188 protein-coding genes and 3 pseudogenes (2 of these 191 cut by a window edge) are annotated in these 230,686 nt (G+C 68.9%); 93 read left to right on the top strand and 98 right to left on the bottom strand.

Annotated elements, in window-relative coordinates; translation table 11 throughout:
* Both G7043_RS38075 and G7043_RS38070 read right to left on the bottom strand, forming a co-directional pair.
* Positions 1 to 1,875, bottom strand: partial view of a glycoside hydrolase family 48 protein gene (locus G7043_RS38075; protein ID WP_166053524.1) — the 5' portion only. It extends 1,002 nt beyond the left edge of the window; 1,875 of the gene's 2,877 nt are visible here — the first part of the coding sequence; the start codon lies at positions 1,873 to 1,875; the stop codon falls past the left edge of the window.
* A gap of 256 nt (positions 1,876 to 2,131) precedes the next feature.
* Positions 2,132 to 3,031, bottom strand: coding sequence for a pectate lyase family protein (locus tag G7043_RS38070; protein ID WP_313888275.1), 900 nt, complete (start codon positions 3,029 to 3,031; stop codon positions 2,132 to 2,134).
* 203 nt (positions 3,032 to 3,234) lie between these two features.
* Here G7043_RS38070 and G7043_RS38065 point away from each other — a divergent pair, with 203 nt between their 5' ends.
* A complete protein-coding gene (locus tag G7043_RS38065; protein ID WP_242643110.1) occupies positions 3,235 to 3,999 on the top strand; it encodes a pectate lyase in 765 nt (254 codons plus the stop codon).
* A gap of 48 nt (positions 4,000 to 4,047) precedes the next feature.
* On the opposite strand, the gene G7043_RS38060 is transcribed toward G7043_RS38065, so the two are convergent.
* Genes G7043_RS38060 through G7043_RS48855 form a run of 5 tightly spaced genes read right to left on the bottom strand, consistent with a single transcriptional unit; the run spans position 4,048 to position 10,402 of the window.
* Entirely contained in the window at positions 4,048 to 5,193 is a 1,146-nt protein-coding gene (locus G7043_RS38060; RefSeq protein ID WP_313888274.1) for an enolase C-terminal domain-like protein, read from the bottom strand.
* Positions 5,190 to 6,461, bottom strand: a complete 1,272-nt coding sequence (locus G7043_RS38055; protein ID WP_166053521.1) for an ABC transporter substrate-binding protein — start codon at positions 6,459 to 6,461, stop codon at positions 5,190 to 5,192. Before G7043_RS38055 ends, G7043_RS38060 begins: the two co-directional genes overlap by 4 nt.
* A 7-nt stretch (positions 6,462 to 6,468) precedes the next feature.
* Positions 6,469 to 7,350: a carbohydrate ABC transporter permease gene (locus tag G7043_RS38050; RefSeq protein WP_166053520.1), complete on the bottom strand. Its 882-nt coding sequence runs from the start codon at positions 7,348 to 7,350 to the stop codon at positions 6,469 to 6,471.
* Positions 7,347 to 8,222, bottom strand: coding sequence for a carbohydrate ABC transporter permease (locus tag G7043_RS38045; RefSeq protein WP_313888273.1), 876 nt, complete (start codon positions 8,220 to 8,222; stop codon positions 7,347 to 7,349). The genes G7043_RS38050 and G7043_RS38045 overlap by 4 nt, the downstream gene beginning before the upstream one ends.
* Entirely contained in the window at positions 8,219 to 10,402 is a 2,184-nt protein-coding gene (locus tag G7043_RS48855) for a pectinesterase family protein (protein WP_242643109.1), read from the bottom strand. The genes G7043_RS38045 and G7043_RS48855 overlap by 4 nt, the downstream gene beginning before the upstream one ends.
* Positions 10,403 to 10,780: 378 nt before the next feature.
* Here G7043_RS48855 and G7043_RS38030 point away from each other — a divergent pair, with 378 nt between their 5' ends.
* From G7043_RS38030 to G7043_RS38005, 6 genes are read left to right on the top strand one after another with little or no spacing between them, the layout of a single operon-like run.
* Positions 10,781 to 11,668, top strand: coding sequence for a cellulose binding domain-containing protein (locus G7043_RS38030; RefSeq protein WP_166053519.1), 888 nt, complete (start codon positions 10,781 to 10,783; stop codon positions 11,666 to 11,668).
* A 41-nt stretch (positions 11,669 to 11,709) separates the two neighbouring features.
* A complete protein-coding gene (locus tag G7043_RS38025) occupies positions 11,710 to 12,708 on the top strand; it encodes a TerC family protein (RefSeq protein ID WP_166053518.1) in 999 nt (332 codons plus the stop codon).
* Between the two features lie 60 nt (positions 12,709 to 12,768).
* On the top strand, positions 12,769 to 14,196 hold the full coding sequence (locus tag G7043_RS38020) for a hypothetical protein (protein WP_166053517.1): 1,428 nt from the start codon (positions 12,769 to 12,771) through the stop codon (positions 14,194 to 14,196).
* Positions 14,193 to 14,792 (top strand): VOC family protein, encoded by a 600-nt coding sequence (locus G7043_RS38015; RefSeq protein WP_166053516.1) that lies wholly within the window; start codon positions 14,193 to 14,195, stop codon positions 14,790 to 14,792. Before G7043_RS38020 ends, G7043_RS38015 begins: the two co-directional genes overlap by 4 nt.
* 43 nt (positions 14,793 to 14,835) lie before the next feature.
* Positions 14,836 to 15,414, top strand: coding sequence for a TetR/AcrR family transcriptional regulator (locus G7043_RS38010; RefSeq protein WP_166053515.1), 579 nt, complete (start codon positions 14,836 to 14,838; stop codon positions 15,412 to 15,414).
* Positions 15,411 to 16,988 (top strand): CocE/NonD family hydrolase, encoded by a 1,578-nt coding sequence (locus G7043_RS38005; RefSeq protein WP_166053514.1) that lies wholly within the window; start codon positions 15,411 to 15,413, stop codon positions 16,986 to 16,988. Before G7043_RS38010 ends, G7043_RS38005 begins: the two co-directional genes overlap by 4 nt.
* 2 nt (positions 16,989 to 16,990) lie before the next feature.
* On the opposite strand, the gene G7043_RS38000 is transcribed toward G7043_RS38005, so the two are convergent.
* Entirely contained in the window at positions 16,991 to 18,079 is a 1,089-nt protein-coding gene (locus G7043_RS38000; RefSeq protein ID WP_166053513.1) for a serine/threonine-protein kinase, read from the bottom strand.
* A 142-nt stretch (positions 18,080 to 18,221) separates the two neighbouring features.
* Here G7043_RS38000 and G7043_RS37995 point away from each other — a divergent pair, with 142 nt between their 5' ends.
* Complete coding sequence (locus G7043_RS37995) at positions 18,222 to 18,635, top strand: hypothetical protein (protein ID WP_166053512.1); 414 nt, start codon at positions 18,222 to 18,224, stop codon at positions 18,633 to 18,635.
* 8 nt (positions 18,636 to 18,643) lie between these two features.
* Here G7043_RS37995 and G7043_RS37990 read toward each other — a convergent pair whose 3' ends face one another.
* Positions 18,644 to 19,651 (bottom strand): LacI family DNA-binding transcriptional regulator, encoded by a 1,008-nt coding sequence (locus G7043_RS37990; RefSeq protein ID WP_313888272.1) that lies wholly within the window; start codon positions 19,649 to 19,651, stop codon positions 18,644 to 18,646.
* A 125-nt stretch (positions 19,652 to 19,776) separates the two neighbouring features.
* Here G7043_RS37990 and G7043_RS37985 point away from each other — a divergent pair, with 125 nt between their 5' ends.
* From G7043_RS37985 to G7043_RS37950, 8 genes are read left to right on the top strand one after another with little or no spacing between them, the layout of a single operon-like run.
* Positions 19,777 to 21,276: a sugar ABC transporter ATP-binding protein gene (locus G7043_RS37985; RefSeq protein ID WP_313888271.1), complete on the top strand. Its 1,500-nt coding sequence runs from the start codon at positions 19,777 to 19,779 to the stop codon at positions 21,274 to 21,276.
* Positions 21,273 to 22,307, top strand: coding sequence for an ABC transporter permease (locus tag G7043_RS37980; RefSeq protein WP_166053510.1), 1,035 nt, complete (start codon positions 21,273 to 21,275; stop codon positions 22,305 to 22,307). The genes G7043_RS37985 and G7043_RS37980 overlap by 4 nt, the downstream gene beginning before the upstream one ends.
* Entirely contained in the window at positions 22,300 to 23,259 is a 960-nt protein-coding gene (locus tag G7043_RS37975; RefSeq protein WP_166053509.1) for an ABC transporter permease, read from the top strand. Before G7043_RS37980 ends, G7043_RS37975 begins: the two co-directional genes overlap by 8 nt.
* Entirely contained in the window at positions 23,256 to 24,320 is a 1,065-nt protein-coding gene (gene rhaS, locus G7043_RS37970; protein ID WP_166053508.1) for a rhamnose ABC transporter substrate-binding protein, read from the top strand. The genes G7043_RS37975 and rhaS overlap by 4 nt, the downstream gene beginning before the upstream one ends.
* 1 nt (position 24,321) lies before the next feature.
* Complete coding sequence (locus tag G7043_RS37965; protein ID WP_166053507.1) at positions 24,322 to 24,633, top strand: L-rhamnose mutarotase; 312 nt, start codon at positions 24,322 to 24,324, stop codon at positions 24,631 to 24,633.
* A gap of 16 nt (positions 24,634 to 24,649) precedes the next feature.
* Entirely contained in the window at positions 24,650 to 25,804 is a 1,155-nt protein-coding gene (rhaI, locus tag G7043_RS37960) for an L-rhamnose isomerase (protein ID WP_166053506.1), read from the top strand.
* A 2-nt stretch (positions 25,805 to 25,806) separates the two neighbouring features.
* Positions 25,807 to 27,831 (top strand): bifunctional aldolase/short-chain dehydrogenase, encoded by a 2,025-nt coding sequence (locus G7043_RS37955; RefSeq protein WP_207312244.1) that lies wholly within the window; start codon positions 25,807 to 25,809, stop codon positions 27,829 to 27,831.
* The gene (locus G7043_RS37950; RefSeq protein WP_166053504.1) at positions 27,828 to 29,159 is read left to right on the top strand and encodes a rhamnulokinase; all 1,332 of its coding nucleotides are present in this window, start codon (positions 27,828 to 27,830) and stop codon (positions 29,157 to 29,159) included. Before G7043_RS37955 ends, G7043_RS37950 begins: the two co-directional genes overlap by 4 nt.
* Positions 29,160 to 29,179: 20 nt before the next feature.
* On the opposite strand, the gene G7043_RS37945 is transcribed toward G7043_RS37950, so the two are convergent.
* From G7043_RS37945 to G7043_RS37930, 4 genes are read right to left on the bottom strand one after another with little or no spacing between them, the layout of a single operon-like run.
* Positions 29,180 to 30,829, bottom strand: coding sequence for an amylo-alpha-1,6-glucosidase (locus G7043_RS37945; protein ID WP_166053503.1), 1,650 nt, complete (start codon positions 30,827 to 30,829; stop codon positions 29,180 to 29,182).
* Positions 30,830 to 30,841: 12 nt separating this feature from the next.
* The gene (locus G7043_RS37940; RefSeq protein ID WP_166053502.1) at positions 30,842 to 31,645 is read right to left on the bottom strand and encodes a carbohydrate ABC transporter permease; all 804 of its coding nucleotides are present in this window, start codon (positions 31,643 to 31,645) and stop codon (positions 30,842 to 30,844) included.
* Positions 31,642 to 32,520 (bottom strand): carbohydrate ABC transporter permease, encoded by an 879-nt coding sequence (locus G7043_RS37935; protein WP_166053501.1) that lies wholly within the window; start codon positions 32,518 to 32,520, stop codon positions 31,642 to 31,644. The genes G7043_RS37940 and G7043_RS37935 overlap by 4 nt, the downstream gene beginning before the upstream one ends.
* Before the next feature lie 6 nt (positions 32,521 to 32,526).
* Positions 32,527 to 33,744: a sugar ABC transporter substrate-binding protein gene (locus tag G7043_RS37930; protein ID WP_166053500.1), complete on the bottom strand. Its 1,218-nt coding sequence runs from the start codon at positions 33,742 to 33,744 to the stop codon at positions 32,527 to 32,529.
* A gap of 85 nt (positions 33,745 to 33,829) precedes the next feature.
* Here G7043_RS37930 and G7043_RS37925 point away from each other — a divergent pair, with 85 nt between their 5' ends.
* From G7043_RS37925 to G7043_RS37915, 3 genes are all read left to right on the top strand, one after another.
* On the top strand, positions 33,830 to 34,927 hold the full coding sequence (locus G7043_RS37925) for a LacI family DNA-binding transcriptional regulator (RefSeq protein ID WP_390829089.1): 1,098 nt from the start codon (positions 33,830 to 33,832) through the stop codon (positions 34,925 to 34,927).
* A gap of 118 nt (positions 34,928 to 35,045) precedes the next feature.
* Positions 35,046 to 37,691: a hypothetical protein gene (locus tag G7043_RS37920; protein ID WP_207312243.1), complete on the top strand. Its 2,646-nt coding sequence runs from the start codon at positions 35,046 to 35,048 to the stop codon at positions 37,689 to 37,691.
* Positions 37,692 to 37,789: 98 nt separating this feature from the next.
* Positions 37,790 to 39,019, top strand: coding sequence for an SGNH/GDSL hydrolase family protein (locus G7043_RS37915; protein WP_166053498.1), 1,230 nt, complete (start codon positions 37,790 to 37,792; stop codon positions 39,017 to 39,019).
* Here the strand turns inward: G7043_RS37915 and G7043_RS37910 are convergent.
* From G7043_RS37910 to G7043_RS37895, 4 genes are all read right to left on the bottom strand, one after another.
* Positions 39,003 to 42,080 carry a family 78 glycoside hydrolase catalytic domain gene (locus G7043_RS37910; RefSeq protein WP_166053497.1) on the bottom strand — a complete coding sequence of 1,026 codons (3,078 nt, stop codon included), beginning with the start codon at positions 42,078 to 42,080 and terminating at the stop codon, positions 39,003 to 39,005. The two genes, G7043_RS37915 and G7043_RS37910, sit on opposite strands and share 17 nt — an antisense overlap.
* Before the next feature lie 235 nt (positions 42,081 to 42,315).
* On the bottom strand, positions 42,316 to 42,564 hold the full coding sequence (locus tag G7043_RS37905; RefSeq protein WP_166053269.1) for a hypothetical protein: 249 nt from the start codon (positions 42,562 to 42,564) through the stop codon (positions 42,316 to 42,318).
* Complete coding sequence (locus G7043_RS37900) at positions 42,554 to 43,105, bottom strand: RNA polymerase sigma factor (protein WP_166053495.1); 552 nt, start codon at positions 43,103 to 43,105, stop codon at positions 42,554 to 42,556. The genes G7043_RS37905 and G7043_RS37900 overlap by 11 nt, the downstream gene beginning before the upstream one ends.
* Positions 43,093 to 44,574 carry a sodium:solute symporter family protein gene (locus G7043_RS37895; RefSeq protein ID WP_166053494.1) on the bottom strand — a complete coding sequence of 494 codons (1,482 nt, stop codon included), beginning with the start codon at positions 44,572 to 44,574 and terminating at the stop codon, positions 43,093 to 43,095. Before G7043_RS37895 ends, G7043_RS37900 begins: the two co-directional genes overlap by 13 nt.
* 89 nt (positions 44,575 to 44,663) lie before the next feature.
* Between G7043_RS37895 and G7043_RS37890 the strand changes: the two genes are divergently transcribed.
* From G7043_RS37890 to G7043_RS37880, 3 genes are all read left to right on the top strand, one after another.
* Entirely contained in the window at positions 44,664 to 44,912 is a 249-nt protein-coding gene (locus G7043_RS37890) for a DUF3311 domain-containing protein (protein ID WP_313888270.1), read from the top strand.
* Complete coding sequence (locus G7043_RS37885) at positions 44,909 to 45,238, top strand: hypothetical protein (protein WP_166053493.1); 330 nt, start codon at positions 44,909 to 44,911, stop codon at positions 45,236 to 45,238. The genes G7043_RS37890 and G7043_RS37885 overlap by 4 nt, the downstream gene beginning before the upstream one ends.
* Before the next feature lie 89 nt (positions 45,239 to 45,327).
* Positions 45,328 to 47,430, top strand: a complete 2,103-nt coding sequence (locus G7043_RS37880; RefSeq protein WP_166053492.1) for a carbon starvation CstA family protein — start codon at positions 45,328 to 45,330, stop codon at positions 47,428 to 47,430.
* A gap of 64 nt (positions 47,431 to 47,494) precedes the next feature.
* Here the strand turns inward: G7043_RS37880 and G7043_RS37875 are convergent, their stop codons facing one another.
* The 6 genes from G7043_RS37875 to G7043_RS37850 form a co-directional block, all read right to left on the bottom strand.
* The gene (locus G7043_RS37875) at positions 47,495 to 49,411 is read right to left on the bottom strand and encodes a DUF1996 domain-containing protein (protein WP_166053491.1); all 1,917 of its coding nucleotides are present in this window, start codon (positions 49,409 to 49,411) and stop codon (positions 47,495 to 47,497) included.
* Positions 49,412 to 49,623: 212 nt separating this feature from the next.
* Entirely contained in the window at positions 49,624 to 50,202 is a 579-nt protein-coding gene (locus G7043_RS37870; protein WP_166053490.1) for an NUDIX hydrolase, read from the bottom strand.
* A 58-nt stretch (positions 50,203 to 50,260) separates the two neighbouring features.
* Entirely contained in the window at positions 50,261 to 52,525 is a 2,265-nt protein-coding gene (locus G7043_RS37865; protein WP_166053489.1) for a cellulase family glycosylhydrolase, read from the bottom strand.
* A gap of 175 nt (positions 52,526 to 52,700) precedes the next feature.
* The gene (locus G7043_RS37860; RefSeq protein WP_166053488.1) at positions 52,701 to 53,714 is read right to left on the bottom strand and encodes a glycoside hydrolase family 5 protein; all 1,014 of its coding nucleotides are present in this window, start codon (positions 53,712 to 53,714) and stop codon (positions 52,701 to 52,703) included.
* 169 nt (positions 53,715 to 53,883) lie between these two features.
* Complete coding sequence (locus G7043_RS37855) at positions 53,884 to 56,499, bottom strand: immunoglobulin-like domain-containing protein (RefSeq protein ID WP_166053487.1); 2,616 nt, start codon at positions 56,497 to 56,499, stop codon at positions 53,884 to 53,886.
* Between the two features lie 181 nt (positions 56,500 to 56,680).
* Positions 56,681 to 57,919, bottom strand: coding sequence for an ABC transporter substrate-binding protein (locus G7043_RS37850; RefSeq protein ID WP_166053486.1), 1,239 nt, complete (start codon positions 57,917 to 57,919; stop codon positions 56,681 to 56,683).
* Positions 57,920 to 58,436: 517 nt separating this feature from the next.
* Between G7043_RS37850 and G7043_RS37845 the strand changes: the two genes are divergently transcribed.
* Positions 58,437 to 59,744, top strand: a complete 1,308-nt coding sequence (locus tag G7043_RS37845) for a jacalin-like lectin (RefSeq protein ID WP_166053485.1) — start codon at positions 58,437 to 58,439, stop codon at positions 59,742 to 59,744.
* 85 nt (positions 59,745 to 59,829) lie between these two features.
* On the opposite strand, the gene G7043_RS37840 is transcribed toward G7043_RS37845, so the two are convergent.
* Positions 59,830 to 62,574: a beta-L-arabinofuranosidase domain-containing protein gene (locus tag G7043_RS37840; RefSeq protein ID WP_166053484.1), complete on the bottom strand. Its 2,745-nt coding sequence runs from the start codon at positions 62,572 to 62,574 to the stop codon at positions 59,830 to 59,832.
* A 104-nt stretch (positions 62,575 to 62,678) separates the two neighbouring features.
* On the opposite strand from G7043_RS37840, the gene G7043_RS37835 reads away from it, so the two are divergent.
* The 4 genes from G7043_RS37835 (at position 62,679) to G7043_RS37820 (ending at position 65,641) form a co-directional block, all read left to right on the top strand.
* On the top strand, positions 62,679 to 63,446 hold the full coding sequence (locus tag G7043_RS37835; RefSeq protein ID WP_390829057.1) for an IclR family transcriptional regulator: 768 nt from the start codon (positions 62,679 to 62,681) through the stop codon (positions 63,444 to 63,446).
* An 88-nt stretch (positions 63,447 to 63,534) separates the two neighbouring features.
* Entirely contained in the window at positions 63,535 to 64,569 is a 1,035-nt protein-coding gene (locus G7043_RS37830; protein ID WP_166053483.1) for an aromatic ring-hydroxylating dioxygenase subunit alpha, read from the top strand.
* A complete protein-coding gene (locus tag G7043_RS48850) occupies positions 64,566 to 64,724 on the top strand; it encodes a hypothetical protein (RefSeq protein WP_086664072.1) in 159 nt (52 codons plus the stop codon). The genes G7043_RS37830 and G7043_RS48850 overlap by 4 nt, the downstream gene beginning before the upstream one ends.
* A complete protein-coding gene (locus tag G7043_RS37820) occupies positions 64,721 to 65,641 on the top strand; it encodes a PDR/VanB family oxidoreductase (RefSeq protein WP_166053482.1) in 921 nt (306 codons plus the stop codon). Before G7043_RS48850 ends, G7043_RS37820 begins: the two co-directional genes overlap by 4 nt.
* Before the next feature lie 4 nt (positions 65,642 to 65,645).
* On the opposite strand, the gene G7043_RS37815 is transcribed toward G7043_RS37820, so the two are convergent.
* Positions 65,646 to 67,160 (bottom strand): discoidin domain-containing protein, encoded by a 1,515-nt coding sequence (locus G7043_RS37815; protein ID WP_166053481.1) that lies wholly within the window; start codon positions 67,158 to 67,160, stop codon positions 65,646 to 65,648.
* Positions 67,161 to 67,367: 207 nt separating this feature from the next.
* Here G7043_RS37815 and G7043_RS37810 point away from each other — a divergent pair, with 207 nt between their 5' ends.
* Together G7043_RS37810 and G7043_RS37805 are read left to right on the top strand one after the other, a co-directional pair.
* Entirely contained in the window at positions 67,368 to 68,807 is a 1,440-nt protein-coding gene (locus G7043_RS37810; protein WP_166053480.1) for a family 43 glycosylhydrolase, read from the top strand.
* 10 nt (positions 68,808 to 68,817) lie between these two features.
* The gene (locus tag G7043_RS37805) at positions 68,818 to 70,260 is read left to right on the top strand and encodes a family 43 glycosylhydrolase (protein ID WP_166053479.1); all 1,443 of its coding nucleotides are present in this window, start codon (positions 68,818 to 68,820) and stop codon (positions 70,258 to 70,260) included.
* Here the strand turns inward: G7043_RS37805 and G7043_RS37800 are convergent.
* From G7043_RS37800 to G7043_RS37770, 7 genes are all read right to left on the bottom strand, one after another.
* Complete coding sequence (locus G7043_RS37800; RefSeq protein ID WP_166053478.1) at positions 70,240 to 72,399, bottom strand: glycosyl hydrolase family 95 catalytic domain-containing protein; 2,160 nt, start codon at positions 72,397 to 72,399, stop codon at positions 70,240 to 70,242. The two genes, G7043_RS37805 and G7043_RS37800, sit on opposite strands and share 21 nt — an antisense overlap.
* Positions 72,396 to 74,354, bottom strand: a complete 1,959-nt coding sequence (locus G7043_RS37795; RefSeq protein WP_166053477.1) for a beta-galactosidase — start codon at positions 74,352 to 74,354, stop codon at positions 72,396 to 72,398. The genes G7043_RS37800 and G7043_RS37795 overlap by 4 nt, the downstream gene beginning before the upstream one ends.
* Before the next feature lie 3 nt (positions 74,355 to 74,357).
* Positions 74,358 to 75,269 (bottom strand): carbohydrate ABC transporter permease, encoded by a 912-nt coding sequence (locus tag G7043_RS37790; RefSeq protein WP_166053476.1) that lies wholly within the window; start codon positions 75,267 to 75,269, stop codon positions 74,358 to 74,360.
* A complete protein-coding gene (locus tag G7043_RS37785) occupies positions 75,266 to 76,240 on the bottom strand; it encodes an ABC transporter permease (RefSeq protein WP_166053475.1) in 975 nt (324 codons plus the stop codon). The genes G7043_RS37790 and G7043_RS37785 overlap by 4 nt, the downstream gene beginning before the upstream one ends.
* Positions 76,227 to 77,891 (bottom strand): extracellular solute-binding protein, encoded by a 1,665-nt coding sequence (locus G7043_RS37780; RefSeq protein WP_313888269.1) that lies wholly within the window; start codon positions 77,889 to 77,891, stop codon positions 76,227 to 76,229. The genes G7043_RS37785 and G7043_RS37780 overlap by 14 nt, the downstream gene beginning before the upstream one ends.
* A 109-nt stretch (positions 77,892 to 78,000) precedes the next feature.
* Positions 78,001 to 79,008: a LacI family DNA-binding transcriptional regulator gene (locus G7043_RS37775; RefSeq protein WP_086664063.1), complete on the bottom strand. Its 1,008-nt coding sequence runs from the start codon at positions 79,006 to 79,008 to the stop codon at positions 78,001 to 78,003.
* Positions 79,009 to 79,073: 65 nt separating this feature from the next.
* Entirely contained in the window at positions 79,074 to 81,899 is a 2,826-nt protein-coding gene (locus G7043_RS37770) for a glycoside hydrolase family 3 C-terminal domain-containing protein (RefSeq protein WP_207312241.1), read from the bottom strand.
* A gap of 236 nt (positions 81,900 to 82,135) precedes the next feature.
* Here G7043_RS37770 and G7043_RS37765 point away from each other — a divergent pair, with 236 nt between their 5' ends.
* Genes G7043_RS37765 through G7043_RS37755 form a run of 3 tightly spaced genes read left to right on the top strand, consistent with a single transcriptional unit; the run spans position 82,136 to position 86,356 of the window.
* The gene (locus G7043_RS37765; protein ID WP_166053474.1) at positions 82,136 to 84,385 is read left to right on the top strand and encodes a rhamnogalacturonan lyase; all 2,250 of its coding nucleotides are present in this window, start codon (positions 82,136 to 82,138) and stop codon (positions 84,383 to 84,385) included.
* Positions 84,382 to 85,377, top strand: a complete 996-nt coding sequence (locus tag G7043_RS37760; protein ID WP_166053473.1) for an SGNH/GDSL hydrolase family protein — start codon at positions 84,382 to 84,384, stop codon at positions 85,375 to 85,377. Before G7043_RS37765 ends, G7043_RS37760 begins: the two co-directional genes overlap by 4 nt.
* Before the next feature lie 13 nt (positions 85,378 to 85,390).
* Positions 85,391 to 86,356, top strand: coding sequence for an acetylxylan esterase (locus tag G7043_RS37755; protein WP_166053472.1), 966 nt, complete (start codon positions 85,391 to 85,393; stop codon positions 86,354 to 86,356).
* A gap of 93 nt (positions 86,357 to 86,449) precedes the next feature.
* Here the strand turns inward: G7043_RS37755 and G7043_RS37750 are convergent, their stop codons facing one another.
* The 3 genes from G7043_RS37750 to G7043_RS37740 all read right to left on the bottom strand — a co-directional run bounded on the left by G7043_RS37750 (position 86,450) and on the right by G7043_RS37740 (position 90,285).
* On the bottom strand, positions 86,450 to 87,604 hold the full coding sequence (locus G7043_RS37750) for a right-handed parallel beta-helix repeat-containing protein (protein ID WP_166053471.1): 1,155 nt from the start codon (positions 87,602 to 87,604) through the stop codon (positions 86,450 to 86,452).
* Between the two features lie 218 nt (positions 87,605 to 87,822).
* Positions 87,823 to 89,586 (bottom strand): rhamnogalacturonan lyase, encoded by a 1,764-nt coding sequence (locus G7043_RS37745; RefSeq protein WP_166053470.1) that lies wholly within the window; start codon positions 89,584 to 89,586, stop codon positions 87,823 to 87,825.
* Between the two features lie 6 nt (positions 89,587 to 89,592).
* Positions 89,593 to 90,285, bottom strand: coding sequence for a glycoside hydrolase family 12 protein (locus tag G7043_RS37740; RefSeq protein ID WP_166053469.1), 693 nt, complete (start codon positions 90,283 to 90,285; stop codon positions 89,593 to 89,595).
* A 166-nt stretch (positions 90,286 to 90,451) separates the two neighbouring features.
* On the opposite strand from G7043_RS37740, the gene G7043_RS37735 reads away from it, so the two are divergent.
* On the top strand, positions 90,452 to 91,471 hold the full coding sequence (locus G7043_RS37735) for a LacI family DNA-binding transcriptional regulator (RefSeq protein ID WP_166053468.1): 1,020 nt from the start codon (positions 90,452 to 90,454) through the stop codon (positions 91,469 to 91,471).
* Here the strand turns inward: G7043_RS37735 and G7043_RS37730 are convergent.
* From G7043_RS37730 to G7043_RS37685, 10 genes are all read right to left on the bottom strand, one after another.
* Positions 91,443 to 94,118 carry a cellulose binding domain-containing protein gene (locus G7043_RS37730; protein WP_166053467.1) on the bottom strand — a complete coding sequence of 892 codons (2,676 nt, stop codon included), beginning with the start codon at positions 94,116 to 94,118 and terminating at the stop codon, positions 91,443 to 91,445. The two genes, G7043_RS37735 and G7043_RS37730, sit on opposite strands and share 29 nt — an antisense overlap.
* Positions 94,119 to 94,233: 115 nt before the next feature.
* On the bottom strand, positions 94,234 to 97,095 hold the full coding sequence (locus tag G7043_RS37725) for an Ig-like domain-containing protein (protein ID WP_166053466.1): 2,862 nt from the start codon (positions 97,093 to 97,095) through the stop codon (positions 94,234 to 94,236).
* A gap of 19 nt (positions 97,096 to 97,114) precedes the next feature.
* On the bottom strand, positions 97,115 to 99,925 hold the full coding sequence (locus G7043_RS37720; protein WP_166053465.1) for a discoidin domain-containing protein: 2,811 nt from the start codon (positions 99,923 to 99,925) through the stop codon (positions 97,115 to 97,117).
* Complete coding sequence (locus G7043_RS37715) at positions 99,904 to 101,325, bottom strand: glycoside hydrolase family 43 protein (protein WP_166053464.1); 1,422 nt, start codon at positions 101,323 to 101,325, stop codon at positions 99,904 to 99,906. The genes G7043_RS37720 and G7043_RS37715 overlap by 22 nt, the downstream gene beginning before the upstream one ends.
* Before the next feature lie 11 nt (positions 101,326 to 101,336).
* The gene (locus G7043_RS37710) at positions 101,337 to 103,766 is read right to left on the bottom strand and encodes a glycoside hydrolase family 127 protein (protein ID WP_166053463.1); all 2,430 of its coding nucleotides are present in this window, start codon (positions 103,764 to 103,766) and stop codon (positions 101,337 to 101,339) included.
* A complete protein-coding gene (locus G7043_RS37705) occupies positions 103,766 to 104,590 on the bottom strand; it encodes a hypothetical protein (RefSeq protein ID WP_166053461.1) in 825 nt (274 codons plus the stop codon). The genes G7043_RS37710 and G7043_RS37705 overlap by 1 nt, the downstream gene beginning before the upstream one ends.
* 10 nt (positions 104,591 to 104,600) lie before the next feature.
* On the bottom strand, positions 104,601 to 105,386 hold the full coding sequence (locus G7043_RS37700) for a carbohydrate ABC transporter permease (protein ID WP_166053460.1): 786 nt from the start codon (positions 105,384 to 105,386) through the stop codon (positions 104,601 to 104,603).
* Entirely contained in the window at positions 105,383 to 106,204 is an 822-nt protein-coding gene (locus G7043_RS37695; RefSeq protein ID WP_313888268.1) for a carbohydrate ABC transporter permease, read from the bottom strand. The genes G7043_RS37700 and G7043_RS37695 overlap by 4 nt, the downstream gene beginning before the upstream one ends.
* 3 nt (positions 106,205 to 106,207) lie before the next feature.
* Positions 106,208 to 107,443, bottom strand: coding sequence for an ABC transporter substrate-binding protein (locus G7043_RS37690; protein ID WP_166053568.1), 1,236 nt, complete (start codon positions 107,441 to 107,443; stop codon positions 106,208 to 106,210).
* Positions 107,444 to 107,474: 31 nt separating this feature from the next.
* Complete coding sequence (locus G7043_RS37685) at positions 107,475 to 109,349, bottom strand: glycoside hydrolase family 127 protein (protein WP_166053569.1); 1,875 nt, start codon at positions 109,347 to 109,349, stop codon at positions 107,475 to 107,477.
* 144 nt (positions 109,350 to 109,493) lie between these two features.
* Between G7043_RS37685 and G7043_RS37680 the strand changes: the two genes are divergently transcribed.
* Positions 109,494 to 110,465 carry a LacI family DNA-binding transcriptional regulator gene (locus G7043_RS37680; protein WP_313888267.1) on the top strand — a complete coding sequence of 324 codons (972 nt, stop codon included), beginning with the start codon at positions 109,494 to 109,496 and terminating at the stop codon, positions 110,463 to 110,465.
* Between the two features lie 3 nt (positions 110,466 to 110,468).
* Here G7043_RS37680 and G7043_RS37675 read toward each other — a convergent pair whose 3' ends face one another.
* The 3 genes from G7043_RS37675 to G7043_RS37665 form a co-directional block, all read right to left on the bottom strand.
* A complete protein-coding gene (locus tag G7043_RS37675; protein ID WP_242643106.1) occupies positions 110,469 to 111,167 on the bottom strand; it encodes a hypothetical protein in 699 nt (232 codons plus the stop codon).
* Between the two features lie 77 nt (positions 111,168 to 111,244).
* The gene (locus G7043_RS37670; protein WP_207312240.1) at positions 111,245 to 111,826 is read right to left on the bottom strand and encodes a hypothetical protein; all 582 of its coding nucleotides are present in this window, start codon (positions 111,824 to 111,826) and stop codon (positions 111,245 to 111,247) included.
* A 17-nt stretch (positions 111,827 to 111,843) separates the two neighbouring features.
* The gene (locus tag G7043_RS37665; RefSeq protein ID WP_166053458.1) at positions 111,844 to 113,244 is read right to left on the bottom strand and encodes a BNR repeat-containing protein; all 1,401 of its coding nucleotides are present in this window, start codon (positions 113,242 to 113,244) and stop codon (positions 111,844 to 111,846) included.
* A 210-nt stretch (positions 113,245 to 113,454) separates the two neighbouring features.
* Here G7043_RS37665 and G7043_RS37660 point away from each other — a divergent pair, with 210 nt between their 5' ends.
* From G7043_RS37660 to G7043_RS37635, 6 genes are all read left to right on the top strand, one after another.
* Positions 113,455 to 117,120: a glycoside hydrolase family 2 TIM barrel-domain containing protein gene (locus tag G7043_RS37660; protein ID WP_242643105.1), complete on the top strand. Its 3,666-nt coding sequence runs from the start codon at positions 113,455 to 113,457 to the stop codon at positions 117,118 to 117,120.
* A 290-nt stretch (positions 117,121 to 117,410) separates the two neighbouring features.
* Positions 117,411 to 118,934, top strand: coding sequence for an amino acid adenylation domain-containing protein (locus G7043_RS37655; protein WP_313888266.1), 1,524 nt, complete (start codon positions 117,411 to 117,413; stop codon positions 118,932 to 118,934).
* Positions 118,931 to 120,157: a hypothetical protein gene (locus tag G7043_RS37650; RefSeq protein ID WP_166053455.1), complete on the top strand. Its 1,227-nt coding sequence runs from the start codon at positions 118,931 to 118,933 to the stop codon at positions 120,155 to 120,157. The genes G7043_RS37655 and G7043_RS37650 overlap by 4 nt, the downstream gene beginning before the upstream one ends.
* Before the next feature lie 10 nt (positions 120,158 to 120,167).
* The gene (locus G7043_RS37645) at positions 120,168 to 120,941 is read left to right on the top strand and encodes an enoyl-CoA hydratase/isomerase family protein (protein ID WP_166053454.1); all 774 of its coding nucleotides are present in this window, start codon (positions 120,168 to 120,170) and stop codon (positions 120,939 to 120,941) included.
* A 30-nt stretch (positions 120,942 to 120,971) separates the two neighbouring features.
* The gene (locus G7043_RS37640) at positions 120,972 to 121,460 is read left to right on the top strand and encodes a sigma-70 family RNA polymerase sigma factor (RefSeq protein WP_313888265.1); all 489 of its coding nucleotides are present in this window, start codon (positions 120,972 to 120,974) and stop codon (positions 121,458 to 121,460) included.
* Positions 121,460 to 121,771: an anti-sigma factor family protein gene (locus G7043_RS37635; RefSeq protein WP_278185986.1), complete on the top strand. Its 312-nt coding sequence runs from the start codon at positions 121,460 to 121,462 to the stop codon at positions 121,769 to 121,771. Before G7043_RS37640 ends, G7043_RS37635 begins: the two co-directional genes overlap by 1 nt.
* Positions 121,772 to 121,799: 28 nt before the next feature.
* Here G7043_RS37635 and G7043_RS37630 read toward each other — a convergent pair whose 3' ends face one another.
* Entirely contained in the window at positions 121,800 to 122,342 is a 543-nt protein-coding gene (locus tag G7043_RS37630) for a hypothetical protein (RefSeq protein ID WP_166053452.1), read from the bottom strand.
* A 115-nt stretch (positions 122,343 to 122,457) separates the two neighbouring features.
* Here G7043_RS37630 and G7043_RS37625 point away from each other — a divergent pair, with 115 nt between their 5' ends.
* Positions 122,458 to 123,051, top strand: a complete 594-nt coding sequence (locus tag G7043_RS37625) for a TetR/AcrR family transcriptional regulator (RefSeq protein WP_166053451.1) — start codon at positions 122,458 to 122,460, stop codon at positions 123,049 to 123,051.
* Here G7043_RS37625 and G7043_RS37620 read toward each other — a convergent pair whose 3' ends face one another.
* The 7 genes from G7043_RS37620 to G7043_RS37590 all read right to left on the bottom strand — a co-directional run bounded on the left by G7043_RS37620 (position 123,052) and on the right by G7043_RS37590 (position 129,450).
* A complete protein-coding gene (locus G7043_RS37620; protein ID WP_166053450.1) occupies positions 123,052 to 123,654 on the bottom strand; it encodes a response regulator transcription factor in 603 nt (200 codons plus the stop codon).
* Positions 123,651 to 124,715, bottom strand: a complete 1,065-nt coding sequence (locus tag G7043_RS37615) for a sensor histidine kinase (protein WP_166053449.1) — start codon at positions 124,713 to 124,715, stop codon at positions 123,651 to 123,653. Before G7043_RS37615 ends, G7043_RS37620 begins: the two co-directional genes overlap by 4 nt.
* A complete protein-coding gene (locus tag G7043_RS37610) occupies positions 124,712 to 125,443 on the bottom strand; it encodes an ABC transporter permease (protein ID WP_166053448.1) in 732 nt (243 codons plus the stop codon). Before G7043_RS37610 ends, G7043_RS37615 begins: the two co-directional genes overlap by 4 nt.
* On the bottom strand, positions 125,440 to 126,330 hold the full coding sequence (locus G7043_RS37605) for an ABC transporter ATP-binding protein (protein WP_166053447.1): 891 nt from the start codon (positions 126,328 to 126,330) through the stop codon (positions 125,440 to 125,442). Before G7043_RS37605 ends, G7043_RS37610 begins: the two co-directional genes overlap by 4 nt.
* Positions 126,331 to 126,400: 70 nt before the next feature.
* Entirely contained in the window at positions 126,401 to 127,168 is a 768-nt protein-coding gene (locus G7043_RS37600) for an amino acid ABC transporter ATP-binding protein (protein ID WP_166053446.1), read from the bottom strand.
* On the bottom strand, positions 127,165 to 128,634 hold the full coding sequence (locus G7043_RS37595; RefSeq protein ID WP_166053445.1) for an ABC transporter substrate-binding protein/permease: 1,470 nt from the start codon (positions 128,632 to 128,634) through the stop codon (positions 127,165 to 127,167). Before G7043_RS37595 ends, G7043_RS37600 begins: the two co-directional genes overlap by 4 nt.
* A gap of 63 nt (positions 128,635 to 128,697) precedes the next feature.
* On the bottom strand, positions 128,698 to 129,450 hold the full coding sequence (locus G7043_RS37590) for a class I SAM-dependent methyltransferase (protein ID WP_166053444.1): 753 nt from the start codon (positions 129,448 to 129,450) through the stop codon (positions 128,698 to 128,700).
* Positions 129,451 to 129,552: 102 nt separating this feature from the next.
* Here G7043_RS37590 and G7043_RS37585 point away from each other — a divergent pair, with 102 nt between their 5' ends.
* Together G7043_RS37585 and G7043_RS37580 are read left to right on the top strand one after the other, a co-directional pair.
* Positions 129,553 to 130,131 carry an NADPH-dependent F420 reductase gene (locus tag G7043_RS37585; protein ID WP_166053443.1) on the top strand — a complete coding sequence of 193 codons (579 nt, stop codon included), beginning with the start codon at positions 129,553 to 129,555 and terminating at the stop codon, positions 130,129 to 130,131.
* Entirely contained in the window at positions 130,128 to 131,147 is a 1,020-nt protein-coding gene (locus G7043_RS37580; RefSeq protein ID WP_166053442.1) for an LLM class flavin-dependent oxidoreductase, read from the top strand. The genes G7043_RS37585 and G7043_RS37580 overlap by 4 nt, the downstream gene beginning before the upstream one ends.
* Here G7043_RS37580 and G7043_RS37575 read toward each other — a convergent pair.
* Positions 131,144 to 131,281, bottom strand: a complete 138-nt coding sequence (locus G7043_RS37575; protein WP_166053441.1) for a hypothetical protein — start codon at positions 131,279 to 131,281, stop codon at positions 131,144 to 131,146. The two genes, G7043_RS37580 and G7043_RS37575, sit on opposite strands and share 4 nt — an antisense overlap.
* A gap of 80 nt (positions 131,282 to 131,361) precedes the next feature.
* On the opposite strand from G7043_RS37575, the gene G7043_RS37570 reads away from it, so the two are divergent.
* From G7043_RS37570 to G7043_RS37550, 5 genes are all read left to right on the top strand, one after another.
* On the top strand, positions 131,362 to 132,057 hold the full coding sequence (locus G7043_RS37570) for a response regulator transcription factor (protein ID WP_166053440.1): 696 nt from the start codon (positions 131,362 to 131,364) through the stop codon (positions 132,055 to 132,057).
* Positions 132,047 to 133,744, top strand: coding sequence for a HAMP domain-containing sensor histidine kinase (locus tag G7043_RS37565; protein ID WP_166053439.1), 1,698 nt, complete (start codon positions 132,047 to 132,049; stop codon positions 133,742 to 133,744). Before G7043_RS37570 ends, G7043_RS37565 begins: the two co-directional genes overlap by 11 nt.
* Before the next feature lie 34 nt (positions 133,745 to 133,778).
* Positions 133,779 to 134,567, top strand: coding sequence for a glycoside hydrolase family 20 zincin-like fold domain-containing protein (locus tag G7043_RS37560; protein ID WP_313888264.1), 789 nt, complete (start codon positions 133,779 to 133,781; stop codon positions 134,565 to 134,567).
* 265 nt (positions 134,568 to 134,832) lie between these two features.
* Positions 134,833 to 135,480, top strand: a complete 648-nt coding sequence (locus G7043_RS37555) for a response regulator transcription factor (RefSeq protein ID WP_166053565.1) — start codon at positions 134,833 to 134,835, stop codon at positions 135,478 to 135,480.
* A complete protein-coding gene (locus tag G7043_RS37550; protein ID WP_313888263.1) occupies positions 135,477 to 136,727 on the top strand; it encodes a sensor histidine kinase in 1,251 nt (416 codons plus the stop codon). Before G7043_RS37555 ends, G7043_RS37550 begins: the two co-directional genes overlap by 4 nt.
* Here the strand turns inward: G7043_RS37550 and G7043_RS37545 are convergent, their stop codons facing one another.
* The gene (locus G7043_RS37545; protein WP_313888262.1) at positions 136,728 to 138,224 is read right to left on the bottom strand and encodes an aromatic amino acid ammonia-lyase; all 1,497 of its coding nucleotides are present in this window, start codon (positions 138,222 to 138,224) and stop codon (positions 136,728 to 136,730) included. It abuts the gene before it with no gap.
* Between the two features lie 63 nt (positions 138,225 to 138,287).
* Here G7043_RS37545 and G7043_RS37540 point away from each other — a divergent pair, with 63 nt between their 5' ends.
* From G7043_RS37540 to G7043_RS37495, 10 genes are all read left to right on the top strand, one after another.
* Positions 138,288 to 139,832, top strand: a complete 1,545-nt coding sequence (locus tag G7043_RS37540) for an NAD(P)-binding domain-containing protein (protein WP_166053437.1) — start codon at positions 138,288 to 138,290, stop codon at positions 139,830 to 139,832.
* Complete coding sequence (locus G7043_RS37535) at positions 139,819 to 141,186, top strand: class I adenylate-forming enzyme family protein (protein WP_207312239.1); 1,368 nt, start codon at positions 139,819 to 139,821, stop codon at positions 141,184 to 141,186. Before G7043_RS37540 ends, G7043_RS37535 begins: the two co-directional genes overlap by 14 nt.
* A gap of 11 nt (positions 141,187 to 141,197) precedes the next feature.
* Complete coding sequence (locus G7043_RS37530; protein WP_166053436.1) at positions 141,198 to 142,742, top strand: NAD(P)-binding domain-containing protein; 1,545 nt, start codon at positions 141,198 to 141,200, stop codon at positions 142,740 to 142,742.
* Complete coding sequence (locus tag G7043_RS37525) at positions 142,739 to 143,731, top strand: alpha-hydroxy acid oxidase (protein ID WP_166053435.1); 993 nt, start codon at positions 142,739 to 142,741, stop codon at positions 143,729 to 143,731. The genes G7043_RS37530 and G7043_RS37525 overlap by 4 nt, the downstream gene beginning before the upstream one ends.
* The gene (locus tag G7043_RS37520) at positions 143,728 to 145,026 is read left to right on the top strand and encodes a cytochrome P450 (protein WP_313888261.1); all 1,299 of its coding nucleotides are present in this window, start codon (positions 143,728 to 143,730) and stop codon (positions 145,024 to 145,026) included. Before G7043_RS37525 ends, G7043_RS37520 begins: the two co-directional genes overlap by 4 nt.
* Before the next feature lie 16 nt (positions 145,027 to 145,042).
* Positions 145,043 to 146,317: a cation:proton antiporter gene (locus tag G7043_RS37515; RefSeq protein ID WP_166053433.1), complete on the top strand. Its 1,275-nt coding sequence runs from the start codon at positions 145,043 to 145,045 to the stop codon at positions 146,315 to 146,317.
* A gap of 19 nt (positions 146,318 to 146,336) precedes the next feature.
* Positions 146,337 to 147,773, top strand: a complete 1,437-nt coding sequence (locus tag G7043_RS37510) for a phenylacetate--CoA ligase family protein (protein ID WP_166053432.1) — start codon at positions 146,337 to 146,339, stop codon at positions 147,771 to 147,773.
* A 94-nt stretch (positions 147,774 to 147,867) separates the two neighbouring features.
* Complete coding sequence (locus tag G7043_RS37505) at positions 147,868 to 148,326, top strand: peptidase inhibitor family I36 protein (protein WP_166053431.1); 459 nt, start codon at positions 147,868 to 147,870, stop codon at positions 148,324 to 148,326.
* Positions 148,327 to 148,413: 87 nt separating this feature from the next.
* Positions 148,414 to 148,863: a peptidase inhibitor family I36 protein gene (locus G7043_RS37500; protein ID WP_207312238.1), complete on the top strand. Its 450-nt coding sequence runs from the start codon at positions 148,414 to 148,416 to the stop codon at positions 148,861 to 148,863.
* Between the two features lie 196 nt (positions 148,864 to 149,059).
* Positions 149,060 to 149,962 (top strand): ArsR/SmtB family transcription factor, encoded by a 903-nt coding sequence (locus tag G7043_RS37495; protein ID WP_207312237.1) that lies wholly within the window; start codon positions 149,060 to 149,062, stop codon positions 149,960 to 149,962.
* Here G7043_RS37495 and lnt read toward each other — a convergent pair.
* From lnt to G7043_RS37470, 5 genes are all read right to left on the bottom strand, one after another.
* Positions 149,936 to 151,411 carry an apolipoprotein N-acyltransferase gene (gene lnt / locus G7043_RS37490; protein ID WP_166053429.1) on the bottom strand — a complete coding sequence of 492 codons (1,476 nt, stop codon included), beginning with the start codon at positions 151,409 to 151,411 and terminating at the stop codon, positions 149,936 to 149,938. The genes G7043_RS37495 and lnt overlap by 27 nt on opposite strands.
* Positions 151,395 to 152,804 carry a polyprenol phosphomannose-dependent alpha 1,6 mannosyltransferase MptB gene (mptB, locus tag G7043_RS37485; protein ID WP_166053560.1) on the bottom strand — a complete coding sequence of 470 codons (1,410 nt, stop codon included), beginning with the start codon at positions 152,802 to 152,804 and terminating at the stop codon, positions 151,395 to 151,397. The genes lnt and mptB overlap by 17 nt, the downstream gene beginning before the upstream one ends.
* A 103-nt stretch (positions 152,805 to 152,907) precedes the next feature.
* Complete coding sequence (locus G7043_RS37480) at positions 152,908 to 154,482, bottom strand: sigma-70 family RNA polymerase sigma factor (RefSeq protein WP_166053428.1); 1,575 nt, start codon at positions 154,480 to 154,482, stop codon at positions 152,908 to 152,910.
* Positions 154,483 to 154,574: 92 nt separating this feature from the next.
* Positions 154,575 to 155,345, bottom strand: a complete 771-nt coding sequence (locus G7043_RS37475) for an SDR family NAD(P)-dependent oxidoreductase (protein WP_166053427.1) — start codon at positions 155,343 to 155,345, stop codon at positions 154,575 to 154,577.
* Positions 155,346 to 155,391: 46 nt separating this feature from the next.
* Positions 155,392 to 155,973, bottom strand: coding sequence for a TetR/AcrR family transcriptional regulator (locus G7043_RS37470; protein ID WP_166053426.1), 582 nt, complete (start codon positions 155,971 to 155,973; stop codon positions 155,392 to 155,394).
* Between the two features lie 54 nt (positions 155,974 to 156,027).
* On the opposite strand from G7043_RS37470, the gene G7043_RS37465 reads away from it, so the two are divergent.
* Both G7043_RS37465 and G7043_RS37460 read left to right on the top strand, forming a co-directional pair.
* Positions 156,028 to 157,050 carry an alpha/beta hydrolase-fold protein gene (locus tag G7043_RS37465; RefSeq protein WP_166053425.1) on the top strand — a complete coding sequence of 341 codons (1,023 nt, stop codon included), beginning with the start codon at positions 156,028 to 156,030 and terminating at the stop codon, positions 157,048 to 157,050.
* Positions 157,047 to 157,523 (top strand): GNAT family N-acetyltransferase, encoded by a 477-nt coding sequence (locus tag G7043_RS37460; RefSeq protein ID WP_166053424.1) that lies wholly within the window; start codon positions 157,047 to 157,049, stop codon positions 157,521 to 157,523. The genes G7043_RS37465 and G7043_RS37460 overlap by 4 nt, the downstream gene beginning before the upstream one ends.
* On the opposite strand, the gene G7043_RS37455 is transcribed toward G7043_RS37460, so the two are convergent.
* Positions 157,516 to 158,355 carry a helix-turn-helix transcriptional regulator gene (locus G7043_RS37455; protein ID WP_166053423.1) on the bottom strand — a complete coding sequence of 280 codons (840 nt, stop codon included), beginning with the start codon at positions 158,353 to 158,355 and terminating at the stop codon, positions 157,516 to 157,518. The two genes, G7043_RS37460 and G7043_RS37455, sit on opposite strands and share 8 nt — an antisense overlap.
* A 100-nt stretch (positions 158,356 to 158,455) precedes the next feature.
* Here G7043_RS37455 and G7043_RS37450 point away from each other — a divergent pair, with 100 nt between their 5' ends.
* Positions 158,456 to 159,217: an SDR family oxidoreductase gene (locus G7043_RS37450; protein ID WP_166053422.1), complete on the top strand. Its 762-nt coding sequence runs from the start codon at positions 158,456 to 158,458 to the stop codon at positions 159,215 to 159,217.
* A 68-nt stretch (positions 159,218 to 159,285) separates the two neighbouring features.
* Positions 159,286 to 159,663, top strand: coding sequence for a DUF2231 domain-containing protein (locus G7043_RS37445; RefSeq protein WP_166053421.1), 378 nt, complete (start codon positions 159,286 to 159,288; stop codon positions 159,661 to 159,663).
* On the opposite strand, the gene G7043_RS37440 is transcribed toward G7043_RS37445, so the two are convergent.
* Positions 159,645 to 160,271, bottom strand: a complete 627-nt coding sequence (locus G7043_RS37440) for a hypothetical protein (RefSeq protein WP_166053420.1) — start codon at positions 160,269 to 160,271, stop codon at positions 159,645 to 159,647. The genes G7043_RS37445 and G7043_RS37440 overlap by 19 nt on opposite strands.
* 77 nt (positions 160,272 to 160,348) lie before the next feature.
* Between G7043_RS37440 and G7043_RS37435 the strand changes: the two genes are divergently transcribed.
* The 5 genes and pseudogenes from G7043_RS37435 (at position 160,349) to G7043_RS48845 (ending at position 164,933) form a co-directional block, all read left to right on the top strand.
* Positions 160,349 to 160,705: a 5-carboxymethyl-2-hydroxymuconate Delta-isomerase gene (locus G7043_RS37435; protein WP_166053419.1), complete on the top strand. Its 357-nt coding sequence runs from the start codon at positions 160,349 to 160,351 to the stop codon at positions 160,703 to 160,705.
* Between the two features lie 47 nt (positions 160,706 to 160,752).
* Complete coding sequence (locus tag G7043_RS37430; RefSeq protein ID WP_166053418.1) at positions 160,753 to 162,015, top strand: amidohydrolase family protein; 1,263 nt, start codon at positions 160,753 to 160,755, stop codon at positions 162,013 to 162,015.
* A 21-nt stretch (positions 162,016 to 162,036) separates the two neighbouring features.
* The gene (locus G7043_RS37425) at positions 162,037 to 162,579 is read left to right on the top strand and encodes an SMI1/KNR4 family protein (RefSeq protein WP_166053417.1); all 543 of its coding nucleotides are present in this window, start codon (positions 162,037 to 162,039) and stop codon (positions 162,577 to 162,579) included.
* A 140-nt stretch (positions 162,580 to 162,719) separates the two neighbouring features.
* Positions 162,720 to 164,519 (top strand): annotated as a pseudogene (locus G7043_RS37420) (glycoside hydrolase family 3 protein); the annotation flags it as partial.
* Positions 164,520 to 164,543: 24 nt separating this feature from the next.
* Positions 164,544 to 164,933 carry a carbohydrate-binding protein gene (locus tag G7043_RS48845; RefSeq protein ID WP_242643136.1) on the top strand — a complete coding sequence of 130 codons (390 nt, stop codon included), beginning with the start codon at positions 164,544 to 164,546 and terminating at the stop codon, positions 164,931 to 164,933.
* Positions 164,934 to 164,982: 49 nt separating this feature from the next.
* On the opposite strand, the gene G7043_RS37415 is transcribed toward G7043_RS48845, so the two are convergent.
* The gene (locus G7043_RS37415; protein ID WP_166053415.1) at positions 164,983 to 166,224 is read right to left on the bottom strand and encodes an MFS transporter; all 1,242 of its coding nucleotides are present in this window, start codon (positions 166,222 to 166,224) and stop codon (positions 164,983 to 164,985) included.
* A gap of 147 nt (positions 166,225 to 166,371) precedes the next feature.
* Between G7043_RS37415 and G7043_RS37410 the strand changes: the two genes are divergently transcribed.
* Together G7043_RS37410 and G7043_RS37405 are read left to right on the top strand one after the other, a co-directional pair.
* A complete protein-coding gene (locus tag G7043_RS37410) occupies positions 166,372 to 169,467 on the top strand; it encodes a M14 family metallopeptidase (RefSeq protein ID WP_166053414.1) in 3,096 nt (1,031 codons plus the stop codon).
* Positions 169,468 to 169,533: 66 nt separating this feature from the next.
* On the top strand, positions 169,534 to 169,686 hold the full coding sequence (locus G7043_RS37405) for a hypothetical protein (protein WP_166053413.1): 153 nt from the start codon (positions 169,534 to 169,536) through the stop codon (positions 169,684 to 169,686).
* Here the strand turns inward: G7043_RS37405 and G7043_RS37400 are convergent.
* From G7043_RS37400 to G7043_RS37385, 4 genes are all read right to left on the bottom strand, one after another.
* Positions 169,617 to 170,804, bottom strand: coding sequence for a glycosyltransferase 87 family protein (locus G7043_RS37400; RefSeq protein WP_166053412.1), 1,188 nt, complete (start codon positions 170,802 to 170,804; stop codon positions 169,617 to 169,619). The genes G7043_RS37405 and G7043_RS37400 overlap by 70 nt on opposite strands.
* A gap of 139 nt (positions 170,805 to 170,943) precedes the next feature.
* Positions 170,944 to 171,570 carry a response regulator gene (locus tag G7043_RS37395; RefSeq protein ID WP_166053411.1) on the bottom strand — a complete coding sequence of 209 codons (627 nt, stop codon included), beginning with the start codon at positions 171,568 to 171,570 and terminating at the stop codon, positions 170,944 to 170,946.
* Complete coding sequence (locus G7043_RS50140; RefSeq protein ID WP_166053410.1) at positions 171,567 to 172,589, bottom strand: sensor histidine kinase; 1,023 nt, start codon at positions 172,587 to 172,589, stop codon at positions 171,567 to 171,569. Before G7043_RS50140 ends, G7043_RS37395 begins: the two co-directional genes overlap by 4 nt.
* A gap of 69 nt (positions 172,590 to 172,658) precedes the next feature.
* Positions 172,659 to 173,888, bottom strand: coding sequence for an aspartate aminotransferase family protein (locus G7043_RS37385; RefSeq protein WP_166053409.1), 1,230 nt, complete (start codon positions 173,886 to 173,888; stop codon positions 172,659 to 172,661).
* A gap of 77 nt (positions 173,889 to 173,965) precedes the next feature.
* Here G7043_RS37385 and G7043_RS37380 point away from each other — a divergent pair, with 77 nt between their 5' ends.
* The 4 genes from G7043_RS37380 (at position 173,966) to G7043_RS37365 (ending at position 179,750) form a co-directional block, all read left to right on the top strand.
* Positions 173,966 to 174,835, top strand: coding sequence for a LysR substrate-binding domain-containing protein (locus G7043_RS37380; RefSeq protein ID WP_166053408.1), 870 nt, complete (start codon positions 173,966 to 173,968; stop codon positions 174,833 to 174,835).
* A 2-nt stretch (positions 174,836 to 174,837) separates the two neighbouring features.
* Positions 174,838 to 175,827 (top strand): LacI family DNA-binding transcriptional regulator, encoded by a 990-nt coding sequence (locus G7043_RS37375; protein WP_166053407.1) that lies wholly within the window; start codon positions 174,838 to 174,840, stop codon positions 175,825 to 175,827.
* 108 nt (positions 175,828 to 175,935) lie between these two features.
* Positions 175,936 to 178,674 (top strand): glycoside hydrolase family 2 TIM barrel-domain containing protein, encoded by a 2,739-nt coding sequence (locus G7043_RS37370; RefSeq protein WP_166053406.1) that lies wholly within the window; start codon positions 175,936 to 175,938, stop codon positions 178,672 to 178,674.
* 71 nt (positions 178,675 to 178,745) lie between these two features.
* Complete coding sequence (locus G7043_RS37365; protein ID WP_313888260.1) at positions 178,746 to 179,750, top strand: LLM class flavin-dependent oxidoreductase; 1,005 nt, start codon at positions 178,746 to 178,748, stop codon at positions 179,748 to 179,750.
* A gap of 93 nt (positions 179,751 to 179,843) precedes the next feature.
* Here the strand turns inward: G7043_RS37365 and G7043_RS37360 are convergent, their stop codons facing one another.
* The gene (locus tag G7043_RS37360; protein WP_166053405.1) at positions 179,844 to 180,743 is read right to left on the bottom strand and encodes a S1 family peptidase; all 900 of its coding nucleotides are present in this window, start codon (positions 180,741 to 180,743) and stop codon (positions 179,844 to 179,846) included.
* A 217-nt stretch (positions 180,744 to 180,960) separates the two neighbouring features.
* Between G7043_RS37360 and G7043_RS37355 the strand changes: the two genes are divergently transcribed.
* Positions 180,961 to 181,494, top strand: coding sequence for a hypothetical protein (locus G7043_RS37355; RefSeq protein ID WP_166053404.1), 534 nt, complete (start codon positions 180,961 to 180,963; stop codon positions 181,492 to 181,494).
* 111 nt (positions 181,495 to 181,605) lie between these two features.
* Here the strand turns inward: G7043_RS37355 and G7043_RS37350 are convergent, their stop codons facing one another.
* Genes G7043_RS37350 through G7043_RS37340 form a run of 3 tightly spaced genes read right to left on the bottom strand, consistent with a single transcriptional unit; the run spans position 181,606 to position 184,324 of the window.
* A complete protein-coding gene (locus G7043_RS37350; protein WP_207312235.1) occupies positions 181,606 to 182,262 on the bottom strand; it encodes a response regulator transcription factor in 657 nt (218 codons plus the stop codon).
* Positions 182,259 to 183,800: a sensor histidine kinase gene (locus G7043_RS37345; protein WP_166053402.1), complete on the bottom strand. Its 1,542-nt coding sequence runs from the start codon at positions 183,798 to 183,800 to the stop codon at positions 182,259 to 182,261. The genes G7043_RS37350 and G7043_RS37345 overlap by 4 nt, the downstream gene beginning before the upstream one ends.
* Positions 183,801 to 183,832: 32 nt before the next feature.
* Positions 183,833 to 184,324, bottom strand: coding sequence for an LppU/SCO3897 family protein (locus G7043_RS37340; protein ID WP_166053401.1), 492 nt, complete (start codon positions 184,322 to 184,324; stop codon positions 183,833 to 183,835).
* Positions 184,325 to 184,530: 206 nt separating this feature from the next.
* Between G7043_RS37340 and G7043_RS37335 the strand changes: the two genes are divergently transcribed.
* A complete protein-coding gene (locus tag G7043_RS37335) occupies positions 184,531 to 185,775 on the top strand; it encodes a cation:proton antiporter domain-containing protein (protein WP_166053400.1) in 1,245 nt (414 codons plus the stop codon).
* Here G7043_RS37335 and G7043_RS37330 read toward each other — a convergent pair.
* Together G7043_RS37330 and G7043_RS37325 are read right to left on the bottom strand one after the other, a co-directional pair.
* Positions 185,772 to 186,203, bottom strand: coding sequence for a GNAT family N-acetyltransferase (locus tag G7043_RS37330; RefSeq protein ID WP_313888259.1), 432 nt, complete (start codon positions 186,201 to 186,203; stop codon positions 185,772 to 185,774). The genes G7043_RS37335 and G7043_RS37330 overlap by 4 nt on opposite strands.
* Positions 186,204 to 186,300: 97 nt before the next feature.
* Positions 186,301 to 188,568: a proprotein convertase P-domain-containing protein gene (locus tag G7043_RS37325; protein WP_207312234.1), complete on the bottom strand. Its 2,268-nt coding sequence runs from the start codon at positions 188,566 to 188,568 to the stop codon at positions 186,301 to 186,303.
* Between the two features lie 137 nt (positions 188,569 to 188,705).
* Here G7043_RS37325 and G7043_RS37320 point away from each other — a divergent pair, with 137 nt between their 5' ends.
* Positions 188,706 to 189,410, top strand: coding sequence for an arsenate reductase/protein-tyrosine-phosphatase family protein (locus tag G7043_RS37320; protein WP_166053398.1), 705 nt, complete (start codon positions 188,706 to 188,708; stop codon positions 189,408 to 189,410).
* Positions 189,407 to 189,778, top strand: a complete 372-nt coding sequence (locus G7043_RS37315) for a VOC family protein (RefSeq protein WP_166053397.1) — start codon at positions 189,407 to 189,409, stop codon at positions 189,776 to 189,778. The genes G7043_RS37320 and G7043_RS37315 overlap by 4 nt, the downstream gene beginning before the upstream one ends.
* A gap of 14 nt (positions 189,779 to 189,792) precedes the next feature.
* On the opposite strand, the gene G7043_RS37310 is transcribed toward G7043_RS37315, so the two are convergent.
* Positions 189,793 to 191,109 carry an MFS transporter gene (locus tag G7043_RS37310; protein WP_166053396.1) on the bottom strand — a complete coding sequence of 439 codons (1,317 nt, stop codon included), beginning with the start codon at positions 191,107 to 191,109 and terminating at the stop codon, positions 189,793 to 189,795.
* 140 nt (positions 191,110 to 191,249) lie between these two features.
* Here G7043_RS37310 and G7043_RS37305 point away from each other — a divergent pair, with 140 nt between their 5' ends.
* The 3 genes from G7043_RS37305 to G7043_RS37295 are packed head-to-tail and all read left to right on the top strand — an operon-like array spanning position 191,250 to position 192,605.
* The gene (locus G7043_RS37305; protein WP_166053395.1) at positions 191,250 to 191,630 is read left to right on the top strand and encodes a hypothetical protein; all 381 of its coding nucleotides are present in this window, start codon (positions 191,250 to 191,252) and stop codon (positions 191,628 to 191,630) included.
* The gene (locus tag G7043_RS37300) at positions 191,623 to 192,003 is read left to right on the top strand and encodes a hypothetical protein (protein ID WP_166053394.1); all 381 of its coding nucleotides are present in this window, start codon (positions 191,623 to 191,625) and stop codon (positions 192,001 to 192,003) included. Before G7043_RS37305 ends, G7043_RS37300 begins: the two co-directional genes overlap by 8 nt.
* Positions 192,000 to 192,605 (top strand): class I SAM-dependent methyltransferase, encoded by a 606-nt coding sequence (locus G7043_RS37295; RefSeq protein ID WP_166053393.1) that lies wholly within the window; start codon positions 192,000 to 192,002, stop codon positions 192,603 to 192,605. Before G7043_RS37300 ends, G7043_RS37295 begins: the two co-directional genes overlap by 4 nt.
* On the opposite strand, the gene G7043_RS37290 is transcribed toward G7043_RS37295, so the two are convergent.
* From G7043_RS37290 to G7043_RS37260, 7 genes are read right to left on the bottom strand one after another with little or no spacing between them, the layout of a single operon-like run.
* A complete protein-coding gene (locus G7043_RS37290) occupies positions 192,562 to 193,188 on the bottom strand; it encodes a cation transporter (RefSeq protein ID WP_166053391.1) in 627 nt (208 codons plus the stop codon). The two genes, G7043_RS37295 and G7043_RS37290, sit on opposite strands and share 44 nt — an antisense overlap.
* A complete protein-coding gene (cmtR, locus tag G7043_RS37285) occupies positions 193,181 to 193,498 on the bottom strand; it encodes a Cd(II)/Pb(II)-sensing metalloregulatory transcriptional regulator CmtR (RefSeq protein WP_166053390.1) in 318 nt (105 codons plus the stop codon). The genes G7043_RS37290 and cmtR overlap by 8 nt, the downstream gene beginning before the upstream one ends.
* A gap of 45 nt (positions 193,499 to 193,543) precedes the next feature.
* Positions 193,544 to 194,392 carry a formyltetrahydrofolate deformylase gene (purU, locus tag G7043_RS37280; protein ID WP_166053389.1) on the bottom strand — a complete coding sequence of 283 codons (849 nt, stop codon included), beginning with the start codon at positions 194,390 to 194,392 and terminating at the stop codon, positions 193,544 to 193,546.
* A complete protein-coding gene (locus tag G7043_RS37275) occupies positions 194,392 to 194,979 on the bottom strand; it encodes a sarcosine oxidase subunit gamma (RefSeq protein ID WP_166053388.1) in 588 nt (195 codons plus the stop codon). Before G7043_RS37275 ends, purU begins: the two co-directional genes overlap by 1 nt.
* Positions 194,969 to 197,785: a 2Fe-2S iron-sulfur cluster-binding protein gene (locus G7043_RS37270; RefSeq protein ID WP_166053387.1), complete on the bottom strand. Its 2,817-nt coding sequence runs from the start codon at positions 197,783 to 197,785 to the stop codon at positions 194,969 to 194,971. Before G7043_RS37270 ends, G7043_RS37275 begins: the two co-directional genes overlap by 11 nt.
* The gene (locus tag G7043_RS37265) at positions 197,782 to 198,063 is read right to left on the bottom strand and encodes a sarcosine oxidase subunit delta (RefSeq protein WP_086661971.1); all 282 of its coding nucleotides are present in this window, start codon (positions 198,061 to 198,063) and stop codon (positions 197,782 to 197,784) included. The genes G7043_RS37270 and G7043_RS37265 overlap by 4 nt, the downstream gene beginning before the upstream one ends.
* A gap of 11 nt (positions 198,064 to 198,074) precedes the next feature.
* A complete protein-coding gene (locus G7043_RS37260) occupies positions 198,075 to 199,304 on the bottom strand; it encodes a sarcosine oxidase subunit beta family protein (RefSeq protein ID WP_166053386.1) in 1,230 nt (409 codons plus the stop codon).
* 68 nt (positions 199,305 to 199,372) lie between these two features.
* On the opposite strand from G7043_RS37260, the gene G7043_RS37255 reads away from it, so the two are divergent.
* A complete protein-coding gene (locus tag G7043_RS37255; protein ID WP_166053385.1) occupies positions 199,373 to 200,032 on the top strand; it encodes a GntR family transcriptional regulator in 660 nt (219 codons plus the stop codon).
* Between the two features lie 5 nt (positions 200,033 to 200,037).
* Here the strand turns inward: G7043_RS37255 and G7043_RS37250 are convergent.
* The 9 genes and pseudogenes from G7043_RS37250 to G7043_RS37210 form a co-directional block, all read right to left on the bottom strand.
* Positions 200,038 to 202,303 (bottom strand): annotated as a pseudogene (locus G7043_RS37250) (FdhF/YdeP family oxidoreductase).
* A complete protein-coding gene (locus tag G7043_RS37245) occupies positions 202,303 to 204,009 on the bottom strand; it encodes a BCCT family transporter (protein WP_166053384.1) in 1,707 nt (568 codons plus the stop codon). Before G7043_RS37245 ends, G7043_RS37250 begins: the two are co-directional and overlap by 1 nt.
* A gap of 5 nt (positions 204,010 to 204,014) precedes the next feature.
* Positions 204,015 to 205,145, bottom strand: a complete 1,131-nt coding sequence (locus G7043_RS37240; RefSeq protein WP_166053383.1) for an aromatic ring-hydroxylating oxygenase subunit alpha — start codon at positions 205,143 to 205,145, stop codon at positions 204,015 to 204,017.
* A gap of 25 nt (positions 205,146 to 205,170) precedes the next feature.
* Positions 205,171 to 205,464, bottom strand: a complete 294-nt coding sequence (locus G7043_RS37235; RefSeq protein ID WP_166053382.1) for a hypothetical protein — start codon at positions 205,462 to 205,464, stop codon at positions 205,171 to 205,173.
* On the bottom strand, positions 205,461 to 207,911 hold the full coding sequence (locus tag G7043_RS37230; RefSeq protein ID WP_166053381.1) for a GcvT family protein: 2,451 nt from the start codon (positions 207,909 to 207,911) through the stop codon (positions 205,461 to 205,463). The genes G7043_RS37235 and G7043_RS37230 overlap by 4 nt, the downstream gene beginning before the upstream one ends.
* A 35-nt stretch (positions 207,912 to 207,946) precedes the next feature.
* Positions 207,947 to 208,552 carry an MBL fold metallo-hydrolase gene (locus tag G7043_RS37225; protein WP_166053380.1) on the bottom strand — a complete coding sequence of 202 codons (606 nt, stop codon included), beginning with the start codon at positions 208,550 to 208,552 and terminating at the stop codon, positions 207,947 to 207,949.
* The gene (locus G7043_RS37220) at positions 208,549 to 209,634 is read right to left on the bottom strand and encodes an S-(hydroxymethyl)mycothiol dehydrogenase (RefSeq protein WP_166053379.1); all 1,086 of its coding nucleotides are present in this window, start codon (positions 209,632 to 209,634) and stop codon (positions 208,549 to 208,551) included. Before G7043_RS37220 ends, G7043_RS37225 begins: the two co-directional genes overlap by 4 nt.
* 14 nt (positions 209,635 to 209,648) lie before the next feature.
* A complete protein-coding gene (gene glyA, locus G7043_RS37215; RefSeq protein ID WP_278185974.1) occupies positions 209,649 to 210,926 on the bottom strand; it encodes a serine hydroxymethyltransferase in 1,278 nt (425 codons plus the stop codon).
* A 212-nt stretch (positions 210,927 to 211,138) separates the two neighbouring features.
* Positions 211,139 to 211,918, bottom strand: coding sequence for an IclR family transcriptional regulator (locus tag G7043_RS37210; RefSeq protein WP_207312233.1), 780 nt, complete (start codon positions 211,916 to 211,918; stop codon positions 211,139 to 211,141).
* 132 nt (positions 211,919 to 212,050) lie between these two features.
* Between G7043_RS37210 and G7043_RS37205 the strand changes: the two genes are divergently transcribed.
* Complete coding sequence (locus G7043_RS37205; RefSeq protein ID WP_166053378.1) at positions 212,051 to 212,368, top strand: bifunctional 3-phenylpropionate/cinnamic acid dioxygenase ferredoxin subunit; 318 nt, start codon at positions 212,051 to 212,053, stop codon at positions 212,366 to 212,368.
* Entirely contained in the window at positions 212,365 to 213,513 is a 1,149-nt protein-coding gene (locus tag G7043_RS37200) for an NAD(P)/FAD-dependent oxidoreductase (RefSeq protein ID WP_166053377.1), read from the top strand. Before G7043_RS37205 ends, G7043_RS37200 begins: the two co-directional genes overlap by 4 nt.
* Here G7043_RS37200 and G7043_RS37195 read toward each other — a convergent pair.
* A complete protein-coding gene (locus tag G7043_RS37195) occupies positions 213,503 to 214,282 on the bottom strand; it encodes an SDR family oxidoreductase (protein ID WP_166053376.1) in 780 nt (259 codons plus the stop codon). The genes G7043_RS37200 and G7043_RS37195 overlap by 11 nt on opposite strands.
* Before the next feature lie 62 nt (positions 214,283 to 214,344).
* Here G7043_RS37195 and G7043_RS37190 point away from each other — a divergent pair, with 62 nt between their 5' ends.
* The 5 genes and pseudogenes from G7043_RS37190 (at position 214,345) to G7043_RS37170 (ending at position 218,129) form a co-directional block, all read left to right on the top strand.
* Positions 214,345 to 215,592 carry an MFS transporter gene (locus tag G7043_RS37190; protein ID WP_166053375.1) on the top strand — a complete coding sequence of 416 codons (1,248 nt, stop codon included), beginning with the start codon at positions 214,345 to 214,347 and terminating at the stop codon, positions 215,590 to 215,592.
* A gap of 5 nt (positions 215,593 to 215,597) precedes the next feature.
* The gene (locus tag G7043_RS37185) at positions 215,598 to 216,209 is read left to right on the top strand and encodes a TetR/AcrR family transcriptional regulator (RefSeq protein WP_166053374.1); all 612 of its coding nucleotides are present in this window, start codon (positions 215,598 to 215,600) and stop codon (positions 216,207 to 216,209) included.
* A gap of 251 nt (positions 216,210 to 216,460) precedes the next feature.
* Positions 216,461 to 216,658 (top strand): annotated as a pseudogene (locus G7043_RS47805) (response regulator transcription factor); the annotation flags it as partial.
* A 47-nt stretch (positions 216,659 to 216,705) separates the two neighbouring features.
* A complete protein-coding gene (locus G7043_RS37175; protein WP_166053373.1) occupies positions 216,706 to 217,278 on the top strand; it encodes a TetR/AcrR family transcriptional regulator in 573 nt (190 codons plus the stop codon).
* Entirely contained in the window at positions 217,275 to 218,129 is an 855-nt protein-coding gene (locus G7043_RS37170) for an SDR family NAD(P)-dependent oxidoreductase (protein ID WP_313888258.1), read from the top strand. The genes G7043_RS37175 and G7043_RS37170 overlap by 4 nt, the downstream gene beginning before the upstream one ends.
* A gap of 1 nt (position 218,130) precedes the next feature.
* Here the strand turns inward: G7043_RS37170 and G7043_RS37165 are convergent, their stop codons facing one another.
* Positions 218,131 to 219,261 carry an HNH endonuclease signature motif containing protein gene (locus G7043_RS37165; RefSeq protein WP_166053371.1) on the bottom strand — a complete coding sequence of 377 codons (1,131 nt, stop codon included), beginning with the start codon at positions 219,259 to 219,261 and terminating at the stop codon, positions 218,131 to 218,133.
* Positions 219,262 to 219,542: 281 nt separating this feature from the next.
* The gene (locus G7043_RS37160) at positions 219,543 to 221,069 is read right to left on the bottom strand and encodes a glycosyltransferase family 39 protein (protein ID WP_242643103.1); all 1,527 of its coding nucleotides are present in this window, start codon (positions 221,067 to 221,069) and stop codon (positions 219,543 to 219,545) included.
* 104 nt (positions 221,070 to 221,173) lie between these two features.
* On the opposite strand from G7043_RS37160, the gene G7043_RS37155 reads away from it, so the two are divergent.
* The 5 genes from G7043_RS37155 to G7043_RS37135 are packed head-to-tail and all read left to right on the top strand — an operon-like array spanning position 221,174 to position 225,506.
* Positions 221,174 to 222,145 (top strand): serine hydrolase domain-containing protein, encoded by a 972-nt coding sequence (locus G7043_RS37155; protein ID WP_207312232.1) that lies wholly within the window; start codon positions 221,174 to 221,176, stop codon positions 222,143 to 222,145.
* Between the two features lie 35 nt (positions 222,146 to 222,180).
* Entirely contained in the window at positions 222,181 to 223,371 is a 1,191-nt protein-coding gene (dinB, locus tag G7043_RS37150) for a DNA polymerase IV (protein WP_166053370.1), read from the top strand.
* A 4-nt stretch (positions 223,372 to 223,375) separates the two neighbouring features.
* Positions 223,376 to 223,921, top strand: coding sequence for an alpha/beta fold hydrolase (locus tag G7043_RS37145; RefSeq protein ID WP_207312231.1), 546 nt, complete (start codon positions 223,376 to 223,378; stop codon positions 223,919 to 223,921).
* A 29-nt stretch (positions 223,922 to 223,950) separates the two neighbouring features.
* Positions 223,951 to 225,030: an NAD(P)H-dependent amine dehydrogenase family protein gene (locus G7043_RS37140; RefSeq protein WP_166053369.1), complete on the top strand. Its 1,080-nt coding sequence runs from the start codon at positions 223,951 to 223,953 to the stop codon at positions 225,028 to 225,030.
* The gene (locus G7043_RS37135) at positions 225,027 to 225,506 is read left to right on the top strand and encodes a carboxymuconolactone decarboxylase family protein (RefSeq protein WP_166053368.1); all 480 of its coding nucleotides are present in this window, start codon (positions 225,027 to 225,029) and stop codon (positions 225,504 to 225,506) included. The genes G7043_RS37140 and G7043_RS37135 overlap by 4 nt, the downstream gene beginning before the upstream one ends.
* 19 nt (positions 225,507 to 225,525) lie before the next feature.
* On the opposite strand, the gene G7043_RS37130 is transcribed toward G7043_RS37135, so the two are convergent.
* Both G7043_RS37130 and fxsT read right to left on the bottom strand, forming a co-directional pair.
* On the bottom strand, positions 225,526 to 227,064 hold the full coding sequence (locus tag G7043_RS37130) for a GMC oxidoreductase (protein WP_449279977.1): 1,539 nt from the start codon (positions 227,062 to 227,064) through the stop codon (positions 225,526 to 225,528).
* Between the two features lie 358 nt (positions 227,065 to 227,422).
* On the bottom strand, positions 227,423 to 230,686 hold the 3' portion of the coding sequence (fxsT, locus tag G7043_RS37125; protein ID WP_166053366.1) for an FxSxx-COOH system tetratricopeptide repeat protein. It continues 999 nt past the right edge of the window; 3,264 of the gene's 4,263 nt are visible here — the last part of the coding sequence; its start codon lies off the right edge, out of view — the gene reads right to left on this strand; it ends in the stop codon at positions 227,423 to 227,425.

The following is a 230,686-nucleotide window of genomic DNA, read 5'->3' as shown; positions in this document are numbered from 1 at the left end:
GTAGTACCAGGACATCAGGTAGTGCGCGCTGCTCTTGCCCGTGCCGCCGGGGCACGAGCTCGGGCTCGTGCAGTTGCCGATGCGCTTGAAGTACTTGTCGAACATGGCGTACCGCAGGTAGTCGCCCATCTTGGCTGCCTTGCCGATCTCGCTGGAGATCTGCCCCACGTTGCCCTGCGCCGTCGCCCACTGCTGGGCCAGCAGCGCCACCTGCACCACGCGGGCGTCCGCGTCCGGGGCGTTGGTGTACTTCCACTGCTTGGCGTAGGAGGCGTCCTTGGTGAACAGGTCGAGGAACCCGTTGGGGCCACCGTGCTTGAACGTGTCGCACGACGGCTGCGGGATCGTCTCCCACACCGACTCCGACGAACCGCGCTGGTAGGTGTTGATGTACGACGGTGCCGTGGTGCCGTCGCCGCAGCGGCCGAAGCCGTAGGTGTTGTCGACGTCGAGCAGCCAGTGCATGCCGTAGATGTCATCCGTGCCGTACGCGGACTTCAGCTCGGCCGCGATCGGGTCGGAGCCCACCGGGACGTTCGCGTCCAGCACCGCCGGATAGCCGTCCATCCGCGGGTGCTCCGGCGCGTAGGTCGCGGGCTTCGACGCGTTGTACTTGTCGTTGGTGGGCTGGTCGGCCTTGGCCGGGATGATGAACTTCTCCATCGACGCCCACGCGGACTTGAACGGTGCCCAGTCGCCGGTGTGGCGGCCGTAGCTCGCCTCCAGCCACAGGTAGTAGCTGAACGCCTCGGACGTGGTCTGGTGACCGTGGTCCGGCGCCTCGACCATCAGCGTCTCGACCGAGTGGTACGGCACCAGCAGACCGCCGAAGTTGCGGAAGTAGCCGCTGGCCGGGTCCTTGATCTTGGCGTACTGGTCGAGGAACGCCTTGCTGAAGTCCGAGGTGGACGCCGAGATCTCCCGGACCGCGACCGAGGCAGGGGTGTGTCCGGTCGCGCTCGCGGTGAACGTGGCCGTCGCGAGGTCGCCGCCGTTGTTCGCCGACGTGACCGTGACGGTCTGTTTGGCCGCGCTGCTGAAGGTCAGCGAGGTAGGAGTCACCGTGAGATCGGCGCTGCCGCTGCGGCCGATCGTCACGGTGACGGGCTGGGACGGTGCCGTCGCCAGCGAGACCTCGAAGGTGGCGGTCTGGCCCTGCCGGACCGTCAGCGTGCTCGGCGTGGCCAGCACCGCCGGTCCCGCGAGCACCTTGACCCCCGCCGGCGCGGACGTCGTGACGGCGCCGCGGTTGTCGGTCGCCCTCGCGGTGATGCTGTGGTCACCGGCCGGTGCCGTGGTCCAGCTGCCGCTGAACGGGGCCGAGGTGTCCGTCGCGATCAGCTGGTCGCCCGCGTAGAAGTCGACCTTCGCGATGGTGCCGTCGGAGTCCTGCGCGGTCGCCCCCAGCGGGATCGTCGCGGGCAGGGTGTAGGTGCCGCCCGTGGCAGGCGCGGTCAGCGCCACGGACGGCGGCTGGTTGGGGCCGGTGCACGCCACGCCGTTGACCGCGAAGTCGGTCGGTGGCCGGTTCGCCGAGCCCTTGCTGCCGTTGAAGCCGACCTGCGCGGTGCCACCCGTCTGGATCGTGCGCGCCCAGTCCGGGTTGGTCACGCTCACCACCGCACCGGTCTGGCTGAAGTTGCCGTTCCAGCCCTGCGTCACCTTTTGGCCGTCGGGGAACGTCCAGGTGAGGTTCCAGCCGTTCAGCACGTCACCGTCATTGCGGATCGTCGCCGTGGCGCCGAAACCGTTGTTCCACTCGTTGGTGACCTCGTAGGTGACGGTGCAGGCGACCGCCAGGGGTGCCGCCACTGCGGGCACCCCACCGATCATCATCACCGCCGCAGCCGTCAATGCCGTTGTTCGCCGAGTCATGCCGCCGCCCTCTCGACACCTGGGAGCGCTCCCAGATTTCACGGCACTGTAACCTGGGTCACGTGGTCCAACTGGAGGCACAGAACGTAGTCGTTCCACCACTCAGAGCTGAGGACTAGGCCGCGAAGGGCAGCGACCGTACGCCCGCTCGTCCTTCTTGCCACCCTCTTGCTGCTCCCTTCGAGTGGAATCCTGGGAACGCTCCCAGATACGGGATGGGGGCGCTCCACGCCACTGGGAGCGCCCCCTGGTCTCGTCAGCCGCGACCTGCACCGGCACCTGCCGTGACCACGCTTTTCACGCTGCTCGCGCCGTCCAGCGGGTAGGAGTACGGGATGCTCTTGACCGAGCCGCCCTGCTGCCCCGAACCGGAGTTCACGAAGTGGTTGTTGCGTGCCACCAGTGCGCCGGCGGGCGAACTGCCCTCACCGCGGTGGAACGTGTCCGAGGTGTTCTCGAAGTAGTTGCCCTCGACCAGGACACCGGCTTCCATCGTGGAGGCGACGCCGTACGAGGTGACGCCGCCGTAGTAGTTGTTGTAGACGTGCACCGGGTTGCCGAACCGCACCCGCGGGTGCCGCTGGTTGGTGCCCGCGAACCAGTTGTGGTGGTAGGTCACCCGCAGCTTGCCCCGGTCCTCGGACCCGTTGTCGTCGCTGTGACCCAGCAGCATCGTCTTGTCGTGGCTGGAGAACTTGTTCCACGACACCGTGACGTAGTCGGACGCCCGCTTGACGTCGACGGCACCGTCGTTGCCACTCGAGAAGCTGTTGTGGTCGACCCACACGCGGGTGGAGTACTGGACGTTGATCGCGTCGTCACCCCAGCTGCGGAAGTTGAGGTTGCGCACGATCACGTTCGAGGCGTTGGCGATGTTCAGGCCCTGCCCGGTGATCGTCGCGGACGAGCCGACGCCCTCGATGGTCTTGTTCGAGGCGACCTTCGTCATGCTCGACAGCGAGATCGTGCCGGAGACCCGGATCACCGCCGCGCCCGAAGCCTTCGCGGCCGCGACGAACGCGGACGCCGTGGTGACGGTGACCGGTGACGCGTTGCCACCACCCGTCGTTCCGCCACCCTGAGTGGCCCAGCCGACGAGCCCGAACGGTGCGGCCGCGGCTTGCGGAACAGAAACGGCACCAGCTACCAGTGCCACTGCGGAAATCAATGCTGCACGTTTTGGAATCATTCCAAGCCTTCCAAGTTGTGTAGCGGCGGTGCATCGAAGGTAGCGACTTCCGAACAAACAGGTCAACCAATTCGACGATATTCGAATCGAACCATCGACTATAGTTGACAGAAAAGAAGTCCGCCCTACCATCAAATTACCGCCGCGCATCGCCTGCATGCGGAGCGCACATGAAGAAACTGGCAACAACGGTGTTGGCCGTGGCTTTGGCCGCGTTTCTCGTACCCCAGGCCCAGGCCGCGGGCAGCACCTTCCCGACACCGACCGGTCCCAAACCGGTCGGCGCCACCATCAAGGTGACCTCCGGTACCTACGACGGTGGCATGAAGCGGTTCTACGGCACCGGCAACCTCGGTTCCGGCGGCCAGAACGAGGGCCAGGACCCGATCTTCCAGCTCGCCAACGGCACGACGCTGAAGAACGTCGTGCTCGGTGCTCCGGCCGCGGACGGCGTCCACTGCCTCGGCACCTGCACGCTCACCAACGTGTGGTGGGAGGACGTCGGCGAGGACGCGGCCACGTTCAAGGGCACGTCGTCATCGCAGACCATGACCATCAGCGGTGGTGGCGCGCGCAAGGCGTCGGACAAGGTGTTCCAGCACAACGGACCGGGCACGATGATCATCCGCAACTTCCAGGTGGACGACTTCGGCAAGCTCTACCGGTCCTGCGGCAACTGCAAGACCCAGCACAAGCGCAACGTCGTCCTGGAGAACATCACCGCGTTCTCCCCCGGCAAGTCCCTGGTGGGCATCAACACCAACTACGGGGACACCGCGCGACTGTCGAAAATCACGATCGTCGGCGACAGCAGCAAGAAGATCGTCGCCTGCGAAAAGTACAAGGGCGTCACGAGCGGTGAGCCGTCGAAGATCGGCAGCGGCCCGGACAGCACGAACTGCCTGTACAAAACATCGGACATCACCTACCGCTAGCAGAAAAGCTGATGAAAAGGCCCCGGGACAGCGGTCCGGGGCCTTTTCTCACCAGGTTTCGACCGTGTGCGAACCCAGGTGGTCGAAATTCCAGTCGTCACCGATTCCTGGCCGGACCGAGAACGCGACGTTCCCGTTCTCGTCGAGCGCGTCGGCGATGGAGTTCCGGTGCGGCGGCACCCGGTCGAAGTCGACGTGCGGGTGCAGCAGACCCCGTTCGTACCACCGGCCCGCGTCGGTCGCGCCGAGCACCGTCAGGCTGGCGGAGCCGTTGCCGTGGATCTCGCAGTCCATGTTGAACGACTCCGCGAGGTGCACGGTCTTGAGCACCGGCGTGATCCCACCGGCTCCGACCGGCCCGGCGCGCAGGACGTCGCACGCGCCGGCGGTGATCCACTCGGCACGGGTCAGGTGCTTGCCCCACGCCACCTCCGGCCCGATCACGGGGATCGCCAGCTGTTCGGCGAGCCACCGGTAGGAGCTGATCGAGGCCTCCTCCATCGGTTCCTCGAACCAGTAGAAGTCCAGTTCCTCCAGCGCTTTGCCGAGTCGAAGCGCTTCGGTCCTGGAATACCAGTGGCTCGCGTCCAGCATCAGTTCCACGTCCGGCCCGACGGCCTCCCGCACCGCCTGGCAGGCCTCGATGTCGCGCGACACGCTCGGCGCGCCCGGTACCGGCGGCATCCAGGTGTGCAGCTTGATCGCCCGATAGCCGATCGACACGAGGTGCTTGGCGAAGTCCGCGTAGTCACCCGGTGTCGCGAGGCCGTCGGTGTCCCCGCACATCGTGCTGCCGTAGGCCGGGATCCGGTCGCGGGCACCGCCGGCGAGCTTCCACGCGGGCAGCCCGGCCTTGCGCGCGACGAGATCCCACAACGCCGTGTCGACGAACCCGAGCGCACGGTCGGTGAACCCGCCACCAGAACCGCGTTGCCGGCGACCGAGCAGGCGCCACAGCCGTTCGCGGTCCCACGGGTCCTGCCCGAGCAGCACCGGCCGCACGTGCTTGTCCAGCACCGCGGGCCGGAGGTGGTCTGCCTGGATCTGGCAGTACCCGGTGGCACCGTCGGTGTCGGTGATCTCCAGCAACGCCTCGGTCACCTCGTGCTCGGGCGCGGGATGCCGGTGGCCCTCGGGGTCCACGGCCGTGCACGCGCTCGTGGTGAACGTGCGCACGGCCACCCGTTCGATCACTTCCGCTTCTCCCATTCCTGCTGGGCGGTCGTGAGCTTGCCCGCGAGCTGGTCGAGGAACTCCTGCGCGGACATCTGGCCGAGCAACACCTTCTGGTAGAGCGGCTCGGTGTCGGTCTTGGTGATCGACGAGTACTCCGGCAGGTAGACCGGCGCGGGCACGAGCACCGTGGCCGGGTCCTCCAGCACGCCGAGCGCCATCTTCACGGCCGCGTTCTTCTGGATCCACTCGGCGCTGCGGACGTCGGTGTTGGCGGGGATCTGGCCGACCTTCTCGTTCCAGTACCCGTTGCTCTCGGCCGAGGTCAGGAACTCGACGAACTTCCAGGCCGCGTCCGGGTTCTTGCTGCCCTTGAACACCGCGAACCCGTCGGTCGGGTTCGGCACGACGGTCCGCTTGCCGGACGGGCCCTTCGGCAACGGCATGGCGCTGACCTTCTGGGCGCCGAGAGCCTTCATGACGTCGGCGGTGGAGCCCAGGTTGTGGTGCATCATCGCCACCGTGCCGCCGGTGAACTGGGCGACCATCTGCGTGTAGCTGTTGTTGACGTCCGCTTCGGGCGTGGACTTCTTGTAGATCCCCGCGATCTTGCTGACCAGCTCGGCGTTGCGCGGGTCCGCGACCGTGCTCTTGCCGCCGTCGTAGAACTTGTCGACGCCCGAGTAGGAGTAGGCCTCGGCGAGCAGCTGGAAGATCGAGCCGGCACCACCGCGGATCGTGAACCCGTACTTGTTGTCAGCGGGTTTGGTCAGCTTCGCGGCCGCGTCGATCAACTGGTCCCAGGTTTCCGGGGCGGCGATCTTCTGCTCGGCGAACAGGTCCGAGCGGTACCAGATGACGTCGAGGTTGCCGGACGCGGGCGCGGCGTAGAGCTTGCCGTCCATCGCGGTCTGCCGCACCGTCTCCAGCAGGCCGGGCAGCAGCTTGCCCTTCAGCGGACCCGACTCCACCCGTTCGTCCAGCGGCTCCAGCGCGTCCTGCCCCACCAGGTGCGCGAGGTAGGAGGTGGTGACGCCGCCGACGTCCGGCGTCGACCCGCCCGCGATGGCCGTGTCGTACTTCTGCTGCACGGACGAGCTCGGGATGCCGACGTACTCGACCTTGATGTTCGGGTTCGCCGCCTCGAACCGCTTGATCAGCTCCTCGTAGATGGGCGTGCGGCCGGGGCCGCCGTTGTTGTCCCAGAACGTGATCGTCGCGGGACCGTCCTGTCCCCCGGCGGAGCAGGCGCTCAGCACGAGTGCCAGCGCGACCAGCAGTCTCCTCATGTCTCCCTCATCCCTTGACCGCGCCGGCGCTGAGTCCCTGCACCAGGAACCGTTGCACCACGGCGAAAACCAGCACGACCGGTACCGCGGCGACGACTCCGCCCGCCGCGAGCGCCCCGAAGTCGGTGTTGAACTCGCCCAGCGCGTAGCTCAACCCGACCGGCAAAGTGAACTTGTCCTGCCTGCTCGCGAACATCAGCGCGAAGAGGAAGTTGTTCCAGGCCCCGATGAACGCGAACGAGCCGACGGCCACGAGCGCGGGCCGCAGCTGGGGCAGCGTCACCGCGAAGAACGCCCGCAGCCGCGAACACCCGTCGACCATCGCGGCCTCTTCGAGCTCCACCGGCACGTTGCGCACGAACCCGCTCATCAGGATCAGCGCCAGCGGCAGCTGGAACGCGGTGTCCGCGATGATCAGGCCCGTGAGGCTGTTCAGCAGCCCGGCGCTCTTGAAGATCACGAACAGCGGGATCAGCATCATCGCGCCGGGGATGAACTGCGTGCACAGCAACGCCAGCAGGAACACCCGCTGGCCGCGGAACTTGAAGCGCGCCAGCGCGTAGCCGCCCATGAGCGCGAACACGGTGACGACGACGAGCGTGCCGACGCCGATGATCAGGCTGTTCTGGAAGAACAACCCGAAGCCGATGCCGTTCCACACCGTGTCGAAGTGCTCGAACGTGATCGGCCACGGCACGAGCGCGGTCTCCCCCGTCGGCCGGAACGCGAAAACCAGCATCCAGTAGAACGGGATCAGCGTGAACAGCAGGTAGAGCACCAACGGCAGGTGCAGGCGGAAGTACCGCGATGGGTCACGGTGCTTCTTGCGCCGCGGTGGCGCCGGTGGTGGCGGCGAGACCGTGGCCGGGCGGGTGAGGGTCTGGGTCATGCCCGGCTCCCGAACTTGGACAGCCTCAGGTAGAGGATCGAGAAGAACAGCAGGATCGCGAAGCCGGCCATCGTCAGCGCCGAGCCGTAACCGAAGTCGTGCGAGTCCACGGCTTTGCGCGCCACGTACAGCGGCAGGGTCGTGGTCTGGTTCGCCGGTCCGCCGCCGGTCAGCGTGTAGATCAGGTCGACGTTGTTGAACTCCCACACCGCACGCAGCAGCGTCGACAGCACGATCGCGTCGCGCAGGTGCGGCAGGGTGACGCTGATGAACCGGCGCCACCGTCCGGCGCCGTCGACCGACGCGGCCTCGTACAGGTCGTTGGGGATGGTCTGCAGGTCGGCCAGCAGCAAGATCGCGAAGAACGGCACGCCGCGCCACAGCTCGGTGACCACGGTGGCCGGGAAGACCGTCGCCGGGTCGCCGAGCACCGACGTGCCCGGATCACCGATGCCCCACTGCGCGAGCTGCTGGAAGATGCCCGTGGACGGGTTGTAGAGCAGGATCCAGATGCCGGTGGTGAGCACACCGGACACCGCCCACGGCGAGAACACGAGCGACCGCGCCATGGCCCGGCCGACGAACGTCTCGTTGACGATCAGTGCGAGGCACAGGCCCAGCACGAGCTGCAGGCCGACCTCGACGACGACCCACTTCGCGCTGAACATGAGGCTCTGCCAGAACAACGGGTCGTCGAACAGCATCCGGCGGAAGTTCTCGAACCCGATGAAGCCGTTCTTCCACGGCTGGGTGACGGTGTGCTGGCGCAGGCTGAACCACCCGACCGAGGCGATCGGGTAGACCAGGAACACCGCCATCAGAACCAGCGTCGGGGCGATGAGCGCGTACGGCGCCCACGTGCGAGTCCTCACGCGGGGTTCCACCCGTCCAGGTAGGCGCTCTTGGTGTACTGCTTCGCCTGCTCCGCGGTCAGCTGCGGCCGGTCCGCGCCGGTGCCCGCGCCCGGTCCGGTGTTGCGGTACTCCGCGAACCTGGCGCCACGCCACGGAAAGCCGGACATGTCGGTCCACGGCGCCGCCTTGATCGCGGCGGGCAGCTTGGTGTTCCTGATGACCACCTGCGCGATCGCCTCCGGGTCACCGCCGGGGTGCCAGGGCCTGCCCAGGAAGTACGTCCCGGCCGGTGCGTCGCTGCGGACCTCCGAGTTCACGATCAGGAACCCGTGCGGGTTGGCGCGCTGGGTGCTGGCGGCGGTCAGGTAGCCGTTCGGGTCGCTGCCGCGGGTGAGCGCGGTGATCGTGGCCCGGTCGAAGACCGCGGTGGCGCGGCCGAACATGAAGTCGACGTCACCGGTGATCGCGCAGTCCCGGTAGTACTGGCGGGAACGCGTCGTCACGTTCGGCGAGTCGGCGTACAGGGTGTCCTGGTGGCCTTCGAAGTGCACGCGGTCGAAGAACATCCGGTCGCCGGTGGCCTTCACCGCGACGGCCTGGGTGTTCGTGATCTCCGGGTGCTGCTTGCGGTCGAACGAGTTGCGGAACGTGAGGTCGCGCGCCTTGAAGTCGTCCGCGGCGATGGTCGCGGTGGCGCTGCCGGACGTGCCGTAGGTGGTGCCGTCGGGTTTCTTGGTGCCGTTGGCGTTGTCGAAGTCGATCACGACGTCCTGCGCGCGTCCGGTGGCACCGCGCAGGGTCAGCCCCTTCTTGCTCGCCGGGATCTTGACGACCTCGCGGTACACGCCCTTCGGCAGCGTGATGACGGCACCGGCGGGGGCGGCGTCGATCGCGGACTGCACGGTCGGGAAGCCGTGGCCCACCACGAGGTGATGCCCTGCCGGTGGCGCGCCCGCTTTCAGGTGCTTGACCCGGTGGGCGGGTTCGAGACCGCGGTTGAGCGTGGGCGTCCAGCCGGCGTCCGTGCCGAGCCGCTTGTCCGGGAACGCGGTGTTGAACGCGTCGACCAGGCTGAGCGGCTTGCCCTCGACGAGGTTGCCGGTGTCGGTGATCGCCGTGCCGCCCCAGTTGTAGACGACCTTCTCCGGCGCGATGCCGCGGATGTAGTTGTTCTGGGCGTAGATCTGCGACTGCACGCCGACGCCCCAGCTGTAGACCTGCGCGCCCTCGTACAGGTTGTTGTAGACGTGCACCTGGCCGAACCGGACCCGCGGCGCCCGTTCCTGGGTGTTGCGGAAGACGTTGTGGTGCACCGAGACCCGCAGCTTGCCGGGGTCGGTCGTCGAGGTGTTGGACCCGCCGATCAGCATGGTCTTGCCGTGGTCGACGAAGACGTTGCGCGACACGGTGACCAGGTCGGAGGCCGCGGTGATGTCGAGCTGGCCGTCGTGCACCTGGTAGGGCCGGTTGAAGTAGAGCGGCTGGGTGCTGTCGACGTTCGGCTGGTCGGTGAACGTGTTGTGGTCGATCCACACGTTCTCGGACTTCTGCAACGACACCGAGTCCCAGAGCGAGTTCCAGTTGCCGGGCGGGGCGCCGGGGCTGTTGTCGGTCGGGTCCCAGGCGGGGAAGCAGTCGCTGGTGTCGCGGAAGGTCAGGTTGCGCACGATCACGTTGCGCGCGCCGTGGATGCGCAGGCTGCCTCCGGTGATCCCGGCACCGGGGGTGGCTCCGATGATCGTCGTGTCCGAGCCGACCTCGAAACCGATCACCGCCAGCTGGTTGCGAGTGGAGGCCGCCCGTGCGTCTTCGAGGGGTCCTTGCGGCTTGCGGTCACGCCCCCAGACGGCGGGGTCGTAGGCGGCGAGGTACGCGGGCAGCGTGTAGCCCTCGGCCGCGTAGTCCGTGCAGCTCAACGGCTTTCCGTCGGGGCCGGTGTTCGCGTTGATCACGCCCTTGACCCGGATGATCCGCGGGGCGGGCGCGGCCAGCGCGGCGACGAACTCGGCGCGGGTGCGCACGGTGTGCACGTGATCGGCCGGGGCGGCGGAGCCACCGGTCGTCCCCGGACCACTCGAGGCCCACCCGTCACCGGCGGGCAGCACCTGCCTCGCGGGGTCGTGGCCGGCGTGCGCGGGCGCGCCCACCAGCCCTGTGCAGGCACACGCCAGCACAAGCGCACGTACGAACAATCGCATGGCGCAATACCCTTCGAATGGTTGTTCATATTCGTGAACACCGTCCACGAGCGTGAACCGGATATTACGAACGCGTGCGCCGGGCGTCAACGAAATGAATTTGTTCGACAATTCGACGTGGAATTCGACACCAATTCGACTCGAACGGATCGAATTGTGCGTCGTATCCGCCATGTGGCGACGAGGTGACGCGTGTATCACGATCCAACCGGCTGTCGAACGGCGTTTCGACGGCCTGGCCTGGCGGTTCGATGCGGTTCGACAGTCTGATCATCGAACAAGACTCATCAGTCTCGTATTGACCGGGCCCGCCATCTGGTCTAGCTTTCCCGGCCATTGCCCAGCTCCACTCGTACCACCGCAGTACCGGGGGAAAGAATGAGACCCAGATCGTCCGTTCTGACGATTGCCTCGACATTCCTGCTCATCGGATGCACCGGTTCGCCCACACCGATCGCGTCCGGTCCGCCGTCTGGCGGTCACCACCTCGTCGCGCCGCCGACGCTGACCAACACGCTGACCGTCCAGGGGGTGGAGGACGGCCGCACCGTCCTGCTCTCCGACGGCACGCGCATCCGGATGGCCGGGCTCGCCGCGCCGGAGGAGTGCTGGGCGGGCGCCGCCACCGCGTTCGCCAAGGCGTTCCTGCTGGACAAGCAGGTCAAGGTCGATCCGGGCGACCCGGCCGTCGTCGACGAGGCACCGCTGTGGCTCGACGACGGCACCGAGTACGCGCTGTTCGCGGTCAGCCAGGGGGTGCTGCGCGGCGACTCGCCGCACGATCCCGCCTTCGTCGACGCCGAGAGCGCCGCCACCAAGGCGGGGCTCGGCCTGTGGGGCGCGCCCTGCAAGGGTCAGGCCAAGCCGCCCACGACGCCGCCACCGGCACCCGTTGTCGTCACGATGCCCTCGCCCGTGCCGACGACCACCACCGTTCCTCTCGTGTTCGGTTGTGCCGTGAACTACCGCGTCACCTACCGTTGGAACGGTGGCTTCAACGCCGACGTCACGATCACCAACACGGGCACGGCGCCGATCTCCGGGTGGACGCTGCGCTGGAAGTTCACCCGAGACCAGGTGATGACCGACATCTGGAACGCGACGGGCCGGCAGAGTGGCCAGGAGGTGACCGCCACCAACGTCTCCTACACGGCGAACATCGCCCCCGGAGCCACGCAGGTGGTCGGCTTCACCGCCGCCCACCGGATGGACAACCCGGCACCGACCGGGTTCTCCCTGAACGATCATCCATGCCCGGTCCGGTAACGTCCTTTTAAGACGGACAGGAATTCCCGGAGGAGGGCTCCGTGCTGGAGATCAGCGGACTGACGTGGGCGGTCACGATCGGATTGATCGTGGCGCTGCTGGCGGTCGACCTCGTGCTCGCCGCCTGGCGACCGCACCGGATCGGCTTCCGGGAAGCCAGTCTGTGGTCGGTGTTCTACATCCTCGTCGCCATCGGGTTCGGCGTGTGGTTCGCCAGCGCGCACGGCGGCCAGTTCGGCACGGAGTACTTCGCCGGGTACATCGTCGAGAAGAGCCTCTCGGTCGACAACCTGTTCGTGTTCGTGATCATCATGACCACGTTCCTGGTGCCCGAGGAGCACCAGCACAAGGTGCTGACCTTCGGCATCGTGCTCGCGCTGATCATGCGCGCGATCTTCATCGCCGTCGGCGCGACGCTGCTGTCGTTGTTCTCGTTCATGTTCCTGCTGTTCGGCCTGCTGCTGATCTACACCGCCGTGCAGTTGTTCCGGCACCGCAACGAGGACCCCGACGTCGAGAACAACATCGTGGTCACGACCGCGCGCAAGCTCCTGCCGGTCACGGACGACTACGTCGGCGGCAAGATCTTCACGCGGATCGACGGCAAGCGGATGGCCACTCCCCTGTTCGTCGTGCTGGTCGCCATCGGCGGCGTCGACCTGCTGTTCGCGCTCGACTCGATCCCCGCGGTGTTCGGCGTGACCGAGGAGCCCTACATCGTGTTCACCGCGAACGCGTTCGCGCTGCTCGGCCTGCGCGCGTTGTTCTTCCTCGTCAAGGGCCTGCTCGACCGGCTGGTCTACCTGTCGGCCGGCCTCGCGGTCATCCTGGCGTTCATCGGCGTCAAGCTGATCCTGCACTGGGCGCACGTCGACATCTCCGCGAGCGTGCCCGAGGTGCCGACGCCGCTCAGCCTGGGCGTGATCATCGGCATCCTGGTGATCGTCACCGTCGCCAGCCTCATCAAGACCCGCAACGACCCGACGGCGAAGGCGCACCCCGGTTCGCTGCGCGGTCACAAGGAGGACGAAAAGTCCTGATCCACGTCGGCGGTTGTGGGACGCTGCCCGCACGCGAACCGCTGATCTCGGAGGTGCACCTTGGGTGCCGGCACGTACGGAGACGCCGCTTACCGCTTCCTCGTTCCCGACGCGCCGCAGCACCAGCGCACCGACCGGGACCGGTTCCCGGCGATCGACTCCACCCGCGCCGCCACGCTGAACGTGTTCCGGGCCAGGCCCGGCGTGCAGCGCCCCAGCCTGATCTCCTCGTGGTCGGGAACGATCGACAGCTTGCTGCTCTCGTTCCCGTCCTACGGGGTGCGCACGCCGGAGCTGACGGCGGGTTATCGCTCGGTGATCGACGCCATGCGCGCCGGGACACGGTTCGTGGTGGTGCACCACGAGAGTGATCGGCAGACCGTCGAGGGGTGGTTCGGCGGTCATCCGGCCGGGAACGTGTCGTACGTGCCGATGCCCGACTACGTCGACTTCACCGACTGGGCCGAGGACGGCTATCTGGCGCTGGTGGACGCCGCCGACGGCACGGAGAGCCCGACGTACCTGATGGAACCGTGGTCGTTCCCCCGGTCGGGCGACTCGCTGATCGCGGACACCGTCGAGGAACACACCTCGGTGCGGGCGAGCCAGGCCCCGCTGGTGTTCCAGGGCGGGAACTGCCTCATCGGCGACGACTTCTGGCTGCTCGGCACGGACTACTTCCTCGACACCCTGGAGCTCATCCGCAGCGGTGAGCTGCCGGTCAGCGTGCCGGAGGGCCGGACGGAGACCGAGTTCGTGCGGGAGCTGTTCGGCAGGTACGTCGACAGCGCGCGTGACCTCCAGCTCGTCGGCACGAGAAGGCCGTTGGGCCTCAAGAGGTACTACGCGACCGTGGAGGGCGGCGAGTACCTGCTCGACCTGCCCGGTGGCGGCACCGGCGACCTCCAGCCGATCTTCCACATCGACATGTTCGTGACGCTGGCCGGTCCGGGCGACGACGGCCGGTTCCGCGTGCTCGTGGGCAGCCCGCGGCTCGCCGACGAGGCGCTGGGGACCAAGTCGCCGTTCGCCCTGCAGACCGCGTACGACGAGATCGCGGCCGAGTTCGACCGGCGCGGGTTCGCCGTCGAACGCAACCCGCTCGTGCACCGGCCCCAGATCACCCAGCAGCTCACGCTGGCGGCGCTGCGCGACTTCGCCGGCACCCCGGACGGCGCCGAGCTGCGCGAGGTGGTCGCCGAGTTCACGACGGCGGGCGCGCAACCCGAGTCCGCCATCCAGGTCCGGTCGTGGCACCACATCACCTGGAACAACTGCCTGGTGGAGAACAGCTCCAGCGGCCGCACCGTCTACCTGCCCACGTTCGGCCACGGTCCGGAAGCCGATCTCGCGGTGATCGACGACTCGATGGAACAGCTGTGGACGGACCTCGGGTTCTCGGTGGTCCGCCTCGCCGACTTCAACGCCTTCGCCAGCCGTCTCGGTGTCGTCCACTGCATCAAGAAGTACCTGGGACGCGGCGCGTGATCGATCACCTGGTCTACGCCGCGCCGGAGCTGGACGCGGCGGTGGACGCGTTCGAGGAACGGTTCGGCGTGCGGGCCGCGGGCGGTGGTCAGCACGTCGGTCTCGGCACGCACAACAGGTTGCTGGCGCTCGGGCCCCGGACCTACCTGGAGATCATCGCCCCGGATCCCGGCCAGCCGGAACCGGCCGCGCCCCGTCCGTTCGGAGTGGACGGTGTGACGGAGCCGCGCCTGGTCGGCTGGGCGATCGCGCACGACGACATCGAGCAGGCACGGGCCGCGGCCGTCGCGCAGGGCTTCGATCCCGGTGAGGTGCTCGACGGACAGCGGCGGACCGCCTCGGGCGAGGTGGTGCGGTGGCGGCTGACCAGCAACGCCCTGGTCGGGGGCGTCGTGCCGTTCCTGATCAGCTGGGGTGACACACCGTCTCCGGCGCTGTCCGCGCCGGCCGGTCTCGTCCTGGAGTCGTTGCACGTCGAGCACCCTGATCCCGCACTGATCACCTCGCGCCTGCGCGCACTCGGCACCGACGTCGAAGTGCGGCTCGCCCCGGAGCCCGCCCTCGTGGCCTCCATCTCCGGCCGCGACCTCAGATAAGTAACACTTGACTACTTAGTAACACTTGTGCACGATCCGCGGTATGGATCTGCACGAGGGTGAGGTTCCGCGTGATCCACGGGTGCGCCGCACCCGTGCCGCCGTCTTGCGGGCAGCGTTCGACCTGGTCTCCGAACGCGGCACGACGGCGGTCACGATCTCCGAGATCGCCGAGGCCGCGGACGTCAGCCGCCGAGTCGTCTACCAGCACTTCGGCGACCTCGACACGGTGCTGCTGGAGGCGGGGCTCGACCTCGCGCGCCGTGAGTTGCTGGAGTGCCCGGCCGAACCTCAGGAGCCGGCGGACGCGCGGGCGGGGGCTCTCGCCGTGACCCGGCACTTCGCCGAGCACCGGGTGTTCTACCGCGCCCTGCTGACCGGTTCCTGCGCGTACGCCCTGGACCGCGGGCTGATCAGCCTGCTCATGCCGGCCAACCGGCAGGCCATCGAGCACCTGTACGGCGAGCGGCTCTCCCGTCAGGCCATCGACGACCTCGCCGCCTTCATCACCGGCGGCGCGGGGTCGTTCGTCACGGCCTGGGTGGTCGAGGGCGCACCCGATCCCGAGGCGTTCACCGACCGCCTGATGGCCCTGATGTCCCTGTTGATGGAGGCCCGATGATCAGCCACCTGATCGAGCGCATGATGAAGCTGCCCCCGCCGGTGACCCGCAACGTCGTGGTGCAGAAGGGTCTGCGGGTGCCGATGCCGGACGGCGTCGAGCTGCTGGCGGACCGGTGGATGCCGCGGTCCGGTGGCGACGGGCTGCCGACCGCGTTGATCCGCAGTCCGTACGGCCGGGGGATGTTCGGCCAGATGTTCGCCAGGCCGCTGGCCGAGCGCGGGTACCAGGTGGTGATGCAGAGCGTGCGCGGCGGGTTCGGGTCCGGTGGCACGTTCGACCCGATGCGCCAGGAACGCGCGGACGGCCTCGCGACCCTCGACTGGCTGGTGTCGCAGCCGTGGAGCGACGCGATCGTGCTGTACGGGCTGAGCTATCTGGGGCACGTGCAGTGGGCGGTCGCCGACCAACTGCCGCCGCAGGTCAAGGCGATGATCCCGATCGTCACCGAGTCCGCGCTGACGCTCGAGTTCCTGCGTTCCGACGGCATGTCGCTGGAGACGCCGTTCGGCTGGGGTGTGCTGGTCGGCACCCAGGAACAGCCGCTCGCGATGCTGCGCAAGCCGTTCCAGGACAAGAAGACCGCTCGGGCGTTGCACACGCTGCCGTTGGTGGAGGCGGACGTCGCCGCGTTCGGTCAGCGGTCCGACTACATCCAGGACATCCTCGCCCACGACGCCGGTTCCGCGCGCTGGGAAGGGTTCGACCACAGCGATCGGGTCGCCGACGTCACCGTGCCGGTCAGCTCGATCGGCGGCTGGTACGACATCTTCCTGCCCGGCCAGCTCCGCGACTTCAAGGTGCTGCAGGACAAAGGACGGTCTGCGCGGCTGACCGTCGGCCCGTGGACCCACACGAACTTCGACGGCACCCCCGTCGAGGAGGCCATCAGTTTCGGGCTCGCCCACGCCAACGGCGTCGAGCCCCCGCACCGCGCGCCGGTCCGGCTGTACGTGATGGGTCAGGAGGCCTGGCGCGACTTCCCGTCGTGGCCGCCGCCGGACTACTCCCCTCGGCGTTTCCACCTCAGCGCCTCGGGAACGCTGACGCCCGATGCGCCCGAGTCCTCAGTGGACACCTACCGCTACGACCCGGCCGATCCGACGCCGGCGGTGGGCGGGGTGCGCCTGTCCGGGACGGCGGGCCGTGTCGACAACGCCGCGCTCGAGGCCAGGGCCGACGTGCTCACCTACAGCACGCCCGTGCTCGACCAGGACGTCGAGGTGGTCGGTGAGGTCAGCGCGGAGATCTGGTTCTCCTCCAGCCTGCCGCACGCGGACGTGTTCGTCCGGCTCTGCGATGTCGACCCCGAAGGCCGGTCGTGGAACGTCTGCGACGGGCTGGTGAGCCTGACCGGCGCGGACGAACCGCAGTGCGCAGCCGTGACGTTGTGGCCGACGGCCTACCGCTTCAAGCGCGGGCATCGCATCCGCGTGCAGGTCTCCAGCGGCGCCTTCCCGCGCTACGCCCGCAACCCCGGCACCGGCGAATCACGCGCCACCGCGACGAAGCTGCTCGCCGCCGACCAGACCGTCCACTACGGACAGTCCGCCATCATCCTGCCCGTGCACTGAGCTCAGGTTCCGTTCTTCCCCTTGCCCTTGCCGGACTTCCCCTTGTTCTTCTTCTCGACCTGAACAGGGGGTTGTCCGGCAACCGGGGGCTGGGTCTGCACGACCGGCGCCGGGGTCCACTCGGCGGTGCGCTGCTGGGTCGACGTGGGCACAGCGGGCGCCGTGGTGGCCGGGGGCGCGGACTCCGCCGGGGTGACGTGGTCGCGGTGCGCCACGAGCCCGGTGCCGACCGCGGCGAGCAGCACTGCTGCCGAGGCGACCAGTCCGTAGGACCGGCGTGGACGCGGTGCGACGAGAGTCGGCGGGTCCGCCGCGAGCAACGCCCTGGCGCACTCGCTCGCGGTCGGACGGCGCGCGACGGACAGCGAGGTCATCAGGATCAGCAGCCGCTTGAGGTCGGACGGCAGACCGTCCGGCACCTCGGGCGCCCGGTGCAGGCGGGCGACCGCCGCCTCGATCTCCGCACCCTCGTACTCGCGGTGTCCGGTCAGGCACTCCAGCAACACGAGCCCGAGCGCGTACACGTCCACCGCCGGGGTGATCTCCGCGCCACGCACCTGTTCCGGCGCCAGGTAGGCGGCCGTGCCGACGACCTGGTCCGCCCGCGTCAGGCGGGCGCTGTCCGTCAGCCGGGCAAGGCCGAAGTCGGCCAGCCGGGGCACGTCGTCCTCGCCCAGCAGGATGTTGGACGGCTTGACGTCGCGGTGGACGAACCCGTGCGCGTGGACGTGGGCCAGCGCGTCGGCCAGTGCCGCGCCCAGCCGGCGCACGTCCTCGACGCCCATCGGCCCGTCAGCGAGACGTCCGCGCAGCGTGCGGCCCTCGACCAGCTCCAGCACCATGTACGGGGTCTCGCCGTCCGGGTCCGCGTCGTACACCGCCACCAGCCCCGGATGCGACAACCCCGCGAGCGTGCGGATCTCGTTGTCGAACCGCTGCGCGTCCGCCGGGTCGTGGCCGGGCTGGAACAGCTTGATCGCGACATCCCGCGCGAGCAGGGTGTCCCGGCCCCGGCGGACCTCGGCCATGCCACCTGAGCCCAGCAGTTCACCCACCCGGTACCGGTTGGCGAGGAGACGTGTGTCCGGCATGGTCCGGGGTGCCCGCCGGACGGGTGATCCAACCGTCGGTCGCCAGAATTCGTCCCATCATTTGGCCCCTCGCCCGGTTGATCACCTCGTGGCTAATGTCGGCGTGCGGCCGCAACCGCCAACAACAACGAGGTGGAGAATCATGCGTGCTATTTCTGCGTTCGTGCTGACCGCTGCCGCGATAGTGGCCACCGCATTACCCGCGGCGGCGACCCCGCCGGTCGAGGCCGCGGTGGCCATTCAGCCGCAGGGGCGGCTGGAGGCGCGTGGCGCCGCGGTGACCGTGCCGATGCGGGTGATGTGCCAAAACGGCGCGACCGGGTCGCTGTGGGTGCAGGTCACCCAGAACGTCCGCGGTGAGCTCGCGATCGGCGACAAATACACGTCGAGCGTTCCGTGCACCGGCGAATTCCACAAGCTCGACGTGACCGTCGTGTCCCGCACGAAAGCATTCCGGCAGGGCGTCGCATTCACGTCCGCCACGTTGAACGTCTATCTTCCGCCGGACAGTTCGAACATGGTCGAAGAAGACCGGGAAATGATGCTCGTTCGTTAGCGGCGCGGCTATCGCTGCGTCCGGGTGGACGCGCGGACCACGAGCTCCGGCTGGAACTTCACGTGCCGGTGCTCGTGGTCCGGGTCGTTCTCCGACAGCAGCAGCTGGGCGGCCGTGCGCCCCAGCTGCTCGCGCGGCTGGCGCACCGAGGTCAGCGGCACGGCGGCGGCCGCCGCGTACTCGATGTCGTCGTAGCCCACCACGGCGAGGTCGTCCGGCACCTTCAAGCCCTGCTGCGTCATCGACTGCAGCAGGCCGAGCGCGAGCAGGTCGTTGGCGCAGAACGCCGCCGTGGGGCGGCGTGACGCGGGCAGGCCCACCAGCCGCTCCCCCGCGCCCCGGCCTTCCGCCACCTGCAGGCCCTTCGTCTCCAGAAACGTGAGCGCGTCGTCCGGCAGACCCGCGTTCGCCAGCGCGCGCAGCGCTCCCTCGCGGCGGTCGCGCACCTGCTGTATCGACAACGGGCCGCCGATCATCGCGATGCGGGTGTGGCCGCTCTCGATCAGATGGGTCATCGCGAGCTCGCCGCCGAGCACGTCGTCCACGGCCACCGAGCAGCGCGTGCCGTCCAGCGCCTCGCGGTCGACCAGCACCACCGGGGTGCCGCGTTCGGCGATCTGCGCGCACTCGTCGTCGACCGGGGTGATCAGGATGCCCTCGACGCGCTGCTCGTGCAGCAGTTCCAGGTACTCGCGCTCGCGGCCGTCGTCGGAGGCGCTGTTGCACAGGAACAGCGCGAAGCCCGCCTCCCGTGCCGCGTCCTCGACGCCGCGTGCCACGTCGGTGAAGAACGGGTTCGCCGCGTCGAGCACGACGTAGGCGAGCACTCGACTGCGTCCCGCCCTGAGCTGACGGGCGGACTCGTTGCGCACGAAGCCGAGTTCCTCGATCGCGGCCAGCACCCGCTGACGCGTCGCGGGGGCGACGACGTCCGGGCGGTTCAGCACGTTCGAGACGGTCGCGTTCGACACGCCGGCGTGCTGCGCGACGTCGCGGATGCCCACTGACGGCCTCACAGGCGGCTCCTTTGTTGAAACGTGACAACGAATCGTACCCCGGACATCTTGACATGTGGCCGCAACGCACCCAGAGTGCACGTAACTCAGCCGTTAAAACGTTTCAACATCGAGGAGACGGAACTGTGGACCGACCTCCCGTGGTGGCCCTGGACGAGGTGAGCAAGTCCTTCGGCGCCGTCCGGGCGTTGTCCGGGGTGTCCCTGCGGTTGCTGCCCGGCGAGGCCCACGCGCTGCTCGGCGAGAACGGCGCGGGCAAGTCGACGCTGATCAAGACCCTGGCCGGGGTGCACCGTCCGGACGCGGGGCAGGTGCTGGTCGACGGGTCGGCGCAGCGCTTCACCAGCCCCGCGGACGCGTTGGCCGCGGGCATCGCGATCATCTACCAGGAGCCGACGCTGTTCGGCGACCTGTCGGTGGCGGAGAACGTGTTCATGGGCCGCCAGCCGCTCGGGCTCGGCCGGCGCATCGACGTCGCCACGATGCACGCCCGCACCTCCGAGCTGTTCTCCCGCCTGGGTGTCCGGCTCGACCCGGCCCGTCCGGCGCGCGGACTGTCCATTGCGGACCAGCAGCTCGTGGAGATCGCCAAGGCGCTGTCGTTCGACGCCCGCGTGATCGTCATGGACGAGCCGACCGCGGCGTTGTCCGCGCACGAGGTGCAGCGGCTCTTCGGTGTGGTGCAGGCGTTGCGCGAACAGGACGCCGCCGTGCTGTTCGTCTCGCACCGCCTCGACGAGGTCTTCGAGCTGTGCCAGCGGGCCACGGTGCTGCGCGACGGCGAGTTCGTCTGGTCCGGAGAGCTGTCCACCGAAACGCCGGACTCCTTGGTGCGCCGGATGGTCGGCCGCGAGCTGTCGCAGCTGTTCCCCAAGCAGGACACGACCGCGGGCGAGGTGCTGCTCTCCGTGCAGCGGCTGACCCGCGAAGGCGTGTTCACCGACGTGTCGTTCGACGTCCACGCGGGCGAGATCGTGGCGCTGTCCGGACTCGTCGGCGCCGGCCGCAGCGAGGTCGCGCGGGCGGTGTTCGGCATCGACCGGCCCGACGGCGGTGCCGTGGTCGTGCGCGGCCGGAAGCTGAAGTACGGCTCCCCCACCGCCGCGATGGCCGCGGGCATCGGGTTCGTGCCCGAGGACCGCCGCCAGCAGGGGCTGGTGATGGACGCGTCGATCGAACGCAACACCGCGCTCGCCTCGCTGGGCCGGTTGTCGACGTTCGGGTTGCTGCGGCGGCGCAGTGAACGTGCGCTCGCCCAGGACTGGGCGGTCAAGCTGCGGCTCAAGTTCGCGAAGCTGAGCGACCCCGTCGGCGTGTTGTCCGGCGGCAACCAGCAGAAGGTCGTGCTGGCCAAGTGGCTGGCGCGGGGGCCCTCCGTGCTGATCGTCGACGAACCGACGCGCGGGATCGACGTCGGCACGAAAGCCGAGGTGCACCGGTTGTTGTCGGAACTCGCCGGCCAGGGCGTGGCGGTGCTGATGATCTCGTCGGAACTGCCGGAGGTGCTCGGCATGGCCGACCGCGTGCTCGTGATGCACGAGGGCCGGTTGGTCGAGGAGCTGTCGCGGGCCGACGCGACCGAGGAACGGGTCGCGCTCGCGGCCGCCGGGCAGGTGACCCGATGACCGCGACAGCCGTCGCCCCCGCCCGCCGCACCGCGGCCCGACGCCTCAGCAACAAGGTCGGCCGCGTCCGCGAGCTCGGCATCGTCGTGGCCCTCGCCCTGGTGGTTATCCCGACCGCGATCGTGAACCCGAGGTTCATCCAGCCGCAGAGTCTGCGCGACCTCCTCCTCAACGCCTCGATCGTCGCCCTGCTGGCCGTCGGTCAGACCCTCGTCGTGGTGACGAGAAACGTCGACCTGTCCGTGGGTTCGGTCCTCGGCCTGTCCGCGTTCCTCACCGCACAGCAGTTCGCCGACCACCCCGGCACCCCGCTCATCGCCGGCATCGGCTTCGGCGTCGTGGTCGGGCTGGCGTGCGGCCTGCTCAACGGCCTGCTGGTGGCGCTCGGCAACGTGCCCAGCCTCGTGGTCACCCTCGGCACCCTGTACGTGTTCCGCGGCATCGACTACGCGCTGGCCCAGGGCAAGCAGGTCAACGCCGCGAACCTCCCGGACGCGCTGCTGAACCTGGGCAGCAGCCGCGTTCTCGGCATCCCGATCCTCGTGCTGATCACGATCGCGGTCATCGCGGTGGCGGCGGTCTACCTGCGCTCCTACCGCTCCGGCCGCGAGCTGTACGCGATCGGCTCCAACCCGGAAGCCGCGACCCTCGCGGGCATCCCGGTCGCCAAGCGCACGCTCACCACGTTCGTCCTTTCCGGACTGGTCGCCGGCCTCGCCGGTGCGCTGTGGGTGGCGCGCTACGGCACGGTCGACGCGGCGGCGGGCACCGGCCTCGAACTGCAGGTCGTCGCCGCGGTGGTCGTCGGCGGTGTGGCGATCTTCGGTGGTTCCGGCACCGTGGCCGGTGCCGCACTCGGCGCGTTGTTGCTGGGCACGATCACCAGTTGCCTGGTGGTGCTGCAGATCCCCGCGTTCTGGCAGCAGGCGATCTCCGGCGCGTTGCTGCTCAGCGCCATCACCGTCGACCGGCTCCTGGCGCTGCGGCTCGCGAAGGCCCTGCGCAAGACCGAAGGGACCAGCCATGCGTAACCTCCTGCGGTGGGAGACCGCGCTGGTGTTCCTGCTGATCGTCGTGGCCCTGACCGGCCAGGTCAGCACGGACGGCTCGTTCCTGTCCGGCGGCAACCTCTTCTACCTCGGCCTCGACATCGGCGAGATCGCGTTGATCGCGCTCCCGCTCACGCTGGTGATCGTCGCGGGCGAGATCGACCTGAGCGTCGCCTCGGTGCTCGGCCTGTCCAGCGCGTTGATCGGCTGGCTGTGGAACGCGGGCTGGTCGCTCGAGATGATCCTGCCGACCGTCATCGTGGTGGGCGCGCTCTGCGGAGCGTTCAACGGACTGCTCGTGACCAGGCTCGGCCTGCCCAGCCTCGCGGTCACCATCGGCACGCTCGCGCTCTACCGCGGTCTCGCGCTGGTGGTGCTGGGCGACACGGCGGTCGCGGACTTCCCGGCGAGCTACACGTCGTTCGGGACGACCCCGGTGCCCGGCACCAACATCCCGTACCCGATCGTGCTGGCCGCGATCCTCGCCGTCCTGTTCGGCGTCGCGCTGCACGCGAGCTCGTTCGGCCGCTCGGTGTTCGCGATCGGTGCCAACGAAGAGGGTGCGCGGTTCTCCGGCATCAGGGTCAAGCGGATCAAGCTGTCCCTCTTCGTGCTCGCCGGCGCGGTGGCCGCGATCGCGGGCATCGTCTACACGTTCCGCTTCTCCAGCGCCCGCGCGGACAACGGCGTCGGGCTCGAACTGGCCGTCGTCGCCGCCGTCCTGCTCGGCGGTGTGTCCATCTTCGGCGGCAAGGGATCGCTCTTCGGCGTGCTCGCGGGCGTGCTGTTGCTGGGCGGTCTGCGCAACCTGCTGATCCTGCAAGACACCTCCACCGAGGTGCTCACCATCGTCACCGGCCTCCTGCTGCTGGTGAGCGTTCTCGCTCCCTCGATCACCCGACGCGTTGGAACACTACGAAAGGCCGCCTCATGAACACACGTCTAGTGCTCGCCCTGGTGGTGTCCGGGGCCGTCGCGCTCACCGGTTGTGGTGGTGGCACCACGAAGGACAGCGCGGGCCAGCAGACCGGCGGCGCGACCAACGCCGCCAAGGCGGACCCGAACGCGCCGCTGAAGGAAGGCCTCAAGATCACCTTCCTGCCCAAGCAGGTCAACAACCCGTACTTCACGGTGGCGCAGAAGGGTGCCGAGCAGGCCGGCACGGCGATCAAGGCCGAGGTCAAGGCGACCGGGCCGTCCGACGCCGCCGCCTCGTCGCAGGTCACCTACATCAACACCGCCGCGCAGCAGAAGCAGGACGCGCTGGTGATCGCCGCCAACGATGCCAACGCCGTCGCGCCCGCGCTGAAGTCGGCTCGTGGTCAGGGTCTGAAGGTCGTCTCGTTCGACTCCGACGCCGCGCCGGACGCCCGCGACGTCTTCATCAACCAGGCCAACCCGAACGAGATCGCCACCGGCCAGGTGAAGCTGATCTCCGAGGCGATCGGTGGCAGCGGTGAGATCGCGATCCTGTCCGCGACCCCCAACGCCACCAACCAGAACGCGTGGATCGAGGTCATGAAGACCGAGCTCGCGAAGCCGGAGTACGCGGGCCTCAAGCTCGTCGAGACCGCGTACGGCAACGACGACGACCAGACGTCGTTCCAGAAGACCCAGGGTCTGCTGCAGGCGCACCCGAACCTCAAGGGCATCATCTCGCCGACCACCGTCGGCATCGCGGCGGCCGCCCGCTACCTCAGCTCGTCGGAGTACAAGGGCAAGGTCCAGCTGACCGGTCTGGGCACGCCGAACCAGATGCGCAAGTTCGTCCAGGACGGCACCGTGAAGTCGTTCGCGCTGTGGGACCCGAGCAAGCTCGGCTACCTCGCCACCTACACCGCCGCCGCGCTCGCGTCCGGGCAGATCACCGGTGCGGAGGGCGAGAAGTACAAGGCCGGTGACCTCGGTGACTACACGATCGGTGCCAAGGGCGAGGTCGTCCTCGGCCCGCCGACTGTGTTCACCAAGGACAACATCGACAAGTTCGACTTCTGACATGCGCGTCTGCTTCACCTTGCGGGTCCGCCCGGATCGTCTCGACGAGTACCGGGCGCGACACCGCGAGGTGTGGCCGGAGATGCGGGCTGCCCTCAACGAGGCGGGTTGGCGCAACTACTCACTCTTCCTCGCTGAGGACGGCCTGCTCATCGGTTACCTGGAATGCGACGACTTCGACGCGGCGCTCGCGGAGATGGCACGCACCGAGGTGAACGCGCGCTGGCAGGCCGAGATGGCCGAGTTCTTCGTCGGTGACGGCAACGCCGACGAGCGGATGCGGCCCCTCGACGAGGTCTTCCACCTCGATTGAGTTTTGGGGAGAACACATGAGCGTGAAGGACGCGTTGCGCGAGCAGCGGATCGAGACGCCGTCGTGGGCGTACGGCAACTCGGGCACCAGGTTCAAGGTGTTCGCGCAGCAGGGAGTTCCGCGCACGCCGTACGAGAAGATCGACGACGCGGCGGTGGTGCACCGGCTCACCGGCGTCGCGCCGACGGTCGCGTTGCACATCCCGTGGGACAAGGTCGACGACTACGGCAAGCTGGCCTCGTACGCGCGTGACCGCGGGGTCGCGCTCGGCGCCATCAACTCGAACGTGTTCCAGGACGACGACTACAAGCTCGGCAGCGTGTGCCACCCGGACGCCGCCGTGCGGCGCAAGGCGATCGGTCACCTGCTCGAGTGCGTCGACATCATGGACCAGACGGGGTCGCGGGACCTGAAGCTCTGGTTCGCCGACGGACTCAACTACCCGGGGCAGGACAACATCCGCGCCCGTCAGGACCGGCTCGCCGAAGCCTTGCGGGAGACTTGCGAACGGCTCGGCGCCGACCAGCGGATGTTGCTGGAGTACAAGTTCTTCGAGCCGGCGTTCTACACGACCGACGTGCCGGACTGGGGCACCGCGTACGCGCACTGCCTGCAGCTCGGCGAGAAGGCCCAGGTCGTGATCGACACCGGGCACCACGCACCGGGCACGAACATCGAGTTCATCGTGTCGTTCCTGTTGCGGGCGAACAAGCTCGGCGCGTTCGACTTCAACTCGCGCTTCTACGCCGACGACGACCTGATGGTGGGCGCGGCGGACCCGTTCCAGCTGTTCCGGATCATGCACGAGATCGTGCTCGCCGACGCGCTGACGCCGGCGGCGGGGATCGCGTTCATGCTCGACCAGTGCCACAACCTGGAGCCGAAGATCCCGGCGATCATCCGCTCGGTGCTCAACGTCCAGGAGGCCACCGCGAAGGCGCTGCTGGTCGACCACGAGGCACTCGCCCAGGCGCAGCAGGAAGGTGACGTGCTCGGTGCGAACGCCGTGTTGATGGACGCCTACAACACCGACGTCCGCCCGTTGCTGCGGGAGCTCCGCGAGGAGATGGGACTCGATCCCGACCCGATGGCCGCGTACCGCCGGTCCGGGTACGCCGAGCAGATCGTCCGTGAACGAGTCGGTGGCGACGCCGCCGGATGGGGTGCCTGAGCATGAGCCACGTCGAAGCGCTGCTGGGACGGAGCAACCGGCTCGGCGCCGATCCGCGCAACACCAACTACGCGGGCGGCAACACCTCCGCCAAGGGCGAGGAGCTCGACCCCGTCACCGGGCAGCCGGTGGAACTGATGTGGGTCAAGGGATCCGGCGGTGACCTGGGCACGCTCACCGAGGCCGGGCTCGCGGTGCTGCGGCTGGACCGGTTGCGCGCGCTCACGTCGGTCTACCCCGGGGTCGAGCGGGAAGACGAGATGGTCGCCGCGTTCGACTTCTGCCTGCACGGCAAGGGAGGCGCGGCACCGTCCATCGACACGGCCATGCACGGTCTCGTCGACGCGGCGCACGTCGACCACCTGCACCCGGACGCGGGCATCGCGTTCGCCACCGCCGCGGACGGCGAGGCACTGGTGAAGGCCTGCTTCGGCGACCGCGTGGCGTGGGTGCCGTGGCGGCGGCCCGGATTCCAGCTGGGACTGGACATCGCCGCCATCAAGAGGGACAACCCGCAGGCCATCGGCGTGATCCTGGGCGGGCACGGCATCACCGCGTGGGGTGCGACGAGCGAGGAGTGCGAGGCCAACTCCCTCGACATCATCAACACCGCGCAGCGCTACCTCGACGAGCACGGCCGCGCCGAGCCGTTCGGCCCGGTGGTGCACGAGCCGCTGTCCCCGGAGGAACGCCGGCAGAAGGCCGCCGCACTCGCGCCGGTGATCCGAGGGCTCGCCTCCACGGACTCCCCGCAGGTCGGCCACTTCACCGACAGCGACGTCGTGCTGGACTTCCTGTCCCGCGAACGGCATCCCGAACTGGCCGCGCTCGGCACGTCGTGCCCCGACCACTTCCTGCGCACCAAGGTCCGGCCGCTGGTGGTCGACCTGCCGCCCACCGCGCCGGTCGAGGACGTCGTGGCCCGGCTGGAACACCTGCACGACGCCTACCGCGAGGACTACAAGGGCTACTACGAGCGGCACGCCGAGCCCGACAGCCCGGCGATGCGCGGCGCGGACCCGGCCATCGTGCTGGTGCCGGGCGTCGGCATGTTCAGTTTCGGCAAGAACAAGCAGACCGCGCGCGTGGCCGGCGAGTTCTACGTCAACGCCATCAACGTGATGCGCGGCGCCGAGTCGGTCTCCCGGTACGCGCCCATCGAGGAGCGCGAGAAGTTCCGCATCGAGTACTGGGCGCTCGAAGAGGCCAAGCTGCAGCGGATGCCGAAGCCCAAGGCGCTCGCCACCCGCGTCGCCCTGGTCACCGGTGGTGGCTCGGGCATCGGCAAGGCGATCGCGCGGCGGCTGGCCGCCGAGGGTGCCTGCGTGGTCGTCGCCGACCGCGACGCCGACGCCGCACGTGACGTCGCGGAAGGCATCGGCTCCGCGGACGTCGCGGTGCCGGTGACCGTCGACGTCACCGACGCGGCGGGCATCGCCCGCGCGTTCGGCGAGGCCGCGCTCGCGTTCGGCGGGGTGGACCTGGTGGTCAACAACGCCGGTCTGTCGATCTCCAAGCCGCTCGCCGACACCACCGAGGCGGACTGGGACCTGCAGCACGACGTGATGGCCAAGGGCTCGTTCCTGGTGTCGCAGCAGGCGGCGAAGGTCATGCGCGCGCAGGGGATGGGCGGCGACATCGTCTACATCTCCAGCAAGAACTCGGTCTTCGCGGGCCCCAACAACGTGGCGTACGGGTCGGCCAAGGCCGACCAGGCCCACCAGGTCCGGTTGCTGGCCGCCGAACTCGGTGAGGACGGCATCCGCGTCAACGGCATCAACCCGGACGGCGTGGTCCGCGGCTCCGGCATCTTCGCCGGCGGCTGGGGTGCCCAGCGCGCGGCCGTGTACGGCGTGCCGGAGGAGAAGCTCGGCGAGTTCTACGCCCAGCGCACCCTGCTCAAGCGCGAGGTGCTGCCCGAGCACGTGGCCGCGGCGGTGTTCGTGCTGACGGCGGGCGACCTGTCCCTGACGACAGGCCTGCACGTGCCCGTGGACGCCGGTGTCGCCGCGGCGTTCCTGCGATGACGGCAACGGTCGCCGCCGTCGACCTCGGCGCGTCCAGCGGCCGCGTGCTGCTGGGCCGCGTCGGTGACGGCAAGCTGCACACCGAGGAGGTGCACCGGTTCCCCAACGGACCGGTGCGCCTGCTCGGCACGCTGCACTGGGACGTCCTGGCGCTGTACCGCGAGGTCCTCACCGGACTGCGGCTCGCCGCCGAACTGGACCCGACCGGTCTCGACAGCATCGGCATCGACAGCTGGGCGGTCGACTACGGCCTGCTCGACGCGCGCGGTGCGTTGCTGGGCAACCCGGTGCACTACCGCGACTCCCGCACCGAAGGCAGCACGCCCGCGGAGGGGTTGTACGAGCTCAACGGGCTGCAGTTCCAGCCGTTCAACACGATGTTCCAGCTGATGGCCGAACCGTTGCTGGCGCACGCTGCGCAGCTCCTGCTCATTCCGGACCTGCTGTCCTACTGGCTGACCGGCGAACGTGGTGCCGAGTACACCAACGCCACCACGACCGGCCTGATCGACGTCCGAAGTGGACAGTGGTCGGCCGAGCTGACCCGCGGCCTGCCGCCTGGCCTGCTGCCGGACCTGCGGCACCCCGGTGATCGCGCGGGCACGTACGAGGGCGTCCCGGTCACCGCGGTCGGCTCGCACGACACCGCGTCCGCGGTCGTCGCCGTGCCGGCCTCGAACGACCGGTTCGCCTACATCTCGTGCGGCACCTGGTCGTTGGTGGGCGTGGAGCTGGAGGCGCCGGTCCTCAGCCCGGAGAGCAAGGCCGCCAACTTCACCAACGAGGGCGGCGTGGACGGCACGATCCGCTACCTCCGCAACGTGATGGGCCTGTGGCTGCTGCAGGAGTCGCTGCGGACCTGGGACACCGGCCTGGAGGCGTTGCTGCGTGAGGCCGAGCACGCGAAGGGCTCGGTGTTCGACCCCAACGACCCGGTGTTCCTCCCGCCTGGTGACATGCCGGCGCGGATCCAGCAGTGGTGCCGGGAGCACGGTGAACGGGTGCCGGAGACCAGGCCCGAGATCGTCCGATCCATTCTGGACAGTCTAGCGCTGGCACACCGCGACGCCGTCGCGGACGCGCAGCGGTTGTCCGGCAAGGACGTCGAGGTCGTGCACGTCGTCGGCGGTGGCTCGCACAACGAGCTGCTGTGCCAGCTCACCGCGGACGCGTGCGGACTGCCGGTGGTGGCCGGGCCCGCCGAGGCGACCGCGCTGGGCAACGTCCTGGTGCAGGCGCGTGCCGTGGGCGCGGTCCACGGCCCGCTCGCCGACCTCAGGACGGTGGTGCGGGAGTCCCAGCCGCTGCGGCGGTATCTCCCCCGCTGACACTGGCGTCGGCGTTTCGCTCACGTCCCCTTCGAGTCACTGAGCAGGAGGTAGGCGGCGGCCGTCCAGGTGTAGGCGCGGTCGCGCAGGCCCTGCCCGGTGAGCGCGTCGAAGTTCTCGGCGAACCCGGACTTCTCGCACGTCGCCCGGAACCGCGCGCTCACCTCGTCGGCCAGCTCCACCGCGCCACCCCGGCGCAGGCCGTCCTCGATCAGCACCGTGGCCGGGGCCCACACCGGGCCCCGCCAGTAGCCGTCCGCCTCGTAGTAGGCCGAGCCGGGCAGTTCCGTGGCCGGTCCGACCGACGTCAGGTGCTCGGCGATGCCCGCACAGAGCCGGTCGAAGATCTCCCGCGGCAGGTGCTCCCCCAGCACGACGGGCATGAGGTCGAGCAGGCTCGCGGTGGACCGGAGCTCCCCCGACACCACTCCCCTGCTGACGAACCTGCTGCCGTCCCACAACTCCTCCAGCAGCGCCGCCAGCATCGCGTCGGCTCGTTCCGCCCAAGGAGTGTCGTCACCCACCTCGGCGCCGAGCACGGCCAGTTCCTTCATCTGCAGCACGAGGAACGCCGCGAGGTCGGCCGACTCGACGAGTCGTTCCTCCCGGAACACCGTCGAGTTGTCCCAGCCGCTGTCGTTGCCGTGCTCGTAGTACGGCAACGGCCTGCCCGGCGCCCGCCGGTGGTCGAGCCAGAACGACGTCCACTCGGACAGCTGCCGGTGGGCCAGTGCCGGGTCGGGCAGGCCGCCGGGCAGCCGTTCGCGCAGGCGGCTGAGGGTCCAGCCGTGCACGGGCGGCTTCACGAAGTTGCGCAGCACCTCGGAATGGGTGATCGAGTCCGGTAGCGCTCCCTGCGCGTCCTGATGGTCGAACACCACCTGGAACTGGTGCCACGCCAGCTCCGGCGCACCGGGCGCGAGGGCCAGCGCGTTGAAGCAGTGGTCCCAGCTCCACACCTTGTTCATCCAGTGCTTCGACATCAGCACCGCCGGTCGCAGGACGAACCCGGCCGGTGCCACGGTGGCCGACCAGATCACGTAGCCGGCGAGTTCACCGGCAGGAGCGCCCGGCGGGGCCACCGCCTCGGCGAACCGGCCGAACTCGGCCCGCGCGGCACTCACTTCGTCGGCGAACGTGCTGCCGCTGCTGAACGGCTCCTTCGCCGTGGTGAGCTCCTCGATCACCAGCTCCCACGGCTCCTCCCCCAGGACCACCGCCCGGTCCGCGGTCGCGAGGTCCTCCGCGCCGAGGAGCTCCGGCTGTCCGGAAAGGACGGTCACGCGGAAGCGGTGCCCGGTCTCGTACGAGGTGAACACCGCCCCGCCGGAGGGATCGGTGAAGAAGTACGTGCCGGTGAACGGGGTCAGCGTCCGTTCGGCGGCGGCGACGCGCATCCCCAGGCCGTTGCCGGAGATCCGGAGCGTACCGGGTGAGGAGAACACGGCCTGGATCCGCGACTCGCCGCTGCGCCACGTGAGCACCGCCGGATCGGCGATGACCTCGGCGGGCCGCGAGGGCACCAGGGACAGCACGGCGTGCATGCCGTTGCGGTGCGAGACCACGTGCACGTCCTGCACGTACCTGGCCAGTCCCACCACCGGCGAGAGGCCGAACCACGCGCCGGAACGGCTGAACGGGATCTCCCGCACGGAGAACTCGGTGGACACAGGGGTTTCCTTTCAGTCCTTGACGGCACCGGAGGTGACACCAGCGGCGACATAGCGCTGGGCCACCACGATGAGCACCGTCGCGGGCACGGACGCGACCACGGCGGTGGCCATGATCGAGTTCCACTCCTGGTTGTTGTTGCCGATGTAGCGGTAGATGCCGAGGGTGAGCGGCTGCAGCCGGCCGCCGGAGTCGAGGGTTGCCGCGAAGAGGAAGTCCGACCACGCCCACAGGAACGAGAACAGCGCGGCGGTGATCATGCCGTTGCGACTGGCGGGCAACACGATCGAGACGAACGACCGCCACGGCCCGGCACCGTCGATCCTGGCCGCCTGCAGCACTTCGTCGGGCACGGACGCCATGAACGAGGTGAGGATCAGCGTGGCGAACGGCACCGCGATGGTCGAGTCCGCGAGAACCAGTCCCCACACGGTGTTCGTGATGCCGAGCTTGACGTAGATGCCGTAGAAGCCCAGCGCCATGATGATGCCCGGGATCATCTGCGCGACCAGCAGCACGAAGCTGAGCGTCTGCCGGCCGGCGGGACGGAGCTTGGCGAGCGAGTACGCGGCGGGTGCCGCCAGCGCCAGGGTCAGCACGACGGTCCCCGCCGCGACGAGCAGGCTGGTGCCGAGGTACGGGATCTGTTCGCGCAGCACCCGCGCATACCCCTCGGTGGTGGGGTTGACCGGGAACAGGCTGGGCGACTTGCGCATGTCGCTCATCGGGGTGAGCGACACGTTGATCATCCAGTAGACCGGGAACAGCATCAGCGCGGTGAGCAGCACGCCGACCGGGGTGCGCCAGGACGTCATGACAGCTCCTGCCTGCGTTGCATCCGGATGTAGAGCAGTCCGGCGACCACGGCGATCAGGATCAGCACGTTGCCGACCGCGGCACTGGGCCCGAAGCGCGGCAGCATGTTGCCGAACCCCAGTTCGTAGGACCAGGTCGCGAGCGTCGTGGACGAGCCGCTCGGCCCGCCCTTCGTCATGATCCAGATGACGTCGAACACCTTCAGCGTGTAGACCAGCCCGAGCAGCAACGTGATGGCCGAGACCGGGCGCAGCAACGGGAACGTGACGTGCCAGAACGTCTGCCAGCCGCTCGCGCCGTCCAAAGAGGACGCCTCGTAGACCTCGCGCGGGATGTTCTGCAGCCCGCTGTAGAGCACGACGAGGTTGAACGGGATGCCGATCCAGATGTTCGCGATCGTCACCGACACCAGCGACCACTGCGGCGAGGTCAGCCAGTTGACCGGGTCCAGGCCCACGACCTTCAGCGCCGTGTTGACCAGGCCTGACTCGCTGTTGAGCAGCCACGCCCAGGTCGACGCCGAGACGATCAGCGGCAGCAGCCACGGCACCAGGAACAGCGCTCGCAGCGTCGCCGACAACCGGAAGCCGCGGGCGAAGAACAGTGCCGCCGCCAGTCCGATCGTGTACTGGAAGAACAGCGAGACCAGGGTGAACAGGACCGTGTTCACCAACGCCGTGCGGAAGGTCGGGTCGCCGAACACGGTCGCGTAGTTGGCGAACCCGACCAGCGGCGCACCGCCGTGGACGAACGAGCGCACGGTGTACCCGCGAATGCTCAGGTCGACGTTGGTGAACAGCGGATAGGCGTAGCACACCGCCAGGTACGCCACGAGCGGGAGCAGGAACGCCCAGCCGGCCAGCCTCGAACGCACCGGCACCTACTTCGCCGACGCCTGGGCGTCCCGCAGCGCCGCCTCCGGCGCCTTGGCACCGGTGAGCGCGGCCTGCACGGCACCCCACAGCGGCTGCGAGATCTTCGGGTACTTCGTGCCGAGGTTGTCGCCGGTGCGTCCCTTGGCGTTCTTGACGGCCTCGACCCACACGGCCAGTTCCGGGTTTGCCGCAACCTGTTGCTGCTGCACGGAAGGCACCGCCGAGATGTAGGTCAGCGCGGTGTCCGACGCCAGCACCTTGTCCGGCGCGGTGAGACAGGACGCGATGCGGCCGGCCTTCTTCTCGGTGTCGGGGTTGTTCTGTGCGGGGACGGTGACGAACTCACCACCGGTCGGCGCGGGCGCGGTTCCACCGGTGCGGCCGGGGATCGGGATGACGCCGTACTCGAAGCCGGCCTTCTTCGCGTTGGCCAGCTGCCAGGTGCCGTTCTCGGCGAACGCGTACTCGCCGGTGGCGAACTCCTGCCAGCTGGTCGTCTGGGTGTTGCCGACGACCGAGTTCGGCGCGTAACCGTTGTCCAGCCAGGACTTCCACAGTTCGAGTGCCGCCTTCCCGGACGGCAGGTCGGTGAGCGACCCGTTCGCGCCCCAGAACCACGGCAGGAACTGGAAGGTGCCCTCCTCGGTGCCGATGGCGGAGAAGGTGATGCCCTTCTTGCCGGCGGCCTTCACCTTGGCCAGCGCCGCGTTCAGCGAGTCCCAGTCCTTGACGGCGGCCGGGTCGACGCCCGCGGCGGTCAGCACGGCCTTGTTGTAGTAGAGGGCCAGGGTGTTCGCGCCGATCGGCGTGCCGTAGTTCTGGCCGTTCAGGGCCCCGGCGGCGGCGAGGTTCGGCGAGACCTGCGAGGCGTCGAGGCCCACGTCCTGGTTCGTCTTGAGCACGCCCGCCTCGGCCAGGGTGGACACGACCGGGTTGTCGAGCACCAGCACGTGCGGTGCGGTGCCCTGCTGCGCGGCGAGCAGGACCTTGCTGGTCAGGTCGGTGGTGTCGTAGGCCTGGCGCTGGATCTTCACGCCGGCCTCCGTCCCGCACTTGTCGATCGTCTTCGCCCACTCGGACTCGGCGGCGAACTGGGGGTACGGGTCCCAGACGGAGAAGGTGTCCGGCGTCGCGGTGGTGCTCGGCGTGGACGAACACGCCGCCACGAACGCGACCAGGCCGAACGCGGCCAGCAGTCTGGTGGGCTTACGGGCGGGGAACATGGGGGGTCCTTCCTGGCGGCTGCGCTGACGGCAATAGGTCGAACCGGTTCGACTTCTGGAAGTGGGCGTCAACGTAATCGCCGCGATGGTGTCTTGCAAGAGGGAAAGTTCTACGATGAGGCGTAGTCGAACCGGTTCCCAGGAAGTGGGCCGGAGACGGGAAGCGCGCATGAACATCGGAGAGATCGCCAAGCGGGCCGGGGTGTCCCGGAGCACCGTGTCGTACGCGCTGAGCGGGAAACGGCCGGTGTCCACGGCGACCGCCCAGCGGATCAACGACGTCATCGCCGAGCTCGGCTACCGGCCCAACGCCAGCGCCCGCGCGCTCGCCGAAGGACGTACCCGCACGTTGGGGCTGGTGATACCGCCCGCGAGCGCCCGGCTCACCGACGTCCAGCTGGCGTTCGTCGCGAGCGTCGTGGAGTCGGCCGCCGCCCACGACCACGACGTGTTGCTGTCCCCCAGCGGCGGCGACCACGACCGGTCGTTCGAGCGGATCGTCACCGGCCGCCGCGTCGACGGCGTGATCCTGATGGAGATCCTCCTGCAGGACCCCAGGGTCGACCGGCTGACCAGCGCCGAACTGCCGTTCGTGACGATCGGTCACGTCGAGGACCCGGCCGCGTCGTGGTGGGTCGACGTCGACTACGCCGGGCTGATCACCCGCTGCGTCCGGCACCTCGCCGACCTCGGCCACTCCGACGTCGTGCTGATCAACCGGTCCGACGAGCTGGTCGCCGCGGGTTATGGCCCCGCTCTGCGCGCCACGACGGCGTTCGCCGAGACCGCCGAGGAGTGCGGCGTCAAGGCGCACACCGTGTGCTGCGCCGACGATCCCGCGGCCGGCGTCGCGTGCTTCGAGGAGATCAGGACCCGCTGGCCGGAGGTCACGGCGGCCGTGACGATCAACGAGGCGGCGCTGCCCGGCGTGCAACGCGCCCTGCACCGGGCCGGACTCGACGTACCTCGCGACTTCTCGCTGACCGGCGTCATCGCCGACCGGCTCGCGGACGACTTCCACCCGCCGCTGACCGCCGCCGACGTGCCCGCCGGTGACATGGCCCGGCTGGCCGTCGACCTGCTGCTGGAGCAGATCGGCGACCCGTCCGCGACGCCGCGGCACAGCATGCTCGCACCGCCGATCACGCTGCGTTCGAGCACCGGCGCGCGTCGCAGGGGTTGAGAGCTCGAACCGGTTCGATAGGTCAATTCCTTGCGTTTGCTGCGCGTCAGCGCGTAGCTTCTCGACCTGATCGAACCGGTTCGAGTCTCCGTGTCCCCCTGTTTCGTTCGGAGTCCCCATGGTTCAACGAGGAACTGTGCTCGCGCTCGCCGCGACACTCGTCTCGGCCACCCTGCTCCCCATGACCACGAGTGCCGCTGCCACCAGCACGCTCACCGTCGATCTCGCCGCGAGCACCGGCGCGTTCCACGGCGGAGCGGCGGGTTCGCTCTACGGCGTGTACGGCCCCGGCGTGCCGAGCAACGCGGCACTCGCCGGGTTCTACCCGAAGACGCTCGCCACCAAGGCCCAGGACGGCCCCCAGCACCCCGGCGCGGACGCGCTCGAGGTGGCCGGTCCGTGGGTGGCCGCGGGCGGCGGTGACGTCTACATCTACATGACGGACATCTACCGGGGCTTTCCCTACCAGCGCGCGCAGGGCCAGGCCGGCCGGGACGACTTCCGTGCCAAGGTCGGGTCGCAGGTGAGTCAGGTGCTCAGCTCCGGCAACCGTGATCACATCGTCTACGTGCCCTTCAACGAACCGGAAGGCAACTGGTACGGCACCGGCCAGTACAGCTACAACAACATCAGCTGGCTGAACGACCCGAAGTACTTCTTCGAGGAGTACAAGCAGATCCACGACCTCATCAAGAGCATGGACCCGAAGGCCCGCATCGCCGGGCCGAACACCTCGCTGCTCTACGACCAGGTCAAGGGCTTCCTGCAGTACTGCAAGGCGAACAACTGCCTGCCCGAGGTGATGACCTGGCACGAGCTGTCGTCACCGGACGTCGTGCGCAAGAGCGTGGCGAAGTACCGCGGCTGGGAACGCGAGCTCGGCATCTCCGCGCTGCCGATCAACATCGACGAGTACGCCTACCGCTACCACCTCTCCGTACCCGGCCAGATGATCCAGTGGATGTCCGCGATCGAGGAGTCCAAAGTAGACGCCGACCTGGCGTACTGGAACATCGACGGCAACCTCAACGACTCGACCGTCGAGGCCAACAAGGGCAACGGCCAGTGGTGGCTGTTCAACGCCTACGGCCAGATGACCGGTGACACGGTGCGCGTCACCCCGCCCTCACCGGGCCAGCAGTACACGTTGCAGGGCATCGCATCGCTCGACAAGGACAAGCGCCAGTCCCGCGTCATCTTCGGCGGCGCGAACGGCGCGGCCGACGTCAAGTTCACCAACGTGGACCGGAAGGTGTTCGGCAGCACGGTGCACGCCAGCGTCCGCGAGATCCCGTGGACCGGCCAGGTCGGCGACTCCCCCGAACCGCGCCCGTTGCTGGACACCAGGCTCGCGGTCGCGTCCGACGGCAGCGTGGTGCTCCCGTTCACCGACCTCAAGGAGATGTCGGCGTACCAGGTGATCATCAGCCCGGGCGCGAGTGGCAGCACGACGGCCGTTTCCGTGCCGTGGAGCCGCACCTACGAGGCCGAGAACGCCCGGCACACCGGTACCGGCTGGAGCCTCAACGGCCCGGAAGGCAGCCCGCGGAACGTCAGCAAGTTCGCGACCTCCGGCAACTACAACGTCGGCGGCCTGCGCACCGGCTCGAACGTCGTGCTGTCGTTCGACATCGACGTGCCGAGCACCGGCGTCTACGACCTGAGCGTCTTCTCCAGCACGCACAACAAGTACGCCAGCGTGGTGCAGCAGGGTCCGACCAACGTCTTCATGCGGATCGACGGCGAACGGCCGCAGGAGCTGCGTCTGCCGGTGTCGTACGAGTGGGTGGTGTGGGACCACACCGACACGCGCGTTCAACTGGCCGCGGGCAAGCACACCATCACGCTCGCCGCGTCCGACCCGCAGCTCGGCGCCACCCGTGGTGACGCGATCATCGACAAGATCGACGTCACCGCGGTCGACGCGAACACCGACGGACGGTCGGTCTACGAGGCCGAGTACGCGGACCTCGCCAAGGCCAAGGCCCAGTACAACGTCCAGAGCGCGTCCGGCCCCGGCGTCGCCAGGATCGGCTCGGGACAGTCGGCGACGTTCTGGGTCCACTCCGACCGCGACGGCTACTCGACCGTGTCCTTCGACCACACCGGCGGCGGTCTCGCGTCGGTGCAGCTGAACGGGCGCAACGTCGACGGACTTCTCGTCGGTGCGCAAAACGGAACCCAGTCCGTGCCGCTGTTCCTGTCAGCCGGCATCAACCAGCTGAAGGTCACCAGCACCGTGGGCGGTCTTCGACTCGACCGCGTGCGCACCTCTCCCGCGTTGCAGCCGGCGCCGGTGAAGGTCGAGGCGGAGAGCGGCACCCTGACCGGTGCGGCCCGGGTCAGCACCGACTTCTCGTTCGCCTCCGGCGGCGTGGTGACGGCTGTCGGTGACGGTCCCGCCAACTCGCTGACGCTCAAGGTCAACGCCACCCGGCCGGGTCAGCACGTGCTCGTGATCCGGTACGCCAACGCGCAGGAGTCCATTCCCACCCACTACAACCCCGACCCGGTCGCGCGGCACGCGGACCTCTCGATCAACGGGATGCCTCCGCGCCGTGTCGACTTCCCCACCACGTTCCACGCGAACCAGTTCCGCGACCTGGCCGTGCCGGTGCAGCTGAACGCCGGGGTCAACACGATCAAGTTCACCTCGAAGGAACTGCCGAACTGGGACGGAAGGACGTACAACGAGTACGGCCAACGCTCGAAGTTCGCCCCCGAAATCGATTTCGTGACGGTCTCACCACTGTCCGCGCGGTAGAAGTTTCGGAAATCGATTCGAAACCGTGAGTGATTGACGCTCATTCGCACGCCCTTCTAGGTTGATCTTTCGGTTCCTTCACCGAAAGGGCGTGGAAGATGCGCAGGCGCTCGTTCTTCGGTCTGGCCGCCACCGGCGTGCTCACCCCCGCCGTCGCGCAAGCCCGACCAACGGCGCGAACCGGCTGGGTGAACACCTGGACGTCCATGCCCCAGCTGACCGAACCGAACAACATGCCGCCTCCGCCCTTCACCCAGGACGGTCTGGTGCTGGCCGATGCCACGCTGCGCCAGACCGTCCGGGTCACGACCGGCGGGCGGCGGCTACGGTTGCGCTTCTCCAACGCGTTCGGCGGCGCCGTGCTGCCGATCACCGCGGTCACCATCGCGCTCCCCCAAGGCGGCCGTGCGGGCGTCAGCGCGATCCAACCGGCCACGCTGCGACGGGTCACGTTCAACGGACGGTCCTCAGTGGACGTTCCGGTCGGCGCGCTCGTCCTGTCCGACCCGCTGGACTTCGCCCTGTCGCCGGGCACGAACGTCACCGTGACCGTTTACCTGGCCCGCGGGCAGGCGTCCAACCAGATCACCTCGCACCCCGGCTCCCGCACCACGTCCCACCTGCTGGCGGGCAACCACGCCGACGCCGCGGACCTGCCCGGCGCCACGCCCACCGACCACTGGTACTTCCTCAGCGGCATCGAGGTGTGGTCGAGCGCGCCGGCTCTCGTCGTGATCGGTGACTCGCTGAGCGACGGCCGGGGTTCCACCACCAACGGCAACAACCGCTGGCCCGACCAGCTGGCCGACCGGTTGCGGGGCCGTGTCGCCGTGCTGAACCAGGCCGCGGGCGGCAACCGCGTGCTGAACGACGGCCTGGGGCCCAGCGTGCTGGCCCGCCTGGACCGCGACCTGCTGGCGCAGAGCGGCGTCCGGTGGCTGATTCTGCTCGAAGGCGTCAACGACATCGGCACGGCGGCCACGACCGAGGCCGCCCAGAAACAGGTGGCGGACGACCTGATCGCGGCCTACCAGCAGATCGTCGAACGGGCCCACGCCCACGACATCCAGGTCTACGGCGGGACGATCCTCCCGTTCGGCGGCAGCTTCTACGACGAGGGTTTCCGCGAGGAGGCCCGGCAGACCGTGAACCGCTGGATCCGCACCAGCCGTCGCTTCGACGCCGTCATCGACTTCGACGCCGCCGTCCGCGACCCGGCAACCCCGCGGCAACTGTTGCCGGTCGCGGACGTCGGCGACCACCTGCACCTCAACCCCACCGGCTACCGCATGCTCGCCGAGGCGGTTCCGCTCAAGCTCTTCCGTTGAACGTCCACCGCCCGTGCGGCACCGACTTCACCCCTGATCCGGGCACGTGCACCTGGGCGGTGGACCCCACCGGCACGTCGACGGTCAGCCGCAGCACGCCGTCCACTTTGGCCCAGGCCACGCCGATGCGCCCGCGCACGCTCTCGAACTCCAGCCGTGCCCAGGACACGGTGGTGGCGTTGGGCTTGACCGTGAACGTCCGGTAGCCCGCGTCACCCGGCACCAGTCCGGCGACGTGCTCGTACAACCACTGCGCGACAGTGCCTTTGAAGTAGTGGTTGCGCGAACGGGTGCCGGTGTCCCACATCTCCCACATGGTGTCGGCGCCGTTGGAGAACCAGTGGCCCCAGCTCGGGTACGACCGCTCGGCAGCCATGGCGTGCGCGACGGCGCCGTGTCCGTTGTCGCTCAACGCCTTCAGCAGCACGCTCGCGCCGAGACAGCCGACGTTGACGTGGTTGCCGTTGGCTTGCACCTCTCTTGCCAACCTGTCCGCCACGGCTTGAACGGATCCGGCGGGCACTATGCCGAACGCCAGCGGGACGGCGTTGGACGTCTGCCGGTAACCGTCGTCCTTGGCCGTGCGGTAGTAGCCGCTCGGATCGAGGAACGTCTTGTTGAACGCTGCCAACAGGTTCGCGGCGACCTCGCGATAGCGCGGAACCGGTTTGCCGATCACGTCACCGAGTTCGGCGGTGTGCAGCAGTGCGCGGTAGAGGTAGGCGGTCGCGGTGAGCCGGGTGTCCTCGGGCGGAATCCCACCGGAGTCGGGCGGCAGGAAGTCGCCGAGCGCGGTCACCGCCAGACCGTCGCGCAGCCTGGCGATCTCCCAGTCCAGATAGCGGGTGAGCACCGGCCAGTGCTGCGCGGGCAGGCGGTCATCGCCGTAGATCCGGTACATCTCCCGCAGCACGAACGGGTACACGGTCGTCCACTCCGGCGCGGGCGCGAGTTCGCGGTAGCCCCAGCCACCGCTCGGCACGATCACCGGGAGCTGGCCTGCCTGGTCCTGGCTGTCCGCGAGGTCGCCGAGCCACTTGGTGAAGAACTTGGCCATGCCGAACTCGGCGAGCATCGACGGCGCGCCGACCTGCGCGTCGCCCGTCCAGCCGTTCTTCTCGTAGGTCGGGGTGTCGGTGGGGATGCCGTGCAGGTTGTTCAGGACGGTCCGGCGCATCGCCGCGTCGTACTGCTCGAACAGGGGCTCCGAGCAACGGAAAGTGCTGGTCTGAGGCACGTCCGAATGCACGACCCGGCCGACCAGTCGTGGTGCCGCGGTCAGGCCGGTGACCTCGACGTAGCGGAAACCCTTGTAGGAGAACTTCGGTTCCCACGTGCCGTTGCCGCCCGCGCTGATGTACTCGTCGAGCTGGATGCGGCCACCGGTGACGTGCCCGTTCTCCATCTTCACGGTGCCGTCGGAGTTCAGCGTTTCGCCGTGTTTGAGGCGTACCAAGGTGCCGGCGGGCGCGTTCACCGTGAGCTGTGTCCACCCCGACATCGTGCGGCCCATGTCGGCGACGAACACGCCGGGCTTCGGTGAGGTGACGACCGGCGTGACCGACTCGACCACCCGGATCGGTTCGTGCTCCTGGGCTTTCAGCGTGCCCTTCGGAGCCGGCCGGACCGGCGCGGTCTGCCACAACGAGTCGTCGAAGCCCGGTTTCGTCCAGTCGCGCGGCGCGAGCCGGGCGTCGTACGTCTCGCCGGTGTAGAGCGAGTTCGACACCGTGGGGCCGTCGGTCAGCCGCCACGACTCGTCGGAGTTGATCGTGGTGCGTGTGCCGTCCGGGTGGTCGATCTCCAGCTGTGCCAGCAGTTTCGGCTCGTCGTGCCACGGCGGCTGCTCCCAGCGCCACACGTTCGGCGTCTTCATGCCGTAGAAGCCGCGGCCGAGCGTCACCCCGACCGCGTTGCGGCCGCTGCGAACCAGCCCGGTCACGTCGTGCGTGGCGTACAGCACGGTGTTGTCGTAGTCAGTGAAACCGGGATCGAGCACGCGGTCGCCGACGCGCCGGCCGTTGACCTCGGTCTCGTGGTAGGCCAGCCCGCTGACGTAGAGCCGGGCTCGCTTGACCGGTTTGCGGATCGTGAACTCCTTGCGCAGCAAGGGTGCGGGCTGCTCGCGGACCGTCACGTTCGATCCCCACGGCCCCTGCCCGTAGGGGTCCAGCACGGTCGCGGCCGTCCACGACGAGTCGTCGAAGCCCGGCGTCTGCCAGCCGGGTTGCTCGGTCTCGACCACCTTCCAGCCCGGCCCGGTGACGATCTCCCGCTGGCCGTCAGGCAGGTCGACGAGCAGCCGCAACAGCAGTCCCGCCGGTCCCGCTGACCGGTTCGTGGCCCGTGCAGCCAGCACGATCCGCCTGCCCACCAGACGCGTGACGTCAGCGCGTTGCCCGACTTTCCAGACGTCGATCTCCTGCGGCACGTGCAACGCCTCGGTTCCGTTGACGTACAAGGTGAAGTCGTCGTCCGCGGTCGCGACGAGCCGGGCGCGCACCGCGTCCGCCGGCAGGTCGACCGTCGTGCGGAACCACCGGCTCTCCGGCGGCGTCGTGGCCGACCAGATCCAGGAGGCCCCGGCGAAACCGATCGACGTCTCCGGTGCGCCGATCCACCGCGCCTGCCACGGCGTGCCGAGCAGGGCGGTCTCCCACCAGCTGTTCGTGCTCCAGTCCGACAACCGGCCCGCGCCGTCCCACACCCGGACCCGCCAGTGGTAACGCGTGCGCGGCCGCAACTCCTTGCCACCGAACGGAATTCCCGTGGTGCGATCGGACTTCACCCGGCCCGACTGCCACACGTCCGCGCGTCCGGGCGCGGTGCCGACTTCCACCTGGTAGGCCGTCTGCCGTGCACCGGTGCCACCCGCCGCGAGCACCCAACCCAGCCGTGGTGCCGTGACGTCGGTGCCCAGCAACGTCTCCGCGTACTCGACCGTGGTGCGCACCACCCGCAACCCGCTCGCCCGATCCTCCGTTGCCCCTGCCACCCCTACCGGCAGCGCCGTCGCTGACAGTCCGACCGCCGATGTCTTCAGGAACACCCGTCGCCGCACGTCGTCTCCACCTTCGTCGCTGGATGAAACGTTTCAATTCCCGAGGCGACAGCCAGCGTTGTGGGCACACCAAGTCACGTCAAGACACACGACACAAGCCTGTCCACAACCGGACAGTCAGTTGAAACGCTTCAATCCCCGCTCGCCCCGTACCCCGAGAGCTGGCCATGAACGGCGCTTTCGTGGACCTGAGGTCCACGAAAGCGCCGTTCATGGCCAGGGTTAGCCGGTGGGGTCAGCGCGCGTGGGTCGGATCGGTGAAGATGATGTGCTGGTCCGGGCTGGCGTCGTTGAGCGCCCAGAGCGCGATCCCGTTGGTCGCGAGGACGACCGCGGTGGCGAGTGCCGCGACGATCAGCCGGCGGCGGCGTTCCTTGCGGCGCCACCGGGACCGCACCTCGCGGTAGGCGCCGGGCGACGCCGTCACCGTGAAGGCGACGTCGCGGAGGGCTTCTTCCAGCCGTTGCTCGCTGCTAGCCGTCATCCTGCCCCTCCAGCGTCTTGCCCAGTTTCGCCATGCCACGCGCGGTGTGCGCCTTGACCGCGCCGGCGCTGATGCCCATCGCCTCGGCGATCTCCGCCTCCTTCAGCCCCAGCCAGTATCGCAGCACCAGCGCCTCGCGCTGCCGCTCCGGCAGGTCGCGCAACGCCGCCACCAACGCGCGCTGGTCGTCGCGCACCATGGCCTGGGACTCGGCGGACGCCACGTCCTCACGCACCCACTCGACGTGCTTGCGCACGACCTGCAGGTGCCGGACGCGCATCCGGACCCGGTTCACGATGACCGCACGCAAATAGGGTAGCGCTGCCTGCTCCGATCGCAGCCGCTTCCAGCCGCGGTGCAGCTCACAGAACGCGTCCGCCACCACGTCCTCGGCGTCGGACTCCGCCCCGAGCAGGGTGGCGAGCCGCACCAGCTCCAGGTGATGCCGGTGGAACAGGGCGGCCAGCGCGGCCTCCCGGTCGGCGTCCCGGGCGGCGAGCGCCTCGACGGTGTCCGGCCGGTCGTCGCTCACCGCCGCCACACCGCGCTCACCCCGAACGCGACCACCAGGTTCGCCGCGAGGGCGATCACCGCCGCGTAGACCTGGAGCCCGCCGACGACCACCACGGCCGAGAACCCGCCGGAGGTCACCAGCAGGGTGCCCGTCAGCATCCCGACGGCCCAGCCAGCCAGCATGCCCGCGGGCGACAGCCTCCGCGTCAGAGCGCCGAGCACCACCGCGGGGAACGTCTGCAGCACCCACACCCCGCCGAGCAGCTGCAGGTTGATCGTGTCCTGCGCGGCCAGCAACAACGCGAACCCCAACGCGCCGAACTTGACCAGCAACGACACGAACCGCGCGATCGAGGTCTGCTGCTTGGGGGTCGTGTTCGGGTTCACGTACTCCACGTAGACGTTGCGGGTGAACAACATCGCCGCGGCGACCGACATGATCGACGCGGGGACGAGCGCGCCGATCGCCAGCGCGCCGAAGACCGCGCCCGCGGCCCAGCCCGGCATGAGCTGCGTGATCATCGTCGGTACGGCCAGCTCGGCCCTGCCCTCCGCCACGACCACGCCCAGCGCGTGCGCGGCCACCCCGAGCAACGCGAACAGCCCGAGCAACGCCGTCCACCCCAGCAGTGCCACGGAGTTGCGGCGCAGCACCTGCTCACCGCGCGCGGCGAACGCCGCGGTCAGCACGTGCGGGTACATCAGCAACGCCAGCGCGGACCCGACCGCGAGGGTCACGTACGCGGTCGACAGGCCGGGATCGAGGTGGGTGGTGACCACCCCGCCGTCGACGCCCGCCGACACGAGGTCCGGCGGACCGGTCGACCGCCGCTCCGCCTCGGCGAACAACCGGTCGGGCGGCCCCAGCAGCGCCATGATCACGACGATCGCCGCGAACACCAGCACGCCCTTGAGGAAACCGATCACCGCCGCCGCGCGCAGTCCGTTGCGGTACGTGGCCACCGCGAGCACGGCGAACACCGCGCCGAGGATCACGTCACCGATCACGCCTGCCGGGTAGACGCCGAGGACGGTCAGCACCGTGCGGATCCCCAGCAGCTGCAGGGCCACGTACGGCATGGTCACGAGGATCCCCGTCAACGCCACGGCGAGCGCCAGGCCGGGCGAGTCGTACCGCACCCGCACCACGTCCGCGATCGTGACCGCGCCGACGTCGCGGGCCTCCCGCCACAGCTTGGGCAGCAACCAGAACGCCAGCGGGTACACGATGATCGTGTACGGCAGCGCGAAGAACCCGATCGCGCCCTCGGCGTAGACCACACCCGGCACGGCGACGAACGTGTACGCCGTGTAGATCGTCCCGCCCATCAGGAACCAGGTGGTGACGGTGCCGAACCGGCGTCCCGCCACCGCCCAGTCCGCCGGCGTCGGCAGCACGTCGGCGCGGTAGAACCGGCGCGCGGCCACCGCCACCGCGGAGGTCAGCACCAGCACGGCCGCGAACGTCAGCAGCGCGGGCACGTCGACTCCGGTCACGACTCGTCCTCCTCGTCGGGCACCGGCGCAACATACGCGACGAAAAAAGTCTGCGTCTGTGTAAACCGAACGCGTCACTCGCGCAACTCATGGGAAACACACGCTCAGGAGGAGGTGCGCCGGTGCGGTCGCGGAGCTCTTCGAGGCCTGCCCTCATGGTGGCCCTGCTGGTGCTGCCCTGTCTCACAGCCATGGCGGTGCCCCTGTACGCACGGGCCGAACCTCGCCTGGCCGGCGTGCCCTTCTTCTACTGGTACCAGTTCGGCTGCCTGCTGGTGACCGTGCTGTGCCTGTCCGTGGCGCTGCGGCTGCGCCCGAGCCCACCGGAGGAGTCGTGACGTTCCTGCTGGACGTGTTGGCGCGCAACGCACTCCGACCGCACGAGGTGGTCGTGGTCGACTGGCACGTCACCGGTCTGTGCTGTGCCGACTCCGGTGAGTTCTCGGTGCGGGCCATGCCCCGCGGCCGGCTGCACCGGGGTCTGCGAGCGGTCGACGCGACACCGCACGGCGCCGTGTACGCCCATCCCACCGCCTGGGCCCACCTGGCCGCTCGCGACGTCACGGTGAGCTGCCGCCGCATCGGACCGGTGCGCTGGTTCACCACCGACCTGCCACCGGACGCGGGCCTGCGGGCCTGCATGGGGCGCCTGCCACCGAACTGAGCTGAGACCCACACCCGCCGAACCTGCCGCCGAAACCTCGGGCGGCCGGGCGGTTCCGCGCACCCTTTTCAACGCTGACAAGGAGATCCATGAACAAGACCAGGTTGCGATCAGTCCTGGTGTGGACGGTCGTCGCCGTCGTGGGAGCGGTCGCCTGGGCGGTGCTCGCGCTGTCCAGGGGCGAGAACGTGTCCGCGGTGTGGCTGGTGGCCGCGGCACTCGGCTCGTACGCGATCGCCTACCGCTTCTACGCCCGCTTCATCGCCAAGCGGGTGCTGAAGGTGGACGACACCCGCGCCACCCCGGCGGAACGGCTCGACGACGGCGTGGACTTCCAGCCCACCGACCGCCGTGTCCTCTTCGGACACCACTTCGCCGCGATCGCGGGCGCGGGCCCGCTGGTCGGTCCGGTGCTGGCCGCGCAGATGGGTTATCTGCCCGGCACGATCTGGATCATCGTCGGCGTGATCTTCGCCGGCGCGGTGCAGGACATGGTCACCCTGTTCTTCTCGATGCGGCGTGACGGCAAGAGCCTCGGCCAGATGGCCCGCGACGAGATCGGCCCGATCGGCGGCGCCGCGGCACTGGTGGGCGTCTTCGCCATCATGATCATTCTGCTGGCCGTGCTGGCGCTGGTCGTGGTCAACGCGCTGGCGAAGTCGCCGTGGGGCACGTTCTCGATCGCCATGACCATCCCCATCGCGCTGTTCATGGGTTTCTACCTGCGGATCTTCCGGCCCGGCCGGGTGACCGAGACGAGCGTCATCGGCGTCGTCCTGCTGATCGCCGCGATCGTCGCGGGTGGCTGGGTGCAGACCTCCAGCTGGGCCGGGTTCTTCACCCTCGAACCGAAGACGCTCGTGCTGTGGCTGGTGGGCTACGGGTTCGTCGCGTCCGTGCTGCCGGTGTGGATGCTGCTCGCGCCACGCGACTACCTGTCCACGTTCATGAAGATCGGCACCATCGTGCTGCTCGCGGTGGGCGTCCTCGTCACCGCGCCCGTGCTGCGCACCGAGGCGTTCACGGAGTTCGCCTTCAGCGGCACCGGACCGGTGTTCGCCGGGTCGCTCTTCCCATTCGTGTTCATCACGATCGCGTGCGGCGCGCTGTCCGGCTTCCACTCCCTGATCGCGTCGGGCACCACGCCGAAGCTGATCCAGAAGGAGTCGCAGGTCCGGCTCATCGGCTACGGCGCGATGCTCGCGGAGTCCTTCGTCGCGGTGATGGCGCTGATCGCCGCCTGCATGCTGGATCCCGGCATCTACTTCGCGATGAACGCCCCCGCCGGTGTCGTGGGCACGACCGTGCAGTCGGCGTCGGAGGCCGTGACCCAGCTCGGCTTCACGATCACCCCGGCCGAGCTCCAGGCCGCGGCGGCCGCAGTGCAGGAGAGCACACTCGTTGCCCGCACCGGTGGCGCGCCGACGTTCGCCGTGGGCATGTCCGAGATCTTCTCGGAGTTCCTCGGCGGTGACGCGATGAAGGCGTTCTGGTACCACTTCGCGATCATGTTCGAGGCGCTGTTCATCCTCACCACGGTGGACGCGGGCACCAGGGTCGGCCGGTTCATGCTGCAGGACGGCCTCGGCAACGTGTGGAAGCCGTTCGCGCGGGTGTCCTGGCGGCCGGGGCTCTGGATCTGCAGCGCCGCCGTGGTGCTCGCGTGGGGCTACTTCCTCTACGCCGGCGTCAGCGACCCGCTGGGCGGGATCAACCAGCTGTTCCCGTTGTTCGGCATCGCGAACCAGCTGCTCGCCGCCATCGCGCTCACCGTCTGCACCACCCTGCTGATCAAGAGCGGGCGGGTCAAGTGGGCCTGGGTCACCGGGATTCCGCTCGCCTGGGACGTGGCGGTGACGCTGACGGCCAGCTGGCAGAAGGTGTTCAGCGCCGACCCGAAGCTCGGCTTCTTCGCGCAACGGGAGAAGTACGCCGACGCGCTCGCGCAGGACAAGCTCCTCGCCCCGGCCAAGAACACCGACCAGATGGAGGCGATCATCACGAACTCCACTGTGGACGGTGTGCTGGCCGCGGTGTTCGCGCTGCTGGTGATCGTCGTGATCCTCGACGCGATGCGGGTGTGGCGCAAGGCCCTGCGCGGCCCCACACCACCGACCACCGAGACGCCGTACGTGGCGTCGACCCTGCCCGAGCAACCGAAGCTGACGGACCTGGTCGCGCCGCGCGTGTGAGCGAGGAAGGGACCCTTCATCCACGTGAGGTGGATGAAGGGTCCCTTCATCGTCTAAACGAGGGTCAGGAGCACTTGCGCCCGTCGTTCACGCACTTCACGATCTGCGCCATCGTCGCCTCGGAGTTGACGTTGACGTAGTCGTTGTGGTCGGAGAACGGGTTGTGGTTCTCCTCCGGGAAGGCGTCGAGCTGGTACTGGCCCTTCTCCTGCACGTCCCGCGGGATGTTGTAGGAGATGCTGATCCGCAGCTGCGGGATGGCCTTGGTGCCGCTCGGGCACTTGCCCGAGTTCTTGTCCGCGAACTTGACGTGGTCGCGGTGGTTGGCGCTGTCGGTGTTCTTGCCGTCCCAGCAGCTGGCGAAGTCGTGCACACGCATGACCTTGCTGCCGTTCGGGCAGATCACGTACTTGTCCGACAGCCGGTCCTCGAACCCGCTGCAGGTCCACGTGGCGCGGGCGTTGGCCGGGCCGCGGCTGGTCGGCTTCGCGTCACCGACGATCATCTTCAGGAACTTCGGCATGGCGGTGACCTTGCTGGCCGCGTTGCCGCGGTACTCGATCTTCACCTGGGCCGGCCGTTCGATCTTGCCGTTGTTGCCGACGAGCTCCAGGTTCGGCCCGGAGGGAACGGCCAGCGCGGCGTCGCCGCCACCGTTGTTGTTCCCACCGTTGTTGTTGCCGCCACCGTTGTTGTTGCCGTTGTTGTTACCGCCGTTGTTGTTACCGCCGTTGTTGTTACCGCCGTTGTTGTTGCCGCCGTTGTTCCCGCCGCCGTTGTCGTTGCTGAGCTTGCAAGGCGCCAGGCGCTCCAGGCCCTGCGGCTTCTGGGCGTTGCGGCCGATCGCGATGGCCATCCGGTCGATCGTGGCGACTCGCTTGTCCTTCAACGGACCCAGGATGGCGTTGTTGATGAAGTTCGGACCACCCTGTCCCTTGGTGGTCACGATCCGCTGGTTCGCCTCCGCGATCTGCTTGTCCAGCAGCGCGAGGTTGCGGTCCACCTCGGCGATCGCCTGGTCCGGCACGGCACCCAGCTCGCCGCGCACCGAGGGGCACTTCACGGTCGGCGTCGCGTCATCGCCGTTTCCGCCCGGCTGGCCCGCGAACTTCTGCGGAGCCTGACCGTGACCGGCGTGCTCGCCGTGTTCCTGCGAGCCGCCCTGCTGGCCGCTGAACTTGCGCGGGGCCTGGCCGTTGCCGCCGTGTCCGGCGCCGAAGAACAGCTCGCAGTCGGCGAGCGAGGTCAGGTTCGGCTTGGTCCCGTTGCGGCCGATCGCGATGGCCATCCGGTCGATCGTGGCCACCCGCTTGTCGCGCAACGGGTTGAGGATCGCGTTGTTGACGAAGTTCGGGTCACCGGGGTTCTCGTTGCGAGCCACCCGGTCGTTGGCTTCCTTGAGCTGCTTGTCCAGCAGTTCGAGGTTGCGGTCCACCTCGCCGCGCGCCTGCTGCGGCACGGCGGGCAGCCGGTCCTTGACCGACGGGCAGGCGATGTGGGGTGCGCCCGCCTCCTTGACCTTGTCCGGGTTCGACCCGGACGAGTTCACGTTCGCCTTCGGGTTGATCCGCACGACCGGCCAGAAGTAGGACGACTGGTCACCGTTCTTGCAGGTGGTTTCCGAGTCGGCCAGGCTGTCGTCGGTCGAGTCGGCGCTGATCGACAGGTTGCCGACGAAGTCGTGGACGTGCTGAGCACCGTGCGGCAGCCCCGGCTGGGCGACCGGGTTGTCGGCGCTGAACTTGCCGTTCTCGTTCGTGCCGCAGTCAACCGTGAAGACGCCCTTGGCGCCGTTCTGCTGCACCTGCGGGTTGACGACGTTCTTGGCGACCTGCTCGATGCGCACGAACGCACCGACCGGGGCGGGATCACCGTCCTTGGCCGCCAGTGCCACGGTGGCGGTACCCGCGGCCACCACGGCCACCGCCGACAACGACGCGATCAGGCGGAACTTCCGTCTGTCGGCTTCGCGGTGTGTCATACGTCCTCCTCGTTCACGCCGTGCATGATCGGGAGTACGTACGGGAAGGCATTTCGGCTCAACCGGGATCGCCGCGTCCTGTCTCGACAGGACCTTCCAGCCCAATTGGGACAGAAAGCGCTTACCGATCGACGGGCGAGAAAAGTCACCCCAACAGCATCAGGTGGTGACGTCAGGTGACCGCCAACGCTGTCATCCGGCCCGTTTCGGCGTCAGTGCGACCGGTCCTCGATCAGGTCGAGGAAGACCGGCGCCAGCAGATCGCGGGAAGTCGCCGCGCGTGCCTCGGCGAGGGTGACCAGGCGGGAGTGCTGTTCGTAGCCGTCGGTGTCGGTCCACGCGACGTCGGGTCCGCCGTCTCGGTGCGTCGCGGAGCCGTGGAAGACGATCTGGAGCAGGTCTGGGTAGGGGTAGGCGTAGTCAGGACGCCGCGGGGCGAGGTGCTCGAGGTGCAGCCATCCCAGCGGGCGCACGGTGTGGCGGTCGAGCAGCCAGCCGGTCTCCTCGTGCACTTCCCGGACCGCCGTGTCCAGATAGGACTCGCCAGGCTCTCGCCGGCCACCGGGCAGCGGATGGACGCCGTCGACGTTTTCGCACAAGACGACCAGTTCGCCGACCCGCACCACGCACCTCACCGAGGTGACGAGCTCCTCGGGCAGGTCGGCCGGGGACGGGTAGGCGCTGACCCGCAGTGGCATCGCGCCACCGGCCCAGGTCACCTCGCGGGTGGTGAGGGGTTCGTGGCCGGCCAGCAGCCCGGCCAGTCGTGGATGACGCGCATCCCCCGTCATGGTCGTCATCGAACCAGACACCGGTGCGGACGCGCTGACGTCCGCACCGGTGATCGGTTCAGGAGGTGGTGCAGGTGCTTCCGTTGAGGGTGAACGAGGCCGGCGCCGGGTTGGAGCCGCTGTAGGTGCCGTTGAACCCGATGCTGGTCGACCCGTTCGGTGCCAGCGTGCGGTTCCAGCTCAGGTTCGTGGCCGTGACGTTGCCCCCGGACTGGGCCCACGTGGCGCCCCAGCCGGGCAGCGTGACCTTCTGGCCGTTCGCGTAGCTGAAGGCCAGGGTCCAGCCGTCGATCGCGCTCGTGCCTGTGTTCGTGATGGTCACGCTCGCGGTGAACCCGCTACCACCGCCCCAGCTCGGCGCGGAGTAGCCGACCTTGCACGTGCCGGAGCCGCCACCCGCGCTGGTCGTCACCGACACGATGCCGGAGACCGCCGAGACGTTGCCCGCCGCGTCCTTGGCCCGCACCTGGTACCGGTAGGTCGTGGACGGGCTCAGGCCGCTGTCGGCGTAGCTCGCCGACGGCGTCGAACCGGTCAGCGTGAACGAACCGCTGCCCACCGCGCGGTAGACGTCGTAACCGGTGACGCCGACGTTGTCGGTCGAAGCGCTCCAGTTCAACGTGAGGCCCGTCGCCGTCACACCGGAAGCACTGGGCGTTCCCGGCGTGGTCGGCGGCTGGGTGTCGCCACCACCTCCGCCGCCGAAGATGGTGGCTTCCTTCGACGTCTGCCGGACTCCGTTGGCACCGTTGAGGAACCGCTCGCCCCACGGGGTGAGGCTCGCCGGGTTGAACGAGTTGGTCATGTCGAGGTAGGCGACGTCACTGCTGTTGCCGCTCCACGACCAGCCGATGTACCCGAGGCCGCGGGCCTGTGCCTGCGCCATGATCGTGTTCTCGTCCGGGTCGCCGTCGCTGTGGTTGAGCCCGAACTCCCCCACCACCAACGGCAGGCCCGCGGTCCGGAAGGCGTCGAAGTACGCGTTGATCTCGGCCGCGGTGTCGTAGACGCCGTACATGTGGATGGAGAACACCGTGTTGCGCTGAGGATCGGCGTTGAACACCGCAGCCGCGTTGTCGCGCATGATGTTCTGCCAGTCCTGGCCCCACATCGGCGCGTCCGCCATGATCAGGTGCTGCAGACCCGCGCCGCGCAGCCGGCTGATGGCACTGCTGGTGGCACTCGCCCAGGTGGCGCTGACCGACGCGTTGTTGCCGAACGGCTCGTTGCCCAGGTTGATGATGACGTAGTTCTCCTGGCCCTTCAGGGCATTGGCCACGCCGACCCAGTACGTCGCCGCCTGGTCCAGGGACGCGGCGCCGCTCTGTTCGCCGTAACCCGTGGTGTCGTGGACTTCCAGCACGCAGATCATCTTGTTCTGCTTGCACAACGAGATGACGTTCGTGACCTCCGCGGCGGGCGTCGGTCCCCACCGCTGGCCACTGCCCAGCACGACGCGAACCGTGTTGGTGCCGAAGGACTTCATGTCCGCGAAGGCCCTGTTCTGGGTCGGGTACCAGACGTAGGCGTGGTTCACGCCGCGCATCACGAACGGGGTGCCGTTGGCCTCGACGACCCGCGTGCCCTCGACGTGCAGACCGGTGGTCGGCGTGCTGCCGCCACCCAGCGCCGCGACCACGGCCGGGTACCAGCGGGCCTCGATCTTCTGGATGCCGGTGGTCGTGTTGGGGTGCACGCCGTCGGTGGTGTCGGCCGAGGTGCTGAACCCGGTCCACTGGTCGACCACGGTGATCGGTGAGGCCGCCGTGCTGTTCGCCTGTGCCCAGCCGGGGATCGCGGCGTTCAGGTCGACCACCCGCTGCCCGCAGGCCGAGCAGTTGGACGGGTTCATCGGGATGATCTGGGCCACGATCAGCTTGATCGCGGGGTTGCTCGCCCTCATCTGGCCGAGCATCGTGGTGTAGGCGTTGAGGATCGTGGCGGCCGGGATGTTGCTCCAGACGTCGTTGGTGCCGAGGTGCATCAGCACGACGTCCGGGCGCGCCGACGACAGCCAGCCGGGCAGCTGGTTGTCCCGCACGATGTTCGTCGCCAGGATGCCGCCGTGGCCCTCGTTCTCACCGTCGTAGGTGAACCCGCAGCCGGGCGCCGGCAGGGAGCCCACGAAGTCGGTGTCGGTGTGCCCGGTGTCCTGGAGGTGTTTCCAGAGCAACGCCCGCCAGCAGCCGGGAGAGCCGGTGATGGAGTCACCGAGGGCCATGATCCGGGTGGGCGCCGCCGCGCTCGCCGGTACCGGCGCGACGACCGCGCAGGCCGCGAGGAGCAGACCGGCCACCACCGCTCGGAGAAATCGCCAGGTCAAAACGACCTCCTGAGATGGACTGACAGGGGAAGTCCGATTTCTGGGAGCGCTCCCAGAAATCGGACTCTAACCAGCTCGAAATCCGGTGTCACACCGCCGACTGGCCCACCGGCACAACCTGTCCGGTCCGGACAAGCCCATGACATCGGCTTGTCCGGTGGACATCAACCGGGGCTCAGCCGTAGATCGTTGCCTGCTTCGAGGTCTGCCGGACCCCGTTGGCACCGTTGAGGAACCGCTGACCCCACGAGGTCAGCCGCGAGGGGTTGAACGAGGAGACCATGTCGAGGTAGGCGACATCGCTGCCGTTCCCGCTCCACGACCACCCGAGGTACCCGAGACCGCGGGCCTGGGCCTGCGCCATGATCGTGTTCTCGTCCGGGTCACCGTCGCTGTGCCGGTCGCCGAACTCGCCCACCACCAACGGCAGCCCTGCCGAACGGAAGGCGTCGAAGTACGCGTTGACCTTCGCCGCGGTGTTGTAGACGCCGTACATGTGCACGGAGAACACCGTGTTGCGCTGCGGGTCGGCGTTGAGCACCGCACCGGCGTTGTTGCGCATGATGTTCTGCCAGTCCTGGCCCCACATCGGCGCGTCCGCCATCAACAGGTGCTGCAGTCCGGCGCCACGCAGCTTGCCGATCGCACTGCTCGTCGAACTGGCCCACCGCGAGCTCACCGAGGCGTTGTTGCCGAACGGCTCGTTGCCCAGGTTGATGACGACGTAGTTCTCCTGGCCCTTCAGGACGTTCGCGATGCCGACCCAGTAGTTCGCCGCCTGGTCCAGGGTCGCGGCGCCGCTCTGGTCCCCGTACCCGGTGGTGTCGTGGACCTCCAGCACGCAGATCAGCTTGTTCTGCTTGCACAGCCCGATGATCCGCGAGACCTCGGAGGCAGGTGTGGCACTCCACCGCTGCCCACTGCCCAGCACGACCCGGATCGTGTTCGCGCCGAACGACTTGATGTTCGCCCACGAACTCGTCTGAGTCTGATACCAGGCGTACGCGTGGTTCACGCCTCGCATGACGAACGTCGAACCGTTCGCCTCGACGATCCGCGTGCCGTTCACGCGCAGGCCGACGGCCGCCGCCTCGGTGGGCGCGGCCGCGGCTACCACCGGAGCCGCGACCACGGCGGTGGCCAGCAGGAGCAGGCCGGCCATCAGCGCGCGGAGATATCGCCAAGTCATAGGAGCACTCCTGTAGACAACGTTGTCAGCCGTTCACGGATCCAGGACCCGTGAACGTGCACAGTCAGGAATTGCGGCGACAGATCCCAAATGGAACAGCACATCGGAGATCGAATCAAGGCTTGCCGCCGCAATCCCTGGGAACGTGCACAGGGAAACTGGGACCGTTTCAGCGCCGGCCGCGCTGCAGCGCGGCGACCTCCGGCACGGTCAAAGCCCGGTTCCACATCGTCAACCTGCGCATCTTGCCGTGGAAGCGCGCACCGGCGGAGTTCGTCGTCATGATGCCGATGAGGTCGTCCAACTTCCCGGTCACACCGCCCACGTTCGCGAATTCGACGGTGTTGTCGAACAATCGAGCGCTGCCATTCGACAACGTGCACGTCACGGTGTGCCAATTTCCACTCGGCAAACCCCTCACCGGGTCCTCGAGCCACATCTGCACGGACACGGTGAGCTGGTTGAGCCCCGTCTTCAGGCCGTCCGGCAGGTCCAGCCCGCCATCCTTCCCGCCGAAGACCAGTCCGGACGGCGACCGGGTGACGTCACCGCGGATCGTTGCCGCACGGCCGTTTCCGGACAGATCAGCGACGACCGAGCCCGAACCGCCGGTCAGGTCGTAGTCGGCCAGCACGCCCTTCTTGTTGGCACGCGGCGGTGGCGGGCCCTGCCGCAGCCGTTCCAGCTCGGCCTTCGACACCGGCAGCACCGTGCCGTGACGTGGTTTCGCGGGCAGCTGGTAGTCCGCCGGGATCGACCAGTTCGGGTTCGCCAGCGAGTCGGTGACGAACGGGAGGTAACCGCGGCGCGGTGTCTCGTCCACGAACACGTAGAACTTGCTGCCGTCGTTGGACTTGAACGCCGTCGGCCCCTCCACCCAGCTGGTGCCGAGCCGGGTGCGGATGCAGTCGTCGACCAGCTCCCAGTTGCGCGGCTCGGTGCCCGGCAGGTCCACCGCGCGCAGGTCCTTCGAGCGCTCCAGCACGAGGTCCCGCGGGCACGAGCCGATCACCTGCTCGTCGGTGGCGAGGCGGTAGTAGTAGTCGCCTTCCTTGAGCACGGTGGAGTCGATCACGCCTCGGCCGGGGTCGTTCCAGACCTGCGGCGGGGTGAAGGTGCGGAAGTCGCGGGTGGTCGAGTACATCATCCGCGGATACGTCGAGCCGGTGTGGTTCGTGTCGCCGGCCGAGTACACATTGGACGCCCAGTAGACGACGTACGCGCCGATCAACGGATCGTAGGTGGCTTCCGGTGCCCAGGTCATCCCGGCCGTGGCGTCCGACACCGGCACGTGGCGCTGGTCCGACCACGTCACGAGGTCCGTCGACTCCCAGATCTCCAGGTACCTGCTGCCGTGCCGCATCGCCGCGTCCCAGCCGCGGCCGTCGTTGATCTGCAGGTCGGTCGCGACGAGGAAGAACCTGTCCCCCTCTGGACTGCGGACGACGAACGGGTCGCGCACGCCGGTCTCGCCGTGCTTCGACCTCAGCACCGGCCGGCCGCCGTTGAGCTCGTCCCAGTGCAACGGGTCGTTGCCCCGGCTCACCGCGAAGTGCACCTGTTCGGTGTCCTGAGTGGACTCACCGGTGAAGTAGGCGAACAGGTATCCCTCCATGGCCGCCTTCTTCGGCAGCGGGAGGACGGTGAGCGTGAAGTAGCGGGTGCCGGTGGTGTAGCCCTTCGTCGCCCGCACCGAGAGACGAGCGGTGCGCGGCCGCGATCCGTGTGGTGGGCGGGTCACCTCGCCGGTGGCGGTCACCACGCGGGGATCGCTGCTCTGCCAGGTGAACGTGACGTCGTGGGCGCCCTTCACGGGCAGCGTGACGTTGCCCCGGATCGCGTCCTCGTCGTGGATCACGACGTCCTTCAACGCGTTGTCGACCTTCTGCCGGTCGGTGATGTCCTCCAGCACGGTCGCGGTGAAGTCGCGCTTGGCGGTGTATCCGGCGTAGGAGGCGGTCGCGGTGAGCGTCACCGTCGCGTGGCCGGACCGAGGCTCGGGCCGGGTGACCACGCCGCCGGGCGTCACCACCGAAGGCCTGCTCGACGCCCACGAGATCGCCGAACCGCCCGGTGACTTCGCGGGCAGCGCGAGGTCACCGGTCACGGCCGAGACGTCCCCGAGATCGAGCGCCGCGACGTCGGCGGCGGGGCGTTCCGACGCGGTCGTCTTCGCGAGCTCACGCGCTTCGCCGGGGCTCAGCACCCGCCCGTAGAGCCGGAAGTCGCGGAGATCACCCTTGAGGTACCGGCCGGGCTGGTCGGCCGAGCGGCCGAGGTAGTGGTCGACGGCGTCGCCGATCGAGGCGGGAACGGTGGTCACGCCGGTCTTCCTGGCGACCGGGACGCCGTCGACGTAGAGGGTCGCGGCGCCGTTGCCGAACGTGCAGGTGATCGTGCGGCGGCTTCCCGCCGTGAGGTTCCGTCCACTGTCGACGGTCTGCTCGACCGGCCAGTTGCCGAGGCCCCAGAGGAAGTACGGGACGGACTGGTCCGCCGCGAGCGCGACCTGGACCGAGACGGTGAGGTCGGTGAGTCCGCGGGTCACGTCGCCGGGCAACCGGACGTGGCCGTTCACGCCACCGAGACGCAGCCCTTCCGCGCCCAGCCAGGTGGTGTCGCCGGCGATCGTGCCGTCACGGCCGAACCCGGAGGTGTCGGGTACCGCGGCGCCGGAGGACCGGGTCAGGTCGTAGTGCACGACCAGGCCGTCGTCGAGCGTCGCCGCGGAGCTGGTCGTGGAGACCGCGAGCCCTGCCGCGGTGACGGCGACGGCGACGAGCACCGACGTGAAAGTGAGATGACGAAAGGACATGCCGACCTTTCCCGACGGGCCCGTGAGGGGGCCCGGAACAGGGTTGAAAAGGGGAGCACGCGGATCGTCCCGGAAGTGAGGCCAACATAGCTGGCACTCGATAGATCGTCAATGAAAGACGGAGGGCGGGAGAGCCCCGCCCTCCGTGCGGTCATTTGCCCAGGTTCTCCAGCGAGCGTTGGGCGGCGGCCAGGCCGTCCTTGGGGGTGACGACCCCGTCGCAGATCTCGCCGATGATCGTCCCGAACGCCTTCTGCATGTCGCCCCACTGCGGCGTCATCGGTGGCGTGAAGGCGAACTCCGCGGACTGCTTGAACGCGGACATGTCGACGTCGGAGATCGCCCACGCCGGCCGCAGGAAGTCCTCGCTGTCCTGCACCTCGCGGTTGGCCGGGGCGTCCTGACCGTTGGTGGCGATGGGTTTCTGCCCCTCGGCACTGGTCAGGAAGTCGAGCACGTCGAACGCCAGCTCGGGGCGCTTGCTCGACTTCGTGATCGCGAGGCCGCTCTGGAACGCGATCGTCGCCTGCTTGGTGTTCTTGAACAGCGGCGAGATCCCCCACCGCACCTGCGGCGCCTCCTTGAGCGCGGCGATGTTCCAGAACCCCGTCATGATCATCGCGGCGTTGCCCTGGGCGAAGAGCTGGTCGGGACTGGAGACCTTCAACGCCTCGTAGTCCTTCTTGGACGGAGCGACGTGGTGCTTGTGCACCAGGTCGGCGTAGAACTGCATCGCCTTGACGTTCTCCGGCGAGTTGATCACCGGCTTGCCCGCGTCGTCGAGGATCCTGCCGCCGTTCTGCAGCATGAACGCCATCCACCACGGCCACCAGTCGCCGGCGGCGAAACCGTAGCGCATGGTCTTCTCGCCGTCCTTGACCGTCAGCTTCTGGGCGGCGGCCAGGAAGTCCGGCCACTTCCAGTCGGCGGTCGGGTACGCGACGCCGTCCTTGTCGAAGAGATCCTTGTTGTAGTACAGGACCATGGGGCCGGTGCGATCCGGCAACGCCCACGTCTTGCCCTCGCGGTCGTAGGAGTGCGCGGCCCGTTCGCCGAATCTCGCGACCAGGTCCAGCTTCTTCGACTCGGCGAAGGTGTTCAGCGGCAGCAACTGGTTCTTGCTGCTGTAGGTGTGCACGGACTCGTTGACCTCGATGATGTCGGGCGGGTTGCCCTCCGCCATCATCTTCTGGATCGTCGAGCCGTAGTCACCGGCGATGTGGAGCAGTTTGACGTTCACCCCGCTGACGCGCTCGCTCGCAAGGTCGACGCGCTGCTGGTAGGTCTTGGCGTCCTGGTCGCCACCCCACACCGCGACGGTCACCTCGGGTTCCGGCGTCGGTCGTGGTGCGCCTTCCGCGGTGCACGCGGACGCGGTCACACTCGCCACGACTGCGAACACTGCTGCGGACACGGCTCTGAACGGGCGATGTAGCCCCATGAAATGGATTCCCCTCGGAAGTTCAGTCGTGCAGGTGGGTTTCGAGCGCGTACTCCTCGATGACCGGCGGTGGGCACGACGTGCCCCACTCCCCCGCACTTGTCGGTCGCAGCGCGAACCGACCCGCCGTCGGTGAAGATGCCCAGACGTGCGCGACCTGTTCCTGGTACTGCGCTCCCGATCGGGCACAGTACGTGATCTCCATTCGGTTTTGAAGAGGTTCTTTCAACGGCCGGCAGAAGTGTGATCAGGACGCCCACCAGGATGTTTGCGCCGTCAACCATGATCCGGACCCCGCGGAGCACGGCGACGCTGAGTGACAACGTCGGTCAACCGGTCCTACCCAGTCGATTCGACGTCGAATTCGACAACGGTTCGTCAACGGCGGCTATGTGAGCGCTCACAAGTCCTGGATCATCAGGCCGCGTTCCCGTGTTGCGAACGCTCCAACCCTGCAAGGAGCAACATGCGACGATCAACCCTGCTCGCCGTCCCGGTGGTGCTGGCGGCGCTCGTGACGCCCACGGGCACCACGGCCGCGGCGGCCACCGGCGGCAGCTTTCAGGTGCTGACCTACAACGTGGCCGGCCTGCCGGAAGGGCTGTCGTCCGGCGACCCCGCCGTGAACACCCCGTTGATCAGCCCCCGGCTCGCGCCCTACGACGTGGTCAACGTCCAGGAGGACTTCAACTACCACGCGGCCCTGTACGCGGGCGACAACCACGCGTTCCGCACGCCCACGAGCGGCGGGGTGCCGTTCGGCAGCGGCCTGAACACGTTGTCCCACCTGTCCTACAGCGACCTCAGCCGCACGAAGTGGTCGAAGTGCAACGGCACGGACTGCCTGACGCCCAAGGGGTTCAGCTACAAGAGGGTCAGGCTGGCCGACGGGGTGTCGATCGACGTCTACAACCTGCACCCCAACGCCGGAACCGAGACCGCCGACCTCGCCTCGCGCCGGGCGAACATCACCCAGCTGTCGCAGTTCATCGCGGCGAACTCCGCGGGCAACGCGGTCATCGTCATGGGCGACACCAACACCCGCTACACCCGTGCCGACGACAACATCCGCGAACTGGTGAACGCCAACGGCCTGACCGACGCGTGGGTGCAGCTGGAACGCGGTGGGCAGGCACCGGCCGCGGGCGCTCCGGCGCTGGTGTGCGACCCGGCGGCGCTCACCGACCAGTGCGAGGTGGTCGACAAGATCCTCTACCGGGGCAACCGGCAGATCACGCTGACCGCCCGCGACTACCGCAACGACAACGCGGCGTTCGTGGACGCGCAAGGAAAGCCGCTGTCGGACCACTACCCGATCGCCACGCGGTTCGACTGGACGGTGAGCGACGGCATCCGGCTCACCGCCGAGCTCGGCGGCCCGCACGGCACCCCGTTCACCGACCTCGCGGCGGTCGACCTGGGAGCGGTGCGCTCGCTCACCCTGCGCGGTGGCAGCAGGCTGGACCAGATCGCGATCACGCTTGCCAACGGCACGACGTTCAGCCACGGCGGCAACGGCGGGACGGCCACGACCCTGACGCTCGAACCGGGCGAGCACCTGGTGTCCGCGAAGTTCAGCCAGGGCAAGTACAACGACCGCACGCGAGTGTTCTCGGCCGCGTTCACCACGAACCGCGGGCGCACGGTCTCGGCGGGCCAGCCGACCGGTGACACGCTCACCGCCACCGCCCCCGCGGGCTGGCGGATCGCCGGGTTCACCGGCCGGTCGGGCGACGAGGTCGACCGGCTCGGCGCGATCTTCGTCCCGGCCTAGCCGATCCGTCCGCTCTGGACGTTGATGAGGGGAGCTTTCCCAAACCGGAGGTTTGGGAAAGCTCCCCTCATCAACGTCTCCGGGGTCAGCGGATGGGGGCGTTGCGGGCGGTGCGGATCACGCGGTCGTGGTCGGCGACGGACATCAGGCCCTCGGCCACCCAGCGGCGTGCCACGGCGGTGACGCGGTCCAGGAACACGGTTTTGGACGAGAACGGCGCGGCGACCCACACCTCGTCGAGGAACGTGGACCCGTCCGCGCGCGCCGGGTTCGCGACGCCGGAGTCCACGCCGGCGAACACGACTTTCGGCTCTGTCCGGCGGAAGTACGAGTGGAAGGCGTGCTCGGTGCCCTCGAAGAACGGCGCCAGCTCGACCTCGCCGAGCCGGTAGTGCAGCGGGCTGCCCGCGATCGGCTGGAGGTTGCCCGCCAGGTCACCGGACAGCGCCGCACGGCCGAGCAGTCCGATCTCCAGGAACTCACGGCGCGCGTCCCGTGCCACCAGGTGGATCGGGCCGTACATCAGTGACTGCACCGAAGGCTGGTCCGGCGTCCGTTCCGCGCGCAACGCGAACGGCATGCGCACGCGCACAACGTCACCGTCGCGCCACGATCGGGACAACGTCACGTAGGTGCCGGGCAGGGCGTTCAGCCGCTGCCGCTCGCCGTTGACCGTGACGGTGAACTCCCCCGCCCACGCCGGCACCCGCAGCGCCAGCTCGAACCGCGCCCGGCCCCGGATGCGCAGCGTGGTGCCCTGCTCGACCGGGAACCCGGTGGACTGCGTGATGGTCACGCCCTTCCACTTCAGCACCGTCGGGCTGTAGAGGTTCACGTACAGCCGCGAGTCGTCGGCCGTGCGCAGGTACACCGAGTCCTGGTACTTCGTGGCGCTTTCCATGCCCGTGCCCTCACAGCAGGTCGTGCCCTGCTTGGGCGTGAAGTCCCGCACGTCACCCGGCGTCAGGCCGATGAAGTACGTCATCAACGGCAGTTCGGCGTCGGCACGGTCCTGTTTGGACCCGAGGATCTGGTTGTAGAGCGCGCGTTCGTAGTAGTCGAAGTACTTCGGCGACTGCTCGTGCAGGAACAGCTGCCGGCTGAGCTTCAGCATGTTGTGGGCGCAGCAGGTTTCGGCCGTCGTGTCGCTCAACGCGCCCGCGACGACTCCGCGCGGACGCCAGAACTCCGCCGTGCTGGTGCCGCCGATGCCGAACATCCGCGGCGGCACGACCATGCCCCAGAAGTTCTTCGCCGCCAGCCAGTACCGCTGCTCGCCGGTGGCCTCGTACAGCCGGACGAGCCCGGTGAAGATCGGGATGTGCTGGTTGGCGTGCAAGCCGTCGAGCACGTCGCGGTTCTCGGCGCAGGCCGTGATCAGCGACTCCAGGTTGAAGAGCCGCGCCAGCTCCAGGTGTTTGCCGTTGATCGCGTGCAGGTCCATGATCGCTTCGACGATGCCGCCGAACTCACCGCTGGAGAAGATCCCCCACATCCGCTGGCGCACCTCGGCGGACAGCTTGCCCAGCCGCGAGTACATCCAGTCGCACAGGCCGTCCGCGAGGTCCAGCGCCCGTGCGTCCTGGGTGTTGCGGTAGGCGTCGATGAGTCCTTTGAGGATCTTGTGCGCGGTGTAGTACGGCGCCCACACGACCTGGTAGTCCGGACGCGTCATCGTTTCCAGCGTGATGAACTGCGTTTCCGGGTACGCGGCGAGGAATCCGGGATGGCTCGGACCGCCCCAGGTGCGGCGCAGCGTCGCGGCACGCCCGCGGCCGGACGCGTCGGCGAACGTCCCGCCGGTGGTCTCGTCGAACGCGTAGGAAGCCAGATCTCCCTTGAGCGGCTGGGTGATCTCCTCGGCGTTCAGCGCTCGGGAGAACAGGTTCACCTCGTCGAACGCGCCCGCGAACACCGGGTCACCGCCGAAGTGGGACCGCCCCAGCCAGTGGTGCGCAAGCGTGCCCAGCGCGGCAGGGTTGAGCGACATCGTGGTGTTCGTGCCGATCTGAACGCCGTTGACGTACAGCGTGCCGGTGGTGCCCGCGATCGTCACCGCGATGTGGCTCCACTCGTTCAACGGCAGTGGTGCGGTGCCGTTGATGCCCTGCTCGGCTCCTGGGCCGTTCATGGTGATGGCGAAGCGGGGTACGCCGTTGCCGTTGCGGGCGGCCAGGTACAGGTAACGGGTGTTGTCGTTGCCGAAGTCGAAGATCCGCGTCCAGTTCGCGTCGTGCGACGGGCGGACCCACGCTGTGAACGTGAACATCGCGGGCAGCGGCTCGGCGGGCAGGTCGACGAACTGGTACGAACCCCGCACCTGTTCCACCGCCCGGCCGGTCTTGCCCGGCACGCTCAGCACCTGGGGATCACGGCGCAGAGCGGCCCGGCAGTCGGTGAGCGCGCCGACCATCGTCCGGATCTTCTCGAGGTACGCGGTGTCGCCGGTGCTGCCGTACGCCTGGGACAGCATCGACAGGAAGTGCCCGGTGTAGTGGCCGCGGAGGTTGCCGTTCGCCTCGCCGTCGAGGCCTTCCCAACCGCCAGGTGCGATGGCGCCCAACGTGTCCAGGCCCGCGTTGGCGCGGAACACCTGGAGCAGCCGGTTGACGTCGTAGCCGCGCGCGTAGCCCAGGACGAGGTCTCGCTTCTTCGAGAACACGCCCTCCGACAACGCCACTTCGGACAGCGCGAAGGGGTCCAGGTTCCCCGGCGCGACGGCGGTCGGGGCAGCCAGCGCCTCACCGCCCGCGGCCACGCCGAGCAACGGCACTGCCGCCGCCAGGGAAGTCGCCTTGAGGAAGTCCCGCCGTGCGAACCCGTCCGTCATGCGCCTGCCCCTCACGCCGAATTGTGAGCGCTAACATAGGCGCGGGCGCAGTGGTCGTCAACGCTTGAGGCGACTTCGCCTGCCGAATCGAGCAAGATGTCGGAGTGAGCGTGCCGAGACGAGGACAGCCCACCGGACCGACCGGGCCGGTGCTCGGCCGCGCGCTCCGGCTCCTCGACGCTTTCGACGCCCAGCGCCGCGAGCTGACGCTGAGCGAACTCGCGCGCCGCGCCGACATGCCGTTGTCGACCGCACACCGGCTGATGAACGAGTTCTGCGCGTGGGGGGCCGTCGAACGCACCGACAAAGGGCTGTACCGCATCGGGCTGCGGTTGTGGGAGCTCGGCTCGCTCGCCCCGCGCGGTCCGGGCCTGCGCGAGACCGCCTTGCCGTTCCTCGAGGACCTTTCCCTGATCACCAGGGAGAACGTGCAACTCGCCGTCCGCGAGGGCACCGAGGTCGTCTTCGTCGAGCGGATCGCCGGCTCCGGCGCGGTGCCGGTGCTCACCAGGGTGGGCGGCCGGTTCGCGCTCACCGCCACCGGTGTCGGCCTGGTCCTGCTCGCCCACGCTCCGGCCGAGGTGCAGGAGGAGGTGCTGGGCAGCCCGATCGACCGGTTCACGCCCAAGACCGTCACCGACGCGTCACAGCTGCGCCGGATGCTCGCCGACACCAGGGCGAAAGGTTTCTCGGTCAGCGACCGCCAGGTCACGATGGACTCCCTGTCGGTCGGCGCGCCGATTCGCGACCGGCACGGCGAGGTCGTCGCCGCGGTGTCGCTGGTGGTCCGGCACGGCAGCACCACACCACAGGCCCTGGCGCGGCTGGTCCGCACCAGCGCTCAGACGATCTCCCGCGCCCTCTCGGCGTAACGGCTTCCATTTTCCGGAAAGCCCACTGTGGACCCGGCCGTGGTCTCCGCCACTCTCGAACTCCCCACCACGGAGAAGGAACGGCCCAATGACCAGTTTCCCGCGCGATCAGTGGTATGTCGCCGCGTACGGTTCCGAGATCGTGCACGACCTGTTCAGCCGCACCATCTGCGGCGAGCCGATCCTGTTCTGGCGCACCCGCGACGGAGCGGTGACCGCGATGCCGGACCGGTGCGTGCACCGCCGTTTCCCGCTGTCCCAGCCACCGTCTCGACTGGTCGACGACCAGGTGGTCTGCGGCTACCACGGCTTCACCTACAACTCGAGCGGCCAGTGCGTCGCCGTGCCGGGACAGACCCGCATCCCGCGCACCGCGAGGCTCGCGCCGTACCCGGTCGTGGAGCAGGACTCGTTCGTGTGGGTCTTCATCGGCGATCCGGCGAACGCCGACGCCTCCCGGATCCCGCGGGCGCCGTGGCTCGTCGCGCCGGACTACACCACGGTGTGCGGCATGGAACCGTTGCGCGCCAGGTACGAACTGCTCGTCGACAACCTGCTGGACCTCTCGCACGAGACCTACCTGCACGGCGGTTACATCGGTACGCCCGAGGTCGCCTCCACCCCGATCACGACCGAGGTCGACGAGGACGCGGGCATCGTCTACGTCTCCCGGCACATGGACGACGCGGAATGCCCGCCGTTCTACTCGAAGTCGACCGGTCTGCAGGGCCGGATCGCGCGCTGGCAGGACATCGAGTACACCCCGCCGTGTCTGTACAAACTGCACAGCCGCATCGCACCGGTCGGGTCCGTGCCCAACCCGGACGGCACCGACCCGGACGCGTTCCACGTCGAGGTCGTGTACGCGATCACGCCGGAGACCGAGCACTCGACCCACGACTTCTGGGCGGTGGCACGGGACTTCGCCCTCGACGACGAGGACGTCTCGGCGTTCCTGGCCGAGAACAACCGCACGGTCGTCCTCCAGGACGTCGTGGCGCTGGACGTCCTGGAGCAGGTCATCGCCTCCGAGCCCGAGGGCTACCAGGAGCTGTCGATCAACATCGACACCGGCGGGCTCGCCGCGCGGCGGATGCTCAAGAAGCTGTGTGAGAAGCCGTGAACGCGCTCACCGGCAACCGCGTGTTCCGCATCCACTGGGTGCTGGGCACCGACCGGCTGCGCGCGGTCTGCCACTGCCGCGCCGAGCGCGAGTTCGAGGACCCGATCGAGTTGTGGGAGTGGCTGCACGCTCATCCGGAGGGGCACGCGCCGTGAAACTGCTCCTGGACAGCAAGGACACGATCGCGGACGGCGTGGTGCTGCTGACGCTGCGGGATCCGGACGGGCTGCCGCTGCCCTCCTGGACGCCGGGTGCGCACGTCGACCTGGTGCTCGCGGACGGCCTGATCCGCCAGTACTCGCTGTGCGGTGACCCGTCCGACACCTCGGTCCTGCGGGTCGCCGTCCTGCGCGAGCAACCCGGTCGCGGCGGCTCGCGGCACGTGCACGACGTGCTCACCGCCGGGCAGCGGATCGAGGTGCTCGGGCCGCGCAACCACTTCCCGCTCGTCGAGGCCGGGCGCTACCTGTTCATCGCGGGTGGCATCGGCATCACCCCGATCCTGCCGATGATCGAGCAGGTCGCGGCGGCCGGCCACGACTGGCGGCTGGTCTACGGCGGCAGGACGCGGGCCTCCATGGCGTTCCTGGCCGAGCTGGAGCGGCACGACAACGTCGAGATCCGGCCGCAGGACGAGCACGGGCTGCTCGACCTCCCGGCGGTGTTCGCCGACGTCGATGACGACACGGCCGTCTACTGCTGCGGACCCGAACCCCTGCTGGCCGCCGTCGAACAGCACCGCACCACCGGTTCGCTGCACGTCGAGCGGTTCGCGCCGAAGGCAGGAGCGACCGACGGGCCGCGCCAGGAGTTCGAGGTCGAACTGGCGCAGACCGGCGGCGTCCTGCGGGTACCGGCCGACCGGTCGATCCTCGAGGTCCTCGAAGGATCGGGGGTGCCGGTGTTGTCGTCCTGCCAGGAAGGAACGTGCGGCACCTGCGAGACGCCGGTGCTGTCCGGCACGCCCGATCACCGCGACTCCCTGCTGTCGGACGACGAACGGCAGCAGGGAGACGTGATGATGATCTGCGTGTCCCGGGCCCTCTCGGACCGCTTGGTGCTCGACCTCTGAGAGGTCAGTGCTCCAGCAGGGAGACGCTGGTGCCGTAGCCGGAGTCGCCGACGTACGGCACCGGACGGCCGATGCCGATGGTGACGGAGACGTCCTTGCCGGTGATGTCACCGGTCGGGAAGTACCTGCTCGGGATCAACCCGCCGGGGCACCAGCTGCGCGGGTTGCTGGTGGTGTTGTTGCGGAAGATCCCGGGGTTGCCGTCCGGGCTGTACTGCTCCAGGTTCGCGCAGTCCACCGCGGTGGAGAACGAACCGACCCTGGTGCCGTTGACCGACACGGTGACCGTGGTGTTGGAGTACTCCTCACCGCCCGCCGCCGAGCCGTAGCCGGCGATCACCAGCGCGATGTCGCCGCGGTTCCCGGTGGCGGTGTGCTTCACCGGGCCCGCGGTGATCGAGTTGGTGGTCTCCCGCACGCCGGAGATCATCCCGGCGACGTCGTGGTCGCGTGCGGTCAGCGTGACGCTGGAGATCAGCGACATCGAGTACTTGAAGCCGATCGCCCGGAACTCCGGGGTGACCTCGGGATGCGACTCGCACGCGTCACCGCGGTACGGGTTGGAGCCGCCGCCGATGCCGAGGTACACGTCCTTGTTCGGGTCCGCCAGCGCGCCGGCGTACGGACCGAGGTCGGCGTCCGGGAAGGTGTAGTTCGCCTTGGCTCCGCGCCAGTAGTTGCTGAACGGCGTGATGAAGTCCTGAAGGGTCACCCTCGGCGTCGTCGCGGTCGGGGTGGTGCCCTTCGGCACGGCGACGTAGAACACCGTGCCGATCCGGTCGTAGTTGTCGCACTGCGCGTGGTAGCTCACCCGCACCCGCAGGTCGTCGCCGATCAGCGCCTTCTCCGCGTCGGTCAGCTTCCTGGCGAACTCGGTGCCGCGGTTCCACATCAGCACGCCCGCGGGCGGGGTGTAGCCGACCGGGTCGTTGCTGGTGTAGATGCCGAACTGCGGGATGTGGTCGAACACCGGGATGGTGCCGCCGCCGGGGGTTCCGCTGCTGGTGCCGTACACCTCGAACTCGTAGATCCGCGCGGCCTGGTCGGTGCTCTGGGTCGGCGTGGTGACGACGAGTTTGGCGTAACGGGCGTTGGTCGCGGTGATCGAATGCGTCGTCGTGTTCGCGGTGTTGTTCGTGACGGACACCTGGTTGGTCCAGGTGTTGCCGTCGGCGGACAGCTGGATGGTGAACGCCTTGGTGTTGTACACCGCCGCCTCGCCGCCGGCACCCGCGTGCTTGACCGTGAAACCGGTGATCGAGCCGGGCAGGCCCAGGTCGACCTGCAGGTACCTGGTCGCCGCCGTCGAGCACCACTTGTCACTGTTGCCCCCGGAGACGCTGCCGTTCACGGCCTTCTCCGGTCCTTCGGAACCCGCGCACGCGGCAGAGCCCGTGGCCGGTCTGTTCAACGCCAGGTTGGTGACCGCCGCGGTCGCGGCCGGTGAACTCGCGATCAAGGACAGGCTGAGCACGCCCAGCGCCACGATCATCCGGGGCACTTTCAACTGAACCGTCATGCGGACCTCGGTGAGTTGCAGGGAAAGGTCCTGCCCGATGCTGCCGAGCGGCTCCCGGTCCGGGCCAGCCGCCGTTCGTCGGCCGCGATCCACAGATGTGAACGCTCACTCTGCGTTCGACATCGCGTTCGACAAACCTTGTCAGGAAAGAAAACGTTGGGTTACGGTGCGCCGAAACAGCGATGTTAGCGATAACAAGGACGGTCAATGAAGACAGCCTTGCACCGCGTGGTCGTGCTGGTACTGGCCGCTGTCACCTGCGTCGCCGGCCTGCCGGTGTCGCCCGCGAACGCCTCCCCCGCAGCGCGCTACACGAACCCGATCGCCGAACGGCGCGCCGATCCGCACATCTTCAAGCACACCGACGGCTTCTACTACTTCACCGCGACCGTGCCGGAGTACGACCGGATCGTGCTGCGCCGCGCGACCACGATCCAGGGCCTGGCCTCGGCGCCGGAGACCGTGATCTGGCGCAAGCATTCGAGTGGTGACATGGCCGCGCACATCTGGGCGCCGGAGATCCACTTCATCAACGGCAAGTGGTACGTCTACTTCGCGGCGGGACGCAGCGACGACATCTGGCGCATCCGGATGTGGGTGCTGGAGAGCTCGAGTGCCAACCCGCTGACCGGGACGTGGACCGAACGCGGCCGCATCACGACCCCGTGGGACACCTTCTCGCTGGACGCCTCGACGTTCGTCAACAACGGCGTGCGCTACCTGACCTGGGCGCAGCAGGAACCCGGCATCTCCACGAACTCCAACGTGTACCTCGCCCGCATGGGCGCGAACCCGTGGACGATCACCGGCACGGTGACGCGGCTGACGGTGCCGACGCTGGCCTGGGAGACCCGCGGGTTCAAGGTGGCCGAGGGTCCGACCGTCCTGCAACGCAACGGAAAGCTCTTCCTGACGTACTCGGCGAGCGCGACCGACGCGAACTACTGCCTCGGCATGCTGACCGCGTCGGCGTCGGCGAACCTGCTCGACGCCGCGTCGTGGACCAAGAGCCCCAACCCCGTGTTCGCCACCAACGACGCGACCGGCCAGTACGGGCCCGGCCACAACTCGTTCACGGTGTCCGAGGACGGCCAAAGCGACGTCATGGTCTACCACGACCGCAACTACCGCGACATCAACGGTGATCCGCTCAACGACCCGAACCGCCGCACCCGCGTGCAGAAGGTCTACTACAAGGCCGACGGCACACCGGACTTCGGCATCCCGGTGCCCGACGGCGCCACCCCGGTCCGGCTCAAGTCCTACAACCTCACCGACCGGTTCGTGCGGCACTGGGAGTTCCGCGCCAAGCTGGAAGCGGGCGTGTCCCCGCTGGCGGACTCGCAGTTCAAGGTCGTGACAGGCCTGACCGGCAGCGGCACGGTGTCACTGGAATCCACCAACTTCCCCGGCTACTACCTGCGCCACAAGAACAACGAACTGTGGGTCGAGCGCACCGACAACAGCACCCTGTTCCGCAACGACGCCAGCTTCTCGCAGCGCCCAGGACTCGCGGCGAGCTCGGCGGTGTCGTTCGAGTCGGTGAACTTCCCCGGCCGCTACATCAGGCACAGCAACGGGTTGCTCTACCTGCAAGCGGTGAGCGACGCGCAGGGCCGGGCCGACGCGACGTTCGTGCTGGAGTGAGGAGATGCGCATGACCGCGGCAGCCCGCCTGTTCGCCGTGTCCGTGTTGCTGGTGGCCACCGCGGTGGCATCACCGGCGGCGGTGGCGGCCACAGTGGACACGAACGCGTCCTACGTCCTGGTCAACCGCAACAGCGGCAAGGCGTTGGACGTCTACAACCTCGCCACCGACGACGGTGCGCCGATCGTGCAGTGGTCGCGCAACGACGGCGCCTGGCAGCAGTGGCAGTTCGTCGACTCCGGCGGCGGCTACTACCGCCTGAAGTCCCGGCACAGCGGCAAGGTGCTGGACTTCCCGACCACCGCGGACCGCGCCGGGCTCGTGCAGACGACCGACGCCGGCCGCACCGGTCAGCAGTTCCGGCTGGCCGACTCGGACGGCGGGCACGTGCGCCTGATCAACCGCGCCAGCGGCAAGGCCGTCGACGTGCTGGACTTCTCGACCGCCGACGGCGCGCAGGTCGTCCAGTGGCCGGACACCCAGGGCCGCAACCAGCAGTGGCAGCTGGTTCGGGTGGGAACGTTCACCAACCCGATCAAACGCAACGGCCCCGACCCGTGGCTGCAGTACTACAACGGCTACTACTACCTGGCCACGACTACGTGGAACTCCACGATCACCATGCGCCGGTCCCGCACGCTCGCCGGTCTGTCGAGCGCCGCGGACACCGTGGTGTTCAACCTCGCCGGCAGGCCCAACGGGTGCTGCAACATGTGGGCGCCGGAGTTCCACCTGCTCAACGGTCGTTGGTACATGTACTACGTCGCCGGGCAGAACGTCCCGGACTACAACCCCACCCAGCGCCTGCACGTGCTGGAGAGCGCGGGCACCGACCCGATGGGCCCGTACACGTTCAAGGCCGACCTGGGCAGCACCTGGGAACTCGACCCGAGCATCCTGCAGCACAACGGCAGGCTCTACCTGATGGGCAGCGCGATCGACGGCACGCAGAGCCTGACCATCACCCCGCTGTCCAACCCGTACACGATCAGCGGCGCGCGCCGCACCATCTCCCAGCCCACCCTCGCGTGGGAACGGCAGACCGGGGCGGTGAACGAGGGCGCGGAGCCGTTGTACCGCAACGGCCGCGTCATGATCGTGTACTCGGCCAGCGCCTGCTGGGGGCCGGACTACAAGCTCGGCCTGCTCACCCTCACCGGGTCGGATCCGCTCAACCGGGCGCACTGGACGAAGTCGCCCAACCCGGTGTTCCAGCGCAACGACGGCAACGGCGTGTTCGCCCCGGGCCACAACGGGTTCTTCAAGTCGCCCGACGGCACCGAGGACTGGATCGTCTACCACGCCAACGACAGCGCCTCGGGCGGTTGCGACATGAACCGCTCCACCCGCGCGCAGAAGTTCAGCTGGAACAGCGACGGAACACCCAACTTCGGCACTCCGGTCCGGCTCGGCACGCCGCTCGCGGTGCCGTCAGGTGAACCGGCGAGCTGATGTGAGCCGCTCGTCGAGCATCAGCTCGGCGAGCGGCCGCACCGTCACTTCGGCGGTTCGGTCCCGGTAGCGCAGCACAACGGTCTTCTCGTCGTCGAGGGCCCGCAATCCCACCGCGCGCAGCTCGCCTTCGTCCCACCACAGGTCGACCACCACGCCACCGCGCGCCCGCAACCCTCGCACCACACCCGTCGGCCATGCTCCTGGCAACGCCGGGAGCAGCCTGATCTCGCCGGTGTGGCTCTGCAGCAGCATTTCCGCGATCGCGGCGGTGGCGCCGAAGTTGCCGTCGATCTGGAACGGCGGATGCGCGCACAACAGGTTGCGATAGACCCCCGCGCCGCCCGTCGTCGCGTCGGTCAGCAACATCGACAGCAACGTGTGCGCGCGGTCGCCGTCGCCGAGCCGTGCCCACAGCGCGGCTTTCCAGGCGAGCGACCAGCCGGTGCCCGCGTCTCCCCTGGCGACGAGCGCGCGTTCGGCGGCCTCGGCCAGTTCCGGGGTGAGCGCGGGATCGATCCGGTCACCGGGATAGAGCCCGAACAGGTGGGACAGGTGCCGGTGGTCGGGTTCGGCCTCTGCAATCTCGTCCGCCCACTCCAGCAACTGGCCGTGCGATCCGATCGGTGGTGGTGGCAACTCGATCTCACGGACGCTGTCCACCACGTCGTCGCGGACTTTCAACACGTCTGCGGCGTCGAGCAGGTTCGCGAACAGATCCGCGATCAACGCGAGGTCCATTGTGGACCCGACACCGACCGCGACCGGTCTTCCCTCCACCAGGTAGTGGTTCTCGGGTGACGTCGACGGTGCAGTGGTGAGCACGCCGTCGCGCTCGACCAGCCAGTGCAGGCAGAACTCGGCGGCGCCGCGCAACACCGGCCACGCGTGGTCGCGCAGCCAGTCGACATCACCGGTGAACGCGTAGTGCTCCCACAGGTGCCGGGACAGCCACGCCGCGGCCATCGGCCAGTTCGCCCACGCCGGATCACCGCTCACCGGTGTGGTCAGGCACCACGGATCGCTGTTGTGGTGCGCCACCCAGCCGGGCGCGCCGTACAGCGCCTTCGCCGTGGCCGTGCCGAACCCGGCCAGCCTCGACACGAACTCCAGCAGCGGCTCGTGACACTCGGGCAGCGCGGTGACCTCGGCGGGCCAGTAGTTCATCTGCAGGTTGATGTTGAGCGTGTAGTTGCCGCGCCACGGCGGGTCGACGTGCGGGTTCCAGACGCCCTGCAGGTTCGCGGGCAGCGTGCCCGGCCGCGAACTGGTGATCAGCAGATAGCGGCCGTACTGGAACAGCAGTGCGGCGAGCGCCGGATCGGGCCGCGCGAGCCGTTGGTCGGTCGGCAGGTCCGGCGCCGGTCCCAGTTGGAGGCTGACCCGGTCGAACAACGCCTGGTGGGCCTCGACCGCCTGCTCGCGGACCGTCGCCCAGCCCAGTCGGCGGGCCTGCTCGACCCGTGCGAGCGCCAGCCGGGAGCACTCGGCGGGATCGTCCAGCGGATGGGCACCTGGCCCGCGGTAGCCCGCCTCGGTGGCGACGTAGACCGTGTCGCCGTCCACGACGGCGACCGCCGCCCACGCCATGCCGTCAGGTACCTGTCCGAGCACGCTCACGACCTCGCCAGTCGAGGTGAAGTGCTCGCCCGGCAACTGTCCTCGCAGCAGCAAGCCGACCTGGGCACCCGTCACGCGCAACGCCAGGACGTGCAGGCCGGGGTGGCAGACGGCCTCGCGCCGCACTTCCGTCGCGCCCGTCCGGTACGACAGGGAGTAGACGCCCGTGCGCAGGTCCAGCTCGCGCCGATAGGACTCCGCCTCGGCCTCGGCCGGACCACCGACGAGCATGAGGTTGGCGAGCGGCAGGTACTTCGCCGTGTCCGGGCCCTGCACCTGCCGCAGCAGGTCCTCGGCCGCGCGAGGCGAGCCGGCCAGGGCGTGCGCGCGGGCCTTGGTGACCAGATCGGGATCGCCGGACGGCGGCGGCAGCGGTGAGCCCGTCCACAACCGGTCGTCGTTGAGCTGCACCAGTTCGGTGTCGACGCCGCCGAAGCACATCGCGCCGAGGCGCCCGGTGCCGAGCGGCAGCGCCTCCTCCCACGTTCCGGCGGGTGCGGTGAACCACAGCCGCGTCACCGCAGCACCCGCACGCCGTACCGGGGCAGCTCGGTCGCGCCGCTGACCCGCTCACCGCTGAGTAGGTCCACCCGCTTGCCCTCCACCACGACCTTCGCGGGTTCGGGCCGGTGGTTGATCACGAACAACAGCTCGCCGCGCCGCACCACCTCCACCCCCTCCGGCTGCGGTGACGCGGTCACGCCTGCCCGCGAGGCGATGTGCGCGAGCAGCGCCCGCATCGCGGCGGGTTCCGGCCTGGTCGCCACGTACCAGGCCGTGCCCTCGCCGAAACCGTTGCGCAGCACCACCGGTGTGCCGGCGAGCTCGCCCTCGGCCACCTCGGCGACGGGCTCGGCGGTGGTGACGGACAGGTCGTCGGCCCAGAAGTCGGCGGTGAACTCGCCGAGCAACTCCGACGTGCACGACAGCGAGCCCTGCTGGGGCAGGAACTCGTCGATCCGCAGTCCCATCACGTCGGCCAGCAGTGCGGGATAGCCGCCCATCCGGACGTGGTCGTGCTCGTCCACGACACCGGAGAAGAAGCCCATCACGAACGTGCCGCCCTCGTCCACATAGGACGTGATGCGGTCGGCGTCGCTGGCGGTGAGCAGGTAGAGGTTCGGCGCGAGCACGATCGGATACTTGGTCAGGTCGTCGCACGGGCGCACGAAGTCGGTGACGATGCCCAGCTGCCACAACGGTTCGTAGAAGTCCCGCAGCCGCGCGAGCAGGTCGATCGACGCCGGCAGGTGCGCGCCGCTGACCGCCCACCAGTTGTCCCAGTCCATCAGGATCGCGACCTGCGCCGGCACCGGCGAGCCCACGACGTCCGGCAGTTCGGCGAGGTCGCGGCCGAGCGCGGTGACCTCGCGGAACACCCGGCTGTGCGGGCCCCGGTGCGGCACCATGCCGGAGTGGAACTTCTCGGCGCCCGCCCGGGAGGCCCGCCACTGGAAGAAGCACACGGAGTCGGAGCCACGCGCGATCGCCTGCAGGGACTGGGTTCGGAGGTGGCCGGGTGGGCGGCGGGCGCCGTGCGAGCCGCTCGCGGACTGCTCCATCAGGAACCACGGCTTGCGCCCGGCCAGGCCGCGCATCAGGTCGTAGCTCATGGCGGTGCCGATGTGCGCGGTCGGATCGGTCAGGTCGGGATACCAGTCGTGCGACACGAAGTCCTGCTCGGCCGCCGCCTGCCAGTAGTCGAGCGGGGCGAACAGGCCCATGAAGTTCGACGTGATCGGGACCTCGGGCGTGGCCGCCCGCAGGATCTCGCGCTCGGCCCGCAGGCACTGCAGCAGCGACTCGGAGCAGAACCGCTTGAAGTCCAGCACCTGGGTGGGGTTGCGCAGGTACGGTGCCGCGCGCGGCGGCAGGATCTCGGCCCACTCCCCGTAGTGCTGGCTCCAGAACGCGGTCGCCCACGCCTCGTTCAGCGCGCCGAGCGTCTCGTACTTCTCGCACAGCCAACGCCGGAAGTGCTGCGCGGTCCCGTCGCAGTAGCAGACCTCGCAGTACTCGTTGTTGACGTGCCACAGCCTCAGCGCCGGGTGCTCGCCGTAGCGGCGGGCGAGCGCCGTGACGATGGCGCGGGCGTAGTGGCGGTAGACCTGCGACGACGGGCAGTAGTGGTTGCGGGAACCGTGCGACATCCGGACGCCGTCGGCCGTCACCATCAGCGTGTCCGGGTGCCGCAGGCTCATCCACGGCGGCGGCGAGGCCGTCGGGGTCGCGAGGCTCACGCCTATCTCGTTCTCGTGCAACAGGTCCAGCACACGGTCGAGCCAGCCGAAGTCGAACGTGCCGGGCGACGGCTCCAGTCTTCCCCAGGAGAACACGCCGACGGTGACCAGGTTGACCCCGGCCTCCCGCATCAGCGCGACGTCCTCGAGCCACACCGTCTCCGGCCACTGCTCCGGGTTGTAGTCGCCTCCGTACACGAGACGGCCGCGGGTGACGTCGGACAGCTCAGGCATGTGTCATCCCTTGATGGCGCCGAGGATGACGCCCTTGGTGAAGTGCTTTTGCACGAACGGGTACACGAACAACACGGGCACGACGGCGATGACGACCACCGCCATCTTCACCGCGAGCGTCGGCAACGGCGCGGCGCCCTCGATCACCGATTCCCCGCCGGTGCCGGGAATCGGCTGGCCCTGCAGGACGTACTGCCGCAACACGAGCTGGATCGGCCACTTGTCCGGCGTGTTGAGGTACAGGAAGGCGTTGAAGAACGCGTTCCAGTACCCGACCGCGTAGAACAGCGCGATCACCGCGGTGACGGCTTTGGACAAGGGCAGCACGATCCGGGTCAGGATGCCGAACTCCGAAGCCCCGTCGATGCGCGCGCTGTCCACCAGGTCCTGCGGGATGTTCATGAAGAACGACCGCAGCACCACGAGGTTGAACGCGGCCACCGCACCGGGCAGCACGAGCGCCGCGTAGGTGTCGATCAGGCCGAGCGAGCTCACCAGCAGGTAGGTCGGGATCATGCCCGGCCCGAACAGGAACGTCAGCAGCACCACGAACAGCAGCGGCCGGTGCGCGAACGAGCGAGGCCGGGACAGCCCGTAGGCGGCGAGCAGCGTCAGCACCGTGCTGAAGAGCGTGCCGAACACCGCGATCCCGGTGCTGACCAGCACCGCCCTGCTCACCACCCCGCCGGAGAGCAGTTCGGCGTAGGCGGCGAGGCTGAACCCGTCCGGGACCATCACCAGCCCGCCCGCCTTCGTGATGGCGGCCTGCGGCGACACGCTCGTCAGGATCACCACGTACAACGGGAAGAGCACGGCCAGCACCACGACCGCGACGACCACGCCCTTGGCGGCGCGCCCGAACAGCGTCGGCTCCTCGTCCCACAACGGACGGCGCCGCACGGCCACGACAGTCATTTCTGGTACACCCCCTGCTGACCGAAGACGTGCGCGAGCTTGTTGGCCCCGAGCACCAGCAGCAGGCCGACGACGCCCTTCACCAGCCCGGCCGCGGCCGCGTAGGACCAGTCGTTGTTCACCACACCGGTGAAGTACACGTAGGTGTCGAGCACTTCGGCCGTGTTCGCACCTACCGCGTCCCGTTGCAGCAGGAACTGCTCGAAACCGACGCTCAGCGCGTCACCGAGCCGCATGATGAGCAGCAGCACGATCACCGGCACCAGCGCGGGCAACGTGACGTGCCAGAGCCGCCGCCACCTCCCCGCCCCGTCGACCGCGGCGGCCTCGTACAGACTGGTGTCCACGGTGGACAAGGCGGCGAGGAAGATGATCGTGCCCCAGCCCGCGTCCTTCCACACGGACTGGAGCGTCACCAACCCGAGGAACAGGTCCGGGTTGTTCATGATGTCGACCGTCTGCGCGCCGTGCTCGCGCAGGAACGTGTTGATCGCCCCGGTCCCGCCGAACATCTGCTGGAACAGCGTGATCACCAGCACCCACGAGAAGAAGTGCGGCAGGTACACCACGCTCTGCACGAACATCCGCAGCCGCGCGCTGAGCAGGCTGTTGAGCAGCAGCGCGAGCATGATCGGGATCGGGAAGTAGAACACCAGCTGGAACAACGTGATCGTGACGGTGTTGAGCGCCGCCTGCCAGAACCCGGGATCGGTGAAGATCCGCTCGAAGTTGTACAGGCCGGTGAACGGGCTCGCGAGGATCCCGGTGTACGGCGAGTAGTTCTGGAACGCGATCACGTTGCCCAGCAACGGGACGTAGTGGAACACCAGGTACAGCACGATGGCGGGCGCCACCATCGCGAGCAGGGGCCAGTCGCGCCTGAGCCGGCGCCGCCACGCCTTCTCCCGACGGGGCGCGACCGGCGTTTCCACCGCCGTCGACGGACGGGTGAGCAGATCAGCGGCCGGCATCGGCCAGGACCTTCGTGTGGAACTCGCGCAGTTTGTCGCCACCCTTGCGGCGCCACTCGTCGGCCAGCTTGGTGACGTCCTCGACCGGGGTGCGGCCGTAGATGATGTCGAAGGTCTTGTCCTGGAACTCCTGGGGCAGCTTCGAGTACTCGGCAGGCTCGTCGACCTTGAGGCCGAACTCCAGCGGCTTGATCTGGTGCGCGTACGTGTCGGCGTACCAGGCGTGCGAGGCCTTCACGAAGTCCGGGTACGCGGGGTTCGTGACGATCGGCGGCGGCCCGGCGAAGAAGCCGTAGGTCAGCGTGATCTCCTTGCGGCCCAGGTCGTTCAGCTGCGGTTCGCCCTTGGCGTCACGCGTGCTGTGCGTGCCGTCGGTGCCGTAGTTGACCAGGTGGTACTCCTGCGTGCCGATCGGGCTCGCCGCGAAGTTGGTGATGCGCAGCAGCTCCTCGATCCGCTCCTTCGGCAGGTCCTTGCGGAACATCGTGATCATGCTGGTGGGGGTGGAGATCGGGTACGTCGGCTTGCCGCCGTCGTGGTTGAACAACGGCATGGCGGCCATGTCGAACTTCGGGTTCGAGGGCCGTTGCGCGGCCAGCGCCTCCTTCCACGCGCCGACGCCGTCCTGCACGATCAGCATCTGGCCGCTCGCGAAGAGCTCCTTGTGCTTGCTGGTGCCGCTGAGGGCGCCCGCCACGTAGTCGGGGTGGGCGTAGCCGGCGGCGCACAGCGAGCGGGTGAACTTCACCGCCTCGACGTAGGCCTCCGTCTCCAGCTGGTTGACCAGCTTGCCGGACGAGTCGCGGCTCCAGTCGCCCTTGCCGCCGAACATCCGCACCATGGAGCGGAAGATGTCCCCGAGGGCCCACCGCTTGGCCGCCGGATCCGTGATCTTCTTGCACAGCTGCTCGAACTCGGCGGCCGACTTCGGCGGCGCCACGCCGAGCTGCTCGAAGATGTCCTTGCGGTAGAACATGGTCTCCGGGAAGGGCGAGCCGGGGAACGGCACGCCGTAGAGCCGCTTGTTGAAGGCGCAGCCCAGCCAGTTGTCGGTGGGGATGTTCGCGAGCATCGGGTACTTGCGCGCCTCGTCGCCCTTGAGGAAGTCGGTCAGGTCGGTGAACACCGTGCCGACGCCCTCGGTGAAGCGGGCGGGGATCGTGAACGAGGGCATGACGACGATCTCCGGCACCTGCTTGGCGGCCATCATGGCGCTGAGCTTCTGCTGGTAGTCGTTACCGCTGACCTGTTCGAACTTGATCGTCGCGCCCAGCTTCGCGTTGACCGCGTCGTAGTAGGCGTTCTGCCCCAGACCTGGTGGCACCGGCCAGAACGACGGCGTCATCGCGGTGAGCTGGCCACCGGTGCCGGGCTTGTCCTTGATCGCCTCGACCAGCTGGGCCGGGTACTTCAGGTAGCCGGCCGGCGATCCGTTCACCCCGGCGAGGTCCGGTTTCACGAAGTCCACCGGAACGTGGGTCGGCAGCACGCCCGCGAGCTCGCCGCCCCCGAGCGCGCTGCCAGTCTGTGGGGCGGACGGGGAACTGCACGCCGTCACCGTGCCGCCGATCGTCGTCGCGAGCACGCCCGCGCCGACCAAGCCGAGGAAACCTCTGCGGTCTATGCCCGTGCGGTCATGTCCACCAGCCACGTCAAGCTCCTTCGCGCCACTTCACCGGGGATTTCAGGATGGGGAGTTCCACTGTCGAAGCGCTTCGACAGCCGCTGTCGCAGGGCCCGCACGGGGTCCTGCGGTGGTCTCAGGCGCGACGCAACCGCGGGGCGGTGCTCGCGCGGCCGGAGAGTTTCGGCGGCAGCAGGGTCAGCGGCGCCGTCGGGTGCCCGTTCAGCCGGGCGACGAGCAGTTCCATCGCCTGCCTGCCCAGCTCCTCCGCCGGCAGCTGCACCGAGGTCAGCTGCATCTGTTCCGCGAGCTCGTCCGGGCAGATCGCCACGACGGCCACGTCGTCGGGTACCCGGCGGCCCAGTGCGCGCAGGCTTCCCGCGACCCAGCCGAGCGCCGCCTCGTTGTGCACGACGAGCGCGGTCATCGCCGGTTGGGTGCGCAGCAACGAGCGCACGGACACCAGCACCGACTCGTAGTCGTCCTCGGCGGGCAACGCCGTCGAGGCGATCCCCCGCCGCATCGCCGCCGCGCCGAACCCGGCCATCGTGCGTTGCGCGTAGCCGGTGTTGCGCTGGTACACGACGCTCGGAGCGCCGAGGAACCCGATGTAGCGGTGACCGAGGTCGGCCAGGTGGTCGACGCAGCGCGCGCCGGCGGCCTCGAAGTCGAGGTCCACGCACGTCAGTCCCTTGACGGCGGCCGGGCGTCCGATGAGGACGGACGGTTGTGCCATCTGGCGCAGCAGCGGCACGCGGTCGTCGTCGAGTTCCACGTCCATCACCAGGAAGCCGTCGACCTGGGCGCTGCCCGCGACTCTGCGCAGGCCCTGCGCGCCCTGGTCCGCCGTCACCAGCAGCACGTCCATGTCGTGCCTGCGGGCGGTGGTGACCGCCGCCGTCACGAACCGCATCAGCACGGGGAGGTGCACGCCCGGACGCAGCGGCAGCACCAGCGCCACCACGTTCGCCCGGCTCGTCGCGAGCGCCCTGGCGCCGGCGTGCGGGTGGTAGCCCAGCAGCCGGATGCTTTCCCTGACCTTGGTTCGGGTCTGCGGCGAGATCGACCGCTTGCCCGTCAGCACGTAGGAGACGGTGCTCGGCGCGACGCCGGCATGCCTCGCCACATCCGCGATGGTGACCACGTTGGCACCTCCGAGTGTTGAAGCGTTTCGACAACATTACGGCTGAACGCTGGGAACGTTCACATTCACGATTGACAGCCGAGATCCAGACTCGCCAGCCGGATCCCCGGCGCACTGAACACCGCGACGACGTTTCGCACGCCCTGTTCCCAGATCACCGGCACGCGCACGTCGTGCCACGACCACCGGCTGGGGTCCGCTGGGACTGTGAACGTGCACAGCACCGGTCCGCTTTCGGGGTCACCGAGCCGCAGCTCGACCTCCCCGCCACCACCGCCCAGCCGGGCGGTGCAGTGCGTGACGTCCTCGTCGACCCGCACGTCGCCCAGCAGGATCCAGCCGCCGGCCTCGGTGCTCTCGACGACGGTGCCGCGGTCCCTGGTCTCGTCCACGAGCGTGATCCCGGCGCAGTCGTCGAAGCGTTCCGCGCGGAGCTGCCCGCCCCGCACGGCGATGCTCTCGCCGACTACCAGCACCTCGGCACGTGACCGCTTGACGGACGACGAACCGACCCACAGGTCGTGCACCGAGGTTTCGACGACCCGCCGGTCGCCGATGACGTCCCAGTGCCAGAAGTCCTGGCCGTGCAACGAGAACCGGACGACCTGGCTCTCCCCCGGCGCGAGCTCCACGCGCTCGAAGGCGAGCAGCCGGCGCAACGGCTGCGCGACCCGCGACTCCCCTTGCCTGCCGTACAGCTGCACCACCTCGGTGCCCGGACGGTCGCCGACGTTGGTGACCTCGACCGAGACTTCGAACTGCTCGTGGTGGCGCACCGAGCCTGTTGAGACGACCAGCGGCCCGCAGGAGAACTGGGTGTAGCTCAGCCCGTGCCCGAGCTCGTAGAGCGGATCGCCCTCGAAGTACAGGTAGGTGCCGCGCGCCCGGATGATGTCGTAGTCGAGCAGGTCCGGAAGCGCTTCGACGCCGCGGTACCAGGTCTGGGTGAGCTTGCCGGACGGGTTGACCTCGCCGAAGACGACCTCGGCGAGCGCCCGGCCGAGTTCCTGGCCGCCGTGCGACGTCCAGAGGATCGCGGGGACGTTCTCGTCCTCCCACACCAGTGCGTACGGGTAGCTGCTCACGACGACCAGCACGGTGCGCGGGTTGACCTGCCGGACGGCGCGAACCAGCTCCGCCTGCTTCGGCGGCAGGTCGAGGCCGGTGCGGTCCTGCGTCTCGCGGCCGTTGATGTGCGGGTCGTTGCCCACGACGACGATCGCGACGTCCGCCGCCGCGGCCTGCGCGACCGCCTGGGCGAGCCCGGAGCGGTCGACCTCCAGCCGCAACCGCGCCGCCTCGTTCCTGTTGGCGACGAACACGATGCTGTCGTCGCGCACGGCCAGGTACTGGTCGAGCACCGTGTTGCGCAGCAGGCAGGTGTCGGGGGTGGGCCGGACGATCTCGAAGAGTTCGCGCACGTCCCACTCGCCCGGCATCGTGCGTTCGGCGACGAGCGCGCCCTCCGCCGTCGCGGCCACGTACTTGCCGGTGAGGACGCTGCGCAGGGTGGCCACGCCGTCGCCCCATTCGGCCAGGTCGAAGGCGCTGGCGTCGCTCCAGTGCTCCGCCAGCCCCACCGGCCCCTCCGGCGACGCGGTGAGGAACCGGCCGCCCTCGGTGGTCAGCGAGATCCGGTCGAGGCCCTCGGCGAACGTCGTCTCACCGCCGTGGCGCTCGGACAGGCCTGCCAGCGGGGTGACGGCGTACGGCAGGGTGCCGCAGTACCAGTCCTCGTACAGCACGTCCGCGTGCGTCCCGATGACAGCGAGCTTCCCGGTGCCGCGCGGGTCGAGCGGCAGCAGGCCGTCGTTCTTGAGCAGCACGATCGACTGCCGGGCCGCCTCGAGCGCGAGCACGCGGTGCTCCGGCGCGTCGATCACGTCCTCGGTGATCGACGCGAACGGGTTGAGCTCCGGCGGGTCGAACTCGCCGAGCCGCATCCGCAGCGTCAGGAGGCGGGTGACCGCGCGTTCGACGTGCTCCTCGGTGATCAGCCCGCGTTCGAGTGCCTCGGTGACGCGCGCGATCGTGGTCGCGGGATCCGCGTCGTGGTCGGTGAAGTTGTCGACGCCCGCCCGCAGCAGTGCGGCGTGCCCGGCGGCGTGGTCTTCGTAGTAGCCCTGCATTCCGGCGACGTTCGACGGCGCCCAGGCGTCGCTGACGACCGAGATCTCGTCGTCCGTCCAGCTCCGCAGGTGTTCTTCGATGTGCGGAGTCAGGTGCGCCGGCCTGCCGTTGACGAGGTTGTACGACGGCATGACGGCCACCGCCACACCCGCCTCGATCGGGCCGCGGAAGCACGGGAGCTCGTACTCGTGCAGCACGCGGTCCCGCATCGCCGACGACGTGACGCACCGGTCGGTCTCGTTGTTGTAGCCCAGGAAGTGCTTCAGGGTCGGCGCCGTCTTGAGATACACCGGGTGGTCGCCGCACAGGCCGCTCGCGTACGCCGTGCCCATCACCGAGGTGAGCAACGGGTCCTCGGAGTAGCCCTCCTCGTTGCGGCCCCAGCGCGGATCGCGCAGCGGGTTCACCACCGGCGCCCACACGTTCAGCCCGTGCGCCACCGGGTCCTTGTGGTGGAAGCCGCGCGCCTCGGTCCCGGTCACGTCGCCGACCGCCCGGACCAGGTCCGGGTTCCACGTGCTGGCCAGGCCGACGGCCTGCGGGAACACGGTCGCGCGGCCCAGCCACGCGACCCCGTGCAACGCCTCGGTACCGGTGCGGAACACGCCGATCCCGAGCCTCGGCACGGCGGGCTGCCACTGGTGCAGCATCGCGATCTTCTCGGCGGCGGTCAGCCGCCCCACCAGGTCGGCGACCCGCTGCCGCAACGGCAGGTCCCGATTCTGGAAAGGTAGTTCCCCATTGGGCATCTCGATGCTCAAGGCACGCCCTTCTTGGTCACCGAGGTTGAATCGAATCGCTTCGACCGGACGTCGTGAACGTGGCACGGCTCACAGCGGCCGTCAAGCGGTCGTTGACCGTTTTCGACTTGTTCGACATTTTTTCCGTCGAATGACCAAGTTCGATTCGACAATTCGATGGGAAAACGCTTTCCGCGTTACCCGCCAACGCTTTTGGACTCTTGCGTGACGTGTTGAGACGGTTCATCGTAGCCGCCGTGGATCTGCGCCGAAGCATTGTGCTGCCAGTGGTGGTCGCCGCCGTCCTCACCGGACAGCTGCCCGCGGCCGCGCATCCCGCGCGCGGTGAGCGCCTGGATCGCGGGCTCGTCGCGGCGTCGACGAGCGGCGGGGTGCACCTGAGCTGGCGCCTGCTCGGTCAGGAAGCCACCGGCGCGACCGCCACCGGTATCGCCGGGCCCGACTTCGCGGTCTACCGCAACGGAAAACGCATCGCGACCGTCACCGACAGCACCACCTACGTCGACACCGGCGCGACACCTGGTGCGAGATATCAGGTTGCTCCCGTGCGGCGCGGTGTCGCGCTCGGCCGGAGCAAGGCCGTCACGGCGTGGACGGAGTCCCACCACGACTTGCCGTTGCGCAAGCCCGCGGACGGCATGACGCCGGCCGGTGAGCGCTACACCTACTCGGCCAACGACGTCAGCGTCGGCGACGTGGACGGTGACGGCCGGTACGAGTACGTCGTCAAGTGGGATCCCAGCAACTCCAAGGACGTCTCGCAGGTCGGCTACACCGGGCCGGTGTACCTCGACACGTACCGTTTCGACGGCACGTTGCTGCACCGGATCGACCTCGGCGTGAACATCCGGGCGGGCGCGCACTACACCCAGTTCCTCGTCTACGACTTCGACGGCGACGGCCGCGCGGAGCTGATGACCAAGACCGCGCCGGGCACGCGGGACGGCCGCGACCGGTACATCACGATGCCGCGCGAGGACGTACGCGCCGGGTACAAGAACACCGACGACTACCGGCTCAGTCCCGAGGGTTATCGCAACCACCTCATCTCCGTGTTCCGCGGCTGGGACGAGCATCCCGAGGTGGTCGCTGGACGGTGGCCCGCGACACTGGAGCAGGCGCTCGGCATCGAACCGCGCTACACCTACCCGTTGTCCACAGAGGACGCTTCCGCCCTGGTGGACCACTTCATGGACGTCTACGCGCCGTCCCGCAGTGCCAACAACAAGCTGCGCCAGTTCGCCGGGTTCATCGTCGACGGCCCGGAGTACCTGACGGTGTTCGACGGCGCCACGGGTCGCGAGCTGCAGACCGTGCGCTACGAACCCGGCCGGTCCGACGACGGGCTGATGTGGGGCGACTACGCCATGCCGCGCATCGAACCGGGCAACCGCGTGGACCGGTTCCTGTCCGGAGTGGCCTATCTGGACGGCAAACGCCCGTCCGCGATCTTCGCCCGCGGTTACTACACCCGTTCCACCGTCGCGACCTACGACTGGGACGGCCGGCGGCTCAAGAAGCGCTGGCTCGTCGACAGCGGCTGGGTGCCGATGAAGAACCCGTTCAACGACGCCCCGCACGGCCGCGACGGCAGCAACCCCAGCCACGCCAAGCTCACCACGCAGGGCGCACACTCGTTGAGCGTCGCCGACGTGGACGCCGACGGCCGGCAGGAGATCATCTACGGCGGCGCGACGCTCGACGACGACGGCTCGCTGAAGTACAGCTCCACCGGCGTGCTGCCACCGGGCAGCGTGGATCCGGGAGCCGCGGTTCGGGTCGGTCACGGTGACGCCCTGCACGTGACCGACATCGACCCGAACCGCCCCGGCCTCGAGATCTTCATGGTCCACGAGGGCGCCCGCTACGCGCCGTACGGCTACGCGCTGCGCGACGCCCGGACCGGTCAGACGATCTACGGCGCCTACTCCGGCCTGGACACCGGCCGGGGCATGATCGGCGACGTCCGTCCCGACGTGCCCGGCATCGAGACGTGGTCGTCCATGCCGAACGGCTCGGACTCCGGCGGTCTCTGGAGCGCGGACGGCCGCCGGCTCGAAGCCCGTTCTCCCGGCACGAACATGAGCATCCGCTGGGCAGGCGACCTCACCACGCAGATCGTGAACGGCGCCCAGGACGTCACCCCGACCATCGACGACTGGCGGCGCGGCACGCTGCTCACGGCCACCGGAACCCGGACCAACAACGGCACCAAGGGAAATCCGTCGCTCGTGGCCGACGTGTTCGGCGACTGGCGCGAGGAGCTCGTGGTGCGCACTCAGGACAGCACGGCCCTGCGCTTCTACCTCAGCACCGAACCGACGAACCACAAGATGTACACGCTCATGCACGACCGCCAGTACCGCGTCGAGGTCGCCCGCCAGCAGACCACCTACAACCAGCCGTCGTACCCGAGCTTCTACCTCGCCTCCGACGTCGACTGGTCACGAGTTCCCCTGCCCTCGCACCGATTGGTCGCACCATGAAACTCCTGGTCGCCGCAGCAGTCCTCGTCAGCAGCGTCGTCGTCACTCCCGCGGCCAACGCCGCGAGCGCGCCCAACGACCCGAACGTCAAGTACTTCGGCCGCTGGAACACGAGCACGTCGAGCGCCTACGTCTCCGAGTGGGCCGGCGCCTACCTCGTCGTCGGCTTCACCGGCCGGACGGTGAAGCTGAAGCAGCGCCGTGCGATCGACTTCTTCGTCAGCATCGACGGCGGCCCCGACGTGTCGTACAAGAACGTGAGCGGCACGGTCAACCTCACGCCGACGCCACTGGCCGCGGGCAACCACACCCTGCGCGTGTCCTACCGCCCGATCGCGGGCTCTTACAAGGGCGACGCGGTGTACCAGGGCATCGAACTCGACTCCGGTGCCCGGACGTTCGCCCCCACGGTGCCGTCGAAGATCATCGAGTTCGTCGGTGACTCCATCACCGTCGGCCAGCAGTCGTCCAAGCAGGCGCTGACCGCGTACGGCTGGCTCACCGGCGAGAAGCTCAAGGTGGGCCACACCCAGATCGCGGTGGGCGGCGCGTGCCTGCACCCGGCCGCCGACGGCTGCCTGAGCATGCGGGAGGGCTTCCTGCGCACGGGCCTCGCCACGAACGCACCCGCGTGGAACTTCGGCCGCTACCAGGCGAACGCCGTCGTGATCAACCTCGGCACGAACGACGTCGGGCACAGCGTCACCAAGGACCAGTTCCGCGCCTCCTACGTCACGCTGCTGCAGCGCGCCCGCCAGAAGTACCCGACGGCGGCGATCTTCGCGCTCGGCACGTTCCGCAAGCGGTACCTTCCGGAGACCCAGGCGGCGGTCAAGACGCTCACCGACGGAGGCGACCGCAACGTGTACTTCGTGAACACCGAGGGCTGGATCACCGAGGCCACCGACACGACCGACAACGTGCACCCGAACGACCAGGGGCACCGCAAGATCGCCGACCGCCTGGCCCCCATCGTCGCAGCCAAGATCTAGAGGAGAGAACCGCGTGCCCGTCGTCGACATGCCCGAGGAAGACCTGCTCCGGCACCGCGTCACCACACCGGAACCGGCTGACCTCGACGCCTGGTGGGCCACCCAGCTCGCCAAGACCACGGCCGACGCGGCACCCGCCGTGCTGACGCCGCACGAGCCGGAGCTGTACCAGCCGTTGTCGGTGTACGACGTGGAGTTCTCCGGCGCGCACGGCCACCGCGTCCGCGGCTGGTACCTGCGCCCGCCCGGCGGCGACCCGTTGCCCGTGGTCGTGACGTACATCGGCTACGGCGGCGGGCGCGGCCTGCCCGCCCACCACACGCTGCTGCCGAGCCTCGGCTTCGCGAACTTCGTGATGGACAGCCGCGGGCAGGGTGGCCGGTGGTCGGTGGGCGCCACCGCCGACGCCGGCGCGGGCACGGGTCCCGAGCACCCCGGCGTGATGACCAGGGGCATCTCCAGCCCGGACGACTACTACTTCACCCGGCTCTACCTCGACGCGGCACGGGCCGTGGACGTCGTCGCCGAACTGCCGGGCGCCGACCCGTCCCGCATCGCCGTGACCGGCGGCAGCCAGGGCGGCGCGCTCGCCCTGGCCGCCGCGGCGCTGCGGGCCGACAAGGTGAAGGTGTGCCACTCGGACGTGCCGTTCCTGTGCGACCTGCACCGCGCGATCCGGATCGGCGGCACCCCGCCGTACACCGAGATCAGCGACTTCCTGGCGCAGCACGACGCGCTCGTGCCCGCCGCGCTGGAGACGTTGCGGTACGTGGACTGCGCGCTGCTGGCGAGGCGGATCACCGCCCACACCCTGTTCAGCGTCGGGCTGATGGACGAGACGTGCCCACCGTCCACTGTGTACGCCGCGTACCACGAGGTCCGCGCGCCCAAGCAGATCACGGTGTCGCCGTTCGGCAAGCACACCACGCCCACCAGCCACGTCGAAACGCAACTACGTCACCTGCGCGACCACCTCTGACCCGCAACCCCGCCTCGCGCTCGCCATGGGGGGCACATTCATGGACGTCAGGTCCATGAATGTGCCCCCCATGGCAGAACGCGGGCGTGCGGGTTACAGGGTGACCTGCTTGCCGCCCAGGGTCACGCGGAGCTTGCCGTCGGAGGCGAAGGACCAGCCGAGCGCGCCGGTGAACGAAGAGCAGCGGGAACCGTTGGTGCCCGTCCAGAACTGGTTGGAGCTGTCGGCGTTGCCGATGGTCTTGTCGTTGGAACCCTTGCTGCTGCGGCACGAGGTGTTGCCGCGGTACACCGAGCTGCCCGCGTCGAACGAGAAGTTGCGCTCGTCGTTGTCGATGCTGAGGTTGCTCGACACGGTCATCGTGCCGGGGTTGCGGTTGTAGGTGAAGCCGTGCTTGCCGTTGTCGAACGCGATGGTGCGGCGGACGACGTGCGGCACGGCGATGTCCTCGCCGCCGAGCTTGAACCCGTTGCGGTCGCCGTTGCCCGCCTGGCCGCCGTTGCTCAGCGTGCCGTTCTTGTACGCCAGCGAGTCCTCGATGGTGACCACGCCGATCGCGCCGGTGTCCGTCTTGGTGTAGAGGTCCCAGCCGTCGTCGATGTTGTTATGCGACACGGCGTACCGGAACACGTTGCCGGAACCGACGGTGAGCTTCGCGGCGAACCCGTCCGCGTCCTCGCCGTCGGAGTCGCGGTTGTCGTGCGACTCGGCGCTGAGCACGAGGTTGTTGGCCGGCCACTGGTTCTTCGGCGTGTCGGAGGCGATCCGGGAGAGCTGCAGGCCGGTGTCGCGGTTGAACCGGGTGATCGTGCGCTCGAAGACGTTGTTGCTGCCGCCCACGAAGATGCCGTTGTCACCGGCCCGTTCCACGGTGATGCCGTAGACGTGCCAATACGAGCCGTTGACCGCCAGACCGCGGTTCGCCGGGTCTTCGGTCTGCGCCGAGAAGTTCAGCACCGGCTTCTCGCCTTGATAGGCCGTCAGCTTCTTGCGGGCGCTCGCCGTGCCGTTGTTGGCCGGCGGAATCGTCACCGTCGTGGCCTGGTTGTAGGTGCCACCGCGCAGGTAGATGGTGCCGCCCGCGGCGATGCGACTGATCGCCGAGGTCAACGTGGTCGGGGCCGAGATCGTGCCGGCGGCACCGTCACGACCGCTGGGCGACACGTACAGCACGGTCTCGGCGGCGGACGCGGGTAACGGCAACGCCAGGCACACGGCCACTGCCGCGCCAATGCACATCGATTTCATCAGGGTTCTCCCCAGGTGCGAATCGCAGGGATGTGGGAGCGCTCCCAATCAAGCTAACGCACCAACTTTCCGAAAATCAACGAAATCGACGAAGATTCACAACGGCGAAAAGCGTGCAATTCACGGATATAAATTCCCACGATCAACGGGGACAGGCCGAAGCCGCGGACGGGCGATCCGGTCCGCGGCTTCGGTGTTCAGTTGTGCGGAGAAACGCCTCAGGGTGAGGCGAAACTCGGGTGCGGCGGCTGGTTGTACGCGGTGTTCTGCCAAGCCACCGCCTCCCGGTACTGCCGGTCCTCCATCAGCGAGGGCCGCCGGATCGACGTCGGCTCGGTGGTCGAGTAGATCCGCAGCGCCCGGCTGTCCGAGGTGCGCCAGACGACCTCCTCGCGCCAGTCGCCGAGGATGTCGGCCTGCAACGCCGGCGTGGACTTGGTGCCGTTGTTGGAGGCCACGCCCGAACCGGTGAGCAGCCGCGTGTCACCGTTGGGTCCGTACTTGTCGATCGTGGTGCCGTTCAGCAACTCGCGCTGCGCGTCGCCGTCCCACCAGATCACGAAGTTGATCGAACCCGGTTTCCGCGCCGCCACCTGCGCCCCGGTGGTGGCGGACCGCAGCCCGCCCACCGAGATCGACCACGCCTCCGCACCGGGGTTGCCGGCCCAGATGTCGGCGGCCACGGCACGGCCGTTGTCGCAGCCGCACGACGGCGCGCTCCAGATGATCTGACCGGTGCGCGCGTCGCCCATCCAGTGCGTGACCTCGTTCGTCCACTCGGACGGCTTGAACACCTCCAGGCCGGGCCTCGACGGGATGAAGTCGCCGACGTGCAGGGCGTCGCCGTGGTGGGTGTTGTTCTGCCACAGGCCGCGCCCGTTGTCGTCGATCGCCATCGAGCCGTAGATGATCTCGTCGCGGCCGTCGGCGTCCACGTCGGCGATCGAGAGGTTGTGGTTGCCCTTGCCCTCCCAGGCCAAGCGGTTCGACTGGGTCGCCGAGTCGAACGTCCACCGCCGCGTCAGCTGCCCGCCCCGGAAGTCCCACGCCGAGATCACGCTGCGGGTGTAGTACCCGCGCGCCATGACGATGCTCGGCCGCGCACCGTCCAGATAGGCCGTTCCGGCCAGGAACCGGTCGACCCGGTTGCCGTAGCTGTCACCCCACGACGACACGGTTCCCCGCGGTGGCACGTAGTTCTCGGTGTCGAGCACCGCGCCGTCCGTGCCGCGGAACACCGAGAGGAACTCCGGCCCGGTGAGGATGTAACCGTCGCTGTTGCGGTGGTCGGCGTTCGCGTTGCCGATCACCTGCCCGGTGCCGGACCGCGTGCCGTCCGCGGTCTTCACGGCGACCTCGGCTCTGCCGTCACCGTCGTAGTCGAAGACCTGGAACTGGGTGTAGTGCGCGCCCGCGCGAATGTTGCGGCCGAGATCGATGCGCCACAACCGGGTGCCGTTGAGCTTGTACGCGTCCAGGTACACGTTGCCCGTGCGGCCCGCCTGCGAGTTGTCCTTGGCGTCCGCGGGATCCCACTTGAGCACGAACTCGTACTGACCGTCGCCGTCCAGGTCGCCGACCGACGCGTCGTTCGCCACGTAGCCGGACGCCGGGATCTGCAGGGGCACGTCCTGGCTCGTCGCCAGCGTGCCGACGGAACGCGTGACCGCCGCCGGTTCCACGCCTCCGCCCACCCGACGCACCGAGTAGGACGCGGTCGCGGGCGCACCCGCGTCGAGGTAGCTCGTCGCCGTCGTCACCGGCGCGCGGTTGACCTTCACACCGTCGCGGTAGACGTCGAACGCCACATCAGCGGCGTCGGAGCCGAGCAGCCGCCACGACACGAAGTTGCCGTCGCCGTGGACCGACCGGATGCTGACGAGCCCGCGATCAGCAGCAACCGCCGGTTCGTCCGCGATCGCCGGCACGGTGCCCGCGACGAGGATCGCCGCGAGCAGCGCGGACAGCGTTGACCGCCTCATCCGCGGTCACCCGCCCGAGACCGAGTAGCTGTTGGTCGTGAAGTTCAGGCCACCGCTGGACGACGTGATCTCGTAGCCGAACTGGACCTCGCCGACCGTGACGTCGCCCCACCAGCCGCGGGTGCGGATCCAGTTCATGACCGCCTTGAGGTCGACCGAGCCGGACGAGGTGTTGGACGTGCGCAGGAAGGAGAACACCGCGTTGGCGCCGTTGGAGCCGCGGTAGACGTCCCAGGTGTGCCCGCCGACGGAGAACGTGCCCTGCTTCGAGCCGATGGCGCCGACCGGGCCGGTCCTGTTCACCCAGATCATGACCTCGTAGGCGTTGTTGTTGGCCCAGATGTCATAGGTGGTCGTGTAGGCGCCCGAACCGGGCACGCTGACGTTGAAGTTGCTCGTGAGCGAGCCGATCGCGCTGAGCTTCTTGTTCAGCGCCTTGCCGGCGTGCGGATAGGACTTCACCCCGCCGGTGTTGGGGTGGTTCGCCCACACTCCCCAGTTGCTGTAGGAGTTCGCCCAGATCGACTGCGGGCCCGCGCCGTTGCCCCAGATGTTGTTGCGGACGATGTAACCGCCGTTGTTCCAGGTGCCCCACCGGTCCGAGGACGACCAGGTCGCCGCCGACGCGGTCGGAGCGCCCAGGGAGAACGCCAGTGTCGCGGTGAGAGCCGCCACCAGCACACGCGTGAACTTGTTCATGGAGCTTCCTCCGGAAATCGAAACGCTTCAATGGCCGAAACATTAGCGTCGAATGAATCGAATGCGGTGCCGCCGATTTTTTCGACCTGCATTCGATGTGGACGGGCCGGAAGTGTCGGACCCAGGCGCTAAAGTTGCGGCCACTACGACGCGCACTGGAGGCCGGTTGATCACCATCAAGGATGTCGCCAAGCACGCCGGTGTGTCCGTCAGCACCGTGTCATACGTGCTCAGCGGCAAGCGTCCGATCTCGACGGCGACCTCGCAGCGCGTCCGCCGCAGCATCCGCGAGCTGGGCTTTCACCCCAACGCGGGAGCCAGGGCGCTGGCGAGCAGCCGGACGAACGTCCTCGCGCTCGTCGTTCCACTCCGGACGGACCTCAACCTGCCGGTGATCATGCAGTTCGTGTCGTCGATCGTCACCACGGCCCGCGAGCACGACTACGACGTCCTGTTGCTGACCAAGGAGTCCGGCGCCGACGAGGTGCACCGGGTGATCGCGTCCGCCAGGGCGGACGCGGTGATCGTGATGGACGTCGAGGCGCACGACCCGCGCATCCCGGCCCTGCGCGAGCTGGACGTGCCGGTGGTGCTGGTGGGCGTGCCCGCCGACTCCGCCGGGCTCAACTGCGTCGACCTCGACTTCAGCTCGAGCGGCGCGCGGATGGTGGCGCACCTGGCCGACCTCGGGCACCGGTCGGTCGGCTTCATCGGTTCCCCGCCGGCCGTCTACGAACGCAAGACCGGCTACGCGACGCGGTTCCTGTCGGGGTTCGCCAGGTGCGCGCAACAACGCGGCGTGATGGTCCACGTGCATCCGTGTGCGCCTACGTTCACCTCTCTCAGCTCCTGCCTGGACAAGCTGCTGCTGCCGGAGGTCGGGATCACCGGGCTGGTCGTGCACAACGAGGCGGTGCTCGCGGACGTCGTGCTGGAGCTGCGGCGCCGGGATCGCCGGGTGCCGGAGGACATCTCGGTGATCGCGCTGTGCCCGGACGTCATGGCCGCCACCCAGCCGGTCCCGCTCACCTCGATCGCGGTCCCGGCCGAGGAGGTCGGCGCCATCGCCGTGCAGATGCTGATGCGCCGGCTGGCGGGCGAGCGGTCGTCCGAAGTACGACTGCTCGACCCGCACCTCACCGATCGCGGCAGCACGATCACGGCACCGCACATGGCCGATCGTTGAGCGTGAACGCCACCGGTTTCGCGTTCGTCCCCGCCCAGGTGGCGGTGAACCCGAAGCCGACGGTGGTGTTCGGCTTGATCTCCTTGTTGTAGCCCTGGTCCGCGACGCTCACCGCGGCACCGGTCTGGGTGAGCTTGCCGTTCCACAACTGGCTGATCACCTGGCCGCCTGCGAAGGACCACTTGAGCGTCCACCCGTCGACGGCCGACGAACCGGTGTTGGTGATGTCGACGGCGCCCTGGAACCCGCCCTGCCACTGGTTCGACACCGTGTACTTCACCGCACACCCGGTGCTCGGCGGCGGACCCGTGGTCGTCGTGGTGGTGGTCGTGGTCGTCGTCGTCGTGGTGGTCGTCGTGGTCGTGGGCGGCGTTCCGGTCATCTCGCCGAGCACGACACCGCGGCCGTTCGTGCCGAGGTAGACCCGGCCGTACACCCGCGGATCACCGGTGATCGCTTCCTCGATGTTGCCGTACTGGTGCCGGTCGTCGTTGATCCGCACCCAGCTCGCACCGGTGTCGTCGGACCGGAAGACGCCTTTGACACCACCGGTTTCACCGATCAGGTACAGCGCCGGGTACGCGCGTCCCGGAGCCGCCTTGCCGAACCCGATGTTGAGCGAGCCCGCCACGCCGGAGACCTTCGCGAAGCTCGCACCGGAGTCCGTGGACCGCCACAACCCGCCCTCGCCCGCGAGCCAGACGTCGCCTTCCCTGCCCGCCACGGCCTTGAAGCGCGCCGACTGGGGCAGCCCTGCCGCGGCCGTCGTGGTGAACGCGGCGCCACCGTTGGTGCTCACGTAGAACTTCCCCGCGGCGAAGCCGTAGAACTTCAGCGGGTTCGCCCGGTCCGACTCCACGACCGCGCCCGCCGGGATGCCGGTCGACGCCGTCCACGAGTTGCCGAACCCGGTCGCGTGGTGCACGCCGGTGCCCGCCGGGCTCCAGACGAACCTGCTGCCGTCGGCCGCCGCCGCGACGGTGCCGCCACCGGTGACCCCGCCCGGTTCCTGGCCCTGGAACCAGTTCGCGCCGCCGTCGGTCGAGAACGCGACCCGGTTGTCGTTGGGTCTGCTGGTCTTGTCGAAGTCACCGGCCCGCACGATCGTCGCCGGGTTGAGCTCGGCGAAGTCCAGGCTGCGGGTGGTGGTGAAGTACGGCTGGTTGAAGGTCCTGGCCGGCACCGCGTCCAGCCGGTCGTGCCGGAAGCCGCCGATGTCGCCCAGAGCGCTGATCAACGGCGGTCCGGACGGCGGGCTGATCAGGTCGATCACCGCGGTCTCCTCGAGCCCGGCGGCCATCGGCCTGATGGTGAGCTGGGTGCCGCGGTCCCACGCGGTGAGGTCGGTGGTGCCGTAGAGCGTGGCGCCGGTGCCGTACATCATCCGGTCGGAGTTGAACGGGTCGATCTCCAGCGACTCGGTCATCCAGCCGAGCTTCGGGGTGACCTCCGGCGGCGCCGGGTTCGCGCCGAGGTCGAGCCACGGCGACGCGCTGATGTCCATCTTGTAGCGGAAGCTGCGGTTCGGGTAGCTGGTCCAGTCCCAGATCCGCGTCCAGGTGGCGCCGTAGTCGGTGCTGCGGAAGAAGGTCACGTCCGGCCACCACGCAATCTGGGTGGCGACCATGAGCGTGCCGGGCTTCAAGCGGTCGACGGTCAGGCCGCTGTAGCCGAACGTGTTGTCGGCGCTGCTCGACGGAATGGGGCTGATCTGCGTCCACGCGCCGGTGGCGGTGTTCAGCTTCCAGACGTCGCCCTTGGCCCCGTCGTACGGACCGCCGGTGTCACTGGTGGCGAGGTAGAGCGTGTCGCCCTGGAGAACTCCCTTGTGGGGCAGGAAGCCCGTGGGCTGTCCGGCCACGCGTTCCCACGTCGTGCCGCCGTTCGTGCTGCGGTAGACGTTGTTCTGCTTGTCGGCCACGCCCACGTAGATCGTCTGCGTCGCCGTCGAAGCGCTTCCGGTGCGCGGGTCGAAGGTCACCCACAGCACGCCCTGGTTGTCGTTGAGGTACCCGTTGGGGTCGCTGGGGTCCTGGACGTAGTTGCCGGGGTTCGGGAACGCCGTGACCTTGCCCCATGTGGCACCGAAGTCCGTGCTGCGCCACAGGCCGTTGCCGCTCGGCGCGCCGAAGTACAGCACGCTGTTGCGGTTGGGGTCGATCGCGAGCCGCTCCCCCATGCCGCGGCCGGGCATGTTGCCGCCGACCTTGAACGGCAGCGGTGTGGTCTGCCAGGTGGTGCCGCGGTCGGACGACCGCAGGATCGCGCCGTTGTTGGGATCCCAGCTGTTCGTGTACATGCCGGCGGCGACGTACACGCGGTTCGGGTCCACGGCGTCGGTCGCGAGGCTCGCCACGCCGTTGAGTCCCCAGTTGTCGAGCCCGACGTGGTCGAGCAACGGGATCCATCTGTTCGTCTGGGGATTCAACCGGTACGCGCCGCCGATGTCCGTGCGCGCGTAGACCAGATTCCGCTCACGTTGGTTGAAGACGATGCCGGGCACGAACCCGCCACCCGCGATGTCGACGTTGCCCCACGAGTAAGTCTCAGCCGCGGCCGCGGAGTTGCCCGCGCCCGTCGTGTGCGCCACCACGACGAGCGCGGACATGGTCACCGCCGCCAATGCGCCTGCGAGAGCTCTCCTCATCGAGAATTCCCTTCGCCATTTCCGCGAAGTGTCCGGCGGCGCACCATTTATTTCAATCCGCACTGACTATTTCGAATCGATTCGACCGCGGCACCAGGTCGAATTCCGGGTTATTTCACGGAGTCGGCGCCTTCGCCAGCACCTCGATCTCACCGAGGGTGAGGTACCCGGATGGCCGCGCGGTGAGGACGACCCGCACCGCGGTCGCCGGAGGTGACGGGTTAAGCACGACCTCCGTCCGCGGATCGGTCACCTCCACCTCGCCGCTCGCGTCGACCCACGCACCGTCCACCGTGCGCACCTGCACCTTGAGGCTCTTGGCGATGCCGCCTTCGCCGTCCCGGTACGAATGCACGGCGACCCGCGTGAGATCACGGATCTTCGGCAACGTGAACGTGATCGTGTCGGCCGGGTTCTTGGTGCCGGACCTCCAGTTCGACCACGCCTTCTCCTCGGTGACGCCGTTGCGCAGCCGGTCCGCGGAATAGCCGGACTCGGTGTAGGTCGCCGCGACGACCGAGTCCAGCGCCGCGTTCACCTCGACCGGCTCGGTCACCTGCACGACCGCCGTCGCGGGCACCGTGCTGCCGTCGACGACCTGGGCGCGCCCGGCCACCGTCACGGTCCCGACGTGGTCGTACGCAGCGGAATCCCACGTGACGGGGAGTTCCGCCTTGCCGCCGCGTTTGCCGATGCCCGTGACGGTGGCGGGCAGGTCGGGCCGTCCGCCGACGTAGGTCTTCGCGCGAGCGGGCAGGGTCGAGGCGATCGTGTCGACGGTGACCACGGCGAGCGCGGGCAGCTTCCGCCCGAGCACGTCCGTCGCCGTGCCGTGCACGCGAACCGTGCCGGGCCGCTGCCACGACCAGTCCGGCGGCAGGTTCCAGACCACCGGCAGCGAGCCACGAGCGCCGTCCGGGTACACCGGCGTCACGGTCTGCGGCAGCACCGGCCGCAGCTTGGGAACCGTGAACACGGCGGTGTCCTGGGTTCGTTGCACGGTCTCGTCGACCGGGGTCCAGCGCTGGCTCGCGCCCGAGGTCGGGGTCTTGCCCGACACCGTCTCCCCGGTCCCGTCGAGCAGCACGCCGGTGGCGGCGTTGACGAACGTCCAGCTGCCGTCACCGGTCGTGGACATGATCCACTGAGCCTCGGCGCCCCTGGCCGACTGCAGCACCACGGCGTCGCCCGCGGCGGCCAGCCGGGTCCCGGTCACCGCGTTGACGATCTCGTAGCGCTCGCGGTTCCCGTTGCCCAGACCGAGTTTCCGCACCGACCACAGCTGGCGGGCGCTCGTGGCGTCGGAGGCGCGCAGAACGGCCTTCGACCAGTCGTCGGACGGCTGCACCGACTTCCCGCTCGCGTTGATCCGGTACACGTGCTCGGGCTGGATCAGCGCCGCGTCACCGGACACCCCGGCCACGCCGTCGACCAGGAACGTGGTGACCGACTTCGCCGGCACCGCGAGCGTCGCCGACTTGCCGTTCACCCGCACGGGCTTGCCGCGCACGAGAGCACCGGTCGCGTTCGTGACCACCGGGGTCACCTTGGCCAGCGGCGAAACGAGGCCGAACCGCGACAGGTCGAGGGTCACCGACCGGTCGGTGTTGCCGCTGTTGACGTGCACGACCGTCGCGTCCAGGCCGAAGCGCTTCACCGCGGCGACGCTCGACGGGTCGTCGGTCTTGACGAACCGGTCTCCCGGCCGGACGAAGTGGGTGAAGTTGCGGATGGTGTTGAACTTCGAGTTGGTCCTGATCGGGCACGACTCCAGCGTGTCCGATGCCGTGCAGTTGAACGGGATGTGGATGCTGCCCCAGTTCTTGCCCGCCGCCTGCTGCGGGATCGAGTCCTCGACCGGCTGCCAGAACACCCAGGCCGACGGTTCGAGCTCGCGGATGTCCTCCAGCATCCGGGTCGCCATGCCCAGGCCGGGTTCCATGCCCGTGTAATCGGTGGTGCCGTTGCCCCAGGTGCCCTCGACCTCGCTCATCCAGAGCTTCTCGTTCGCGCCCTTGGCGATGTCCCGGACGCTCGTGCGCTGGCCCGTGCCGTAGGTGTGCACGTTCAGCTGGTCGATCACGTCCCGCGCCGGGCCGTACCCGTTCCAGTTGCGCACGAACGTGCCGGGGTTCGTCTCGTCCATTGCGGACACTTTGACGCGTGATCGAAGCGCGTCGAGCGCCCGGCGCGTCGCGAGCAGAACCTCCTGCTGCAGCTCGGGTCCGGCGTGCGCGCCCTCCTGGCGTCCGCCGGTCGGCTGGCCGTTCGGGCCGATCTGGGTGCCCCAGTAGTTCGTGTTGGGCTCGTTCAACGGCGCGAGCGTGTCGAACTTGATGCCGTGCGCCTTTTCCAGCTCCTGGGTGACACGCGCCAGGTAGGTGGCGAAGTCGTCCACTCGGTCGCGGCGGATCTGGTCGGTGTTCGCGTCGAACCCGCCCGAGACGTACCCGCTGACGGTCTGGAACCACGGTGGCGAGTTGCTGAACGCCTCCCACTTCGTGACCTGGCGCTTGATCTGGTCGATCCACCAGCGCTGGTTGGCGTCCGCGGCGAAGTTCCAGTGCTCGGGGTTGTCCGCCCGCCACCAGTCCATGTCGGTCCGCACGGTGCCGGGAGGAGCCTTCCAGAAGCCCTCCATCGTCGCGCCCGTCTTCATGTAGTCCTTGCGGACGTCCGGCGCGTTGCCGCCGCCGATGTTGTACCGCGCGATGTTCAGGCGCAGTCCGTCCTCACCGAACAGCATGTCGACGAGCTTGCGGCGGATGGGCTCGGGGTAGCCGCCGGTGATGTTGGCGAACCAGACCAGGCTCGTCCCCCAGCCCTCGAACTCCGGCTGCTGGTACGACGGGTCGATGCGCACCGTGACGGCGTTCTGCGGAGACGGTTCCGCGAACGCGGCCGCGGGCACGGTGACGAAACCCGTGCCCGCGGCCAAACACAGCGCAAGCGCTGTCAAACGACGTGCGATTGTCATGTACGTCCTTTGAGATTGTTCAGTGGATCTTTATCTCCGTCAGTCCGGTCTTGAAACCGCTGACGTGAGTCATCTGCACCCGCAGTCGTTGCGTGTTGACCGGGGTGAACTGGGCGAGGTTGTAGTTGGCACGAGGTGTGGCCGGTGTTTTCACCTGTCCGGCCACGTCGGCCCAGCCGCTGCCGTTCCAGTACTGGACCTGGTACGAAGCCGGTGCCCGATAACGGTTGCCCGCGCGGTCGTCGCGGAAGTACAGCCGTGCCTCGCTGACCGAACGCTGCTGACCGAAGTTCAGCTCGAACCAGTCGGTCGCGTTCGGAGAGCCGGACGTGCCCCAGATCGGTTCGTTGATCGGGAACCCGTCCACCGCCGCGCCGACCGACGTGCCGGACGCGGTGTAGGACGCTGACGGGCCCTGAGCCAGGTTCGGCCGGGTCGAGGTCAGGTCCACGCCCGCCTTGGCGAACACGTCCACCATGCGCGGGCTGTTCTGCACGACGTCACGAGGAGCGCGCGCGGCGGGCACCGAGGTCTGGTAGGTCACCGAACCACCGGAAGGCAGGGTCACCTGACCGGTCGCCGGGTCGTAGAGCACGCGGGTGAGCCGGTCGACCGTGAACGCACGGCTGCCGTTGAGGTACACCGAATAGCCCTGCGGGACGCCGTTGTAGCGGGTCACGCCGTCGGACGGATCGTCCCACACGACGCTCAGGTCGGTGTTGCGGTGGCGCAGGTTGTTGACCGCGAAGTGGGACCAGCCGATGTTGATCGGCGACAGCTCGATCAGCCCGTCGGTGCGCGGCCGCAGCCCCGCGACGTCCTCGACGACGGTCCAGTTGCTGCTGCCGAGGATGTTGTGGTGGATCCACGACCGGTACTGGATCGAGCTGCCGTTCCAGTCCGCCCAGAACTCGTTGGCGTCCGGCCATTGCGTGTTGCCGCCGATGTACTGCGCCCAGGTGTTCCAGTACAGCAGCTTCTTGTAGTCCTCCGCGTTCATCCACTGGTTCTGGTAGTTGCGCAGCACCGAGGAGTACAGCCGGAACTGCACGGTCGAGTTGATGGTGGAGAAGTTGTTCGAGCCGGGGTGGCCCGCTGCCGCCGCGGCCGCCTTGTCCCGCTGGTTGGCCGTGTAGAACGGGAACACCGGGTACTCGGCCGGGTCCGCGAACAGCCGCAGCGACTGCTTGTACTGGTCGGTGTTCGGCATCAGGCCGACCGAGAACGGGTAGTAGTTGTTGATTTCCTTCCACGGCACGTGCGCGTTCGTGGCCACGTGCTTGTGCTCCAGCAGCTGCCGGGACGGGTTCCACAGAGTGTTGATCACCCCGGACCGGATGCGGTCGGCCAGCGTCTGCATCTCGGCGGCCTTGGCGGAGTTGCCGGCCAGTGCGTAGGCCTGTTGGGCGGCAACGGCTCCGCTCCACACGTACGCCGTCTCCGCGCGGTCGAGCCGGCCTGCCCGCCAGTCGAACGACACCGCGTCGGCGTCGTTGCCGGTGAGAGCACCCCAGTCGTACTCGATCACACTGTTGTTGTTGGTGTCGTAGAACGACAGTTGCCCCTTGGCGTCACCTTCGGCGTACCGGGCGAGCAGCGCCGCGATCGCGGGTTGCCCACCGTGGACCTGGTAGGCGCGCCACGCCGCCTCGGAGATGTACTGGGTGTAGGAGTTCGACCAGTTCTCCGGGTCGCCGGGGTTGTCCATGAACCGGCCGCCCTTGGACGTCTGTCCGGCGGAGAGCCACCCCCCGGCGGAGTAGACGGGATCACGCAGGTACTTCAGGTCGTCGATGTGCATCGGCTGCGTCAGCACGATCGCGTTGTTGTACCCGGTGGCGCCCTCGACCGAGATCGGGAACTGGAAGTCCTGGCCGGGGATGTCGACGTCGAGGTGGTTGAACCGCATCAGCCACCAGCGGTAGTACACGTTCTTCTTGATCGCCGCGTCCGGCACGTCGATGTACGGGATGTTGTCCGCCCACCAACGGTTGTAGGCCCGCACGTGGGTGGCGAACGCCGTCTCGGGCGAGTATCCGCGGTAGGACTGGTACTCGGTGGACGACTCCGGGATCTCGGTGGTCAGGAAGCCCATGGTCACTTTGGTGGTGACGGTCTGGCCGGCGCCGACGGTGATCGACCGGTCCAGGCCGCCGTTGTTCACCCCGAACCCGTCGCCCGACAGCCGCGGCCGGATCGTGGTGAGGTTGTTCTTCACCGGACGGCTTCCGGTCAACTCGTTGCCGCTCGCGGAGGTCGCATAGGGCGACGTGGCGCGCAGCTGCAGCGTCGCGGACGACCCGCCGGTGTTCACGATCGCCAGGTTCGTCACGGCCACGTTGTTGTGCGTGATGAACTTGGTCATCTCCACCCGGATCGCGCCGCTGGTGAAGACACCCTTGTAGTGGCTGGGTTTCTGCACGCGGCTGTTCACCTGCTCGGTGAAGTTGCCGGGTGACACGGCGACCGAGTAGGCGTTCTGGCCGCTGAGGTCGTCCCAGTAGGCCGATCGGCCACCGAAGCCGATCACGCCTGGGTTGTGGGTGTACATGAACAACCCGCGCCCGCGGGTCATCAGGAAGTTGCCGGCGGGGTCGTTGCCGGGACGGGCCAGCAGGCGGTCCATCCAGAAGTCGGTGCCGGAGCTTTCCGCGTCGTAGATCGCGCGCATGGTGCTGCCGGTGTTGTACCCGACCGGCGGCGCGGGGATCGACGGTCCGTTGAACGCCGGATAGCCGATGGGCTGCGCGGCCGAGGCGGCAGGTGCCATCCCGCCCGCGATCAGCACCACGGCCAGCGCGGGTGCCGTCAGGCGGCGAATGCTTGCCATTCCAGGACTCCCGTCGAAAGGCCGGTCTTCGCGGTGATGTTCAACCGCAACCGGGTCGTGGACACGGTGGGGAACGAGAGGGTGTTGAAGGTGTTCGCGGCCGTCCCGCACGAGCCGGGCAGGTCGGCGTAGGCGCTGCCGGTCCAGTACTGCACGCGGCACGACGCGGGCAGGTCGATGCCCTGGTCGTCGTCGAACCAGTAGACGGCCGTGCGGTTGATCGATCTGGCGGACGGCCAGGTGTACTCGATCCACTGCGTGCCCTGCTCGGGCCAGTTGCCGTACACGAGGTTCGACCGGTCCGCCGAACTCGTCGGTGTGGCACCGTTGTTGACTGCGGACAGGGTCTCCCACGGCGACACGTAGGACGTGGTCGCGGTGGCGCTCAACGCGATGTTGCCGGCGGGAGGGCCGCCGGGGTTCGGCGGCGGACCCGTGGTGGTCTGGGTGACGCGCTGCATCGTGCCGTCGGCGTTGAAGCGCAACAGGTCGACGGCCACGGACCGGCGGAAGTTGCCGCCGCCGGGCGCGTTCGCGTTGTGGTAGACCATGTACCACTCGCCGTTGAACTGCGCGACGCCCGCGTGGTTGGTGGTCGACGAGACCTGGCCGAGCACGACGCCGCGGTGCGTCCACGGCCCCATCGGGCTGGTGGCGGTGGCGTAGCGCTGGCAGGCGTAGCTGGACGAGGTGACGCAGCCGTTGGTGTCGTTGGCCGCGTAGATCATGTAGTAGAGGCCGTTGCGCTTGAACATGAACGGCGCTTCCCAGAAGTTGTCCAGCCCCTGCGGGGTCACGACCGGGCCGTCCAGTTCGATCATGTTCGGCTTCAGCTTCGCCGCCCGCGCGCCCCAGTAGCTGCCCCAGTAGAGGTAGGCCTGGCCGTCGTCGTCGGTGAAGACCGTGGGGTCGATGTTGAGTCCGGACGAGTTGGGCGTGCTGTCGCTGATCAGCGGGCCGCCCTTGGCGTCGGTGAACGGACCGAGCGGGCTGTCGCCGACCGCGACGCCGATGTCCATCCACCCGGCGCCGTTGCCGTTGACCGAGGTGTACCAGTAGTACTTGCCGCCCCGCGGTTCGACCTCACTGGCCCACGCGTCGGCGCCCGCCCAGCGGAACGTGCCGATGTTCGCCTTGGCGCCGTGGTCGGTCCAGGTGGCGGCGTCGGTGGTGGACAGCACGCGCCATTCGCGCATGAGGAAGTTCTGCTGGCCGGACGCGGCTTCGTCCCGTCCGGCGTAGACGTACATGGTGTTGCCGACGACCAGCGGGGCCGGGTCGGCGGTGTAGATCGAGGTGATGATCGGGTTGGCCGCGCTGGCAGGCGTCGCGACGACAACGCCTGCCAGTAGTGCGATCGCGGCGCCCAGAAGAGATGTACGGAGCAGGGTGGCGCGCATCGATCCTCCCTTTACGTGCCGGTGGAGTGGAGGTTCGCGACCTCAGCGGCGGTGAGAGCGCGGCCGTAGACGCGGAACGAGTCCACGGCGCCGTCGAGGAACGGGTCGCCTCCGTACTGGGAACGCCCGATCCAGTTCTGCGTGGTGTTGCCTGGTCGCACCGTCATCGCCGAGTTGCGCGCGACTTCGAGACCGTTGACGTACAGAACGCCGAGATCACCGTTCTGCGTCACCGCGACGTGCGTCCACACACCCTGTGGAAGTGCCGTCGGTGCGTTGATCTGCTGCTCCGCGCCCGCGCCGCCCGTGGTGACGGCGAACCTCGCTCCGCCCGCCGAACTGCGCGGGGTGAGGAAGGCGTAGGCCCCGGTGCCGGAACCGAAGTCGAACACCCGCGACCAGGTCGTCACGGTGTCCAGCCGGACCCAGGTGGCGACGCTGAACGCCACCGCGCCGGCGAGCAGACCGGACGGCAGCACGACGTGCGCGCCACTGCCCGACAGGTCGACCGCCTGCCCGCTGCGGCCGGTCGTCCAGGCCGTGCCGCCGGCGAGGGTGGCGGTCATGCCGTTGCCGGTGGCGTCGTTGGCGTTGCCGTCGAACGGGTAGTGCGCGATGAACGGTGGCGTCTCGGCGACGGTCCAGTAGACGGTGTAGCGCTGCCCGTGGACCTTGTAGAACGGCAGCAGCGTCACCTGGCCCGTGCTCGCCGTGGCCGTGTACTGCAAGGGCGTCGACGTGGGCCTGATCGTCGACGGCTGCAGGGTCGGCATCGACGAGAGGTTGTTCGTGCCGTACGCGCCCGCCAGCACGATCGGCCCGTGCTTGACCGCCTGCACCGTGCGGTTGTCCGGGGTGGACTCCCGCTGCAAGGTCATCGGCAAGCTGACGTCCACGACGTCACCGCTCGCCCAGGTGCGGTTGATCGAGGCGTACGAACCCGGCGTGACCGGTGCCTGCGGCGTTCCGTTGACGCGGATCTGCGCGCCCGCGGCCCAACTCGGGATGCGCACCCGCAACTCGAACGTTCCGGAGCCGGTGATCGTCAGCTTCGTGGCCGCGGTCTCCGGGAAGGAGGTGTCCTGTCGCACGGTGAAACCTCGCCAGTTCACCGTGGAGGCGATGAACAGGTTGACGTAGAGGGTGGTGCCGGAGTGGGCGTAGACGCGGCCGGTGTGCGCGGTGTTGGTCTCCATCCCGGTGCCGTGGCAGCAGGTGAAGTTGTCGTAGTCGTTGCTGTACGTGCGGATGCCGCCCGGCCGCAACGGCACGTAGTAGCTGTGGTGGCCGTGGGTCGAGTTCGGGTTCTGCCCGCCCAGCAGGTGGTTGTAGAGCGTCTTCTCGTAGAAGTCGAAGTACCGCACGTCACTGGGATTGCCCCGGAACAGCTGTGCGGTGAGCTTCAGCATGTTGTAGGAGTTGCAGCACTCGCAGGTGTTGTCCGACAGTTCGGACGCGATCCGGCCGGGTGCCTTGAAGTACTCGCCGTTGGAGTTGCCGCCGATCGCATAGCTGTGCGCACCGACGACGATCTCCCAGAAGTTGCTCGCGATGTCGCGATATCTGGTCGTGCCCGTCGCGTGGTACTCGCGGATCGCGCCGATCGCCTTGGGGATCTGGGTGTTGGCGTGGTAGCCGTTCAACGCGTCCCGGTTCTGCGCCAACGGGTCGAAGATCTCCGCGTGGTCGAAGTACTGCGCGGCGGTGAGGTGCGCCGGGTCGCCGGTGAGCTGGTAGAGGTTCGCCAGCACCTCGTTCATGCCGCCGAACTCGGTGTCGAGCATGTTCTGCCGCTGGTCGTAGGTCAGCCTGCCGTTGCGCCAGGACGCCCACGACGCCTTCTGGGTGAGGACGGTCAGCGCCCGTGCGTTGCCGGTGAGCAGGTGCACGTCGAGCAGGCCGGCCATGATCTTGTGCAGGGTGTAGTACGGCGCCCAGACCTGTTCGCGCGCCTCGACCCGGCCGATGAAACTCTCCGGGAACGCCGACAGGTAGCCGGTGCTGAAGCCGGCGGTCCGGGCCCGGTCCTGGCACACGGCAAGCTGCTCGACCAGGTAGTTCGCCTTGGTGGAGAACGCCGTGTCACCGGTGGCGGCGTACGCCTGGGCCAGCGCGGTCAGCACGTGTCCCGTCGAATGGCCGCGCAGTTCGGTGGTGGGTGACTCCCACCCTCCACAAGGGACGACGTCGGAGGGCAGCGAGACGTTTCGACGGAACGTGTGCAGCAGCCGGTCCGGGTCGAGGAACTTGAGGTAGGCGTGGGTGCGGGTGGTGTTGTCCCGGAACGGTCCGGGTAACAGGGACACCGATCCCAGCGGGAAGAGCTCGGCGGACACCCCGATGTCGGGGCGTGCCGCGGCGAGCGCGCGTGCGGGCAACGCCGCTGCCGCAACGGCGAACGCGCCCGCACGCAACACAGTGCGTCGAGAAGGGAGATTCATCAGTACCCGTACCGGTTCTTCAGATGCCGCCACCAGTCGCGCAACATCCACTTGTCGAACTCGGTGATCACGGTCGAGCTGCCGGCCTTCATGATGAACCCGCCGACCCCGCTCGGTGTCCAGTCGTAGAAGTCGTCCAGACCGAACGTGTGCCCGACCTCGTGCAGGAAGATGTGCACGTCCGACGAGTTCAGGTTGCCCATGAAGTACTCGCTGCCGATCCGTTGACCCCAGTCACCGCCGGCCCCGCCGCCGAAGCCGGCCGTGAGCCACAACGACTGGTCGTAGTGCCGCGCGACGCCACCGGGGCAGCGCGGGTACGTGCCGTTGCGGTTGAAGAACCTGCCGCACCCTTCCGAGCACTGCGGAGCGTTCTCCCTGATGTCGTTGACGTAGATGTCGACCGAGTTGTCGTTCCACTTCAACTGGTTGCGGTCACGCACCGCCCAGCCGACGACCTTGATGGGCACGGACGCGTACGGGAAGTGGTTGTGACCCACCATCGCGTCCATCCACTTCTTGTACTGCCGGGCGAGCTGGGCGTGCACCGCGTCCCGCTGCTGCGCGGTCACCGGCTGGGGCGAGTCCCAGCGCACGCAGAAGTTCAGGTAGCCGCCGTTGGTGAAGATCTGGTCCCAGCCGTAGTTGCGGAAGCCGTAGAGGTTGCCGTACGTGCTTTCCACGTGCTGCCAGACCTGGTTCAACGGGGTCACCAGGTTCGACGGCGGTGTCCACCCGTGGTCCGCTCTCGCCGGAGACGCCACGCCGACCGCCATCACCGCCGCGAAGAGAGCGGCCACGAATCCTTTCCACAAACGGATCATCCGAGCCTCCTCAGCCTTTCAGGGCGCCCGAGGTGAACCCCCGGACGTAGCTGCGTTGCATGAACGCGAACAGCACCAGGCAGGGCGCGGCCATGAACACCACTCCCGCCTCCAACGCGGCGTAGTCGATCGAGCCGTGGCTCGCGGTGCGCATGTTGACCACGGCGAGAACCGTGGTGAACTTGTCGGTCGAGTTGAGCAGGATCAGGGGAGCGAAGAACTCGCTCCAGGAAGCGAGGAACGCGAACAGTCCGACGGTGACCAGACCGGGCCGCACGGCGGGCAGCATGATCCGCACCAGCGTGCCGAAGCTCGTGCACCCGTCGACGCGGGCGGACTCCTCCAGCTCGATCGGCACGGCCTCGAAGCTGTTGCGCATCATGAAGACCGAGAACGGCAGCTGGAACACGATCAACACGAGGCTCAGGCCGATCAGCGAGTCCTCCAGGCCGAGCCAGCCGAGCAGCACGTACAGCGCGATCAGGATCGTCGCGTATGGCACCATCAGGATCGCGAGCGTGAGCAGGAAGAGCAGGTCGCGGCCGGGAAAGCGGAACCGTCCGAACGCGTAGCCGGCGAACGTGGACACGACCAGCGTGCCGGCGACCGTCATCGTGCTCACCAGCACGCTGTTGAGCACGTGCACCGGCTGGATGCCGTTGCCGGAGGTGAAGAGCCGCACGTAGTTCTCCGTGCCGAACCCGGTGTCCGTGCGCACCGACGCCCATCCGCTCCACAGCAGCGGGAACAGGAACAGGATGGCGAGCGCGGTGCCCGTGAACCAGTAGGTCCTCATGCCGACCTCCTGCGCAGGACGGCGAGCTGGACCGTGCTGAACACCGCGAGCAGCACCAGCAGCACGACCGAGATCCCGGCCGCCGAGCCGAGGTCGAGACGGATGAACGCCTCCCGGTAGATCACCATCACGAGCGAGGTGGTGCTGTTGTCCGGGCCTCCCCTGGTGAGGATCCAGAACTGGTCGAACGCGAGCAGCGACCCGGTGGTCATCATCGTCAGCACCAGCGCGATCGTCGGCCGCATCATCGGCACGGTGATGCGGCGAAACGTCTGCCAGCGGGTGGCACCGTCGATCCGCGCGGCCTCGTAGACGTCGAGCGGGATCGCCTGCAGCCCGGTCAGCAGGATCAGCATGTTGAACCCGGCGAACCGCCACAGCACCAGCAGCACGGCCGAGCCCAGCGCCGAGCTGTCACCGGTGCCGGGAAACGGCCCGATCTCCTCGCTCAGCAGACCGAGGAACAACAGCGAGGCGCTGGCGAACCCGACCGCCATCGGCAGGAAGAACGCGGTGCGGAAGAACCCCACGCCCTTCCGCCGGTTCTGCACCAGCAGCGCGAGCCCGAACGCGACCACGAACAGCAGCACGGTGATCAGCACCGTGTACTGAACGGTGAACCAGGCCGCGGACGTCAGCAGCGCGTTGTCCACCACGCCGGTGTAGTTGGCCGGCGCGTTGAACCTCGGTTTGCCGAGCAACGGCCACCGGTTCAGCGACATCCAGCCGACGAGCAGCAGCGGAACCACGAAGAACAGCCCCACCAGCACCGCGGCGGGCGTGGCGTACAGGGCTCCGGTCACCGCTCGCCTGCGCACGACTCACTCCTGCCGCAACGACTTGGTGATCGCCTCGTTGCCGGTCATGAGCGCGGAGCTGGCGTCGCCGAACAGCGCACCGCGCACGGTGGTCAGCCACGGCCCCTGCGGGTCGTTGAAGGTGGCGTTGAAGTTGCGCGCGTACGGCGTCTTCCCCTTGGCCACCAGCCCGTTGGCCGTGACGAGCCGCGGATCCGCCGAGGAGTACTTGTTCGACGCGAGGTCGGTGCGGAACGGCACGCCCTTGCGTTTCGCGATCACCTCGACCTGTGCTTCCTCGGACATCGTCCAGGCCAGGAAGTCCCACGCCTGCTCGGTTTTCGCGCTCGTGGCGCCGATGCCGATCGCGTCGCCGCCGAGGAACGTGGACTCACCGCCGGTGATGCCGGGAATCGGTGCGAGCCCCGTCTTCACGCCCTTGGACTCGATGGCGTCGAGCCAGACCGAGGGACCGGGGGCGATGCCGACCTTCCCGCCCTGTAGCGCGCCGAGCCAGGTCGGGCCCGCCTCGCCCTTCGACGCGGGCGACGCGACGCCCTGGTCGTAGAGATCGCGGTACACGGCGAAGACCTCGGCCATCTCGGGTGAGTCGACCTTCCCGCTGCGACCGTCGTTGTCGAGCACCTCACCACCGGCGGCCCACACCGAGGGCCAGAAGGTGAACTCGACGCAACCGCCGCAGTTGCCGCCGAAGTACGTGCCGTGCACGTCCTCGCCGAGCTTGTCGATCTTGCGGGCGTGCTCGGCGAACTCCGCGAGCGTGCGCGGCGGCTTCTCCGGGTCGAGGCCGGCCTTCGTGTAGAGGTCCTTGTTGTAGAGCATCACCGACAGGTCGATAGTGTGCGGCACGGCGAAGTTGTGGCCCTCCCACGTTCCCGCACGGACGTGGGAGGGGGCTACGGAGTCCTTGAACGGCAAGGACTTGAACTGGTCGGAGACATCTGCCCACAGTCCTTGGGCGGCGTACTGCGGTGCGAACACCACGTCCGCGGCGAAGAGATCCGGCAACGACTTCGCGCCCGCGGCCGAGGCCAGCTTCGCCGGGTACTCCTCGTTGGGGTACGCGGTGACCTCGATCTTGTTCTTGTGCGAGGCGTTGTAGGCGTCGGCATAGGCCTTGGACACCGACTCGGTCGCCGCACGGGTCCACAACGTGAGGGTCGCACCGTCGTCGGCGGCACCGGGTTCTTCCGCACCGCACGCGGCGGTGGCCAGCAGCAGTGTGACTGCCGCGAGCATCGCTTTCACTGTCTCTCCTTTGAGACTGTGGTCAGGCGCTGGGAAGCCAGACCCGCATGGTGGACGGGCCTCGGCGGGCCCAGCGGTGGTAGGGCGTGAGGTGCAGCGGGACGGACGTGCCGGTCCGGGCCGACGGTTCCCCGTACGGCCACGAGGAATCGAGCAGGGACTCGAACCTGGCCCGCACCACCGCGCCGTCACCTGCCTGCTCCGGGCTGTGCCCGACGCAGACCCGCAGCGCGTCGAGATCGTGGTCCCCCAACGACTCGGCGCACAGCACGAGCGGCCCGCGTTCGACCGCGACACAGCCGCGCACCGCGTCGATGCGCGGATCCGGCCAGGTGAACCTGGGCTGCGTGGGCAGCTCCAGCCGGATCTCCTGACCCGCGGTCCAGTCGCGGGTCAGGACGACGTCTCCTGGCGCGACCGGGCGACGCTCGTGATCCACGACGAGCACCGCCCCGGTCGCCCAGTCGGGGACGCGCAGGGTGATGGACCAGGGACCGCCGCTCCTGGCCACCCGCACGGCCACGTCTCCCCCTTCCGGGTACGACGTGCGCACCTCGAGGCCGACCTCGCGGCCGTCGGCGAGCCTGGTTTCCACGTCGCAGTCGGCGTACTGGTGCACCCGCAGGCCGGTGTCGTCAGCGGTGACGAGGTACGACGAGAGGCTTGCCAGCAGCCGTGCGATGTTCGGCAGGCAACACGACACCTCGCGCCACGGCGCCCTGAGCCCGCCGACGTCGAGCCGCTCGCCACCGGCCTGCGGCTGGACGATCGTGCGTTGGTGCAACGTGTTGGCGTAGAAGAAGCTCCGGCCGTCGTCGCCGATCGCGCCGGCGATCAGGTTGTGCAGCACGCGGTCCGCGATCCCGGCGTAGCGGTTGTCGCCGGTGGCCAGGAGCAGGCGCTGGGCAAGCATCACGGTGGCCACGCCCGCACAGGTTTCGGCGTACGCGCGGTCTGCGGGCAACACGAAGTCGTCGCCGAACGCCTCGTCCTGGTGCCGCGACCCCATGCCGCCGGTGATGTGCGTGCGCCGAGCCCACGCGCGGTCGAACTGCTCGGCCACCGCGCCCAGCAGGTCGTCGTCGTCCGTTTCGACGGCTACGTCCACGGCTCCGCACGCCAGGTACAGCGAGCGCACCGCGTGTCCCCGCAGGACGGTCGCCTTGCGCACCGGGATGTCGTCGTTGAAGTAGGACCAGCCGAACTCGTGCGCGGGCAGGGTGCGGTAGCCACGCCGCTCGACGAACGACGCGGCCTGGTCGAGGTAGCGCTGCTCCCCTGTCAGCCGCGCGAGTTCCACCAGCGCTGTCTCGATCTCCGGATGCCCGCAGACCCCCGTGGTGTCCGGTCCGAACGTCTCGCAGACGTGGTCGGCGGCGCGGCGGGCGACGTCCAGCAACGGCCCCGCGCCCGCGGTCCTCGTCCTGGCGACCGCCGCCTGCAACAGGTGCCCGACGCAGTAGAGCTCGTGTCCCCACGCCAGATCGCTGTAGCGCGGCCGCTGCCAGTCCCGGCCGAACGAGGTGCTGAGGTAGCCGTCCTCGGCCTGGGCACCGGCGATCTGGGACGTGAGCGCGTCGATGCGCGCGTCGAGCGCTGGGTCCGGGGACCTGCCGTGTTCCCACGACATCGCCTCGACGATCTTGTAGACCTCGGAGTCGGAGAACTCCCGGCCCTTGCGCTCCCGGGAGCCCGAACCGTTGCCGACGCTGGTGAAGTTGCCGGTCCAGCCCAGTTCGTCCATCCACTCCAGCGCGTGGCCGAGCGTCGCCTCGCCGTTGACCCGCTGCCGGGGTGCCCAGAAGCCACCGGTGATGCGCACCTCGTCCGTCCCCAATGGACGGAGAGGTCCGCGGGACGGGACGACCGGTCCGCGGATCGACTGGGTGTTGCGCATCGTTGCCACACCACGCACTCTGGTGACCGAAAACGATTTCGACAATGCGCCAAGAGGGGCAGAAATCGTCGAACACGCAGTCGAACCTCGTTCGAAAGGATTTCGATGGGCAGACGGCGTTCGGAGGCTGTGACTCTCGGGGACGTGGCGAAGCGGGCGGGCGTGTCCATCGCCACCGCGTCCAAGGCGATCAACGACCGCGGCGAGGTCGCCGCGGCCACTCGAGCGCGCGTGTTGCGGGCCGCGGCCGAACTGTCGTTCCAGCCCAACGTTCTGGCGCAGGGTCTGGTGGCGGGCCGCACCCGCGCGATCGGCCTGCTCACCGACGAGTTCGACGGCCGCTTCGCGATCCCGATCCTGCTCGGCGCCGAGAACGCGTTGTCGAACCAGGAGATGTCGGTGCTGCTGTGCGACACGCGCGGTGACGCGATCCGCCGCAACCACTACATCCGCACGCTGCTCGCCCGCCAGGTCGACGGGTTCATCGTGGTGGGCGACAGCAACGACGTCCGCACGTCGCTGACCGCGGACCTCCCGGTGCCGGCCGTGTACGTCTACTGCAGATCGAGCAACCCGGACGACCTCAGCCTCGTCTCCGACGACGCGGGCGGGGCACGGCTCGCGATCGAGCACCTGATGGCGTTGCAGCGCAAGCACATCGGCCACATCACCGGCCCGCAGCACTACCGCGCCGCCCGTGATCGCGCGGCCGCGGTGCACGCCGTGCTGGCCGAGCAGGGCCTGACGCTCGCGGGCGGTCAGCCGTTGCACGGCGAGTGGTCGCAGCGCTGGGGCCGGCACGCCGCCCGCGTCCTGGTCGCCACCGCGCCCGAGGTCGACGCGATCTTCTGCGGCAACGACCAGATCGCGAGCGGCGTCGCCCAGTCGCTCACCGACCTCGGCCGGCGGGTGCCGGACGACGTCGCGATCGTCGGATACGACAACTGGGAGATCTTCGCCGCGGACTGCAAGCCGCCGCTCACCACGATCGATCTCAACCTCCAGCAGCTCGGCACGACCGCCGTGACACACCTGTTCGCGGCACTCGAAGGAAACCCCGCGACCGGTGTCGTACGGCAGCCGTGCCGACTCGTGGTGCGCGAGTCCACGGCGTGACGATCAGGAGAGGAAACTGCCGTACCGGCCGTTGCGGATCGCGTTCTTCTGTTGCTCGTTGAAATGACAGTTCGGGTAGTTGTAGAACGACGCCGACATCGGTGTTCCGTCGGTGAACGACGAGTCGGGCAAACCGAAGGCGTGCCCCAGCTCGTGGACCATGCCCCCGTACCAGCGGTTCATCGGGCCGTTGATGCCGGCGGCACCGTCCGCGTCGTGTCCGGAGAGGATCACCCAGCCGTTGCCGCCACCGCCGCCCGCGCCAGGTCCTTCCGCGCTGATCTCGCCGACGTTGAGCCACCGGTTGTCCGGTGCGCCGAGACTCAGCCTGCGCAGCAGTTCCTGTTGCATGTTGAACACCGACCACCAGTACCGGTCGGGTCCGTTGGGCGTGTTCTCGTACCAGCTCCGGTTGCGCTCCCCGGTAATCACCTCGACCACGGGGTCGTTGAGCTGGAACGTCTTGCCCAGCTCCTGCTGGTAGTACCGCTGGGCCTCCCGCATGACGCGCGCGATCCCGTCCGGGTAGCGAGTGTCGTGCGGGACGTCGTACGGCCGCAACCAGTAGACCCGCACGGTTTTCGTCGGCGGGGCCTGCACCGCGTCCGCGGCGGCCAGCGGGGTCGCCGTGGCGAGCAGGCAGAGCATCGTCAGCAGGACCGCACGAATGCGGCCGCGCGAAAACTTTTCGAAATCAATCATTCAAAGAAATCTCCTCTTCGAATGAAGGTTCGACAAACATTCGCGCGATCGACGATTCTACGAAAACAATTTCGGGGTCACAGGCCGTCGCGCACCATCGCCTCGACGATCTTCACGTGCCGGTCGGCGTTGGTCTGGGAGAACTCGCTGTCGAAGTTCAGCCCGTACGGCCAAAAGTGCTGGCTGTCGCAGGTGATCTTGGCGCTGGCACCGTCGTACTGCCGCACGAGCGCGGTGGTCGCCGCGCCCTTGAAGGTGCCGCCACAACCGAGAGATCCCCATTTTCCACTGGTGCCGACACCGATGGTGTGGCTGATTTCGTGCAGCGCCGTGCGTTCGTTCATGGAGGCGGTGCTGCCGAACCGGATCGTCCCGTTGATGTTGCCGTCCGCCGTCGGCACCGAGGGTTCGTAATGGGCGGTGATGCTCTTCGTGAGACCGCTTAGATTGTTGTAGCGGGCCACCGCGGCGTTCATCGCACGGGTGATCAAGTCGTACGCCCGCTGCTGGTCGGCCGTCGGGTTCTGGGCCCGGACCAGCCTCCAGCTGAGCGTGCCCTGCTGCGTCACCTCGGTGGGAGCCGCCGGGGCCGTCGGCGCGGTCAGCGCGAGAGCGGCCGCACAGGCCACCAGCGCACTGCTGAATCGGGACAACGACATTGTTGGTCCTCCTGGCGCTAACCGAGCCGGAAGTCGGCGACGCGAATCGATGACGGCGTGGTGCCGCTGGAGGTCTGCTGGTACTGCACCGACAGGATGCCCAGCGACGCGACGCGGGACGTGTCCACGTTGACCTCTCCGAACGCCCGCAGCGACGGACGGTCGAACACGGTCGTCCAGTCCGTCCAGCCGCTGGCCTTGGTGGCCGCCACGATCTTGCCGCGCGGCATCACCAGGTAGGCGTTGTCGTCCCGGTCGAGCACGATCTTGGTGCGCTGGGTGTGGTTCGGCGGGATCGGCACCTCCATCTTGGTCCACTTTCCGTCCGCAGCGCGGAAGACGTGGAACGTGCGCCCGTACTGCGCGCGCTGCTGGGCGTAGTTCGAGACGCACTGGGTGAAGCGGCCGGGCACGTAGCTGATCACCACGTGCGGCCGTCCGTTCGCGTCCACCGCCTGGCTCTCCTGGTTCATCAGGCCGTGGTTCGGGTCGAGCGGGTCGGCCACCAGTCCCGGCGAGCTCACGCTGACCGGCGCGCCACCGGTCGTGCCGACGACGGTTCCCGTGCCGTTGCGCCAGGTTCGGCCGCGGTCGTCGCTGTAGACGTAGCCGGTGTCGTGGTTGGTCAGTCCGCCCGAGTTGCAGAGCACGCCGGAATTGCCTTCACGCCAGGTGAAAGCGGCGTGCAACCGTCCACTTCGGTCGTAGTTGAGGCCGTGCAGGTACATGTTGCGGGTGTTCGAGACCACGCCGTTCGGACCGGTGTACGAGCCGGTCGCCGAGGACCAGCCGCCGAGCTTGCGCCACGTGCCGCCGTTGTACTCGGCCAGCTCGTTGACGCCGTTGCCGGAGCCGCCGGTGCGGTAGCTGAACTGCAGTCTTCCCTCTGGTGTCACCAGGAACTGCGGGTAGGTCATCGAACCGAGCTCGACGCCGCCGAGCGTCCGCTGCACCGCGCCGAACGACGCGGCGTTCCACGGCTGACCGCCGATCGCGAGGCCCGGCTTGGAGCGGAAGTAGAACAGGCGGGTGTTGTGGGTGTCGAGTGCGATGTGGATCGTGTTGTCCTGCGGGGAGATCCCGATCGAGATCACGTTGTGCGAGTCGTCGATGCTGAGCCGGTGCGGCAACACGACGGTCTCCCACGCCGTGCTGCCCAGACTCCTGCGGGCGATCACGGCGTTGCGGCTACCGGTGTACCAGGTGGCGTACTGGCGCCCCTGGTAGGTCAGGATCGCGTCCTGCTGGAACGAATTGTTGTTCACCAACCCGTCGTAGGAGACGAAGTAGAGCGCCGACGGGTCGAGCAGCGTGTCGCCGACGAGGCTCACGGTCGGTGCCGCGTGAGCGGTCCCCGGCACGGAGAGGGAGGCGGCGACAACAGCCGCGGTCAGCAGATGAGGGAGCGTCCTGGCCATGGTCCGGCAGAGTGCTGTCGAACAACATCGAACGCAAGAGACGATCCATTCGATAACAGTGTTCGATGCTGTGAACCACGCGGACCTCGTGACCTCTTGTCGCAGTCGAAGACCAACTGTTCACTTGTGTTCATTTCTGTCTGAACATGGAGGTTCAGCGTGCGGCGCGCGATTGTTCTTGCGACAGTCATGTTGGTTGCGGCAGGTTCGATGACACCGATCGCCGCCGCCGTCGATCCTCCACCTGATGTGCACACGTATCTGGAGGATCCGCGCAAGATCGCCGAGGGACAGGAGCCGCACCACGCGTTGCTGCTCCCGCAGGCCGACGTCGCCGCCGCCGTGCGCCACGCCGAGCGCACTCCGTTCACGCAGTCGCTCGACGGCAAGTGGCGGATCTCCATGGCGGACAAGCCCGCCGACGTGCCGGCGGGGTTCTACGCCGACGGCTACGACACCTCGGGCTGGCGCACCGTCACCGTGCCGCACACGTGGCAGACCGACGGCCTCGACCACCCGATCTTCCGCAACATCGCCACCGAGGTGCAGCCGGACGACCCGCCCCGCGTCCCCCGCGACGTGAACCCGACCGGTGCGTACGTCCGCGACTTCGACGTGCCCGCCAACTGGACCAAGCGCGCGACGTTCCTGCGCTTCGAAGGCGTGACGTCGGCCTACTTCGTGTGGGTCAACGGCAAGTACATCGGCTACGACCAGGGCGGCTACACCCCGGCCGAGTTCGACATCTCCTCTGCGCTGCGACCGGGCCGCAACAAGGTCGCCGTGCAGGTGCACCGCTGGAGCGCGGGTTCCTACCTCGAGGACTACGACCAGTGGCGGTACTCGGGCATCTTCCGCTCGGTGTCGCTGTACTCGACGCCCGCCACGTTCATCCAGGACGTCACCCTCAAGACCGATCTCGACGCGACCTACACGGACGCGACCCTCACCGCTGACGTGGAGCTCGGCCACAAGCCCGGCGGCACCACCGGAAAGCACCGCGTCACCGCGAGCCTGCGCGACGCCAGGGGCAAGGAAGTCGGTTCGGCGAGCCAGGAAACCGACGGCAGCACGGCCCGCCTGACTCTGCCCGTGCGCAACCCGGCCAAGTGGACCGACGAGACGCCGAACGTCTACACCGTCGTGCTGACGCTCGCCGCGCCCGACGGTAAGATCACCCACATCACCAGTGACACCACCGGTTTCCGCAAGATCGAGATCCGCGACCGGACGTTGCTGGTCAACGGCAAGCGCGTGCTGTTCAAGGGCGTCAACCGCGCGGAGACCGACCCGGACCACGGCCGGCACGTGCCCCGCAAGGCGCAGGAACGCGACGTGGCGCTGCTGGAGCAGCTCAACGTCAACGCCGTCCGCACCTCGCACTACCCGAGCGACCCTTACTTCTACGATCTGGCCGACAAGAACGGCATCTGGATCGACGACGAGATGGAGATCGAGACCCACAACCACGAGAACTGCTCGCGCTGGTGCCAGGCCAACCAGCCGGAGTGGCGCGACACGTTCATGGACCGCCTGATCGGCATGGTCGAGCGGGACAAGAACCACCCCAGCATCTTCATGTGGGACACCGGCAACGAGGCGGGGCTCGGCGCGCACCACTTCGAGATGGCGAAGTGGCTCAAGGCCAACGACCCGTCGCGGCCGATCTACCACCAGTCCAACAACCCCGACGGTGACGCGCCGTTCGCCGACGTGTGGGGCCCGCGCTACCCGTCGCCGGAGAGGTTCGCCGAGCAGGCGAAGAGCACGACCAAGCCGTTGATCTTCGGTGAGTACGCCCACGCGATGGGCAACAGCCTCGGCAACTTCCGCGAGTTCTGGGACATCATCCGCGCCAACCCGCAGACCCAGGGCGGGTTCATCTGGGACTGGGCCGAGCAGAACATCCGGCAGAAGACCCGCATCGCGCCGGACAGCTCCGGTAACAACATCACCGCCCTGCTCTCCGGCGCGCCGAAGCTCGTCGACGGCCACCGCGGCAAGGCGCTGTCGTTGTCCGGGCTCGACGACTTCGTCGAGGTCTACCGCGACCGCTTGCTCGACATCACCGGTACCGCGCTGACGCTGGACGCGTGGGTCAAGCCCGGCAAGTGGACCGGGCAGTTCCCGATCATCGCCAAGGGCGACCACCAGTGGACGCTCAAGATGAAGAACGAGACCACGCTCGAGTTCTTCATTCACAGCGGCACGTGGCGGGCTGTGCAGGCGAAGGTGCCGGCCGACTTCTACGGCAAGTGGCACCGGGTCAGCGGCACCTACGACGGCACCGCGATCCGGCTGTACATCGACGGCGCCGAGGTGGGTTCCCTGCCGTTCACCGGCGCGATCGACTACTCGGCGGCGGACGTGAACATCGGCCGCGACTTCGAGATGTCGTGGAACGACCCGTCGACCGTCACCAGGCTGTCCCACGGTGACGTCGACGACGTGCGGATCTACAACCGGGCCCTGTCGCCTGCCGAGCTGAACGCTTCGACGCCGGTCGGTGGCGCCGTGCTGGCGCTGGACTTCGACAGCGTGCAGGAACGCGGCACGCACTTCGCGTACGGCTCGACGCTGTCCGGTGTGGACGGTCTGATCAACACGGACCGCTCCACGCAGCCCGAAGCGCTGCAGATGGCGTGGGCGCACCAGCCGATCCGGTTCGCCTACGCCGGCGGCGTGCTGTCGGTGACCAACGAACGCCAGTTCACCGGCACCGACGACCTCACCCTGAAGTGGCGGGTCACCGAGGGGTCGCGGGTGGTCAAGGACGGCTCGCAACCGTTGCGGGTCGCCAGCGCTTCGACCGGTGCCATCCCGCTGCCGGTGCCCGCCAACAACGCCGATCGCGAGCGGTTCCTGACCGTCGAAACGGTGACGTCCAACGGGCACGTGCTCGCGCACGACCAGTTCTCGCTGGGCGGCAGCCGGGTTCCCGGCCTCGACAAGGCGCCGCTCGACTGGGCCGTCGTGTTCACCCAGGAGGACGCGGCCAAGGTCACGGCGACGGCGGCCGGGGCGACCTACACGGTCGACAAGAAGTCCGGTGTGCTGACGTCCATCAAGTCGTGGGGACGCGAGCTGCTCACCAGCGGCCCGAAGCTCGACGCGTGGCGGACGCCGATCAGCAACGAGACCTACACGTGGGGCCGCGCGGAGGGTGAGGACTGGCGCAAGGCCGGCCTCGACCGCCTGGAGACCACCGTGAGCGGCGTGCGGGTGGAGAAGGACGGTCTCAAGACCACCCGGATCGTCGTGGACAGCAAGGTGGCCGCGCCCGGCGTGACCGGGGCGTGGTTCGACCAGACGATGACCTACTCGGTCGACTCGGCCGGCGTGCTGCGGCTCGGCCACCGCGTGACACCGCAGGGCTCCATGCGGACGCTGCCCTACCTGCCGCGCATCGGCGTCCAGCTGTCCGTGCCGGACCGCTTCAAGGAGTTCTCCTGGTACGGCCGTGAGGCGGAGAGTTACATCGACCGCAAGGACGGCACGCCGATCGGGGTGCACTCGACCTCGGTGGCCGACCAGTACGTCGAGTACCACCGCCCGCAGGACCACGGCAACCACACCGACACCCGGTGGGCGCTGCTCACCGACGGCCGCACGTCGGGACTGCTGGTGTCGGGCGTCAAGGACGTCAGCGTGACGCAGTACGACGACCTCGAACGCGCCGCGTACCCGTTCATGTTGCAGCGCAACAAGGGGTACTTCACACTGCACGCCGACCACGCCGTGACCGGTGTCGGTGACACGCCGAACCCGGTGCGGCAGCGCAACCAGGTCCGGCCTGACAGCACGTACGACTACACCATCACGATGCGGCCGCTGACGTCGCAGGAGGCCTGGTCGGGCAAACCGGCGGGAGCCTGACGGGCTGACGCCCGCCATGAACGGCGCTTTTGTGGACTCCAGGTCCACAAAAGCGCCGTTCATGGCATCTCGGGCACAAGACGGCTGAGTCCTTTTAGGACCGTGTAAACGGCGTGCGGCTGAATGGCGCAAGTCTCAATTTTTCACTGTGAAACACGAAGTTGCTGACACGCAACGGTTTCGACGATTCGACACCGGTTGAGGTTCGACGTGAACAAAGTGAGGGTCTGTCTCGTTCAGAACGGGTGACCGCGCACCGTTTCCGAAAGGCGACCCCTGCAGTGAATGCCGTGTTCCGCGATACCGCATTGCGCGACCTGCCTCTGCCGGACCGCGCGTTGTTCCAGTCGTTCGGCGCCGGGCCGATCCGGACCCCGCCGTTCGACCACATCCACCACGCCGTCGAGAAACAAGCCGCACGACACCCGGACCTGGTCGCCGTCGAACACCTCGGCGAGTCGATCACCTATGCCGAGCTGAACCGCAGGGCCGAGTTGCTGGCCGAGTTGCTGACCCGCGCCGGGGTGCGTCCGGGTGAGCGGGTCGGCCTGTTCCTCACGCGGTCGATCTCGATGGTCGTCGGCATTCTCGGCATCCTCAAGGCGGGTGCGGCTTATGTGCCGCAGGACGTCCGCATCGCCCCCGAAGTCCATTTGCGACATATAGTCCGCACGGCGCGCGTCAACTTCGTGCTCACCACGAGCGAGCACGAGTCCGCGCTGCCCGGCGGTCTGGGCACGATCATCGCGATCGACCGCGTGCCCGACGCCACCGAGTTCTGCCGTACCGCCACCCAGACCTCGGACATCGCGGCCGTCATCTTCACCTCCGGCACCACCGGACGGCCCAACGGCGTGCAGGTCTCGCACGCCAACCTGTGCAACGTCCTGCTGACCGCGCCCGGATGCCTCGGCGTCGAAGCGGGGACCAGGGTGTCGCAGCTGCTGAACATCGCCTTCGACATGGCGATGTGGGAGATCCTCGGCACGCTGGCGCACGGTGGCACGCTGGTGATCCGCGGCGGGGACATCGAGCGGACGGCGAGCACCGTGGACGTCGTCATCGCCACGCCCAGCGTGCTGGCGTCGCTGGATCCCGCCGTGTGCCGCGGAGTGCGCACGATCGCGGTGGCCGGCGAGCGGTGCCCGCAGTCGCTGGCCGACAGGTGGGCGCGCCAGGCCGCCTTCCACAACTCGTGCGGGCCCACCGAGGTCACCATCGTCAACACGGTGCAGCGGTACGTGCCCGGTGATCAGCTGACGATCGGCCGGCCGGTGCCGAACACGACGGTGTACGTGCTCGACGAGAACCTGCGGCCGTGCCGCATCGGCGAGGTCGGCGAGATGTGGGCGGGCGGCGACTGCGTGACCGCGGGCTATCTGGGTGATCCCGCACTGACGGCCGAACGCTATCTGCCTGACCCGTTCCTGGGCGGCGGCCGCCTGATGTTCCGCACCCGCGATCTCGGGCGGTGGACCCCGGACGGCCTGCTGGAGCACCACGGCCGCACCGACGACCAGGTCAAGGTGCGCGGGTTCCGGGTGGAGCTGGACGCCGTGACGTCGGCGCTGGAACGCGCGGCCGACTGCAGCCGCGCCACGACCCTGCTGCACAACGGCAGGCTCGTCGGGTTCATCAGCCCGGCCAGCGCGGTGCCGGAACAGGCACGCCGAGCCGTGGAGGAGCGCTTGCCGTACTACTGCGTGCCCACGTTGATCGTGCCGGTCGACACGCTGCCGACCACGGACCGCGGCAAGGTCGATCGGCGCGCACTGCTGTCGCGTTTGGACGGACAAAAGGAAACCGTCGCATGACCTCAGTCCGCGCCGTCCACCTGCCCCCGGCCGACCGGTCGTGGCGCACGATCCTGCGCCGCCGCCCGTTCACCCACCACAACCGCCTCGTAGCCGCCGTCGTCCTGGTCAACCTCTGTTTCGTCGGCTCGTGGGACGCAGACCGGCTGACCGCGCTGGTCGTCGCCAACCTGACGCTGGCCGCGCTCGTCCGCCAGCAGCTCGTGATCAACCTGTTCTTCTGGCTCGCCACCAGCGCGCCCACCCGGTGGCCGTTGCGGGTCCGCTGGACGCTCGGCAAGGTCTACCACTTCGGCGGGCTGCACGTCGGCGGCGCGATCTGCGCCACCGCCTGGTTCCTCGTGCTCGCCGCCACGACGACAGGGCCACCACTCGTCCTGGCGCTGACCTGGACGATCATGGCGCTGCTCGGCGTGCTCGTCGTGCTCGCGCTCCCCCGTCTGCGGGCCAAGCGGCACGACCTGTTCGAGCGCTCGCACCGGTTCGGCGGGTGGGCCGTGCTCGTGCTGTTCGGCGTGCTGTCCGCGGTGTCGAACCCCGTCTTCCTGTGGCCGCTCGCCCTCGTGGTGGCCAGTGTGGTGCTGCCGTGGTTGAGGTTGCGGCGGGTTCCCGTGCACATCGTGAGCCCGTCACCGCACGTCGCGCTCGTGTCGTTCGACCACGGCGTCACGCCGTTCGCGGGTTCGTCGACGACGGTGAGCCGCAACCCGTTGCTGGAGTGGCATTCCTTCGCGAACGTCCCGGCGCCCGGCCGCTCCGGCTTCCGCCTCACCATCTCCCGCGCGGGTGACTGGACGGCGAAGTTCATCGCGGACCAGCCGAGTCACGTGTGGGTCAAGGGCATTCCGACGGCGGGTGTCGGCAACATCGACAAGCTCTTCACCAGGGTGGTGTGGGTCGCCACCGGCAGCGGTATCGGCCCCTGCCTGCCCCACCTCCTGGCCGGCGACACGCCTTCGGTGCTGGTGTGGTCGACCCGCAACCCCCGCCGCACCTACGGCGACGCGCTGGTCGACGAGATCCTGGACGTGCAGCCCGACGCCGTCGTCTGGGACACCGAGAGCCAGGGCAAACCCGACCTGGTCGCGCTCGCGTACGACGCGTGCAAGCGCTTCGACGCGGAAGCGGTCATCTGCATCTCCAACAAACCCACCACCTGGCAGGTCGTCGAAGAGCTGGAAGCCAGGGGCATCCCGGCTTACGGCGCCATCTGGGACTCGTGAGGAGACCACCGTGGACTATCAGACACTCCTGCTCGACGAGCACGACGACGTCCTGACGGTGACCGTGCACCGACCACCCGCGCGCAACGCGTTGTCCCAGCGGACACTCACCGAACTGCGCCACCTCCTCGCGACCTTCGCGGGCCCGCGCGCGCTCCTGCTCACCGGCTCGGAAGGGCCCGCGTTCATCGCCGGGGCGGACATCCGCGAGATGGCCGCGATGACGCCGGAGGAGGGCGAGCGGTTCGGCGCGCTGGGCCAGGAGGTGACCCGGCTGCTCGAACAGCTCCCGGTCCCGGTGATCGCCTGCGTGGACGGGTACGCGCTCGGCGGCGGTTGCGAGATGGCGATGGCGTGCGACTTCGTCTACGCCACCCGCAAAGCCGTGTTCGGTCAGCCGGAGGTGCTGCTCGGCCTGATCCCCGGCTTCGGCGGCTGTGTCCGGTTGTTCCGCCGGGTAGGCGTCGCCAAAGCACGCGAGCTCATCTACTCCGGCCGCCGGCTCGACGCCGCGGAAGCGCATCGACTCGGCCTGGTGAACGAGGTCTTCGACAACCGCGAGGAGATGTTCGCCGCCGCCCGCCTCGTGCTCGCCGACATCGCGGCGAACTCCCCCGCCGCCGTCAAGGCCTGCAAGTCGGTGCTCGACGCGGTGGACGGCCTGGGCGTCGAGGAAGGACTGAAGGTGGAGCTCGAAGCGTTTCGAGAAGCCTTCACGACCGCCGACATGCGCGAAGGCACAGCGGCGTTCCTGGCCAAGCGGGCTCCCACGTTCCGGACCTAGGGGTGCGTCATCAACGCCGACCACAGCACCGTGCTGCGCGCACTGCACGACGGCCACGCCGAGGCGCTCTGGCGTTATGCGGTCCGCCTCACCGGAGACGAGCAACTGGCCGAGGACGTCGTGCAGGAGGCGCTGCTGCGAGCGTGGCGCAACCCCGGCATCCTCGAGCAGGGCTGCGCGGCCTCGAAGGCCTGGCTCTACACGGTGGCACGCAACTTCGCGATAGACGAGTGCCGCAGCGCCCGCGCCCGCTGGGAGGTCGGCTCGGCCCGCCTGCCAGAACGCGCGCGCTCCGACCACACCGACCGCACGCTGGACGCCTGGCTGATCGCCGACGCGCTGTCCCAGCTCAAACCAGAGCACCGGGTGGTGATCGTGCGGGCCTACTACCGGGGCGAGTCCGTCGCGGAACTCGCCAAGATCCTGGACGTGCCACCGGGAACGGTGCGGTCACGGATGCACTACGGCCTGCGCGCACTGCGGCTCGCCTTGGAGGAGAACGGGGTGACCGGGCGGTGATGTGCCCGTTCCGCGAGTGGGAGGCGGCCTACCTGCTGGGCTCGCTGTCCCCCGGTGACCGGCAGGTCTACGAACGCCATCTCGCCGCCTGCCCGCCGTGCGAACACGAGGTGTGCCGGATGGCGGGCACGGCGGGTCTCCTGTCCCGCGTGCCCGCCGAGTGGGCGGTGGAGTCGCCGGGCCCCGTGGCCGAGGTGCCCCGGCCGGCTCGGGACCGGGGGCACCTGCTCGTCACGCTGTCGGTGCTCGCCGCCGTGCTCGTCGCGCTGCTGGTGTTCGTCCGGTACCGGTCGTGGGACGACACGTCGTGATTGAGGTGGGCAGGAGGTGGACGACCCGTCAGGACTTGCGACCCAGCCGCAGCGCCGAAACCAGGAAGAAGATCCCGCCGATCGCCGCGTACCCGGCGAGGTTCGCGAGCGTCGGGTCCGCCCCGGACGCCATCACGATGAACGACGACCCGGCCAGCACGGAGATGCCCCCACTGAGGATCATCGGCCACTGCCCACCCGTCCCGCGCCGGCTGACGCCCACGAACAGCTGCACCAGCCCGGACACGATCGCCCAAACGCCCCACACCCGCAGCACCGCCGGCAGACCCGAACCAGCGGCGACCGCCAGACCGACGGCCGCGAGCAAGCTGATCGCGATGTTCACGTACAGCCCGCGCACGGCTCCACCAGCACGCGACGAGCGGGCGTCCACCACCGCGGCAACCACGTCGAACAGCGGATACAAGACCAGCAGGGCGATGCTCACCGGCCCGAGGCTCTTGCTCATCACGAACAGCAGAGCGGCCCAGACGACGGCGAACCCGAACCGGACGAGGTACAGGCGGCGCAGCGCCGACGCGTTTCCGACGGGCGAAGCAACGGCAGTCACGGGAAATCCACTCTCCTCAGGCAACCAATGAGACCGAACGTTCTACCTCTTCCCAGCCTGACGGGTCACCACCAGATCGTCAAGACCGAACGTTCTATCCGCTAAAGTCGGGGACATGGCGCGCACCGAATCGACCCGGCCGTCCGAAGCGCGGTCCCGGCTGCTCAACACCGCCCTCAAGGTCTTCTACGCCGAGGGCATCCACTCCGTGGGCATCGACCGCATCGTCGAGGAAGCGCAGGTCACGCGGGCCACCCTCTACCGCCACTTCCTGGGCAAGGAGGAGCTCGTCGTCGCCTACCTCACCGAGGTCGACACGGCCATGCGCGCCCAGGCCGCCGCGGCCCGCAGCGACTCCCCCGCCGACACCCTGCGGGCGCTCAGCCAGGCGATCGCCGCCGGGATCAGGTCGCCCGAGTTCCGGGGCTGTGCCTTCCTCAACGCCGCCGCCGAGTACCCCGACCCCGACCATGCGGTGCATCAGGCCGTGCTGGCCCACCGCCAGTGGTTCGAGGCCACCGTCACGGAGCAGTTCGCCCTGATCCGGAAAGACGACGCCGGGCCCGCCGCGAAGCACTTCGTGATGTTGCGCGACGGCGCGATGGCGGCGGGGTGCCTGTCCGACGCGGAGGCCGTCTGCGAGACGTTTCTCCGTGGCGTCGAAGGACTTCTGCGGGTGTTCACCGCCGAGGTCGAAGCATCCGGCTGATCACAGCCAGCCGCGCTCACGGGCGATGTTCGCCGCGTCCGACCGGTTGCGGGCGCCGAGCTTCGCCATCGCCGTCGACAGGTAGTTGCGGACGGTGCCTTCCGCGAGGTTCAGCCGGGCCGCGATGTCCGCGTTGCTCGCGCCGGTCGTGACCTCGTGCAGCAACTCGCGTTCCCGCGGTGTCAAAGGATCAACGCTGTCCCACGCGGCCATCGCGAGTTCCGGTGCCACCACGCGTTCGCCGGCGTGCACCCGACGCAGGGCGGACACCAGGTCCGCGATCGGCGCGTCCTTGAGCACGTAGCCCGCGACACCGGCGTCCATCGCGCGGCGCAGATACCCACTGCGGGCGAACGTCGTGATGATCAGGACGCGGGTGGGGTCGCCGGACCGGCTCAGTTCCTGGGCTACGTCGAGGCCCGATCGGCCGGGCATCTCGATGTCGGTCAGCAGCACGTCCGGACGGTGTTCGGCCACCACCGCGAGGGCTTCGTCGCCGTTGCCGGCGGTGGCGACGACCGTGACGTCCGGTTGCAGGTCGAGCAGCTGGGCGAACGCGCCGCGCACCATCGCCTGGTCCTCGGCCAGGACGACCCTGATCACGTCGCCACCCGCAGCGGCACGGCGATGGTGACGGTGGTGCCCGCCGAACCGGTGCGGCGGACCAGGCCGCCGAGTGCGGCGATGCGTTCGCGCATGCCGGTCAGGCCGTTGCCTTCCGGGGCGTGGTTGCCGATGCCGTCGTCGGCGATCACCAGGCACAGCTCGCCGTCGCGGGCCTCGATGCCGATGTGACACGTCTTGGCCCGCGCGTGCCGGGCCACGTTCGTGACGGCTTCGCGCAACGCCAGTGCCAGCTCGTGTTCGGTCGAACCGACGATCGTCAGGTCCGGGTCACGCCGCACGACCACCTCCACGCCGAGGCTCGTCAACGCCGCGCGCGCCGCCTCCAGTTCGGTCTCCAGGCTCGCGCTGCGCCAGCCGGTGACGGCGTCGCGGATCTCGCCCAGCGCCGCACGGGCCGCGCGTTCGATCTCCGCCGCTTCCTCCTGAGCCCGCGCCGGATCCGCGGCGACCAGCTGGGCGCGCAGGACGATCGCGGTCAGCGTGTGGCCGAGCAGGTCGTGCAGGTCGCGGGCGATGCGCTCGCGTTCGGCCAGGGTCGCGAGGTGCTCGACCCGTGCGGTGCGGATGCGCAGCTCGGCGGCTTCGCGGTCGCGTTCGGCCCACTCGACCTGCAGGATGCCGATCAGCCACAGGAAGATCAGCGACGGCAGCAAGCCCCACAACCGGTACGGCATCTCGACCGTCGACACCACGGCGAACACACCGATCAGCGCGGTCAGGCCGACGAACCACCTCATCGCCACGCGCCGCGACTCCGCCAGGCCGGCGAACGCGCCCGCGTAGACGAAGAGCACCGCGGCACCGGTGTTGAACGGCGTCGCCAGCGCGCCGAGCACGACGGTCGGCACCAGGCACCGCCAGCGGACGAGATCCGTGCGGTGCCACGCCAGCACGTACATCGGGACGAACGCCACGACCACGACGGCGACGAGCGTCCAGTCCGCCCAGTCCGCGGCCGGGTCGAACACCGGTGCCCACAACAGGTTCCCGAGGTACAGCAGGTGCATCCAGCGGGAGATCCCAGCGACTTTTTTCATGATCGGGCATGACGATACGACACCGCGGCCAGCCCAGCCGCCACTACGGCAAAGCCGAGCAGCGCGAACACGTGCGCCCACACCGGCCCACCGGTCAGCTGCGCGGTAGCCAGCCCCGCCAGGTGGTAGGTCGGCAGGAACCGCGCGATGTCGGCGAAGAACGCGGGCATCATCGACAGCGGCATCCACAGCCCGGACACGACGGCCGACGGGATCAGCACCGCGTTCAGCACGGCGGCCGCGGTACCCGAGCCGACCTGGAAGCCGATCGCCAGGCTCAGCAACGCGAACGGCAACGCGCCCACCACCAGCACCAGCAGCATCCGCAGCAGCGCGGGCACCGGCGCGTCCAACGAACCGGTGATCGCCGCGGTCGCCATCATCGCCAGCAACACCCCGGCCGCATAAGGCAGCGCTGCCACCACTTTGGCCGCGAGCGTCACGGAGATCGGCACCGCGGACACCCGCTTCGCCCGCAGCCACCCGCGTTCCCGGTCCGCCGCGACACCGATCCCGGGGTTCATCAACACCACCGAGATCACGCCGAACGCGCCGAACGTCGCGACCATCGCGGTGCCCGCCGACAGCCCTCCGTTGCTGAACTTCCCGAACAGGGACACGAAAAGCGCGAAGAACGCCACCGGCATCAAGATCGAGAAGAACAGCGCGGCCGGCTCGCGGACGACACCCCTCAGCTCGTCCGCGAGCTCCACCCGGAACACCTTCACGCCGCACCCCTCTCGATCAGACCCGCCACTGCCTCTTCCAGCCCGGCACCCTCGACCCGCAGATCGGTCAGGCCGGGGTCCTCCGCGAGCAACACCCGCAGCAACGCTTCCGGCGCGCGAGTGCCCAGGCGCACGTGCTCGCCGTCGTCGCGCACCGACACCACACCGGGAATGGCTTCGAGCCGGGTGCGCACCAACGACGTCCGCGCGATCACCGTGCGGTCGGGCAGCCGCGCCACCAGTTCGTCCGGCGTCCCCTCGGCGAGCACGCGACCGCGGTCGAGCACCACCACGCGGTCGGCGACGGCGGACGACTCCTCGATCAGGTGCGTGGTGAGCAGCACGCCGGTGCCGCGCGCCCGCCGCTCGGCGAGGATCTGCCAGAACCTCCTGCGGGCGGGCACGTCCAGGCCCGCGGTCGGTTCGTCCAGCACCAGCAACCGGGGTTCGGCGACCAGCGCCATGGCGAGCTGCAACCGTTGTTTCTGACCGCCGGACAGCTTCGCGGCGCGCCGCGAAGCCAGATCGGTCAGGTCGAGCTCGGCCATGACCGGCCCGGCGGCCGAGCGCGGCACGCCCGCCCGTACCGCGGCACCGGTGACCAGTTCGCTCACCTTCAGCGTGTTCGGGAACCCGAGCGACTGCTGCACGACACCGAGTTGCCGTCGGGTGGACGCGATCCGCGGATCACCGCCGCGGACGCGAACCCGGCCCTCCTTGGCGGCGAGCAGGCCGATCACCAGATTGACCAGCGTCGTCTTGCCGGCGCCGTTCGGCCCGAGCAACGCCACGCACTCCCCCGCGCCGACGTCGAGATCGACGCCGGCCACTGCCTGCGTGGCGCCGTAGTCGAAGCGCGCCCCACGTACTTCGAGCACCTTTTCCATGCAGATCAGCGTGCTCGGCGAGAGCGAAAGCCAGTAGTGAGGCAGCGTCACCTCATCGAGATGACAAATGTCAACCGTGGTCCAGCACGCGACGCAGGAACCGCTGGGTCCGTTCCTCCCGCGGCTCCCCGATCACCTGGCCCGGCGTGCCTCGCTCCACGATCACGCCGCCGTCGAGGAACAGCATCTGGTCCGCCACGCTCTCGGCGAACCGGATCTCGTGCGTGACGATGACGGTCGTCCACCCCTCCGACGCCAGGTCCTTGATCACCGACAGCACCTCTCCCACCAGCTCGGGGTCCAGGGCGGACGTCGGCTCGTCGAACAGCACGACGCGTGGCTTCAACGCCAGCGCACGAGCGATGCCGACGCGCTGCTGTTGCCCACCGGACAGCTGGTACGGGTACGAGGAAGCCTTGTCCGCCAAGCCGACCTGGTCCAGCAGCACCCGAGCCTCGGCAACGACCTCCTCGATGGGCCGCCCCTGGGCCACGACCGGCCCCTCGGTCAGGTTCTCGAGGACCGTGCGGTGCGGGAACAGGTTGTGCGACTGGAACACCATGCCGCTCTGCGCGCGCAACCGTTGCGCGGCCGCACGTCCCGCCTTGCCGGCGGGCAACGCGGAGAAGTCCACCGACACGTCGTCGATGCGGACCACGCCGCGATCCGGCGTGTCGAGGACGTTCAGCGAACGCAGCACAGTGGTCTTGCCGGAGCCGGACGGCCCGAGAAGGACGGTCGAGGTGCCACGCGGGACGGTGAAGTCGATGCCGCGCAACACGTCCAGCGAGCCGAACGACTTGTGCAGGCCGGAGACCTCGATGCGGATGTCGGTCATGCGATCACGTACCTGTTCAGCCTGGTCTCCAGTCGTTTCTGCCCGGCGGACAACGCCACGCAGATCAGCCAGTAGTAGAGCCCCGCGAAGGAGTAGAGCGCGAGGAACTCGTTGCTCTCGGCGGCGGCCAGCTGCGACTCGCGGAAGAGTTCGGTCAGCAGCACCACGGAACCGAGCGAGGTGTCCTTGAGCAACGACAGCAACGTGTTGGACAGCGGTGGCACGGCCGTGCGGGCAGCTTGCGGCAACACGATGCGACGCAACGTCTGCGAGTAGTTCAGGCCGATGGTCGACGCCGCTTCGAACTGGCCGCGCGGCACGGACAGGATCGCCGAACGGACCACCTCGGCCGCATACCCCGCGACGTTCAACGAGAACGCGACCACCGCGGCGGTGAAGGGCGGGAACTTCAGCCCTATCTGCGGCAGTCCGTAGAAGACGATGAACAGCTGCAACAGCAACGGCGTGCCGCGGATGATCGAGATGAACGCCCGCGCGGCGCCGGACAACACCCGGTAGGGCGAAATCCGGGCCAGCGCGACGAGCAGCGCCAGCACCAGGCCGATCGCGAACGACAACGCCGTCAGCGGGATGGTGACCTTGACCAGGCCGACGAACATCGGCCACGCGGTGGAGCGCAGGACGTCCCACGTGCTGCGCGGGCCACGGCCCTCGGACAGGTCGGCGGTGCCACCGTCCTCAACGGACACATCGGCCTTGAAGTACTTCTGGGAGATGCCGCGCAACGTGCCGTCGGCCTTCAACGCGTCGATCGCCTGGTTCGCCTGCGTCAGCAGCGCGGCGTCCGTCTTGCGCAGCGCGAGCACCTGTTCGCTGCCCGCCTGGCCCGCGTCACCGGCGATCTCCACGTCCTTCGAGCCGGTGGTCGCGAGGTAGTCGAGGACGGCGATGTTGTCGTTGACGATCGCGTCGACCCGGCCCTGCTGCAACAGAGCCGCGGCCTGGGCGAACCCCTCGACGGCCTCCACGCGGGCGCCGGCGTCGCGGGCGATCTTGGCCCAGTTGCTGGTGCTGGACTGCGCGGTGGTCTTGCCGCTCAGGTCCGCGATGGACTTGATCCGGTCGTCACCGGTGCGGCGGACGATCACGCCGCGCGAGTAGGTGTAGGTGTTCGACAGGCCGTACTTGGCCGTGCGTTCGGGGTTGCGCGACACCTGGTTGGCGATCAGGTCGATCCGGCCGGCGTCGAGCGCGGGGAAGACCGCGTCCCACTGCGTCTCGACGAACTCCAGCCGCCACCCGGCCTTCGCGGCGATCGCCTTGACCACCTCGATGTCGTAGCCGGTCAGTTCCTGCGTCTGGGGATCGTGGAACGAGAACGGCGGGTAGGTGCCCTCCGTGCCGATCTTGACCACCGGAGGTTGCTGTTGTCGCGCGTTCGCGGGTGCCGGGAGGACGATCAACAGCAGCAGGAGCAGCACCGCGCCCCTGAACACTTGTCGCATCGAGGCAGCGTAGAGGGAACGGGGCGGGTGCCGCTGAGGTGAACCCGTACCTGGAGCGGTTGCTCAGCGCGACCCTCTGACGGCCCACGCCCTGGCGGTCAGCTCGATCGGGCCTCCCGTGTCCAGCCGGGACGCCAGCAGGTCGCGGATCGCGGCCTGCTGGTCCGCGGGCAGCGTGGCGAAGTACGCGGGTGCGGCTCCCGCTCCGCCGAGGAACGGTTCCCAGAAGTCGGCGAAGTCGCGGAACACCGTGGGCACCACGATGCCGGTCACCTCGACGTCCTTCAGCCCGGCGCCGGTCCACAGGTCGCGCAACGGGTCCTGCCCGCTCACGTGCGCGAAACACAGGCCTTCGTCGTGCTCGGCCGCAGCGGGGTCGACGTCCCGTGCGGCGTCCCAGAAGTAGCGCATCATCTGCATGCCGGTCGAGTAGTCCCACACGTACGACCCGACGAACGAGCCCACGCGCGCGAACTCCGAGACGGCGCGCGGCACGTCGGGCACGAAGGTGAGCACGAGCCCGCTCACCACGACGTCGGCTTCGAGGTCGCCCAGGTCCACGGCGGTGCCGACGTCGAAGGTGGCGCCGTGGACGTGCTGCCTGGCCAGTTCGAGGAAGCCCGGCGACGGGTCGATCCCGGTGATCGCGGCCGGGTGCGCGTGCGCCAGCACGGTCTCGGTCAGCGCGCCGGTGCCGCAGCCGACGTCGAGCCACGTCCGGCCCGGTGGCACGGCCAGCCACCGCAGGAACTCCACCGCGACCGGCCTGCTCCACCGGCCCACGTACCGCTCATACGCGTCACCGAGATCCCACATGCCCGCGACGCTAACGCAGCCCGCACGCGGCCACCGCCGGAATAAACGGGGGCTGGTCCGGTTATCCTTGATGACACGTCAACCAACCAGGTCGGATGCGCTGTGCAGATCGCTGTTCTCGGGGCGGGCCACGTCGGTCCCGTCATCGCCCGCCTCGCCCTCGCGGCGGGCTACCCGGTGGCCATCGCGGGCTCCGGTGATCCCGCGCGGATCGAGATGATCACCGAGTTCCTGGCGCCGGGTGCGGTGCCGCGATCGGCAGCCGACGCGGTCCAGGACGCCGATCTCGTGGTGCTGGCGATCCCCTGGCACCGGTTCGGGACGCTCGAACCGGCGATGTTCGCGGGCAAGGTCGTCATCGACGCGATGAACCACTGGCCGCCCGCCGACGCGCCGTCGGGCACGAGCGAAGAGGTGGCTCGCCGGCTGGCCGGCGCGCACGTCGTCAAAACCCTCAACCACATCGCCTACCAGGACATGGAACCGCCGGGCGGCCGGGCGATCGGCCTGGCCGGCGACGAGGCCGTCGAGGTGGTCGCGGAGTTCCTGGCCCGCATCGGGTTCGACCCGGTGCCGGTGGGTCCGCTGACGTCAGGACGCCTGCTGGAACCCGGCACCCCGCTGTTCGGCGTCGTGGCCGGGAGGCCGGAATTCGAGAAGTTCGCAAGGGAGCTGTCATGAACACGTTCGGACTCGACACGTTCGGCGACGTCACCCACGACGCCGAGGGCAGGCCGCTGACGCACGCCCAGACCATCCGCAACCTGGTCGACCAGGGCGTGCTCGCCGACCAGGTCGGCCTCGACTTCTTCGGCATCGGCGAGCACCACACCCCGGACATGCCGCTGTCCGCCGCCGACGTCGTGCTGGCCGCGATCGCCGCCCGCACTTCACGCATCCACCTGGGCTCGGCGGTCACCGTGCTGAGTTCCGACGACCCGGTGCGGGTGTTCCAGCGGTTCTCGACGCTGAACGCCGTGTCGGAGGGCCGCGCCGAGATCATCCTGGGTCGCGGGTCCAGTGTGGACTCGTTCCCGCTGTTCGGCTACGACCTTGCGGACTACGAGGACCTGTTCGAGGAGAAGACGCAGCTGTTCGCCGAACTGGTGAAGGGCGGCCCGGTCACGTGGCAGGGCAAGACCCGCTCGTCGCTGCACGAACAGGAGGTCGTGCCGTTCACCGAGCCGTTCCCGACCTGGATCGGCGTCGGCGGCAGCCCGCAGTCCGTGGTGCGGGCGGCGTCGCACGGGTTCTCCCTGATGCTCGCGATCATCGGCGGGCATCCGGGCCGGTTCGCGCCGTTCTCCGAGCTGTACCTGCACGCGCTGGAGAAGTTCGGGCGCTCACCGTTGCCGATCGGGATCCACTCCCCCGGCCACGTCGCCGCCACCGACGAGCAGGCGCGGGAGGAGTTCTGGCCGCACTACCTGGACGTGATCACGCGGCTCGGCAGGACGCGCGGGTTCGCTACGCCGACCCCGGAGTCCTACGCGCACGAGGTGGGACCACACGGCGCGTTGTTCGTCGGGTCGCCGGAGACCGTGGCCGAGAAGATGGCGCGGACGATGAAGACGTTGCGTGCCAGCAGGTTCGACCTGAAGTACGGGATCGGCGGGCTGTCGCACGAGTCGCTGATGCGGACCATCGAGCTGTACGGGACGCAGGTCGTGCCGCGGGTGCACGACCTGCTCGCTTAGTTGATGAGGGGAGCTTTCCCAAACCTCAGGTTTGGGAAAGCTCCCCTCATCAACGTCACTGCGCGCACGACCAGCACGACGGCGGTGACGGCCACGACGACGAGCAGCGTGGCCGCGATGACTGTCTTGCGCATGCGGTGGATCTTCGAAGGCACTTGTGAGGATCCTGTGACGAACCGGTGATCACCCGGAGAGCGTCCGTATCCTCGGCGCGGTGAGCGCTCTCATCCTGGTCGCGGAGGACGACGAGAACCAGGCCGAACTCGTCCGACGCTACCTGGAACAGGACCACCACCGGGTGCTCGTGGTCCACGACGGACGGGACGCGCTCGACGTCGTCCGCATCCACCAGCCCGAACTCGTGGTGCTGGACCTGATGCTGCCCGGTCTGGGCGGGCTGGACGTCTGCCGGGCGTTGCGCGCGGACTCCGATGTGCTGGTGCTGATGCTCACCGCCCGATCCACTGAGGACGACCTGTTGCAGGGGCTCGGCATCGGCGCGGACGACTACATGACCAAGCCGTTCAGCCCGCGCGAACTGGTGGCGCGGGTGCGGACGTTGCTGCGGCGACGCCCGGCGGCGCGGCCCGCGCCGTTGCTGAAGGTCGGGCCGATCGTGGTCGACCCGGTGCGGCACGAGGTCACGGTGCGCGGCGAACCGGTGGAGTGCACGCCCGGCGAGTTCGGGCTGCTGGGGGTGCTCGCGTCCGAGATGGACCGCGTGTTCAGCCGCGAGCAGCTGCTGGAACGCATGCACGGCATCGACAGCTTCTTCACCACCCGCACGATCGACACGCACGTCAAGAACCTGCGCCGCAAGATCGAGACGAACGCCCGCGCGCCCGAACACCTCGTCACCGTCTACGGCATCGGCTACAAGCTCACCGCGGGACGCCGTGATGCGCCGTAGCGTCTTCACCCGGCTGCTCGTGGTCGTGGTGCTGATCGCGCTCTGCTCGATCGCCGCGACCGCGTGGCTCGCCACCCAGCTGACCAAGGCGTCCATCGCCCGCGAGCAGGGCCGGGAGCTGGCCTCCGACAACAAGATCTACGCCACGCTGCTGTCCTACGCCGCCGCCCACCGCGACTGGTCCGAAGTGGACGGCTGGCTGGACTCGCTGGTGACCGAGCACCCGCACCGCCGCATCGCGCTGGTCACCAAGGACGGCCGGACGATCGTCGACCGGGGCGGCGACGGCGGCCAGCTGCCCGCGACGGCCGCCGCGGTCGTGGATCCGCTGGCGGTCGACCCGGTGCTGGTGCCGGACGCGCCCGCCGACCGGATCGACAAGCGGGTGCTGGGGCCGTTCCGCACGCCGATCGACTTCCGCGAGCGCGAGGAGCACACCGGAACGCTCATCTGCCTGCGGATGGTCAAGCGCAAGGAGGCGAACGTCGACTGCCGGGACTCGGAGCTGCAGTTCGACACCGCCGCCGACCTCTACGCGCTGCTCGACCTGGAGGACCTGGTCAACGCCTGCCTGGCGCGCAAGTCGCTGCCGCCGGTGGAGCTCGATCCCCACTACACACCCGCGGTGAAGCAGTCCACTGGGCTGGCGATCCCGGACGAGCCCGCCGTCGCCGGATGTGTCGCGTCCTCACGCAGGGAGCAGCTCACGCAGCACGTGGCACCGCCGGTCCTGCTCTACCTGACGAACCCCACCGGCGCGCCGACCGCCGCGATCTCGTTGTCGGGCAACGGCTGGCGGGTCGTGGGTGCCGCGGCCGCGGTGCTGCTGGCCGCGGTCGGTGTGGCGGCGTTCGCGGGGGCCCGGATCACCCGGCCGTTGCGGGCGTTGACGGCCGCGGCGCAGCACATGTCCGGTGGCCCGGCCGACATCCCGCCGGTGCCGGTGCGCGGCCAGGACGAGATCGCGGGCCTGACCAGGGCGTTCAACACGATGGCGGCGAACAGGGCACAGCTGGAGCAGGCGCGCAAGGCGATGGTCAGCGACGTCGCGCACGAGCTGCGCACGCCGTTGAGCAACATCCGGGGCTGGTTGGAGGCGGCCGAGGACGGGGTGAGCGACCTCGACCCGGCGCTGGTCACGTTGCTGCTCAAGGAAGCCCTCGTGCTGCAGCACGTCGTCGACGATCTGCAGGACCTCGCCGTGGCCGACGCGGGCTCGTTGCGGCTGACCGTCGAGCCGGTGCCGGTCCTGGCCGCGTTCGAGCAGGTCCGGGCGGCGCACGAGGCACGGGCGGCGCAGGCCGGGATCACGCTGTCGGTGTCCGCCGCACCGTCGCTCGTCGTTCGCGCGGACGCGTTGCGGCTGCGGCAGATCCTCGACAACCTCGTCGCGAACGCCCTGCGGTACGTGCCTTCCGGCGGCTCGGTCGAGGTCAGCGCGGTTCAGGACGACGGTGTGGTGATCTCGGTGGCGGACACCGGCGCGGGGATCTCCGAGGAGGACCTGCCGCACGTGTTCGACCGGTTCTGGCGCGCGGACAAGTCGCGGACGCGCAGCACGGGCGGCAGCGGACTGGGCCTCGCGATCGTGCGCAAGCTGGTCGAGGCGCACGGCGGATCCATCGGTGTGACCAGCACAACAGGCCGCGGCACCACGTTCACCCTCCGGTTGCCGGAACTCCCCTGATACTGCCAGCGTTAATCCGCTGGAGAGGAAACCGGTGATTGTTCCCATGCCCACGAGCGCGCCCCGTCGCACGGGCTCGTTCGTCCTGACCGAGGACGTCGCCGTCCGGGTGACCGGACAGGCCCGTACCGCGGCCGCCCTGCTGCGCGAGCACATCTTCGCGCAGACCGGCTACCTGCTCGCGGAGTCGCCCGACGGCATGCTGATGGTGTCGCACGACCCGGCCATGCGCGGACTCGGCCCCGAGGGCTACGCGCTGCTGGTCAGCAACGACGCGGTCATGCTGCGCGCCGGTACTCAGGCAGGGCTGCGGCACGGCGTGCAGTCGTTCCGGCAGCTGATGACCCGTGACGGCACAGTGCGCGCGGCGGACGTGCGGGACTCGCCCGCGTTCGCGTGGCGCGGGGTGTCGAGCGCCCTGCTGCCGCCGGCCGAGATGCGCAGGGCCATCGACCAGATGGCCGCCTACAAGCTCAACGTGCTGCACGTGTTCCCAGACGGCGACCCGGACGCGCTGCGCGAGCTGGTCGAGTACGGCCGCGATCACGGCATCACCGTCGTGCCCGAGCTCAGCCCGGCGACGATCGAGCTGCTGGAGCTGTTCCCGAGCCGCTGGGTGCACATCGGCAACGCCAAGCTGACCACGAAGTTCAGCGAGCTGCTGCACCGCCACGGCCGTCTGCCGGTCCGCTGGCACGACGGGAGCACGGCCGTTCTGGGCCCGCACGGCCGGCTCACCGAGGGCGACGACGGACTGCGCGCCATCGCGACCGCGGGCTGGGTGGGCGGTCTGGGCACCACTTCGGCCGTGGCACCGGCGTAGTTCTTCACACCCCACGTTTTTTCGCAGGTCAAGCCGGGCCCGACGTTCACATGTTTATCGTTGAATTTCCGGTCCGGTTCGACCTCTGCGGTTGACAGGCTTGTCAGCGTTTCCGCCGAATGCCGCAACGAACCGCAGAAATCGCACTACTACCGACCATTTGATCACATTTGTGAACCTCTCCACAGCCTGTCCATTACCTGTTGCACCACCTCGGTGACCTGGCCCGACGCCCGGCAACCGTGGGATTCTCCATGCTGTGCGCCTGCTGCTCGTGGAGGACGACAGAGAGCTGGTGGAGTTGCTCTCCACCACGTTCCAGCGTGACGGACATGCCGTCGACATCGCACTGGACGGGCAACGCGGGCTGCATCTCGCGCTGACCAGAACCTATGACGTGGTCGTGATCGATCGCGGATTGCCCGTGCTGGACGGCCTGGATCTCCTTTCCCGGTTGCGTTCCCGGTCCGTGTGGACGCAGGCGTTGGTTTTGACGGCGATGGGCAGCGTTCGCGATCGAATCGACGGTCTCGACGCCGGTGCGGACGACTACCTGATGAAACCGTTCGACCTGGGCGAGCTGCGCGCACGTCTGAGAGCGCTCCACCGGAGGGCCGCGGAACTGGCCGCCGTGCTGCGGATCGGCGCGGGTCGGCTCGAACTGGAACAGCACGAGGTCGTGCTGCCCGACGGCGAACGGGTGCCGCTGACCGCCAGGGAGTTCGCCCTGCTGCGTGTGCTCGCCACCCACCCCGACATGGTGCACACGCGGGCAGCGCTGCGGCGGACGGTGTTCCACGACGCCCCATCGCCGTCCATTGTGGACACCTATGTGCACTACCTGCGGTCGAAGGTGGGACGTTCGGTGGTGCGGACGGTCCAGGGAGTGGGCTACCGGTTGGGGGCCCTGTGAGTTCGAGGTCTGCGAGGTCGTGGGCGGACGCCGAGCGGGCGGAGGTGCGGCGGGCGCGGCTGCGGGTCAGCGTGCTGGTGGGCCTGGCGATCACCGTGATGATCGCCTTCGTCGGCGCGATCGCGTACGTGGTCATGGTGCAGGCACAGGAAACACAGGTGGCGCGCGACCTCCGGTACAACACGCGGTTCGGCGTGCCGGACGTCGCGCCTCGCTGCGCGTGGGTGTTCGTGCTCAAGGACGGCGTGCTCGACGAGGGCGTGCTGGCCGTGCCCGGCGGGTTCCCGTTGCGCGGCGACCTCGACGCGGTCCAGTCGTCGGGGGTCGCGGTCTCGCGAGACGTGTCCGCCAACGGCACGGAGTACATGGTCCTCACGACCGCGGGCGCGAACTCGACGGTGCAGGCCGTGTTCGACATGCGGTACCTGCTCGCCGATCGCCACCACCTGCTGCTGGCGCTGGGGATCGCCCAGGCGGCGGGCCTGCTGCTGGCGGCGTTGATCGGGCTCGGGGTGAGCCGCCGGACGGTCGGGCCGCTGGCGGAGGCGCTGGCCAGGCAACGGCAGTTCGTCACGGACGCGAGCCACGAGCTGCGCACTCCCCTGGCGCGGGCGTACCTGCGGGCCCAGCTGCTGTCCGAGGACCTGCCGGAGGACCAGCGGGACGGCCTCGACGCGTTGGCGAGGTCGATCCGCGGGCTGTCGGACGTGGTGGACGACCTGTTGCTGTCGGCGCGGCTGAACCGGGAGCTCGACGGGCCGCCGGTGAACCTCGTCGCGGTGGCCGAGGCCGCGGTGGCGGGTGAGAGCGAACGGGCCGCCGAACGCCGGATCGTGCTGTCCGTGGAGTTTCCGAGTGGCCCGCTGGTCGTGTCCGGTGTGGAAACCGCGTTGCGGCGGGCGGTGGACGAACTGCTGGCCAACGCGGTCCGGCACACGCCGGAAGGCGGACGGATCTCGGTGCGGGTGGCGCAGCGCGACGGGCAGGTGGAGCTGACGGTCGCGGACACCGGAGAAGGGTTCGAGTCGGTCGAGGCCGAGCGGCTCTTCGACCGGTTCCACCACGGACGGGGCGAGAAGCGGTTCGGACTGGGGCTGGCCCTGGTCCGGGAGATCGTGGCCGGGCACGGCGGCACGGTGCGGGCGTCCGGGCATCCGGGCAGGGGCGCCCGGTTCACGCTGAGACTGCCGCCGGCGGTGGAGTCGTCCTCTCGGCTGCGCGAAAGGATCACCTCCGCCTGCCCGTGATCACCACTGCCTCCCCGTCACCACGTCGGCGGCCACCCGCACGTCCACGTCCAGCGGCCGGTCCGGGTCCACCGGCTCGATCGCGTCGGTGAGGGCGTCCAGCAACGCCGCACAGCGCGGCGCGGTCGGCCTCCTCCCGCCCACGTGGACGGCCTGCCGCAACCCCAGCGCGAGCGACCCGCACAGCAGCCGCAGCAGCTCAGCCAGGTCGTAGGAGCGCAACGCGGCCTGGGTCCCGAACGGCACGACGTCCTGGTTGTGCAGGTTGGTCGGCAGGCTTTGGGTGCTCGCGGGTAGCACGTTCCGCCGGATCTCGGCGACGAACGCCGTCGTGGCCAGCTGCACGCCCTGCAACCCGTGCTGCTGACCGGGTCCCGCGGCGAGCATCGGTGGCAGGCCGGTGTTGCGGGCCGGGTCGACCAGCAGGTCCAGCTGGCGTTCGGCCAGGTTGCCCAGCGACGCCGTCACCATCGCCAGCACGTCGGCGGCGAACGCGGCGGGCTGGCCGAAGAAGTTGCCGCCGTGGGCCACCAGGTCATCTCCGGGGAAGAACAACGGGTTGTCGCTGACCCCGCCGAGGTCGGCGAGCACCACGCCGTCCACGTAGCGCAACGCGTCCTCGGCCGCGCCGAGCAGTTGTGGTGAGCACCGGATGCTGTACGGCTCCTGCAAAGGCCGCTCGCCGCTCGGCCGCGTGCCTTCGAGCAGTCCACGCATGTCCGCCGAGACCGCGAAAGCACCGGGATGACCGAACGCGGAGATCAGTAGCGGATCGAGGAAGCCGGGATCGGCGCCGAGAACGTCCACCAGCAGGCAGGTCAGGTCGGCAACGGCACGATGCGACGCACGAATCGACGACAGCGCAAGGGCTGTAGCAGCCGTGGTGACGGACGTGCCGTTGACCAACGCCAGGGCGTCACGGCCGTCGAGCTCCAACGGCGAGAGGCCCGCCGACGCCAGAGCTTCGGCAGCGGGCAGCCGGACGCCGTCGAGGTAGGCGTGCCCCCGACCGCGCAACGCTTGGGCCGCATAGGCGAGCGGGATCAGGTCACCGCTGGCGCCGACGGAGCCGTAGCGCGGGATCGCCGGCACGAAGGTGGTCGCGAACATCGCCGCGAGACCCTCCACGACGTGCGCGGAGACGCCGGACAAGCCCTGGGCCAACGACCACGTGCGCACCAGCAGTGCGGCGCGGGCGATGTCCAGCGGCAGGTCGGGGCCCTGCCCGGCGCCCAGGTGTGCCAGCGTGTTGTCGCACTGGTCGGCTTCGGTGGCACGGCCCGCGAAACCGACCAACGCACCGAAGCCGGTCTTCGCGCCGTACACCGGACGTTCGTCGTCAGCGAGCACGGTGCGCAGATACGCACGGCCTCGTGCGACCCGATCGGCCACCGAGGCTCCCACCACCACGTCGAGCGGTGCGGAAGCACGCAGCAGATGCGCAACGGAGAGCGGCGAACCCAGGTCCACGGACGTGGCTGAAGCAGTCGTGGTCACCGCACGGACGGTAGGCAGCCGATCTCAGAAAGTTCTGAGATCGCGTGGGTAGCTTCCCGGTCCATGGCGTACGACTACCTGATCATCGGCGCGGGACCGGCCGGTTTGCAGCTCGCCGCACTGCTGGCGCGGGACGGTCGCGACTACGCCGTCCTCGAGCGCGGCAGCGGGGCCGGCACGTTCTTCACCCGCTACCCGCGCCACCGCAAGCTCATCTCCATCAACAAGGTCCACACCGGGTCCAAGGATCCGGAACGGCGCATGCGGATGGACTGGAACTCGCTGCTGCTGGACGACCCCGAGCTGCTGTTCACCCGTTACAGCCCCCAGTACTTCCCGGACGCGGACGACATCGTCCGGTACTTCCGGGACTGCGCGGCCGGTCTCCACGTCGAGTACGACATCGATGTCACTTCCATCGACCGCGACGACACCGGGTTCGTCGCCACCGACCACAGTGGACGGACGTGGCAGGCGAGGAACCTCGTGATGGCCACTGGGGTGTCACAGCTCTACGTACCGGAGATCCCCGGCATCGAGCACGTCGAACGCTACGACACCTTCGACACCGACCCGCGAGAGTTCACCGACCAACGGGTACTGGTGATCGGCAAGGGCAACTCGGGTTTCGAAACCGCCGACGCGCTCGTCGAACACGCCGCCGTCATCCACGTGGCCGGGCCGCACTCGGTGAAGCTGGCCTGGCAGACCCACTACGTCGGGCACCTGCGCGCGGTCAACAACAACTTCCTCGACACCTACCAGCTCAAGTCCGAGAACGCGGTCATCGACGGCACGATCGAACGCATCGAGCAACGGCCCGAGGGCGGGTTCCGCATCCAGTTCCGGTACGCCCGCACGGTCGAGAAGCTGCGCGAACTGGAGTACGACCGGATCATCGCGTGCACCGGGTTCCGGTTCGACGCCTCGGTCTTCGCGCGGAACTGCCGGCCCGACCTCGTCATCAACGACCGGTTCCCGCGGCTCACCTCGGCGTTCGAGTCGACGAACATCCCCGGCCTGTACTTCGCGGGCACGATCACGCAGTCCCGTGACTTCAAGAAGTCCACCAGCGGGTTCATCCACGGCTTCCGCTACGGCGCTCGCGCACTGCACCGCGTCCTGAGCGCCCGCAACCACGAAACCCCGTGGCCGGGCGCGGAACTGGAGCTCTCCCCCGAGGCGATCGGTGACGCGCTCATCGCCAGGGTGAACACCTCTTCGGCCCTGTGGCAGCAGTTCGCGGTGATGGGAGACGTCGTCACGGTCGACGCGGACACCGCGCGGTACGAGGAGGAAGTGCCGGTGGCGTACGTGGCGGACGGTGGCCTCGGGCCCGCCGAGCACCGGTTCGTGGCGACGCTGGAGTACGGGCCGGACCACGACACCGTGGACCCGTTCGACATCATGATCCCGCGCGTCGCCGAGAACGACGCGGTGAACGCGGCCGACGCCAGCTACCTGCACCCGGTGGTCCGCTACTACCGCCACGGCGTGCTCGCCGCGACCCACCACCTCGCGGAGAACCTCGAGAACCAGTGGGACTTCCCAGAGGTGCACCAGCAGCCGCTGGGCGTGTTCGTGAAGGAATGTCTTGCCGGCGCGTGACGCCGAGCCGTTCCCGCGCGCGGTGCTCGACGTGCTCGGCGCCGCGGCGGACCGGCCGGTGTTCGAGCACGGCACCCGCGTGGTGACCGGTGACGAGCTGCTCGACCTGATCGCCAGGATCGCGAACGGGTTGCGCGCCAACGGTCTCGGCCCCGGTGACGGGGTCGCGTTGCTCCAGGGCGTGCACCCGGAGGCGTTCGCCACGATCCTGGCGGCGCACGTCGTGGGCGCACGGGTGGTGGGCGTGCGCCCCGGCCTGACCGAGGCCCAGGTCGAGCACCTGCTCGGGCTCGACATCAAGCTCGTGGTCCGCGATGCCGACGATCTGGTCAGGGCCGCCCCAGAACCGTTGCACTGCAGCGGAAACCCCGACGACATCGCCCGGCTGATCCACACCAGCGGCAGCACCGGCGCGCCCAAGGCGTGCGCGCAGACCTACGCCTCGATGACCAACGCGTGGACGGCCCGTCCCAGCGCCTGGCCTCCGGCGATCCGCGACCTGGCCACGCGCCTCGACCGGTACCTCGTGTTCGGCTCGCTGTCGAGCCAGGTGATGTTCGAGTACGCGATCCTGACGTTGACCGCGGGCGGCACGATCGTCGTCGCCGACAACCCGGCCGACGCGATCACCCGGCACAGGGCCACGGCGCGGGTGATCACCGTGCCCGGCCTGGCGAAACTCGTTGCCGCACAACGCCACTCCCCCGCCGACCTGTCGACGTTGCGCGCGCTGCTGGTCTCCGGTTCACCGCTGACCGCCGAACGCCACCGCGAAGCCCTCGACGTGCTGGGACCGGTGCTGTTCCACGGTTACGGGCAGACCGAGACCGGGATGATCTCGATGGCGACGCCGTCCGATCCACCCGGCACGGTCGGGAAACCGCCCGTGGACGTGGAGATCCGCGCCGGCGAGCTGTTCGTCCGCACCCCCGGCCAGGCCAGTGCGTACTGGGCGAACCCCGAGGAGTCGGCCGAGGTCTTCGTGGACGGCTGGGTCCGCACCCGCGACCTCGGCCACGTCGACGCCGACGGCCACCTGCACCTGACCGGGCGCGCCAGGGACGTCGTGATCGTCAACGCGAACCTGCACTACCTCGGCCCGATCGAGCACGTCATCGCCGAGCACCCGGACGTCGCCGAGGCCTACGCCGTCGCGGTACCGGACGACGACACCGGCGAGGCCGTGCACGCGTTCGTCGTGCCGAAGGGTGATCGCGTTCCTGAACTCGCCGAACTCCAACGGCTCGTGACCGGACGACTGGGTGCGGCCTGCGCCCCCGTTCGCGTCACCGCGATCTCCGAACCTCCCGTCGCGCCCAGCGGCAAACCCGACAAGCGTCAGCTCACCGCGTGAAGGAGAACGTCGTGTCCAGCGAGGTTTCGACCGAGTGTCTCGTGATCGGCGCCGGTCCGGCGGGGTTGCAGGCGTCCTACCTGCTCAAGCGGGACGGCCGGGACCATCTGATGCTGGAGGCCGGACCGGCGGCGGGGACGTTCTTCACCCGCTTCCCCCGGCACCGTCAGTTGATCTCCATCAACAAGATCTACACCGGCTGGGACGACCCCGAGCTGAACCTCCGGGTCGACTGGAACTCGTTGCTGTCAGAGGATCCCGAGCTGTTGTTCACCGGCTACACGCCGCGTTACTTCCCGCATGCCGACGACATGGTCCGCTACCTCGGCGACTTCGCGGTCAAGAACGACCTCCCGATCCGCTACGACACGCAGGTCGTGTCGGTCAGCAGGCCGGACGACTTCGTGGTGCGCGACCAGCACGGCGCCGCCTACCGGGCGAAGCGGGTCATCGTGGCGACCGGTGTGTCGAAGCCGTACGTGCCGGAGATCGAGGGGGCCGAGCACGCCGAGCTGTACTACGACGTGCCGGTGGACCCGGCGGGGTTCACCAACCAGAAGGTGCTGATCATCGGGCGCGGCAACTCGGCGTTCGAGACCGCCGACGCCCTCGTCGAAACGGCGTCGGTCATCCACGTCGCCGGGCCCGGCTCGTTGAAACTGGCCTGGCAGACGCACTTCGTCGGCCACCTGCGGGCGGTGAACAACAACTTCCTCGACACCTACCAGCTCAAGTCGCAGAACGCGGTGCTGGACGGGCACATCGAGGGCATCCGGCGCGACGGCGACGACTACCTGGTGCGGGTCAGCTTCCAGCGGGTCAACGAGGTGATCAAGGAGATCCGGTACGACCGGGTGATCCTCGCGACGGGGTTCCGGTTCGACGCCTCGATCTTCGCGCCGGAGTGCCGGCCGCGGCTCACGATCAACTCGCGGTTCCCGGACCAGACCGCGGCGTGGGAGTCGGTGAACGTGCCGGACCTGTTCTTCGCGGGCACGATCACGCAGGCGCGGGACTTCAAGAAGTCGACCAGCGGGTTCATCCACGGCTTCCGCTACGGCGTCCGCGCGTTGCACCGGATCGCGGAACACCGGTACCACGGCGTGGACTGGCCGAGCCGTCAAGTAGCCCCCGGTGACGTCACCGAGGCGATCATCGAGCGGGTCAACCGGACTTCCGCGCTGTGGCAGCTGTTCGCGTTCATGGCGGACGCCGTGCTGATAGGGCCCGACGGCACCGTGCGGTACGTCGAGGAAGTACCGGTCGCGCACCTGCACGAAGCCGTGGCGCGGGGCGACTTCGGCGACGTCGAGACGTACCTGGCGGTGACGCTGGAGTACGGCGCGGACCACGACAAGGTCAACCCGTTCGACATCACCGCTGGCCGGAACTCGCAGCAGGACACCAGCGGGCTCGACGGCCGCTACCTGCACCCGGTGGTCCGGCGGTTCCGCGCCGGTGAGCTGGTCGACGAGCACCACCTCACCGAGAACCTCGAGAACGAGTGGGACGGCGAGAAGGTGCACAAGGCACCGCTCAGGGCGTACCTCCGGTGAACCCCGTGCTCGCGGAACTGCACGACAAGGCACGCGCGGTGCTCGACCCCGTCCACTACGACTTCTTCGCGGGCGGGGTCGGGGACGAGGTCGTGCTCGCCGAGAACGAGGCCGCGTTCCGGCGCCTGGCCCTGCTGCCGAGGGTGTTGCGGGGCAAGCAGAACAGCGCCGAGTTCCCGGTGCTGATCTCCCCGACCGCGTTCCACCGGCTCGCTCACCCCGACGGCGAACTGGCGACCGCGCGGGCGGCCGGCGGGACGGTCCTGGTGTCCGGCATGGCGTCGACCGTGCCGATCGCCGACGTCGTCGCGGCCGCGACCGGGCCGGTGTGGTTCCAGCTGTACCTCCAACCGGATCCGCGTGTCACCGAAGCCCTGGTGCGGCGGGCGGAACGGGCCGGCTGCGCGGCGTTGGTCATCACCGTCGACTCGCCGGTGTTCGGCCGGCACCGCCGGGACATCGCGCACGGTTTCCACGACCTGCCCGCGGGGCTCGCGGCGGAGAACATGCGCGACCTGGCCGGTGTCACCGGTCTGCGGAAGATCGAGATGGCGGCGTGCTCGTGGCAGGACGTCGATCGGTTGCGCGAGCTGACGTCACTTCCGGTGTGGTTGAAGGGAGTGCTGCACCGACAGGACGCGGTGCTGGCGGTCGAGCACGGGGTGGCGGGGATCTTCGTGTCCAACCACGGCGGTCGTCAGCTCGACGTCGTACCGGCGGCTCTGGACGCGTTGCCCGCGGTGGTCCACGCCGTGGGCGGGCGGATACCGGTCGTGCTCGACGGCGGTGTCCGAAGTGGAGCCGACATCGCGTTGGCGGTGGCGTTGGGAGCCTCGGCGGCCGGCATCGGCAGGCCGGTGCTGTGGGGGCTCGCGGCGGACGGCGAGGCAGGGGTGCGGCGGGTGCTCGACGTGCTGCGCGACGAGTTCCAGCACGTCCTCGCGCTGTGCGGCGGGGAGCTCGGCCCGGACATGGTCGTGGTCCGGTGAACTGGTTGCCCGCACGGGTGGTCGCGTTGCGCGCCAAGGTGTTCGAGAAGCTCAACGGGGACAACGCGATCACGTTCCCGAACGACCAGGTCGGCCCGGACCGCTTCCAGGAGCTCTACGGCCATCCCGCGGCGAACGGCCGCAGCAGGGGCGCCGGGCTGTCGGACCTGTTCTGGTACTGGCTCTCCCCCGGTCCCGAAGTGCACCAGGAGCACCTGGAGGCCGGGCCGCGCTACGACGACGTGGCCCGCGCGACCCGCTCTTTCCTCGCCGGGCCGGCGGAATCGCTGTCGGCCACGGCCGGGGACTGCACCTCTCGGGTGCTCGACGAGGTGCTGACCGGCCGGGTCACCCGCGTGCGGTTGCGCGACCTGATGATGCCGATCTGGGCCGAGTACTTCTACGAGCTGGTGTTCGGCGAACCGTGCCCGCGGGCGGCCCGCGACCTGATCGTCGGGCACGCCACCGACGTCGTGAACTCGTTGAAGTGCACCGGTTTGCGCCACCCGGCCCGTCGCGCCCGCCTCACCCGCTACCTCGAACAACGGCTCGCGGACGTCCGGCATCCCTTGCCCGAGACGTTGTCGAGGACCGAGCAGGTGCACTACCTGCAGGGCACGTACTTCAACACCGCCGTCGTGCAGACGTCCGAGGCGATGGCGCACCTGCTGCTCGCGTTGGCCCAGCACCCCGAGGTGGCGGCACGACTCGCACAGAACCCGGACGACGACAGGTACTTCGCCCACGTGCTCGACGAGACCTTCCGCCTCTACCCGTTGTTCGGCATCGCGCACCGCATCACCACCGCCGACATCTCTCTCGACGAGCAGACGACGTTCCCGGCGGGTTCGGTGCTGTGCTTCAACTATCCCGTCTACCACGCGACCGGCTACGCGAACCCGGACGAGTTCGATCCCGGCCGCTGGGAACGCTCCACAGCTCGCCACGCGCACCACATCCCGTTCGGCATCGCCGCCAACCGCCCCTGCCCGGCGTGGCGGTTCTCCCCCATCGCGATGCGCGCGGCCACCAGGGTGGTGTTGCGCCGCGTCACGCTGCACTCGTCGGTCACGCACACCCGATCGCTGCCGAGCCGCGGCCCGTGCCTGCTCGTCCGGGACGGACCGGTGCCGAGCCTCACCCCGATGCGCGTGCGGGACCGCTGGGAGGACGTCTGGCGCAGCGTCGTCCAGCTCGTGCTCGGCACCGCGATGGTGCTGCACGCCCGCCGGCTTCGGTTGGCGGGCCGCTACTTCGACACGCACGGCCCGCAGGGTTGCCCGGTCCGGCACTAGTCCCCAGGAGATCACCGTGAACCAGATCCACTTCGCGTTGCAGGTCTTCGCCGCACTCGCGGTCGTGCTCGTCGCGACCACGGTGTGCGGACGCCTCGCCATGCTGGTCAGGCAACCCAGGGTGGTCGGCGAGATGGTCGCCGGCGTCCTGCTGGGACCGGCCCTGTTCGGTGCGGTGGCGCCGGGCGTGCAGGCCCAGCTCTTCCCCGCCGACGTCAAGAGCACCCTGTACGTGCTGAGCACCATCGGGCTGACGTTCTACATGTTCCTCGTCGGGTCCTCTTTGGACCACAAGCTGACCACGGGAGCCAACGCCCGCAAGGCCGGTGTGCTCGCCGTGTCGGGCATCGTGCCGACGTTCCTGCTCGGCGCGGGCACTGCGGTGATCTTCTTCGACTCGCTCAGCCCCGAGGGGTCGAGCCTGTGGGTGTTCATGCTGTTCGTCGGCGGTGCCCTGTCGATCACCGCGTTTCCGATGCTGGCGCGGATCTTGCAGGAACGCGGCATCGCGAACACCCCGATCGGTGGTCTCACCCTGGTCGCCGCGGCGATCGACGACGCGGTGGCGTGGGCGTTCCTGGCCCTGATCATCGCCGTCGGCGCCTCGGGCAACGCCGGTGGCGCGCTGCGCACGATCATCGGCGCGGCGATCTTCGCGGTGCTGATGCTCACGGTCGGCCGCAAGTGGCTCGGCAAGCTCGGTGAGCGCGCGGAACGCGACGGCAAGCTCAGCCGCGACATGATGGCGATCGTCCTGCTCGTCGTACTGGTGGCCGGCTGGTTCACCGACTTCATCGGCGTGTTCTCGGTGTTCGGCGGCTTCATCACCGGCCTCGCGATGCCCAAGACACCGGTCGTGCGCCACGAGCTCGAAACCAAGCTCACCGACCTCAACTCGATCCTGTTGCTGCCGGTGTTCTTCGCCTTCAGCGGCCTCAACACGCAGGTCTCCGGGTTCGGCGCGGGCGGCGCGCTGTGGTTCCCGCTCGCCGTGATCATGCTGGCCGCGTTCGCCGGCAAGTACCTCGGCTGCGGCCTGGTCGTCCGCGCCCAGGGTTACACGTGGCGCTACGCGTCCGCGGTCGGCGGCCTGATGAACGCGCGCGGCCTGATGATCCTGATCTTCATCAACATCGGCCTGGCGTACGGGCTGGTGACACCGGAGATGTTCGCGATCCTCGTCCTGGTCGCGATCGTCACGACCGCCGCGGCCATGCCGATCTACCGCGCGTCCCTGCCCGACCACCTGGAGGCCCAGGCGGACGTCAAGGCGCCCGCACCAGTGCGGTGAACGCCGATAGGCTCGGATCATGGACACCAGCCGGCAGACCAGGGTGCGCCAGGCATTCGACGACTTCTTCGCGCCGTCCGAGCCGAAGTCCGAGAGCTGGGTGCTCGACCTGTTCCAGCACACGGCGCAGACCGTGCCCGCGTACCGGAAGCTGTTGCGCGAGAACGACGTCGATCCGGCGACGATCACGACGTTCGAGGACTTCCAGCGGCTGCCGCTGCTGGACAAAGCCAGTTACCACGAGCGTTATCCGTTGCCGGAGCTGTGCCGTGACGGCGACCTCTCGGGCTGCGACATGATCGCGGTGTCGTCCGGGTCGAGCGGCCGGCCGACGATCTGGCCGCGCGGCATCGAGGACGAGCTGCACGTGGCGCGGAGGTTCGAGCAGGTGCTGGTGGACGGCTTCCACGCGGACGAGCGCAGGACGCTCGCCGTGGTGTGCTTTCCGCTCGGCACCTGGGTCGGCGGGCTGTTCACGCAGGCGTGCACCAGGCATCTCGCGGCCAAGGGCTGCCCGATCACGGTCGTGGCGCCGGGCAACAACAAGGCGGAGATCCTGCGCGTGCTGCCCGAACTGGCGCCGCACTTCGAGCAGGTCGTGCTGCTCGGCTATCCGCCGTTCGTCAAGGACGTCATCGACACGCCCGGCGTCGACTGGCCCGCGTACGACATCAAGCTGGTGCTGGCCGGCGAGGTGTTCAGCGAACAGTGGCGTGACCTGGTGTCGCAACGGGCGGGTGTCGCCGATCCCGTCAGCGACATCGCTTCTCTGTACGGCACCGCGGATTCCGGTGTGCTGGGCAACGAGACCGCGGTGTCGGTGAGCATTCGCCGGTTCTTCGCGCTCCGGCCCGAGCTGGCGCGGGAGGTGTTCGGTGACGCACGGCTGCCGACGCTCGTGCAGTACGACCCGGCCAGCCGGTTCTTCGAGGTGCACGACGGCACGCTCGTGTTCACCGCGGACGGCGGGATTCCGTTGATCCGCTATCGGATCGCCGACGAGGGCGGCATCTTCGGGTACGACGAACTTGTGGCGTTCTGCGCGGAACACGGTTTCACCCCGCCGCCCGGACCGGAGCTGCCGTTCGTCTTCCTCTTCGGACGATCGCTGTTCACCGTGTCGTTCTTCGGCGCGAACGTCTATCCGGAGAACGTGACGGTCGGCCTGGAACAGCCGGGCGTCAGCGACACCGTGACCGGCAAGTTCGTGATCGAGTCGGTCGAGGACGCCGACCGCGACCGCACGCTGCGGATCACCGTCGAGACCGCGCCCGGCCAGGCCGCGGACGCGACGCGGATCGCACAGGAGATCAGGGACCAGCTGCTGAGGCTCAACAGCGAGTTCGCGCACTACGTGCCCGTCGAACGGCAGCTGCCCGAGGTCGTGCTGCGGCCTCAGGGCGACCCGGAGTACTTCCCGATCGGCGTGAAACACCGGTACACCCGACGGCCCTGAAATGAGCTTTTGCACCACGGAGCAATAGCTTTTCCGGACTTCCTCCTTCTGCCTATGGTGATCCCGGCTGAATTAATGGGAGAGGGAGGAATCCTTGAGTTTCGTTCGGCGTATTTTCCTGGCATTGGTTCCCGCCGCGTTGCTCATCGTCGCCGGGATCATGGCGCCAAGCGCACAGGCGGAGGCTCCGGCCGCGCCTGCCGCCGTGAGCGCGGCCTTCGACGTCCAGACGGGGCAGGCGCTGGCTCAGTGGGAGTGCAGCATCGGCCACGTCTGCTTCTGGAACGACTTCCAGGGCAAGGGCGGCCGCTGCATGTGGGAGAACAAGGACGACGACTGGAACAGCAACCCCGTGAGGTGCTCGTGGGCGGCGGACAAGGAGGTCAAGTCCGTCTACAACCGGGGCACCTCCTCGCAGTTCAAGGGCGTCGCCTTCTACGGCAACACCGGTTTCCACGACCGGATCGGTTGCACCAAGCAGGGCCAGAAGGGTGACCTGACCGGCACCTACAAGGTGAAGTCGCACCAGTGGATCACGACCCGCTGCGGCTGATCCCGCTTCGATGCGGAAACCGGGCGTACGGGAATGGCCGCACGCCCGGTTTCCGCATTCGATTCATGGGGGCAAGGAGGAAATTCCTTGAGTTTTGTTCGGCGAGTCTCGTCGACGTTGATGCCGCTCGCGCTGCTCGTGGTCGTCGGGGTTGCGGCCCCGAGCGCGCAGGCGCAGGCCCCGGCCGGGCAGACCGCCGGTGCCGCGTACGACACCGAGACCGGCCAGGCTCTCTCCGCCTGGGACTGCAACACCGGCACCGTCTGCTTCTGGACCGGCTTCGGCGGAACCGGCGGGCGTTGCACGTGGGAGGTGGCCGACGCGGACTGGATGTCCGGCGCCATCAAGTGCCCGTCGGTGACGGCCGCGGAGGTCCGGTCCGTCTACAACCGGGGCACCTCCTCCGCCCAGGGCGTCGCCTTCTACGGCGACACCGGGTTCACCAATCGGATCGGCTGCACCAGGCAGGGACAAAAAGGCGACCTGACCGGCATCCGGGTGCGCTCGCACCAGTGGACCAGCAGCCTCTGCGACTGATCGGGCAGTAATTCACCGGGCGTGCGGCAATTGGCCGCACGCCCGGTTTTCGTTGCGGAATTCGGCGGAGTGACACGCCGGGTAACGTGTTCCACGGTGACCTGGGCCTGGGGAGGTTGCTGTGTTGCGCATCCATTTTTCCGCTGGTGATCTGGAGCGTACGCAGATAGCAGAAAGGGTCGATCCGCTCTGGGAGATGGTGTTCAGCCGGAACCGGCTGACCGAAGGCGACAGCGGGATGCTGTTGCAACCGTGGCTGCACGACATCCGTCGCAACGGAAACGTGCAAACGATCCGTTCAGGCGTGCGGCTGTTGTCCGTCCTCGCGCCGTTGGGTCCGTACTTTCCGGACTTCCTCACACCGCCGGAGGGTGCAGACGGTCTCGCGGCCGCCCTCACCGCGATCCGGTCGACACCGCGCGCACGGCTGCGGGACGAGTTCCAGCTGCTCGCCGACGTCAACCCGACTCCCACGTGGACACGTCCGCTGGCGGAGGGGTGCGACGGCGCTTTGGCCGAGCTCACCGCGGCACTGCGCCGGTATCACGGCGCGGTGATCGAGCCGTACCGCGACCTGATCGACGAGGCGGTCGAGACGGACCGCCTGCACCGGGCGGCATCGGGGACCGAAGGACTGCTGCGGGGCATGTGGCCGTTGATGAACTGGCGGCCGCCCGTGCTGGAGGTGCAGTACGCCTACGACCGGGACCTGCACCTGAACGGGCGCGGGTTGCGGCTGGTGCCGTCGTACTTCTGCCGGCGAACACCTGTCGCGCTCGCTGATCCTCTGCTGCCGCCGACCGTCGTCTACCCGCTGCACCACGACTGGACCTGGCAGCGGCAGCTCGCGAGTGGACGGCGCGAGCTCGGAGCGCTCGCGGCGTTGCTGGGCAACACCCGGTCCGCGGTGCTGGCCGCCGTGGGTGCCGGGGCCACGACCAACGAACTGGCGAGGCGTCTGGGCGCTTCGGCGTCCGCGGTCAGCCGGCACACGACCGTGCTCAGGGAGGCGGGCCTGCTGACGACGGAAAGGCAGGGCATTTCGGTGCTGCACCAGCGAACGTTGCTCGGATCAGCTCTGCTCGGCAGCACCAACTGAGGCACGGCGGCGCATCCACGACCCGGCCACGCACGCGGCGATCGCCGCTCCCGTGAGCAGGACGTGGATCGCGCCGCCGAACCTCGTCGCGAACGTCAGGTCCGTCCGCAGCGGCACGGAGTCCACCATCAGGTCGTCGGTGAACATCCCGGTCGACCGCACCACGCTGCCGTCCGGGCGAACCACCGCGCTCACACCGCTGATCGCCGCGACCACGACCGCACGGCCGTGTTCGATGGCGCGCAGACGTGCCATTCCGAGCTGTTGGTAGGTCATCTCACCACGGCCGTACCAGGCGTTGTTGGTCGGCACGACGAGCACCTGTGCGCCCAAAGCGGTGCTCTCGCGCAGGACGTAGTCGTAGGCGACCTCATAACAAATGCCGAGGCCAACGCGTGTGCCCGCGATGTCCAGCACTCCGGGTTCGGTGCCGGCGTCGAGGTCGGGTTGATCGGCGAACGGCGTCACGAGCCGGGCCAGCGGGCGCAGCGGGATGTGCTCGGCGAACGGCACGAGCTCCTGCTTCGCGTACGACTCCCCCGCGCCGCGTCCGGGTTCCCAGGCGATGACCGAGTTCTGGTTGTTGCGCAGCGCGCTCACCAGCACGGGCACGCCGAGGTCGTCGACGGCGCGGTCGAGCACCGGGTCGCGGTCGCCGGTCCTGGTCGCGCTCTCCGGCCACACCACGAGGTCCGGTTTGGCGACCGCGCCGCTCTGGATCAGCTTCGTCAGCTCTTCCGTCTTGCGCAGGTGGTTGGCGCGCAACGTCTTGCCCTCGGTCAGCAGGCCGAGACCGATGTCAGGTGCGTTGCCCTGTACAACCGCGACGGTCCGTGTGCCGTTCTGCGCGTCCACGGCAACAAGCGGACCAACGGCGAGAGCGGCGGCGAACGGCACCAGAGCCCAGGACGCCTTCAAGCGGGGCAACCAGGCTGCGAGCCCGAACCCGGTCACCACCACCGCGAACGTCACCAACGGTGCGCCACCGATCACCGCGAGGTGCGCGAACGGTCCGTCGACCTGACCGAACGCCACGCGGCCCCACGGAAAGCCGTTGAACGGGATCAGTCCGCGCGCGGTCTCCTGGAGCACGAACAGCAACGCCGCCCACACCGGCGGTACGGGCAGCCGCGAGACCAACGGGAAGAGCGCGCACACACCGCAGATGAACAACGCCATCAACGCCGAGAGCACGACCCACGGCGCGGGACCGAACTCATTGCCCAGGAAGTGCTGGATCCACCACAGGTGCGGCAGGAAGAACGCCAGCCCGAACACGAACCCCAGGCCGGCCGAGCGACGCGCGCCCGCGCCGTTCAGCGTCAGCCACAGCACGACGAACGCCGGCACCGCGAGCCACCAGAACGTGCGCGGCGGGAAGCTCAGCGCGAGCGCGCCGCCGGCCAGCGCGGCCGAGCCGTAGCGGACGAGATCAGTTCTGGACGGCAACGGGCACCCGGCGCAGGACGAAGCAGGCGCAACCCACCAGGGCGATCCCGAGTGCGTAGGCGAGGACGAGTTCGGTCACGCGACCGGCGAAGTTGCCCGCGAGCGGCGGCACCAGCAGCGCGAAGACGCCGACCAGCACGGCGACCCTGGTCCGCCACCTCCCCGCCGGCAGGCAGGCGGCCAGCGGCAGCACCGCCCACAGCAGGTACCACGGCTGGATCACCGGCCCCAGCACCACGATCAAGCTCATCATCATTCCCAGCGCCGTCACCTCAGAGATCCCGCCGCGCAGGTGACGGTTCAAGACCACCACGACGCCGCACAGGATCAGCACGAACCCCGCGATCCGCGCCGAGGAAATCATCGCCTGACCGGTTTCCGGGCCGAACACCGCACCCGCCAGAAAGCCCGGCCAGTTGGTCGGCGCCATCCAGCTGTTGACCTTCGAGGGCGTCCCCAGCGCCTGCACCCAGCCGAAACCGGCCCCGCCGGCCAGCGACGTCACGACCGACACCCCGACCGCGGCCGCCACCATGGCGAGCCCCGCGCCTGCGAACCGGACCAGGCCTCCGCCGAGTCGCCGGGCCAGCGCGGTGCCCACCACCGCGAGCGCGACCAGTGCGGGCAGCTTCACCTGCGCACCGAGTCCGATGAGGACGACACCGGCCGTGAACTGCCACCACCTGAGGTCGTCGAGTGCGTGCAACGCGACGACGGTGCCCGACAGCATGAGGCCGAGCATCAGCGCGTCGTTGTGGACACCGCCGATGAGATGCCACAGCACCAACGGGTTCAGCACGCCCAGCCACAACGCCGCACGCTCGGACGTGCCCGCCAGCTGCGCGAGCCTGGGCACCGCCCACACGACGAGCAGCAGCCCCAGCACCGCGACCAGCCGGTACAGCACGATGCCCGCCACCGGACTGCCGCCGGTGACCTCGGCGATCGCCCGTTCCACGGTGCTGAACAACGGCCCGTACGGCGACGGCGTCTCGCGCCAGTAGACGCCGACGCGCGCCACCGCCTCCGCGCTCGCGCCGACGGCGGGGCTCACCACGTTCGGGTCGAGCCCGCGCGCCGCCACCTCGCCCTGGGCCAGGTAGCTGAACACGTCCCTGCTGAACAACGGCGGTGCGAGCACCAGCGGCCCGGACCACAACGCGAGCGTCCGGCGCAGCCACGCGGCGTCCGGTGTGACCCGGCCGAGCAACGCCCAGGCCAGCACGACCAGCCCGGCGCCCGCGATGGCGGCACCCAGCGCGACCGGCACCGCTCTCGTGGCCCACGCTCCCGCGGTGAGGAGCACCGCGCCACCGAAACCCGTCCAACGCAGGACGTCAGGGGTTCCGGTGGTGACGAGTACGGGCGTGCGCTGAGCAACGGTCGACGACATCTGCACGGAGGAGACAGTGCTTTCCGGACAGATCGTCACGCGTCCGACTGCGGTCGCGTCCGCGCGTACGACCAGAGGATGATCTTTTCTAGCTTTAAGTCGGTCAACGTCCCGCGAAGTCGTGAGTCATCCACACGGTTCCCTTGGCGTCGCGGATCACCACGATGCCGATGCGGGTGGACGAGTTGCTGAGGATGTTCTTGCGGTGGCCGTCGTTCGGCGGCTTCTCGTCGATCATGCCCTGGGTCAGGCCGAGCGCCATCTTGGAGATCGCCTCGACGGTGTCCTTCACCGGACCGCCCATGCCGACGTTCTCCGCGACCGAGCTCCACTTCACGCCCGCCGCCGTGCTGCGCTCGCCGAGACCGCTCTCGCCGGAGCACTGGTGCGACAACCCACAGCCGTTGCTCATCATCGCCTTGGTGTGCCGTTCGGCGGCCACGACCAATGCCGGATCCACGGTCAGCGGCGGCAGACCCGACTTGGCCCTGGTCTCGTTGATCAGCGCGAGGACACGCTCCTCCGGCGTAGCGACACGAACCGGTTCGGGTGTCTGAGTGGTCGTGGTCGTGGTGGTGGACGACGGCGTGCTCGACGTGGTCTCGGCGACGGACGACGTGGTGTTCGGTGCCGTGGTGATCGGTGCCATCGTGTTGTTGGGAATCGCAACAGCAGCAGGCGGGTCTGACGGGAAGTGGACCATCGTTCCGGCCACACCGACGAGCGCGCACACCGCCACCGCACTCGCCACGGCGAGCACGGGCTTGCTGGTCAGACCGGCGACCTTGGCCGTCAGGCCGGTGGGCTCGGCCAGATGGGCGCCTTTGGTCGCGGACTCGCCGAGGTGGTAGGCGTGCGCGACCTGGTCCAGGGCGGGGTCGGCGAGGTTCTCGAGCAGGTGCGGCAGGTAGCTCGCCGGAACCGTGAGCAGTGCGGCGCCGGTCAGGATACGTTCGACCGGCATCGCGTCGTCGACCCCGCGACCGCATCGGCCGCACTCGTCGACGTGACGCAGGAGCCGCTTGCGCCACAACGGGTTCGGCTCGCCGTTCCAGCCCTGCGCGGCCTGCGCCAGACCCGCGCAGCGCGGTTCGGCGGACAGCGCGCGGACCAGGTGCCGGACCGTTTCCAGGCGGCCCTTCAGCCTGCTCACCCGCACGGTGACCGCGTGGGCGTTGAGGTCGAGCGCGTCGGTCACCTCGGCGCGGGTGAGCTGCCCGACGCGTTCCAGCGTCCACAACGCCAGCAGCTCGCGGTCAGCCGGGTCGAGCCACCGTGCGGCCTCGTCGACCTCGCGCCGCTGCTGGGCCATGTGCAGGCGGGACAGCGCGACCTCGACGAACTCGGCGCTCGGGTCGGCCCGGTCGTACTCCTCCAGCGGCGCCGGCGCGGCGTCACGGCGGCGGTAGTGCTCGCGGACCTGGTTGATCGTCACGGCGACCAGCCACGACCGGAACCGCTCGGGCTCGCGCAGCGCGTCGATGCCGCGGATCACGCGGAACATCGTCTCCTGCACCACGTCGTCGACGTCGGCATCGGCGTTCAGCGCCCGACCGGCGACGTTGTAGACCAGTGGCAGACAGGCGGTGACGACGGCGTCGAGCGCCTCGCGATCACCGGCCCGCGCGGCCTCCACCTGCTCCGCGTCCACCTGCCTCAGCCACTCCCGACCCGTCACTTCCGCACCCTTCGCCGACGACTTCCGCACGTCATGGGAGACCGGGCAGTCTCACCTCAGGTCACAGAAACCGGGCGAATTGGTGACCCAGGTCACACTGCGACCACCGCCACTCCGGTGCGGCCGCCGTCCACGTCGAGCACGGTGCCGTGCACGAACGCGGACTCGTCCGAGGCCAGGTAGACGGCCGCGGCGGCGATCGCGTCGGGATGCCCGGACCGTCCGGCCGGGGTGCCGCGCATCATCACCTCGCCGGGGTGGTCGGTCGTGGTGTCCCAGTCCGGCGAGACGACGACACCGGGCGAGATGGCGTTCACCCGGACACCCTGTGGCCCGAACTCCGCCGCCCACGCGCGTGTGAGCGTCTCCATCGCGCCCTTGGTGGAGCTGTAGAGGGACGAGACCGGCACGCCGAGCCGGGCGATCCACGAGCCGAGGTTGATGATCACGCCACCACCGGCGCCGATCATCCCGGGGACGAGGGCTTGGGTCAGGAAGAACGGCGCCTTCACGTTGACGCCGTAGACGCGGTCGAAGGTCTCCTCGTCGGTCGTCGGGGTGGTCGACGCCGGGTAGATGCCGGCGTTGTTCACGAGGACGTCGACACGGCCTCCCAACACTTCTGCGGCCGTTGCAGCGAAAGCTTTGCCGGCAGCGGCGGTGCCGTCGAGATCGGCTCGGACGAAGTCGGCCCGACCGCCGTCTTCACGAATCTGGTCGACGACGGCCGCACCCCTGGCGGCGTCGCGCCCGGAGACGACCACGTGCGCGCCCTCCCTGGCGAGCGCGACCGCGATCGAGCGGCCGATGTTGCTGGTGGAACCGGTGACGAGGGCGGTCCTGCCCTGCAGACGTTGTGCCATGTCCTCGAAGTTAGGCACCTTATTTTGGACCGGCAAGTCCAGAAGTTCAGCCCTTGAGGTGGTCGATGAGGGTGTCCAGCGCCGCCTCCAGGTGAGCGACGCTGCCGGTCGAGCGGAGCACCTGGACACCACCTTGGATGCCCGCGATGAACGCGGCCGCGACCCGGTCGGCGTCGACGCTCGCACGCACCAGCCCCGCGTCCTGCATCTCGGCGATGCCCTCCTGCACGTGGAACTGCCACCGGCTGAGCAGGGCACTGACCACCTCGTTCGCGCCCGCCGTGCTGCCCACCTGGCTCATCAACGCGCCCAGCGGACAGTTCCGGCCCTGGGTGCGATAACGGGCGACCACCGCGTCCCGCCACCGGTCCCAGGCCGCCCACGACGTCAGCGCGCCGAGGTGTGGCTGCTGGTCGTCGAGCACGCGGCCGGCCTCGTAGCGCGCGACAGCGAGGAAGAGCTCCTCCTTGCCGTCGGGGAAGTAGTGGAAGATCTGGCTCTTGCTGGTGCCGGTGATCGCGCGGATGTCGTCCAGCGTCACGCCCGCGGGGTCGTCGCTGCGCAGGTAGGCCGCCGCGCCCTCGATGATGCGCTGCCTGGTCGCGCGCCCCTTCGCCGTGATCGCCATGTGCTCGATTTTAGGTTTTCTGGACCGGCTGGTCCACCGTGGTTGACTGGCCCCATGCTTCCTTGGGAGGGCCCACTGGCCGGCCGGCTCGACCGGCACACCGTCGTCTCCGAACTGCTGCGCGGCAACCCGCTCGGTGATCCGCACGAGCGCCCGTTGTGGGTGTACGTGCCGCCGGGCTACGACTCCGGTACCGAGCGATATCCGGCTGTGTACGTCATCCAGGGCTACACCGGCCACGTGTCCATGTGGGCCAACCGGATGCCGTTCCGCCAGCCGTTCATCGAGACGGCGGACGCGGTCTTCGCCGAGGGCGCGCCGGGGTGTGTCGTGGTGTTCGTCGACGCGTGGACGTCGTACGGCGGCTCGCAGTTCGTCGACTCCCCCGGCACCGGCCGCTATCACTCGTACTTGTGCGACGAGATCGTGCCGTGGGTGGACGAGCACTACCGCACGATCCCCGACCGCGAGTCGCGGGCGATCGCGGGCAAGTCGTCGGGCGGGTTCGGGGCGATGATCACGCCGATGCTGCGTCCGGACCTGTTCGGCGCACTGGCCACCCATGCGGGCGATTCGCTCTACGAGTTCTGCTACCTCGCGGACTTCGGCAAGGCGGTGCGCGGCTTGCGCGCGTACGACCACGACATCCAGAAGTGGTGGGCGGATTTCCGGAGCCGGCCGTCGTTCACCAAGCCGGAGGACATGACGCTGCTCGGCACTCTTGGTGTCGCGGCGTGCTTCTCCGCGGCCGAGGACGGCACTCCGGAGCTGCCGTTCGACCCGGTGACCGGGGTGGTGCGGCCGGCGGTGTGGCAGCGCTGGCTCGACTGGGACCCGGTGCGGATGGTGCCCGCTCACGCGGAGGCGGTCCGTTCACTGCGGGCGGTGTGGATCGACGCCGGCAAGAGCGACGAGTTCTACCTGGACCTCGGCGCGGAGGCGTTCCGGGCGAAGATCGCCGAGGCCGGACTTCCGGACGAGAGAACACATTTCGAACTTTTCGACGCGGGTCACGGTGGCATCGACTACCGTTACCCGCTCTCGTTGACCTGGCTCGCGGAGAGGCTGGCTCGTTGACAACTGAAGTGACGCTGAGAGGTCTGGAAGACGGTGACCTCGACACGGTGTTCGAGTTCATGCGTGATCCGGAGTCGGTGTGGATGGCCGCGTTCACGGCGGAGGACCCGGACGACCGCGAGGCGTTCGACGCGCACATGCGCCGCGTGCGGGCCAATCCGGAGACCATCAACCAGGTCGTCCTGGGCGACGGCCGGGTCGTGGGCACGATCGCCTGCTTCGTGATGGAGGGCGACACCGAGATCACGTACTGGATCGACCGCGCGGTCTGGGGTCAGGGTGTGGCCGGGCGAGCGGTGGCGTTGTTGCTGGAACTCGTGTCCACCCGGCCGTTGCACGCCCGCGCCGCCTCGGACAACGCGGGCTCGCTGAAGGTGCTGACCAAGGCCGGCTTCGAGGTCGTGGGCACCGAGGTTTCCCATGCGGCAGCCCGGAAAGCGGAGATCGAGGAGACGATCCTGGTCCTCAGGTGACGAACTTCTCGGTGCCCAGCACGCCGAGCAGTTGCAGCTTCTCGAACGCCTCGGTGCGCGGTGGCGCGGTGAGCACCAGCAGCGCCTGCGACTGGTCCTCGGTGAACAACGCCTGACAGTCCACCTCGATCTCGCCGAGTTGTGGGTGCACCAGCACCTTGTGGTCTTCGAACCGGTTCGCGACCTCGTGCCGGTCCCAGATTTCGGCGAACTCGCTGCTTTCCTTCTGCAGCACGCGAACGAGCTCGCCGGCGCGTGACTTCGGGCCCATCGCGGCATGGGCGGCGCGCAGGTTCGCCACCTGCGCGCGGCTCTGCCGGTCGCGGTCGTGCTCGGGGTAGATCAGCCGCTCGTCCGGGTCGGTGAACCAGCGGTAGATCCCGCTGCGGGCGAGGCCGGTGAAGTGCGAGCTGTCGCCGTAGAGGGCCTCGGCGAACCTGTTCTGCAGCAACACCTCGCCGAGGTTCGACAGGATCAGCGCGGGCGTGTCGTCGAGCCGGTCCAGCACTCGTTGCAACGCGGGCGCCACGTGCGTGCCACCGACCTGGCGCGACGGGGCGTTGCGCCCGGCGACGCGGAACAGGTAGTCGCGTTCGTCGTCGCTGAGCCGCAGCGCGCGGGCCAGCGAGGCCAGCATCTGCTCGCTGGGCTGCGGCCCCCGTTGCTGTTCCAGCCGCGTGTAGTAGTCGGTGGACATCGCGGCCAGCGCCGCGACCTCCTCGCGCCGCAACCCAGGTGCCCGCCGGCGCGCCCCGACCGGTAGCCCGACGTCCCCAGGCCGCAGTTCCTCGCGGCGGCGACGCAGGAAGGCCGCGAGTTCCACACGATCCATGAAGCCCAGTATGGAGGCCATCAGATCGTTGACCAGGGATCGCCGATCCCCCGACAACGGGTCTCTGCCGCGCTCTTCGGACTTGCCCGAAGGTCGGTGCATGGACATCACCGGAAACACCGTCTTCATCCCCGGCGCCACCAGCGGCATCGGCCTGGCGCTCGCCCTCGCCCTGAGCGAGCGCGGCAACACCGTGATCGTCGGCGGCCGGCGCACCGAACTGCTCGAGAAGATCGCCGCCGAACACCCCGGTGTCGGGACCGTCCGCATCGACACGGCCGACGCCGACAGCGTCCAGACCGCGGCCAAGGACGTCATCGCCCGTTTCCCGCAGCTGAACGTGCTGATCACCATGGCGGGCATCATGCGCGCGGAGGACTGGCACAGCCCGGTGTTCCTCGAGTCGGCGGAGAGCATCATCACGACCAACGTCCTGGGCCCGATGCGCCTGATCGCCGCGTTCGTCGAGCACTTCCAGACCCGCCCGGACGCCACGATCATGACCGTCTCGTCCGGTCTCGCCTTCGCGCCGTTGAAGGTGACGCCGAGCTACAACGCGTCCAAAGCCGCCATCCACATGCTCAGCGAGACGCTCCGCCTGCAGCTGGCCGACACGTCCGTGCGCGTCGTGGAGCTGGAACCGCCGTGGGTGCAGACGGACCTGATGCCCGGCCAGGCCGACAACGAGCACGCCATGCCTCTCGACGAGTACGTCGCCGAGGTCATGGACATCATCGAGACCCAGCCCGACGCGCGGGAGATCCAGGTCGAGCGGGTGAAGTTCCTGCGCTACGGCGAGGCCCGCGGCGACTACGACCAGGTCGTCGCGGCGCTCAACGCCACCGACCCGCACGGCAAGTGAAATCAGAGGTGTGAGAACACGGCCGCGGCGGGTATCTCTGTTCCCCAGCATCCGGGGGAAGGAACACCATGCCGCGCCGTCTCGTCGCCCTGCCGCTCGCCCTGCTCGCCACCGCGGCCGGACTCGATCTGCTGCATCTGATCACCGGCAACGACCTGATCGCCGCCGCCGCGTGGCACCTGATCGCCGCGGGCCTGCTGCTGGGCATCGCGGTGGCGGCCACCGACTGGCTCGACCGCATCTTCGCCGAGCCCGCCACGCGCTCACGCAAACGCGATCTCGGCATCGCCCTGGTGCTCGTGCTGTTCGGGGTCAGCTGGGCGTTGCGGCTGGGGCAGACCGGCTGGGAACCGACCTGGGCCGCGGTGCTCGCGGGGTGGGCCGGCGTGGCCGGGCTGCTCGCGACCTCGCTCACCGAGCGCCGCTCTCAGCTCAGTTCGGCCTGACGGCGTGTCAGCTCGGCGATCGTCGCGTCGACCTCGTCGCGGTGCTGCCGGAGCCGTTCGAGAGCCCTCTCGGTCTCGGCTCTGAACTCCTCGACCTGTGCGCGGTCCACCTCGGCGTGGTCGTCGTGGATCTTCGTGCGGTCACCGGGCACCAGCCGCACGTCCCACCTGGGGACGTGCCCGAGCCTGTTGTTGATGAAGTCGTGCAGCCCGTCCATGCTGTCGTTGAGGCGCTCGACCCACGACCGGCGCCGCTCTGCCTCTTCTTCCGGCTTCTTCTCGTTCCAGGACGCGTCGCGCATCGTGCGGGTCAGCGCTTCGTCGGTAGCACGGAAGTTGGACAGCAGCCGGGTGATCGCGTACCGGACCGACTCGACGTCGACCGGTTCCGCGCCTGTCCGCTTCGACCAGCTTCGTTGACCACCACGGCGTTTGTAGTGCTGTTGCATGGCCTGCTTGGAGCGTTCGCCGTACTCCGCGCCGAGCTGTTCCCAGGTCCAGCCGCTGTCCATGACGGACTCGATCAGCACCCGTTCAGCCTGGTCCACCGACTCCCGGGCCCAGGGCATCATCCGCAGCGCGCTCAACGACTCGTTCTCATCCGGCATCTCGTCAACGTATCCGTTGACGTCCGGAACCGTCAACTGACGCGTTGACGTGGACACGATGTCGGTAGCGTGAGCTCATGCCACAGATCACCGTCGAGTACTCCGCCGACCTGGATGAGGCGTTCGACCGCCGGACCTTCGCTCTCGCGCTGCACCAGACGCTGTCCCCGCTGACCAGCTCGGACGTCGCCGCGTTCAAGACGCGGCTGCGGCAGATCGAGGAGAGCGTGATCGGCGACGGCTCGCCGGCGGCGATGATCCACATCCGGATCGGGCTGCTGTCGGGGCGGCCGGTCGAGCTCAAGCAGGAGGTCGGGCGGGTGAGCATCGGGCTCGCGCGGGAGCACCTCAAGCCGGTCGAGGGGCTGCCGGTCCAGGTGACGCTCGAGGTGTACGACCTCGATCGCGAGCAGTACCAGAAGATCGTCCTCTGAACGGAACAAGCCTCGTCACGGACGGGCTCGCCGTGTTGTCCTGAAGCATGAGGACTCTGATGACCGGCGGCACCGTGATCAGCATGGACGCCGCGGTCGGTGATCTCGGCCGCGGTGACGTGCTGATCAGCGACGGTGTGATCACCGAGGTCGCCGAACGGATCGACGCGCCGGACGCCGAGGTGATCGACGCCGCCGGCAAGGTCGTCCTGCCCGGGTTCGTCGACACCCACCGGCACACCTGGCAGACGGCGTTGCGGGGCGTCGGCGCGGACTGGACGTTCCCCGAGTACATGGCCACCATGCACGGCACCATCAGGCCGCACTACCGTCCCGAGGACGTCTACCTCGGCAACCTGCTCGGGCGGTTGGAGGCACTGCACTCCGGCGTCACCACGGTGCTCGACTGGTTCCACTGCGCCGACAGCCCCGAGCACGCCGACGCCGCCGTCGCGGGCCTGAAAGACGCACCCGGACGGTCCATCTTCTGCTATGCGGCCGGATTCATGGTCACCGACGGCTCGGTCGAGCACGAGATCCGGCGGGTCCGCGCCGAACTCCCGGCTGACGGCCTGGTCACCATGGCGTTCGGGCTGCGCGGCCACCAGATGACCACAATGGACACTTTCGCGGCCGACCTGCGGCTGGCGGACGAGCTCGGGTTGCGCTCCAGCGTGCACTTCGTGTCCGACGGGACGGCCCGGCCGATCGCCGAGATGCACGCCGCCGGTCTGCTGCGGGACACCACGACTGTCGTGCACGCCAACGGGATCAGCGACGACGAGCTGCGGATGCTCGCTGACGCCGGCGCTTCGGTGTCGGTCAGCCCGGACGTCGAGCTGAAGATGGGCTTCGGCTGGCCGATGACCGGGCGGATGCTGGCCGCGGGACTGCGGCCGACGTTCTCGATCGACGACTGCCCTTCGGCCGGCGGGGACATGTTCGCGACCATGCGGACCGCGTTCGTCGTGCAGCGCGGGCTCGACGGCAGCCTGAACTCCCGCGATGTCCTGGAGTTCGCCACCGTCGACGGCGCGAAGGCGTGTGGCCTCGACACGGGCAGCCTCACACCCGGCAAAGCCGCGGACATCATCCTGTTGCGCAAGGACGACCCGAGCGTGTTCCCGTTCACCAACCCGGCCGGCACGATCGTGGCCGCAGGGCATCCCGGCCTGGTCGACACCGTGCTCGTCGCCGGTCGCGTGGTCAAGCGCGACGGCGCGCTGGTGGGTGTCGACCTGCCCGCGCTGCAGGCCCGGCTGCTGGAGTCGCGGGACCGGATCGCGGCCGACGCGGGCATCGCGGTCTGACCGTTGAAGTACCGTGCGCGCGTGGAAATCACTGACGACCGCGTCTTCCCTGCCGCGTTGGCCGCGCTCAGCGGCATCGAGTTCCCCTGGGACTACGACGAGAAGACCGAGGAACCGGCGCCGACCAACATCGACTACGAGGCCTACGACGAGTTCGACTCGGCCGAGGAGACGACCGACTGGATCAGGTCCTGGACCGGCAACAAGGAGCTCAATGGCGACGCGTTCCGGGTGTTCGGGCAGGACGGCACGGGCGGGCTGACCGCGTTGTGGCTGGTGCGGCCGGGACCGTTGACCGCGCAGCCGGTGGCGTTCTTCGGGTCCGAGGGTGAGGTCGGGGTCGTCGCGGCCAGCTTGGGCGAGTTCCTGTGGCTGCTGGCGGGTGGGGTCGGGCCGCAGGAGGCCGTGGAGTTCGGGTCCGACAGCGGGGTCGCGCACGACGAGTTGCGTGCGGTCGCCGAGAAGCACTCCGGCATCGAAGCGCGCACGCCGGCCGAGGTGCTGGCGGCGGCGCGGGCGGAGTTCCCGGACTTCGCCGAGACCGTTCAGTCCTGGTGCCGTTGACCGTTGTTGGGCGAACCGGTCCTCGTTCCGGTTCGCCGGTGGTCTGCACCACTTTGGTGGTGCGGACTACGCTGGACAGAACCTGTTGTGCCGCAAGGTAAAACAGGACCTCGTCCTCCGGAGGCCTGCACCTCATGAGAATGCTGCTGACGGCCACGCTCCTGCTCAGTGCCGTCGTACCCACCGGTTCCGCCGCGGCGGCCGATCCCATCTACAAGGACCCCGCGCAACCGATTCCGGCGCGCGTCGCTGACCTGCTCGGCCGGATGTCGCTCGACGAGAAGGCCGGGCAGATGACGCAGGCCGAGCGGGGCGCGGTGAGCAACGCCGACCTGACCACCTTCCGGATCGGCTCGCTGCTGTCCGGTGGCGGTTCCGCGCCGTCGCCGAACAACGCCACCTCGTGGGCGAACATGTACGACAACTTCCAGCAGGCGGCCCTCGCCACGCCGCTGGGCATTCCCATGATCTACGGCGTGGACGCCGTGCACGGGCACAACAACGTCGTCGGCGCCACGATCTTCCCGCACAACATCGGCCTCGGTGCCACCCGTGACCCGGCGCTCGTGCAACGGATCGGCCGCGCGACCGCGGAAGAGGTGTCGGGCACCGGGATCGACTGGGACTTCGCGCCGTGCCTGTGCGTCGCGCGCAACGACCGTTGGGGCCGCACCTACGAGTCGTTCGGTGAGACGCCGGAGAACGCGACGTCGATGACGACGCTGATCACCGGCCTGCAGGGCACGCGGCTGTCCGACTCCGGTTCGGTGCTCGCGACCGCCAAGCACTACATCGGCGACGGCGGCACGACCGACGGCGACGACCAGGGCAACACCCAACTCAGCGAGGCCGAGCTGCGGTCGATCCACCTGCCGCCGTTCCGCGAGGCGGTCGCGCGCGGTGTCGGCTCGGTGATGATCACCTACAGCAGTTGGAACGGCACGAAGTTGCACGGCCACAAGTACCTCATCACCGACGTGCTGAAGAACGAACTGGGCTTCGGCGGGCTGGTCGTGTCGGACTGGAACGCCATCGACCAGATCGACGGCCAGCCGGGCTTCACCGCCGCCGAGGTGCGCGAGTCGATCAACGCGGGCCTGGACATGGTCATGGTGCCGACCGAGTGGCGCTCGTTCATCACGCTGCTCAAGGCCGAGGTGCAGGCGGGCCGGGTGCCGATGGCGCGCCTCGACGACGCCAACCGCCGCATCCTGACCAAGAAGTTCGAGCTGGGGCTGTTCGAGAAGCCCCTGACCGACCGCTCGTACACGCCTTCGGTCGGCAACGCCGCGCACCGCGCGTTGGCGCGTGAGGCCGTGCGCAAGTCGCAAGTGTTGCTGAAGAACCAGAACGGCGTGCTGCCGTTGTCGAAGACCTCGTCGAAACTGTTCGTAGCGGGTAAAAGCGCGGACAACATCGGCTACCAGAGCGGCGGCTGGACCATCTCCTGGCAGGGCGGCAGCGGTCCGGTGACACCCGGAACCACTGTGCTGCAAGGCATCCGCTCGGCCGTGTCGTCCTCGACCACCGTCACCCACCAGCGCAACGGCACGGGCATCGACGGTTCGTACCAGGCCGCTGTCGCCGTGATCGGCGAGACCCCGTACGCCGAGGGCACCGGTGACAAGCCGGGCAGCATGGGCCTGGACGCCGAGGACCTCGCGACGCTGAACACGCTGCGCGCGTCTGGTGTCCCGGTCGTGGTGGTGCTCGTGTCCGGACGACCGCTGGACATCGCCGCCCAACTGCCGGGCTGGCACGCGCTCGTGGCGGCCTGGCTGCCGGGCACCGAGGGCAACGGCGTCGCGGACGTCCTGTTCGGTGACCACAAGCCGACCGGCACGCTGCCGTTCACGTGGATGCAGAGCGCCTCGCAACAGCCGATCAACGTCGGTGACGGCAAGACACCGCTGTTCCCCTACGGCTTCGGCGCCCAGTTCCCCGCCACGCAGAACGCCTACGCGCTGATCGGCGCCTCCTACTACGACGAGCAGCGCGGCACTCAGGTCGAACGCTGCACCGACTCGGGTTGCGGCCAGAACGTCGGCTACCTGACGCCGGGCGACTACGTGGCCTACGCGGACGTCGACTTCGGTGCCACGCCGCCGACCTCGGTGACCACGCGCATCGCGTCCGGCTCCACCGCCAACGGCACGCTGCAGTACCGGCTGGACAGCCCGACCGGTCCCCTGGTCGCGACGGTGTCCGCGGCGAACACCGGTGGGTGGCAGACCTGGACGAGCCGTACCGCGGCGGCTTCCGGCGCGACCGGTGTGCACCGGCTGTACCTGGTGGCGACCGGTGGCACGGGCGGAGACCTGGCGAACGTGAACTGGTTCCAGTTCGCTCGCTGACCGGTTGCGGGCTGGTCCGTTCTCGGCGGTGCCCAGAACGGACCGGCCGTCACCGGCTGAGTCTCGTCGCGCGTCGCAACACCGGTGTCACCCACGCCATCACGACGCCCGCCAGCAGCACCACCACACCGGCCAGGAGCCCGGCCCGCGGATCGCCCGCGGCGACCGACAACGCACCCGCGAGTGCCGCGCCGAGGGGCTTGCCGAGGCCCCACGCGATCATCCGGCCGGTGGTGTTGACCCGCGACTGGAGTTCCTCCGGGCACACCTGCTGGCGGTAGGTGATGCCGGTGATGATCACGGCGGCGCTGGTGGCGCCCCAATACACGATCGCCCCGCACGTGACGATCCAGTGCGGGCTCACGAGCACGAACAGGCCTCCCAGCACGGACAGCGGCAACGCGGTGAGCGCCAGCCGCGCCGCGCCCCAGCGCTCGGTCAGCTTCGGCAGCAGCCAGGACGCGATGATCGCGCCGACGCCCCAGCTGGTGAACAGGGCCGCGAGCCGCAGGTCACCGCGCGGCGCGACGCCCAGCACGCGGTCGGCGAACGGCACGAGCACGGCCATCCAGCCGCCGAGCGCGACCGAGTGCGTGGCGCCGACCAACGTGAGAGTGCGGATGATCGGTTCGTGCCAGAGGAAGTGCAGTCCTTCCCGCACGTCCGCGACGATCACACCGGCGCCGCGCACGGGACGTGGGTTCGCCATGCTGCTGGTGATGCCGCGCAACAACAACGCCGATCCCACGGCGGTCAGCGCGTTCACCGCCAGCAGTGCCGCCGGGGCGACGACCGCCACCAGCAGTCCCGTCACACCCGGCACCACGAGCTCGACGACGGTCGTGCGCCCGTAGAGGGTCGAATAGGCGACGGGCAACCGGTCTTTGCCCACCAGCGCGGGCAGGGCGCCGAAGTTGGCCGCGTCGAAGAACACGAACGCCGTCTGCGTCGCGAACGCCACCGCCACGACGTGCGGGGCGCTCACTCCCCCGGCCAGCCACGCCAACGGCACGCTGAGCAGCACGGCGGCGACGGTGAAGTCGAGCGCCACCATCATCTTCCGGCGGTCCAGCCGATCCGCGAGCGCGCCCGCCAGCAGCCCGAACACCAGGTACGGCAACGCTTCCGCGGCCGTGACCGCCGACGTCCACCCCGCAGAGCCGGTCAGCTGGTAGACGAGGACCGGCAGGGCCACCGCGGACACCACGGCACCCGTGAACGACAACACCCGTGCCGACAGGTAGCGGCTGAAGTCGCGGTCAGTTGCGTCGAGATCCCCCGAGCTCCCCACTCCAGGAGCGTACGGCCTGCGGTCATCCGATCACCACCTGACACCGTTGGGCCGAACGAGTAGGGCCGAAAGGCTCGTCAAAGTAACGGCCGATCGGCGTAGCGTCGGCTGGTCTTGCGTCGACCACGCACGCCCCGGAGGAACGCAATGAAGCGGTCCACGACTCTCCTGTCCGCATTGGCCCTCGTGCTCGGCGGCGCGGCCGCGGCACCCGCCCAGGCCGCCCCGCCGCAGGACCCGCTCGACGTCTACGTCGCCGAGGTGACGCCTCAGCAAGCGGGTGACCTGTCCAGACAAGGCTTCGACGTCGCCGGCACCCGAACGTCCGGTGACAAGGTCGAGGTCGAACTCGTGCTCGACACCGCCCAGCAGAAGCAGCTGGCCGAGCGCGGTGTCGACGCGAAGGTCAAGAAGACCAAGGACGGCAAGACGACCAGGCAGCTCGCCGCCGAACAGGCGGCGAACGGCTTCACGGTGTGGCGGTCCTACGACGAGCCCGGCGGGATCCGCGACCAGATGTACGCGTTGGCGCGCAACAACCAGAACCTCGTGAAGCTCGAGGTGCTCGGGAAAACCGGGCAGGGACGCGAGATCATCGCACTGAAGGTCACGCAGGGAGCCAACGGCGTCAAGGACGGCACCCGGCCCGCGGTGCTCTACTCGTCGACGCAGCACGCGCGTGAGTGGATCAGCACCGAGGTGAACCGCAGGCTGCTCAACCACTACGTGAACCGCTTCAAAGCCGGCGACGCCGAGATCAAGAACCTTCTCAAGGCCACCGAGCTGTGGTTCGTGCTCGTCGCCAACCCGGACGGCTACCAGTACTCGTTCGACGTGGAACGGTTGTGGCGCAAGAACCTGCGCGACAACGACGGCAACGGCGTGATCACCGTCGGCGACGGCGTGGACCCGAACCGCAACTTCGACGAGCACTTCAACTACGACAACGAGGGTTCGTCGACCGCGACCGCCAGCGAGACCTACCGCGGGCCGAGTGCGGCCTCCGAGCCCGAGACCAAGGCCATGCAGGGGCTGCTGGACCGGATCAAGCCGAAGTTCCAGTCGAACTGGCACTCCGCCGGCCAGTGGATCCTCTACCCGCAGGGCTGGCAGACCGGTTCGCCCGAGGCCGACAACCCGATCTACGTCGCGCTGGCCGGCACCGACGCCAATCCCGCGATCCCCGGCTTCGACCCCGGCATCAGCTCCGACGAGCTGTACGTGACGAACGGCGAGACCACCGACTACGCCGACAGCCGCAACGGCACCGTGGCGTTCACCCCGGAGCTCAGCGAGGGCTGCGACGGCTGTGGCTTCGTGTTCCCGGACGACCCGGCGCTCGTCGAGGCCGAGTTCCAGAAGACGCTGCCGTTCTCGCTGTCGCTCGCGAGGTCCGCACCCGACCCGGCGAACCCGAAGTCGGCCGTCGGCATCGGCGTCAAGCCCTTCTACCTCGACCAGGCCGAGCTGGACCCGGAGAACACGCCACTGTCCATGTTGGACTTCACCTTCGACGTGTCGTACGGCGACCCGCAGGAAGTCCGTGTGCTGGCGAAGAAGTCGCTCGGCGCCGTCACCGCCAAGTGGCAGATCGGCACCGGGCCGGTGCAGAGCGCGCCGACGACGGCGTGGACCGGCGGTAAGCGGTACAGCGCCGGCAACGCGAACTACTACCACGTCGTGCGGGGCACGGTGACCGGCACGAACCCCGGTGACCAGGTCAAGGTGTGGTTCGAGGGTGGCGGGCAGACGAGCAGCTCGTTCACCTACCGCGCCGAGACCGAGTCCGGCGACGAGGTGCTCGTGCTGGCCGCCGAGGACTACACCGGCGCGTCGCCCAACCAGGGTGTGACCGCGCCGAAGTACCTCTCGTACTACACCGACGCGCTCACCGCGAACGGTGTCGCGCACGACGTGTACGACGTGGATGCCAACGGCCGCAAGGCACCTGACGCGCTCGGCGTGCTGAGCCACTACAAAGCCGTTATCTGGTACACCGGCGACGACGTCGTCACGCGTGAACCCGGCTGGGGCATCGGCAACGCCTCCAGCCTGGCGCAGACAGAACTGCTGGAGATCCGCGACTACCTCAACGAGGGCGGCAAGGTGCTCTACACCGGCCAGTTCGCCGGGCACCAGTACACCGGCGCGCTCGGCACCCAGCTCTACGACCCGTTCGAGAACAAGCAGTGCAGCACGTTGCCCGACGCGGCGCTGCGGTGCCGGCCTCTGGACGGCTCCGGCGACAGCGTGAACGACGTCCTCACCTACTGGTTCGGCACCGCGGTCCTCAACAGCGGAGCCGGCCAGGACCCGGACACCGGCACCACGTTCCCGGTCACCGGTGTCGCGAACCCCCTCACCGGCCTCAGCTTGTCCCTCAACGGGAACGACAGCGCCGACAACCAGGTCAACACCGCGTCGTTCATCACGACGAGCGGCCTGCTGCCGGTGAACGAGTACCCGCAGTTCGCCAGCGACGTCACCGCCGCGTGGGAACGTCCCGGTGGCCCGTTCAAGCCGCACGCCGGCACCCACTACGTGTACTCGCAGATCAGTGACGTGTCGTACAAGCGGCTGACCAGGACGATCAACGTTCCCGCGGGTGGCGCGCAGATGTCGTTCTGGACGTCGTACGACACCGAGATCGCGTGGGACCACCTGTTCGTCGAGGTCCGCACGGCCGGTGGCAGCGACTGGACGACGCTGCCCGACACCAACGGGCACACGACGACCGCGACCGGCGACAGCTGCCCGGAGGGGTGGCGCGACCTGCACCCGCAGCTCGACCACTACCAGACGATCAACCCCGACGGCACCTGTTCGCCGACCGGCTCGTCCGGCAACTGGCACGCGGCGTCCGGCTCGTCCGGTGGCTGGCAGCAGTGGAGGGTCGACCTGTCCGGCTATGCGAACAGCCAGGTCGAGGTCTCCATCGCCTACGCCAGCGACTGGGCCACGCAGGGGCTCGGCGTGTTCATCGACGACATCGACGTCACCACCGGTGAGGGCACCACGTCGTTCGAGTCCGGTTTGGACGGTTGGACCATCACCGGTCCGCCGCCGGGCAGCGGGGTGAACAGCAACAACTTCATCCGCACCACCGCCGCCGGGTTCCCCGAGGGCGCCGTGGTGAGGACCGCCGACACCCTGTACTTCGGTTTCGGCTTCGAAGGCATCTCCAACGCGGCCACCCGCAACGAGGTGATGGACAGGTCGCTGGAGTACCTGCTCGGCAGCTGATCAGCCGGCGGGCGGCGGCGTGGTGTTCACACCGCGCCGCCGCCTGAACAGGCCTAACATGGAGTCATGGGTACCACGACCCTCGAACTGAACGAGGAAGAGCTGATCCTCCTCCGGCACGCGCTGCGCCACTACCTGTCGGACTTCGGTCACGAGGAGGCCGACATCCTGCGGAAGGCCCGCGCGCTGCTCGCCAAGCTGCCCGTGCCGGTCAAGTAACCGGCCGGGTCACCGACGTCGCCGCGGATCGGCGACCGATCCCGCATGGCCTTGATCGCGCACCACCCGAGGAACGCCAGGCCCAGCCACACGTAGGCGTTGCCGATCAGGTGCTGCCACCAGGTCCACGCGAGCTCCTTGTCGCCCGTGGCCGGGAGCAGCCAGTGCGGGCCGAGGGCGAACACCGCGCCCACCGCGATCCGCACCCAGCCGTGCAGGAGCAGCAGGGCGGGCGCGATCCACACCCAGTGGTGCGACCAGGACACCGGCGAGATCAGCAACCCGGCGGCGGCGACGGCCAGCAGTGCCGTGAGGTCGTCGCGCAGCCGTGGCAGCACCACCAGGGTCACCGCCAGCACGACCACGCAGAGCAGCAGCCACACCGCCTCGGGCGCGCCCAGCCGGAACAGCAGGCCGCGCAACGACTGGTTCGCGGTGTAGGCGAGACCACCGACGCGTCCCGGGTCGAGCATGGCCTCGAACCAGAACTGCTTCGACTGGTCCGGCGCGAGCAGCCAGCCGATCAGGCCGGCGCCGGCGAACGTGCCGACGGCGGTCAGCGCGGGCCTCCACCGCTTGCGGGACAGGAAGAACAGCACGAAGATCGCCGGTGTCAGCTTGATCGCGGCGGCGATTCCGACGAGCATCCCCCGTGGCCACGGCGTGCGCGGCAGCAGGCAGTCGGCGGCGACGAACCCGATCAGGATCATGTTGATCTGACCGAGGTCCAGGCCGCCGCGCAGGGGTTCGAGCACCAGGCACAGCGCGGCGAGACCGAGGCCCACCTGGACGCGCTGGGCCGCCGCGGTGCACGCCGCCGTGAACAGCGCGATGGCGGCTGCCGTGAAGAGCACGGCGATGATCGGCAACGGCAACGGCGTGAGGCCGCTGAACAACATCGCCGCGAACGGCGGATAGGTGAACGGCAGACCGAGCGGGGCCGTGAAGTCCGCGGTGTAGAGGTCCGTGCCGGCCCGCCACGCCTCACCGCCCGCCAGGTAGACGCGCAGGTCGAGGAGGCCGGAACTGAAGCTCCGCAGGCAGATCCACGTCAACGCCGCGGCTGAGGCCGCGACCCAGACCTTGCGGAGGTCGACACGGGACACTTGAGCCAGCACAGGGGAAACCTTTCGTCCACCGGAGGTCCGATGTGGACGAGCCTGCTGTGCGAGGCGGTGCGGGCGGATCGGCTCAGGAGCCGGAAGATCATGGCCGAACAGCTGCCAACCTCGGCGGGGGTCAGCCTTTCGGCCGAGGTCAGCCGGCCACCACGTGCGCGCGGAACGCCCACGCCACGATCTCGACGCGGTTGCGCGCACCCACCTTGGCCTGCACCGACGCCAGGTAGGCCTTGACCGACGACACCGAGACCCGCAGCGCGGCGGCTATCTCGTTGTTGCTCAGGCCCTGCGCGACGTGCCGCACGACGTCCAGTTCGCGCGGGGTCAGCAGTTCGGTCTCGGCGGTCGCGACCGGCGGCACCGAACGCCGCAGCACCCGCAGCACGACCTGCGGCGACACCAGCACGTCCCCGCGCGCGGCGGACCTGATCGCCTCGACCAGCAGCCCGGGACTGGCGTCCTTGGTCAGGAACCCGCACGCGCCGAGGTCCAGCGCCTGGTTCAGGACCTCGTCGCTGTCGAACGTCGTGACCACCACGACTCGGGTGTGCGGCGCGAGCTGCCGGGTGACCTCCAGGCCGTCCAGACCCGGCATCCGCACGTCGACCAGACACACCTGCGGCATCAGCTCCTTGGCTCGCTGGACGGCGCTGAGCCCGTCCGCCACGTCCGCGACGACGCGGACGTCCGGCTGCGCCTCCAGGATCAACCGGAACCCCGCGCGCACCATGTCCTGGTCCTCGGCGATGAGCACGGAGATCACACCCGCACCTCCAGTGGCAGCTCGGCGGTGACCAGCCAGCCGTCCCCGGTGGCGCCCGCGAAGAACCGCCCGCCCAGCTCGTGCACCCGTTCCCGCATGCCCACCAGCCCGAACCCGCCCGAGTGCGGCGGTCGCGCGGTGCCGTTGTCCACAACGGACAGAAGCACCGCTGACGCCGTGAGCCGCACGTCCACCTCGACGTTCGTCGCGTCGTGAGCGTGTTTCCGGGTGTTCGTCAACGCTTCCTGCACCAGCCTGAGCACCGACCGTCCCAGCTCCGGCCGCACGTCCTCGGTCAGCTCGATGCTCGTGCGCACCGGCAGACCGGACTTCTCCACGAGCTGGTGCAGGTCGGCGGTCAGATCGCTGGTCGCGGTCGCGGCACCGTTGTCCCGCAACGTCCGGACCATCGCACGCATTGCGCCCAACGCGTCCGTGCCGCCGTCGACGATGCCCGGCAGAAAGTCGTACGCCCTGCTCTTGTCCTCCTCGGCCACCACGAGCGCCGCCTGTGCCTGCACCAGAATGCCCGTGACGTGGTGCGCCACGACGTCGTGCAGCTCACGTGCCATGTCCAGGCGTTCGTCTCGCCGGGCCCGCTCCTCGGCCGCAACCGCCAGCGCCGCCCGTGACCGCTCCCGCATCCGCAGCAGCACGCCGCCGCCGACCCCGATGGCACCGAGCATCAGGATGAGCACGACGCTGTCGGAACGGCTGAGGTAGAACGACGTCCGGAAGACTGCGGCGTGCAGGCTGAACAGCGCCAACGCCGCGATGCACACCGCGGCTCGCAGCGCCGGTGACTTCCAGGCGAGCACGAAGGCCGAGGCCAGCACCACGGTGACCTCGGCGATCCGCACCGATGGGGTGAGGAGTTCCGGCGGTGCGACGATTCCGGAACCGCCCACGTAGAGGGCTCGGCCGAAACCGCTGGTCAGGCCGGTGATCGTGAAGACAGCTCCGCAGAGCACCGCGACGAGCAACGGTTCCAGGAGCGGTTTCAGGCGAAGGTCCCCCACGGCGGTGATCGTACGAGCCGTGCCGACCGGGTGGCCTCCACCTTCCGACCGAGCGGATTGGCCAAGTGGTCAGCCGGCGGTGCCGATCGCCTCGTCGAGAATGCTCAGCCCGAGCGCCAGTTCCTCTTCGGACGCGGTGAGCGGCGGCGCGATCCGGAACACCCCGCCCATGCCGGGGATCTGCACGATGTTCATGTGCAGTCCCAGATCCAGGCACCTCTGGGTGATCGGCGCGCTCAGCGACTCGTCCGCGATCTCCAGTCCCACCAGCAGACCGCGCCCCCGCACGTCGGACACCAGGTCGTGCCTCGCCGCGATGTCGTCCAGCCCGTTGCGCAGGAACGCGCCCAGCTTGGCCGCCCTCTCGTCCAGCCGTTCCTCGACGAGCACGTCCAGCACGGTGTTGCCGACGGCCGCGACCAGCGGGTCCGACACGTGCGTCGTGAAGAACAGGTAGTTCCGGGCGTGCGCCTCCTCCTCGATCTCCGCCGACGTGATCACGGCGGCCAACGGCAGGCCTGCACCCAAGGTCTTCGACAGCGTCAGGATGTCCGGCACCACGCCGTCACGTTCGAACGCGTACCAGGTACCCGTGCGGCACAGGCCGGTCTGGGCCTCGTCCAGGATCAGCAACATCCCGCGTTCACGGCATTTCTGCCGCAACGCGGCGAAGTAGCCCAACGGTGGTTCGAGAATCCCGCCGGAGCTCAGGATCGGCTCGACGATGCACGCGGCCAGCGAGCCGACGGACTGCGCGTCGATCAGGTCGAACGCCAGGTCCAGCTGGGCCTGCCAGTCACCGGTCGGCGCGGGAATCGCGAAGTTGCCCGGCGTCGCGGGCCCGTAACCCTTGCGCCCGGCGCTGTAGGTCGCGGCCGCGGCGGCCGCGGTCATCCCGTGCCACGAGCGGGCGAACGCGACCACCTCGTGCTTGCCGGTCACGAGCTTGGCCATGCGCAGCGCGGCCTCGTTCGACTCGGCGCCGGTCGTGAGCAGCTGCACCTTCGACAACGACGGCGGCAGGGTCTGGGCGAGCCGACGGGCGAGGTCCACGACCGGGCGGCTCAGCATGCCGCTGAACAGGTGGTCGAGGTTCGCGATCTGGCGCCGCACGGTCTCGACGATGCGCGGGTGCGAGTGGCCGAGGATGGCGCTCATCTGTCCGGACGTGAAGTCCAGGACGCGGCGGCCGTCCTCGGTGAACAGGAAGCTCCCCGACGCGCTGTCGATGATCTCGCGCGTGAACGTTCCGCCGTAGCGGACCAGGTGGCGGTCGACGTCGTCCCAGAAGGTGTCCATGGCCAGAACGCTACGAACGAGTGAGCGTCGGGTCCATCTCACATTTCCGCGCTCGCTGTTCGGAAATACTTAACAACATGACGCTGAACCCGTGGCGCCTGCGCCTGCTCAGCCAGCTCGACGCGCTGGGCACCGTGCGGGCCGTGGCGCAGGCCGCGAACCTGAGTGCTTCGAGCGTGTCGCAGCAGCTCGCGGTGCTGGAGAACGAGACCCGCACCCAGTTGCTCGAACGCACCGGGCGGCGGGTGCGGCTGACGTCGGCCGGGGTGATCCTGGCGCGGCGGGCGCGGTCGATCCTCGACCAGATGGACGCCGTCGAGGCCGAGCTGCGCGAGCTGAGCCAGGAGCCGTCGGGCCGGGTGCGGCTGGGCGCGTTCCAGAGCTCGATCCACACCCTCGCCGTGCCCGCGATCGAGCACCTCGGTCACCCGCACCTCGAGGTCGAGCTGGTCGAGCTCGAACCGCACGCCAGCATGCCCGCGCTGCTGGCCGGCGAGGTCGACGTGATCATCACGACCACCGACTTCGTCGAACTGCCGGTGCCGCGCGACATCGACGTCGTGCCGCTGGGCGCGGACCCGATCGTGCTGGTCACGCCGCCCGGTCAGCCGAAGAACGACATCGCGGCGTGCAAGGACGAGCCGTGGGCGTTCGACATCCCCGGTTCCTACATGGCGAACCTGGCCACGCGACTGTGCCGGCAGGCGGGGTTCGAACCGCGAGTGGTCGGTCGTTTTAGCAACTACATGCTGACTCTGAAACACGTCGAGGCGGGTCTGGCGGTCGCGGTGCTGCCCGCGCTGGCCGTCGACCGGCGGTTCGACGTGGTGACGCGGGAGCTGCCGGTGACGCGGAGGATCACCGCGGCGGTGCGGCGGGATTCGCGCGCGGCGATCACAGTGGTACTTGACGCTCTGCATACCCTGTCGCAATCGGACGAGAGGTGATCATGGGCAAGCGCGTCACGATCAACGACGTCGCGCGGACCGCCGGGGTCTCGCGGCAGACCGTGTCGCGGGCTCTCAACGACAAGGGCGAGATCGACAGCAGCACCAAGCAGCGGGTGCTGGACGCCGCGCGCGAGCTGGGCTACCGGCCCAGCCGGTTCGCCCGCGGGCTCGTGCGGCAGGACAGCACCACGATCGGTCTCGTGATCCCCGACCTGTTGAACCCCTTCTTCACCGAGGTCGCGCACGGTGCGTTGGAGGCCGCGCGCGCACGTGGCTGGCACGTGATCGTGTACGACACCGCCGACAGCACCGACGAGGAACGCCGCACGATCGAGGTCGTCGTGTCCCAGGTGGACGCCGTGGTCGGCTACTTCAGCCTGGCCGAGGCCGAGCTCGACCAGCACCTCAGCGGCATGCCCGTCGTGCTGATCGGTCGTGACCACCAGACGCCGCGCTTCAGCTCGATTCACATCGACGGCGAGAAGGGTGTCCACGAGGCCGTCGACCACCTCGTCGCCGCGGGGCACCGCAGGATCGGCATGCTCGACCACGTCAGCCGCGTCAAGCCCAGCCCCAGCCTGCGCCGCGTCTGGTTCACCGACGCGATGACCGGTCACGGGCTCGACGCCACGGTGGTCGGTCACACCGCGCAGTCGGTCGACGGTGGCGCCGAGGCGTTGACCGAGCTGCTCGCCGAGCATCCCGATCTGACCGCGGTGTTCACCTACAACGACGTCGTGGCGATCGGCGCGCTCCGGGCCGCGCGGCGGCTGGGCCTGGTCGTGCCGAAGGACCTCGCCGTGGTCGGGTTCGACGGGCTCCAGCTCGGCACGGTCGTCGACCCGGCGCTCACGAGCGTCGCGCTCGACACCACCCGGATCGGCGCGCTCGCGATCGAGCAGGCGGGCAGGCTGCTGGCGGGCGACGCCCAGTTGCCGCCAGAGGAACTGCAGGTCAACGCAGTTCTGCTGGTCCGCAACTCCGCCTGAACCTTGACACTCCCCCTCGATTCGGCCCATGCTTCGAGCAAGGCCGTGAACGTTCACGGGAACGTTCACGGGCGCTTCGGAGGATGAGCCGCAGAAGGGTTGGGCATCTTGTCGTACATCGAGGAAATCGATCCCGGCACCGGCGCGCTGCCGCCGCGTGCGTTCTTCACCTCCGACGCGCCCTCGTTGTCGCTGAACGGGACCTGGGACTTCCGCCTCGACGAAGGTGACTGGGGCACCATCACCGTGCCGGGGCACTGGCAACTGCAGGGCCATGGTTCGCCCGCGTACACGAACGTGAAGTACCCGTTCCCGGTCGAGCCGCCCTTCGTGCCGAGCGAGAACCCGACGGGCGACTACCGGCTGGTGTTCGACCTGCCGGAGAACTGGCCGGACGAGCCGGCGGCACTGCGGTTCGACGGCATCGACTCGTGCGGACGGGTCTGGCTCAACGACACCGAACTCGGCATCACCCGCGGCAGCAGGCTGCCGACGGAGTTCGAGGTGGGGCACCTGCTCCGCCCGTCCGGGAACGTGCTGACCGTGCGCGTGCACCAGTGGTCGTCCGGCAGCTACCTCGAAGACCAGGACATGTGGTGGATGTCCGGGATCTTCCGCGCGGTCACGTTGATGTCCCGGCCGCGCGGCGGTGTCGCGGACTACCAGGTGCACGCCTCCTACGACCACGTCTCCGGCACGGGCACGCTGTCGGTCGAGGGCGCTGACCTGCTGATCACCGTGCCCGAGCTGGGCGTCGAGTCGCTGCCCGCCGGTGAGGTCGCCGAAGTGCCGGTGGAGCCGTGGAGCGCGGAACGACCGCGGTTGTACGACGGTTTCGTGCACACCGAGGTCGAACGGGTGCCGGTGCGCATCGGGTTCCGGACCGTCGCGATCGAGGACGGCGTGCTCACGATCAACGGCGCGCGGGTCGTGTTCCGCGGCGTGAACCGGCACGAGCACCACCCGAAGTTCGGCCGTGCGGTGCCTCGCGAGACCGCGCTCGCGGACGTGCTGTTGATGAAGCAGCACAACGTGAACGCCGTGCGCACCAGCCACTACCCGCCGGACCCGTACTTCCTGCAGCTGTGCGACGAGTACGGCCTGTGGGTGATCGACGAGTGCGACCTGGAGACGCACGGGTTCGGCGAGCTGGGCTGGGCCGGCAACCCCAGTGACGACCCGCGCTGGGCGGAGTCCTATGTGGACCGCATGCGCCGGATGGTGGAGCGGGACAAGAACCACCCGTCGATCGTGTTGTGGTCGCTCGGCAACGAGTCCCACACCGGCCGCAACCTCGCCGCGATGGCCGAGTGGACCCGCGACCGCGACCCGTCCCGCCCGGTGCACTACGAGGGCGACTTCGACTGCGAGTACGTCGACGTGTACAGCCGCATGTACGCCTCACCCGAGGAGGTCGACCACATCGGGCAGGAGCGCAGGCACGGAATTCCGTTCGTGCTGTGCGAGTTCGCGCACGCGATGGGCAACGGGCCGGGCGGGATGCTGGAGTACCGCGAGCTGTTCGAGCGGCACCGGACCGTGCAGGGCGGGTTCATCTGGGAGTGGATCGACCACGGGCTGGAGCGCGACGGTCACTTCGCTTACGGCGGTGACTTCGGCGAGCCGTTGCACGACGGCAACTTCGTGATCGACGGCCTGGTGTTCCCTGACCGGACGCCCTCGCCGGGGCTGCTGGAGTTCGCCAAGGTCTTCGAGCCGGTGCGGATCACCGGGACGGCGTCCGGAATCCGGATCGCCAGCCACTACGACCACGGTTCGCTCGACCACCTGCGGTTCGACTGGATCCACGAGGTCGACGGCGAGGAGGTCGCGTCGGGCGCGCTCGACGTGCCGTCGGTGGCCGCCAGGCAGCACGCGGACGTCCCACTGCCCGCGCTGGCCGCCGCGCCGGGAGAAGGCTGGCTGACCGTGCGCGCCTCCCTGGCCGAGGCCACGAGCTGGGCCGATGCCGGTCACGTCGTCGCCTGGGGTCAGATCTCGATCATGGAAGCTGCGCCGGTCACGCCGATCGGTGGCGTGGAACTCGTCGGCGTGGGTGACGTGCTGTGGCTCGGCCCCGGCGAGTTCGACCCGGCGACCGGCCTGCTCACGAGGCTCGGCGAGCATCCGGTCGACGGCCCTCGACTCGACCTGTGGCGGGCCCCGACCGACAACGACCGGGGCTCGGACCACCCCGAGGAACGCGCCTGGCGCGACGCGGGCCTGCACCGCCTGCAGCACCGCGTCATCGAGGTCGACGTCCAGGACGCCGCGCTGGTCGTCCGGACGCGGGTGGCACCGCCCAGCTGGGGTTTCGGCATGTTCGCGGACTACCACTGGACCGCCGACGGCGACCGCCTGCGGTTGCGGCTCACGGTGACCCCGGACGGCGAGTGGCCGTGCACGCTGCCCCGGCTCGGTCTGCGCCTGGCCCTGCCGGCGACCCTCGACACCGTCGAGTGGTTCGGCGCCGGGCCCGGTGAGGCGTACGCGGACAGCCGTCAGGCGGCCAGGATCGGCCGTTTCACGTCCACTGTGGACGGACTGCAGACGCCGTACGTGTTCCCGCAGGAGAACGGCAACCGCGCGGACGCCCGCTGGTTGCGGATCGGCGACCTGAGGATCGAGGGCGAGCCGGTGTTCGACTTCACCGCCCGCCGCTGGACCAGCGAGGACCTCGACGCCGCGCGGCACACCGACGATCTCCAGCCGCGCGAGCACGTGTACCTGAACCTCGACCTCGCCCAGCACGGCCTCGGCACGGCGTCGTGCGGACCGGGCGTGCTGCCGCAGTACCGGCTGCACGCCCAGAAGGCGACGTTCTCGGTGACCTTCGCGACGTCCTGACCGTTCCACGATGTGGACCTAGTTGAGATGTCACCTAAACTCGGAAGGGAGACTTGATTCGAGGAGGTTCCGTGCCGCGGAAGTCAGAGCCGTTGCGGAAGCTGGGTTTTCTCACCATCGGGCTGTTCGACGAGCACGATCCGGGCGCGGGTCACCGGACCACGCTGGACGTCATCGCGCTCGGTGAGGAGCTCGGGTTCGACAGCGCGTGGGTGCGGCACCGGCACCTGCAGTTCGGAATCTCCTCGCCGATCGCGATCCTGGCCGCCGCCTCCCAGCGGACCAGCCGGATCAGCCTCGGCACCGCGGTCATCCCGCTGGGCTGGGAGAACCCGCTGCGGCTCGCGGAGGACCTGGCGACCGTCGACGTGCTGTCCGGCGGTCGCCTCAACCCCGGCGTCAGCGTCGGGCCGCCGATGCGTTACGACGAGGTCAAACACGCGCTCTACCCGCAGACCGCGGACGTGGAGGACTTCAGCTACGACCGGCTGCAGCGGTTGCTGGGGTTCGTGCGCGGCGAGAAGGCCACGGGCTTCAGCGGCACCGAGGGCATCGAGGTGTTCTCGGACCGCGTGCAGCCGCACTCGCCGGGCCTGAGCGAGCGGATGTGGTACGGCGGCGGCAGCCTGCGGTCCGCGAAATGGGCCGGCGAGCACGGGCTGAACCTGTTGTGCAGCAATGTGGTCCAGGCCGAGCAGTCGGAGGACTTCGCCGAGATCCAGCAGTCGCACATCCGGACGTTCCGGGAGCACGGCGGCGGCCGGGTCTCGCAGGGTCTGGTGGTGATCCCCACCGACTCGGCCACGCCGGAGCAGCGCGCGAAGTACCAGGACTACGTGGACCAGCGCACGGCCCGCACCGGAGCACCGGTGGGGCCGCGCCGGTTCATGTTCGCCCGCGACCTGATCGGCACCTCCGCGGAGATCGCCGAACAGCTGTACGCGCACCTCGCCTTCCAGGAGGTGGACGAGGTGGCGTTCGCCCTCCCGTTCAGCTTCGCCCACGAGGACTACGTCCAGATCCTCACCGACATCGCCACCAAACTGGGCCCGGAACTGGGCTGGCACCCAGCCTGACACGTTGTTGATGAGGGGAGCTTTCATAAACCTCAGGTTTATGAAAGCTCCCCTCATCAACCTCTTTTACCGGACGAATCGGGCGGGGTGGGGTCAGCCGATGCGGGCGCCTACGGCTGCCAGGGCCTTCGTGACCGGCTGGAAGAACGTCACGCCGCCGCGCCGGCAGTCGCCGCTGCCGCCGGAGGTCAGGCCGATCGCGTCGCCGTTGCGGGCGAACATCGGGCCGCCGCTGTCGCCGCCTTCCGCGCACACGGTCGTCTGGATCAGGCCGGTCACCGCGCCCTCCGGGTAGTTCACCGTGGCGTTGAGACCGGTGACGCGGCCGGAGCGCAGGCCGGTCGTGCTGCCCATCCGCTGCACCTGCCGGCCGACCTGTGCCTCGGCCGCGCGCCGGATCTGGACCGTGCCGTTGCCGGTGTCGACCTCGCTGGGCGCGTTGGTGTTGCGGTTGTTGTAGGTCAGCAGGGCGAAGTCGCCGTTGCCGGGGAAGGTGGACCTGGCCACGGTGGCCGCCGCCCTTCCGCCGGCGGTCAGGGAGAACTGCCGTCCGGCGGCCGTGCAGTGGCCCGCGGTGAGGATGGCGGGACGGTTGTCGTTGGTGACGACGTTGAAGCCCAGCGAACACCGGCTGTTCCCCGCGAAGATGGCGTCGCCGCCTTCCGCGAACAACCGGAAGGTGCCCTCCGTGCGTTGGAGCTTCACCTTGGAGCCCATGGACTTCACCGTGGCCTCGAGCGTGTCCCAGCGCGCTCCGGTCACGGTGCTGTCGGCGGTGACGAGGACCTCGTTCGTGGCGGGGTCGACGGCCCACGCGGTGCCGGTGATGGAAGCCTTCTGCCGCAACGTTTCTGTGGCCTGCGCGGGATTCGCACGGTCGTCCTGTGCGGCCTGGCTCGCGGTGAAGGTCGTCGCGGTGATCACGACGGCGACGAGACCGATGCCTGCCGCGATCGCCTTGCCCCTGCGACCGTCGTTGTGGTGCTTGCCCATGTGGTGCCCTCTCGTGAAGTCCGCGAATGGACCAACAGTGAATTCCGTTGTGCGACAGCGACAAGTTGCCGATCGTCTCGATCTCGCAGACGGTCGGACTGGATGGTGCCCCGATCGTTTCGAGGCGGCGGAACCGGTGAACGACCGGTGATCAGGACCGCGTACTCCCCCGTTGAGCGGCTCCGCGGTGCAGCGGACCGGACGAGAGGAAGCGGACATGCCGAAGAACAACGTGAAGCGCGGCGCACTGGTGGCGGTACTGGCGGCGGCGGTGAGTTTCGGGGCCGTCGGAACGGCTTTCGCCGTCCCTTCGACGAGTGCGAACCCGTCGGCGAGCGCGAGTCCCTCAGCGAGCGCGACTCCTTCGTCGAGCGCGGCTCCTTCGTCGAGCGCGAATCAGCGCCAGTGCAACGCCCAGCAGAAGCAGCAGGCGAACCAGGCCGCGAACAACGCGCGCAACCAGGCCGGCCGGGCACAGCGTGCGGCCAAGCGGGCCGTGAACAACGCCAAGCGTGCCCAGCAGCGGGCGAACAACGCTGCCAAGACAGCTCAGGCGGCGGCGCAGAAAGCCCAGCAGTCCAACCAGCAGGCCGACAGGAACAAGGCGAACCAGGCGGCCGCTGCGGCGCAGAAGGCCAGGCAGCAGGCGACAGGTCAGGCCAACCGCGCCGCGCAGGCGAAGAGGGTCGCGGCCCAGCAGAACAACAAGTCCAACCAGGCCGCCGCCGCGGCGCGCAAGTGCGCCGCCTGACCGTGCTCGGCTGACGACCCGGTGAGTCGTCCGAGCACACCGGGAAGGAGCTCAGGCACGGCGGTCCTGAGCTCCTTTCCCGCGTGCACCTCTTTCGCGCGCACATGGTGCTCACGCGGCCGGCAGGAGGCCGGCGTCGTGGGCGATGATCGCGGCCTGTGTGCGGTTGGCGCAGCCCAGCTTGGCGAGGATGCGGCTGACGTAGGTCTTGACCGTGCCCTCCCCCATGTACAACAGCCGGGCCGCTTCGGCGTTCGAGGCACCGACACCGACCATCACGAGGACCTCGCGCTCGCGTTCGTTCAACGTGTCCACGAGCCGTTGTGCCTTCGCGGACCGGCCGTCGCTCAGATGCGTGGCGATCAGGTCCTTGGTGATCCGGGGAGAGAGGATGGCGCCACCGTGAGCAGCCGCCCGCACGGCGTGGATCAGCTCCTGAGGTCCGCTGTCCTTCAACAGGAATCCGGCGGCACCTGCCCGCAGGGCGCGCGTGATGTACTCCTGCTCGCCGAACGTCGTCAGCATGACGACCTTCACCTCGGGCGCACGTTCCGCGAGCTGCTCGGCGGCGGTCAGGCCGTCGGTGCCCGGCATGCGGATGTCCACCAGCGCCACGTCGACGGGTTGCGCGCAGGCCAGCTGCACCGCCTCGGCGCCGTCGCCCGCCTCCGCGGTCACCTCGATGTCGTCCGCGTGCCGCAGCACCAGCCGGACACCTTCGCGCAGCAGCTGTTCGTCGTCGGCCAGCATCACCCTGATCACGGTCATGCTCCCGGCAACGCGAAGCGGGACTTCTGGACCAGGAGATCCCTGCGGAAGCAGTAGCGCTCGACCATGGCGGTCCCGTCCTCTTCGAAGTAGGTGTACGAGCAGTCGGTGTTCCCGGGCGGTTTCGGCTCGACGCCGCGGGACGCGATGCGTGCGATCTGACTGTCCGATCCGACGCTCTGGGTGACCTGATCGCGTGTGCTGCCGAGCGCGAGAGTCTCGAACGGAAGCTGTCCGTCCGCGCCGCCGGGAAGCTGGAACATCGCCGTGTTGAACGTGACGACGAGAATCGCGACCGCGCCGATCAGCCCCGTGGCCAGCACCGCGGACATGCCCGCGCGGGCGAACCCGTCCTCCGGTTCGTCCTGGGCGACCGCCGCGAGCGCGAGCGGAGCGGTCGCGGCGAGGGAGAGCTCGGCGGCAACCCGGAACCCCTGTCCCGCCAACGGTCCTGCCGCGAACGTTCCGCCGAGCAACCGGACGCGTTCCTGCACCCCGGCAAGTCCGAGCCCGGTACCGGGCGTCGCGGCTGCCGCGCGCCCGTCGTCGGACACGCTGACCCGGACGCGGTCGGTTCCGTGCTCCACCACGACTTCCGTTCGCGAGCCGGGCGCGTGCCGGCAGACGTTCGTGAGTCCCTCGCGCACGATCCGGTGCACCGCCTGCCGAACCGGTCTGGCCACATCGGACAGATCCTCACCGGACCAGTGCAACGTCACCTGGACGCCACCGGCCTGGGCCTGCCGCACGAGCTGGAAGATGTCCGCCCTCGTGCCGGTGTGGTCGGCCGGCCGGGTGGCCGCGGGTTCGGCTTGGCGGAGGATGCCGAGCGTGGCCCTCAGCTCGTCCATCGCGGTGCGCACGGTCGTCCGGATGAGCCGCGCCGGCTCGCTCACGTGCCGGGTGGCGTCCATCTCCAGGCTGCCCGCGTACAGGGAGATCAGGCTGAGTCGGTGCCCGAGCAGGTCGTGCATCTCCTGCGCGATGCGGGACCGTTCCTGCAACCGTGCGGTGGAACCGGCGTAGCGCGACTGCTCGCGCAACGCACCGATGAGCTGCTCCCGTTGCGCGAGAAGGGTTTGCACGGCGACCGGGCCGGCGACCGTCACGAGCGCGGCGATGCCGAACTCGATGATCACGACCTCCCACTGGTAGCCCGACCCGATCAGCCCGATCGTGAACGGCAGCAACGCCGCCACCGTCACCACGACGTCCCGCCACCGCGTCCGCCGCACCCGCGCGGCAACGCTGTAGGACGCCAGCGCCAGCGCGATCCCGGTCGCCGGATACCAGCCGAAGAGCGCCGCCGCGGCGAGCAGGGCCACCACCGGCAACCGGCGCCGGAGCGCGGCGGGAACCACCGCGGCACCGGCCACCAGCGCCCCGACACCGGGCACGTCGCACGGCGCCGGCCCCCAGTCCACCGTCACGTACTGGGTTGCCGTGTAGGTGACGGCACCCACGAATGCCATGAGAGCGAGCTCACGCCCCAGCGCCACGACCCGCGGGGTCGGCGTCCAGGGCTGAGATCCGCTCATACCGGGGAGTACGTACCGCGCCACGTCCCGGTTTAGGCGGGTACTTTGTGGACCGGCGCCAGGCAGTAGGTCGTGGGCGGTTCCGGGTAGACGATCGAGACCAGGTCATCGACCTCCGGGCACCCGCTACCGTCCCCCGCCGCGGCGATCACCTTGGTCACCTTGATCGTCTCCTCGCCCGTGCAGGCCGACGGCCCCCAGCTGTCGTCGTTGTCGGCGGGCTGGTAGCACGAGCCCTCGACGAGGTTGGGCAACAAACACAGCTTGCCGCCGCCGGAACTGGGCACGACCTGCACGTACTCGTCGTCGCTGACCGGGCAGTTCGCACCGGAGTCTGGCAGCACCCGGCCGACCTTGAACCGCGCGTTCTGGGCGGTGCAGCCGGTGCTCACCACCTCCGCGCCGTTGGTGACGGCGACGCACTCACCGGCTTTCGCCTGCGGGGCGCCGGTGAGGTTCACGTAGGCCAGGACTCCGGTGGCTGCTACCGCCAATGCCGCGATGATCAGAACTGGTTTCCTCATGCTGAGGAGTACGGGCTCGGGGTGGTGGCCCGGCTGCGGCGATGGTCTTGGCGATCGAGACGATGTGGGACTTGCGCTTCTCGCCCGGTCGTGAGCCGGGTGGTCACACCTTGAGAGGATTGGTCACGTTCCAGCGGAGGCTGCTCGCCCTCGGCGCACCGACCCTCTGGATGTCCTCTTAGGACAGCCTGCGCGAAGATGTGCGCATGAACTCGTTGTTGCTCGCCGCCGCGTTCGCCATGGTCGTCCGGTCGCTGGCGGCGTCCCGGCTCGACCGGTGGAGCCTGGGCGCGCCGATCGTGATGGTGCTGGCCGGTGCCGCGGTCGGGCTGCTCAACGTGGGCTCCATCGCCGAGGGGTTGAACACCGAGTCGATGCAGCACGCGGCGGAGATCATCCTCGCGGTGCTGTTGTTCGTCGACGCCACCGAGGTGCGCGCGGGACGGTTGTGGGGTGCGTATCCCAGGTTGGTGGCGAGGGTGTTGCTCGTGGCGATGCCGATCAGTTTGGCGTTGGCCGCGGTGTTGGGCTGGCTGTTGTTCCCGAGCTTGTCGTGGGCGGTGTTGTTGCTGGTCGCGTGCGTGACGGTGCCGACTGACTTCGCGCCGGCGGAGCGGGTGGTGCGTGATCCGGCGTTGTCGGTGCGGGTGCGGAGCACGTTGAACATCGAGAGCGGGTACAACGACGGGATCGTGTCGCCGTTGTTCCTCTTCGCGTTGATCCTGGCGGGCGACGCCACGCAGACGCGCACGCCGCTCGAGGCGCTGGGCACGGTGCTGCCGTTCGCGGTGAAGGCAGTGGTCGCCGGAGTGGTGATCGGTGTGCTGCTCGGGTGGCTGATGGACCGGGCGCACCTGGCCGGGTGGGTCACCGACCAGTCGGCGCGGGTTGCGGTGTTGCTGGCGCCGTTGCTGACCTTCACGGCGACTGTGGCGATCGACGGCAACGGGTTCGTCGCCTCGTTCGTGTGCGGCATCGCGTTCCGGTACGTGCACCGGCTGCTCAAGGCGCGCCGCGTGCACGCCGGGCGGGCGGAGGTGCGCACGGACGCGTTGAACACCGATCTGCACCTGTTGGAGGACGTCACCGGGCTGTTGACGATGACCATGTGGTTCGTCGTCGGGATCGCCTCGGTCCTCATCTTCTACCTGGGCGTTTCGTGGCAGGAGGTGCTGTTCTGCGTGGCCGTGCTCACCGTGGTCCGTCTTGTGCCGGTGCTGCTCGCCTTCACGCGGTCGAGGTTGTCCGGGCGGGAACGGGTGCTGGTCGGGGCGCTGGGTCCGCGCGGCACGACGACGATCGTGTTCGGGTTGCTCGCGTTCAACCGGCTGCCGGTGGGATCGGCGGCCGACACGATCCTGACCATCACCGTGCTCTGCGTGCTGGGCAGTGTGGCGTTGCACGGCATCGGCGCCGGGCCGGTGGCGCTCTGGCTGGCCAAGCGGCGTTAGAGGCGCTTGCTGAAGTGGAACGCCGGGATGACGTACCCGGAGCTCAGGTAGAGCCGGTGCGCGTCGTGCCGCGGCGTGCCCGAGTCGAGGTGGACCGACGGGCAGCCGAGGCGGCGGGCTTCCTCGTCGACCCACTTCAGCAGCGCGCCCGCGTGGCCCTGCTGCCGGGCCGCCGGGAGCGTGCTCAGGTCGTCGATGTACAGGTGCGGGCCCGCGTAGAGGTTGGTCATGTGGCGGAACCCCGCCGCGGCGACGACGGCGCCGTCGACGAACGACGCGACGATGCGGTAGCCCTCCTTGCGCTGCAGGCGCACCACCTCGACGAACTCCTCGACGGAGGTGAGGTGCGGGCGGAGGGCGCGCAGGGCGTCGTAGGCCAGCGCGGTGTCGGCGTCGTCCAGTTCGGCCAGGGTGTGTTCGATGGTCACACCGATCATGTTCGCGCGCCAAGTGGCATCCCAGAAGGACCATTCAGGACCTTTGCTGAGATGCCACTTCGGCGGGTAGACGCGAACCCGCTCAACCTCACGGAGTCAGGTTGAGGCTCCACGTGTCGATCGTGCCGACGTCCTGCGCGGCCATGTCACGGACGCGGAGCTTCCACGTGCCGTTGGCGGCCTCGCCGGACAGGTTGACGGTGTAGGTCTGGTTGATGTTGTCCGCCGAACCGCCGGAGCGGTTGTGCAGGCTGTACGACGAACCGTCGGGCGCGATCAGGGCCACCGTCAGGTCGCCGATGTAGGTGTGCCGGATGCTGACCGCCACGGTGGCCGCGGTGGACGGCGTCGCGGCGCAACCGGAGATCACGACGTCGCTGTCGACCGCGGCGCCCGCGTCCGGGATGGCGACGTCGTTCGGGTTGGTGCCGGCGCAGCCGCCGCCTCCGCCGGTGACGGTCAGCGTGTAGGTGGCGGTGCGGGACACCGAACCGGCCGCGGTGATCGTGACCGGGTAGGTGCCCGAGGCGACCGACGCCGTGGTGTTGATCGTCAACGTCGAGGTGCCGCCGGTCGTGACGGACGCCGGGCTGAACGAAGCCGTTGCGCCGGAAGGCAGACCGGACGCGGACAGCTGCACGGTCTGCGCGTCACCGCTCACCGTCTGGGTCTGCACGGTGGCCGACACGGCCGAACCCGCCGCCACCGAACCCGACGTGGGCGAGACCGCCACGGAGAAGTCGGCGCCGGGGGTGCCGGTGCCGACCGCGGACTTCCACAGGGTGTAGGCGATGCCGTCGACCGCGCGGTTGAGGTGGGTGTCGCTGATGTTGGCCGTGGTGTCGCAGGCCGAGTGGTAGCAGGGGTCGAACGCGCTCCCCGAGGTACCGCCCCACTTCGTGGCCTGGGCGGCCGTCTTCCGCGCGCTGGCGCCCATGGCGTAACCGGACGCGGGGATGCCCGCGTTGGTGAAGGACGCGTCGTCGGAACGGTTGCGGCCCTCGGTGTTCTCCTCCGGCGACAGGTTCAGGGAGTCCCAGTAGGCCTTCATGTGCGCCGACTGGGTGGAGTTGATGTTGTTGATGAAGTAGCCGCCGTTGACCGACGCGATCATGTCGAAGTTGTGGTAGGTCTTGATCTTCTGACGTTCGGTGGCCGGCAGCTGCGAGACGTAGAAGCGCGAACCGTTCAGGCCCTGCTCCTCATCGGTCCACCAGGCGAACCGGACCTTGTTCACCATGGCCGGGTTGGTTCGCGCGAGCACGAGCGCGGTCTCCAGCAACGCCGCGGAGCCCGAGCCGTTGTCGTTGATGCCGGGGCCCGCGGACACGCCGTCGAGGTGCCCACCGAACATGTACACGTTGTTCGCGTTGCCGCCGGGCCATTCGGCGATCACGTTCGGACCGGCACCGGTGGTGCAACCGGAGGTGCAGGCCTGCTCGGTCACGGCGTACCCGGCCGCGGTGAGCTTGTCCTTCACGTACGCCACCGACGCGCGGTAACCGGCGGAGGTGGAGCGTCGGTTCCCGCCGTTCTGGGACGCGATCGTGCCGAACTGGGCGAGATGCGCCTTGACCGCCTCGATGCCGATGTCGGGGATCTGCGGCCCGGTGCCGCCGGTGACGGTCAGCGAGTAGGTCGCGGTCTTCGTCGTGCCGCCCGCGGCCTGGACCGTCACCGGGTAGGTGCCGTTGGGCGTGGACGCACTGGTGGCGATCGTCAGCGTCGAGTTCGTGCCGGTCGTGACGGACGCCGGACTGAACGAAGCCGTTGCGCCGGAAGGCAGACCGGACGCGGACAGCTGCACGGTCTGCGCCTGACCGCTGGTGGTCTGCGTCTGCACGGTCGTCGTCGCCGACGAGCCCGCCACGACCGAACCGGAGGTGGGCGAGGTGGCGACGGAGAAGTCGTTGGCCGGGGTGGAAGCGAGGTTCAGCGACCAGGAGTCGATCCGGCCGATGTCGTTGGCCGCGTTGTCGTTGACCCGCAGCTTCCAGGCGCCGTTCGCGGTCTCGCCCGACAGGTCGACGGTGTAGGTCTGGTCGATGTTGTCCGCCGAACCGCCGGAGCGGTTGTGCAGGACGTACGCCGAACCGTCCGGCGCCACCAGGGACACCTGGAGGTCACCGATGTAGGTGTGCACGATCTTCACCGGCACGGTGGCGGCCGCGGACGGGACCGACGGGCAGTCGGTGATCGTGATCGACGACTCCACGGTGGTGTTGTCGCCGATCGCCACGTCTCCGTCGTTGGTGCCGGAGCAACCGGCGAGCGGGGCGGCGGCCGCAGGGATGGCCATCGCCGCCGCGACCACGACGGTCGTCAACGTGGTGGACAGCACGGATCTTCTTCGCACTGTGGGCTCCTTCGCAGGGTTCTGCGGGGTTTGCAGAGTCAGGCGAACGTAACCGCGCCGACCGGCCACGACATCAGGCCGTTCGGATGGTTGTCGCCGCCATTTACATCAAACTGATTTGATGTATCTTTAGAGGCATGGTCGCCCCGGAGTTCGTGCGGATGGCCGCTCATCCGCTCAGGTGGCAGCTGCTGACCGAGCTGGCCGGCAGTGATCACCGCGTGCGCGAACTGACCGAACGCCTGGGTGAACCGCAGAACCTGGTCTCCTACCACCTGCGGCTGCTGCGCGACGGCGGGCTGGTGAGCTCGCGGCGCAGCACGTTCGACGGCCGCGACACCTACTACCACCTCGATCTCGACCGCTGTTCCGCGCTGCTGACCGGAGCGGGGGCAGCCCTGCATCCGTCGCTGGAGCTGCAACCGCCAACACCGTTGTCCCCCAACGGAGTCCGAGTGCTCTTCGCGTGCACCGGCAACAGCGCGCGTTCGCCGATCGCCGAAGCACTGCTGCGACGGCGCGCGCCCGGGATCGAGGTCACCAGTGCGGGCAGCCACCCCAAGCAGCTCCATCCGAACACCGTGCGGGTACTGCTGGAGGAGTTCGGCATCGACGTCTCCGGTCGCAGCCCACAGCACCTCGACTCCGTGCGGCCGGGCTTCGACCACGTGATCACCTTGTGCGACAAGGTTCGCGAGGTCTGTCCGGAGTTCGAGGGCACGCCGATCCACTGGAGCATCCCCGAACCCGCCGGCTATCCGGAGTTCGTCGCGACCGCCGTGGAAATCGACACCCGCGTCCGGCATCTGCTGCCGGTACTGGCCAAGAGAGGTGAACGATGACCGACCAACTCGCCAGCGTCCGTTACCTCGTCGACGACGTCCAAGCCGCCGTCGACTTCTACACCGTCCACTTCGGATTCACCGTGCGCACCGACGCCGTGCCCGCGTTCGCCGACGTCGTGCGCGGACCGCTGCGTCTGCTGCTGTCCGGCCCCGCGAGTTCTGGAGCCCGCGCGACTCCGGAACACTCCCGAGTCGCCGGACGCAACCGCATCCACCTCGTCGTGGACGACCTCGACGCCGAGATCACCCGCCTGCGCGCGGCGGGGATCGACTTCGCGAGCGACCTGGTGAGCGGCCCCGGCGGCCAGCAGATCCTCGTGACCGACCCCGCGGGCAACCTCGTCGAACTCTTCCAGCCCGCCTGACACAGACCACGGGGTCAGCGCGGCCAGCGCACGTGGTGGTCGTCGATGCGGAACTCGTGCGAGTGCGTCCACACTCCACCGGCCAGAACCGCGTCGTGCAGATGTTCGTGGTGCGCTTCGAGGTCGTGATGGTTGTGCTCGACGACTTCCGGGTCGTGCGTGGGCCAGAGCCGCACGGCGACGATCGCGGCCGCCGCGGTGATCGCGCCCAGCACGACGAACGCTGCGGTCATGTTCGCGGCGGTCGCGACCCAGCCCGCCAACGGGTAGCAGAGCAGCCAGCAGGCGTGGGACAGCGCGAAGTCCGCGGCGAACAGCGCCGGCCGGTCCACGGGATCGGCTGACCGGCGCAGGAGGCGGGCGCCCGGCGTGAGGGCGAGCGAGCACCCGGCGCCGATCAGCCCCCACACCAGCAAAAGCGCTTGCCAGTCCCCGGCGAACATCGCGCCCAGCAACAACAACACGGCCAGCGCAACGGCCGCGCGCAGCACCACCACGCGGTCCGCGAACCGGTCGAGCAGCCTGGGCAGGGCGAACGCCGCCGCGAGCGATCCGGCACCGTTGACCGCGAGTGCGATGGCGACGTCGGACGCGTCGCGCCCGAGCACGTCCCGCACGTAGGCGACGGTGTTGACGAACACCATCGAGCCCGCAGCCGCCGCGGCGAGGTGGACGGCGAGAAGTCCGCGCAGCCGGGGCGTGGTGAGGTAGATCCGGATACCGCGCGTCGTGGTGTCGTACCACTTGCGGGGCAACGGTTTCGGTTGCGGCACGAGCGCGGAGAGCACGAGCAGGGCCGACGCGGCGAACCCGATCGCGGTGCCCAGGAACAACTGGTGGAAGCTCACCAAAGCGAGTGCCACCGCGGCCAGTGCGGGACTGAGCAGGCTTTCCAGGTCGTACGCCATCCGCGACAACGTGATGGCGCGGGTGTATTCGCGTTCGTCCGGCAGCACTTCCGGAATCGTCGCCTGGAACAACGGCGTGAAAGCCGCCGACGCCGCCTGCAACAGGAAGATCAGAACGTAGATCTGCCACACCTCGCCGACCCACGGCAGCACCGCCGCCACGCCGGCCCTGACCACGTCGAGCGCGATCAGCACGGCCCGTCGCGGCAACGCTCCGAGCAGCGCGGTCGCGATCGGCGCCACCCCGACGTAGGCGATCATCTTGATCGCCAGCGCGGTCCCGAGCACCGCCCCCGCACCGGGTCCGGCGATGTCGTACGCCAGCAGGCCCAGCGCGACGGTCGCCAAACCCGTCCCGGTCAGCGCGACGACCTGTGCGCCGAAAAGATTTCGGTAGGCCGAATTGCGCAGGACGGAAATCACGGCCGCACTATATGCACGCACACAGGTTTGCGTCGACGGTGCAACAGCAGATCCAGTGCAACAACCAAATCCTGGCTTCAGTCGAGAATGGACGCTTTCCCAATTCGAAGCGTCCGGCACGGGTGTGACACCATCGCGGCATGATCGACCTGTTGCCAACGGTGCTGACCGTCCTCGCACTGGCCGGCGCCGCCTGGGCGGTGGCGCTGATCGTGCTGAACAAGCCGCTGCTGCCGGTGACCAAGCCCAAGTGGGGCCTGGCCGCGCTGCTGGCCCTGCTCGAGGCCGGGTTGCTGGTCCAGGCGGTGATCGGGATCGTGAAGATGACCGGTCTCGACCGCGAGATCGACAAGTTCTCGTTCGTCGGCTATCTCGTCGGCCCCGTGGTGATCTTGCCGCTGGCCCTCGTGTGGGCCGCCTCCGAACGCACCCGCTGGAGCGGCGGCGTGCTGGCGATCGCGTGTTTCAGCGTGCCGGTGATGATCGTGCGGCTCGGCCAGATCTGGGCAGGACATGCGTGACGCGGCCACCCGGCAGGGTCCGGGCCGCCTGCTGATCACGGTCTACGGGATCTTCGCGCTCGCCGCGACCTCACGGTCGGCCGTGCAGCTGATCACCCGGTTCGACCAGGCGCCGGTCGCGTACCTGCTGTCCGCGTTCGCCGCCGTCGTCTACGTGCTGGCGACCATCACGCTCGCGCTCAACGCACGCCGGGTGGCGTACGTGGCGTGCGCCGTCGAGCTCGCCGGAGTGGTGACGGTCGGAATCATCAGCCTGCTGGTGCCCCGGGAGTTTCCGGACGCCACGGTGTGGTCGTTGTTCGGCATCGGGTACGGCTTCATCCCGTTGGTGCTGCCAATTTTGGGCCTGCTCTGGTTGAGGAAGACGAAATGAACGTCGAGTTCTGGGACGCCCAGGCGGCGACGTTCGACGACGAACCTGACCACGGCCTCCGGGACCCACGGGTGCGAGAGGCGTGGGCGCGGCTGCTCCTGCCGTTGATGCCGAAACCGAACGCGTCGGTCGTCGACCTGGGCTGCGGCACCGGTAGCCTCGCCGTACTCCTCGCCGAGGCGGGCCACCACGTGCGCGGCTTGGACTTCTCCGCACAGATGATCGAAGCCGCGCAGGCGAAAGGTGCGGGGCTCCCGGTCGAGTTCACCACCGGTGACGCGGCCTGCCCGCCGTATCCGGAGGCTTCGTTCGACGTCGTCCTGGCGCGGCACGTGCTGTGGGCGTTGCCCGATCCCGCCGCGGCGGTCGAGAGGTGGGTGCGGCTGCTGCGACCGGACGGCGTTCTGCTGCTCGTGGAAGGCCGCTGGTCGACCGGCGCCGGCCTCACGTCGGCCGAGGCGCTGAAGCTCGTCGGCCGCGCGGCGACGGTCACGCCGCTCGTCGACGAAGCGTTGTGGGGCAAGCAGATCGACGACGAGCGCTACCTGCTCAGCAACATCAGCAACAGTGGTGGCCCCGCCACGCCTCGCGACCTTCCCTGACCGCCACGACAGCGATCACCAGCGCCGCCAGCGGATCCGCCCACCACCAGCCGAACAGGCTGTTCACCGCCAGTCCCACCAGCAGCACCGCGGACAGGTAGGTGCACAACAAGGTCTGCTTCGAGTCGGCGACCGCACTCGCCGATCCGAGTTCCCGCCCGGCCCTGCGCTGGGCGTACGACAGACCGGGCATGACCAGCAACGACACCGCGGCGAGCACGATCCCGACGGTGGAGTGCGAGGCCCGCTCCCCCTGCAGCAACGACAACCCGGACTCGACGGTCACATAAGCCGCCAGTGCGAAGAACGACACCGCGATCACCTTCAACGCGGTGCGTTCGCGCTTTTCGGGGTCACGGCCGGAGAACTGCCAGGCGACCGCGGCCGCCGACGCCACCTCGATCACCGAGTCCAGCCCGAACCCGATCAACGCCGTCGACGACGCCACCGTGCCCGCCGCGAGCGCGATGACCGCCTCGACGACGTTGTAGGTGATCGTGGCGGCCACCAGCATCCGCACGCGGCGCTGGAGCGCGATCTTGCGCGAGTCCTGCGCGACCGGCCCGCAGCAGGCGTCACTCATCGACGCACTCCGGCCCTGGCTCGACCGCCAGCACGACGTCGAGCAACTCGCCGAGAGCGCGCCGCAAGTGCTCGTCGGCCAGTTCGTAGCGCACCTGCCTGCCCTGATAGGTCGCCACGACCAGGCCGCAGCCGCGCAGGCAGGACAGGTGGTTGGAGACGTTCGACCTCGACAGCCCCAGTTGCTCCGCCAGTCGGGCGGGGTAACCGGGGCCGTCGAGCAGGGTGACCAGGATCCGGCAGCGCGTCGGATCGGCCAATGCGCGGCCCAGCCGGGCGAGCGCCGCCTCGCGGGTCTCACAGGTCAGCATGAGCAGAACTGTACAGGCTCAGCTGAACAGTTCAACCGCCACTGGTCAGCGGAACACGACCGTGCCGTTGCCGTTGGGCAGCACGCGGTGCTCGCAGTGCCACCGAACCGCGCGGGACAACGCCAGCGCCTCGGCATCGCGGCCCACCGAGGTGAGCGCCCGCGGGTCGAAGCTGTGGTCGACCCGCAGCACCTCCTGCTCGATGATCGGGCCCTCGTCGAGGTCGGGGGTGACGTAGTGCGCCGTCGCCCCCACGTACTTCACGCCGCGGTCGTAGGCCTGGTGGTACGGCTTGGCGCCCTTGAAGCCTGGCAGGAACGAGTGGTGGATGTTGATCACCCGGCCGGCCAGCTTGGCGCACAGGTCGTTGGACAGCACCTGCATGTAACGGGCCAGCACGACCAGGTCGGCCTGGTACTCCTCGACGAGATCCAACAACCGTTGCTCGGCGGCGGGCTTGTTGTCGGCGGTGTTCGGCACGTGCACGAAGTCGAGCCCGGCCGCTTCCGCCATCGGGCGCAGGTCCTCGTGGTTGGACACCACCGCGACGATGTCGCCGCCGAGACTGCCCGCCCGCCAGCGGAAGAGCAGGTCGTTCAGGCAGTGCCCGGCCTTCGACACCATGACGAGGATGCGTGTGCGGCGCTCGTCCCACAGGCCGTACTTCATCGAGAACTCCCGTGCCACCGGGTCGAACTCGCGGACGAGGTCGTCCACGCCGACGTCGTCGGAGGCACAGGAGAACGCGGTGCGCAGGAACAACCTGCCGCGGGCGTCGTCGTCGAACTGCTGGTGTTCCACGATGTCGCAGCCGTGGTCGACCAGGAACGACGTCACGGCGTGGACGATGCCCGCACGCTCCGGGCAGTCGAGGGTCAGGGTGAAGTTCCGCATCACGCCACCGCCCGGTACTCGGCGCACGCGTCGCTCAGCCAGGCCGCGAGGTACTCGGCGAACGAGGACCGCACCAGCAGCATGACGCGGTCCTCGCCGGTCACCAGCAGGACGATCCCGGTCCGGGCGAGCAACGTCTGCACGCAAACGCCGACGGGAGCCGCAGCCGGGTGCAGGTCCACGGAACATCCGTGAGCGAGCACGTCCCGGACGTGCGGCCCTTCCAGGGCCAGCGTCGTGCGCTGAGCCGAAGTGTCCACAACGGACCCTCTGAAGTCACCGAGCGCGCCACGCAACACCTCCTCGATCGGGACCTGCAGGCCGGGCGCCGCCACGACCAGGAACTCGTCCGGTCCGAGCCACAGCACCTCGACCGCGCCGAACTCTCCTTCGCCTGCGGTGAAAGTGCACGGCACGGACGGGAACACGACGCCGAGGGCCGACCCCATCGCCGCGACGGCGCCGGGGTCCGACACGCGCACGGTGAGCTGGGACCGGAACGGCACCTCGGACACCGTCAACGCGGGCGCGAGCGCCGCCAGCCGATCGGTCCAGCCGGCCAGCGGGCTGGTCAGGTCAGCCGTCACGACGGGCTCCTTCCTTGTCGTAGAGCACGGATTCGGTGACGGTGACCGGTACGAGCGTGTCCTCGACGGGCACGTACAGGGTCTCGCCGATGCGTTCGTGACCCGACCGCACCAACGCCAGGGCGAACGTGCGGCCGAGCGCCGCGCTGGGGTAGCTGGACGTGACGTGGCCGAGCATCCGCACCGGTGGTTCGGGCAGCCGGTCGGTCTCGACGATCTGGGAACCCTCCGGCAGCAGCACCTCGGGGTCCACCGGCAGCAGGCCGACGAGTTGCTTGCGGTCGGTGCGGTTGTTCTCCGCGCGGGCGAACGAACGCTTGCCGATGAAGTCGGGCTTCTTCTTCGACACCGCCCATGACATCCCGAGATCCTGCGGCGTCACCGTCGCGTCGGTCTCCTGACCGATGATCGGGTAGCCCTTCTCGGCGCGCAGCACGTGCATGGTTTCGGTGCCGTACGGCGTGATCCCGTACTTCTCCCCCGCCGCCATCAGCGCTTCCCAGACGGCGAGGCCGTGCCAGGCGGTCACGTTGATCTCGTAGGCCAGTTCGCCGGAGAAGCTGATCCGGCACACCCGCGCGGGGACTCCGGCGACGACAGTGTCGTGCCACGTCATGAACTCGAACGCCTCGTTGCTGACGTCGAGATCGGGCGCCACCTCGCCGAGCACGGCCCGGGACTTGGGGCCCACCAACGGGATCGTGACCCAGTGCTCGGTGACCGAGGCGCAGTGCACGTCGAGGTGCGGCCACTCCGTCTGCAGCCACTCCTCCATCCAGTCGAGGATCTTGGCGGCGTTGCCGGTGGTCGTGGTGACGAGGTAGCGCTGCTCGCCGACACGGATCACCGTGCCGTCGTCGATCACCATCCCGTCGACACCGCACATGACGCCGTAGCGGATCTTGCCGACCTTCAGGTTGCTCATCATGTTCGTGTAGAGCATGTCCAGGAACTTGCCGGCGTCGCGGCCCTGCACGTCGATCTTGCCCAGCGTCGAGCCGTCCATCATGCCGACGCTCTCGCGCGTGGCACGGCACTCCCGCAGCACGGCCGTGTGCAGGTCCTCGCCGGGCTGTGGGTAGTACCAGGGCCGCTTCCACTGACCGACGTTTTCGAACAACGCCCCGTGTGCGACGTGCCACGGGTGGATCGCCGTGACGCGGACCGGGTCGTGCAGCTCGCCGCGGTCCCGTCCGGCCAGCGCCGCGAACGACACCGAGGTGTACGGCGGGCGGAACGTGGTGGGCCGCTGGTCCTCCAGTTCGACGCCCAGCGCCTCGGCGACGATGCCCGCCGCGATCATGCCGGACGTCTTGCCCTGGTCGTGGGCCGTGCCGATGGTCGTGTACCGCTTGATGTGCTCCAGCGAACGCAGCCCCGCGCCGGTCGCCCGCAGCACGTCGCTCACGGTCGCATCGCGTTGCAGGTCGACGAAACTCGCGTCCTCGTCGCCCGGCACCCGCCACAGCACCAGACCGGACCGCGCCGTGCACCGCGAGTCCGACACGGGCAGCGGAACCTGACCACCCGACGCGAACCCTGCTGCACCCGCAGCCGCGGCACCGGCGTCCCGGCCCTGCCGAGTACACGCGTTCAGGTCCAGTTCACCGGTCGCGGAGCCCGCGACCCGGACGGTGGAGAGTTCCTCGCCCGGCACGAAAGCACCGAGTTCCGCGTCGTAGCGCAGCTTTCCGCGAGCCTGGCTGAACAGGCTCACCACCGGGTTCCAGCCGCCTGACACCAGCAGCGTGTCGCACTCGATCTTCTCGCCACCGACGTGCACCACAGTGACCCGGCTTGTTCCCTCCGTTCCGGTGACCAGCTGTCCAGCCCGGACCTCGATCCCCCGCGCCGCGCACTCGGTGGCGAGCCGCGCGGGAGCCTCCGGACGGGCGTCCGCGATCAGCGCGATGTCCACACCGGACTCGGCGAGGTCGATGGCCGCGCAGTACGCGCTGTCGTTGGTGGTGAAGACAACGGCCCGCGAGCCGGGCAGCACGCCGTAGCGGTGCAGGAACGTGCGGGCGGAGGACGCCAGCATGATGCCGGGGCGGTCGTTGTCGGCGAAGACGACCGGACGTTCGTGGGCGCCCGTGGCGAGCACGGTCTGCTTGGTCCTGATCCGCCAGACCCGTTGCCGCGCAACCGTGGCAGGGGCCGCGAAGCCGAGGTGGTCGGTCCGCTTCTGCAACGCCAGCACGAACCCGTCCTGGTACATGCCGAACGCCGTGGTGCGCTCCAGCACCAGCACACCGGGCGTGCTCTTGAGTTCCGCGACGATGTCGGCGACCCACTCCGCGGACGGCCGGTCGTCGAGGTACTCCTCCACGCCCAGCAAGGCGCCGCCGGCCTGGTTCTGTTCGTCCACCAGGACAACCCGCGCGCCACTGCGAGCAGCGGTCAGCGCGGCCACCAGACCAGCCGGGCCGGCACCGACCACCAGCACGTCGCAGTGTTCGTGCTTGGCGTCATACCGAGCCGGGTCCGGCAGTGCCGCCAGCCGCCCCTGTCCCGCCAGTCCGCGCGCTTCCAGACCGTCGTACAACTCCACCGTCGTGGCGAGCAGCATCGGTTCGGAGAAGGGCGCCTCGATCTGCACCAGCGACGTCGGGTCCTCGGATCCCGCCGCGACGACGCCGCGAGGCCGGCCGAGCTTCACGCTGCTGCCGATCTCGTGCACGCCGTTCGCGAGCAGGGCCGACGCGAGCGTGTCGCCGGGGTGGCCGGACAGCTTCTGACCGTTGAAGGTGAAGTGCAGCAGGGTGTTGCGGTCGATCGCGCCACCGGTGGAAGTCCGGAACGTCACGAGGCCACCTCCGGCATCGGCTCGCCCGCGCGGTAGACGGCGAGCAGGTCGTGGGAACGGGTGTCGCGCACGGCGTTGAACCAGCGGCGGCACCCGGCGCTGTGGCTCCAGCGCTCGGCGAACGGACCGCTCGGGTTGTCCCGGAAGAACACGTACTGCGCCCACTCCTCGTCGGTCAGCGCCGACGGGTCCTCGGGGTACGCGACGTGGGCCTGGCCGCCGTAGTGAAACTCCGCTTCCTCGCGCGGCCCGCACCACGGACACGGGATGAGTTGCATGTCAGCTCCTACTAGTGCGCGACGGCGGCGGCGCCGTGCTCGTCGACGAGAGCGCCCGTGGTGAAGCGCTCGAGGGTGAACGGCTCGTTGAACGGGTGCGGCTTGTCGTGGGCGATGGTGTGGGCGAAGCAGTCGCCGACACCGGGCGTGGCCTTGAACCCGCCGGTGCCCCAGCCGCAGTTCAGGTACAGCCCGCCGACCGGGGTGAGACCGACGATCGGCGACGCGTCCGGGCTGACGTCCACGATGCCCGCCCACGTCCGCAACAGGTGGGCGCGCGCGAACACCGGGAAGAGCTCCAGCGCCGCCGACATCTGCTGCTCGATGATGTGGAACGAACCTCGCTGGCCGTACCCGTTGTAGCTGTCGATGCCCGCGCCCATCACCAGTTCTCCCTTGTGCGCCTGGGAGACGTAGACGTGCACGGCGTTCGACATCACGACGGTCGGGTGCACGGGCTCCAGCAGCTCGGACACCAAGGCCTGCAACGGGTGTGAGGCCAACGGCAACCTGAGCCCGACCATCTTCGCGAGCACCGAGCTGTGGCCAGCGGCGCACAACGCGACCTTGCCGGCGGCGATCCGACCACGTGAGGTCTCGACGGCGGTGATCCGGCCGCCAGCGGTCTCCAGTCCGGTGACCTCGCAGTTCTGGATCAGGTCGACGCCCATCGCGTGTGCGGCCCGCGCGTAGCCCCAAGCCACGTAGTCGTGCTTGGCGATGCCCGCACGCGGCTGGTACGTCGCGCCCAGCACGGGGTAGCGCACGTCCGGCGAGGTGTTGACGATCGGGCAGATCTCCTTGACCCCGGCGGGATCCACCCACTCCGCGTCGATGCCGTTGAGGCGGTTCGCGTTGACGCGGCGGACGCTGTCGCGCACGTCCTGCAGGCTGTGGGCCAGGTTCAGCACCCCGCGCTGGTCGAACAGGATCGGGTAGCCGAGGTCCTCCTCCAGGCCTTCCCAGAGCTTCAGCGAGTGCTCGTAGATGCCGGAGCTCTCGTCCCACAGGTAGTTGGACCGGATGATCGTCGTGTTGCGGGCCATGTTGCCGCCCGCGAGCCAGCCCTTCTCCAGCACCGCGACGTTCGTGATGCCGTGGACCTTGGCCAGGTAGTAGGCGGTGGCGAGGCCGTGCCCTCCGCCGCCGACGATCACGACGTCGTAGGAGGCCTTCGGTTCCGGGTTCTCCCACAGGAAGTCCGGGTGCTCGGGCAGATGTGCTCCGGGCGGGCTGGTCATTGCGACGCCTCCAGCGAATTCATCTGGTCGACTACTGGTATATCAGTCTGTGCAGTACAGTAGGTCACATGAACGCACGGGTCAACGACGAGCCCGCCGCCATCTCACTCACCGAGCAGGCGTACGCCGTGCTGCGCGATCGCCTGGTGATGCTGGAGATCAAGCCGGGCGAGCCCATCAACGAGGACAGGCTGCGCACCGAGCTCGGCGTCGGCCGCACCCCGATCCGCGAAGCGCTGAAGCGACTGGAGCAGGAACGGCTCGTCGTCGCTTTCCCGCGCCGCGGCACCTTCGCCACCGACGTCAACATCTCCGACCTCTCCCACATCTCCGAGGTTCGCCGCACGCTGGAGCCTCTCGCCGCTTCCGCCGCCGCCGAACGGTCCACAGCAGAAGACCGCGCCGCGCTGGCCGAGCTGCGGTCCCAGCTGGAAACCGCTGCCCGGCCCGGCGACAACACAGCACTCCTGCGCACCGACGTCGGCGTGCACCGCGCGATCTACGGGTGCGTGCACAACCCGTTCCTCGAGGACACGCTGATCTCCTACGACAACCTGGCGACCCGCATCTGGTGCGTCTTCCTGCCGCGACTGTCCGGAATGGCCGGTCACGTCGACGAGCACGTCCCGCTGCTGACCGCGATCATCGAAGGCGACGCCAAGAAGGCCTCCGAGCTCGCCTCCCAACACGTCATCGGGTTCGAACGCGCCATCCGCGCGCTGATCTGAGCCGGTCACGGTCGCACCAACCGGATGACCACGGCCTTGGAGACCGGGGTGTTCGAGCCGTCGGCGACCGAACGCAGTGGCACCAACGCGTTCGCTTCCGGGTAGTAGGCCGCCGCACAGCCTTTCGGCGTCGGGAACGCGACGACGCGGAACCCGCGCGCCCACCGTTCTTCACCGGCGAACTCGGACACGACGTCCACCAGGTCGCCATCGGAGAATCCCGCTTCCGCGATGTCCTCGGCGTGCACCAGAACCACGCGGCGTGCGTTCTCGATGCCGCGATACCGGTCGGACAGACCGTAGATCGTGGTGTTGTACTGGTCGTGGCTGCGCAGGGTCTGCAGCAGCAACCGGCCGGGTGGCACCTCGATCAGCTCGACGGTGTTGACGGTGAAGTTGGCTTTGCCGGTCCTTGTCCGGAACTCACGGCTGTCGCGCGGCGGATGCGGCATCACGAACCCGTCCGGCTCACGCACCCGTCGGTTGTAGTCGTGGCAGCCGGGGACCACCCGCGCGATGCGGTCGCGCACGAGGTCGTAGTCCCGTTCGAAGCTCGCCCACGGCACCGCGTGCCCCGCACCGAGCAGCCGCCCGGCCAGCCTGCAGACGATCGCGATCTCCGACAGCAGGTGCGGCGAGGCGGGGGTGAGCCGGCCGCGTGAGGTGTGCACCACCGACATCGAGTCCTCGACGGTGACGAACTGCTCCCCCGCCGCCTGCACATCACGTTCGGTGCGGCCCAGCGTCGGCAGGATCAACGCCGTGCGTCCCGCGACCACGTGCGACCGGTTGAGCTTCGTCGACACGTGCACGGTCAACGCGAGGCCGCGCAACGCACGTTCGGTCGCCTCGGTGTCCGGTGTGGCAGAAGCGAAGTTGCCGCCCACCGCCACAAGAGCCCGCACATTACCGTCGTGCATCCCGTGCAACGCCTCAACGACGTCAAACCCGTGGCGACGCGGCACCGGGACGCCGAACTCCTCCTCCAGCGCGGCGAGGAACGACTCGGGCATCTTCTCCCAGATGCCCATCGTGCGGTCGCCCTGGACGTTCGAGTGGCCGCGGACCGGGCACACGCCGGCACCCGGTTTGCCGATCATCCCGCGCAGCAGCAACACGTTGACCACCTCGCGGATGGTCGGCACCGCCTGCTTGTGCTGGGTGAGCCCCATCGCCCAGCACGCCACCACGCGTTCGGCGGAGGCGATCAGGTCCGCGATCCGTTCGATCTGCTCGCGGTCCAGCCCGGTCGCGCGTTCGGTGAGCTCCCAGTCGACGTCCTGCGCGGCGAACTCGGCGAACCCGTGCGTGTACCGGTCGACGAAGTCGTGGTCGACCGCGTCGGCCTTCAGCAGCAACCCGGAGATCGCCTTGAACAGCGCGAGATCACCGCCGAGCCGGATCTGCGCGAACTCGTCGGCGAGCGCGGTGCCGTGGCCGAGCACGCCCCGGACGTTCTGCGGGTTCTTGAACCGCAGCAGGCCCGCCTCCGGCAACGGGTTGACCGCGATGATCTTCCCGCCGCGCTTCTTCACCGTCTCCAGCGACGCCAGCATGCGCGGGTGGTTCGTGCCGGGGTTCTGCCCGATCACGAGCACCAGGTCGGCATGCTCCACATCGGACAGTGAGACGGAACCCGTGCCGATGCCGATGGTTTCCTTCAACGCGGCACCGGACGACTCGTGGCACATGTTCGAGCAGTCCGGCAGGTTGTTGGTGCCGAACGACCGCACGAGCAGCTGGTAGAGGAACGCGGCCTCGTTGGAGGTGCGGCCGGAGGTGTAGAAGGCGGCCGCATCCGGGCTGGGCAGCGCACGCAGTTCGGACGCGATGAGGTCGAACGCGTCGTCCCAGCTGATCGGACGGTAGTGGTCGGCGCCGGGCAGGCGGACCATCGGCTCGGTCAACCTGCCCTGCTGGCCGAGCCAGTAGTCGGTCTTCTCCTCCAACTCCGACAACGAGTGCTGCTCGAAGAAGTCCGCACCGATCCGCCGCGTGGTGGCTTCCTCCGCCACGGCTTTCGCGCCGTTCTCGCAGAACTCCGCGACCTTGCGGTGTCCCTGCGGGTCCGGCCACGCGCAGCCGGGGCAGTCGGAAGCCGCCGTGCTGGTTGACCAGGGGCAGGGTCCGCGCGGTGCGGACCACGCCCATCTGTTCCCAGCTGCGGCCGAGCGAGACGGCGACCCCGGTGAGCCCGGCCGCCGCACGGCCGGGCTCACCCACCTCCAGGGCGTTCTCGTCAACGTCCCGCTCCGGGGCGCGTCTGGCCATCAGGTCTTCTCCTCCAGCACAACGGGTGCCACGACCTGCCCGTTGCCGTTGCTCTCGGCCTTGACCGGGGTCGGCGCCACCTGGAGGCAGAAGTCGCCGTCGTACTCCGCGTTGCCCGTGTCCACGGCCTGCTCGACGATCACCGCGGCATGCTTCTCGCGCAGCACCATCGGGTCACTGCGCAGGTCCTTCGTCAGCGCCACGCACAGCACGACCATGACGAGCGCGAACGGTGCGGCGGCGATGATCGTGAGGTTCTGCAGCCCGGTCAGCGCGGTCGCACCGCCACCGCCGACCAGCAGCATCACCGCGGCCACGCCACCGGTCGCGACGCCCCAGAACACCACCAGCCGTCGGTGCGGTTCGATCGCACCGCGCTGCGACAACGTGCCCATCACCAGCGAAGCCGCGTCCGCACCGGAGACGAAGAAGATGGCCACGAGGATCATCACGACCACCCCGGCGACCGCCGCCAGCGGGAACTGGTCGAGCACGCCGAACAGCTGCGACTCCGGGTTCGCCGCGCCGGCCAGGTCCGTGCCACCGCGCTGCAACGTGATCGCGGTGCCGCCCATGATCGTGAACCAGATCAGGCTGACCACCGACGGCACCAGGATGACGCCGCTGACGAACTGCTTGATCGTCCGGCCCCGGCTGATCCGCGCGATGAACATCCCGACGAACGGGGTCCACGAGATCCACCAGGCCCAGTAGAAGATCGTCCACGACGACAGCCAGCTCTCCATGGCCTCGCCGCCGGACGCACCGGACCGGGAGATCATCTCGCCCATCTCGCGGAAGTAGTCACCGATCGCCGCGGGGATCAGGTTGAGGATGAGGATGGTCGGGCCGACGACGAACACGAACACCGCGAGCACGGTCGCCAGCACCATGTTGATGTTCGACAACCACTGGATGCCCTTGGCCACACCGGACACCGCCGACGCCACGAACGCCACCGTCAGCACGGCGATGATGCCGATCAGCACGCCGACGCCGGGGTTGTCCGCGACGAACCCGCCGGCCTTCAGCCCGCTGCCGATCTGCAGCGCGCCGAGCCCGAGCGACGCGGCCGACCCGAACAGCGTCGCGAAGATCGCCAGGACGTCGATCAGCCGGCCGAGCGGTCCTTCGGACACCCGGTCACCGAACAGCGGCGCGAACGCGGCGCTGATCAGCTGCTTGCGGCCGCGCCGGAACGTGCCGTACGCGATCGCGAGACCGACCACGGCGTAGATCGACCACGGGTGGATCGCCCAGTGGAACAACGACGTCGCCATCGCCGTCTCGACCGCCGCGTCGGTGCCGCCCTCGACCGTGCCCGGCGGTGGCTTCACGAAGTGCGACAACGGTTCCGCGACACCGTAGAACATCAGGCCGATGCCCATGCCCGCGCTGAACATCATCGCGACCCACGAGACCGTCCGGAACTCGGGCCGCTCGCCGTCGTGACCGAGCGGGATCCGGCCGTAGCGGCTGAAGGCCAGCCACAGCGCGAAGATCACGAACCCGGTGGCCGCCGTGAGGAACGCCCAGCCGGTGTTGCGGATGACCCAGCCGAGCACGGCCGTGGACACACTGCCGAGGCTTGCCGTGCCGAAGACGCCCCAGGCGAGGAACGCTCCGGCGACGACGGCCGACACGACGAACACGACTTTGTCCGTGTGCGTCTTCTCCGTGGTGGGTAAGAACTTCGGTTCGGGCATGGCTGCTACCACCTCTTCGTTGCTGTGGCTTCCTGTACCCAGCGGTGGAACTCCCCGATGTGGTGTTCGGAGGGAACCAGCACACCCCCTTGCGCGTAGGCCCGCGACGACATCGCGGGCTGGCACCGTTCACACGCGTCGAAGTCCTGCTCGTTGACGCGGTGGAAGAGCTCGACGGACCGCGAGACGTCCTTGCCGGTCGCGACGACGTCCTTGGCGTAGAGCCAGTCGCACTCGACGATCGTCCGGTCGGCGGCCATCGGGAACATCCGGTGGATGATCACGTGGTCGGGCACGAGGTTGATGAACACCTGCGGCCGCACCGTGATCGCGTAGTAGCGGCGGTCCTGCTCGGAGTCCACCCCGTCGAGCCGGTCGAAGCCCTCGCTGCCGTCGATCGTGAAGCCCTTGATCTCCTCGCCGAACACCGCGCCGTGCCCGACGTAGTACTGCGCCGCGTACCCGTCCGCGAACTCCGGCAGGACCTCGGTCAGCTCGGGGTGGATGGTCGCGCAGTGGTAGCACTCCATGAAGTTCTCGATGATCAGCTTCCAGTTGGCCTTGACGTCGTAGGTGATCCGCCGGCCGAGTTCGAGCTCGCTGACCTGGTAGTTGCCGATCGCGTCGAGGTTGCCGAGCCGCTCCCGCACGTCCTGCTGCACGGTTTCCTCGAACGACGCCGGTTCGTCGGCCAGCGACAGCCACGCGTAGCCGAGCCATTCGCGCAGGTGGACCTTCTTCAGGCCGTACTCGACGCGGTCGATGTCCGGCATCGAGGTGAGGTTGGGCGCGGCGACCAGCTTGCCGTCGAGCCCGTAGGTCCAGGCGTGGTACGGGCACTGGAAGTTGCGCTTGACCGTGCCGGTCTCCTCGACGCACAGCTTCGCGCCGCGGTGCCGGCAGATGTTGAGGAACGCGCGCAGCGAGCCGTCGCGCGACCGGGTCACGAGCACGCTCTCGCGGCCGATCTGGACGGTTCTGAAGTTGCCCGCGTCCGGCAGGTCGGCGCTGCGGACCGCGCAGAACCACATCTTCTCGAAGATGTTCTCCTGCTCCAGCTCGAAGTTCGCCGGATCGGTGTAGGTGTGGCCGGGCAGGGTGGGGATCAGGCTGGACGGGAGTTCGGTCGCGGTCATGGTCACTCCGTGAAGAAGAGAGAGGTCAGAGGAGGAGAGATCGCGCGTCCGTGCCGGCGCAGATGACCAGCAACGGTGCGGCGTGGGTGCTCGACCGCGTCAGGACACGGGCACCCGTTCCGGACGGCTCGACGTGCCAGTCGATCACCGTCTCCTCGAAGCGCAGGTCGGCGCCCGCGCGGAATGCCTCGTCCGAGCTGGGCAGCTCAGCCTGGGACCGGCTGTCCAGCCCGAGGACGCGCAGTCCCCGCGAGGCGAGCCGGTGTGCGGCCGCCCCGCCGAGGCTGCCGAGCCCGATGACGATCGCGTCGTGGGTCATGACCTGATCCGGTCCATCTTCGGGTCGAACAACGGCTCCGCGGTCACCACGGCCTGGACCCGTTCGCCGAAGTACTCGATCTCGACCGGGGTTCCCTCCACCGCGACCTCGGCGGGCAGCCAGGCGTAGGCGATGTTCTTGCCGATCGAGTACCCCCGCGCCGCACTGGTGACGTAGCCGACCGCCGCTCCACCCGCGAACACCGGTTCCGAACCCATCACGACCTGGTAGTCGTCCTCGATGATCAGGCACGAGAGCTTGCGCGCCACGGTGTCCTCGGACCGGCCCTCCAACGCCTTGCGGCCGTGGAAGTAGCCCTTGTTCATGCGGACCGCGAAGCCCAGTCCAGCCTCGAACGGGTCGTGCTCGGTGGTGACGTCGGTGCCCCACGAGCGGTAACCCTTCTCCAGTCGCATGCTGGTGAAAGCGCTGCGACCGGCGGCGATGACGCCGTGTTCCTGACCGGCCTCCCACAGCGTGTCCCACAGGCGGGCGCCCATGTCGGCGGTGGTGTAGAGCTCCCAGCCCAGCTCGCCGACGTACGACAGGCGCATCGCGGTGACGGGAACCTCGCCGATGAAGGCTTCCTGGGCCTTGAAGTAGCCCATGGCCTCGTGCGAGAAGTCCGTGCGGGTCAACGGTTGCAGGAGCTTGCGCGCGAGCGGTCCCCACAGGCCGATGCAGCAGGTGCCCGGGGTGATGTCGGAGATGTGCACGCCGCCGTTGGGTGGCATTCGTCTGCGCAGCCAGTCGAGGTCGAGCGGTCCGTTCGCGCCGACCTGGAACCGGTCCTCGCCGAGCCGGGCGATGGTCAGGTCGCTGCGCACTCCCCCGTCCTCGCCCAGCAGCAACGTGTACACCACCGCGCCCGGCTTGCGGTCGAGCTGGTTGGTGGTCATGGTCTGCAGGAACGTCAGGGCCTCCGGGCCGCTGACCTCGAGCCGCTTCAACGCGGTCATGTCGAACATCGCGACCCGCTTGCGGGCGACGAGCGCCTCGGCACCGGCGATCGGCGACCAGAACCGCGACGCCCACTCGTTGCGCTCCGGGATCTCGGCGACCTCGGGCAGGGTCGCGTTGGCCTCGTACCAGTGCGGCCGTTCCCAGCCCGACGCCTCCAGGAACACCGCGCCGAGGTCCTGCTGCCGTTCGTAGAAGGGGCTCCTGCGCAACGGCCGGGGCTCCTCGGCGGGCTGCAACGGGTGCAGGATGTCGTAGACCTCGACGAAGGCCCGGCAGCTGCGCTGGTGCACGTAGCCCGGTGAGCGCTGTGCGTCCTCGAACCGGTTGAGGTCGCAGCCGTGCAGGTCGATGTTCGGCTGGCCGTCCACCAGCCACTCGGCCATCGCCTTGGCGACACCGGCGGAGTGCGTGATCCACACCGCCTCGGCCACCCAGAACCCTTGCAGGCCGGGGTGTTCGCCGAGCAGCGGGTTGCCGTCCGGGGTGAAGGAGAACAGGCCGTTGACGCCCTCCTCGACCTTCGAGTCGCCGAGGACCGGCAGCAGGTCGACGGCGGCGTCCCAGGAGGTCTCGAAGTCCTCCGGGGTGAACGCGACCTCGGACGGCATGGTGGGTGCCACGTCGTGGTCGAGGATGTCGTCCGCCGAGATCGGCATCGGCCGGTGCCCGTACGCGCCGATGCCGATGCGGTCGACGTGCTCGCGGAAGTACAGGTCCGCGTCCTGGTGGCGCAGCAACGGCTTCGACATCTCGTTGAGCTCGCTGTTGACGCCCTTGAGCGCCGGCAGCGGGGCAGTCTTCGCGTACTGGTGCGCCATCGGGACCAGCGGGATGTCGAGGTCGACCATCCGCCCGATCCGCGGGCCCCACATGCCGACGCAGGACACGACGATGTCGGCGGCAAACGTGTCGTGCTCGGTGACGACGGCCTTCACCCGGCGCCCGGTGCGTTCGATGCCGGTGACCTTGTGGTGCGCCAGGAACTTCGCGCCCCGCTCCATCGCCCGGCGCGCCTGCGCCTCGGCCGCGCGCAACGGCTTCGCGAGACCGTCGCTCGGGATGTGGAACCCGCCGAGGATCTTCGCCGGGTCGAGCAACGGGTGCAGCCGCGCGCACTCCTCCGGGTCGCGCAGGAAGCTCTCGACGCCCCACGACGTCGCCCAGCCGTGCCGGCGCTTGATGTCCGTCCAGCGTTCCGGGGTGGTGGCGACCTCCAGCCCGCCGAGCTGCTGGAAGCACCACTTGTCGTCCATCGTCAGCGCCGTGTACTTCTCGACGGTGTACTTGGCGAACGAGGTCATGGTCTTGCAGCCGGTGGTCTGGAAGACCAGGCCCGGCGCGTGCGAGCTCGACCCGCCGGTCGCGAACAGCGGTCCCTGTTCGAGCACGGTGATGTCGGTCCACCCGCGGGCGGTCAGCTCGTCGGCCAGCGCGCACCCGACGATGCCCGCTCCGATGAGCACAACGCGTGGTTGCGTTGCCATGGAAGTCTCTCCTGCCGTCTGTGGTGGGCGTGGCGTCAGATCCGGGGCGCTTCGGCGCCGATCGTCGTGGTGGGACCGTGTCCGGTGTGGACGATCGTGTCCGGGGGCAGGGTCAGCAGGCGCTCGCGGATCGAGGTGACGATCGTCGGGAAGTCCGAGTACGAGCGTCCGGTCGCGCCCGGACCCCCCTCGAACAGCGTGTCTCCGCTGAAGACCGCGCCGAGTTCCGGCGCGTACAGGCAGATCGAGCCGTAGGTGTGACCCGGCGTGCTGAGCACTTCGAGGGTGGTGCCCGCGACCTCGACCGTCACGCCGTCGGTCAGCCAGACGTCCGGCTCGCGGTCGGGGTACACGACCGTCCACAGTGCACGATCTTCGGCGTGGATCAGGATGTGGGCGCCGACCTTGTCCGCCACCTCGACGACCGCGTTGATGTGGTCGTCGTGGCCGTGGGTGCAGACCAGCGCGGTCACCACCCGTCCGCCGATCGCTTCGAGAACGGCGTCCGCGTCGTGGGCGGGGTCGATGACCAGGACCTCGTGGTCGTCACCCACGAGCCAGACGTTGTTGTCGACGTCCCAGGTCCCGCCGTCCAGGCTGAACGTGCCGGAGGTGACGACGTGCTCGATCCGCGCGGTCACAGGACGACCACCGAGCGCAGGACGCGGCCGTGGTGCATGTCCTCGAACGCCTTCTCGACGTCCTCCAGCCCGATCGTCTCCGTGACGAACGCGCCGAGGTCGAGCCGGCCCTGCAGGTAGAGGTCGATGAGCATCGGGAAGTCGCGGCTGGGCAGGCAGTCGCCATACCAGGACGACTTCACCGCACCGCCGCGCGAGAACACGTCGATGAGCGGCAGTTCGAGCTGCATGTCCGGGGTCGGCACGCCCACGAGCACGGCGAGGCCGGCGTGGTCACGGGCGTAGAAGGCCTGCTTGAACGTCTCGGGACGGCCGACCGCGTCGATCACGACGTCGGCGCCGTTGCCCTCGGTGAGTTCGCGGATCGCCTCCACGACGTCCTGCTCACGGGCGTTGACGGTGTGCGTGGCGCCGAACCGTTGTGCCCACTCCAGTTTGGTGGGGTCGAGGTCGACGGCGATGATCGTGCGCGCGCCGGCCAGCCGGGCACCCGCGATCGCCGCGTCACCGACACCGCCGCAACCGAGCACGGCCACGCTGTCGCCGCGGGTGACGCCACCGGTGTTGATCGCGGCGCCGATGCCCGCCATGACGCCGCAGCCGAGCAGGCCTGCGACCTCCGCGGGTGCCTTCGGGTTCACCTTCGTGCACTGTCCGCTGTGGACGAGGGTCTTCTCCGCGAACGCGCCGATGCCCAGTGCCGGCGACAGCGGTGTGCCGTCGGCCAGGGTCATGGGCTGGGAGGCGTTGTGGGTGTTGAAGCAGTACTGCGGGCGGCCGCGCAGGCACGACCGGCACGAACCGCACACCGCGCGCCAGTTCAAGATCACGAAGTCACCGGGTGCCAGGTCGGTCACGCCCTCGCCGACCGCCTCGACGACGCCCGCCGCCTCGTGTCCGAGCAGGAACGGGAACTCGTCGTTGATCCCGCCCTCCCGGTAGTGCAGGTCGGTGTGGCAGACCCCGCAGGCCTGCACCTTCACCAGCGCCTCGCCGGGGCCGGGGTCCGGCACGAGGATGGTCTCGACCGAGACCTTGGCTCCGCGCCCCGCCGCCACGACACCGTTCACCGCATGTGCCACTTGAGTTGCTCCTGTCAGAGGTGGGGGTAGAGGGGGTGCTTCTGGGCCAGCTTCGCGACGCGCGCGGCGAGGTCGTCCTCGTCGGAGGACGGCTGCAGCGCGGCGGCGATGATGTCGGCGACCTCGGCGAAGTCGTCGGCGGTGAAGCCGCGGGTGGCCAGCGCGGGCGTGCCGATCCGCAGGCCGGAGGTGACCATCGGCGGGCGCGGGTCGAACGGCACGGCGTTGCGGTTGACGGTGATCCCGATGCGGTGCAACCGGTCCTCGGCCTGCTTGCCGTCCAATGAGGACTCGACGAGGTCGACCAGCACGAGGTGGACGTCGGTGCCGCCGGACAACACCTTCACGCCCGCCTCGGCGCAGTCGGGCTGCGCGAGCCTGGATGCCAGGATCGAGGCGCCTTCGAGGACGCGCTGCTGACGTTCGCGGAACTCCTCGCCCGCGGCGACCTTGAACGCGACCGCCTTGGCCGCGATGACGTGCTGCAGCGGTCCGCCCTGCTGGCCGGGGAACACCGTGGAGTCGACCTTCTTGGCCAGCTCCTTCGTACTCAGGATCACGCCGCCCCGGGGACCACCGAGCGTCTTGTGGGTCGTGGTCGTGACCAGGTCCGCGAACGGCACCGGGCTGGGGTGCAGCCCTGCGGCGACCAGACCGGCGAAGTGCGCCATGTCGACCATGAGCTTGGCGTCCACGAGGTCGGCGATCCGGCGGAACTCGGCGAAGTCGAGCTGCCGCGGGTAGGCGGACCAGCCGGCGATGATCAGCTTGGGCCTGGACTCCAGCGTGAGCCGTTCGACCTCGGCCATGTCGACGCGGCCCGACGAGCGGTCCACGTGGTAGGCCACGACGTTGTAGAGCCGGCCGGAGAAGTTGATCCGCATGCCGTGCGTCAGGTGGCCGCCGTGCGCCAGGTCGAGGCCCATGATCGTGTCGCCGGGCTGGAGCACCGCCGCCATCGCCGCCGCGTTGGCCTGCGCGCCGGAGTGCGGCTGGACGTTCGCGTGCTCGGCGCCGAAGAGGGCCTTCACCCGCTCGGTCGCCAACGCCTCGATGACGTCGACGTGCTCGCACCCGCCGTAGTAGCGGCGTCCCGGGTAGCCCTCGGCGTACTTGTTGGTCAGCACCGATCCCTGCGCCTGCAGCACTCCCACCGGCGCGAAGTTCTCGGAAGCGATCATCTCCAGCGTCGACTGCTGGCGGTGGAGCTCGGCGCGGATCTCGGCGGCGACCTCGGGGTCGAGCTCGTCGAGATGCTGATCCAGGACTGGGGTGGAAACGGAGAGTGACAACGGGCCGACCCTTCCGAGCGAGTTCCGTAATACGCAACGTTGTTCGCATTATGCAACTGCGGCGGCCATCACAGTGAGACTCGCCGGAGGCGTTGTCAAGCCCCTGTCGCACGGACGGAGGCATCCGGAACTGCGGCGTTCCAGGTGGTCACAGCCCTGAAACAACACGAGCCCCCGGCGTTCACCGGGGGCTCGTGGCGGGTGGAGATCGTTCAGACGGGGTGTCCCATCCGCACGGAGAGATCGCGCGACGCCAGCCGCAGCTCCTCGACGATTTCGGGCATGCGCTTCTGCGAGAGCCGGTAGGCCGGTCCGGCGGCGCTGATCGCCGCCACGACGTCACCGTGCGAGCCGAAGACGGGGACCGCGACGGCGTGCAGACCGGCCTCCAGCTCCTCCATGCACGTGGCGAACCCGTCCTCGGCGGTGCGGCGCAGCACGTAGCGGAGCTTCACGGGATCGGTGATGGTGCGCGGGGCACAGGACTCCAGGTCGCCGGCGAGCACCCGTTCCTGGTCCTCCTCCGACGCGGCGGCGAGCAGGACCTTGCCGCTCGACGTGGCGTGCAACGGCGTGCGCTGGCCGACCCAGTTCTGCGCGGCCACCGCGGAACTTCCCCGAGCCTGGCTCACGTTGAGGGCGACGCCGCTGTCGAGCACGGCGATGTTGACGGTCTCGCCCAGCCGGTCCGCGAGCTCCGAGCAGACCGGGCCACCCACCCGGACGTAGTCGAGCTGACCGGTCACGGCGCCCGCGAACCGGAGCATGCCGATGCCGATCCGGAAGGGACCGCGTTCGCCGTCCTGCTCCACCAGATCACGGGCCTGAAGTGTGTAAACGAGTCTGGACGCGGAGGACTTGTGTACACCGAGCTCGGCGGCGATCTCGGTGATCCCCGCTTCGCCGTTGCGGGCCAGCAGCTCCAGAACGGCCACCGCCCGATCGACCGATTGCACGAGCGCAGGGTCGCGCTCTCCCCCGTTGTTGCTCATGACGCAACTGTAAACGACTGACGCAACACCTCAGATCAACCGAAACCCGTCTTGACGGCCCTCGTGATCCTCAGTCATTCTGCTGTTGCGTATCGCACACCATGTTCCGTAATACGCAACGGAGGGTTTGAGATGATCACCGCTTGCGCCGTGGACGACCTGCCCGTGGGTGAGTCCGTGGTTGTACCTGGAGACGTGGCCATCGCCGTCTTCAACGCGGACGGCGAGTTCTACGCGATCGACGACACCTGCAGCCACCAGGACGCCTCGCTGTCCGAGGGCTGGCTGGAGGGTTGCTTCGTCGAGTGCCCGCTGCACGCGGCGCTCTTCGACCTCCGCACCGGCATGCCGACGTGCCTGCCGGCCAAGAAGGCGGTGCGCACCTACCCGGTCGTCGTCCAGGACGGCGTGATCTACGTGGACACGGGCAGCCGCGAGGCCGTGGCATGAGAACGGTCGCGGTCGTCGGCGCCTCGCTCGCCGGGCTGCGTTCCGTCGAGGAGCTGCGCGGGCAGGGCTTCGACGGGCGGATCGTGGTGATCGGCGAAGAGGTGTACGCGCCCTACGACCGGCCGCCGCTCTCCAAGGCGTTCCTCGCGGGCACGTTGCCGGCCGAGGACCTCTCGCTGTCCGACGAGGACTTCGGCGCGGAGTGGCACCTCGGCGTCCGTGCCGAGCGGATCGACCCCTCGTCGAGCTCGATTCACCTGTCGAGCGGCGAAGTTCTGCACACGGACGGCGTCGTGATCGCCACCGGCGGCCGCCCCCGCACGTTGCCGGGAACCGAAGCCCTGGCCGGTGTCCACACGCTGCGCACCATCGACGATGCCCTTGCACTGCAGGCAGATCTGCGTCCTGGTGCCCGTGTCGTGGTCGTGGGCGCGGGCTGGATCGGCTCCGAGGTGGCTTCCACCTGCCGTTCGCTCGGCCACGACGTGACGGTCGTCGAGGCCGCCCCGGTGCCGATGGAACGCGCGCTGGGCCCGGTGCTCGGTGCGCTCTGCGCCGAACTGCACGCGGACCACGGCGTCGACCTGCGCTTGGGCATCGGCGTGGAATCCTTCGCGCACAACGGAACCCGCGTCACCGGTGTCGTCCTGCGGGACGGCTCGCACCTGCCGGCCGACGTCGTGGTGGCCGGGATCGGCATGGCACCCGCCACCGACTGGCTGCACGGCTCTGGCTTGGGCGTGGACAACGGCGTCCTGTGCGACACCGGCTGCGTCACGGCCATCCCGTCCGTCGTTGCCGTGGGCGATGTCGCCCGTTACCGGACGCCGTCCGGCAGCCACGTCCGGCACGAGCACTGGACGAACGCCTCGGAACAGCCGGTCGTGGCCGTCCGCAACCTCCTCGCGGGCACGACCCTGGAGACCTTCCGGCCGTCCGGCTACGTCTGGTCCGACCAGTACGGCATCCGCCTGCAGCTCGCGGGCGACACCAGCGGCGCGGACGAGATCGCCGTCATCGACGGCTCACCGGACGACCGCAAGTTCGTCGCCGAGTTTCGCCGGGCCGGCCTGGCCATCGGGGTGCTCGCCATGAACAACGCCAAGCTGTTCGGCCGCCTGCGCCGCCAGCTCGTCACCGCCTGAGAACAGCCAGCATGTCCTCCAGCCGCTTCTCCAGGTGCGGCCGGACGTCGTAGCCCGTGAAGATCCACGGCGAGCGTTTCTCCATGCCCGCCAGCACCATCTCGCCGACCTCGTCGATGCCGGGCCCGCTGCGGAGAAACGCTTCGACAGCGGGGACGAGGTCGTCGCTCAGCGCCACGCCGGCGTTCGACGCCCTGGTGTTCCTGACGATGCCGGTGTCGACCGGTCCGGGGCACAGCACGCTGACGTCGATGCCGTGCCTGGCCACGTTGAGCCGCAACGACTCGGACAGGCCGACCACGGCGAACTTGGCCGTCGTGTACAGCACGTTCGGGTCGGTCACGAGCCCCGCGGCCGACGCGGTGTTCACGACGTAACCCGATCCGCGCTCGATCATGCGCGGCAAGAACGTCTGTATCCCGTTGATCACCCCGGTCAGGTTCACCGCGAGCGCCTGATCCCACTTGTCGTAGCTCAGCTCTGCCGCGGTGGAGTACGGCACGATGCCGGCGTTGTTGAACAACAACTCGACCGGTCCCAGCGCCCGTTCGGTCTGTCGAGCCGTTTCGACGAACGCCTCCCGATCGCGCACATCCAGTCGAAACGCTTCAACTGACGTCACCTTCGCCAGCTCCGCCGCACTGCGAGCCAACGCCTCCTCGTCGATGTCAGCCAGCGCGATCCTCACGCCGCGCTTCGCCAGCGACCTGGCGATGCCCAGGCCGATTCCTCTCGCACCACCGGTGATGAAGGCGACCGATTCCCTCATGGAACGACCTCTCTATGTTGATCTGATGACACTGTGCTGGCCAACACAGTAGCCTGCTCAGCATGGCGATGACGCTTGACGAGGTCCTGTCCACCGGTGGCCGTGCCACGCTCGGCGTGCTCGTGGGCCTGCAGGTCCTGGACAGCGTCGACAACGTGATGTTCGTGGTCTTCGCGCCGGAGATCCGGGACTCGCTGGGTCTCAGCACGGCGGCGATCGGCGTGGTCGGCGCTCTGGCCGGGGTGATGGTGGCCCTTGCCGCGGTACCGCTCGGCCTGCTCGGAGACCGGCGCCGCCGCACCGCCATCGCCGGGGTGTGCACGCTGATCTGGGCCGCGGCCGCCGGGCTGCTCGGTCTCGTCCAGAACCTCTGGCAGGCTGTCGTGGTCCGCGTCGTCGCCGGTGTCGGCAAGGCCAACGAGGGGCCGATCCAGGCATCGCTGCTGGTCGACGCCTATCCGCCGGCCGGACGTGGACGGGTGCTCGGTCTGCACCGCGGCGGCCAGCCGCTGGGCATCGTGACCGGTCCGCTGCTGGCGGCGGCGTTCGCGGCGGTGATCCCCGAGGAGCACGAGCCGTGGCGGTGGGCGTTCGCTTTCCTCGCCGTGCCTGCACTTCTGCTCGGCCTGGCCGCGCTGCGCCTGCCGGAACCGGTCCGAGCGCACTCGACGGCCACCCCGCGCGGTGCGTTCCAGCGCCTCAGGAAGATCAGCACGCTGGTGCGGGTGATGGTCGCGCTCGGGGTGTTCGGCATGTGCGTGACGACGGTGCCGATCTACCTGAACCTGATCCTCGAGGACCATCTCGGCCAAGGCGCGGCGGCCCGCGGCGTGATCACGTCGGTCTGCGCGGTCGGCGGACTGCTGGGCGCGGCGCTCGGCGGATTGTTGAGCGACAGGCTGTTCCGGCGCAGCCCGAAGTGGTGCCTGCACCTCGCGGCCGGCGCGCTCTCCGTGCTGGGCATCGGGTTCGCGGTACAGGCGTACGCACCGGACGTGTGGACCTACGTGGTCATCGGGATGATCGTCCAGGGCTTGACGTTCGCGGGCATCGTCCCGTTGAGCCTGGTCGTGGCCTCGGTGACGCCGAAGGAGTTCCGCGCGACGGCGTTCGCCCTGGCCGGCGTCCTGACCGCGCTGGTCGGCGGGCTAGGCGGCGCGTTGCTCACCGGCGTGGCCGAGAAGTTCTGGGGCGCCCAGGGCGCGGTAGCCGTCGTGGCCCCGGCAGCGTCGGTGATCGCAGGTCTCGTCCTGCTCACCAGCACCCGGCACCTGCTCCGCGACATCGCACGTGCGGGAGATCTACGATGATCGCCGTGAACTCCCCTGGGCCGCGCCGGATCGACGAGATCGGCGAGGAGAGCCGTCGCCGCATCCTGGACGCCGCCGAGGAACTCTTCGCCGAGCGCGGGTTCGACCGCACGTCCTTTGTGGACATCGCGAGGCGGTCCGGCATCAGCCGCGGCTCGATTCCGTGGCACTTCAAGAACAAGGACGGCCTGGTGATGGCCGTCGTCGAGCGGGCGGTCGACCGTATCTGGCCGGCCGAGCGGTACGAGTCGGTGCCCTCGCTCAGCGAGGTGTTCCGCGAGACGGCGGAACTGTTGCGCAGTGGCAACTCGGCACTGGTGTTCATGATCCTGGTCGAGGCGCTGGGCGACCGGGGTGTCGTGCACGACCAGTACCGGGAGTTCTTCGCCCGGCGGCGCGAGGGCATCGAGGTCCTGCTGCGGCTCAGGCGACCGGCCGATGCCGACCCCGAGATCGCGGCCGAGCAGGAACGCACCGCCGCCGTGGCGCTCAACGGCGCACTCCTGGGCATCCACCTGCAGGCTCTCGTCGATCCCGCGAACGTCGACCTCGATGCCGCACTGGTGTCGATCGCGACCATGTTCGACCGGAATCTCGCCGACGTGTGGCGCACCTGAAGGCCGTGCTACCCCGGTAGCACAACGTGTTGTCGGCTACGGCGGTAGGCACTGAGCAACGCCGTGCGTCACGCTCCCGGGTCCACTGTGGACGTGCAGATCTCGGCGGATTCAGCGCAACTTCGGCTTGCGGTCACCAACAGCGCGCCGACTGAAGCACCATCGCCGAGCAACGGTGCCGACGCCGTGCGGGTGCTCATGCTGACCACGTTCGACGTCCGGAAACGGTCAAGCCGGAGCGTGCGGATCGACTCACCGCACAGGAGCTGAAGGTCTTGCGGCTGGTCGCGCGCGGCATGTCGAACAGCGAGATCGCGGCCGCACTAGTGATCGTCGAACAGACCGCGAAGACGCACGTCAGCCGCGTGTTCGCAAAGCTAGGGGTGCGGGACCGCGCTCAGGCGATCGTGGCCGCCTACGAGATGGGCATCGTGGTGCCCGGCGAGTAAAACCAGAACGATTTCAGTTTTGAACTCGTTCTGGTTATCGTGGGTGCATGACAGCAGGACGGCGTGACCGCAAGAAGGCGGCGACCCGCAAGGCGCTGGCCGATGCGGCGTTGCACCTCTTCCTCGAACGCGGCTACGACAACGTGACGGTGAAGGAGATCGCCGAAGCCGCCGACACCGCGATCGCGACGCTGTTCGCACACTTCCCGGCCGGCAAGGAAGCGCTGATCCTCGACGACAGCGGCGAACGCGAAGCCTCTCTGACCGCAGCGATCCGCGAGCGCCCCGACGGCGTCTCCGCCCTGGACGCTCTGCACGCGTTCTTCGCGAACAGAGCCCCTTTCCGAGAGGACCTGCCCGAGGAATACCAGCGCCGCATGGACCTGGTCCTGACCACGCCGGCACTGTGGGCTTACGCCCGCACGGTCTGGGTCGCCTGCCAGGGCACGCTGGCCGCTCTCCTGGCCGAGGCCGCGGGACTCGCGGAACCCGACGACTCGCTGCACGTCCTGGCCCGCTACGTGCTGGAAACCCCCGATCTCGCCTCGGCCCGACCGGACCGCAACGCGGCTCTCGCCGAAGCGTTCGCTCACCTCAAGCAAGGATGGCCAGGACTGTGAACGTTCTAGTGACCGGCGGCAACGCGGGCATCGGCTACTTCACCGCCGAACAACTAGCCGAAGCGGGCGCCACCGTCGTCCTGGGCAGTCGTTCCCAGACCAAGGCCGACACGGCGGCCGACGCGATTCGTGCCCGCGTCCCCGGTGCCGACATCCGCCACCTGCCGCTGGACCTCGGCGACCTGTCGTCACTCAAGTCCTCAGCAGACGGTCTGGAGAAGCTCGACGCCGTGGTGTTCAACGCCGGAGTCGCCCTGGATTCGCTTGACCGCGAGGAAAGCGTCGACGGGCACGAGCTGATGTTCGCCACCAACCACCTCGGCCACTTCGCGCTCACGCATTGGCTTGCTCCCCTGCTCACAACAGCCCGGATCATCACTGTCGGCAGTTTCGCCGCGCGTTCCGAACGTCTCGATCTCGACGATCTGCAGTCCATCAACGCCTACGACCCGAAACGCACCTACGGACGTTCCAAGCTCGCCCAGATGATCTTCGGTTTCGAACTGGACCGCCGCCTGCGCGCCGCGGGCAGCCGCGCGATGAGCGTCGTCGTCCACCCCGGCGGAGCCCTGGACTCCCTGACCCCCAGCCGCCCCGGAGTCCACACCCGGCCAGCTTCCACCAGGGTCGCCGGATTGCTGTTGCACGGCAAGGACTCCGGCGCCATGCCCGCGGTGAAAGCCGTGCTGGACCCCGATGTGGAAGGCGGGCAACTCTGGGGCCCACGACAGTTCGGCCTGCGCGGCAAACCCCACCTCGAACGACCGCACGCGCACATGACCGACCCCGAAACCGCCGCAGCACTGTGGCAGAAGAGCTGCGAGCTGACCGGTCTCGACCTGGACGTGTAGCTCAGAAGGGCGGCGGGTCGCCGAGCACTGGTTCCGGTTCGCGGCGGTAGGTCTTTCCGGCCGGGCTGCGGAAGCAGAACCGTCCAGGTGACGGCTGGGTGACTTCCCAGGCGGTGCGGTGCTTTACCCGGTGATGCCTGCGGCAGAACGCACCGAGGTTGCCCGCCGAGGTGGTACCCAGCGGGAACGGGACCGTGTGGTCGAGGTCGGCGTGGTGGGCCTGGCGGGTGCAGCCGGGGAACCTGCACGTGCGGTCGCGGGTCCAGACGAACCGGCGCAGCGCGGCGGGCGGACGATACGTGCTGGTGCCGAACTCCAGCGCCTCACCCGTCACCGGATCGGTGAGCAGACGGCGCCAGGTGGAGTCGCCAGCCAGTTCACGGGCCAGGTCAGCGGTGATCGGCCCATACCCGGCCAGCTCGCCGGGCTGCTCGGACAACCCCATCAACGTGGCCGCGGACACCGCGACGTACAGCTCCACCTTGACCGCACTCGTCTTGTCCGGCGTGGCCAGGATCAGGTCGGCGACGACGTCGGCACGCACCTGGTCGAGGGTCCGCGGATCGGTCGGCGTCTTGCTCTGACGGGCAATGGCATCGACACGGGCATAGCACGCGGTCGCGAGGTGCGCGGGCAGATAAGCCCAGAACCGCGCCATGTCTTCTTCCAGGGCGTCAATCCCGGTACACCGCTGCTTCTTCTGCTCCTCCGCCCGCTCCTTGTGCCCCTCGGGATCCACCCGCATCACCACCCGGTTGGTGAACTGCCGCATCTGCGCACCGGTCTGCTCCGACGCCCTGCCCAGCACCCGCTCCTCCACCTCGGCCGCGAGATCGGCCGACAGCGGCAGCGTCTTGTCATGCAGGACCCGGGCCTTGTACAGATCGATCTCGCCCTTCTCCAAGGCGTCCAACGTGTTCGGCAGCTTGGAGGCGAGGTCGAGAGCCAAAGCGATCTGGTCGGTGGTCCACCGCGACGTCCACCGCATGGCGGCCGCGATCTCGGCGTCGAAGAACTCCTCCCCTTCACACGCAATCGCGTAGTCGGCGAGCACACGCAACGACTGCGCCTGATGATAGGCAATTTCTCTCTCGTGATAAGCCAGAGCATCGAGAACCTCGACCGCTTCCATACCCCAATTCTATTCTTGATCAAAAACAAAAATGACCAAAACCAGCCACCTGATAAGGTGAACCCGCAGCTCAGACATGCCGCCGTATAGCTCGTACGTCTTTTCTCTCTCTACGACACGCAACCACTAGCAACCACCTACGCACCCGCACGCGTAAAACGCAAATGGACCACGCCCCGCAACCCCCAACGCAACGCGCCCACAGAAATTCGTTCCGACACACGCCCGACGAAGGAGGGCATGTGTCGGGTCGCCGCAAGGCGTGCCCTAAAACCGCACCCTCACGACCGACGGAAGATCGTGATCGAGTGCCCAACCGAGTCAACCGGCGTACTGGTGGCGATCAACGCCTTGAGCCGATCATCAGCCTTGGCAATAGCGGTGTCAGACACAACAAGCAGCCCACGCACCTGTTCCGGCGGCACACCCCGCGGATCCGCCGCACGGATCCCGTAGTACTCCGGCACCCCAGCCCCCTTGTAGACGAGCCAGGTCCGCTCACTCGGATAACGCTTCAACCGATCAGCCAGGCGCCCCAAATCCTGCCCCCAGTCGACGTTCGAGTCGTGCAGGTGCAGGTGCGTCCGAGCCGAACCGCCAAACGCCTCGTTGGAATACGGCAGGTAGTACGGAAAGGCCGCCAACGAACTGGCCGCAGCCACCGCGACGGCAACAACGGCCCACCGACGACGTGCCGCCACCACGGCGGCCGCAGCGACCGCGAGAAACATCGGCACGAAGATCGCGTACCGCACACCGAGGTCGCGGTTGCCCGTCATCGCCGCCACCAGCAGAACCACCGCAGGAGCCAACACATACGGCGCCGCCCCCAACTTCGCCACAGCGAGGATCCCGGCGAACCAGAGCACGAGCGCGCCCAACGGAGTCTTCACGAGCAACGCGGCAGGCAGGTAGTACCAGCGCGAGCCTTCGTAGTGCTCACCGAACAGGTAGCCGCCCCACACCCGGTTCTCAAACCCGAACTGGAGCCGCAGCCCATCGAGATACGGCCCCGGGAGCGACGCCAGCGGATCCACGGCGAGGTACGACGCCCACACCACCGCAGCCGCGATCAGCGACGTGATGGCGACGCCGCGCAGCCGATGCGTGCGAAAGACCAAGAACAACAGCAACGGAACGACGGCCAACGTGTTCATCTTCGTGGCCAGCGCCGCCCCGAGGGCCAGTCCGGCGAACGGCAGGTAGACGACGTCATCACGGGCGCGCCACAGCAGCCAGGCCGACGTCAGCACGAAACCGGCAGCCGGAACGTCCAAAGTCGCCAGCGATCCGTGCGCGATCAGGTCAGGCGAGAACGCGTACAGGGCGAGCGCCACGAGTCCGCCGGTGGGGCCGGTCAGGTCGCGGGCGAACAGGAACACGACCAGCCCGAACAGCAGCGTCAGCACGATCATCGGCAGTCTGGCCAGCAACAACAGGTGTCCAGGATCGTTGCCCGACTCGTACAACACGTGTCTGCCGAGTTCGGTCTGATCCCCACGGAACCAAGGAGCAAGGTGCAGATCGGCGAAGACCAGCCCGGTGGCCATGATCAGCTTGCCCAGCGGCGGGTGTTCCGGGTTGTACCGAAGACTCCGCTCCTCCAGGTAGACCGCTGCCGCGCCCACGTAGACCGGCTCGTCGACGGTCGGGCTCTGCTCGAGGGCCGTCGTGGTCATGGCGATCGCCATCTGGGCCAGCAACAGGACCGCGACCAGCGCGAACAACCACCGGCGGTGCGCAGCCGGTGGTTGTTCGCCGGCAGGCACCCCGACGGTGCGTGGCAGCTGGATCGTCGCGAGCGACAACCGGGCGGTCCTTTCACGGTGATGAACAGGCCCAACACTCCGGAAACGGGATGCCCGCCGATTTGGTTGTCACACACTCGCCCTGGTGCCGCTAGCCTGCGGGAATGCCGATCGAGGACGTGGACAGGATCGCCGCGGAAACCGGTTTCTCCGGGGTGGTCTCGATCGACCGCGCCGGAGAGGTCGAGTTCGCGAAGGCCTACGGGCTAGCGAACCGCGCCTACCAGGTGCCGAACACGCTGGACACCAGGTTCGGCACCGCCAGCGGCAGCAAGGGGTTCACCGCCCTGGTCGTGCTCTCGCTGGTGCGGGAAGGCCTGCTGAGCCTGGACACCACGGCCCGCTCACTGCTCGGCGACGACCTGCCGCTGGTCGCCGACGACGTCACGATCGAGCACCTGCTCACGCACACGTCCGGCATCGGCGACTACCTCGACGAGGAAGGCGACTGGGAGGCCAACGACTACATGGTCGGCGCGGTGCACCTGCTGACCACGACCGAGGCGTTCCTGCCGCTGATGGCCGGGATTCCCACCAAGTTCAAGGCCGGTGAACGGTTCGGCTACTGCAACGGCGGGTTCGTGGTGCTCGCCCTGCTGGCCGAACGGGTCAGCGGCATCGGTTACCACCAACTGGTTCGGGAACGGGTGCTCCGCCCGGCCGCGATGACCCGGACCGACTTCCTGCGCGCCGACGAGCTACCGGCCGACGCCGCCGTCGGTTACCTCGACGGGATGGACCGCTCGAACGTCTTCCACCTGCCGATCCTGGCGAACGGTGACGGTGGCATCCACACCACCGCCGGCGACATGTCCCAGTTCTGGCGGGCGTTCTTCGCCGGCGACATCGTGGCCGACGTCGACGAGATCGTGCGGCCGCGCCTCGACGTGCCCGAGGAGTCGCTGCGCTACGGGCTCGGTTTCTGGCTGCACGAAACCGATGACACGGTGATCCTCGCCGGGTACGACGCGGGAGTGTCGTTCAAGTCCACTCACGACCGTCACACCAGCACCACCCGCACCGTCCTTTCCAACACCGCACCTGGCGCGTGGCCGATCGCCCGCGCGATCATGTGACACCACTGTTCTGAACGGGTGACGGATGCGAACATGTGTTCGTGAGCACCCCGATCCTGCACGCCGACCTGGACGCGTTCTACGCCTCGGTCGAGCAGCGGGACGACCCGAGCCTGCGCGGCCGCCCGGTGATCGTGGGCGGTGGCGTGGTGCTGGCCGCGAGCTACGAGGCCAAGGCGTACGGGGTGCGGACCGCGATGGGCGGGGCACGGGCGCGGAGGCTCTGTCCACATGCGATCGTCGTGCCGCCGCGGATGTCCGCTTACTCGGCCGCGAGCAAGGCGGTGTTCGAGGTGTTCCGCGACACGACGCCGCTGGTCGAGGGCATTTCGATCGACGAGGCGTTCCTGGACGTCGGTGGCCTGCACCGGATCGCCGGTCCGCCGGAAGTGATCGCCGCACGCCTGCGGGCGGCCGTGCTGGAGCAGGTCGGACTGCCGATCACCGTGGGCGTGGCGCGGACCAAGTTCCTCGCCAAGGTCGCCAGCGGGGTCGCGAAGCCGGACGGTCTGCTGGTCGTGCCGGCGGATCGCGAACTCGAGTTCCTGCACCCGTTGCCGGTCGAACGGCTGTGGGGCGTCGGCGAGGTCACCGCCGCCAAGCTGCACAGCCTCGGCATCCGGACGGTCGGCGAGGTCGCCGGGTTCGACGAGACCGGCCTCGTCTCACTCCTCGGCAGAGCGGCGGGCCGGCACCTGCACGCGTTGGCGCACAACCACGATCCGCGTCCGGTCCAAACAGAACGGCGGCGGCGCTCGATCGGTTCGCAACGGGCCCTGGGCCGCCGGGAACGCACGCACGAAGATCTCGAAGCCATCCTCGCCTCGCTGATCGACGGCATCTCACGACGTCTGCGCACGGCTCACCGCGCGTGCCGGACGGTCGTCCTGCGCCTGCGGTTCGCCGACTTCACGCGCGCGACCCGCTCGCACACCGTGAAGGACCCGACAACGGAAACCGAGGTGCTGCTGTCGGCGGCGAGGCAACTGCTCGACGCGGCGATGCCCATGATCCGCAACCGCGGCATCACGTTGCTGGGCGTCTCCCTCACCAACCTCCAGAACGACACGCCGATGCAGCTGGTGTTGCCGTTCGAGGAGGCCAAACCCGCCGCTCTGGATGCCGCGCTGGACGTGGTGCGGGACCGGTTCGGCAGTTCGTCGGTGACGCGGGCGGCGCTGCTCGGCCGCGATCCTGGAATTTCGGTACCGCTCCTGCCGGACTGACCCCTTGGGCGCAGCGCCTCTCACCGAACGGTGGACGCTGCTCGCCCCGGATCGGCCGGGTCACGGCCAGTCGCCGCCCGGCCGGCAGGACTTCGAACCAGAGGCCGCGCTCGTCGCCGACCAGCTGCTCGACCAGCCGAGCCACCTCGTCGGCCACTCCTACGGCGGCATCGTGTCGATGTACGCGGCGGCGTCGCGGCCGGAGAACGTGCTGTCGCTGACCATCGTCGAACCACCGTGCACCGCCGTCGCGCGCGGTGTCCCGGCCGTGGACGAGTACGCCGCCGAGATCCGCTCCCTGCTCGGTTCCGGTCTGGACCCCGTCGAGGGGTTGCGGCGGTTCTTCGTCATCGCGGGTGTGCCGGTCGAGGTGCCCGACGAGCCGCATCCGACGTTGGTCAAGGGCATGCGGCAGCTGCTGGGCGCGCGATCGCCCGCGAGACCGGTGCCGCACGGGTGGTCTGTCCCGGACGCGACCACCTGGTGTCGGAGGCGCCGGACTTCAACACCGCGCTGGAGCGGTTCCTTTACACCTGATGGACTCTTGTAAACTGAAACGTGTTCTAGTTAACTACCGGCATGATCGCCACAGTGGTGTGGGGCACCGGAAACGTCGGCCGTGCCGCGATTCGCGCCGTCGAGGCCCATCCGGGACTGAAACTGACGGCCGTGGTCGTCCACAACCCCGAGAAGGCCGGCCGGGACGCGGGTGATCTCGCCAGCCTGGACCACGAACTCGGGGTCGCGGCCACCACGGACATCGACACGGTGCTGGCGGCGAGCCCGCGCGCCGTCGTCTACGCGGCGTCCGGCGACATCCGCCCGGACGACGCGCTCGCCGACATCACCAGGGCGATCCGGGCGGGCGCGGTCGTCGTCACGCCGTCGCTGTACGCGCTGTACGACCACCGCAGCGCGCCACCCGAGTTGCGAGAACCGGTTCTAGCCGCCATCAAGGAGGGCGGCGGATCGCTGTTCGTCTCGGGCGTCGACCCCGGCTGGGGCAACGACGTGCTGCCGTTGATGATCAGCGGCCTGGGCAGCCGGATCGACGCGGTCCGCTGCCAGGAGATCTTCGACTACTCCACCTACGACCAGCCCGACGCGGTGCGGTGGCTGATCGGGTTCGGGCAGCCGCTCGACTACCAGGCGCCGATGCTCATGCCGACGGTGCCGACCATGGTGTGGGGCGGGCAGATCCGGCTGATGGCGAGGGCACTGGGCGTCGAGATCGACGAGATCCGCGAGACCGTGCACCGGCGCGCGCTCGACGAGACCGTGACGACCAGGACCATGGGCGAGTTCGAGGCAGGCACGCAGGGCGCGATCCGGTTCGAGGTGCAGGGTGTCGTCGGCGGCGAACCGCTCATCGTCATCGAGCACGTCACGCGCATCCACGCGTCGTGCGCGACGGACTGGCCGATGCCGCCGTCGGGCGACGGCGCGCACAAGGTGATCATCGAGGGACGTCCGCGGATCGAGGTGTCGGTCGAGGCCGTCGACGAGGGCGAGAACCGTTCCGCGGGCGGCAACGCGACGGCGGTCGGCCGCATCGTGAACGCCATCGACTGGCTGGCCGGCGCCGAACCCGGGCTCTACGACGCGCTCGACGTCCCGCTGCGGCCTGTGGCCGGCAAGCTCGGAAGGAGCCCGCGATGAACATCGACATCCCCGAGGGCAAGGACCCCATCGGATACGTGTGGGGCGAGCTGGTGCCCGGCATCGGCATCGCCGCCGCGAACCTCTCACTGGCCGTGTACCAGCACACCACGTTGGGGCTGCGCGAGTTCGAGGCCGCGCGGCTGCGGATCGCGCAGATCAACGGCTGCATGTTCTGCCTCGACTGGCGGACCGAACGCGACGGCGAGAAGGTCGAGGACGGCTTCATCGACGCGGTGACCCAGTGGCGCACCACCGACGCTTTCGACGACCGCGCGCGGCTGGCCGCGGAGTACGCCGAGCGGTACGCACTGGATCATCACGGCCTCGACGAGGAGTTCTGGTCCCGCATGGCCGAGCACTACAGCCAGGTGGAGATCGTGGAGCTGACCATGAGCATCGGTGCGTGGCTCGTGTTCGGCAGGTTGAACCGGGTGTTCGGCCTCGACGCCAGGTGCGTGCTGCCGAAGTTCTGACACCGTCCACATCGGACCATCAGAGGTCGGTGGCGATGATCTTCTCGATGTTCCGCTCGGCCAGCGCCGTGATCGTGACGAACGGGTTCACCACGGTGCTGCCGGGAATCAGCGACCCGTCGATGACGTACAGGCCGGGATAGCCGTGCAGGCGCCCGTAGTTGTCGGTGGCCTTGTTCAGGATCGCGCCGCCGAGCGGGTGGTACGTGAGGTGGTCGCCCCAGATCTTGTACGCGCCGAAGAAGTCGGTCCGGTAGATCGTCCCCTCCTTCGAGTTGATCTTGTCGAAGATGGTCTTCGCCGCGTTGATCGACACCCCTTTCCACGCTGTCTGCCAGCTGAGGTCGACCTTGCTCGTGGTGGGGTTCCAGGAGAACTGGGCGCGGTTCGGCGTCCTGGTGATCGACAGGTAGAACGACGCGTAGGTCTCGATGCCGGTCGGCAGCGGCGCCACCTCGGCGAACGCACCGCCCGCCACCCAGTTGTCGATGCCGAGCGTCGGGATGGACGACTGGAGCGCGCCCGTCGGGTCCCACATGTGGTTGGCGCGGCCGCACATGACGTTGCCGTTGTCACCCCAGCCCTTGCCGACCTCGCCGTTCAGGTTCGGCAGCGCGCCGGTGGCCTTGAGCTTGACCAGGAGCTTGCTCGTGCCGACGCTTCCCGCCGCGAAGAACACCTTGGCGGCCGTGATCTGCTTCGTGGCGATCGGGTCGCCGTTGGTGTTGAGCTGCTCGATGGTGACGCTGTAACCACCCGCCGCCGGCACGACCGAGACGACCCGGTGCAGCGGCGAGATGGTGACGCGTCCGGTGGCCCTGACCTTGCTGAGATAGGTCTGTTGCAACGACTTCTTGCCGTAGTTGTTGCCGTAGAGGATCTCTCCGATGAGCGCGGACTTCGGGACGGTCCCGGCCGCCTCCTGCTCCATGTAGTTCCAGTCGTACACGGTCGGCACGAACACGTGCGGGAAGTTCGAGCGCTGAGCGTGCTTCCGGCCGACCCGCGCGTACTGGTAGGCGTCGGTCGTCTCGAACCACTCCGGGCGGATCAGGCCGACCCCGAGCTCGGCGTTGGCGCGCGGGTAGTAGCGGTTGTACATCTCGTCGGCGTTGACCATCGGCAGGACGTCGCCGAAGTACTCGCGTTTCGGCGTGACCGCCATGCCACCGTTGACGAGCGACCCGCCACCGACACCGCGGCCTTGGTAGACGGTGATGCCGGCGAACTCCTCGGCGTCCAGGACGCCGGTGTAGCGCGGGATCGCCTTGTCGATCGGGAAACCCAGGAAGTTGCTCAGCGGCTGTTTCGTCTTCGTCCGCAGCCAGAACGACCGCTGGTCCGGCGTCGTCGTGTTGGCGAAGATCTTGCCGTCCGCGCCGGGCGTGTCCCAGGCCATGCCCATCTCGACCATGTGGACGTCGACGCCGGCCTGGGCGAGACGCAATGCCGCCACGCTGCCGCCGTAGCCCGTGCCGATCACCAGGGCGGGGATGACGGCGGCGTCCGCGATCGAAGCGGACGCTCGAGCCGCGGGAGCGAGACCACCGAGTGCCACGGCACCAAGAATAGAACCTGTTCCAGTTAGAAACGTGCGGCGTGAAGGACCCTCGAAACCGTTGTCACACGTCATTGTGTGGGTCATGTGATCTTCCTCACTGTGGGCGCATGAGAACAAGTTATACCTGTGCTTTGGAAACAAGTCACTACCTGCTGGTCCCGGTTCTTTCGGAAGCCCGGCACTGGTAGTGGACTTGAAGTCGCGATTCGGGACCTCTCCGGACAACCCGGACGGCCCCGGTGCTAACACACGAACCGGGAATGTTCGGACACACACGGTCGCCCGCCAATCGGGCGATACCGGGGGGTATGCGGGCAGCCTCAGTCCGTTGTGGACGCTCGCCCGAGAAAACGCCTCAGAGCTCCAAGGTGTCCGTGTCGCAGATGACCCGCAGGTACTGGCGTGCCGCGATGATCGCCGGGTGGTCCTCCCCCAGCACCCGGCGGAGCCGCTCCACGGTCGGCGCGTGCAGCGATTCCCACTCGGCGTCGGCCTGGCGCAGATCGAGCGAGAGGTTCAGCCGGACGGCCAGCGTCGACGGGTGCTCCGCACCGAGCACTCTGGCCGACCGTGCCACGAGGTCCTCGTCGAGCGTCCTGGCCCCGGCCTCGTCACCCAGCTCGGCGAGGTCGCTCGCGAGGTTCGTGGCGGCCACCAGAGCGAACGGGTGGTCCGCGCCGAACCTCTCGCGGAGTCCGTTCACCGCCAGCTCGTCCAGTTCACGCGCTTGCGGCACCGCGCCCTGCGCTCGGTACACCGACGCCAGGTTCACCGCCGCGATCAGCGTGTACGGGTGGTGAGTCCCGCGGATCTCCTGGAACACCTCGTAACCCGTGGAGGCCACCTCCAGCGCCTCGTCCAGTTCACCCAGCTGCCGGAGGTCGACGGACAGGCTCGACAACGCGGTCGCCGTGTCGATGTGCCGGTTGCCGTGCCGCTGGCGGGACCGGGCGACGCAGTCCCTCAGCAGTTCGACGGCCCCGGTGTGGTCACCGAGCCTGCGCAGTGTCACCGCGAGGGTGCGGGCAGCGCCGACGGCGATCGGGTGGTCCTCACCGAGGAGTTCTCGTTGGCGGGGCAACGTCTCCCGCAGCAACCGGTGCGCGGCTGAGTAGTCACCGCATTCGCGGAGATCCACCGCGAAAGCGTTCTTCGAGTGGTAGGTGAACAGATGGTCGTCACCCAGCACGGCGGTCACGCGCGACAGCGTGTCCTGGTCGAGCTCCAGCGCTTTGGCGAACTCACCCATCAGACGACGGCAGGTCGCGAGAGTGCTCGCGTATCTGAGCGTGGCGGGATCGTCCTCGCCCAGAAGCAGACACGACCGGTCGTAGACGTCTTGCTGCAGCGCGAGTTCCTCCGCGAACCTGCCCTGCGTGCGCCGATCGGCCGCGACGGTGTCGAGCACGTCCAACCAGAGCTCGTGGTCCTCACCGACCTCCTCGCGCAGCAACTCGAGACTCCTCTCGTTGAGGAGCACGGCTTCGTCGCTCCGGCCGAGCCTGCGCAGAGCCATCGCCCACAGATGAGTCATCTCGATGGTCTTGAGGTCGCGCTCACCGAAGGACTCCCGCCACACCCGCGCCGCGTCTTCGGAGACCTCCAGCGCGACACGGTAGTCAGCTCTCGCATGCAGGTGACGAACGAGATTGATCATCAGAACCCGCACCGAGCCGTATGTGCACTCCACCGCACGCGACGCCGTCGCGTGCGCCAGCAACTCGGAGTACGCCAGCCAGTTCCACGAGACCTCGGGACCGCCGGGATCCGCGTGGACCAGCAGCAGGTGCACCGCGTGTCGCAGCTGGTCCTGCGCAGCCGGCTCCAGACGGCTCCTCAGCACCTCCCGCACAAGTCGGTGCAGCTGCAGGGTGTTGTTCCGGTGGTCGATCCTGGCGAGGCTGTACCGGTTGATCTCCCGCACCGCCCGGTTGAGCTTGATCGGGTCCCGGAACGCCGCCGCCAGCTCGGGGGGCGCGGGAAGGTCGGGCACACGGCTGAACCACCTTCGCGAAATCGGCTCGGGGCCGAAGAACGCGCAGACCTGGAGCAACTGCAACGCCGCCGGGTGATCGTGTCTCAGCCGCTCGAGGGGGACGTTCCAGGCCGCCGCGACGGGGATCTCGTAGTCGACCGGCGAGCTGTCCTCCAACAGCTCCATCTGGTGCTGTTCGAACAGGTCGAGGTACTCGGCGACCGGCATCCCGGTCTGCGATCGCCAGGAAGCGGCCTGCTCGACCGCGAGCGGCAGGTCTCCGAGCACCTCCGCGAGGCGGTCCGCGTCGATCTCGGCGATGCTCGGGTCCCGCACTCGCAGCAGCTCGATGCTCTCCGCACGGGTGAACACGTCCACCGCGACCGGCCGCGCGACAGCCGCCCACTCCGGGTTGCGTGAGGTGACCAGGACATGTCCCTTTCCGACGGGGAAGAACGGCCGCACGTCCTCGGGACGGTCGGCGTTGTCGAAGACCAGGATCCAGTTGGCGAAGGGCGTCCCCGTCCGCAACGCCTCCAGCACGGCGGGAATCGCGACGTCGGCGGGCACAACGGAGGCGACGGACGGGCCGGGCACGTTCAGTCTTCTGGCCAGCTCCACGAAGCTCGCCCTGATCTGCGCCGGGTGCGTCGAGGGGATCCACCAGACGATGTCGTACTCGGCGGCGTGCCGGTAGATGTACTCGATGGCGGTCTGCGACTTCCCGATGCCGCCCATGCCGTGCAGTGCCTCCGGCAGCACAGCGGTCGTCCCCGGTTCGAGCAGCCGCTGGCTCAGCGTCTCCAGCACCTCCCGGCGGCCGACGAAGTTGGGGTTCCGCGGTGGCACCTGGCCCCAAACCGACGGCTGACCGGTCAGTTCGCGGCGCTGAGCCACGGAGGCCGTCAAAGGGATCACGTCAGCCTCTCCAGTCGTGTGTTCGGCAGGTGCGGCTTCGAATGCCACTGCTGCCTCCCCCACGTCGTGCCTGGAATCCACGGAGGCTGTTTCTCGTTCGAAGCGGGTGTCTTCCAGTTCGAGGCGGGCGTTCGCCAGTCGGCGAGCGCGCGGCGCGTACGGTCCGGACAAAGCCCTCAGGACGGCTTCCTGCACCCGCAGGTACGGCTGGTTGCCGACGGTCGGTTCAGGATCGGGTGCCTCGTCCGGATCAGCGAGGACCGCGCGGAAGTCCCGGAGCGCCGGGTGCGTGTCGCCCGCGTGGTCGGACAGCACCATGACGGCTCTGACGGTGTCCGCTCGCGTCACCGTGCCGAGCAACTCGTCCCGCACACCGTCGTGGAAGTCGTAGGCGATCTCGGAGACGTCCGGGGGATCCGCCTGCCTGAGCAACCCGCCGAGAATCACCTCGGCGAGGGTGGACAGGGTCGATCCCGGTAGCAGTCGCCGTTGCACCAACGTCATCAACGGCAGGCTCAACGGCGCCGCGGCGAGCAACCCGGCGAGTGAGAAGGCCTCCACCGAAGCGTTCGTGCGGAAGCGCAGGACGCGGTCGCGAGGTGTGAGAGGCCCCCCACTCCCGTTCAGCGGTGGCGGTGTGTTGTCGTCGGCGGTCGGCGAGACCAGGGTCGCTGTCGTCTCCACCCAGCCGCCGTCGTCGGAGGTGAGCAGCTTCGCCCAGCCGGT

The organism is Lentzea alba, from assembly GCF_011067745.1.
GTDB classification, from domain to species: Bacteria; Actinomycetota; Actinomycetes; order Mycobacteriales; family Pseudonocardiaceae; genus Lentzea; species Lentzea alba.
This window is presented reverse-complemented; position numbering and strand designations above follow the sequence as displayed.

Bases quoted from the DNA above. Each gene is read 5' to 3' on its own strand.
- G7043_RS38065 (WP_242643110.1), top strand. From the start codon at position 3,235: ATGAAGAAACTGGCAACAACGGTGTTGGCCGTGGCTTTGGCCGCGTTT.
- G7043_RS38055 (WP_166053521.1), bottom strand. From the start codon at position 6,461: ATGAGGAGACTGCTGGTCGCGCTGGCACTCGTGCTGAGCGCCTGCTCC.
- G7043_RS38050 (WP_166053520.1), bottom strand. From the start codon at position 7,350: ATGACCCAGACCCTCACCCGCCCGGCCACGGTCTCGCCGCCACCACCG.
- G7043_RS48855 (WP_242643109.1), bottom strand. From the start codon at position 10,402: ATGCGATTGTTCGTACGTGCGCTTGTGCTGGCGTGTGCCTGCACAGGG.
- G7043_RS38030 (WP_166053519.1), top strand. From the start codon at position 10,781: ATGAGACCCAGATCGTCCGTTCTGACGATTGCCTCGACATTCCTGCTC.
- G7043_RS38010 (WP_166053515.1), top strand. From the start codon at position 14,836: ATGGATCTGCACGAGGGTGAGGTTCCGCGTGATCCACGGGTGCGCCGC.
- G7043_RS38005 (WP_166053514.1), top strand. From the start codon at position 15,411: ATGATCAGCCACCTGATCGAGCGCATGATGAAGCTGCCCCCGCCGGTG.
- G7043_RS38000 (WP_166053513.1), bottom strand. From the start codon at position 18,079: ATGCCGGACACACGTCTCCTCGCCAACCGGTACCGGGTGGGTGAACTG.
- G7043_RS37995 (WP_166053512.1), top strand. From the start codon at position 18,222: ATGCGTGCTATTTCTGCGTTCGTGCTGACCGCTGCCGCGATAGTGGCC.
- G7043_RS37980 (WP_166053510.1), top strand. From the start codon at position 21,273: ATGACCGCGACAGCCGTCGCCCCCGCCCGCCGCACCGCGGCCCGACGC.
- G7043_RS37975 (WP_166053509.1), top strand. From the start codon at position 22,300: ATGCGTAACCTCCTGCGGTGGGAGACCGCGCTGGTGTTCCTGCTGATC.
- rhaS (WP_166053508.1), top strand. From the start codon at position 23,256: ATGAACACACGTCTAGTGCTCGCCCTGGTGGTGTCCGGGGCCGTCGCG.
- G7043_RS37965 (WP_166053507.1), top strand. From the start codon at position 24,322: ATGCGCGTCTGCTTCACCTTGCGGGTCCGCCCGGATCGTCTCGACGAG.
- rhaI (WP_166053506.1), top strand. From the start codon at position 24,650: ATGAGCGTGAAGGACGCGTTGCGCGAGCAGCGGATCGAGACGCCGTCG.
- G7043_RS37955 (WP_207312244.1), top strand. From the start codon at position 25,807: ATGAGCCACGTCGAAGCGCTGCTGGGACGGAGCAACCGGCTCGGCGCC.
- G7043_RS37950 (WP_166053504.1), top strand. From the start codon at position 27,828: ATGACGGCAACGGTCGCCGCCGTCGACCTCGGCGCGTCCAGCGGCCGC.
- G7043_RS37940 (WP_166053502.1), bottom strand. From the start codon at position 31,645: ATGACGTCCTGGCGCACCCCGGTCGGCGTGCTGCTCACCGCGCTGATG.
- G7043_RS37930 (WP_166053500.1), bottom strand. From the start codon at position 33,744: ATGTTCCCCGCCCGTAAGCCCACCAGACTGCTGGCCGCGTTCGGCCTG.
- G7043_RS37925 (WP_390829089.1), top strand. From the start codon at position 33,830: ATGGTGTCTTGCAAGAGGGAAAGTTCTACGATGAGGCGTAGTCGAACC.
- G7043_RS37920 (WP_207312243.1), top strand. From the start codon at position 35,046: ATGGTTCAACGAGGAACTGTGCTCGCGCTCGCCGCGACACTCGTCTCG.
- G7043_RS37915 (WP_166053498.1), top strand. From the start codon at position 37,790: ATGCGCAGGCGCTCGTTCTTCGGTCTGGCCGCCACCGGCGTGCTCACC.
- G7043_RS37905 (WP_166053269.1), bottom strand. From the start codon at position 42,564: ATGACGGCTAGCAGCGAGCAACGGCTGGAAGAAGCCCTCCGCGACGTC.
- G7043_RS37890 (WP_313888270.1), top strand. From the start codon at position 44,664: ATGGGAAACACACGCTCAGGAGGAGGTGCGCCGGTGCGGTCGCGGAGC.
- G7043_RS37880 (WP_166053492.1), top strand. From the start codon at position 45,328: ATGAACAAGACCAGGTTGCGATCAGTCCTGGTGTGGACGGTCGTCGCC.
- G7043_RS37875 (WP_166053491.1), bottom strand. From the start codon at position 49,411: ATGACACACCGCGAAGCCGACAGACGGAAGTTCCGCCTGATCGCGTCG.
- G7043_RS37870 (WP_166053490.1), bottom strand. From the start codon at position 50,202: ATGACGGGGGATGCGCGTCATCCACGACTGGCCGGGCTGCTGGCCGGC.
- G7043_RS37860 (WP_166053488.1), bottom strand. From the start codon at position 53,714: ATGACTTGGCGATATCTCCGCGCGCTGATGGCCGGCCTGCTCCTGCTG.
- G7043_RS37845 (WP_166053485.1), top strand. From the start codon at position 58,437: ATGCGACGATCAACCCTGCTCGCCGTCCCGGTGGTGCTGGCGGCGCTC.
- G7043_RS37840 (WP_166053484.1), bottom strand. From the start codon at position 62,574: ATGACGGACGGGTTCGCACGGCGGGACTTCCTCAAGGCGACTTCCCTG.
- G7043_RS37830 (WP_166053483.1), top strand. From the start codon at position 63,535: ATGACCAGTTTCCCGCGCGATCAGTGGTATGTCGCCGCGTACGGTTCC.
- G7043_RS37815 (WP_166053481.1), bottom strand. From the start codon at position 67,160: ATGACGGTTCAGTTGAAAGTGCCCCGGATGATCGTGGCGCTGGGCGTG.
- G7043_RS37810 (WP_166053480.1), top strand. From the start codon at position 67,368: ATGAAGACAGCCTTGCACCGCGTGGTCGTGCTGGTACTGGCCGCTGTC.
- G7043_RS37805 (WP_166053479.1), top strand. From the start codon at position 68,818: ATGACCGCGGCAGCCCGCCTGTTCGCCGTGTCCGTGTTGCTGGTGGCC.
- G7043_RS37795 (WP_166053477.1), bottom strand. From the start codon at position 74,354: ATGCCTGAGCTGTCCGACGTCACCCGCGGCCGTCTCGTGTACGGAGGC.
- G7043_RS37790 (WP_166053476.1), bottom strand. From the start codon at position 75,269: ATGACTGTCGTGGCCGTGCGGCGCCGTCCGTTGTGGGACGAGGAGCCG.
- G7043_RS37785 (WP_166053475.1), bottom strand. From the start codon at position 76,240: ATGCCGGCCGCTGATCTGCTCACCCGTCCGTCGACGGCGGTGGAAACG.
- G7043_RS37760 (WP_166053473.1), top strand. From the start codon at position 84,382: ATGAAACTCCTGGTCGCCGCAGCAGTCCTCGTCAGCAGCGTCGTCGTC.
- G7043_RS37750 (WP_166053471.1), bottom strand. From the start codon at position 87,604: ATGAAATCGATGTGCATTGGCGCGGCAGTGGCCGTGTGCCTGGCGTTG.
- G7043_RS37745 (WP_166053470.1), bottom strand. From the start codon at position 89,586: ATGAGGCGGTCAACGCTGTCCGCGCTGCTCGCGGCGATCCTCGTCGCG.
- G7043_RS37740 (WP_166053469.1), bottom strand. From the start codon at position 90,285: ATGAACAAGTTCACGCGTGTGCTGGTGGCGGCTCTCACCGCGACACTG.
- G7043_RS37730 (WP_166053467.1), bottom strand. From the start codon at position 94,118: ATGAGGAGAGCTCTCGCAGGCGCATTGGCGGCGGTGACCATGTCCGCG.
- G7043_RS37725 (WP_166053466.1), bottom strand. From the start codon at position 97,095: ATGACAATCGCACGTCGTTTGACAGCGCTTGCGCTGTGTTTGGCCGCG.
- G7043_RS37720 (WP_166053465.1), bottom strand. From the start codon at position 99,925: ATGGCAAGCATTCGCCGCCTGACGGCACCCGCGCTGGCCGTGGTGCTG.
- G7043_RS37715 (WP_166053464.1), bottom strand. From the start codon at position 101,325: ATGCGCGCCACCCTGCTCCGTACATCTCTTCTGGGCGCCGCGATCGCA.
- G7043_RS37710 (WP_166053463.1), bottom strand. From the start codon at position 103,766: ATGAATCTCCCTTCTCGACGCACTGTGTTGCGTGCGGGCGCGTTCGCC.
- G7043_RS37705 (WP_166053461.1), bottom strand. From the start codon at position 104,590: ATGATCCGTTTGTGGAAAGGATTCGTGGCCGCTCTCTTCGCGGCGGTG.
- G7043_RS37700 (WP_166053460.1), bottom strand. From the start codon at position 105,386: ATGAGGACCTACTGGTTCACGGGCACCGCGCTCGCCATCCTGTTCCTG.
- G7043_RS37690 (WP_166053568.1), bottom strand. From the start codon at position 107,443: ATGCTCGCGGCAGTCACACTGCTGCTGGCCACCGCCGCGTGCGGTGCG.
- G7043_RS37685 (WP_166053569.1), bottom strand. From the start codon at position 109,349: ATGCGCAACACCCAGTCGATCCGCGGACCGGTCGTCCCGTCCCGCGGA.
- G7043_RS37675 (WP_242643106.1), bottom strand. From the start codon at position 111,167: ATGATTGATTTCGAAAAGTTTTCGCGCGGCCGCATTCGTGCGGTCCTG.
- G7043_RS37670 (WP_207312240.1), bottom strand. From the start codon at position 111,826: ATGTCGTTGTCCCGATTCAGCAGTGCGCTGGTGGCCTGTGCGGCCGCT.
- G7043_RS37665 (WP_166053458.1), bottom strand. From the start codon at position 113,244: ATGGCCAGGACGCTCCCTCATCTGCTGACCGCGGCTGTTGTCGCCGCC.
- G7043_RS37660 (WP_242643105.1), top strand. From the start codon at position 113,455: ATGACACCGATCGCCGCCGCCGTCGATCCTCCACCTGATGTGCACACG.
- G7043_RS37650 (WP_166053455.1), top strand. From the start codon at position 118,931: ATGACCTCAGTCCGCGCCGTCCACCTGCCCCCGGCCGACCGGTCGTGG.
- G7043_RS37635 (WP_278185986.1), top strand. From the start codon at position 121,460: ATGTGCCCGTTCCGCGAGTGGGAGGCGGCCTACCTGCTGGGCTCGCTG.
- G7043_RS37625 (WP_166053451.1), top strand. From the start codon at position 122,458: ATGGCGCGCACCGAATCGACCCGGCCGTCCGAAGCGCGGTCCCGGCTG.
- G7043_RS37615 (WP_166053449.1), bottom strand. From the start codon at position 124,715: ATGAAAAAAGTCGCTGGGATCTCCCGCTGGATGCACCTGCTGTACCTC.
- G7043_RS37605 (WP_166053447.1), bottom strand. From the start codon at position 126,330: ATGGAAAAGGTGCTCGAAGTACGTGGGGCGCGCTTCGACTACGGCGCC.
- G7043_RS37600 (WP_166053446.1), bottom strand. From the start codon at position 127,168: ATGACCGACATCCGCATCGAGGTCTCCGGCCTGCACAAGTCGTTCGGC.
- G7043_RS37595 (WP_166053445.1), bottom strand. From the start codon at position 128,634: ATGCGACAAGTGTTCAGGGGCGCGGTGCTGCTCCTGCTGCTGTTGATC.
- G7043_RS37590 (WP_166053444.1), bottom strand. From the start codon at position 129,450: ATGTGGGATCTCGGTGACGCGTATGAGCGGTACGTGGGCCGGTGGAGC.
- G7043_RS37580 (WP_166053442.1), top strand. From the start codon at position 130,128: ATGAACACGTTCGGACTCGACACGTTCGGCGACGTCACCCACGACGCC.
- G7043_RS37575 (WP_166053441.1), bottom strand. From the start codon at position 131,281: ATGCGCAAGACAGTCATCGCGGCCACGCTGCTCGTCGTCGTGGCCGTC.
- G7043_RS37565 (WP_166053439.1), top strand. From the start codon at position 132,047: ATGCGCCGTAGCGTCTTCACCCGGCTGCTCGTGGTCGTGGTGCTGATC.
- G7043_RS37540 (WP_166053437.1), top strand. From the start codon at position 138,288: ATGGCGTACGACTACCTGATCATCGGCGCGGGACCGGCCGGTTTGCAG.
- G7043_RS37510 (WP_166053432.1), top strand. From the start codon at position 146,337: ATGGACACCAGCCGGCAGACCAGGGTGCGCCAGGCATTCGACGACTTC.
- G7043_RS37495 (WP_207312237.1), top strand. From the start codon at position 149,060: ATGGTGTTCAGCCGGAACCGGCTGACCGAAGGCGACAGCGGGATGCTG.
- mptB (WP_166053560.1), bottom strand. From the start codon at position 152,804: ATGTCGTCGACCGTTGCTCAGCGCACGCCCGTACTCGTCACCACCGGA.
- G7043_RS37475 (WP_166053427.1), bottom strand. From the start codon at position 155,345: ATGGCACAACGTCTGCAGGGCAGGACCGCCCTCGTCACCGGTTCCACC.
- G7043_RS37470 (WP_166053426.1), bottom strand. From the start codon at position 155,973: ATGGCGATCACGGCGAAGGGGCGCGCGACCAGGCAGCGCATCATCGAG.
- G7043_RS37465 (WP_166053425.1), top strand. From the start codon at position 156,028: ATGCTTCCTTGGGAGGGCCCACTGGCCGGCCGGCTCGACCGGCACACC.
- G7043_RS37455 (WP_166053423.1), bottom strand. From the start codon at position 158,355: ATGGATCGTGTGGAACTCGCGGCCTTCCTGCGTCGCCGCCGCGAGGAA.
- G7043_RS37450 (WP_166053422.1), top strand. From the start codon at position 158,456: ATGGACATCACCGGAAACACCGTCTTCATCCCCGGCGCCACCAGCGGC.
- G7043_RS37445 (WP_166053421.1), top strand. From the start codon at position 159,286: ATGCCGCGCCGTCTCGTCGCCCTGCCGCTCGCCCTGCTCGCCACCGCG.
- G7043_RS37440 (WP_166053420.1), bottom strand. From the start codon at position 160,271: ATGCCGGATGAGAACGAGTCGTTGAGCGCGCTGCGGATGATGCCCTGG.
- G7043_RS37435 (WP_166053419.1), top strand. From the start codon at position 160,349: ATGCCACAGATCACCGTCGAGTACTCCGCCGACCTGGATGAGGCGTTC.
- G7043_RS37430 (WP_166053418.1), top strand. From the start codon at position 160,753: ATGAGGACTCTGATGACCGGCGGCACCGTGATCAGCATGGACGCCGCG.
- G7043_RS37410 (WP_166053414.1), top strand. From the start codon at position 166,372: ATGAAGCGGTCCACGACTCTCCTGTCCGCATTGGCCCTCGTGCTCGGC.
- G7043_RS37405 (WP_166053413.1), top strand. From the start codon at position 169,534: ATGGGTACCACGACCCTCGAACTGAACGAGGAAGAGCTGATCCTCCTC.
- G7043_RS37385 (WP_166053409.1), bottom strand. From the start codon at position 173,888: ATGGACACCTTCTGGGACGACGTCGACCGCCACCTGGTCCGCTACGGC.
- G7043_RS37380 (WP_166053408.1), top strand. From the start codon at position 173,966: ATGACGCTGAACCCGTGGCGCCTGCGCCTGCTCAGCCAGCTCGACGCG.
- G7043_RS37375 (WP_166053407.1), top strand. From the start codon at position 174,838: ATGGGCAAGCGCGTCACGATCAACGACGTCGCGCGGACCGCCGGGGTC.
- G7043_RS37360 (WP_166053405.1), bottom strand. From the start codon at position 180,743: ATGGGCAAGCACCACAACGACGGTCGCAGGGGCAAGGCGATCGCGGCA.
- G7043_RS37355 (WP_166053404.1), top strand. From the start codon at position 180,961: ATGCCGAAGAACAACGTGAAGCGCGGCGCACTGGTGGCGGTACTGGCG.
- G7043_RS37350 (WP_207312235.1), bottom strand. From the start codon at position 182,262: ATGACCGTGATCAGGGTGATGCTGGCCGACGACGAACAGCTGCTGCGC.
- G7043_RS37345 (WP_166053402.1), bottom strand. From the start codon at position 183,800: ATGAGCGGATCTCAGCCCTGGACGCCGACCCCGCGGGTCGTGGCGCTG.
- G7043_RS37340 (WP_166053401.1), bottom strand. From the start codon at position 184,324: ATGAGGAAACCAGTTCTGATCATCGCGGCATTGGCGGTAGCAGCCACC.
- G7043_RS37335 (WP_166053400.1), top strand. From the start codon at position 184,531: ATGAACTCGTTGTTGCTCGCCGCCGCGTTCGCCATGGTCGTCCGGTCG.
- G7043_RS37320 (WP_166053398.1), top strand. From the start codon at position 188,706: ATGGTCGCCCCGGAGTTCGTGCGGATGGCCGCTCATCCGCTCAGGTGG.
- G7043_RS37315 (WP_166053397.1), top strand. From the start codon at position 189,407: ATGACCGACCAACTCGCCAGCGTCCGTTACCTCGTCGACGACGTCCAA.
- G7043_RS37305 (WP_166053395.1), top strand. From the start codon at position 191,250: ATGATCGACCTGTTGCCAACGGTGCTGACCGTCCTCGCACTGGCCGGC.
- G7043_RS37300 (WP_166053394.1), top strand. From the start codon at position 191,623: ATGCGTGACGCGGCCACCCGGCAGGGTCCGGGCCGCCTGCTGATCACG.
- G7043_RS37295 (WP_166053393.1), top strand. From the start codon at position 192,000: ATGAACGTCGAGTTCTGGGACGCCCAGGCGGCGACGTTCGACGACGAA.
- G7043_RS37290 (WP_166053391.1), bottom strand. From the start codon at position 193,188: ATGAGTGACGCCTGCTGCGGGCCGGTCGCGCAGGACTCGCGCAAGATC.
- cmtR (WP_166053390.1), bottom strand. From the start codon at position 193,498: ATGCTGACCTGTGAGACCCGCGAGGCGGCGCTCGCCCGGCTGGGCCGC.
- purU (WP_166053389.1), bottom strand. From the start codon at position 194,392: ATGCGGAACTTCACCCTGACCCTCGACTGCCCGGAGCGTGCGGGCATC.
- G7043_RS37265 (WP_086661971.1), bottom strand. From the start codon at position 198,063: ATGCAACTCATCCCGTGTCCGTGGTGCGGGCCGCGCGAGGAAGCGGAG.
- G7043_RS37260 (WP_166053386.1), bottom strand. From the start codon at position 199,304: ATGACCAGCCCGCCCGGAGCACATCTGCCCGAGCACCCGGACTTCCTG.
- G7043_RS37255 (WP_166053385.1), top strand. From the start codon at position 199,373: ATGAACGCACGGGTCAACGACGAGCCCGCCGCCATCTCACTCACCGAG.
- G7043_RS37245 (WP_166053384.1), bottom strand. From the start codon at position 204,009: ATGCCCGAACCGAAGTTCTTACCCACCACGGAGAAGACGCACACGGAC.
- G7043_RS37240 (WP_166053383.1), bottom strand. From the start codon at position 205,145: ATGACCGCGACCGAACTCCCGTCCAGCCTGATCCCCACCCTGCCCGGC.
- G7043_RS37235 (WP_166053382.1), bottom strand. From the start codon at position 205,464: ATGACCCACGACGCGATCGTCATCGGGCTCGGCAGCCTCGGCGGGGCG.
- G7043_RS37230 (WP_166053381.1), bottom strand. From the start codon at position 207,911: ATGGCAACGCAACCACGCGTTGTGCTCATCGGAGCGGGCATCGTCGGG.
- G7043_RS37210 (WP_207312233.1), bottom strand. From the start codon at position 211,918: ATGAGCAACAACGGGGGAGAGCGCGACCCTGCGCTCGTGCAATCGGTC.
- G7043_RS37205 (WP_166053378.1), top strand. From the start codon at position 212,051: ATGATCACCGCTTGCGCCGTGGACGACCTGCCCGTGGGTGAGTCCGTG.
- G7043_RS37200 (WP_166053377.1), top strand. From the start codon at position 212,365: ATGAGAACGGTCGCGGTCGTCGGCGCCTCGCTCGCCGGGCTGCGTTCC.
- G7043_RS37195 (WP_166053376.1), bottom strand. From the start codon at position 214,282: ATGAGGGAATCGGTCGCCTTCATCACCGGTGGTGCGAGAGGAATCGGC.
- G7043_RS37190 (WP_166053375.1), top strand. From the start codon at position 214,345: ATGGCGATGACGCTTGACGAGGTCCTGTCCACCGGTGGCCGTGCCACG.
- G7043_RS37175 (WP_166053373.1), top strand. From the start codon at position 216,706: ATGACAGCAGGACGGCGTGACCGCAAGAAGGCGGCGACCCGCAAGGCG.
- G7043_RS37165 (WP_166053371.1), bottom strand. From the start codon at position 219,261: ATGGAAGCGGTCGAGGTTCTCGATGCTCTGGCTTATCACGAGAGAGAA.
- G7043_RS37155 (WP_207312232.1), top strand. From the start codon at position 221,174: ATGCCGATCGAGGACGTGGACAGGATCGCCGCGGAAACCGGTTTCTCC.
- G7043_RS37140 (WP_166053369.1), top strand. From the start codon at position 223,951: ATGATCGCCACAGTGGTGTGGGGCACCGGAAACGTCGGCCGTGCCGCG.
- G7043_RS37135 (WP_166053368.1), top strand. From the start codon at position 225,027: ATGAACATCGACATCCCCGAGGGCAAGGACCCCATCGGATACGTGTGG.